We start from the raw sequence: 221,325 nt of genomic DNA, 5'->3' as shown, positions 1-221,325 counted from the left end.
CAAACCGATTGCGGCCTCGGCCGCGGCTACGGTCAACACGAACATGGCGAATACCTGGCCGGTCAAATCGCCGAGGAAAGCACTGAAGGCGACCAGGTTGATATTGACTGCCAGCAGGATGAGCTCGATCGCCATCAGCATCAGGATGATGTTGCGGCGATTGAGGAAGATGCCGAGCACGCCAAGCGTGAACAGGATCGCCGCGACGGCGAGATAATGGGTCAGGCCGATCATGCCGGATTGCCTTCGTGGCTATTCGTCACCCCAGCGAAGGCTGGGGCCCATGTTGGACCGCACTGCCCAGCTTCCAAGACATGGATGCCAGCCTTCGCCGGCACGACGGCCGTGAGGCTCATAGCTTGACGCCCTTTCCGACAGCTGGCTGTTCCAGCTTGATCGCTTCGTCGGGTCGCCTGTCGACCTGCTTCCACACCTTCTGGCCGCGCACGTCGCCGCGGCTGCGATGGGTCAGCACGATCGCGCCGATCATCGCCACCAGCAGGATGAGGCCGGCGATTTCGAACGGGAACAGGAAGCGGCTGTAAAGCAGCTCGCCGATCGCCTCGATATTGGGCTGCGTCCCGGCCGCAGGCTGGATATTGCCGGTTACCGGGCCCGCCTTCCACGCCGACACGGCGACGATCATCTCGGCCAGCAGCACCAGTGCCACCAGCAATCCGAACGGCAGGTTCTTGGTGAAGCCGGACCGCAGCTGCGCGAAGTCGATATTGAGCATCATGACGATGAACAGGAACAGCACCGCAACCGCCCCGACGTAGACGATCACCAGCAACATGGCGATGAATTCGGCCCCCAGGATCAGCATCAGGCCGGCCGCATTGAAAAAGGCCATGATCAGCCACAGCACGCTGTGAACCGGGTTGCGCGCGAAGATCACCAGCACCGCCGAAGCGATGGTCAGCGTAGCGAACAGGTAAAAGGCGAAGATTGCGATCATGACGGCTCCCTCAAGCCGTCACCCCAGCGAAGGCTGGGGCCCAGGTCGACGCATGCCACTGCGCTCGATGCGCAACCGCAATGACATGGATGCCAGCCTTCGCTGGCACGACGATGGAAGGTCACGGATGGTCCCTGTTTGAACAAGTGCGCCCGCCCCTATCTATACGCCGCATCGGCGGCAAGGTTGGCGGCAATCGCCTGTTCCCAGCGGTCGCCATTCTCGAGCAGTTTGACCTTGTCGTAGAGCAATTCCTCGCGAGTTTCGGTGGCGAACTCCAGGTTCGGCCCTTCGACAATCGCATCGACCGGGCAGGCCTCGGCGCACAGGCCGCAATAGATGCACTTCACCATGTCGATGTCGTAGCGGGTGGTGCGGCGGCTGCCGTCCTCGCGCGGCTCGGCTTCGATGGTGATCGCCTGCGCCGGGCAGATCGCCTCGCACAGCTTGCAGGCGATGCAGCGCTCTTCGCCGTTCGGGTAGCGGCGCAGCGCATGCTCGCCGCGGAAGCGGGGCGAAGTCGGCGTCTTCTCGTAGGGATAGTTGATCGTCGCCTTGGGCTTGAAGAAATACTTCAAGGTCAGGGCATGCGCCCTGACGAATTCCCATAGCGTGAAAGCCTTGATGGTCCGCGCGATCATGCCGCTACTCCGTACCTGGTCCACATCAGCCAGCCGCTGATCAGCGCGACGAACAGAAGCGACAGGGGCAGGAAGATCTTCCAGCCGAGCCGCATCAGCTGGTCATAGCGGTACCTCGGCACCGTCGCCTTCACCCAGCCGAACACGAAGAAGAAGAAGCACATCTTCAGGATGAGCCACAGCCATCCGGTCGAAATGTCGGTGAAGGGGAAATGATAGAGCGGCGCCCAGTCGATCGGCGGCAGGAACCCGCCCCAGAACAGGATGGCGTTGAGTGCGCACATCAGGATGACGTTGGCATATTCGCCGAGCCAGAACAGCGCGAAGGCCATCGACGAATATTCGGTCTGGTGACCGGCGACGAGCTCGCTCTCCGCCTCGACCAGGTCGAACGGTGTGCGGAAGGTTTCTGCCATTGCGCTGATCAGGAACACCACCGCCATCGGGAACAGCAGCGGGTTGAACCCGAAGCCATTGAGGATCCCGAGGACATTGCCCTTCTGCGCCATGACAATGTCGGTCAGGTTGAAGGTGCCGGCGTAAAGTACGACGCAGATCAGCACGAAGCCGATCGACACTTCATAGCTCACCATCTGCGCGGCAGCGCGAAGCGCCGAGAAGAAGGGATATTTGCTGTTGGACGCCCAGCCGGCGATGATCACGCCGTAAACGCCGAGGCTGCTCGCGGCGAGGATGTAGAGCAGGCCGACATTGATGTCGGTCAGCACCACGCCAACGTCGAACGGCACCACCGCCCAGACGATCAGCGCGACGGTGAAGGTGATGATCGGCGCGATCAGGAACAGGCCCTTGTTGGCGCTCGACGGGATGATCGTCTCTTTCAGGAAGACCTTGAGGCCATCGGCAAAGCTTTGCAGCAGGCCCCACGGTCCGACCACGTTCGGCCCGCGGCGAAGCGCGATCGCCGCCCAGATCTTGCGCTCGGCATAGATGATCATCGCCACCGCCAGCATCAGCGGCAGGGCGATAAGCAAAATCAGGATCAGGTTGGCGATCAGCCAGCCGCCATCAGGCCCTAGCCAAGTGCCCTGGAACCACGCGGTCATTCCGCCGCCTCCGCATATTCATGGCCATGGACCAGCTCTTCCGAGCAACGGCGCATGGTCGGGCTGGCGCGGCAGATCGCGTTGGTCAGGTAGAAATCCTTGATCGGATAGCCGACCGGCCCGCTTGCCTTGGCGGCGAGCTTCGGCGGCGCCCACTTGAAGTCGATCACGCCTTCCTGGCCCAGTTCGGGCACTTGGGCGATCATCGCCGCGCGAAGCTGGTCGAACCGGTCGAACGGCAACGGCTTGCCGATGAGGTCGCTGAGCGCGCGCAGGATCGTCCAATCCTCGCGTGCATCGCCCGGCGCGAAGGCGGCGCGCTCGCTCCGCTGCACGCGGCCCTCAATGTTGACGTAGGTGCCATGCTTTTCAGCATAGGTTGCGCCCGGCAGGACGAGGTCGGCATTAGCGGCGCCCTTGTCGCCGTGGTGGCCGATGTAGACCTTGAACGCCCCCTTGAACGCATCGGCTGCGACCTCGTCCGCGCCGAGCAGAATCACCAGCTCCGGCTTCGCCTTTTCGATGTCGGCGATGCCGCCCTTCTGCGCATAGCCGAGCAGCAGGCTGGCCATCCGCGCCGCGGCGATGTGCAGCACATTGAAGCCGTTCCAGCCGTCCTTGATGAACGGTTTGGATGCCGCCAGCGCGGCGCCCAGCGCGCCTGCACCAAGCGCACCCGGACCGACGATCATCACCGGCCTGCTTGCGCCCTTGATCGCGTCGGCCGCCGCCTTGGGCAGCTTGCCGATCAGCGACAGGTCATCGCCCAGCCATTCGACCTTGTAGGTCAGGTCGACTTCCGGCCCGATCGCAAACACCTTGGCCCCGCGACGTATCGCCTTGCGAATGCGCGTGTTGACCAACGGCGCTTCCCACCGGACGTTCGATCCGACCAGCAGCACCAAATCGGCATTCTCGATCTCGGCGATCGGGGTGTTGAACCGCACCGCGGCGAGGCTGGTCACGTCATAGTCGAGCCCGGTCTGTCGCCCTTCCAGCAGGGTTGAGCCCGCGCCCGCCAGCAGCGCCTTGGCGGCATACATGGTTTCGGCGTCGAGCAGGTCGCCGGCAATCGCCGCGACCTTTTTCCCGGCCTTTTTGAACTGCTTGGCGAAGGTATCGAGCGCGTCGCCCCAGCTGGCTTCCTTGAGCTTGCCCTTGGCGTCGCGCACCCACGGACGGTCGAGCCGGTTGCGAACCAGTGCGTCGACATGGTGGCGCGTCTTGTCGTGCGCCCATTCCTCATTCACCGCATCGTTGATGCGCGGCAGGATGCGCATCACCTGGCGCTGACGGACGTCCATGCGGATGTTGGTGCCGAGCGCGTCCATCACGTCGATGCCGGGTACCTTGCGCAGCTCCCACGGCCGCGCCTCAAAGCTGTATGGCTTCGACAGCAAGGCGCCGACCGGGCAGAGGTCGACCAGATTGCCCGCCAGCTCCGACGTGAACGCCTTTTCGAGGTAGGTTGTGATCTGCGCGTCCTCGCCCCGGAATACCATGCCGATTTCCGGCGTGCCGGCCACTTCTTCGGCGAAGCGGGCGCAGCGGGTGCACTGGATGCAGCGAGTCATCGATGTCTTGACGATCGGCCCGAAATATTTGTCGTCGACCGCCCGCTTATTCTCTTCGTAGCGCGAATGGCCGCGGCCATAGGCCATCGCCTGGTCCTGCAGGTCGCATTCGCCGCCCTGGTCGCAGATCGGGCAGTCGAGCGGGTGGTTGATGAGCAGGAACTCCATCACCCCTTCCCGCGCCTTCTTGACCATTGGCGTGTCGGTCTTGATCGTTTGGCCATCCGCGGCGGGCAGCGCGCAGCTCGCCTGCGGCTTGGGCGGCCCAGGGGCAACCTCGACCAGGCACATGCGGCAATTACCGGCGATGCTCAGCCGCTCGTGGTAGCAGAAGCGCGGGATCTCCTTGCCGGCAAGCTCGCACGCCTGCAGCACGGTCGCGCCCTGCGGAACTTCAATCTCTACGCCGTCGACGGTGACTTTAGGCATTCGCAATTCCATTGTTCGTCATTGCGAGCGCAGCGAAGCAATCCAGACTGGCGCCACTGGATCGCCACGTCGCTCCGCTCCTCGCGATGACGATAAAGAAGTGGATCACTCCGCCGCCTCCCGCTCGGCGCCATGACGCTCGGCAATGCGGCGCTCGAGCTCGGGGCGATAATGGCGGATCAGGCCCTGGATCGGCCAGGCGGCCGCGTCACCAAGCGCGCAGATGGTGTGACCTTCGACCTGCTTGGTGACGTCGTACAGCTTATCGATGTCGCCGACCTGGGCATCGCCTTCGCGCAGGCGCTCCATCGTCCGCCACATCCAGCCGGTGCCCTCGCGGCAGGGTGTGCACTGGCCGCAGCTTTCATGCTTGTAGAAATAGCTGATGCGGCTGATCGCGCGGACGATGTCGGTCGACTTGTCCATGACGATGACCGCCGCGGTGCCGAGACCGGAGCCGAGTTCCTTGAGCCCGTCGAAATCCATCGGCGCATCCATGATCTGCTCGGCCGGCACCAGCGGCACCGACGATCCGCCCGGGATCACGGCAAGGAGGTTATCCCACCCGCCGCGGATGCCGCCGGCATGCTTGTCGATCAGCTCGCGAAACGGGATCGACATGGCTTCCTCGACCACGCACGGGCAGTTCACATGGCCCGAAATCTGGAACAGCTTGGTGCCTTCATTCTTCTCGCGCCCGAAGCTGGCGAACCAGGCAGCGCCGCGCCGGAGGATCGTGGGCACGACCGCGATGCTCTCGACATTGTTGACCGTGGTCGGGCAGCCGTAGAGGCCGGCGCCGGCCGGGAACGGCGGCTTCAGGCGCGGCAGGCCCTTCTTGCCTTCAAGGCTCTCCAGCATCGCCGTTTCTTCGCCGCAGATGTAGGCGCCGGCGCCACGGTGGACGAAGACGTCGAAGTCGAAGCCCGATCCGGCGGCATTCTTGCCGAGCAGGCCGGCGTCATAGGCTTCGGCGACTGCCTTCCGGAGCGCCTCGGTCTCGACGATGAATTCGCCCCGCACATAGATATAGGCCGCTCGGCAACGCATGGCGAAACCGGCAATCAGGGCGCCTTCGACCAGCTTGTGCGGGTCGTGGCGCAGGATTTCGCGGTCCTTGCAGCTGCCGGGCTCGGACTCGTCGGCATTGATCACCAGGAAGTTGGGGCGCCCGGCGGTCGGCTCCTTGGGCATGAAGCTCCACTTCATGCCGGTCGGGAAGCCGGCGCCACCACGGCCGCGCAGGCCCGACGCCTTGACCACGTCGATGATCGCGTCCTGCCCGACCTTCATCAGGTCTGCGGTCTTGTCCCAATCGCCGCGTGCCTGGCTCGACTTCAGGTCCGCACCCTGGAAGCCATAGAGGTTAGTGAAAATCCGGTCCTTGTCGGTCAGGGAGGTGATGCCGCTCATGCCTTGGGGCCTTCCAGCAGCTTCATCCCGCCGTAGACGACCAATCCGGCAAGCGCGACGCCGACCAGCAAGCCAAGAATGACGCCGATGATCTTGATGGCGATGAGGATGATGACGATCGCCACGACGGCTTTGATGATATCCTTCATCGCGCCGCTCCTTGGCCCGTCATTGCGAGGAGCGCAGCGACGCGGCAATCCAGCCTGGATTGCTTCGCTTCGCTCGCAATGACGAATAATAGGGTGCCCATCACCACTGGCCCCGATAGTCGTAGTTGCGCTCGGCCATCTTCTTGAGCGTGGTCGGGCCGCCTTCCGGGCAGCTCGTCTTGCGGTCGACCTGGGGACCGATCTTGGGTTGCTTGCCCGAAGCCAGTGCGTCGAGGATCGCCTTCATGCTGTCCTCGGTCAGGTCCTCGTAATTGTCGTCGTTGATCTGGACCATGGGCGCGTTGGCGCAGGCGCCAAGGCACTCGACCTCGGTCAGCGTGAACATCCCGTCGTCCGTCGTGTGACCCTTCTTCAGCCCGCGCTTGTAGCAGGCCGAGAGCACGTCGTCCGAACCGCGCAGCATGCAGGGCGTCGTGCCGCACACCTGGACATGGAATTTACCGACCGGGGCCAGGTTGAACATGGTGTAGAAGCTGGCGACCTCCATCACGCGAACCGGCGGCATGTCGAGTTCGCGCGCGACGAACTCGATCACCGGGATCGGCAGCCAGCCTTGCGTTCCGGTCATCGCGCCGACCTGTCGCTGGGCGAGGTCGAGGAACGGTATAGAGGCCGATGCCTGCCGCCCCGCCGGATAGCGGGTGACGATATCGGCCGCGGCCTTGGCATTGGCGCTGGTCCAGGCGAAGCCGTCCCACTCGGCGCGAAGCTCAGGCGTATCGGGGGCGAAGTTACGTTCGGCCATTAGCGGTCGACCTCCCCGAAGACGACGTCGATGGCGCTCAGCACCGCGGTGGTGTCGGCGAGCATATGGCCCTTCATCATGAAATCCATCGCCTGGAGGTGCGAGAAGCCGGTCGGCCTGATCTTGCAGCGATAGGGTTTGTTGGTGCCGTCCGCGACCAAGTAGACGCCGAACTCGCCCTTGGGGCTTTCGGTCGCGACGTAAACCTCTCCGGCAGGGACGTGATAGCCCTCGGTGTAGAGCTTGAAGTGATGGATCAGCGCTTCCATCGACTGCTTCATCTCGCCGCGCTTGGGCGGAAAGACCTTGCGGTCCATCGTCCCGATCGGGCCTTCCGGCATTTCCTTGAGGCACTGGCGCATGATCTTCGCCGACTGCCGCACTTCCTCGACCCGAACCATGAAGCGATCGTAGCAGTCGCCCCGGGTGCCGACCGGAATGTCGAACTCCATCCGGTCATAGACTTCATAGGGCTGCGACTTGCGCAGGTCCCACGGGATGCCGGCGGCGCGGATCATCGGGCCTGAGAAGCCCCAGGCCAGCGAATCTTCCTTGCTGACGGTGCCGATGTCGACATTGCGCTGCTTGAAGATGCGATTGTCGGCGACGAGGCTGATCGCGTCCTCGAACAGATACATGCGGGTGTCGAGCCACTTGCCCATATCCGCCAGCACGCTCTCTGGAATGTCCTGGTGGACTCCGCCGACGCGGAAGTAATTGGCATGCATCCGCGCGCCCGATACCCGCTCGTAGAATTGCAGCGTGTCTTCGCGCACTTCGAACAGCCACAGGTTCGGAGTCATCGCGCCGACGTCCATGATGTGGCTGCCAAGGTTCAGCATATGGTTGGAGATGCGGGTCAGCTCCGCCATCAGCACCCGGATGTACTGGGCACGAAGCGGAACTTCGAGGCCCATCAGCTTTTCGACCGCCAGTACGTAGCTGTGCTCCATGCACATCGGCGAGCAGTAATCGAGCCGGTCGAAATAGGGCAGCGCCTGGGCGTAGGTGCGGTATTCGATCAGCTTCTCGGTGCCGCGGTGGAGCAGGCCGATGTGCGGATCGACCCGTTCGACGATTTCCCCATCCAGCTCCATGATGAGGCGCAAGACGCCGTGCGCGGCCGGATGCTGCGGCCCGAAATTGATCGTGTAATTGCTGATCGTCTCGTCGCCGGCGGTCGGCTTGGGACCAGCCTGCTGGTTCGGCGCGCCAACCATGATGTCGAGGGTTTCGCTCATGACTTCTTCGCCCTCGGCTTGGCTGGCGCCTTCTTCTTCGCAGCCGGCTTCTTTGCTTCAGCCTTCGGCGGCGCGCTGGGCGCCGGAGCCGGGCTCGGCGCACCTGGCGCTTGCCCAACCGTCTTTTCGTCGCCAGGCAGGCGATATTCAGGCCCTTCCCACGGCATCAGGAAGTCGAAGTTGCGGAAGTCCTGCGGCAACTGGACCGGCTCGTAAACCACCCGCTTCTCGGCTTCGGAATAGCGCAGTTCGACATAGCCGGTCTGCGGGAAGTCCTTCCGCAGCGGATAGCCCTCGAACCCGTAATCGGTGAGGATCCGGCGAAGGTCCGCATTGCCCGCGAAACCAACACCGTAAAGATCGAACACTTCGCGCTCGAGCCAGCCGGCTACCGGCCACAGCGAAGTAACGCTGGGTACCGGCGTATCCTCGTCGGTCGTGACCTTGATGCGGATGCGGTGGTTCTCGGTTACCGACAGCAGGTGATAATTGACTTCGAACCGCTCGGGCCGCTCGGGATAGTCCACGCCGGCAATTTCCATCAGCTGCTGGTAACCGAACTTGTCGCGAGCGACGCGGCAGGCTTCGACCAGCGCGTCACGCTTCACCGTGATCGTCAGCTCGTCGACATGGTCGCGCGAGGCAATGAATGCATCGCCGATCGCCGAGCGATAGGCGTCAGTGAAGCCCGCGCGGGCCTGGATCACGGGGGCAGGCATCTTCACCGGTCGATGGTCCCCTCACGGCGGATTTTCCGCTGCAGCTGCATGATGCCGTAGAGCAATGCTTCGGCGGTCGGGGGGCAGCCGGGAACATAGATGTCGACCGGCACGATCCGGTCGCATCCGCGCACCACCGAGTAACTGTAGTGATAATAGCCGCCGCCATTGGCGCAGCTGCCCATCGAGATGACGTAGCGCGGTTCCGACATCTGGTCGTAAACCTTGCGCAGGGCGGTCGCCATCTTGTTGCACAGCGTTCCGGCGACGATCATCACGTCCGACTGGCGCGGGGAAGCGCGCGGCGCGGCGCCGAACCGCTCCAGGTCGTAACGCGGCATGTTGACGTGAATCATCTCGACCGCGCAGCAGGCCAGGCCGAAAGTCATCCACCACAGCGAGCCGGTACGGGCCCAGGTGAACAGATCCTCGGTCGTGGTGACCAGGAAGCCCTTCTCGTCCAGCTCCCTGCGCATCTCGAGGAACTTCTTTTCCTCGACGCTGCCCGGAACCAGCCCGGCGGCGCGGGCAACTTCCTCTTCGGTGATATTCGGGTTGCGCCCGGGGCTCAGCATCACTCCCATTCGAGCGCTCCCTTCTTCCACGCATAGGCAAGGCCGAGGCCCAGTTCGACGAGGAAGATCATCATTGCGATCCAGCTGGTCCAGCCAGTGCCCATCAGGCTGACCGCCCAGGGGTAGAGAAAGGCCGCTTCCAGATCGAACACGATGAACAGGATCGCGACCAGGTAGAAGCGGACATCGAACTGCGCGCGGCTGTCGTCGAAAGCGGGAAAGCCGCACTCATATTCGCTAAGTTTTTCGGCGTCCGGCTTGTGCGTTCCGGTCAGCCGGCTGACCAGCATCGGCAGCACGACGAACGCCGTCGACAGCGCCAGCGCGACGGCGAGAAACAAAAGGATCGGCAGATATCCGGCAGCGACGCTGGCCAAGGGAGGACTCCGCAAGGGGACTAGGTTGGGCGCGCTTTAGGACGCCGTCTTGCGTCGGGCAAGGCGTGGAAATGTGAGAATGATTCGCAATTATCGGGGCTTGCAGTCCTTGCTGAGCGGGATCGAGAGGATTGGGGCGCCCTTGGTCCGAATTTCGCCCTTTAGGGCCAATTCCCAGCCACTGTCCGGAACGACCAGCAATCGCTTGCCGTCGAACGCAAGCTGGGTCGGGTCCGGTAGCTTAAGGTTTTCGACCAATTCGCCATATTCGATTCCGCCAGGGCGCATCCTGATGGTCAGGAGGCTGCCCGGCGCCGCCCCGTTGTAAATGCCAAAATAAGTATCGCCGCAGCGCGCCAGCCCATCGACTCCGCGCAGCGGCTTGCCATCCTGGCGCAAAAGCAGGGTGCGCTTGAAGTCGGACAGGCCGGTCATGGCAATGCCCTGGCTGTAATCGGCGACAAGCAGCTGCTTGCCGCTCGCGTCGAGCGCGGTCCCCTGGGCGCTCTTGCCCACTCCCGGCAGGACAACCGCCATCAGCGCCCGGTCATTCGACACAAGCCGGTAAACCATTCCGTTCTGGCTATCGCTAACGAACACCTGCCCGTTCGATGCCGACACATCGCCGGGATGGAACTGGCCCACGAACGGCGAAATGCGGGTGCGCAATTTGCCGCGCTTGTCGAGGGCTATCAGCGCGCCGCGATCGCAGGCCTTGATGAAGGATACGCCCGGCGGACAATCCGCCGCGACCCACAGCCGTTTGCGCTGCTTGTCCCAGGCGATGGCGAATGGATGCAGGCTTTCGGGCAGCGTAGCGATTGTCTTGCAGCTTTTCCCGCATTGCAGGATCTGCCGGTCGATCAGGCTCGATAGCCAGATGTTCCTTCCGTCGCTGGCGACGCCCTCAATCAACCGGTGAACCGGATCGACGGTAAACAGCGTCTGCGGTTGCATGACCGCCGCCGCCGCCGCCAGGATCAACGCAGCGACCCTGCCAGCAATTTGTGCAGCTTGCTGTGAAGCTCGCCGCTCGCGGCCAGATATTCCCGGCGCTCGATCATCCGGTCCTGCCCGCGATAGTCGCTGACGAAACCGCCCGCTTCCCGGACCAGCAGCAGGCCCGCCGCTGTATCCCAAATGTCGAGGTCGTCTTCCCAAAAGCCGTCAAAGCGCCCGGCCGCGACCCAGGCCAGGTCGAGCGCGGCCGAACCCAGCCGGCGAATGCCGCTGACTTCGGGTCCGATCGCACCGAAGATCCGCGACCAGCGGGCGATATCGCCGCGGCCGAAATGGGGGATGCCGGTGCCGATCAACGCCTCGTCGAGATTGCGCCGCGCCGACACCCTCAAGCGCCGTTCGTTCAGCCAGGCGCCACGGCCCTTTTCGGCCCAGAACGTCTCATCGGTCAGCGGCTGATAGACCAGCCCGTGACTGATCCCGGTCTTGCCTCCGGGTAGCGGTTCCTCAACCGCGATCGAAATGGAAAAATGTGGCACGCCGTGCAGAAAGTTGGTCGTTCCATCCAGCGGGTCGACGATCCAGCGCGGCTTGTTGGGGTCGCCGGCAATTTCGCCGGTTTCCTCGCTGACGATGCCCCAGTCGGGCCGCGCATTGCGGAGGTCGTCGAGGATGGTCTGTTCGGCCCGCTTGTCGGCCATCGACACGAAGTCGGCCGGACCCTTCTTCGATACCTGCAGCTGCTCGACTTCATTATAGTCCCGACGCAGCCGCGGCGCCGCCTTGCGGGCGGCGCGGGTCATCACGGTGATCAGGCCGCTGTGTGAAACCATCAGTCGGCGCGCCGCACATAGGTTTGCTCATAAACGTCGACCACGATCTTCGTGCCCGCACCGATGTGTGGCGGGACCATGACGCGCACACCATTGTCGAGCATGGCGGGCTTGTAGCTGGAGCTTGCGGTCTGGCCCTTCACGACGGCATCGGCCTCGACGATGGTCGCTTCGACCGTATCGGGCAGCTGGACGGAAATCGGACGTTCGTCATGAAGCTCCATGACCACGTCCATGCCATCCTGAAGAAAGGCTGCAGCGTCACCCAGCAAATCGCGGGCCAAGTTGATCTGCTCGTAATTGTCCTTGTCCATGAAGGTCAGCATGTCGCCGTCGGCGAACAGGAACTGAAAATCCTTGGTGTCCAGCCGGACGCGCTCGACCGTCTCGGCCGAGCGAAAGCGGACATTGGTCTTGCGGCCGTCGATGAGGTTCTTCATCTCGACCTGCATATAGGCCCCACCCTTGCCCGGCTGGGTGTGCTGGATCTTCACGGCGCGCCAGATGCCGCCTTCATATTCAATGATGTTGCCGGGACGAATGTCGACGCCGCTGATCTTCATGGTGATCGCCTATATGCCAGAGAGATGAAAAAGAGCCGGGGAAGTCGCCCTCCCGAATATGCGGGCGCCCCCTAGCGTTTCGCGGGCTTCCCGGCAAGCAGCGGATAGGGATTGATCGCTGCCCCCTGCCACCAACGTTCGCCTGGATTCATCCGCAAGATCGCGAAATGGAGATGCGGGCCGTCGGGACTGGCATTGCCGGTGTGCCCAACCCGTCCGATCGGCTGGGCGCGAGCAATGCGCTGCCCTTCGGCGATGCCCGGCGCATAGCCTTGCAGGTGAGCGTAATAATAGATCCAGCGTCCGTCATCGGACCGGATATAGGCGCTAATCCCGCCGCCACCGTTGGAGAAGTAGAGCTTTTCAACCCTGCCCGGCGCCGCCGCAACCACGGGGCTTCCTTCCGCCGCCATGATGTCGATTGCGTCATGTGTGCGCTGTCCGCCGGCCCGCGCCTGGGTGTAGGTATCGACCAGCTGGCCCGGTTCTACGCCGACGACCGGGATTACCAGCCCGGCCGGACCGACCACGACGCCTTCGGCAACGGTTACGGGAGGCGCGCCTTTTCCGTCGACGACCTGCTTTTCTCCGGCGACCATGATTTCGCCCTGCCCGGCGCCATAGCCGATATTGTAGGCGAAGATCGTCGCCGCCGTGACCAGCACCGCGATCACCACAATCCAGCCGATGCGGGTGACGGCGGTGCGGTAGCTCACGCCTGGAACACCGCCCTGACGCCGGGCTTCACCATCCGCGACAACCTCAGCACGTCCCAATTTGTCATGCGGATGCAGCCGTGGCTTTCGGTCCGGCCAATGGTCCGCGGCTCGGGCGTTCCGTGAATGCCGTAATGCTCTTTCGTAAGGTCGAGCCAGGCAACGCCGACCAGCCCGTTCGGCCCGGCTGGAAGCATTTTCTCGTCCTTGCTGTCATCGACATCCCAGAACAGGTCGGGCTGGTAGTGGAATGGGGGCATGAAGGAGAAGGTCGGCACCTTCCATGTACCCAGCGGTAGCGGGTCGTGCTGCGATCCCGTCGTCACCGGGAATTGGGCAACCAGCCGGTCTCTGTCGTCCATTACCTTGAGCTGTCCCTCGCTCTTATCGACAATGATATAACTGCCCTGCGGGACATTTGCCTCGACATTCAGCTTCACGAACCAGCTGCGATATTCGTCCTTGAGCGGCGAACCCTCGTAACTCGTACTGGTCGGAATAACGTTAGGCAGCCGCAGCGCCTGGCCGACGCCGATCAGCGCCGTCGGACCATTCAATGCGACAATCGTGTCGGGCGTGGTGTGGTAGCGCTCGGCAACTTCCTCCAGCATGTTGCGGTATGACGCGAATTTGAGCTTGGCCTGTCCCTCCGGCTTCTTCGGATAGGGATAGACGTAGTCGCCGCTAATATCGGTCGGGGTAAGCTTCACGCTGATGGTCGACGGACGGTTCTGCTCGAGCAATGCGCGGCGCGTCGCCGCGTCCAACCTTCCCGTCGGCCGCAAGTCGCGCGATTGCTGGAAACCGCGGACCGCCGCCTTGAACGACATGCCCTCCTTGCCGTCGATCACTCCGGTCGAGAAACCGGCGGCGCCGAGCAGCACCTGGGCGTGGAATATCGTCCCGTCGATCGGGCTGCCCGGAGTGCCGGGCGCAACCCAGGGCTTGGCTGGTTTGGATGGTTGGGCGCCTGCGCCAACGGTCAACAGGGCAGCGGCCAGGCCGATGCCTACGCATTTCACGGGGGTTTTCACGCAACTCTCCTGAATTTTTGATCGATTTGCAGGAGAAACGATGATCGGCGCCGGAATATCCCATGGTTGCGCCCTTGCGTTCGCTCGCCGATGATGCGGCGCAGGAGGGGCATGCTCAAACGTCTCGCAACATTCGCGATCCTCGCCGCGCTCGGCGCTGCTCCGGCATTTGCGAAGCTTGATCTTTCCAGGGCCGACATCTCGCGCTTGCCGAACGGGCTTACCGTGATGATCCTTGAGGATCACACATTCCCGGTGGTGAGCGTGCAGGCCCTCTACATGAGCGGCGGTCGCGACGAGGTGGCGGGCAAGACCGGCCTCGCCCATTTCCTCGAGCATCTGGCGTTCCGCGCCAGCAAATATTTCCCCAATGGCGCCGCGACCGAGGCAATCTACGACGGCGGCGGCGAGTGGCACGGCTATACCTGGATCGACCAGACGACCTACTTCGCGACCATGCCAAGGGACGGGCTTGACCTGCTGTTGCGCATCGAGGCCGACCGGATGGCCAGGGTTACCATCGACCCCGCCGCAATCGCCGCGGAAAAAGGCGCCGTCATTACCGAGATGCACGGCTACGAAAACGACCCCGCCTCAGTCCTGCTCGATGTGGTGACGGCGACTGCATTCCAGGCGCACCCTTACCGCAACAACACCATCGGTTATGAAAGCGATGTTGAGGCCCTGACGCTGGACGACGCCCGGGCTTTCTATGATCAGCATTATGTCCCGGCGAACGCGGTCCTTGCCATTGCCGGCGACGTCGATCCCACAGCCGCCAAGGCGCTGGTCGCGCGCTATTTCCAGGCGATTCCCGCTCGCTCGGCGCCAACGCATCGATCGACCGCCGAACCTCAGCAGCTAGGAGAGCGGCAGACACTGCTGTCCGGGCCGGTCAGCCGGCAATATTTTACCATCGCCTATCCTGCCCCGGCCGCGTCTAATGCCGATGTGCCGCCTTTCCTGCTGCTGCAGCAGCTCGTGGGCGGCGGCTCGGGTCTCAACTTCCGCCAGAATGACTGGGGCACGGCGGCAGAGGCCGGCTCGCTTCTCCATGGCGTCGCCGGCGACCTGGCGACCTGGTTCACCCCCAGCGCCGATCGCTATATTTTCACGATCCGGGGATCGCTCGATCCAGGCACGGATCGTGCCTCGATACTCGCCGAAATTGCCCGACGCCTCGAATCCTTGCGCCAACGTCCACCATCGCCCGAGCAACTGGCGGAGGCGAAACGGAACGTTCTTCGCCAACTCGAAGCCGATGTGGAAACAACCGAGGATGCCGCCCACCAACTGGCCTTCATGGCCGGGATCGGTGCCTATGACATGCTCGTCCACCTTGCTGACCGCGTGCAGGCGGTCAGCGCTGAAGACATTCGGCGCGTCGCCACCGCCTATCTCGATCCAATGCTGCGCACTGTCGGCTGGTATGTGCCGGGGAAGGCGACGCACCAGGATGACCTTGGCGCAAGCGCGGCGGCTGCGCCAACGCCGCAGCAAGCTGGCTCAGGGACGGATGAAATTGCGGCCTCGCCGCCCGCAGTGCGCGAACTTCACAGCGGCCTGCCCGTCGTCTTCCTGCCCAACCCACGGACCGACGGACTGACCGTGAAGCTGCTGATGACGGCACCGGTCGAGGGGGAGAGCTCGCCGGCGGAACTGCCCGGCTTGGGCCTCATCGAACGGAGCGGAAGCCGGGATCAATTCGCGGATCTGATCGCAAAGGTTCGGACCGCCGCCAATCTGCCGGTCGCGGCGGCCGAGGTGGGCGGCAACGACCCCGACGAGATGCTCGAAGGGATGATCGCTTCGGCCATGCGCCTCCAGCGGCCAGCGACAGCCTTGCCCCTGATGCTTGCGGTGAGCGGCTCCGTCGAGCCCGCCCTGGTGACCCCGGAGCCTGAGCGCGCGTTGGGCGGCCTGGCGCCCGCGAAGATGCCGCGCCCGATCCCATTCACGCCCCAGGGCCGGGCGGCAGAATCGGTGATGACGACCGACCTACCCTTCGCTCAGGGGGCCGTCGGCTATGTGGTGCCTGCCCCACCCCCGGCGAGCCGGGAGGGCCTGGCCTGGCGGATGCTGCTTTACGTGCTGGCCCATGATTATTCCGGCCGCCTGGGCCGGTCGGCGATCGCCGACAAAGGCCTTACCTACTTCATCGACGGCAGCTACCGGACCAACGGCCGGAGCAGCTGGATCTGTATCAAGAGCGGGGTCGACAGCGACAAGGCCGATGCGTTCGTCGAGGAGCTCCGTCGGCAACTTGCGTTCCTGGCCAGCCAACCGCCGACCGATGCGGAAATCGATGCCGCCCGCCGCCATATTCTCGGCCGTGACATCAGCGCCGCGCAAAGCAATGACGAGCTTGCTGACCGGTTGGTCCGCCAATTCGTCGAAAGCGGTGCAATTCGCTCTCACTCACAACTCGAAGCCGCACTGGGAACCGTGACCCGTCGCGACATATTGAGTGCAATCGACGCATTTCGGCGCGGTACCCTGCTGCGGGTCGACGCGAAACGCTAGACCGCGAATAGCTCGGCGAATTTGGCGACTTCGCCGGCCGGATCATCCCTCCCCCACACTGCGTTGCAGACCGCGATGAAGTCGGCGCCCGCAGCCACCAACGGCGCGGCATTGCCGGGCGTGATGCCGCCGATCGCGACGCAGGGAATTTCGAACAGCGACGCCCACCAGCTCAGCATCGCCGGGTCGGGCCGGTGCTCGCTGGGCTTGGTCATGGTGTCGTAGAAGGCGCCGAACGCGACATAATCGGCCCCTGCTTCGCCGGCCTCCATCGCCAGGTGACGGCTGGCGTGGCAGGTGACGCCGATTTGCTTGCTGGGCCCAAGGATTGCTCGCGCCTCGCGCGGGTCACCGTCGCCTTGGCCGAGGTGAACTCCATCAGCCGCGAGCCGCTTTGCCAGGCTGACACTGTCGTTGACGATGAAGGCGACATCGGCGTCAGCGCAGATCCGCTGGAGCGGTTCGGCCAGCCGGGCGAGCTCGTGCTGGTCGACGCCCTTTACGCGTAGCTGGAACGCCGCCACCGGCCCACCCGCCAGCGCCGCCTTCAGCCGGTCAGGGAAGCTGCCGCCGATATCCTGCGGACTAATCAGGTAGAGTTGGCAGGGATCGGTCCGCACCGGCGGAACAAAGGCGCTGAGATCGGCGTCATCCTCATTCATGCCGCGCTCATTAGCGAACCGGGAGAGATCGTCCAATGAAACTGCTAGTTGCTTTAGCCACCCTTTCACTTGCCTCTTGCGCCACTATTCCGTCAGCCGAGGCGGGCCCGACCGCGGGCATCGGACAGATTGCCTACACCAACGGAATTCGCGTCCGGCCGCTCCAGGTCGTCGAGGACAGCCGCTGTCCTTCCAACGTCCAGTGCGTGTGGGCGGGAAGGCTGATTGTGCGCAGCGACATAATCGGCGGCTCATGGCATCGCGTCATGGATTTGGAATTGGGCAAGGGCCAGCCGGTCGCCGACGGAACGCTGACGCTGGTCTCGGCCGTCCCGGCAAAGGTTGCGGGGGCCGAACCCGACCCCCGCTCCTATCGCTTCACCTTCCGGTTTGACGGGGGGCTTTAGGCCACCGACGCCGAGTAAATCTCATCGATCGCAATGCCGAGCGTGCGGTCGAATTCCTCATCGCTTTGCTGAGCCCGGAGGTCCGACAGCAAAGCGCGGCTGAAGCTGGCGATCATGCCCGGGTTCCGGCCGAGCTCGACGCAGGCATCGTGGCGGCTGAACCCGCCCGACAGCGCCACCACGCGCAGCACCTTGGGATGGTCGACCAGCGGCTGGAACAGGCCGGCCTCGACCGGCAGCGACAGCTTGAGCATCACCTTCTGACCTTCGGGAACTGCGTCGAGGTTCTTCAAAATCTCGGTTAGCAGGATGCGATCGGCGGCGGCGCGCTCGGGGCTCTTGATGTTCACCTCCGGCTCGATGATCGGCACCATGCCGTGCGCCAGCACTTGGCGGGCGACATCGAATTGCTGCGCGACCACCGCCGCAATGCCCTCGGCGTTGGCAAGATTGATGACCGAACGTTCCTTGGTCCCGAATACGCCAAGGCCCTTCGCCTTGGTCAGCAGCGCATCGAGCTCGGGCATCGACTTCATCAACTGGACGCCGTCGGCTTCGTCCTCAAGGCCCTTGTCGATCTTGATGAACGGCACGACGCCCTGGTCGATCAGCGCCTGCGGAGTCGGCTTGCCGTCGACCGTTCCATCCATCGTCCGCTCGAACAGGATCGCGCCGATCACCTTGCCGCTGCCGAATGAGGGCGCGGTGATGATCCGGCTCCGCATGTCGTGGATCAGGCCGAACATTTCCTCGTCGCTGCCCCACGCGCCTTCCTCGATGCCATAGCCCTTGAGCGCCTTGGGGGTTGACCCGCCCGACTGGTCAAGCGCGGCGATGAAGCCGTTCCCCTTGGCAATTTTGTCGCTCATTTCCGTCGTCGTCATGCTGATCGTTCCTATGCTCGTTCGAGGGCGGCCACGCCTGGCAGCGTGCGGCCCTCCATCCATTCCAGAAAAGCTCCCCCGGCGGTCGAGACGAAGCTGAAATCGCCCGCCACGCCGGCATGATTCAAGGCCGCAACCGTGTCGCCGCCGCCAGCGACCGATACCAGGCTACCGTCCTGGGTCAGCGCAGCCGCGGTCTTGGCAAGTGCCACCGTCGCCTCGTCGAACGGCGGCGTTTCGAACGCGCCAAGCGGTCCGTTCCACACAAGCGTGCGGCAGGTCTTGAGCGCATCGGCCAGCGCCTCGACTGCCGCCGGGCCAACGTCGAGAATCATTTCGTCGGCGGCCACTTCATGGACATTGCATGTGCGCAGGCTCGAAGGATTGGGCGCAAACTCCTTTGCCACGACCACGTCATAGGGCAGATGGATGGTGCAGCCGGCTACGTCCGCCCGCTCGAAAATGCTTTCCGCCTCACTGATCAGGTCTTTCTCGGCCAGCGACTTGCCGACATCGACTCCGCGCGCGGCAAGGAAGGTGTTGGCCATGCCGCCGCCGATGATCAAATGATCGACCTTGCTGACAAGGTGCCCGAGGACGGCGAGCTTGGTCGAAACCTTGGCGCCGCCGACCACCGCCGCGACCGGCCGCTCGGGATTACCGAGAGCGCGTTCCAGCGCGGTCAGCTCTGCCTGCATCGCGCGCCCGGCATAGCTCGGCAGGTAATGGGTGATGCCTTCGGTCGAGGCATGGGCGCGGTGCGCGGTCGAAAAACTGTCGTCGACGTAGAAATCGCCTAGCGCCGCCATCCCCTTGGCCAACTCCGGATCATTCTCTTCCTCGCCGTCGTGGAAGCGCGTGTTTTCCAGCACGCCGATATTGCCGGGCAACATGGTCGAAACTGCCCGCTGTGCCTCCGGTCCGGCGCAATCCTCGATGAACCGAACCGACCTTCCGGAAAGCCGGTGAATCGGCAGCACCAGCTGGGCGGTCGACATGTCGGGCCGTGTTTCGCCCTTGGGCCGGCCGAAGTGCGACAGCAGCAGCACGATCGCGCCGCGATCGCTAAGCTCCAGCACCGTCGGCAGCATTGCCCGAAGCCGCGTGTCGTCGGTCACCTTGGCGCCATCCATCGGCACGTTGAGGTCGACCCGGACCAGCACCTTCTTGCCGGTCAGCTGATCCGGCAGATCGTCGAGCGTTTTGAAACCCTTGCTCATCAATAAACTTCCGTTCGTACCGAGCGAAGTCGAGGTGCGCTGGCACGACCGCCTCACCCCGTCCCTCGACTGCGCTCGGGACGAACGGAGGTGGTGCGTGGCCTAAATCAACTTGGCGATCGCGCCGGCTGTGTCGACCATGCGGTTGGAGAAGCCCCACTCATTGTCGTACCAGCTGACGACGCGGACCAGCTTGCCTTCGAGAACCGCGGTTTCCAGGCTATCAACGGTCGAGCTGGCCGGGTCGCCGTTGAGATCGATCGAAACCAGGGGCTCGTCGGTGTAGGCGAGAATGCCCTTCAGCGGACCGCTCTCCGACGCGGCCTTGAGCGCGGCGTTGATCTCTTCCTTGGTCGTATCGCGGCCGGGCGTGAAGGTCAGGTCGATCAGGCTGACGTTGGGCGTCGGCACGCGCACCGCCGAACCGTCGAGCTTGCCCTTGAGCTCGGGCAGAACCTCACCGACTGCGCGCGCGGCGCCAGTCGTGGTCGGGATGATCGACATGGCGGCGGCACGGGCGCGGCGCATGTCCGGATGGATTTGGTCGAGGATTTTCTGGTCGTTGGTGTAGGCGTGGATCGTGGTCATGAGGCCGCGCTCGATCCCCACCAAATCGTTCAAAACCTTGGCGACCGGCGCCAGGCAGTTGGTGGTGCAGCTGGCGTTGGACACGATCGTGTGCGCTGCCGTCAGCTTGTCGTGGTTTACGCCATAGACGACGGTCAGGTCGGCACCCTTGGCCGGGGCCGAAATCAGCACCCGCTTGGCGCCTGCGTCGAGATGCTTTTGTCCGCCCTCGCGGTCGGTGAAGAAGCCGGTGCATTCGAGAGCGACTTCGACGCCCAGTTCCTTATGCGGCAGCTTGGCCGGGTCCCGCTCGGCGGTCACCTTGATCCGCTTGCCGTTGACGACCATCGCATCGCCGTCCGAACTGACCTCGCCCGGGAACGCCCCGTGGACGCTGTCGCGCTTGAACAGCATCGCGTTGGACTTGGCGTCGGCCAGGTCATTGATCGCGACCAGCTCGAGGCCGTGGTCGTCGCGCTCCAGAATGGCGCGAGCGACGAGGCGGCCGATGCGGCCGAAACCATTGATGGCGACTTTTGTCATGCAATCTCCCTAACTTTGATGTGGTCGAGCACGCGGCCCGTGATCTTGGGCACGGTCAGCCCGAAAAATTCATAGAGATCGACGGCCGGGGCGGACGCGCCGAACCTGTCGATACCGATACGAAGGCCATGGAGGCCGGTGTAGCGCTCCCAGCCGAATGTCGTCCCGGCCTCGATCGACACGCGAAGAATTTCGCGGTTGGAAACGTCGGGAAGAAGGTCCTCGCGATAGCTGGCCGGCTGCGCGTCGAACGCTTCGGTGCAGGGCATGGAGACGACGTCGGCGCCGATCCCCTCGCCTTCCAGCTTCGCCGCCACGCCCAGCGCGATTTCGACCTCGGACCCGGTGGCGATCAGGATCACCTTGCGGTCCGCTTCGGCAGCTTTCAGCCGATAGCCGCCCTTGGCGCAAAGATTCTCACCCATCCGCTTGGTCCGGACAGGCGACAGGTTTTGCCGCGACAAGGCAAGCAGGCTCGGCCCATCATTATCGAGCGCGGCATGCCAGCATTCGGCGGTTTCGACCGCGTCAGCCGGCCGGTAGACGTGAAGGCCAGGCATGGCGCGGAGCGACTGCAAATGCTCGATCGGCTGGTGGGTCGGGCCGTCCTCGCCAAGGCCGATCGAGTCATGGGTCATGACGTGGATCACCTTGGCACCCGACAGCGCGCCGAGCCGGATTGCCGGACGGCTATAGTCGGAGAAGACCAGGAAGGTGCCTCCATAGGGCGTGACTCCGCCGTGCTGCGCCATGCCATTCATCGCGGCGGCCATGCCGAATTCGCGGATTCCGTAATAGATATAGCGCCCGCCATAATTGGATGCGTCGAGCGTCTGCATCGCCTTGGTCTTGGTATTGTTCGAACCGGTGAGGTCGGCCGAACCGCCGATCGTTGCCGGAATCGCATCATTGATTGCCTCAAGCGCCATTTCCGACGCCTTGCGCGTCGCGACCTTGGGCGGATCGGCCAGCAGCTTGTCGAGATATGATGCCAGCCAGCCATTATCGACCTTGCCGGCCATACGATCGTTGAATTCCTGCGCCTTGCCGCTGTCCTTCAGGCGCTGAAGCCATTCGGCCCGATCCTTGCCGCCCCGCGCGCCGGCTTCGCGCCAGGCCTTTGCGACGTCGTCGGGAACTTCGAACGGCGGGTTATCCCAGCCAAGCTCCTTGCGAGCCGCGGCTACTTCGTCGGCACCAAGCGGCGAGCCATGGGTCGCGGCAGTGCCCTGCTTGTTGGGCGCGCCATAGCCGATGATCGTCTTGCAGCGGATCAGCGACGGCCGCAGGTCAGCCACCGCCTGGTCGATGGCCTTGGACACTTTTGCCGAGTCGAGCCCGTCGCATTCCAGCGTGTGCCAGCCCATCGCATCGTAGCGAGCCAGGACATCCTCGTTGCGGCTGAGCTCGGTCGAACCGTCAATCGTGATCTTGTTGTCGTCCCACAGGACGATAAGCCGGCCAAGCTTCAGATGCCCGGCCAGGCCTGCCGCTTCATGATTGATGCCTTCCATCAGGCACCCGTCGCCGGCGATGACGAAGGTGCGGTGATCGACCAGATCGTCGCCATAGACGGCGTTCAGATGCCGCTCGGCGATCGCCATGCCGACCGACGCGGCAAGTCCCTGGCCCAGGGGACCCGTGGTGGTTTCGATTCCGGCCAGCTCGAAGCTTTCCGGATGGCCGGCGCACGGGCTGTGCAGCTGGCGGAAGTGTCGGATGTCCTCGATCGTCGGGCGCGCATAGCCGGTCAGGTGCAGCAGCGCGTAGATCAGCATCGACCCATGTCCCGCCGACAGGACGAACCGGTCGCGGTCCGGCCAATGCGGATCGGCCGGGTCATACTTCAGATGGCGTGTGAAGAGTGCGGTGGCGGCGTCGGCCATGCCCATCGGCATGCCCGGATGGCCGCTGTTGGCGGCCTCAACCGCATCCATCGCCAGGGCACGAATGGCGTTGGCGAGTCGGCGTTGCGTCGGCATGAAATCTCCCATGGGTCGGCCGGGGCGGGGGATTCGGCTGGCCGATGGCTTCGTGCCTATTGTCGCGACATGGCGTGACGTCAACCTTAGCAGGTTCTTGCAGAGCCTCTGCAATCTGCTACGCCTTCTCAACCATGAGCAATACGCCCTTGGAAGAAGCCATGGATCGGGCCGAGCGAGCATTGCTCCGCATCGAACGCGCGGTCGAGCGTGGAACGATGGGTGACGGCAAGGACCAGGCGCTTCGGGCCCAGGTTGCCGATGCGCTGGCCGAGCTCGACATCATCATTCGCGAGGCGGGTCACTGATGGCTGAGGTCGAGCTGACCATCGCCGGTCGCCCCTACAAGGTCGCATGCCGTAACGGCGAGGAGGAAACGCTGCGGCGCGCCGGCGCGATGGTCGACCAGAAAAGCCGGGAAGCGCTGGCCGGGCTCGGCACCTTGTCCGAATCGCGCCAGCTGCTGTTTGCGGCGCTGTTGCTGGCCGACCAGATCGTCGACGGGAAGGAGTTCGAGCTTCCCAAGGGACCCGATGAAGCGTTGATCGATCGGACCAGCCGCCTCGCCGATCGGCTCGAATCGCTTGCCGACAGCCTTGAGCGAAGCGACGCCAACGCCTAAGTAGGTAGGCGACGGGTCTGCCCGGTACGAGCCTTGAGTTATCCCTGAGGCGATGTAATCCGAACGGGAGCTGTCCCTGTTTGGGCCCTGGCCCAATGCACACGGCGCCCACCTGACGTTGTGGCGTCAGAGGATTTCCGGCAAACGGCCCATGGTGGTCCCGTCACATCCTTCTCTAGCGGCCGACAAGGTCACCTTGCGCAGGGAGGCGCGCGAGCAGCGCCGGACCTTCATCGAGTCGCTCGGCCGCGACGATCGCGGCGCGCTCGAGCTCAAACTTGCTGATGCCTTGAAGCCATTGATTGCCCAGTCGCGCGTGATCGGCGGCTATTGCCCGCTGCCAAGCGAAATCAGCCCGCTCCCGGCGATGGAGGCGGCCGCCCACAGCGGATCAGTCGTCGCCTATCCGGCCTTTGCCGACCATCAGAGCAATTTCCGCTTTCTTGCCGGCGATCCGACCGAATCCGGTCCCTGGGCCTGTTTCCAGCCGCCGCTCGATGCACCGGAGGTCTTTCCCGACCTGGTGCTGGTTCCGCTTGTCGCGATCGACCGGCACGGCACCAGGCTGGGACAGGGCAAAGGCCATTATGATCGGGTCCTGGGCAAATTGCGGGAGCATGGCGCCCTGCTGATCGGCGTCGGCTGGAGCGTGCAGAAGCTGGATGAGGAGATACCCGCCGATCATTGGGACGTGACGCTTGACGGTTTCGCGTCACCTGATGGGCTGGAGATGTATCGGTGAAGGCCGAGCCAAGCTGGCGCAAACCGGCCGGAATCTTCGCCATTCTCGCGCTGATCGCGGTGTGGGGGGTGCTGGTAGCGTCGCTTGCCGGAACCGTCGGCCGCTGGCCGGTCCTGGTACAGACGATCTTCTACCTGGTTGCGGGAATCGCATGGATTTTGCCGCTAAAGCCGCTTCTTCGGTGGATGGAAACGGGAAAATTCCGCGCCTGACGGCCTTTCAGTCCCTGAAACGAACCGTTCGTCGAAGGTTCATTGATTTTAGTGTATTGGGTCACCAATTCACCGCTTCCCGACGATGCAAATGAGCTTACCCTTCCGGCCCCAGGCAATTCTGGCGGCACGCCCTTGGCAGACCCATCCGCGTGAAACCATCGCGGTCGGGCTGCTCGGCGCCGCCTTGCTGGCGCTCGCCGGGGTCAGCGGAGCAACGCCCGTTCTCCCATCCTTTGGATCGACGGAAACGGAAGCTCAGCCGGCGGTTCCGCTGGCCAAGCCGCTGCCCAACCAGATCCGCGACCTCGCGCCGGCGACCGCGCTGCAGGTCAATGCCACCATTCCGCTAGCGACTGGGCCGAATCCGGCCGCGACGCCGTTCGCCTTTGGCAATTCCTCGGCGGAGACGCGTGCCAGGGCATTGGAGTGCCTGACCAGCGCCATTTATTACGAGGCAGCGCAGGAGCCGACTGACGGCCAGCGGGGCGTGGCGCAGGTCATTCTAAATCGCGTCCGCCATCCGGCCTTCCCCAACAGCGTCTGCGGCGTCGTTTATGAAGGCTCCACCCGCGCCACCGGCTGCCAATTCACCTTCACTTGCGATGGTTCGATGGCGCGCGCGCCGTTGCCGGACCTGTGGAATCGCGCCCGCAAGGTGGCGGATGAGGCGTTGAAGGGCGCGGTGTACGCGCCGGTCGGCCTCGCCACCCATTACCATGCCAACTATGTCGTCCCCTACTGGGCCTCGAGCCTGGTCAAGACCAGCGTCCAGGGAGCACACATCTTCTATCGCTGGCCCGGCGGTTGGGGCCGTCCCGCCGCGTTCAACGATCGTTGGACTGCGGTCGAAGGCAATCCGTCGGCATTGCGCCTCGCCGCGCTAAGCGCGCCGCACAGCCTCACCCCGTTGACGGCCTCCGCAACCACTGTCGAGAAGCTCGAGGCGGCTGCCGCCAAGCTGATCGAGGGCAAGGACGGCCGCGTCCGGCTGTTGTTCACGCCCGAAGCCCGCGAAGCGGTCGAGAAGGTCAAGCATGTCGACTATGTCCAGCGGGTCGCCGCTTCGGACAATCTGAAGTTTGCGCTCGACGGCGGTACGCACGCGGCAGAACGTCCGTTTGGGCGGTCAACGGAGGGGACGGGAAGCGCGGTGGCCAGCTCGACCACGTCATCGACGCAGCCTCAACTGGCGGAATCGGGCGGTTCGTAAAAGAATGAATGGCGCGAGTGACGGGGCTCGAACCCGCGACCTCCGGCGTGACAGGCCGGCGCTCTAACCAACTGAGCTACACCCGCGCTTTGGGCTGAGGCGGCGCAACTAGGAGAGCCGCCCCACCCTGTCAACAAGCTCAGCTTTCTTTTTCTTCCTCTTCGCCGACATGGGTCAGGGTCCCGTCCTCGAACAGGAAACCGGCGATGTCCGGAGTGCCCGCGGCGGCGAACACGGTCTTGAAAATAATCAGCAGCGGGACGGCCAGCAGCGCCCCCGTCGTGCCCCATACCCAGGCCCAGAATGACAGCGAAACAAGGATCAGCAGCGGATTGATTGTCAGCCGATGCCCGATCACCAGCGGCGTGAACACATTGGCTTCGATCATATGAAGCGAAATGAAAATCAGCGGCGGGAGCATCGCTGCCCAGGGATCGACGAAGGTCATCAGGCCGCCAAGCGCAAGCAACGCCGCGGCCGCGATGGGACCCAGGTAAGGGATATAATTGAGCACCGCGACAATGCCGCCCCACATGACGGGCGAATCCATGCCCAGTGCCCACAGGATGGCCGCGGTCAGCGCGCCGAGGCAGACGTTGATGACGGTGATCGTGCCGATGTAGGTCGAGGTCGCGTCAACCGTCTGCTGGATGACCCGGGCGGTCGTCAAAGCACCCTCGAAGCTGCCGCGGCTGACGATCGTGCGCTTGCGCATGCCGGTCCAGCCGGCGAGGAAGAAATAGATCACCAGCAGCGCGAAGAACAGCTGGACCGCGGCATGCGGCGCCGACGCGGTGATGATGCCCAGCAGCGAATTGGGCGTCTCGACCCGCACCGTGCGGGCCTCGCTGGCCTCTAACGAAATTCGAGCTGCCGTCTTGTCGATGAATTTCTCGAGGTTCGAATAAAGGTCGAGCAACGGCGCCAGAGCATCGGTCACCCGGTTGATCCGCTGCGGGATCAGCGCGACCCAGTCGATCGCCGGATAGATGATTGCCGCCATCGCGAAGATGGCGATCGCCAGGAACACCAGAACGCACAGCAGCGATGCCAGCTTCGACGGGACGCCGCGCCGCTCGAACCATTCCAGCATTGGCACCAAGGCAATTGCGACGACCAGCGCCGCGGTCACCGGCAGGAAGAATTCGGCGCCTGCGCGAAGGGCGAATGGCAGGGCGAGGATAAGGCCGACACCGGCCATCAGCGTCAGTGAAGCCAGCAGCCGGACGCGCTTTACCTGCAACGCCTCCATATCGGTCGAGGGCGAATCGGCGGGTGTGTCTGGGCGCACGTCCATCGCCCCATCTTAATCAACATTAAGTTGGCCGCCAGATGGCGCGGATGCTGGGATTTTTGGACTAGGCCGGAGCCACATGCTCGCCAGTCTCCCAGACTGGCTGCGCCTGTTGCTGGTGCCCCCGGTCCGACTCGAACGGACACTCCTTGCGGAACTCGATTTTGAGTCGAGCGCGTCTACCAATTCCGCCACGGGGGCACGCGGCGACGCTGCTAGCCGAGCCTTTTGCCGATGGCAATTAGTTGCGCGGCGCCTGCCGCCGATAGCTCAGGGCCTCCGCGACATGGATGCGTCCGACTGTCTCCAACCCGGCCAGGTCGGCGATGGTGCGGGCGACGCGAAGCACGCGATGGTAGCCGCGCGCGCTCAGCCGCATGGCTGCCGCCGCGTCGGCCAGCAGCTTGCGACCGGGCTCATCGGGCGTTGCGATCGAATCGAGCAGCTCGCCGTCGGCTTCGGCGTTGGTCCTCACTCCATTGCCGTTGAACCGGCGCGATTGCACGGACCTGGCGTTGGCGACGCGCCTGGCCACCGCATCGCTGCCCTCAGCGGGCGGCGGCAGGGTCAGGTCAGCGGCACTAACTCCCTGCACCTCGACGTGGAGGTCGATCCGGTCAAGCAGAGGTCCTGAAACCTTGGCCTGATAGTCGGCCGCGCAGCGCGGGGCGCGGGCGCAGGCGAGGGCCGGGTCACCGAGATGCCCGCAGCGACAGGGATTCATCGCCGCCACCATCTGCACGCGCGCCGGAAAGGTGACGTGCATGTTGGCCCGCGCCACGCTGACGGTCCCGGTCTCCAGCGGCTGCCTCAGCGAATCGAGCACGGTCCGCTGGAATTCGGGGAGCTCGTCGAGGAACAACACTCCCAAATGAGCCAGGCTGATTTCGCCGGGGCGGACCTTGAGCCCGCCGCCGACCAGCGCCGGCATCGAGGCACTGTGGTGCGGAGAACGGAACGGGCGGCGCCGGCGGAGGCGGCCGCCCTCCAGCTCACCGGCGACACTGGCGACCATCGACACTTCCAGCGCTTCGGACGGTTCAAGCGGGGGCAATATCCCCGGCAGGCAAGCGGCAAGCAGTGACTTTCCCGCACCTGGCGGACCGCTCATCAACAGATTGTGTCCGCCGGCCGCGGCGATCTCCAAGGCCCGTTTCGCGACCTCCTGTCCCTTGACCTGCTTCAGGTCGGGACCTCCGACCGCCGGCTCGGCCTCGCCCGGTTCCGGCGGGCGGAGGAGCTGCGTCCCCTTGAGATGGGATAGCAAGGCCAGCAGGTCCGGCGCGGCGAGCACCTCGACACTGCCGGCCCAGGCGGCCTCGGCGCCTTGGATTGCCGGGCAAATCAGTCCCATCCCCTGCCCGCTTGCATGCAGCGCGGCCAGCAGCACGCCGGGCGAGGCCGCGATGCGTCCGTCAAGGCCAAGCTCCCCGACTGCGACATAGTGCGATAGGCTTTCGGCATCCGTCGCTCCGATCGCCGCCAGCAGGCCGAGGGCGATCGGCAGGTCGAAGTGCGACCCTTCCTTCGGCAGGTCGGCCGGCGACAGGTTGACGGTGATCCGCTTGGGCGGAAGCGCAAGGCCGATCGCGCTCAATGCGGCACGAACCCGCTCCCGGCTCTCTCGCACCGCATTGTCCGGCAGGCCGACAATGACGAAGGCGGGAAGTCCCGCCGAAAGCTGGACCTGGACTTCGACAGCTCTTGCTTCGAGCCCAAGGTAGGCGACGGTGGCCACGGTCGCGACCATCAGCGGCCGCCTTCCGCGCTACGCACACAAGGATGACGCAAACTTACTCCTAGCTCGGCCAAAGCAGATTAGGGTCCGGATTCACCACCGGCAAGAGCCGTGACCTGGCTCCTGCCGGATGCAGGGCGAGGAGAAGCGCGAAGAGCGGGGCCGTTGCCTTCCCGGTCAAGCGCTTCGACGAAGCAATGCGTCGGCAGGGCCATGCCCATTGGGTGGGACGCAAAAGCACCCTGGAACACTCGCTTGATTGCCGGATAGCACCAACTATCCGGCTGCACGCGCTCACTCCCAGATCGCTTTTTCGTCTCCATCACGGCCATGTCGGTGGCGAATTCGGACCCTCAACCGCATCCGAAATGATAGGCAAGCGCCCTTGTCTCGTCTCAATTTCTGCCCACATCGAACGTATGATCAGTCGCGACCAATGGCGGAGCTTTATCGACCACCCGGTGGTCGAATGGAGCATTTTCGCCCTCGGTATCCTGCTGATGATCGCCGCAATTCCGGTCGGCGCCCTGCCCGGCCCCGGCGGAATCTTCGTATTCGCGGCGGGATTGGCACTCGTCCTCAAGACCAGCATGTGGGCCAAGCGCCGTTACGTCGACTTCAAGCGCAAGCAGCCCAAGATCGGCCGGTGGGCTGACTGGGGATTGCAGCGAAAGAGTGCCAAGCGGCGAGCGGCGATCCGCGAGGAGCGCAAGGAAATGGGCTATTCCCTGCCCAAGGGCGATGACGAAGCCCCCAATCGGCGTTGACTTCTCACGCCCTCGCGACTATCGGCGCCCTCAACAACGGCCGCTTCGGCGGCCCTTTTCATTCGATATTTGAAGGCATGAGCGATGAAGCGCACTTTCCAGCCGAGCAATCTGGTCCGCAAGCGGCGGCACGGGTTCCGCAGCCGCATGGCGACGGTCGGCGGACGCAAGGTGCTGAACGCGCGCCGCGCACGCGGCCGCAAGAAGCTCAGCGCCTAGTCACCCTTCGGAAGCGCTCGGATTTCCTCGCCGCCAACAGCGGCAAGCGCGCTCCCATGCCCGGCTTCGTCCTGCTCGTCCGCCCGCGGGGCGACGGCGATCCAACGATGCGCATCGGCATCACCGTCACCAAGAAGATCGGCAATGCGGTCGTCCGCAACCGGATGAAGCGCCGCTTGCGCGCGCTTGCCCGCGAATCCCTGCCAGGCCTTGGAATTGCCGGCGCCGACCATGTGCTGATCGGGCGGCAAGGCGGGATTGAGCGCGATTATGCCAGCCTTACGGCTGAGCTGAAGCGCGCTTTGAAGAAACTTTCCCAATGATCGTCTTTGCGAGGAGCGTTGCGACGAAGCAATCCAGTCATGCGCCGCTGGATTGCTTCGCTTTGCTCGCAATGACGAGATGATAACCAAAGGCCTGATCCTGCTCACCCGGGCGTGGCAAAAGGGGCCCAGCCGCGTGCTCCCTCCCAGCTGCCGTTTCCAGCCAAGTTGTTCGGCCTATGCAATCACCGCCTTGCAACGCTATGGCGCGCTCAAAGGAAGCTGGCTCGCCCTAAAGCGCATCTTCCGTTGCCATCCCTGGGGTGGGCAGGGCTTCGACCCGGTCCCCTGAATTCAAGGACAATATTACGTGAACGACAATCGCAACATGCTCCTCGCGATCGTGCTGAGCGCCATCGTGCTGCTCGGCTGGGGGCTATTGTCCGAGAAATTCCTCCCGACCCCCGCGCCGCAGGCCCAGCAGGTCGACGATGGCAAGATGAAGCCGGTTCCGCAGCCATCGGCTACTCCAGCCGCTCCGGCAGTCCAGACGCCGCAGGCGATCCGCGAGCGAGCGATTGTGCTGACAGAGACGCCGCGCGTGAGGATCGAAACGCCGAGCCTGCAGGGCTCGATCAATTTGAAGGGCGCGCGGTTCGATGACCTCGACCTGGTCGCGCAGCGTGAGACCATCGCCAAGGATTCCCCACCCGTTCGCCTGCTGTCGCCGGCTGGCGCGAAGGACAGCTATTTCACGCAGTTCGGCTGGACTGGGGAAGGCGTCGCGGCGCCGGATGCCAACAGCCTCTGGACCGCGAGCGCTATGACGCTCTCGCCCGGCAAGCCGGTGACGCTGAGCTGGACCAACCCGACCGGCCAGCGGTTCGAACAGACTATCTCTGTCGACGACGGCTATTTGTTCACGGTCAAGCAGAGGGTCGTGAACGGTGGCAGTGCTCCCGTCGCGGTCCGCATCTACGGCCTCGCCAGCAGGGCGGAGAAGAGCAAGGATCCATCGACATGGACCAATCATGTCGGCCCAATCAGCTATCTGGGCGACAAGGCCGAATATGACGTCAAATGGGAAACGCTGGACGAAGACAAGTCAGGCGTCACCCTCGATAGCCGTGGCGGTTGGCTAGGCTTTACCGACAAATATTGGCTGACCGCCCTTGCCCCGGCCAATGGCGCACCAATTGAGGCCAGCTTCAAGCGGACGCCGTCGGGCGCCTACCAGGCCGACTATGCCGGAGCGCCTTTCGTGGTCGCACCAGGCCAGGCGGTGAGCAGCGAGACCCGCCTGTTCGCCGGCGCAAAGGAATATACCTATCTTCAGCGCTACGAAGCGGCTGGCATTCCTTCGCTCAACCGGGCGATCGACTGGGGCTGGTTCCGCTTCTTCATGATCCCGATCTTCAAATTGCTGCTGTGGCTGTTCCACACGATCGGAAATTTCGGGTTCGCAATCATCGCGCTGACCTTCATCGTCCGGGGCTTGATGTTCCCGATTGCCGACAAGCAGTTCCGGTCGATGGCCGGGATGCGCAAGATCCAGCCGAAGATGAAGGCGCTGCAGGAGCGCTACAAGGACGACAAGCCGCGCCTGCAGCAGGAGATGCTGAAGCTGTATCAGGAAGAGAAGATCAATCCGGCCGCGGGCTGCCTGCCGATCCTCCTCCAGATCCCGGTGTTCTACGCGCTCTACAAGGTGCTGATGGTCAGCGTCGAAATGCGCCACCAGCCGTTCACGCTATGGATCAAGGACTTAAGCTCGCCTGACCCGGCACATATTTTGAACCTGTTCGGCCTGCTCAACTTCACGCCGCCGTCTTTCCTCGCAATCGGTCCGCTGGCCGTGTTGCTCGGCATTACCATGTGGCTCCAGTTCAAGCTCAACCCGCAGCAGATGGACCCGACGCAGCAGCAAATCTTCTCGATCATGCCGTGGGTGCTGATGTTCGTGATGGCGCCGTTCGCGGCCGGCCTGCTCGTCTACTGGGTCACTTCCAATATCCTGACGATCGCGCAGCAGGCGTGGCTCTACAAGCGCTACGACATGCACCTCTCCGACACGCATCCGGTGAAAACGTGACGTTCACCTCCCCGCCGTTCGTCCCGAGCGAAGTCGAGGGACGTGTCTCGACTGCGCTCGACACGAACGGGGGTGGACAATGACTGAAGAGTCAGCCGAGCGTGCGCGCAAGCTGTTCGCCGGGCCGATCGAGTTTCTGAAATCGGCCCCGCAGCTTCAGCACCTGCCGGCCCCGACCGTTCCGGAGATAGCCTTTGCCGGCCGCTCCAATGTCGGCAAGAGCTCGCTGATCAATGCGGTCACCAACCGCAACAAGCTGGCCCGCGCGTCGAACACGCCCGGACGGACTCAGGAGCTCAATTATTTCGATGTCGGGAAGCCGCTGGTTTTCCGGCTGGTCGACATGCCGGGCTATGGCTTTGCAGAAGCGCCGAAAGACATGGTCAAGCGCTGGCGCTTCCTGATCAACGACTACCTTCGCGGACGGCAGGTGCTGAAGCGCACTTTGGTCCTGGTCGACGCGCGCCATGGCCTCAAGGACGTCGACCGCGACGTCATGAAGATGCTCGACAATGCCGCGGTCAGCTACCACCTGGTCCTGACCAAGGCCGACAAGGTCAAGCCGACCGAGCTCGCCAAAACCGTCGAGGCGATCCAGGCGGAGGCGGCAAAGCACCCGGCCGCCCATCCCCTCATCCTGCCGACGTCCAGCGAAACCGGCGACGGCATTGCCGAGTTAAGGACGGCGATCATGGAAGCGGTTACGTCGTAGGGCATGCCGTCATCCCGGGCTTGACCCGGGATCTGCCTTTTCTTCAGACGGCACCAGAATGAAGGCAGACCCCGGATCAAGTCCGGGGTGACGTAGGAAGGGACCCGAGTGAAGCTGATCATCGGCAATCGCGCTTACTCGAGCTGGTCGATGCGCGGCTGGCTGGCGCTGAAGCATGCCGGCCTCGAGTTTGAAGAGCTGGTCGTTCCGATGTTCGACGAAATGTGGGAACAGCGCCGCGAGGGCGATGAGTTCGCCCCGTCATTGGGCAAGGTGCCGATCTTGTGGGATGGCGACAACGTCATTTGGGACAGCCTCGCGATCATCGAATATTGCGCCGACAAGGTCGGGCGCGACCGCTTTTGGCCGGAGGCTGAAGCGGCGCGCGGCATGGCCCGCTCGATGGCCGCCGAGATGCACAGCGGCTTTTCCGCCCTTCGCCGCGAGCTGCCATTCAATGTCCGCCGCAATTTTGGCTCGGTCGAGCTGTCCAGCGAGGTGGAAGCGGACATCAACCGCATCCTCAACCTGTGGGCGCAGGCCCGCGCCCGCTTCGGCGGCACCTGTGAATATCTGTTCTGCAACTGGAGCGCTGTCGACATCATGTTCGCGCCCGTGGTGACGCGTTTCGTCACCTATGGCGTGCGCGTACCGCCGTTCGCCGCCGCCTATATGGAAGCGGTCCTGCATCGCGCCGACGTAGTCGAATGGATCGAGCTGGCCCAGGACGAGCCTTGGGTGATCGAAGCCTATGAAGGGGCTACGGCCTAGGCCCGCTTGGGATATTCGGTGCCGTCGCGACGGCGAAACGTCCCGTCGGCCGTCCAGATCATGTCGATGTCCGAATAACCGCCGCTGGTACGCTCGCCTGCGCTGATGGCGATGAAGGTGCACGGCTCGTTCGACCGGTTGACCAGATTATGGCCGTTCCTGCTGCCCTTGGGCCAGGCAAGAATGTCACCAGGCCCGACCTCCGTCTCGCCATCATCCTCTACCAGCACTGCCTTGCCGGCGAGCATGACGACCATCTCGTCCTCGGTTTCATGCCAGTGACGCTGGCTCGACCAGGCACCAGGATCGAGCGTCACATGGCTGGCGCCAAGCTCGGTCAGGCCGGCAAGCGGCGCGATGCGCTTCCACCATCGACCCTGTACTTCACGATGATAGGGGTCGGGGTATCCGGTGGCGTTGGACGGAGCGATTGGTTCAAGATCGACTTTCGGCATGGCGATTGCCTTGCTACGCGACAGGAATGACATCGTCCATCGACCCCGTCGACCTTGCGAGGGCGTTGATCGCCTGCCCCAGCATCACGCCCGCGCGCGGCGAGGTGTTTGACGTACTGGCGGCTGCGCTGACCGCCAATGGCTTTGAGGTTCACCGTTGGGTGATGGGCGAAGCTCCTGATGGGCCGACCGAGAATATGGTCGCGATTCGCGGATCGGGGGCGCCCCATTTCGGTTTCGCGGGCCACCTCGACGTCGTCCCGCCCGGTGACGGCTGGGATAGCGATCCGTTCGATCCGATAGTCGAAAATGGCGTCATGACCGGGCGCGGCGCCAACGACATGAAGAGCGCCATCGCCGCATTCGCATCCGCCGCGGCCGCGATGCCGCAGGACAAGGGTACGCTTTCCTTACTGATCACCGGCGACGAGGAAGGCTATGCCACCTACGGTACGCCGCGGATCATCGACTGGCTTAACGAGCGCGACATCCGCCCCGACATGATCCTGATCGGCGAGCCGACTTCGGTCGACCGGCTGGGCGACACGATCAAGATCGGCCGGCGGGGTTCGGTCAATATGTGGATCGACGTTCCCGGCACGCAGGGCCATGTCGCCTATCCCCACCGGGCCGATAACCCGATTCCCAAGCTGGCCAGGGTGGTCGATGCGCTCGAAGCGCTTCACCTCGACAATGGCACCGACGCATTTCCGCCTTCCAACCTCGAATTGACCGCCGTTTCGACCCCGACCCAGGCCAGCAACGTCATTCCCGCATCCGCGACCGCCCAGCTCAACATCCGCTTCAACAATCTCCAGCGTGGCGCCGACTTGGTGAGGATGGTCGAAGACATCGCCGAGCGTGAGGCGCCAGGTTCGACCGTCCGCGCACGAATTTCGGGTGAAGCGTTTCTGACTCCACCGGGAGACCTCTACGACGTGGTCGTATCGGCCATCCGCGACGAAATGGGCATCGAGCCCGAATTGTCGACCAGCGGGGGAACGTCGGACGGCCGCTTCCTCATCCAGCTCTGCCCGGTGGTCGATTTCGGCCTGCCCAATGCCAGCATGCACAAAGTCGGCGAACATGCGCGGGTCGAGGACATCCACGCACTCAGCCGGATCTACCGGCGAATATTGGAAAAGGTTTTCGGCGCATTGTGAGACCTTGATTCACGCTCCAGCAGGGCTGGAACGATCAAGATCTAGGCGACGCTGCGCGAGCCGCGATCGGCATTGCGGGTCCAGCTCAGATATTCTTCCTCGAACATCGGCTGGGCGAATACGAAGCCCTGAACCGTCTCGCAGCCCATCGCGCGCAATATATCGGCCTGGGCGACATTTTCGACCGCTTCGGCAACCACCTCGCCGCCGACTCCCTTGACCAGCTGGATCACGGCCTGGACTACCACGCGCGCCTTCTCGCTATTCTCGATATCGACGATCAGCGACGGATCGAGTTTGACGCGGTCCAGCGGCATGGTGCGAAGCCGGGCGATGTTGGAATAGCCGGTACCGAAATCGTCGATGGCGATCGACGCCCCATCGCGGCGGAGCGCGGCAATTTCCGCGAGTACCGTCTCCGAACATTCCATCGCGGCCGATTCGGTGAATTCCAGCTCGACCAGGGACAGCGGCACGCCCGAATCGCTGAACGTGGCCCTCAACCGCTGGAAGAAGTCCGCTCGATCGAGTTGGCGCGGGCTGACGTTGAAAGCGAGCCTGCGCTTAATGCCCTGAGCGTGCCATTCGGCCAGCATCGAGGCGACCTCGGCGATCACCCAGTCGCCGATGTCGGCAATGATCCCGGTTTGCTCGGCGATCGGAATGAACGTCGCGGGCGACCGCATCCCTTCGCGCGGATGATTCCAGCGCAGCAGCGCTTCGGCGCCGCTGACCTCGCCGGTAACGAAGCTCAGCTGCGGCTGCAGCGCCAACAGGAATTCGCCGCGCTGCACCGCTTCGCTCAACGCTGCTTCTGTATCGATCTTCAGCTGATGTTCGGCTGCCAGCTCCTCGCTGAACAGGCAATAACGGCCGCCGCCGTTATTCTTGGCGCGGTACATGGCAATGTCGGCAGCGCGCATCAGGCTCTCGATCCCGGTGCCGTGATCGGGGCTTATGGCCACGCCAACCGAGGCGCCGATATCGACGCTGTGCCCGTGGAGTTCGAATGGCTCGGAAATGGCCAGGGCAATCCGCCGTGCAACGCGCTCGGCGTCGGCGGCTTCCTCAATCTCCGGGAAGAAGATCGTGAACTCGTCCCCCGCCAGACGCGCCAGAAGCGGCCGCTGACCCGACCCTTCGGCAAGCTCGGCAGTAACAACCACGCGCAGCCGGTTGGCAACCATGATCAGCAACTGGTCGCCGCGGGCGTGGCCAAGACTGTCATTGACGTTTTTGAACCGGTCGAGATCGACGAACAGCATTGCAGCCTTGGTTTCGTCGAGCCGGGCGGCAAGCATTTTGTCGGCCTCCGCACGAAAATGCAGGCGGTTGGGCAAGGACGTTACCGGGTCGTACATTCCCAGCGCATGGGCATTTTCGATCGAAGCTCGAACCTCGGCGAACAGGCTGTCGACGGCAGTGGCGAGCTTGGGCATGCACTCGCGAACGCTCTTGGGCGTTGGGCTGGTCAGGTCGCCCTGTTCCACGGCGAGCAGCCGGTCGCCGAGCGCGTTTAGGGCGCGAGCGCTCTCGCTGTTGGGGCGTTCCGAGGCGATGTAGCTGATCAACAGGCAGAAAACGCCGGCGCCGATGGAAGCGAGAACCTGCTCGTTAAACCGGGTGATGTAGAGGAAGGCCATTAGCGAAAATAGGAACGAGGCAATGCCCGCCGCGCCCGACAACAGGGCGTTGCTGATTTTCTGCGCAGTACCGTCCGTAACCGTCGAAATCTGCCTGCCCCTTGCCTCCCGCGTGCGCGCCGCGGGAATCTTCAAGAAAACAGGGCTAAACAGATGAGGTTAAAAAAGGGTGGAGTTCAGAAGGTTTTTCGCAAAATTATATAGAGGCTTCCGCCGCCGCCGTGACGAGGGTGAGCGGCCCTGACCGCGGCGATGTGCGAAGCATGCCGCGAAGCCGCCAGCCAATCGTATACCGCGGCTCTGATCCGGCCTCGCGCCAACGGGGGTTCGCCCTGCCGCTGATGGCCGGTGATTAACAGTATGACTCGATTTCCCGAGGCAATGGCGCGTTCGATGCCCTGGTCGATCGCTTGCCATGCGCCGTCGAGACTGTGGCCATGAAGATCGATCGTCCGGTCGGGCTGTACGCGTCCGGACCCAATTCGCCGGTCCCAGCTGCCATCCAACGTCGCGTTTTGAAGTGACCTCGGACGGCTCGGTGCAGGCTCGACTGGTCTGGCCGCGGGAATTCTGCCCTTTGGCTTCGGCTGGCTAACGACTGGCGTGGGCAACGGCAGCTTGGGTCGATCGATCGATTCGCGGGAAAGCGGACGAATGGTCGCTGTGACCTTGGCCCACAGTTCGGCCTCGTCAGGGGACAGTTTGCGCATGAGCCACCGTCCCCTTTGGCAGCAAGATCAACGCCTGACCCTTGGCTGACATGCCGCCCGCCGTCTGGCGTGCGGCGTCGCCCGCACCCCAAAAGGTGTCGAACCGGTTGGCACCCTTGATCGCCCCTCCAGTATCCTGCGCGACCCACAGTCCGGAAGCTTCGCGCCGATCGAGAGTCAGGAACACCGGGGCACCGAGCGGGACGAATTTCGGGTCCGCCGCGACCGAGGATCGCGCGGTGACCGGCACGTTCAGCGCACCCAATGGACCGGGCCCGGTCAATTCCTTGAAGAAAATATAGCTGAGGTTCTCACGCATTAGCGCTTTGCCGCCATCGGGCTGGCTGCGCATCCAGGCGACGATGGCGTCCATATTGGCCCCGCCGGGCGGCAAGATTCCGCGATCTCTGAGCAGCCGTCCGATGGCGATATATTCGCGACCGTTCTGGTCGGCATAGCCGATCCGCATGACCTGTCCGTCCGGCAGCTTGACCCGGCCAGATCCCTGAATCTGCAGGAAAAACAGCTCGACTGGATCAGCTGCCCAGGCAAGCTCGAGGCCACGGTTGGCAAGTGCGCCATCCTCAATTTCGGCCCGGGCAAAGTAGAGGGCGCATGTCCCGGTCTCGTCGATTCGCCCGCGCCCGGCCGTACCGTCCGGCTTGGTGCAGCGAATGAGATCGTCGGGTTTGGCGTAAATCGGAACGGCATAGCCATCGGCCTGCGTGCGCGATCCCAGGATTTCCGGCTCATAATAGCCGGTGGCGAACGCCTCGCCGGCCCCCACTCTTACCCATTCGAACCGGTCTCGGAAAAAAGCGGCGGCGTTGGCGGATGGCAGGCTTGAGGCTTCGCTGCACAGCGGCTGCCAATCCGCGGCAGTGGTCAGGCCGCTTTGGTCCTGGCGCTTCATCAGCGCCGGGCAGCTCAATCGAAATGCAGCCAGCGCGCGCTCCGCTTCGACTCCGTTGAGGGGCGCCGGCGAGCCGAGCGCAACTCCGGCGTCACGGGCCGTTGCAGGAGGTGGCGGAGCGGGTGGTGGCGGCGGCGGTGTCGGCACCGGCACGGGGGCTGGTGCCGGTGGTGGAACCGTTGGCGGGGTGGGCGTGCGCGGAGCGCAGGCTGCAACCACAAGCGTCAGGGCAAGCGCGGCGCGCCGCGCGAACGCCCTCACTCTTCCTCGTCGGTTTCGACCAGCAGCCAGTTTGGATCGCGCGAACTAATATCGCGGCGGAAGGTCCAGCGATCTCGAGTCTGAATCGCATCCGACAGGGACCCGGCGACGACCTCGCCCGCGGCGTTGCGGGTGACGGCGGCGATATCCGCCTCAAACCTGACGGTGACCAGCGCCACGTTCCGATCGATCTCGGCTCCGGCAATCAACGTTTGGTCGATCGCGACCAGCCGGTTGTCGAGTGCCAGTCCATCCTTGGTTCGCTGCTCGACCGCTCCCGCGAAAGTTTCGAAAACGTGAGCATCGACATAGGGCTTCATCGCTTCGACATCGCCCTTCCAGAAGGCTTCGAGGATCATACGATATGCCGCCTTGCTTCCCTCCAGGAAGCGAGCGACGTCGAAGGTCGAGTCCGCTGCCAGCAGGGCGCGCACGCCTGGCCCAGCGGTCGGCAGGTAAGCCAGATCGTCGGGCTCGCTGGCCACGGTGGCCGTCGCCGCCCGCGGCGCGGCCCGCGGTTCCATCCTGGCATCGGCTTCCGGATCGGCCGGCTTCAGGATCGGCTGCTCATGCCCGGTGCGCTCGCCCAGCACGCTGTACAGCCTGAGGCCGATGAACAAAGCGACGAGTGCGAGGATAACAATTGCGGTCAATGACGATTCCGTTCGAACGTGAATTTCAGGCCCAACATAATCCCGACAACGCACATATTCAAAGGGCGCTCCATCACATGGCCTCGCCATTGCACCACAAAGGCGCGACTGCTAGTCGCTCGCCCGTGTTTGGCGGGCCCAACCGGACCTAGCCTACCCTTTCAACCGTTACGATTCTTCCAAGGAAATTTCATGGCCGACCAGGACCCCATCAACCCCGCGCCCGAAGGCAATGGCCAAGGCGCGGACGACCAGCCCCAGGTTGCGACGATTCACCAGTATATCAAGGATTTATCGGCAGAAAGCCCCTCGTCGCCACAGGCTTTCCAATGGCAGACCCAGCCCTCCCTCGACGTTCAGTTCGGGATCGCCGGCAACAAGGTCGCCGAAGAGGTTCATGAAGTGGTGTTGAAGATCGAGGTCAATGCCAAATCCGAGAGTGGAACGCATTTCATTGTCGACTTGAGCTACGGCGGTCTGTTCGGTTTTCGAAACATTCCCGAGGAAGCGTTGACCCCCTTCCTGGTGGTCGAGGCGCCGCGCCTTATGTTCCCGTTCGCGCGGCAGATCATCGCCGAGGCGGTCCAGAATCTGGGCTTCCCGCCGGTGCTGCTCGATCCGATCGATTTCGCCAGCGCCTACATGGCCCAGGCCGAAGCGCAGCAGCAGGTTGAGGGTCAGCCGGGCGGCGATGGCGAGCCGCCGGTCGGCCACGCCTGATTCGTCAGCCGGCCAAGCCCATGAACCTAGTCAAGGCGACAGGCACGATCGGCGGCCTGACGCTGGTCAGCCGCGTCGCGGGATTTGCCCGCGAAATGCTGATGAGTCGGGTCATGGGCGCCAGTTGGCAGGCGGACGCCTTCTTTGTCGCATTCCGCCTTCCCAACACCTTTCGCCGGCTCTTCGGTGAGGGTGCGTTCTCGGCTGGCTTCGTCCCGCTCTATGCCCAGCGACTGCAGGGCGAGAATGGCGAGGCCGAAGCGAAGAATTTCTCCGAGGAAGTGCTGGCCGTATTCGCACCGACCCTGGTCCTTTTCACCGTTGTGTTCGAAATCATCATGGGGCCGTTCGTTTTCCTGATCTCAGGATATGAAGGCGAAAAGCTTTCGCTCGCTACCCTGCTGACCAGCATCACCTTCCCCTATCTCATCCTGATCAGCCTCGTTTCGCTCTTCTCGGGGATCCTCAACAGCCTCGCCCGCTTTACGGCCGCGGCCTTCGCACCGGCCCTTCTCAACCTCGCCATGTTGTCGGCACTGATTTTCGTGCCGGTAGGCGGCACCGTTTCGGCCACGGCGCTTGCCATCGCAGTGACGGTTGGCGGCGTGCTCCAGCTCGGCCTGCTTATCGCCGCGTGCAAGCGCGCCGGCATCGTCCTGAAGCTGCGGCGACCCAAGATGACCCCGGGGGTGCGGCAATTCGTCCGCGTCGTCATCCCCGCGACGCTGGGCGCGGGCGTCTATCAGATCAGCGCCTTCATCGACACTTTCTTCCTGGCACGGATCGGCACCGGCTCGCTCAGCTATTTCAACTATGCCGATCGTCTCAATCAGCTGCCACTCGGCGTGATCGGGGCCGCGCTCGGCACCGCCATCCTGCCGCAGGTCAGCAAGCATGTCGGCGCGAATGAGCCCGGCAAGGCCGCCAAGGTCCAGGGCCAGGCAGCAGAGCTGGCGATGCTGCTGTGCCTGCCCGCCGCGCTGGCGCTGGCGGTCAGCGCCGGCCCGCTGGCGTCCGCGCTGTTTCAGGGGGGTCGCTTCACGGCCGAGGATGCGCGCCTCACCGCGCTCACCTTGTCGATCATCGTCCTTGGCCTGCCCGCCTATGTGCTGGTCAAGGTGCTGACGCCCGGCTTCTACGCTCGTCAGGACACGGCCACGCCGGTCAAGATTGCGTGCATCGTGCTGGTTGCGACAGTCGTGCTCAACTTTGCACTGATCCCGCCGTTCGGCATCGCCGGCCTCGCCGCGGCGATCGCCATCTGCTCCTGGCTCAATTGCGTGATGCTCTACGTCGTGCTGCATCGGCGAGGCCATTTCCGGATCGAAGGCTGGCTGGCCTCCCGGATCGCCCGGCAGCTATTGGCCGGAGTGCTGATGGCGGCGGCGCTTTATGCCATCAAGCTTGCCATCCCCAACTGGTTCTCGGGATCGACCGGCCATCGAATGGTAGGGGTGCTGGCCTTGGTCGGCGGCGGGATGGCGGTCTACTTCCCCGCCGTCTGGATGCTAGGCGGTACCGACAAGGAAGAGTTGCGGGCACTGTTCCGCCGAAGGAGGCCCTATACCGATGCCGGCTAATGTTGGCCCTGATCATATGCGCGTCGTCTCGGGCATTCAGCCGACCGGCGATCTGCACCTCGGCAATCTGCTCGGTGCGATCCTGCGCTGGGTGAGGATGCAGGATGAAGCCGAGTGCCTGTTTTTCCTCGCCGACCTGCACGCGCTGACGGTCGACATCGAGCCTGCCCTGCTGCGCGCCAACGTGCGGGAGATGGCAGCTGCCCTGATCGCCAGCGGAATCGATCCCGACAAGTCGATCGTATTTGCGCACAGCGCGGTCCCTGCCCATGCCGAGCTGTGCTGGATTCTTAATTGTACGGCTCGAATGGGCTGGCTGAATCGCATGACACAGTGGAAGGACAAGGCCGGCAAGAACCGCGAAGGCTCGAGCGTAGGCTTGTTCGACTATCCGGTCCTCCAGGCGGCTGACGTGCTGATCTATCAGGCAACCCATGTTCCCGTCGGCGAAGACCAGAAGCAGCACATCGAGCTGGCCCGCGACATCGCACTCAAGTTCAATAATGACTTTGACATCGAGCTGTTCATTCCGCCGGAACCGTTCATCGGCGGCGGCACCGCGGCACGGGTGATGAGCCTTCGCGACGGCACGGCGAAAATGTCCAAGTCCGATCCGTCGGAGCAAAGCCGGATCCACCTGACCGACAGTGACGATGTGATTGCGCAGAAAATCCGCAAGGCCAAAACCGACCCCGACCCGCTGCCCGACGATCCGACGCTCCTCGAGGGACGCCCGGAAGCGAAAAACCTGGTCGGGATCCTGGCGGCAATGACCGGCGAGACGCCGGAGACGGTGCTGCAGCGTTTTGCCGGCCAGGGGTTCGGCGCGTTCAAGCCAGTTCTAGCCGATGCGACGATCGCCCTGGTTGGTCCGTTGCGCGACCGGCTGATCGAGCTTCGCCGCGACGAGACGGCGCTTGACGCGATCCTTGCCGCGGGTGCCGAGAAGGCGGCGGCGCTGGCTGCGCCGACTCTGGCCGAAGCTTATCGGGCGGTAGGCCTCAGAGGATAACGCCCAGAGTCTGCAAGGCGACTGTCTCGCTTCATCGCCTATTCAGAACGTTTCATGCTATGTTCTCGCTCTCAACGGAATCTCCGACTCGGGGTGTGACATGATGCGTATCAAGAAACTGGCCGCCGCAATCCTACTCGGTTCATCGGCGCTCGGCCTTTCGGCCTGCGCCACTGGCCTGCAAACGCAGGTGTCCCGCTTCCAGGCCATGCCTGCGCCACAGGGGCAGAGCTTCTGGCTCATGCCAGCCGATCCGGCCAATGAGGGCGGCCTCGAATTCTCGGGTTACGCCGAACAGGTTGCGCAGCATCTTCAGGCCTTGGGCTACACCCGCGCTCCGAGCCTTGGCCAAGCTACCATGGTCGCGCTCGTCGGCTACGGGGTCAGCGACCCGCAGACGGAAATCACGAGCTACCCATCATTCTACGGTCCGGGATACGGCTGGGGCTCGCCATTCTACTATGGCCGCCACAGCTATTACTGGGGCTGGAACGACCCATATTGGTGGGGTCCAAGCTCCTATAACGATGTCCGCACCTACACTTATTATATCACCGAAATGAACCTCAACATTCGGCGGAAGGTGGACAATATCTCGCTGTTCGAGGGCAAGGCCATGGCCCGGTCCCGCAACAGCACGTTCAGCAAGACGGTACCAAGCCTGGTCGAGGCGATGTTCACCGGCTTCCCCGGCAATTCGGGCGAGACGATCAAGATCACCATTCCGCCGGAAGGCAAGCAGTCCGCGACGAGCTCTTACTGAATGGTGGGCATAAAGTAGGGCCCGCCTGGTTTCCCAGGCGGACCCTCGACCAGTTGGGGACTGGACCTCTTTCCCTCAGGCATCCGCGATAACGCAGTTACCGCCGGCGCCCTATTGCCCCAGATCAGCCCTCCAACTGGCGCGTCAGCAGCCGGATGTCGGCATCAAGCTCCGAGTCCGCGGCGCGCAACCGCTCAATCTGTTTGACCGCGTGGATCACCGTCGTGTGGTCGCGCCCGCCAAACCGGCGGCCGATATCCGGCAGTGACTTGGGCGTCAGTTGTTTCGACAGATACATCGCCACCTGGCGCGGTCGTGCAACCTCCCGGGCCCGCCGAGCCGAGGTCATCTCTGCCTTGCGGATGCGGTAATGTTCGGCGACCTGCGTCTGGATTTCGTCGATCGAGATACGGCGCTGGTTGGCCCGCAGCACATTGGCCAGCACTTCCTCGACAAAGGCGACGTCGATCGCCCGGCCGGTCATCATCGCATAGGCGGCGATTCGATTGAGCGCGCCCTCAAGTTCGCGGATCGAACTGGTGATCCGGCGGGCCAGAAATTCGACCACACCGCGCGGCATCTCGACGCCTGGCAGGGCCGCCAGCTTGGCATCGATGATGTTGAGCCGGAGCTCATAATCGGCCGGATTAATGTCGGCGACCAGGCCCCAGCTGAGGCGCGACAGGATGCGCGGCGCGATCCCGTCGAGGTCCTGCGGCGCGCGGTCGGAAGTGATCACAAGCCGCCGGTTGGCGGTGATGATCTCGTTCATGGTGTGGAAGAATTCCTCTTGGGTGGAATCCTTGCCAGCGATGAACTGAACGTCGTCAATCAGCAACAGGTCGGCGGAGCGCAGCCGGCTCTTGAAGCCGATCGTGTCGTTTTCCTTGAGCGCCCGAATGAACTCGACCATGAATTTCTCGGCCGACATCGATACCACGCGGCCTGTCGGGCGATGATCGAGGAAGGCCTGGCCGATGGCGTGCAGCAAATGGGTTTTGCCGCGGCCCGTACCACCATGGATAAACAGCGGATTGAATGCGACGCTGTCCGCCGTTGCCAGGGTCCGGGCTGCGGTCGCGGCAACCTCGTTGGCCTTGCCGACCACGAAGGTGTCGAAACGATAACGCGGATCGAAATTGGGAGCGGAAGGGTCACGCTCACGGGCGCTCGCCGGCGCCACCGGAATTTCCTCAAGGATCAGCAGAGGTGCCGGCTTGGGACCGTCAGCCGAAGCAACGATCCTGACGTCCCGGACGATCGGCAGCACGCTGCGCCAGGCCAATGACAACCGCTCGCCGAAATGGCTTTGCACCCAGTCGGCCATGAACTGACTTGGCATGACGATTTCGAGTTCGCCGGATTCGCCATCGAACACGCCCAGCTCGGCCGGCTTCAACCAGCCATCGAACGTACGAGTGCCACAGTCGCGACGAAGGCCGGTCCGGATCGTTTCCCAGGCAGCTTCGAGTGGCGCAGGTACCGTGGCGGCATCGGAGACACACAAATTTTCCCGACTGCCCTGCACTGGCTCGCGCCTCCCAAACTCTAACTTTGCTGGACATGAGAGGCCGTCGCGCGCGAATGTGATTCGCGACACCGAAAGCTTTCCCAAATCCTAGCCCCCCGGAGCGGATTCGCCGCCGGAAAGTTCGTTTTGAGAGTCTGGAGCGCGCGATTCAAGAGCGGATTTTTCATCAATGTGAAATAAACTGGCTTGACAGAGAGAAGTGGCCAAAATGGCCAATAAATGGCTGATTTCAGCCAATGTCGCTCAAAAGGGGAAAATCGCGATCGCGCGAATCGCCGGAATCCCTAGACTTTTTTCTGTCGCCGAAATGAAACAGGCCGCCGGTAAATCCGACGGCCCGTCCCGAAACCTAACGTAAATCAAAAATTAACCGAGCGAAGCGACCCGCTTGGTCAGCCGCGAGAACTTCCGCGACGCGGTATTTTTGTGAATCACGCCCCGCGCGACTCCGCGAGCCATTTCAGGCTGGGCAGCCTTCAGCGCCGCAGCGGCATCGTCCTTCTTGCCCGACGCGATCGCCGACTCGACGGCCTTGATGAAGGTCCGGATGCGGCTGACGCGGGCGCCGTTGATCGCCGCACGGTTGGCGTTGCGGCGGATGCGCTTCTTGGCTTGCGGCGTGTTCGCCATCGAAAAGTCCTTATATTTCCAAAATAAAAGCGGCGCGCGCCCATGGGGCCGCACCGGCGTGGCGCTCCCCCTAGCGTCAGGCCCGCGAATCGTCAACCGCCTGTGCTAGCGCTGGCAGCTCGGACAAAAGAAGCTCGACCGGCCGCCCTGGACGATTCGCTTCACGATCCCCGCACAGCCCCGGCACGGCGCACCCTCCCGGTCGTAGACGTCGAACTGTTTCGAGAAATAGCCAAGTTCGCCATCGGGCGCGGCAAAGTCCTTGAGCGTCGAGCCGCCGGCCCGGATAGCGTCGTAAAGCACCTCGGGAATCGCCTCGGCGAGGGCGTCGAGCTTCGGCCCGCTGATCCTGCCGGCCGCCCTGCGCGGGTCGATCCGCGCCCGGTACAGCGCCTCGCATGCGTAGATATTGCCAAGTCCGGCAACGATCCGCTGGTCAAGAAGGAGCAGCTTCACAGCCGCGCTTCGCCCGCTGAACCGTTCCTTCAGCCATTTGCCGGTGATGCTTCCGTCAAGCGGCTCGGGTCCCAGCGCCTTGAACGCCGGCCACTCGGCCAGTTCGTCAGTCGGCATCAGGTCGACGGAGCCGAACCGGCGCGGATCACGCAGGTGGAGCCGCCTCCCCTCATCAGTCTCGATCAGCAAATGGTCATGCTTGCCAAGTTCTTGCGGGTCGATCCGCCAGGCACCCGACATGCCGAGGTGAAACACCATCGTGTCACCTCGGTCGGTGTTGACCAGTCCATATTTAGCGCGGCGGCCGAGCGACGTGACCCGCGCGCCCGTCAGTCGCTGTCCCAGATCCTTTGGAAACGCCCGCCGCAGATCCGCGCGCCTTGTTTCCAGGCGCCTTATGCGCCTGCCTTTCAGCACATGCTCCAGTCCGCGAACGGTTGTTTCGACCTCAGGCAACTCAGGCATGTGTTGGCGTATGGCGAAGCGGCGGCAACCTCGCTAGAGCCCGCAGCCATGGATAAGGTCAATTTCGGCGACCAGCTGGTCACTCCCGAGGAAAAGACCCGGCGGGTCGGCGGCGTCTTTTCGTCAGTCGCGGGTAGCTATGACCTGATGAACGACCTGATGTCGGGCGGCATGCACCGGCTGTGGAAGAACCGTTTCGTCGCCAAGGTGAAGCCGCGGCCGGGCGAGCAAATCCTCGACATGGCCGGCGGCACCGGCGACATCGCCTTCCGCATGGCCGCCAATGGCGCGCGGGTCATGGTCAGCGACATCAATGCGGACATGCTGGAGGTCGGCAAGAAGCGCGCCGAGACCCGCGGCATCCACGGCCTTAGCTGGCAGGTCGAAAATGCCGAGAGGCTGAGCTTCGCAGACGGCAGTTTCGACGCCTACACGATAGCCTTTGGAATCAGGAACGTGACCGACATTCCCGCCGCCCTTCGGGAGGCGCACCGCGTGCTAAGGCGCGGCGGCCGCCTTTACGTGCTCGAATTTTCGACCAGCGAATGGCCGGGCTTCGGCGAACTCTACGAACGCTACTCCGAGCATGTCATCCCGCGCATCGGCAAAGCCGTCGCCAAGGACGAAGACAGCTATCGCTATCTGGTCGAATCGATCCGCCGCTTTCCGCGCATGGAACAGTTCAGGGCGATGATCGGCGAGGCCGGGTTCAAGTCGACCAGTGTCGAGCCGATCCTCGGCGGCCTCGTCGCCATTTGGGGCGGCTGGAAAATTTGACCGCTGCCGTCACTCATCTGTGGCGCCTGCTCAAATGGGGCAGGACGCTGGCGCGGCATGGCGCGCTGCAGGGGATCGAACGCGATCCGCTGACCCCACCCAACGTCCGCCGCCTGTGCCGCGTCGCCCGCCTTGGTACGGCAATGCCACCGGTGCCCGACTATGCGGCGGCGCTGCAGGAGATCGGTCCGGCAGCGATCAAGCTTGGCCAGGCGCTTTCGACGCGCCCGGATCTGGTCGGCGAGGCCGCAGCGGAAAACCTGCTCCAGCTGCAGGATGACCTGCCGCCCGAGCCTTTCCCGGCCATCAAGGCCGCGATCGAGCGCGCTCTCGAAGCTCCACTCGATACCTTGTTCAGCGAATTTGATGAGGAGGCGGTCGGCGCTGCCTCGATCGCCCAGGTCCACCGCGCCGTCACCACCGAAGGACGGGAGGTCGCGGTCAAGGTGCTTCGCCCCGGCATCGAGGAGGAGCTAGCCAGGGCGATCGAAACCTATGAATGGGCCGCCGCCCATGTCGAGCTTTTGGGCGGCGAGGCCGAGCGCCTCCGCCCGCGCCTGGTCATTGCCCATTTCAAGCAGTGGACCCGCCGCGAGCTCGACCTGCAGCGTGAGGCGGCGTCAGCCTCGGAGCTGCGCGACAATATGGTTGCCGAGCCCGGCTTCCACGTTCCGGAAATCGACTGGCGGCGTACGGCGAGGCGCGTGCTGACGCTCGAATGGCTCGACGGCATCAAGCTCAGCAAGCGCGATGAACTGATCGCGGCCGGCCACGACACCAAGGCGCTTGCGACCACCCTGGTCCGTGCCTTCCTGCGCCAGGCGGTAGTCGATGGCTATTTTCACGCCGACCTCCACCAGGGCAATTTGTTCGCGCTGCCGGACGGCCGTGTCGCCGCGATCGATTTCGGCATCATGGGCCGCATCGACCGCCAGGCGCGGCTCTGGCTGGCCGAAATTCTCTACGGGCTCATCACCGGCAACTATGACCGGGTCGCCGAAATTCATTTCGAGGCGCAATATGTGCCTCCGCATCACAGCGTCGCCGAGTTCGCGACGGCACTGCGCGCGGTCGGCGAGCCGATCCGCGGCCTGCCGGTCAAGGACATCAGCGTCGGCCGCATGCTCGAGGGCCTGTTCTCGATCACCCGCGATTTCGACATGCAGACCCAGCCGCACCTGCTGCTGCTGCAGAAAACGATGGTGATGGAGGAAGGCGTCGCGACCACGCTGGACCCTGATATCAACATGTGGGAAGCGGCCGAACCGTTCCTCAAGGATTGGCTTCGAACCGAGCTTGGCCCAGAGGCCTATTATGCCGACCGGATCGTCGATACCGTCCGCGCCTTCAAGCTGATCCCAGACCTCATTCGCCGGATCGATGCAGCATATCCGCCGGCTGGCGCGGCACCACCACCGCCACCGTTGGCCGATGTTACGGTGATCGAGGGAAAGAGCTGGATGGCGCCTCTCGCGATCGCGCTGGGCTCGGCCGCCATCGCCGCCGCGCTGACCTATTGGCTGGTCGGCTGAGCCATGCTGAAGGGGGTGTTCCAGACTCGATTTGAAGGCTGGTCGAGGGGTCCGGCACTGGCGCTGATCGCGACACTGCTTGTGCTGCTGGCAGCCAGTAACTGGTCGGCCTCAACCAGTCCCGCACCCAAGGTCCGCACTTCCGAGGCGCAGCACAGCGACCTCCAGCTGTACCGCGACATCATCACCCGTGTTCGGGGCGGCGAGAATTATTACCGGGCCACCGCCGCTGAGCTGCGCAAGGGCAATTATCCGCTCAAACCTTTCTTCACTTTCCGCCTGCCAACCCACGCGACAATCTATGCCGCGCTTGGCGAACAGGTGATGGTGGTACTCTTCTGGCTGCTGTCGGCGGCGCTGATGATCGCCTGGTGGATCAGGCTCCGGGCCTGCCTCCCCAAGCTGCTCCTTGCCGCAAGCCTGATCCTCATCGCCGGCGGGCTCGGCGGGTTGCTCCAGCCGCAGACCGGCCTGTTCCACGAAAGCTGGGCGGCGCTGCTGCTGGCGCTGATGATCGCTGTCTACCGGCCGGAGCGAATCTGGCCGGCGGTGCTGGCCGGCGCAGCGGCCCTGATGATCCGCGAGCTTGCCCTCCCCATGATTCTCGCCATGGCCGGCCTCGCGCTGATCGAGAAACGATGGAAGGAGGCCGCCACCTGGGCGGCGGTAATCCTTCTGTTCGCAATCTACATCGCCCTGCACGCTCAATGGGTCGCTCAAGTTGTCGTTCCAGATGACCCGGCCTCGCCTGGCTGGTCGGGCCTGTTGGGCCTGCAGTTCGCGCTGAAAAGCATTGCCAGGGTAACCATGGGAATCCGCCTGCCGGTCGCGATCGCCTCGATCCTGCTTTTCTTGTCGCTGTTCGGGTGGGCCTCGGTCCGCGCGGGATGGGCGCTCAGGACCGCGATCCTGCTCGCCGGCTACGGCACGATGGTTGCGCTGTTCGCTCGAACCGACACATTCTACTGGGCACTGATTGCCGCGCCTTTGTCGTTTGTCGGCCTGGTGTTCGTTCCCAAGGCATTCGCCGACCTTGCGAAGGCGGTACGCCGCCAATCGCACCAAGGAGCTTCCGCATGAGCCGATTTGCCCTTTGCCTTGCCGCGGTTGTGGCCATTTCCCTACCTTCCGTCGGCCAATCCCAGGCCCCATCCGCCACAGCGACAGCACAGGGGACCCATGGCCAGCTGGTCCAGCTATTCGCCGACTGGCGCACATTCACCCATCCCAAGATCGCCAAGGGCCGGCCCGACTACAGCGCCGCCGCGACGGCCGCCCGTTACGCCCGCTTGCCTGAATTCCGCCAGCGTCTCGCGGCGATCGACCGCACCGGCTGGACCGCGTCGCAGAACGGCGATTACCGGCTGGTCGAAGCGGAAATGAACGGCCTCGATTTCTTTCACCGCGTGCTGATGCCATGGGCGCGCGACCCCGGCTTCTACCAAACCATCTTCGCCGAGATGAGCGATGTACCGGCCCACGAGGGTCCCTCGGCCGAGCCCAATATCGACCTCCACAATTTCACTTACCCGCTATCCCGCGCCGACGATGCGAAGCTCACCGAGTTGATCGGGGCAGTCCCGGCGATGCTCGCTGACGCGCGGATCAATTTGGCCGGCAGTCAGGCGCACGATCTCTGGGCCTACGGCGACCGTGCCTTCAACGAGCAAGGCGAGGTCCTGGCCCAGCTTGAGGCCGGTACATTGGTGATGAACGATCTTGGAGGGCATCGTCCCGCCAGCCTGGCAGGATCCAGTCCCGCATTGCGTAAGGCGGTGCACGATGCCCGCATGGCGACTGAACAATTCGCCGCATGGATCAGGGCCGAAGCCCCTCGCCGCACCGGCGCGTCGGGCGTCGGCAAGGACAATTATGATTGGTACCTCAGCCATGTCCTCCTTAGCCCTTACGACTTCGACGCACAGAAGGCCCTTCTTCAACGCGAACTGGACCGCTCGCTGACGTCGCTTCGGCTAGAGGAAGTGCGCAACCGTGCCGCCCCGCCGATCGTCGAGATCAGTGACCCGGCCGCCTATCGCGCGATGGCGGAGCAGCGCCAAGCAAAGCTTTACGCCCTGCTGACCGGCGCCGGCTTCATCGCTGACAGGCCTTTTTACCGAGACGCACTCAATGGCCAGACGGGCAGCTATACGCCACCGGAGCAGCGCAACTTCTTCACCCATGTGACGGCGCTGGATCCGTTGCCGCTCTCGAGCCACCAATATCATTGGATTGAACTCGCCCGCCTGCGCCACGAACCGCACTCAAGCCCGGTCCGGCAAACGCCGCCCTTATTCAACATTTATGCCGACCGGTCCGAGGGTTTCGCGACGGCGATGGAAGAAATGGTGATGCAGGCCGGCCTATATGATGATGAGCCGCATGGCCGTGAGCTGGTTTGGATCATGCTCGCAAATCGTGCCGCCCGCGGCCTCGCGTCGCTGCGCGTGCAGGCCAATGAGATCGGGCTGGCCGATGCAGGCAAGTTCCACGCCGAATGGACACCGCGTTACTGGTCCGACGCGACTAGCCGCCTGGTTGGGTTCGAGCAGCTGCTCTACCTCCGGCAGCCCGGCTACGGCCCGAGTTACATTGTCGGCAAGATGGAGCTCGACCATCTGCTGGCGCTGGCCTCGCACCGTGCCGAGGTCGCGCACCGCCCGTTCGTCTTCCGCGATGCCTTTGGCGCGATTCTCGCTTCGGGTATCGTCCCGCCATCGATTATCGAGGATGAAGCGGCCGACCTTGCGAAATAGCTAGGCGGAGCGCCATATCGGTCCCCATGAGCCGTATCCTCCTCATCGTCGGCGGCGGCATCGCCGCTTACAAAGCGGCCGAGATGATCCGCCTGCTACGCAAGGAGGGGCATGAGGTCACGCCCGTGCTGACCGAGGGCGGCTCCCACTTCGTGACGCCGATGAGCCTTGCCGCGCTCGCCGAAAGCCCGGTCTACACCTCGCTGTGGGATTTGAAGGATGAGGCCGAAATGGGCCATATCCAGCTGTCCCGCGCGGCCGATCTCGTCCTGGTCGCTCCGGCCACCGCCGATCTCATCGCCCGGATGGCGGCGGGCGAAGCAAACGACCTGGCGACGACGCTGCTCCTGGCAACCGACAAGCCGGTGGTAGTCGCCCCGGCAATGAACGTCCGTATGTGGCAGCATGCCGCGACCAGGCGGAACGTCGAGCAGCTGAAGGCCGATGGAATCACCGTGCTGGAACCCGACGAAGGGCCGATGGCCTGCGGCGAGTTTGGTCCCGGCCGGCTGCCCGAACCAATCGACATCTATCGGCGGATCCAGCCGATGTTGGACAAGGCAGTGTCGATCGACGTTGCCGATGCGGGCTTGCTCGCCGGCAAGCACGTCCTTGTCACGGCCGGCCCGACCCATGAGCCGATCGACCCCGTGCGGGTCATTGCCAACCGCTCATCGGGCAAACAGGGCTTCGCGATCGCCGCCGCCGCCGCCCAGGCCGGCGCTCGGGTCACCCTGATCGCCGGGCCGGTCGCACTTCCAACGCCCGGTGGTGTGTGCCGGATCGACGTCGAAACCGCCCGGCAGATGGCCGACGCGGTGGAGGCAGCCCTCCCCGCCGACGCCGCCATCCTGGTTGCCGCGGTCGCCGACTGGAAGGTCGAAGCCGCTACCTCGAAGCTCAAGAAATCGGATGGGCCCCCACAGCTGCGTTTCGCGCCCAATCCCGACATACTCGCGATACTCGGAGCCCATCCCGAACGACCCACCCTGCTGATCGGATTTGCAGCCGAGACGGACGATTTGGTCGCCAATGCCGGATCGAAGCTTCGATCGAAGCAGGCCGATTGGATCGTTGCCAATGACGTTTCTGGCGACGTGATGGGATCGCACCGCAATCACGTTCATCTCGTGGCCGCGGATGGCGCTGAGGATTGGGGGCCGATGGACAAGACCGAGGTCGCTGCGCGGCTGATCGACCGGATCGCCAGAAAGCTAGGCTAAACAGCGTTCGACGTAGGCCACTCGCCTGTGATACGCCGGGCGAAGTCGATGAAGGAGGCCTGTCATGCTTCATTTGGGATTGGCGTTACTTGCGGCGGTGAGCGGCGATGTGTCGGCGGTAGGATCGGAAGTATCCGTCGCCGGTGGCGATTGGTCCAATATCCCGTGGGTCAAGCGATCGAGCACCCTGAGAATTTCCGACGATCTCATCGATAAGATCGAGGCCGCGGCATTTGGCGAATGCGCCAAACCCGGCCAGTCCAAGACGCGCCTGAACATGAATATCCCGTTCCTGGTGCGTTTCATGGCCGATGGCAATGTGGGTGAAGTTGTCGTCAAGCGGCTCAACTGCCCCACGATCGAGCAGGCCGCCGGCGGTGCGGTGCTGCAAATGGCTCGTGCCGGAGAATATCGGCCGACGGGCGAGAATGCCGCAGGCTGGTACCGGGGCGAGATTACAATCTCGGTGCATTGACGCCGCACCCAGCACTGATATCCAGCCCCGCAGCTATCCCTGCGGCGAACGAGGCTGGTCAATGTTGCGAATCTCTATTGCCCGCCTCCCTCATGGCGACGGCCTTCCCTTGCCCAGCTATGCCACCCACGGTGCGGCGGGCATGGACGTGGTCGCCGCTGAAGACCTGGACCTGATGCCTGGACAGCGCCATGCCGTTGCCACCGGCTTCAAGGTCGCAATTCCCGACGGCTATGAAATCCAGGTTCGCCCGCGCTCGGGCCTTGCGCTCAAGCATGGGATCACCGTTCCCAACACGCCGGGCACGATCGACAGCGATTATCGCGGCGAACTCAAAGTCATCATGATCAACCACGGAAGCGAGCCGTTCCCGATCCGCCGCGGGGAGCGTATCGCCCAGCTCGTGCCGGCCGCCGTCACGCACGCCGAATGGGATGAGGTCGACGAACTGTGCGAAACCGCGCGCGGCGCGGGCGGATTCGGCTCGACCGGCGGTCATGGCTCTCTCTGACGAGGAACTGGACCGCTACGCGCGGCACATCGTCCTTCCACAGGTCGGCGGCGCGGGCCAGCTTAAGCTAACAGCGGCACGGATCGCCATTGCTGGTGCCGGCGGTATCGGGGCAGGTGCGATTCCGTCCCTGACTGGCGCCGGTATCGGCCATATCACCCTCATCGACGATGACCGGGTCGAACTGTCGAACCTGCAGCGCCAGCCGCTCTACACCAGCGATCAGGTCGGCCAGCGCAAGGTCGATCTCGCTGCTAGGTTTATCGGTAAGCGCAATCCACATGTCGAATGCCGCACGGTCGCCGATCGGATCGAGGCCGACAATGTCGACGCCATCCTGTCAGGCCATGATCTGATCATTGACGGCACCGACAATTTCGCCACTCGCCTGACGGTCAGCGACGCCGCCGTTCGCCTTGGCATTCCGCTGCTCTCCGCGGCGGCGCAGCAATTCCAGGGGCAGGTTGGATTGTTCCGTGGCCAGCCTTGCTATCGCTGTTTCGTCGGCGACGCGTTCGATGCCGACGATTGCGATAGTTGCGCCGAGCTTGGAGTGCTTGGCGCGCTGACCGGCATCGTCGGGAATTTCGCCGCTTTGATCGCAATCCGCGCGATTGTCGGCATCGCGCCCGACCCGGCGGGCACGCTGCACCTGTTCGACGGCCTCTCCTTGACGTGGAAGTCCATGAAGCTTCCAAGAGACCCGGGTTGCAGGACATGCGGAGAGGGGCATGAGGCGCGTACATGATGTCGATGCGAAGGATCACCAGATCCTGGCGCTGCTAGAGGCCGACGGACGGCGCTCCAACTCGGACATCGCCAAGCTGACGGGCCTGTCGGCACCGACCGTGGCCGAACGGATTGCCCGGCTTCGCGACATTGGTGTGATCCAGGGATTCACGGTCAAGATCGACGCAGCCAAGGTCGGCCTTCCCGTATCGGCCGTAATCGAATTTCAACCCCGGTCGAACCGGGATATGGCCGCAATCAACTCGGTCATAAATAATCCCGCCGTCCGGACCTGCTATCGGGTTACGGGATCGTCGTTGCTGGTATTGATCGTCAGAGTATCGTCAAGCGGGGCGCTGCAGGACCTGCTCGATCAGATCATGCCCTTCGGTGAGACGAAGACTTCGGTCATCCTGCTTATCGATATTGAAGACCGCCCGCTGTTCTCCGACGCGTTGCCGCCGATTCCTTAGTTTCTTCGAATAAAGCGGGGCTCGTACCTTCGATTTCGCCCGCAAAACATGTTCCACGGCAGTGAAGCTGCATGGAACCCGCCCTCACTTTGCGCGACATTTATCAACTAAGTCGTTGGGAGGGCGCGATGAATTACCGCTTGTTGACCCCAATTTATTGCATTGGACTGGCGATTGCCGGACCAGCGGTTGCAACTCCTTCGAACCCGACCGCGGCGGTCAACGAACTGCTCGATGCCGATCGGCAATTTTCCTCCGCCGCTGCTGGCATCAACATCGTCGACGGGATTGCCGCCATGCTTGCGCCGGACGCCATCTCACCGACGCCAGCTGGAACCTTTGCCAGGGGCAAGGACGCAATTGTCGCTTTGCTCCGGGCCAACCCGAACAATGCGACTGCGACCGCCGAATGGGCGCCGGTCCGAGGCGGAATTTCGGCGGATGGCCAGCAGGGTTTCACCTACGGCTTCCAGATCATCCACGACGCCGGAAAACCCGATCGCCGCGCCAAATATCTCGCATATTGGGTCAGGCGGCCTGAAGGCTGGCGAGTGTTCGGCTATAAACGCGCGGGAAGCCCGCCGGGAAGCGTTTCGACCGCGGTTCGTGCACCTGCCCTGCCGCCGGTCATGATTCCATCGAGGCCGAGCGCAGCGCTCCAGAAGAAATATGCCGAAGATCTCGCCGGCCGCGAATCCGCCTTTTCGGCGCGCGCCGGCGCGGTGGGATTGCGGCATGCCTTCATCGAGTTCGGCTCGTCCGATGCGATGAACTTCGGCGGCGGATCCGATTTCACCTTCGGCAACGTCAATATCGGCAACGGCTTTCCGCCCGATACCTCGTCGGATTTGACTTGGGCGGCGGACGAAGCGGTGAAGACATCCTCCACCGGGGACCTCGGCATAACCTTCGGCTTCATTCACCAGGCCGGCCAGCCGGGAGCCTTCCCCTTCTTCACCGTGTGGCGGCGCGCCCGGACCAGTGATCGCTGGCTCTATGTCGCGGAATAGCCGCTATTTCTTCTTCCGCCCCCTGGCCCCGCGGGTATTCTTGCTCGCGGGGCCCTTCGCTGCCTTGGCATTGATCAGCGCAACCGCTTCGTCGAGCGTTACCGCGGATGGCTCCGCGCTCTTTGGGAGCGTGGCATGGATTACGCCATCGCTGACGTACGGGCCATAGCGGCCGGCCATCACTCTTATCTCCTTGCCCGAATCCGGGTGAGGTCCGAGGACCGCGATGGGCTCACGCGATCCCCCTCTTTCACCCTTGGCCGCCGCGGCCTCGGCCAGCTTGACCACTGCCGCGTTCATGCCGGTGTCGAACACCTCGGCGGTCGAGCCCAACCTGGCATATTTGCCGTCATGGGCAAGGTAGGGGCCGTAGCGGCCGATAGAGGCCGTGATCGGGGTGCCGGTTTCGGGATGCGGCCCGATTTCGCGCGGCAGCGATAGCAGCTTTTCCGCCATCTCCAGCGTCAATCCGTCCTGTGGCACGTCTTTCGGCAGTGACGCCCGCGCCCCGTCGCGCTCCAGATAGGGCCCGAACCGCCCGCTTTTCAGAACGATGCCATTGCCGATCTCGGCCGGACCTTCGCTGGCCGCTTCCTCGCCCTGCCCAAATCGGCGCGTATATTTGCACTCTGGATAGTTGGAGCAGGCAACGAACGCGCCGTAGCGGCCGCCGCGCAGCGAAAGTTGGCCAGTGCCGCACAAGGGGCAAAGGCGCGGATCGCTGCCGTCACCCTTATCGGGGAACAGCCAGGGCGACAGGAAATCGTCCAGCGCCGCGGTGACGTCCGACGGCTTCTGGTCCATCACCTCGCCCGCCTTAGGCTTGAAGTCGCGCCAGAAGTCGTCGAGCAGCTTCAGCCAATCGAGCCTTCCGCCCGAAACATCGTCCAGCTCCTCTTCCAGCTCGGCGGTATAATCGAAACTGACGTAACGCTCGAAAAACCGCTCCAGGAATGCCGTCACCAGCCGCCCGCTCTCCTCGGGAATGAAGCGCGCCTTGTCGAGCCGGACATATTCGCGGTCCTTCAGGGTCTGCAACGTCGCGGCATAGGTCGACGGCCTGCCGATGCCGAGCTCCTCCAGCCGCTTGACCAGACTCGCTTCGGAATAGCGCGGCGGCGGCTGGGTAAAGTGTTGCGTCGCCTCCACCCCGGTCTTGACCGGCGCATCGCCCGAGCGGAGCTGCGGCATGCGCGCGCCTTCTTCATCGGCGACGTCGTCGCGGCCTTCGTCGTACAGCGCCATGAACCCTGGGAAGATGGTCACCTGGCCCGTTGCGCGCAGCGTCGCACGACCCGCTCCATCGGTCAGTTCCGCCGTCGTCCGCTCAATCCGCGCCGAGGCCATCTGGCTGGCCAGCGCGCGGTTGAAGATCAGGCTGTAAAGCCGTGCATGGTCGCCCGAGGCGGCGCGATCCTTGGTGAAGTCGGTCGGCCGGATTGCCTCATGCGCTTCCTGTGCATTCTTGGCCTTGCTCGAATATTGTCGCGGCTTGTCGGGCAAATATCCCGCATCGTAACGGTCGGCGACAGCCTTCCTCGCCGCGCTGATCGCTTCGCCGGCCATCTGCACGCCGTCGGTGCGCATATAGGTGATCAGGCCATCCTCGTAGAGCGACTGGGCGACGCGCATCGTCTGGCTGGCCGAAAAGCCGAGCTTGCGCGCAGCCTCCTGCTGCAGTGTTGAGGTGGTGAACGGGGGTGGCGGATTTTTCGTCAGCGGCTTGGTCTCGACCGAGGCGACAGTGAACCGCCCATCTTCGACCACCTTCTTCGCCGCATCGGCCGAGCCCTTGTCGCCGATCGTCAGCCGGTCGACCTTCTGGCCGTCGAGCGCCACTAGCCGCGCTGTGAAGGGCGTTCCATCTGCCTCAAAACTTGCTGAAACCTGCCAATATTCCTGTGACCTGAACAGCTCGATCTCGCGCTCGCGGTCGACAATCAGGCGGAGCGCGACCGACTGTACCCGTCCAGCCGATTTGGCGCCGGGCAGCTTGCGCCACAGGATCGGCGACAGCGTGAACCCGACCAGATAATCCAACGCGCGCCGCGCCTTGTAGGCGTTGATCAGATCCTCATCGAGCTCGCGTGGGCGGCCCATCGCCTCGGTCACCGCGCTCTTGGTAATGGCGTTGAAGGTCACCCGGTCGACCTTTGCAGGCAACGCCTTTTTCTTCCGCAGCACCTCCTGGACGTGCCAGCTGATCGCTTCGCCCTCGCGATCGGGGTCGGTGGCGAGGATCAGTGCATCGGCGTCCTTGGCCGCATCGGCGATGGCCTTCAACTGCTTGGCCTTGTCGGGATAGGCCTCCCAATCCATCGCGAAATTATCGTCGGGCCGGACGGACCCGTCCTTCGCCGGCAGGTCGCGGACATGGCCATAGCTGGCCAGCACCTTGTGGCCTGGCCCCAGATATTTCTCGATGGTTTTCGCCTTGGCTGGCGATTCGACGACAACAAGCTTCAAACGCTGCACCCCTTTACGTACGTACGCGCGATTGTCGGGCCGAAGATTCTAGCCCGTCAAGCTCACCTTGTTGCCGGCATGCCGATCAAGCCGCCCGGCCAGGTCAAGCTCGAGCAACACAAGCTGTACCGCGCCAGGTTCGCCTCCCGACAGGCGGAGGATCTCGTCGACCGGCACCGGCGAGGGGCCAAGCAGTTCTTCGACACGCGAGCGGAAGTCGAGCTCCAAATCCTCCTGAGCAAGAGGCTGCGGCTCATAGGAACGCGATGGGCTGGCGACCTTGCCGTTCAAGTTGCTGATCGCCTCGATCACGTCCGCTGCAGTCTGGATCAGGGTTGCTCCATCGCGGATCAGCTGGTTGCAGCCCTGAGCCCGTGGATCGAGCGGCGATCCCGGCACCGCCATGACCTCCCGCCCGGCCTCGGCCGCCAGCCGGGCCGTGATCAGCGAACCCGACTGCGGCGCGGCCTCGACCACTACCGTCCCCGCCGCCAGCCCGGCAATGATCCGGTTGCGATAGGGGAAATGGCGCGCCCTCGGCTCGGTGCCTGGCGGCATTTCCGCGATCAGCAGGCCGCGTTCGCCTATGTCCTTCTGCCGAGCTTCATTTTCGGGCGGATAGGCGATGTCGATCCCCCCGGCGATCACCGCGATCGTCCCGCTGACGATCGATCCGTCATGGGCGGCGCTGTCGATTCCGCGCGCCAGTCCGGATACGACACTTATGCCCTCCTCGCCCAAGTCATGCGCCAGCCCTCGCGCAAACCGGCAAGCTGCGGCGCTGGCGTTACGCGCACCGACGATCGCCACCATCGGCCGGTCAAGGAGCGCTAAATTGCCCTTTGCGGTGAGTAATGGCGGCGCACCGCCCGTTTCCGCCAGGCTGCGCGGATAAGGGGCGTGGCCCAGCGCCAGATAATGCGCGCCGGCTCTCTCAACCGCTTCGATCTCGCGTTGCGCGGCGTCTTTTGAACAGATTGCCGGCACCTGTCCGTCGCCTCGCCGCGCCAGATTCGGGATCGCGGCCAATGCGGCTTCGGCGCTGCCGAACCGCAACAGCAACTGGCGATGGGCGTTAGGCCCGATCCCGCTCGTCCGGATCAGCCGCAGCCGGTCGATGAGGTCGTCCGGCGCGCTCAACCTGTCTTGCCCACGCGCGGCTCCTCGCCCCTCGCGAGGCGACGGATATTTTCTCGATGTTGCCAGATCACCAGCAACGCGAAGCCGAGCAGCATGGGAAACAACGCTTGTACTTGAAGGATGGCTGCCGTGACCGGCGCGCTTGCCGCCGCAGCCATGCCCGCGATCGAGCTGATGCGGATGATCAACAGCAATCCGGCCCACAGCAAGACATAGACGAGCGCCGCCTGCCAGAAGAGCGGCAAGAGGATGCCCAGCAAGGTGGCAACGCCCTTCCCGCCCTTGAACTTGAGCCAGGCCGGATAAAGGTGGCCGATCAGTGCACCGGCAGCTGCATAATTGACCGCATCGGGCCATAGCTGTTGGGCAATCAGTACCGCCGCAGCGCCCTTGGCCAGGTCGAGCAAAAGTGTCGCCGCTGCAAGACCCTTCGATCCGGTCCGCAGCACATTGGTCGCGCCGATATTGCCTGAACCGATGTCACGGATATCACCCTTCCCGGTCCAGCGCGTCAGCAACAGGCCGAACGGGATCGAGCCCAGCAGATAGCCGGTGATGAGCGCCAGGATCGTCGTCGCCGCCATGGCCCATCGGTAGCAGATCATCTGCTGCCCGCAACGTTGCACGAGCGCGGGCAAGTCCCTAGCTCTGCCGGCCATGGAACCCACCGCCCCCATCCTGTTCTTCGATTCCGGCGTCGGCGGCCTTTCCGTGCTTGGCCCGGCGCGGCAACTGCTGCCCAACGCGCCGATCGTCTATGCCGCCGACAGCGCCGGCTTTCCCTATGGCAAGCGGACCGAAGCCGAGCTTGCCATTCGCGTGCCCGCCTTGCTGGGCCGGCTGGTCGAGCGATTTCGTCCGCGCCTGGCGGTGATTGCCTGCAATACCGCGTCGACCATCGCGCTCGACCACGCCCGAGCCGCGCTCGACATTCCTGTGGTCGGTACCGTCCCGGCAATCAAACCGGCCGCCGAATTGTCGAGGAGCCGGGTGATCGGCGTGCTCGGTACCGAGGCGACGGTGCGCCAGCCCTATGTCGACGATCTCGCGGAGAGGTTTGCCTCGGATTGCATCGTCATCCGCCACGGAAGTCCCGAACTGGTCGAGCTCGCCGAGGCAAAGCTTGCCGGCGAGCCCGTCGCCATCCAGGCCGTGCATGACGCGGTTGCGCCGATGGTGTTGCAGCCGGACGGCGAGCGGATGGACGTGATGGTGCTGGCATGCACGCACTTCCCGTTGTTGGCGGACGAAATCGCCGCCGCCTTCCCCGCCATCGCCCAGGTCGACGGCGGTCCCGGCATTGCCCGTCGCATCGCCTATTTGACGCAAGGGCAGGATTGGCCGGGCGAGCCCTATGCCGGAATCGCGGTTTTTACAGGCGGTCCGCCAACCGAACTTGCGCCTGCCCTCGCCCGCTTCGGCCTGACCGACATCCAGTCACTCTAGCCGTCTTGTTGCGAGTCGTTCTCAATGGCCTTCCCCGCCTGAGGGCGATAATGGGCGCGAGAGCGTAAGGAACCCCAGCTTGGACTACGAAAGCATCTTCAAGGCGGCGATCGATCGCCTCCATGACGAAGGCCGGTACCGCGTCTTCATCGATATACTGCGCACCAAGGGATCGTTCCCCAACGCGCACTGCTTCCACGGACACAATGGCCCCAAGCCGATCACCGTGTGGTGCTCCAACGATTATCTCGGCATGGGCCAACATCCGACCGTGGTCGAGGCGATGGAGGAGGCGCTGCACAGCGTCGGCGCCGGATCCGGCGGGACCCGCAACATCGGCGGCAACACCCATTACCATGTCGAGCTGGAGGCCGAGCTGGCCTCGCTCCATGGCAAGGAAGCGGCGCTCCTGTTCACCTCGGGCTATGTCTCCAACGAGGCCGCACTGTCGACGCTCGGCAAGTTGCTCCCAGGCTGCATCATCTTCTCGGATGAGCTCAACCACGCCTCGATGATCGCCGGCATCCGCACCTCGGGATGCGAAAAGCGGGTGTTCCGTCACAACGACCTCGATCATCTCGAGCAGCTTCTTGACGAAGCGCCTGCCGATGCACCCAAGCTGATCGCGTTCGAAAGCGTCTACTCGATGGACGGCGACATCGCGCCGATCGCAGAAATTTGCGACCTCGCCGACAAATATGGCGCCATCACCTATCTCGACGAGGTCCATGCGGTTGGCATGTATGGCCAACATGGCGGCGGCATCTCGGAGCGCGATGGAGTCGCCGACCGGGTCACCTTGATCGAAGGCACTCTGGGAAAGGCATTTGGCGTGATGGGCGGCTATGTCACCGCCGACCGCAATATCATCGACTGCATCCGCAGCTACGCGCCGGGCTTTATCTTCACGACCTCGCTGTCGCCGGTGCTGGTCGCCGGGGCGCTGGCCTCGGTTCGCCACCTCAAGGCCTCTCAGGAGGAGCGCGCGGGCCAGCAGGCGGGCGCGGCAATGCTCAAAGCCAAATTCCGCGATGCCGGCCTGCCCGTCATGGACAGCGTCACCCATATCGTTCCGCTGCTGGTCGGCTGCCCGGTAGAGGCCAAGCGGATCAGCGACATCTTGCTCGCCGAATACGGTCTTTACGTCCAGCCGATCAATTTCCCGACCGTTCCCCGCGGCACCGAGCGGCTGCGCTTCACCCCAGGCCCTATCCACACGGAAGCGATGATGGATGAGCTGACCGAAGCCTTGGTCGAGATCTGGGGCCGGCTGGAATTGCAGGCCGTCAAGGCGGCTTGAAACCCGCGATGGCCGACGCATCGCCTGATTTTCGTCACGAGACGCCCGACGACCTCCAGGCCGCGCTCGATCGCGATCCGGCCCTGCATGCCCGCTGGGACGGCTTGACCGCACTCGCCCGCAACGAGTGGATCTGCTGGATGACGTCGCCGAAGAAGCAGGAAACGCGCGACGACCATTTTGCCCGGTTGAAGGAAGACATATTGGCCGGCAAGCGACGCCCCTGCTGCTGGCCGGGTTGCCCGCACCGCAGCGCCAAGGCGCAAAAATGGTTCAAGGGCTAGCTACTCGGCCTTCCTGAGATAAGGGCTCGGGTCGACGTTTCGATAGCCTGGCGTGGTCGCCGCGAAATGTCGTAGCCAGTAATTATGACCTGAACCATAGACGACCAATATGCGGTCGCCCGGTTTCGCGACCGTCATCAGCTTGCCGAAAATCTTGGCGTTGCGCATGTACCAATAGGCATTGAGCTCTGCCCCCGGTTGTTTGTCGGTGTCGCCATATTCGAGCACGCGATAATACCAGCGTTGGTCCCGCTCGGTTTGGGCCGGCTGGTTAAGGTTGAGCAGGACGTGGGCGATCGACCCTTCCGCTTGCCATTTTTCCAACTGCGAGGTCACCGCCTTGCCCTGTTCCAGCAGGCCGTCGAGCGCCGCCTCCTTGCCGTTGGCCTTGGCCCAGGCAACTACCTTGTCGAAAGGAAAATAGTCCGGCTCGACCGGCTCGGTTTCATCGGGCTGCTCGTCGATCGCATAGACTGTCGCCATGTTGAGTTGGCGCGCCAGCCGGTATGCGATCTGATAACGTTCGTCGCGATTGGTGTTCAGATCCGCGGGGGCCAATTCGGCAAAGCGGTGGTCAATCAAAGCCGGGGACTTGGCGATCCGTTCAACCGCGATCTTGGTCGGATGGAACTGGGCCAATGCCGTCGCCAGCTCCTCCAATTCCTTCTGCCGTTGCGGCTTCAGCACGTCGTCGGCCTTGACGTTGTTGAGGTCGAGGCCGGGATTGCCGAAGTGGTAGCTGCCGACGACCATAACCTCGATCGGCGCCGCCGCATTAGGCTCGGCAGCCATCGCCGGCGCCGCAAGCGCGGTCGGCAACGCCACGCCGAAAGCTAGTCTGCGAACCATTTTCTGCATCCGCCCCTCCATCTGTATTAATACACTAATACAGATGGAGGGCGCCCTGCAAGCGTTCAAAAATGGTCAGCTCTTGTGATGCTTGCTGCTTGGTTTGGGCGGCGTATCGCGCGGCACGTCCGGTTCGGGACTGCCCTCGCCCTGCACAATCGGCTCTCCTCTAAGCTCGCGATAAACGCTTCCCGTCATGGGGTCGAAGAACAGCGCCTGAGTATTTGCGCGGCTACGCTGGGTCGTTCCGAACGTGTCGATCGACTTGGAAAAGTCGACCTTCTTCTTGACCTCGTCGACCGGCATGCCGGCCTTGGCGTAAGGTGCGATCTGGGTGCGGAGGTCGGTCAGCGCGGCGATCAGCCGGTCTAGGTAGGCGGTGTCGCTCTGCGGCAGCCCGTGCCCGGGGATCAGTGTCGTGAAGCCCAACGCCTTGATCTTGCCGATCGTCTCGATCCAGTCGCCCGAATAGCTGCCGAAACCGAACGGGATCGGCGACACGACGATGTCGCCGGTCGCGACGATCTTCTGCTTGGGCAGCCAGGCGATTGCGTCGCCCTCTGTGTTGGCACGGCCGAGATAGAGGATCTGGACCGGCATGTCCGGATCGTCGATCAGCAGCTGCCGTTCGAACGTCTCGGTCGGCGGGACGATATAGCTGCCGCTGAAATCGCCGGCGAATGCGTCAAACTGGACCAGCGCCTTCCTGATCCGCTCCTTCCGGTCCGGCGCTGTGTCGGGCGCCTCAAGCAGCTTTTGCAACTGCTCCTTGTTCTTGGCGATCAGCATGTTCATCGCCCCGTCCCACTTGGGACCGGGCGCATAGCCGATGTCGAAGGCTTCCGGCCCCAGCATCCCTGCCTCGGTCTGGCGCGTCGCGATGATCCTGACCTTGGGATAGGCGTCGCGGATCGACGAGATGCCCTGCGGATGATCGTTGTGCCAATGGGTGATCATCACCGCCTTGATCGGCTTGGGCGACAGCGATCTGGCATAACGGACAACCGCCCGCCCGTTTCCGGCATTAAGCCCGCTGTCGACCAGTACGAAGCCGTCGCGCTGCTCGATCAACACGACGTTGCCGATCGCCGGTCCATAATAATCGTCGGGCGTGCTCAGCAAATGAATCCTGGGGGTGATTTCATGGGCCGTGAACGGCGCCACGTCGACCGTCTGGGCCGAAACCGGTGCCCCGGCCAGCATGAGTGCCGCGGCTGAAGCGATTGATCGCATATCTGCCTCCCTGTTGCCGGCAGCAGGCGCGCAATTGCCGCAAGGTTCGACAAGGACTCGACCGGCATGCCCAAGCGGTCGACGCTTCGACGAAGGGTGGCGAATCTCGGCGGCATGTCCTAGGTCATGGCGATGCGCATCGCCCTTGCCGCCGACCATGCCGGTTACCTTTTGAAAGACGAGCTCGCCGAATGGCTGCGGGAGGCCGGCCATGAGGTCGCCAACCTCGGCACCGACGGCCCCGAAAGCGTCGATTATCCTAAGTTCGGCGAATTGCTGGCCAATGAGGTTGCAGCCGGCCGCTCCGAGCGCGGAATCGCCATTTGCGGCTCGGGCGTCGGCATTTCGATCGCGGTCAACCGCAACCCGGCCTGCCGCTGCGCACGGGTCGACGAACCGCTGTCGGCGGCCCTGTCGCGCGAGCATAATGACGCCAACGTCATTGCCTTCGGCGCCCGGTTGATCGGCAGCGACATGGCCAAGGACATCGTCCTCGCCTTTCTGAACACGCAATTCGCCGGCGGGCGCCACCAGCGGCGCGTCGACCAGCTCTCCCACCTCCTCCAGGATAGCGACTGATGGCTACCGTTGCCGACCTCACTCACGTCCAGCCTTTGGGCTTTTTCACCGAGCGCCTGGCCGATGCCGATCCCAAGGTCGCCGCGGCGATCAAGGCGGAGCTGGAGCGCGAGCAAAACCAGATCGAGCTAATCGCATCCGAGAACATCGTCAGCCGCGCCGTGCTGGAGGCTCAGGGATCGGTCCTCACCAATAAATATGCCGAGGGCTATCCCGGCCGCCGCTACTATCAAGGCTGCGGGCCATCGGATTCGGTCGAAAGCCTTGCGATCGAGCGGGCCAAGCAGCTGTTCAATTGTGGCTTTGCCAACGTCCAGCCGCATAGCGGCGCGCAGGCCAACGGCGCGGTGATGATGGCGCTCTTACAGCCCGGCGACACCATCATGGGCATGAGCCTTGCGGCCGGCGGGCATCTTACTCATGGGGCGCCCCCGGCCCAGTCCGGCAAATGGTTCAATGCCGTCCAATATGGCGTCCGGCCCGACGACCATTTGGTCGATTTCGAGGAAGTGGAGCGGCTTGCCAAGGAGCATAAGCCCAAGCTGATCATCGCCGGCGGCTCAGCCTATCCGCGGCATCTGGACTTTGCCCGCTTCCGGGCGATTTGCGATGAAGTCGGCGCCTATCTGTTCGTCGACATGGCCCACTTCGCCGGGCTGGTTGCTGCGGGCGAGCATCCGACCCCGTTCGGCCATGCCCATGTCGTGACGACCACTACCCACAAGACGCTGCGCGGTCCGCGCGGCGGCATGGTGCTGACCGATGACGAGGCGATCGCCAAGAAGGTCAATTCGGCGGTTTTCCCCGGTCTGCAGGGCGGTCCACTGATGCATGTCATCGCTGCCAAGGCCGTCGCCTTCGGCGAGGCGCTGGAGCCGGGCTTCAAAACCTATGCCAAGGCGGTGATCAAAAACGCCCAGACACTCGCCAATCGCCTGAAGGAGCGCGGGGCCGACCTGGTTGCCGGCGGCACCGACACTCACCTTGCGCTCGTCGACCTTCGCCCGCTCGGGGTTACCGGCGCCGATGCCGACCAGAGCCTCGAACATGCCGGTATCACCTGCAACAAGAATGGCGTTCCGTTCGATCCGCTGCCACCAGTCAAGACCAGCGGCATCCGCGTCGGTTCGCCTGCCGGCACTACCCGCGGCTTTGGTGAGGACGAGTTCAGCGACATTGCCGATATGGTCGCCGACGTTCTCGACGGCCTTCAGAAAAATGGCGCCGACAATAATGGCGCAGTCGAACAGGCCGTGGGCGAGCGGGTTCGCGCACTCTGTGCCCGCTTCCCAATCTACGAGAGCTAAGCGTTGCGCTGCCCATTTTGCGCCCATGAAGACAGCCAGGTAAAGGACAGCCGCCCGTCCGAAGACGGCGCGGCGATCCGGCGGCGGCGGCAATGCGAAGGCTGCGGCGCCCGCTTCACTACCTTCGAGCGGGTCCATTTGAAGGACCTTATCGTGGTCAAGAAAGACGGCAAGCGCGAGCCGTTCGATCGGGCCAAGCTGGAGCGGGCGATCGGCCATGCCTGCCGCAAGCGCGAAATCGACGCCACCAAGATCGACCAGCTGGTAAGCGGCGTTCAGCGGCAAATGGAAACGCTTGGTGATGAAGTGACGTCGACGCGAATCGGTGAGGCAGTGATGGCTGGGCTGAAAGCGCTCGACCATGTCGCCTACATAAGATTTGCGAGCATTTACAAAGACTTTAGCGATCCAGGCGACTTTGCCGAGATTGCCGAGCGGGTCGAAAAGGAAGCCATTCCACCGCCCGGCCACAACAAGCTGCTATGAGCGCGCCGCCGCCGGTAATCGTCCTCGTCCGGCCCCAGCTTGGCCAGAATATCGGCAAGGCGGCACGGGCCATGCTCAACTTCGGCCTGACTGAGCTGCGCCTCGTCGCGCCTCGCGATGGCTGGCCCAATCCCGACGCCGGTCCTGCCGCCAGTGGTGCCGATGCGCTGCTGGATTCCGCTGCGGTTTTCGAAACCACTGTCGAAGCTATCGCCGACTGCAGCCTGGTCTTCGCCTCGACAGTCCGCCGCCGCGACCTGGTCATGCCGGTGATCGACCCCGAAGCGATGGCGCGGGAGATTCATTCGACCGAGGGCCGCACTGCGATTCTATTCGGTCCCGAACGGTCGGGGCTCGAGACCGAGGATGTTGCCCTCGCGAACGCCATCGTCACCGTTCCAATAAATCCGGAGTTCGGAAGCCTTAACCTCGCCCAGGCGGTCATCCTGCTAGCCTATGAATGGTCGCGCGGCACGTCCCTCAACCAGCCCACGGCCAAGGAGCTGGAACCGCCTGCCGCCATGACCGAGCTCGAAGGATTGATCGGCCAGCTCGAGAGCTCCCTGGACCAGGTCGGCTATTTCTTCCCGCCCGACCGTGTCGAGGCGACCAAGCTGACCCTGCGCACGATTTTGACCAAGCCGCGCTGGTCGACCCGTGAAATCCAGGCGCTTCGGGGCGTCGTGCGGGCGCTCGCCGAAAATCGCCGGCGCGGTTAGCCGCGCGTCTGGTCAAATACGTCGAGCTCATGGGCGATCGACGTCTCGATCAGATCCTCATAGAGCCGGGCTACCAGCAGGCGATCGATACCCAATTCCGCCGCCGCCGCGTCAACCTTGGCCAGCACATCGGCCTTGCGCCACTCGTCGCGGACCGCCGACCGGTCCGGCTTGATCCGTGCCGCCGCGTCCATGTAGCCAAAACGCCTGTGCAGCAGCGCCACCACCTGCCTGTCGACATCGTCGACCCCGGCGCGGACTTCGGTCATGGTGAGGCAGTTGGCGGGATCGAGAATATCGGTCATGGGCGCACCCCATGCCAAAAGCGCCAGCGCCTTGCAAAGCTTGACCTTTCGGGCCTGCCCCGCTAGGCGCGCGGCTCGCAATTGACCCTGCATGTCCGGTGAAGCGGTGGTCGCGGTAGGCATTTCGGCCTGTCGGTGCGGTTCCGGACGATTTTGAAACGCGAATTGGAGTGTAATCATGTCGAAGCGCAGCAGCGCCAAGTATAAGCTCGACCGCCGGATGGGCGAGAACGTCTTTGGTCGCCCGAAGAGCCCGGTCAACCGCCGCGAATATGGTCCCGGCCAGCACGGCCAGCGTCGCAAGAGCAAGGTGTCGGATTTCGGCATCCAGCTTCGCGCCAAGCAGAAGCTCAAGGGCTATTACGGCGACGTCACCGAGAAGCAGTTCAAGCAGACCTTCCAGCAAGCCAGCCGGATGAAGGGCGACGCCTCGCAGAACCTGATCGGCCTGCTCGAGCGTCGACTGGATATGATCGTCTATCGCGCGAAGTTCGCGCCGACCATCTGGGCCGCGCGTCAGCTGGTCAGCCACGGCCACATCCGCGTCGATGGCGTGAAGTGCAACATCGCCTCACGCCGCGTCGACGTCGGCAGCGAAATCACGCTTGGGCCGAAAGCGCAGGAAATGGCGCTGGTGATGGAGGCGCAGAGCCTCGCCGAGCGCGACGTGCCCGATTATGTCGTCATCGACGGTACCGCCAAGGCGACCTTCACCCGCGTCCCGACGCTTGACGAAGTGCCCTATCCGGTCCGCATGGAGCCGAACCTGGTGGTCGAATTCTATTCGCGCTGATCTTAACGGACAGCTCGATCGACAAAGGGCGGCCCGCCTTGGGCCGCCCTTTTCTTTTGCCTAATTGCCGATTGTACGGCCGAGCAACTCGCCGATCTTGGTCAGCATTTCTACTCGCGCATTGCTGTCGACCAGTTGGTGGTCGAGCTCGGGATAGCGCAGCAATTCGACCGGGGACCCGCTTGATTTCAAGGCAGATTCCATTTGCAGGCTGTGCTGCACCCCGACGTTGATATCCAGATCGCCGTGCACCAGTAGTACCGGCGCCTTCAGCGCGGACGCGTTACGCAGCGGCGATCCGCGGCGGACATGGTCGCCTGATCCGACGAACTCCTTGACCAGGTTCGAGTTGGTGTAGCCCTCCGACTCCGACTTGAGCAGTGCAAGGTCCGTAACCGGCGCGATCGCCACAATCGCCTTGTATAGCGTCGGATCTACCGCGGCCGATTGCAGGGCGGCATAACCGCCATAAGACCAGCCGACGATCGCCAGCCGATTTTTGTCGGCAATGCCTTCGGTAACCAGATGACGCACGGCATCGTTCACGTCGCCGATCGCAGTCTCCCAATTCTTGAACGCATTTACATTCTTGTACTGGTCGCCGAAACCTTCGGAGCCGCGGTAGTTCGGTTGGATGACGGCATAGCCTCGCGCGGCAAGGAACTGCGGCAGCCAGTCGAATCCCCACTCGTCACGTGCACTGGGGCCGCCATGCGGGAGGACAACCGCCGGCAGATTCTTGCCGGAGCTGCTCGCGGGAATCGTCAAATAGGCCTGAATGGAAGCGCCGTCGCGCGCCTTGTATCGGATCGATTTGACCGGGCTTAGCGTGCGATCGACCAGCTTTGGCCTGACGTCCGCGATCGGGCTCATTTCCTTGGTCGTTCGATCGAGGAAATAATAAGTGCCCGGCAGCACGTCCGAACCGGCGAAGACCAACAGGGAATTACCGTCCTCACTGGCGTCGACGAAATCGATCAAGGGCTGATTCGGCAACGCTCGGCCAAGCTTGGCGGTCAGACCGCCGAATTCGGGATCGAAATAGGCCGCATGGCGATCTTCCTCGGCATAGGTGTAGCCGATCACCTTCTGACCTCGACCGATCCTGGTCACATTGTCGATATCCACCAGGTCGTTCTTCGCGACCAGTTCGACATCGTTTGAGCCGTTCAATGCCATCCGATAGAGCGCCTGGCGCCCATTCAGCTTGCGCAGGAAATAGAGCTTGTCGGTCTGAGCCTCGATCGCAAGCGGCAGGATGCTTGCTTCGTTGTCGTCCTCATAAATGCCGAGCGGCTGCCAGTCCGAGCTTCCCCTGGGTCGATAAGTCAGCCTCGTCTTGCCCGTCAGCTGGCCAGCAGCCGACTCAACCTGGAATCGTAGCCGCACCTGCCCGCGACCGTCGGTCATGTAGCCGTTGATTCCCGGAAGAGGCCGCTCGATCGTCTCCGATTTCACGGATTTGAGATCGATGCGGTCGACCGCCAGTCCCCGTTGCTTGCGCGAAATCCGCGTGTCCGTCTTGCCCTCTTCGGGCACATAGTCGCGCGCCATCAGGATCGCGCCGCCAGAACCCGGGAGCCAGTCGATGATCGAACCGTCAACCTGGCGGAGGCCGGAATCATAGAAGCTCTTGCGCTGCCCGAGCTGCTGCAGGTTCTTGCCATCAACGTCGACACGAACCAGCCGGCTGTACCCGATCAATCCATAGGCCGAATCGGCGACGATCCCGCCATAGTTGCAGACCAGAACCGTCTCACTGCCGAACTTGCACCAGCGCAGCGAATTCCCCGCGCCTGTCGACGAAACGGGCGTGCTGGCGCTCCCCGTCACCAGGTCGAAAACCTTGGCGGCGGTAGTCCCTCCGGACCCCGCAACCAGGATGACGACCTTTTTCCCGCTGGGTGACATTGCGACTTGGGATGCGGCTTCGCGCGTTCCAAATGCCGCGGCATCTTCGGCCAATGGCTTCACTGCCGCAGTCGCACAAACTGGTACGCCGGCCAACAGGCCGGCGACAATCAACTTCCTAAAACTCACGCGTTACCTCCCCCTAGTACTGGCCAATAATGCCGCCGGACTCGCAAGATGCAAGCCCGGCTTGGCGCATTTCGAATGCACTGGTATCGCGCCGCGCAATGACCCAGCCTCCCCTTCCCGAATGGGCGCCTCATGCCGCGGTGTGGATCGGATTCCCCAGCGCCGCCGACCTGTGGGAAAATGACCTTGCGCCGGCCCAGGCCGAAGTCGCCGCCTTCGCAGCCGCGGTCCATGCCGACGGCAGGGGAGAACAGGTGTGGCTGGTCGCGGCCGACGAAGCCGCAGCCTCCGAAGCCCGCCGCCTGGCCCCATTCGCCAAGGTGATTGTCGAGCCGTTCGGAGATATCTGGCTGCGCGATACCGCGGCGATTGTCCTCGGCTCCGGCGCCGATCGCCGCGCCGTCGATTTCGACTTCAATGGCTGGGGCGGCAAATATGACCTGCATGGCGACGATACCATCGGCCAGCGCCTCGCCGCCGAAGCGTCAATGCCCTGCACGCGGTGCGACTGGATCCTTGAGGGCGGTGCGATCGACGGCGACGGATCCGGCACCTTCCTGACCACCGAGCAATGCCTGCTCAATCCCAATCGCAATCCCGATCTGGACAGGGACGGGATTGAGGAGCGGCTGAAGCGCGACCTTGGCGGAAGCCGGATCGTCTGGCTCGGTGACGGCCTCGTCAATGACCATACCGACGGCCATGTCGATAACCTCGCCCGTTTTGTCGGACCCAACCGGGTCGCCGTGCCGGAAGCGACGCTGGACGATCCCAATGCCGCCGCCTTCGCTGATGCCGCCGAAGCACTGCTGGATGCCGACTTCGAAGTAGTCGCCATCCCTTCGCCTGGCCTGGTCGAGCTTGACGGTGAAATCATCCCGGCCAGCTACATGAACTTTTACATCGGCAATGCCGCGGTGGTCGTGCCGCTCTACGGCGCGGCAAATGACCAGGCCGCGGTCGACGCGATCCAGGCGCTGTTTCCGGGGCGCGTTGCAATCGGGCTTCGGGCCGACCACATCCTGACCGGCGGTGGCAGCTTCCACTGTATTTCCCAGCAGGTACCCGAATGACCAAGATCACCGTCGCCGCGCTTCAACTCGCCTTTGGCGAGGACACGGTCGCCAACATTAGGAATGTCGCCGAGCTGGTGCGTGAAGCCCATTCGAAAGGCGCCGAGGTGGTCTTGCCGCCGGAGCTGTTCGAAGGCCCCTATTTCTGCCGCGTCGAGGATGAAACGCTGTTCGCCGATGCACGGGCGACTGCGGAGCACCCTTCGGTGCTGGCAATGCAGGAATTGGCGCGGGAGCTGAAGCTGTGGATCCCGACCAGCTTCTTCGAAGCCGACGGGCCGCATCATTATAATTCGCTGGCGATGATCGGCCCGGACGGCAAGGTTGCCGGAATTTATCGAAAGAGCCACATCCCGGATGGCCCGGGCTATGAGGAAAAATTCTATTTCCGCCCAGGTAATACCGGCTTCAAGGTGTGGAACGGACCGCATCATTCAACGATCGGCGTCGGTGTCTGCTGGGACCAATGGTATCCGGAGACGGCGCGATCGATGATGTTGATGGGCGCGGAAATCCTTTTCTACCCGACCGCGATCGGCACCGAACCGCACGACCCCGACCTCGACACTTCCAGGCTATGGCGCCGGGCGATGGTCGGCCATGCGGTTAGCAACGTTGTGCCGGTGGTTGCGGCCAACCGCATCGGCACCGAGCATGGCCAGCGCTTCTATGGCCACAGTTTCATTTGCGACGAGCGCGGCGACATGCTGGCTGAATTTGGTGCCGACGAAACCGGTGTGCTGGTGGCGACCCTCGATCTGGCCGCCGCCAAAAAGCATCGCGCCGCATTCGGGTTTTTCCGAGACCGCAGGCCCGAACTTTACGGGCGTCTAACCCAGGACGTCTAAAGATCCAGCCGGAAGTAAATGCTGTCGCATAGTTCGCTGCCGACCTGCCAAGTGCCTTGAGCGCGGCCGGTTTCGATAAATCCCGACTGTTCCAGAAGGCGGATCGATGCCGCATTGCGAGGATCGACATCGGCAGTCAGATGGCTCGATCCCCGCGCCCTGCGTCGCTCCACGAACGCATTGAGAGCTTCCAACGCATAGCCACGCCCCCAGTGATCGGGGTCCAGCAGGAAGCCGACTTCCGGAAGCTTCCATGCACCAAGCTTGCCGATCAATTGCCCGTCGACCGTCACAATGAAATCGTCGCTGACCACCGGGTCCGCATCGACCATCGATGCCATCCAACGCTCGGACTCGGCGAGCTCGGCGTGCGGCGGAGTCGACCAGTATCGCATTGCCCGCGGATTGCTCATGATCGCATGCATCGCATCGACGTCATCCATGGTCGCTCGGCGAAGCAGCAGCCGCTGCGTCCGGATTTCATCGCTGGCCTCTGGCATTGAGCTAGCCTAGGCGGTCCCAGGTGAGCGACGCAACGCACCTTTATGCCATCGCCCTCGGTTCCAACCGGCGCCATGTCCGCCACGGGCGACCCGCCGGCGTTGTCGAGGCGGCGATCGCCCGGCTCGATGCCGAATATGAGCTGTTCGATGCCTCGCCGATCGTTTTGAACAAGGCGGTCGGCGGCGCCGGGCGTGACTTTGCCAATGCGGTCGCGCTGGTCGAAAGTCCGCTCGCGCCTAGGATGATGCTGTCGGGCTTGAAGGCCCTGGAACGCCGCTTCGGGCGTAGGATGGGCAAGCGCTGGGGACCTCGGGTGCTCGACCTCGACCTGGTTGCGTGGGACGGTCCGCCGTTTCGCTCGCGATGCCTCACAATTCCGCACCCGCGCCTTCGCGAACGGGATTTCGTGGTCGGACCTATGGCAGCAATCGCGCCCGGTTGGCGGGTGATCGGCGGATTGACGCCCCGCCACCTCGCGTCTCGCCTTGGCAAGCGGCGGCGGGTTGGCTAGGGCCATCGCGAAAATTGGGGTGTCCGCGAGACATCACCAGTTTTCCAATGCTGTGAGGGCCGTTAGCTCAGTCGGTAGAGCAACTGACTTTTAATCAGTAGGTCGCTGGTTCGAATCCAGCACGGCTCACCAGTCAGAAAAGCCCGCTATCCAGGGGACGGCGGGCTTTTCTGACTCATGGAGCGAAGCGAATTGGCCGCTGGATCGGAGCGTCTTAAGACCCAGCGCCAGCTGCCTGCACCACCGCCTGGCCGGTCATCGGTGCCCGGGCATCCCAGCCATAGACATCCTTGCCATAAGCGATCTTACCCGTATCGGGCAGCGCCGTCAGATATGTGACGTATATCGGCACACCCTGCGGGAAGGGTACGGTCAACTCGGCCGACGTATCTTCAGGCCTCGCCGGCCGACCCATCATCCAGCTTCCGAAATCAGCAGCTCGTTCCAAACGAATGCAGCCATTGCTGAGCGTTCGCACCGCCTCTTTGAAATATTCCTTATGCGGCGTGTCGTGGAGATAGATGCCGAGCCCGTTTTCGAACGGGAATTTCATCTTGCCCATGGAATTTGCGCCTGTCGGCTTCTGACGAAGCAAGGCGTGAGCCGTGCCGGCGGATACCGCCTTCCAGTCAACTGTCGCCGGGTCGACGATTACCGGGTTGCTCGACCAGCTATCGACCACCTCATATTTGTTACCCTTGAGCGCGTTGGGTCCTAGCTTTGCCACGGCCGGTGCGATGTTGAGGCGCACAAGATGATCGGGAACGTGCCAGTAAGGGTTGTAAATCGCGTAATACATGACGCCCGCAAGCATCGGTGTCCGGAGGCTCGCACCGCTCTTTGGATCGACTTCGTTTTTGCCGACGACGACTTTCATCGAATCCACCGGGGCGCCATTTTCGTACATCCACAGCCGGGCGGATGCGATGTCGACCAAAATGAATTTGTTTGATGGCGGCTTGAACCGCGCGCGCGACAGGTTGAGCGCAAGACGGGCCGACTGGCCACCGTTCGGAAGCTTGGCTTCTTCGACTGCAGCCTTGCGGAGCTGCGCATAGACCGGGTTGAGGTTCCATACCTCATCCATGTGCGCTGCGAGCGACGGAGCCCGGGCGGCGGTAGCGAGGATCGTTTCCCCGCTAGGCGCCTTTGGGCGCACCCAATTGTCACCATAGGTCATGCCGGGAACTTGCGTGTAGAGCGACTGGACATAGTCGATCAGCGCCTGCGACATGAGGCGGTCGGCACTGGTGGCAGCTGCCGGAGTGCCTGTTTGCGCGGCGGTGATCGCACCCTCAATCTGAGTCGCGAGATCCGGACCGCGCGTGAATCCGTCGATCGGCGCATCGCGCAGCAATTGGATCAGCGCGACTTGCGCCTCCCGGTTCGACATCCACAGTAGCGCGTCCTTGCGCGCCGAATAGAAGCGATCGATCGGCGTGAAATTGCGCGCGAAGATAGGGGTGACCACTGGCGCCGATACCGGCTTCGGCGGCTTCTTGGCATAGGCCGGGCTCGAGCCAAGCACCGCGGCAAGAAGGACTAGCTTGCAGGTCTGCGAAATCACGACATTTCCCCGATGTTGGCCTGTGCCCTGTGCAACGACTTGGCGAACCTATGCTGCATCATTCTCGCCGACCCATCAATCTTTTCAAATGGTTCCGTAGCACGAGCAGCTCATTACTCTGCCCTATATTAACCCAAGCTGCTTGTCCCTGTTCAACCGAATTCGCACGTTAGAGTGCGATCCGGGCTACTCCTCAGTTAGTTGTGGCAGGTAGGCCACAGGTCCGATCCGAAAACCGATCTCACGCCATTTTGCTGCAACCTTTCCAAGGGGGCCGGGTTTGGCGACTTGGACACCGGCTCAAAATAAAGGGGGTTCGAAATGAAAAAATATCTACTCGCGGCGGTCTGCGTGGCCGCAGTCGCAACACCGGCCCAGGCACGCGACGGCCAGCTCTATCTCGGCATAGAAGGCGGCGCCCTATGGTCTCCGGACAAGGATGCCGACATCTTCGCCGACTACACTACCACTCAGCCCGCACAAACGCCGCCGATTCTGGCGCCCGCCCCGGTCGACACGCTTTTCGAGAATGCGCTCCACCTCGATTACAAGACGGGTATCGATCTGGATGGCATCGTCGGGTACGATTTCGGCATGTTCCGGCTTGAGGGCGAGCTTGGCTGGAAGAAGGCACCGCTCAAAGACCTCAATGTCGACGACAGTTTCGTTGCCAGCCTGAACACGGCGTTGAACCGGCCATCCGCTCCACCGGATACCGGTGCGCCGGGATTGGCGCCGCTGGTTAGCGGCGATTTCGATCTGAATGGCAAGACCACTGTCTTCTCGGCCATGCTCAACGGCCTGGTCGACTTCGGTGACGAGGATGGCTTCTCCTTCTACGCCGGCCTCGGCGCCGGCTGGGCAAAGGTCAAGGTCAACACCGATTTCGTCGATGACAGCGACGGGTCATTCGCGTGGCAGCTGATTGCGGGCATCCGCTACGCAATCAGCCCGAACATCGATATTGGCCTTAAGTATCGCTACTTCCGGACCGGCAATGTTCATCTGGTGAACGAAAGCGTCCTTGCCCTTGATGGCAACCCGGACACGTTCGATGTCGGTGTTACCGCGCCGCTACTGGTGGACCGCACGACGGACGCAGTTTTGTCGACCGACTTTGACAATAAGTTCCGGTCGCACAGCCTGCTGGCCAGCCTGATCTTCAACTTCGGCCATGCAGAGCCGCCGCCCCCGCCTCCGCCGCCGCCGCCGCCACCGCCTCCGCCGCCCCCGGCGACGCAGACGTGCCCGGATGGTTCGGTGATCCTGGCGACGGACGCCTGTCCGCCACCGCCTCCGCCGCCACCTCCGCCGCCGCCTCCGCCGGAGCCGGAACGCGGCTGAGCCGAACGGCGCATGAAAAAGGCCCGGGCGAGCATGTCTCGTCCGGGCCCTTTTTCTTAGTTGATGCGGCTAGCTAGATTGCGCCGACTGCCGCCAGCCGAACGGGCTCGCGCATGCTCGTGCCTGGAAGCACGAACCGTACCTTCTTTGACGTGAAGTCGATCGAGACCCGGTCGAATGCCCGCATCGCGTTCATGCCCAGTAGGAGCGCCGGCTCATCCTTGAGGTCGAGCTGGCGAAAAATGTGTGCATCGGCAAAGGCGATCGGCAGGTCGTCGAGGTGAACATCGCCAAGCTCCAGCGCCTTGACCATCGCCAAACGCGCCGGAAGCTTCTCGCCAGTCACCGATTCAATCGTCGTTGGCACCGGCGAGGTCCACATATTGCTCCGCATCAATCTGCGCTGGAGTGCGGGATTGCCGATCGTCACCTGTGATCCGGTGTCGATGATGACCGTCACCTTCTGCCCATCGATCTTGGCATGGGTAAAGATCAGACGGCCGCTTCGGGCGCGCGCCCGCACAACAATCGTATCACCGTCCATCTTTTCGACCGGCCGATTGGCCGGTGTGATGGACATGGTTTGAGCCTTGAAATCGAACATCACCCGCTGAGAGCGCAGGCTGTCGATACCGAGCATCCCGTCAGCGCCGATGTTGGCCGCTTCAAGCGCCGGCGCGTCGACCACGGAGATCAGGCTATTGCTGACCTGCAGGCGGGGGATAAAAACCGTTTCAACGGGATTCACGCCAATCACACTGTGAAGCGTCGCCGCCTTGCCGCTTTCCAGTTTTAGCCGCTGGGCCAGCTGACGCGAAATCACGGTCCGCTCCGCACCTGTATCGACCAGGAAGCGGTAAGGGCCGTTGCCCCCGACCGAAACGTCGACCGTCATGCGGTCGATCTTGTCCCTGGTCAGCGCCACCTCGTCGGTGATAGTCGTGCTATCGATGGCCTGGGCCGGTGCGTTGTCGATATCGAGCCGGGTTGGTTCAGCGACGGCTGCGGTGCCGCCCACAATCAGTGCTGCGGCCAGCCAATGCGAAATCATCATGAGCGATGCTCCAGAGCCCTTTATCGGGGGAGATCCTTATCAGGGCATGGTCCTGGCAAAAATGTACGCCTCGCCGAGATGAGCCGCAAGCTGCGCCCGACCAGCGCTATCGGAACATCTGCGAACGACATGACGCCGTAACGATTTGGACGGCGACCGACTCAGTCCGTGGCGTGTGGGAAACGCCAGTGCCAGGCACCGCCGTAACCCTGATCTTCGTCGGTGAACTTCGTGAGTCCCGGGCGGCGGAAGGCCGGCGTGACCCGCGCGCGCGGAGCCGGGACATGGCGAAGCAACTGCTCGGGATCGAGCCTTTGCGTGAAACTGACACCTGCCTGACGCCCTTTAACCCAGGCGATCGTCCCGGCCACGCTGAGATCGCCCTTGCGGAACAGCAGGGACGCACCTTCCACAGGCAGCTTCTCGCCCTCCACCAAGGCGCCTTCCGAGCTGAGATTGCGCAGCTTGACCGGCAAGGATGTGCCCGACAGCTCGAGGCTGGCCGACATCAACACATTTGACCGCCGATTCTTGCGATTTTGGCTGGCGCTGCTCTGGTCCATGGGGGCAATGCTAGGTCGAAGCGGTAAAACTTCGTTTAACACGGGAGGAAATGACTAACTTGACCAAGCCAGTCGTCATGATCCTTCTGATTTCGATTTTTGCCGTGGCCGCTGTCGCCGGCGGACCCGCCGACAGGTTCGAAGTGGGATTGTTGCAGAGCCTGGCCGAAGCTCGCGCCGAATGGCCCCGACTGACGGCCCTGGTCGCCGGCCTCACAAATCTTGGTGGAGCCTATGTCACATTGAGCGTGACCGCCGCGGCATCGCTGTGGTTGTTGTTCCGGCGGCAGCCCGCCGTCGCGCTGTTGCTGGTCGCAACCGTCCTTGTCGAGCGCACATTGGTAGAATTCATGAAGGACTGGATCGGCCGCCCGCGTCCCCATTTCGGCGTCGATTGGCTACCCTCCAGTCTCGCCTTTCCCAGTGGCCACTCCGCCAACAGCCTGACCGCCTTTTTGGCAGCGGCGCTGATTGTCGCCGCCCCCGCCCGCCGCGGACCATGGGTCATGGGCGCGTTGCTGCTGGCGCTCGTCGTAGGCCTGTCGCGGATTTATCTTGGCGTGCATTGGCCCAGCGACGTCATCGGCGGCTGGGCATTTGGCCTGCTGGCTGTCGGTCTCGCGCTGCAGGCCGGACGGCGTCTAGGCCTGCTCGAACCGCAGCATCAGATTGTTGGACGGCATCGGCCTGCGCTCCCTGAGGATAAAACCGCGTAGCGCCGCTTCGGCCGCGAAATCCTCTACCAATCGCAGGCCCCATTCGGGATTGCGCGCCTTGAGATCCAGGTCGAAGGCGAGGTTTGAAGGTGCCGCCTCGATCCCTGCTTCCAGCCACGGACCATAAAGGATCAGCGGCGCGCCGCTTGCCAACAGTCGTTCGGCACCATCGAGCAAACCCAGCGAGCACGGCCATGGACTGATGTGAACCATGTTGACGCACAGGATCGCATCGGCGCTGTCGATGGGCCAGTCGATGGTAACGTCCAACGCAATCGGTGGAAGCAGGTTGCCCGGGCCTTCCGCCTGCCATGCGGCAATTGACGCCAGCGCTTCCGGATCCGGGTCGCTGGGTTGCCAGGTCAGGTTTGGAAAGCGTTGTGCGAAGGCCAGGGCATGTTCGCCCGTGCCGCTGGCGATCTCCAGCACCAGTCCGCTTGCCGGCAACCATTCCGCGAGCACGTCGCCGATCGGACCCACATTGCGCCCGGCGGCCGGCGCCTTGCGCTTCAGGCCCTTGCCCAGATCGCTAACATTGTAAGGCGGGAAGCTGGGCCTGGTCATCAACCGCCGCCGAAGTGCGCTCCCAGGCCAGTCGAGGAGCCGTCCGGCGCCGGGTTATTATAGGTTAGGACTGGCTTCCTTGCCGCCAGCGTCTCGTCGAGGCGGCGGCGCGGGGCATGGATCGGTGCGGCCTTCAGTGCTGGATCCCCAGCCTTGGCGCGCTCCGCGATCGAGCGCAGCGCGGCGATGAACTGGTCGAGATTGGCCTTGGACTCGGTTTCCGTCGGCTCGACCAGCATCGCGCCATGAACAACCAGCGGAAAATACATCGTCATTGGATGGAAGCCTTCGTCGATCAGCGCCTTGGCGACGTCGATCGTCGAGAAGCCCTCGGCGAAGCCCTTATCGCTGAAAATTGCCTCATGCATGCAGGGGCCTGAGAAGGCGAACGGGGCGTCGAGCACATCTTCCAGGCTGCGGAGGAGGTAATTGGCGTTGAGGACGCTATCCCCCGCGACCTGGGCGAGACCATCGGCGCCATGGCTCAAAATATAGGTCAAAGCCCGGGTGAACATGCCCATCTGGCCGTGGAAGGCGACCATACGGCCGAAGCTGTCGCTCCCTTGCTCGTGGGCAGTCTCCTCCTCGACCATCTTGTAGCTGCGGTCCGACTTCTGGACGAATGGCAACGGGGCAAACGGCGCCAGCGCCTCCGACAATACCACTGGCCCGGATCCCGGTCCGCCCCCGCCATGGGGGGTCGAGAAGGTCTTGTGAAGGTTGATGTGCATCGCGTCGACGCCGAGATCCCCGGGCTTCGCCTTGCCGACGATCGCGTTGAAGTTGGCGCCATCGCAATAGACGAAGGCCCCGGCGGCATGCACGGCGTCGCTGATCTCCTTCATCTGCGGCTCGAACAGGCCGCAGGTGTTGGGATTGGTGATCATCACCGCGGCGACGTCCGGACCCAGGCGAGCCTTGAGCGCCTCCAGATCGACCCGCCCGGCCTTGGTCGCAGGTATATTCTCGACCCGGTAGCCGCAAAAAGCAGCCGTGGCGGGGTTGGTGCCATGAGCGCTTTCCGGGACCAGCACGACCTGCCGCGGATCGCCGCGCGCTTCCAGGGCGGCGCGAATGCAAAGCAGCCCGCATAACTCGCCGTGTGCGCCGGCCTTCGGGCTCATCGCTACGCCCTGCATGCCGGTGAGCTCAATCAGCCAAAAGGCGAGCCGGTCGATCACTTCCAGCGCGCCCTGGACCGTCTCCTGCGGCTGAAGCGGATGAATGTCGGAAAAGCCGGGCAGGCGCGCCATCTTTTCGTTGAGGCGCGGATTATGTTTCATCGTGCACGATCCGAGCGGAAACAGACCGAGGTCGATCGCGTAGTTCTGCCGCGAGAGCCGGGTGTAGTGCCGTACCGTCTCGGGTTCGCTGAGGCCGGGCAAATCGACGCCGTTGCGTTCCAGGCCGCCGAGACGCGTGGCAACGGCCTTGGCGGGCTCCAAATCGATGCCGGTCTGATCGCGCCGGCCGATTTCGAACAGCAAAGGCTCTTCAAGCATCAGCGCGCGGTTACCGGTCACGGTCGGCGCGGCGACTGGCTCGCCTGTTGCCGGCGCGGACGGGCGCCAGCCCGACGGATTTGGGCTCGCCGGCTTGGCCGCGGTTTCGGTCTCGGCGGTCACTTGCACAGCTCCTTCAACGCCGCTTCCAGCGCATCAATATCCTTTTCGCTGGCGGTTTCGGTCACCGCCACCACCAGCCCGTTCTTGAGCGCATCGACGCCCGGATAGAGCCGCCCGAGCGACACACCGCCGAGCACTCCCTTTTGGACCATGGCGTGAACTGCCGGGCGGGCCTCGACCGGCAGCTCCAGCGTAAATTCATTGAAGAAATTGTCGTTGACCAGCCGCACGCCGGCGATTTTCGACAATCGCTCCGCCGCCTCACACGCGCGCGCGTGATTCATCTTAGCGAGGCCGGCGAGGCCCGTTTCGCCCAGCAGGGTCATATGGATTGAAAAGGCCAGCGCGCACAAACCTGAGTTGGTGCAGATGTTCGAGGTCGCCTTTTCGCGGCGGATATGTTGCTCGCGGGTCGACAAGGTCAGCACGAAACCGCGTTTGCCCTCGGCATCGACCGTCTCGCCGGCCAGCCGGCCCGGCATCTGCCGGACATATTTCTCGCGGGTGGCGAACAGGCCGACGTAGGGTCCGCCGAATTGCAGGCCCACACCGATCGACTGGCCTTCGCCGACGACGATGTCCGCCCCCATCTCCCCCGGCGCCTTGATCAAGCCCAGCGCGACCGGCTCGGTCACAACCGCGATCAGCAGTGCGCCCTTGGCCTGCGCCGCCTCGGCGATCGGGGTCAGGTCGGTGATCCGGCCAAGGATGTCGGGATATTGAACGACGACGCAGCTGGTTTCGGCGTCGATGCTGGCGATCAGCCGCTTGGCATCGGTCGCCGCATCGAGGCTCGGCAATTCGGTATCCAGCGTATCGCCGGTGAATTTGGCCATCGTGTTGCAGACGCTGACATAGTGCGGGTGCAGCCCCGACGAGATGATCGCCTTCGATTTGCGCGTGATCCGCCGCGCCATGCCGATCGCTTCCCAGCAGGCGGTCGAGCCGTCGTACATCGAGGCGTTGGCAACCTCGCAGCCCAGCAGCCGTGCAACCTGGGTCTGGAATTCGAACAGCACCTGCAGCGTGCCCTGCGCAATTTCCGGCTGATAAGGCGTGTAGGCGGTCAGGAACTCGCCGCGCTGGATCAAATGATCGACGCTCGCCGGAACATGATGTTTGTAGGCGCCGCATCCGAGGAAGAATGGCACGTCGCCCGCAACCATATTCTTGCGAGCCATCGCAGCGAGGTCGCGCTCGACCGCCATTTCGCTGGCGTGCGGCGGCAGGCCCGCGATGGAATCCTTAAGCAGCAGCCCCTCCGGCACGTCGCGAAACAAATCGTCGACCGAGCCGGCGCCGATCGTGGCGAGCATGGCGGAGCGATCGGTCTCGGAAAGGGGAAGATACCTCACCGCATCCCTCCCTTCGTCATCCCCGCGAGGGTCCCATCGAAGTAGTACTTCGATGGGTGCCCGAAAGCGGGGACCCAGTTTTCTTGCTTGGCTAGGTTCCCGCGTGCGCGGGAATGACGAGTATTTTTCACTTGGGCTTCCTCATGATGAAGCGAAGGCGGACATAGTCGGCCATGTCGGAACCAACCCGCTCGGCGACGGCGTCGGCGATCGATTGGCGTTCTTCGTGCGGAACGCCGGCCCGGTCGAGCCAGCCGGCGCGGAAAGTGATGACCCAGGCGGCGACACCATGTTCCAGTGGGGTCGGCCGCTCGATCAAGCGGGCGTCGATGTCCTTGAACCCTGCCTGCTCGTAAACGGCGGTGAAATCCTCGACCGACGGATACCAGTTGGCGGCATAGGTCGGCGGGCCGAACCCGCGCGCGACCAGCTCATCGTCGAGTGCCTCGCGCAGCCGGGCGAGATTGCCGTCGCCCCCCATTTCGCCCGCGAAACGTCCGCCGGGCTTAAGCGCGAACCAGATCGCGCGCGCCGCCCGCTCCTTGTCGAGCACCCAGTGCAAGGTTGCATTGGAAAAAACGGCGTCGAACGCCTCGCCGAACTTCAGCTGCGCCGCGTCCATCAGCCGCGCATCGAGCCCTTTCGCCCGCGCCGCACCGATCATGGAAAGACTGTTGTCGATACCGACGACGTCGGCGCCCATTTCCTTGATCTTGAGGGTCAGCGTGCCGTCGCCGCAGCCGACGTCGAGGATATGCTCTCCCGGCTGCGGATCGAGCAGCTCCAGCGCCGCCTGCCCCAATGCCGGCACGAAGCCACCAATGCGGGCATAGTCCGCCGCATCCCATTGCGAGGTCGAGGCGGGAGTGCCCTCCACGTTTGGATCCGGAGTCAGAGCGTCGTCAGCCATTCGCGATAATCCGCTTCGCTCATCAGCCCCTCAAGCTCGGAGGCATCGGCAAGCTTCAGCTTGAAGAACCAGCCTGCGCCTTCCGGATCGCGGTTGATAAGCGCCGGATCGTCGGCCAGCGCACTATTTCCCTCGACTACCTCTCCGCCAACCGGGGCATAGACATCGCTAGCAGCCTTGACCGATTCCACCACTGCCGCGTCATCGCCCTTGTTGAGGCTGCGGCCCGCGTCTGGAACCTCGGCGAAGACGATGTCGCCCAGAGCTTCCTGGGCGTGATCCGAGATTCCGACCGTCGCCACGTCGCCGTCGACGCGGATCCATTCATGCTCCTTGGTGAAATAGAGGCTCATGCGGCTGCTCCCTGTTTGCGATGATAGCGATGGGGGACGAAAGGCATTGGCGCGACGGCGGCCTGGAACAGCTTGCCGCGCTGCTCTAGCGTCAGCGTGCTTCCGGGCTCGGCCAACGGGGTGGCAACGTAACCCATGGCGATCGGCCGGCCGAGCGACGGGGAATGCCCACCCGACGTGACCTTGCCGACTTCGCTACCTTCAGAGTCGAGGATCAGCGCGCCTTCACGGACCGGCTGTTTGCCCTCAACCAGCAAGCCCACCCTTTTCTGCGCCGCGCCATTCTCCAACTCGGCCATGATCCGGAGAGCCCCGGCAAACCCACCTTCGGCCTTGCGGCGCTTGTTGATGGCAAAGTTAAGGTCGGCCATCACCGGCGTCGTCTCGCCGCTCAGATCATGACCGTAGAGCGGCAGTCCCGCTTCGAGCCGCAGTGAGTCGCGCGCTCCCAACCCGATCGGCTTGACCCGCTCGTCGGCCGCCAGGGTGTCGGCCAATGACTCGACGTCGCGGCCCGAAACCGAAATCTCAAACCCGTCTTCGCCGGTATAGCCCGAGCGGCTGATCCAAAGCGGTTTTCCGTCCCAATGGTAGAGCCCCGCCTGCATGAAACTGAGTTCGCCGACGCCGGGGACGATGCTCTCCAGCACCGCGACCGCCTCCGGCCCCTGCAGTGCAAGCAGCGCCTGCTCTTTCATGTGATCCATGGCGATCGTCCGCGGCAATCGCTTCTGGAACTGCTCGATATCGCCATGCTTGGTCGCGCCGTTGACCACCAGGTAGAATTGGTCGCCGCGCCTCGTGGCCATCAGATCGTCGATTATCCCGCCGTCCTCGGCGAGCAGCATCGAATATTTGAGCCGCCCATCTTTTAGCGCAATGAGGTCGCCCGGCAGAAGCGCTTCCAGCGCATGATCGACGTTCGGTCCATGGAACAGCAATTGCCCCATATGGCTGACATCGAACAGGCCGGCGTGGCTTCGCACCCACAAATGCTCGGCCATGATGCCGTCATACTGGACCGGCATTTCATAGCCGGCGAAGGGCACCATTCGTCCGCCCCGGGCGCGGTGCCACGCATCCAGCGGCAGCCTGTCCAATTGTTCGCTAGTCTCAATCACGCCGCAGGTCCTCGAAAGCCGTCGCGTGGGATAACCCACACGCTGTTGATTCGAGCCCCCTTCTGTCGCGGCACCTGAGAGCTTTGCCCCTTCGGTGGCCCCGGACTGTGATCCGGGGCTCTTTCCAGACTGTCATTGGCGCGCGCGGTCCCTGGTGCCTGAGAGATTCCGGGGGCGGTTGCTCCTTCGGCGGCCACTGAAATATTCAGGGGCGCTCTCCCGTGCGCGCCTTCCGCGACCAAGGCCACGGATGACGGAGCCGCTGTGGCCGCGCCACGCGATTGAGTCAATCAGGGTCGGAGCGCTAGCGCGTCGCGTTGTAGCGCAGTTGATCCTGGGTCAGCTGGAAGCCGATCAGATGCTCGAACGTCGCCCGGGCGACCGCGTCGCGGATCGTCGGGTCGGACAGCGGATCGATCGCCGCGTTGGGATCGCTCGCCTTGCGCTTGCGCGTGAGTTCCTGGCGAACGTCCTCGGGCAGGGTCGCAACCGAACGGGACACCTGGATCGTCGCCTGGCCCGCAGTCTGGGCGCGAATGCTTCCGGCGGCGAAATTGAGGCCAATGTTGCCAATCTTCTTTGCCACGATTTGCGACCCGCCCTGCATTGCGACAGTGAAATAAGGCAGGACCACGGTCCGCGCCTCAGCAGCGTCGCGGCGGGTGGCGACGACATCAAAGGTAACCGTCGACACGACGTTGGCGCCGCTGTCATCGCACGTCGAGCGAACATTGGTCATTGCCGCCGACACGTCGAGCGCGGCCGCGTCGGTTCGATTCGACGGGTTGAACAGGGTGATGTCGCCGGTCGCGGCGGGAATGCCGACCTGCGGGCAAACCGAGCGCGTAACATAAATGCCCGTCTCGGTAATTTCGCCTTCTTTCGAGCAGGCCGCGGCCAGAAAAACCAGGGCAAGGGCAGTAAGGCGACGCTTCACGATATGGCTTCCTTCAATCATACGCTCGGTGGCGCCCGTCATAGGAACCGCCTTGGCTTGCTGCAAGCGACCGCTTACATGCGCGGCGATGAGCTTGCCCAAGCCTGAACTACAACTGCTTATCGCGGCACCGCGCGGCTTTTGCGCCGGTGTCGACCGTGCCATCAAGATCGTCGAACTGGCGATCGAGCGGTTCGGCCCTCCGGTCTATGTTCGCCACGAAATCGTTCACAATCGTTTCGTCGTCGACCGGCTGCGGGGCCTTGGCGCGGTTTTCGTCCAGGAACTCGACGAAGTGCCCGACGGCCGCCCGGTGGTATTTTCGGCCCATGGCGTTCCGAAGGTCGTCCCGGCCGCCGCACAGGCCCGCGGCCTCGACTATCTCGATGCCACCTGTCCTTTGGTCAGCAAGGTCCATCGCCAGGCCGAACGCCTGATCGAAGCGGGCCGCCACATATTGTTTATCGGCCATGACGGCCACCCGGAAGTCATCGGCACGTTTGGCCAAGTCCCGCCGGGCACTATGACGCTGATCGAGTCGATCGAGGATGTCGCCCTTCTGGAGCCCGCCGATCCGGGCAACCTCTCCTTCCTGACCCAGACGACACTTTCGGTCGACGACACCGCGCAAATCGTCGAGGCCTTGCAGGTCCGCTTTCCGGCCATACTCGCGCCTCGGAGCGAGGATATTTGCTATGCCACATCCAACCGGCAGGCCGCGGTCAAGACGATTGCCTCGCACTGCGAACGAATGCTGGTGATCGGCGCGCCCAATAGCAGCAATTCGCTCAGGCTGGCCGAAGTCGCCGAGCGCAGCGGTGCGCCGGCCCGTCTCATCCAGCGCGCGGCGGACATCGACTGGGACTGGCTCGGCACGCCGCGGATCGTTGGCCTCACGGCCGGGGCTTCGGCTCCCGAAATATTGGTCCGCGAGGTCGTCGAGGCATTGGCCGAACGATTTGAGGTGACCGAGGAGATCGGCGAGCACGAGCCCGAGCGGATGACCTTCAAGCTTCCCCGCGAGCTTGTCGCCTGATGCTGGAGCTGCCCGACGTCGAAATTTTTACCGATGGCGCGTGCAAGGGCAATCCAGGCCCGGGCGGCTGGGGCGCGATCCTGCGTTCCAACGGCAAGGAGCGCGAGCTTTCTGGCGGCGAGGCGCCAACCACCAACAACCGCATGGAGCTGATGGCGGCGATCGAGGCGCTGAACGCGCTCAAGAAACCTTGCCGGGTCCAGCTATGGACCGACAGCAATTATGTCCGCGACGGCATTACCAAATGGATTCATGGATGGCGGCGCAACGGGTGGAGGACTGCCGACAAGAAGCCGGTCAAGAATGCCGAGCTATGGCAAGCACTGCTCGAAGCGTCCGAACCCCACCGCATCGAATGGCATTGGGTAAAGGCCCATGACGGCCACCCCGAAAATGAGCGCGCCGACGCCTTGGCTTGCGCCGAGGCCGAAGCCAGGCGTTAATCTGATTCCATCTCGTCATTCCCGCGCAAGCGGGAACCTAGCGAATCAAAAGACCTGGGTCCCCGCTCGCGCGGGGAAGACAATTGCTAGTTGCGCAGCCCGCGCGGCTCGAACTCGGCCGGATCGATCGCGCTCAATTCGCCCGGCATCGATTCGCCCATGATCAGGGCCGCGCATAGCAGGGATGCGGCAGGCGCGGTCTGGATGCCCATGCCGCCCTGCCCGACACACCAGAAGAATCCTGCTTTGACCGGGTCGAACCCGAACTTCATGCCGCGATCGGGCGCAAACGTCCTGAGGCCTGCCCATTTGCGCTCGACCGCCTCGACCGGCCAATCGACCGCTTGCTCGAATCGGTCGATCGCGGTGGCAACGTCCAGTTCCTCCGGCGCCGCGTCGCCCGGCTCGACCGGCGTCTCGTCAAGCGGGCAAACCCACACGCTATTGTCGCCCTCGCCCTTGAAATAGAAACTGTCGTGGCTGTCGGTGACGAACGGAATGTCGCGCAAACCCTTACGTCCGACCCGAAGTTGCACCACCGTGCGCTGTAGCGGCTCAAGCCCCAGCGTATCGACACCGGCACGTCGGGCGACCTCATCGCCCCAGGCGCCAGCCGCGTTGACGGCAACCCCAGCTTCGATCGAGCCTTGGTTCGTCTCGACCCGCCATCCCTCCGCCGACCCTTTTGCAGACAGCAACGCGACGTCCGTACGGACCTGGCCGCCTAGCCGCTTCACGGCGCGAAGGCAGCTATCGTGAAAAGCCGCGACTTCGATGTCGGCGCAGCTCGCCTCATACCAGGCGCCGGTCCATTGCTCGCGCAATCCCGGAATTAGCCGATCGATTTCGGCCCGGCTCAAGTGAACCGGCCGATGCTCGCCGGCGAGATTGTCAATATCCTCAAAACGCTCGCCACAGGGACCCGTCAGGTGGACCGCCCCTCTGGGGCGCAGCAACGGCGCGTCGCTGCCAGGCCAATTTGCATCGAACATTGGTTTGGAGGCCAGGCTCAGCTGGCGCTCGGGAGTTTCACCGCCGAGACTCGCCTGCCAAAACGCAGCCGAACGGCCGGTGGCATGGCGCCCGCACAGATCTTCTGCCTCGATAATCAACACGCTGACGTGGCTCGCAAGGCGCGCGCCAAGGCTGGCTCCGGCGATGCCGCCACCGACAATCAGTACGTCAACTCTCTCCATCGGACCGTTTGGTTACGGTTTGGAAAGGCGTGGCGTCTAGAGGTGCCATCATGATGAATGGCGGATTCACCCTGGCCCTGCTCGGAATATTGGCGGCAATGCTCGTCTGGATCGCGGTGGTCGATATCAAGACCTACACGATTTCCGATCGACTTAACGTTGCCATTGCCTTGCTCGCGCCCGTCTATTGGTGGGCGTCCGGCGTCGACCTTTGGCCTGACGCCTCCCTGCGGGTGGCGATGGCGGTAATCGTCTTCCTGCTCTTCGCCGGCGCCTTTTACCTCAACGTGATGGGCGGCGGGGACGTGAAGCTGGCCGGGGCGCTGGCCCTGTGGTTTGCGCCCTACGATACGGTGAAGCTGCTGGTGATCATGTCGATGGCGGGCGGGCTGCTTACCCTGGTCGTTCTCGGCCTGCATCGCATTCGCAAAAAGACCGGCCGTCCGGAGGTCCCGTACGGTGTCGCCATCGCGGTGGGCGGAATGTGGTTACTAGCCCAACGCTTTCTTAACCAATTTGCCGGATTGTCGCTGGGCAACTGAGTGACCCTCACTGGGGAGGCGTAATCGCCATGGACGTCAAGAAAGTCGCGCTGCTCGTCGGAGCGCTGGTCATCGCGGTGGTTACCGCCATCATGGCCAAGAACATGTTCGCCGGTGCGGGGGCCGATCAGGCCAACGCAGCTCCTGTGGTCCCGGCTGGCCCGAAAGTGCTGGTCGCCCGCAAGGCGCTGCCGGTCGGCACCATCATCGATGCCGAAAGCCTGACCTTCCAGGCCTGGCCCAAGGAACTGGTGCAGAACGCTTACTACACCGAGGGTGCGCCCGAGGCCGATGTGCAGAAGCTGCTCGGCACGGTTGTCCGCAACCCGATCACCGCTGGCCAGCCACTGACCAAGGGTGCGCTCGTCGGCCCGAACGATCGCGGCTTCCTTGCCGCGGCGCTTGGCCCGGGCATGCGCGCCATCACCGTTCCGGTGTCGAACACCACGGGCGTTGCCGGCTTCATCTTCCCGGGTGACCGGGTCGACATGATGCTGACCCAGGATGTCGCCGGTGGTGGCGATGGCCCGCCGCTCAAGGTGTCGGAGACCGTCATTCGCAACCTGCGCGTGCTGGCCACCGATCAGCGGACCGACAGCAAGGACGAAGAAGGCAAGACCATCGTCAAGACCTTCAATACCGTCACGCTGGAAGTTACGCCGCGCATCGCCGAAAAGATTGCAGTTGCCCAGTCGCTGGGTTCGCTGAGCCTGTCCCTGCGCTCGATCGCCGACAACACCGCCGAACTTGAGCGGGCTGTTGCCTCGGGTGAGGTCAAGGTTCCGGCCGGCACCAATCCGGTTGAAGAACGTCAGATGCTGCTGGCTGTCGCCAATCGGCCGGCCGACAACAACACGACCTTCGTTACCGGCGGTGACGTGTCGCGCTTCCAGCGCCGCAGCATCCCCGCCAAGCCGTCGGATAGCTCTGGCAATGCAACCAACAATTCCGCCAACGCCTCGGGCGGCGCTGTAGCTGGCACGTCCGTGCCGGTCGGCCCGGTCGTTCGTGTCGCTCGCGGCAATAGTGTCACCGTCGTTCCGGTGGGAGCTCGCTAAAATGACCAGTATCTCCGTCCGTCGCCAGGCGCGCCTGGGCACCGCCCTTGCCGCACTGGCCCTGAGCCTCGGCTCAGTCGTCGTCGCCACGCCCGCCGCTGCAAAGCCGGCCGCTGCCGGGACCTATCGTCCCACCACGCAGGTCCAGCTGTCGGTCGGTGAAGGCCAGATGATCCGCCTGCCGCGCAAGGTTGCGGACGTTTGGACCTCCAACCCTGGCGTTGCCGACGTCTATGTCAGCAACCCGAACCAGATCAATCTGTTCGGCAAGGAGTTCGGCGAGGCTACCGTCATCGCCACTGCGGCCGACGGATCGGTGGTCTACGGCACCAACGTCCGGGTCAGTTCGAACCTTCCTTCGATCCGCGAAGTGCTCAGGGCAGCAATGCCGGACTCGAATATCCAAGTTCAAACGGTCGGCCAGCGGGCCATCCTGAGCGGTACCGTCGCGTCGCCTGAAGACGCAGCCTTTGCAATCGACCTGGCCACCAGCGAGCTTAATCCTGGCGTCGACATGTCGAAAGAAGGCGCGATGTGCAAAATCTGCGTGGTAAACCGGCTCAAGACCGCGACGCCGCTGCAGGTCACGCTCAAGGTTCGCATTGCCGAGGTCAGCCGCAGCCTGATCAGGTCGATCGGCGTCAACATCCTGACCCGCGACGCGACCAGCGGCTTCCAGTTCGGACTGGGCCAGGGCAACCCCGGCACGTTCGGATCGCCAGCTTCGCCGGACGGCAGCACCGCTGCCATTCCGAAGTCGTTCAATGTGATCCCGGGCGGTACTTCGCTTGGCTTCGCCGGCAAGTTGCTCGGCCTCGACATCCTGTCGACGCTGGACCTTGCCGAGAATGACGGCCTGGTCACGATCCTTGCCGAACCGAACCTGACGGCACTGTCAGGCGAAACCGCCAGCTTCCTTGCCGGCGGCGAGTTCCCGGTGCCGATCTCGCAGGCCCTTGGCTCGGTGACGATCGAATATAAGCAATATGGCGTCGGGCTTGCGTTCACTCCGATCGTGCTCGCCGACGGCCGCATTTCGATGCGCGTCCGTCCGGAAGTCAGCGAATTGTCGAACGAGGGCTCGATCCGTCTTAACGGGTTTGACGTCCCGGCGCTGACCACCCGCCGTGCCGAAACGACGGTGGAGCTTGGATCTGGCCAAAGCTTCATGATCGCCGGCCTGCTTCGCAACGCCAATACCAACAATGTCGACAAGGCGCCGTTCCTCGGCGACCTGCCGATCCTTGGCGCGCTGTTCCGCTCGACCAAATATCGCCGCGCGGAAACCGAGCTGGTGATCGTTGTCACGCCGTATTTGGTCCGGCCGGTGTCGAACCAGCTGGCCGCGCCGACCAATGGCTATCGCGCGCCAACGGCGATGCAGCAGGTATTTGAAGGCCAGAGCTACACTGGCGTGTCGGGCCCCGCCCCGGCTCAGGCTGCTCCGGCGCCCGCCGTTACCGGCGCCGCCGCGACAACTGCCGCGCCGGCAACCCCCGGGTTCAAGCTGTGACCGCGCAAAGGAAGGATCAGACGATGTACCGTCATTTCACTCTTCTGGCTCTCGCCGCCGCGGTTGCTGGGTGCACTCATGACCAGCCGACCGAGGCCTTGCGGGGCGTAGAACCGGTCAATGTTCCGGTCGTGACCCGGGCGGACTATGCGTTCGATCTCGCTGCTCCGGGTGGATCGCTGCCGTCGTCGGAAGCGGGTCGCCTGGACGGCTGGTTCCGGTCGCTGCAGCTGGGCTACGGGGACTCGATCTACGTCGATGGCCTGGATGCCTATGAAGCGAAGTCCGACGTCGCCCGCATCGCCGGTCAATTTGGCATGATGGTCAGCAATGGCGCCCCGGTCACGGCCGGTGCGATCCAGCCAGGGACCGTCCGCGTGGTCGTGACCCGCGCACGGGCAAACGTTCCGAACTGCCCGAACTGGTCGGCGCCATCGCAGCCCAATCTACAGAATAACAGCATGTCCGGTTTGGGCTGCTCGGTGAACGCCAACCTGGCCGCAATGGTCGCCAACCCCGAGGACCTGGTCCACGGGCGCGAGGGCAGCACCGTGGTTGATAGTGTGACCGCGACCAAGGCGGTCAACACCTATCGCACGGCGAAGCCGACCGGCACGACGGGCTTGCAGGATCTCAATACGAAGAAGGGCAACTAGTGATGAACGCTCCGTTCCAAGCGCGTGCGGGTCTGCGTGACCCCTTCACCGCCTTCGTCTGCGATGATGCGACGGCCGACATGCTGCGTCCGGTTGCGGTCGAGCATGGCTGGTCGCCGGAAAAGGTCCACAAGGGTGGCCTGCGCAACGCGGTCCAGTCGCTGTCGGTTTCGGCCAGCCCGACGATCCTGTTCGTCGACCTGTCTGAATCAGCCGACCCGCTGAACGACATCAACGCGCTTGCCGAGGTTTGCGAGCCGGGCACGGTGGTGATCGCCTCCGGGCAGGTCAACGATGTCCGCCTGTACCGCGACCTCGTCGCCAGCGGCATCCACGACTATCTGCTGAAGCCGTTCACGGTCGACCAGCTGCGCGATACCTTCGCTCATGCCCAGTCGATCCTGTCGGGTCCGCGCGGCGAGGCGCAGGCCGACAAGCCGCATGTCCTGACCGCCGTGATCGGCGTTCGTGGCGGCGTTGGCGCGTCGACCCTGGCTACCAGCCTGGCCTGGCTGATGGGCGAGAAGTCGCACCGCTCAACCGCTTTGCTGGATCTCGATGTCCATTTCGGCACCGGTGCGCTGGCGCTCGACCTTGAGCCCGGACGCGGTCTCACCGACGCGATCGAAAATCCGAGCCGCATCGATGGCTTGTTCATCGAGCGCGCCATGATCCGCGCCAACGAACGGCTCTCGGTCTTGTCGGCCGAGGCTCCGCTTCACCAGCCGCTGATCACGGATGGCACCGCCTTCTTCCAGCTCCAGGAGGAGATGAAGAACGCGTTCGAATCGACCGTTCTCGATCTTCCGCGGCAGATGCTGATCCAGTATCCGCACATGGTCCATGACGCCCATGTTGCGCTGGTTGTCAGCGAACTGACCCTGGCGGCGACGCGCGACACGATCCGGGTGCTTGCCTGGATCAAGTCGAATGCGCCCCAGACCAAGGTGATCGTTGCCGCCAATCGCGTGCCTTCGGGCGGCGCGCTGGAAATCAGCAAGAAGGATTTCGAGCAGTCGATCGAGCGCGATGTCGATATCGTCTTCCCGGAAGACCGCAAGGTCGCGGCCCAGGCCGCCAAGCTGGGCAAGCCGATGGCCGAGATTGCGACCGGCAAGATGGCCGCGCCGTTCACCCAGCTGGCGAACATGGTGCTCAGCCATGCCAGCGAGGAAGGCGCGACGTCGGAAGCCAAGGCGGCTGCCGGCGGCAAGTCGCTGGTCGACAATCTGAAGTCGATGCTGGCCAAGCCGAAAGACAAGGCCGCGTAACGAGTAGCGCGACCGCGGGAGGGCCCTGCCCTCCCCGTTCGCAACAATGGGCAGGACGAACGGACGGATCATGATCTACATCATCATCGTGGCGGTCGGCGTGTTGGGCGTGCTCCTGCTTGCAAATCAGGCAATGAGCGGGCCCAATCCGCGCAGGTCGCTTAAGCGCCGGGTCGAACTGATCAAGGAGCGTCACGGCGAAGGCGGCGTGCTGGCGGCTAACGCGCAGGCGCAGATCCGCAAGCTGATGGCTGCCCGTGCCAGCCGGGTAGACAGCTGGGCTTCGACTTTGATCCCCAAGCCCGCCCTGATGCGCCAGCGGCTCGACCGCACCGGCAAGAACATCACGCTCGGCAAGTATATGATGGCGTCACTCGGCATTGTGGCGTTCATCGCCGCGTTGCTGATGATCCAGGGCATGCCCTTCTTCCTGGCGTTCTTCGTCGGCCTGTTCGCCGGCGCGGCCATCCCGCATTTTGTGGTCGGTTTCCTGATCAAGCGCCGGGTCAACCAGTTCAATTCGAACTTCCCCGACGCAATCGAACTGATGGTCCGCGGCCTTCGTTCGGGTCTGCCGATCACCGAGACCCTCGGCATCGTCGCCGGCGAAATCGGCGGTCCGGTCGGAATCGAATTCCGCTCCGTCTCCGACAAGATGAAGATCGGTCGGACGATGGAAGCTGCACTGCAGGAGACGTCGGATCGTCTTGGAACCGCCGAGTTCCAGTTCTTCGTCATCACACTGGCGATCCAGCGCGAGACGGGCGGCAACCTGGCGGAAACTCTGTCCAACCTGGCCGACGTGCTGCGCAAGCGCGGGCAGATGAAGCTCAAGATCAAGGCGATGAGTTCGGAATCGAAAGCGTCTGCCTACATCGTCGGTTCGCTGCCGTTCATCGTCTTCACGATGGTGTACATGGTGAACCAACACTACATGAGCGGCTTCTTCACTGACCAGCGACTGATGGTCGCAGGCCTTGGCGGGCTGTGCTGGATGAGCATTGGCGTGTTCATCATGGCCAAGATGGTCAGCTTCGAGATTTAGCGGAAACCATAGCGATGGAAACTTCCACCGGACCTACTCTACTCGGCGTCGACGTCATCTGGGTGGCGACCGTGCTCAGCGCGGTGGCGACGCTCGCGGTGATCGTTGCGCTCTATGCGGCGACCACCGTCCGCGATCCAATGGCTCGCCGGGTGAAGGCGCTCAACGAGCGCCGTGAGCAATTGAAGGCCGGCATCGTCGCCTCGACCAACAAGCGCAAGAAGCTGACCAACAAGAATGTCGCGGCCGATCGCGTGCGCGGCATCCTCAGCAGCTTCAAGATGCTGCAGGACGACCAGATCAAGAAGACCCAGATCCGCCTGATGCAGGCCGGCATCCGGACCAAGGATCTGGCCTTCTTCATCATCTTCGCCCGCTTCGTCCTGCCGGTCGTGCTCGGCATCGGCGCGGTCGTACTGATCTACGGCGTCGACTTCTTCCCCGGCTGGTCGTGGTTCAAGAAATACGCCTTCGTCGCCGGCACGCTGGTCGGCAGCTACAAGGCGCCGGACGTCTGGCTGACCAACAAGGTCAAGAAGCGCAGTGACGCCATTCGCAAGGGCCTGCCCGACGCGCTCGACCTGCTCGTGATCTGCGCCGAAGCCGGCCTCACCGTCGACGCCGCGTTCAACCGCGTCGCCAAGGAATTGGGCAAGGCCTATCCGGAGCTGGGCGACGAATTCGGCCTGACCGCGATTGAGCTGGGATTCCTCGCCGAGCGCCGCCAGGCATTTGAGAATTTCGCCATGCGCGTCGACCTCGACGCCGTTCGCGGCGTGGTCACGACCATGATCCAGACCGAGAAATACGGTACGCCGCTCGCCTCCGCGCTGCGCGTGCTGTCGGCCGAGTTCCGTAACGAGCGCATGATGCGCGCCGAGGAAAAGGCGGCTCGCCTCCCGGCGATCATGACCATTCCGCTGATCCTTTTCATTCTGCCGACCCTGTTCATCGTCATCCTGGGTCCGGCGGCCTGCTCGATCAGCGACAATCTGTTCAAGTAACGGCTAGGTTCGGGGGTGGGGTAAACCGCCGTCGCTCTCTCTCGAGGGAGCGGCGGCGGTCCTCGTTTCGGGAACGGAAAGGTGGGAACGGCAGTTGATGCCCGGCAACTCAAGTTTCAGGGGATCGAAATGCTGCAATTCTCCACCGACCAGTGGATCATCGTCCTGCTGGTATTCCTGCTTGGCCTGTTCATCGGCGGCTTCATCTTTTCCGGAGGCGGCCGGAAGTGGAAGCACCGCTACAATAATGAGGTCGATCGCCGCGCCGAGCTGGAGCGAACCCACGCCGAACGCGAAAAGGAATGGCGGGAGAGGGACAGCCTGCGCGCCGCGGCGCTGAAAGGCGATCGCAATGCTGACGGCGTGGTCGACGAACGCGACGCTTAGCTGCCGTCATCGCGAGGAGCGCAGCGACGCGGCGATCCAGCCTGGATTGCTTCCCCCGGCGTGGGCCGGGGTCGCAATGACGACTTATCCCTCGATCTTGCTGAAATCAGCCACGGTGTGAACCGCGTCGCGGAAACGCGCGAGCAGGTTTAGCCGCCGCGCGCGGATCGCCGGATCGGCGTCATTGACCGTCACCTTGTCGAAGAAGGCGTCGATCGGCCCGCGCAGGTTCGCCAGGGCGGTCATCGCGCCGGTGAAGTCCTCATTCTCGACCGCCTCGACTGCATGCGGCCCGGCATTGTCCAGCGCGTCCCTAAGCGCAGCCTCTTCAGTCAAGACATCAGCGTCGCCCGCCGCGGTTTGCTCCCACTTTTCTTTCTTCAGGATATTTGCCGCGCGCTTGTAGCCGGCCAGCAGATTAGCGCCCTCGGGCGTTTCGACGAAGCCCTGCAGCGCTTTCACCCGCGCCAGCAGCCTTACCAGATCGTCCTCGCCGCCTAGAGCAAACACCGCATCGATCAAATCGTGGCGAACCCCGGCGTCGCGCTGCTGTACCTTCAGCCGGTCTGCAAAGAACGCCATCAACTCCTCGACATCGGCCTCGGCGTCGGTGAGGCCAAACGCCTCGCGCAGGCTCATGCGCGTCTCGTTCGCCAAAATGGTTTGGATTACCGCCAATGCCGCGCGGCGAAGCGCAAACGGGTCCTTTGACCCGGTCGGCTTGATCCCTTTCGAGAAGAACTGCGCCAGCGTATCGATCCGGTCGGCCAGCGCAACACAGGCAGGAATGCAGCCATCGGCTACCTGCTGATATTGCTGCTTGAGTGCAGAGACCAGGCCGGGCTTTTCCCCGGCGCGCTCAGCATAGTGGCCGCCCATAACGCCTTGCAGCTCAGGAAACTCGCCGACCATTCCGCTGGCTAAATCAGCCTTTGCCAACAGCCCCGCGCGATAGGCAGTCTCGGGATCGCGATCGGGAAACCAGCGCTTGCAAATGGCTTCTGAAAGCGCGGCAATCCTTTCGGCCTTGGCCTTCAGGCTTCCCATGCCTTCATAGAACAGCATCTGGTCTATCTTCGGCAGAAGGTCCTCCAGCGAAACCTTGAGATCCTGTTCCCAGAAGAAGCGAGCATCGGCCAGCCGCGCCGCGAGAACGCGCTCGTTGCCGGCGACGATTGCCTCACACCCATCCTTGGCATCGATGTTGGCGACGCAGACGAAGCGCGGTGCCAGCTTCCCCGCTCCGCTACTCGCCATGCCCCCGGCATGGCTGCGTTGCTCGCCATCGCGCATCACGAAATATTTCTGGTTGATGCGCGCGGTGAGCTGGATCACTTCCTCCGGCACATCGAGGTAGGCCGGATCGAACGAACCCAGCAGTGCCTTGGGCAGCTCCGTCAGGCCGGCGTTCTCAATCACCAGGCCTTCATCTTCGACCAAGGTCAGCTTGGCCGACTTCGCCAGCTCGGCGGCTCCGTCGCGGATGGTCGCCTCGCGCTCCTCCTGATCGACCACCACATGGCAGGCCCGCAATTTTTCGACATAGTCGTGCGCACCGCCGATGGTGATCGGGCCGGGATGATGGAATCGATGACCCAAAGTGGTCGCTCCGCATTCCACCCCGTCGACCTCGACCGGGACGATATCCTCGCCCAGCAACGCGACGATCGAATGCAGCGGCCGGACCCAACGGAGCGAAGAAGTTGTGTTAGATTTCGCGCCCCAACGCATTGATTTCGGCCAGGGAAATTCGCGCACGATCGCGGCGATCGCTTCCGCCAGCACATCGCTGGCCGCCCTCCCCGGCCGGTCGATCACGGCGAACCAGGTGCCGTCGCGATCCTCAAGCTGGTCCTGGGCAAGGCCGGTCTTGCGCAGGAAACCCTCGAGCGCCTGGGGCGGCGCCGACGTCCGCGGGCCTTTCAATTCTTCGCTCACCGCTTCGGTCGTCTCGGGGAGGCCTTTGGCGATCAATGCTAACCGCCGCGGGGTCGAGTAAGTCGTGATCCCCGAGTGGGTGAGCCCGGCGTCGGCCAGCTTCTCCGCGAACAGCCGCGCCAGGTCGTTGCGCGCCTTGGCCTGCATCCGCGCCGGGATTTCCTCGGACAGCAGTTCCAGGAGAAAATCCGCGCTCACGCTTCATACCCCATATGGGTCATCCACGCCCCGCAGGCGCCCTTGGCCAGGTCGCGGACCCGCCCGATATAGGCCTGCCGCTCGGCGACCGAGATGACGCCCCGCGCCTGCAGCGTGTTGAAGATATGGCTGGCCTTGATCGCCTGCTCATAGGCGGCAATCGGCACCCCGGCTTTCAGGCTATTCTCGCTTTCCGCGGCCGCCTGCTTGAACAGGTCGAACAGCCGGTCGGTGTCGGCTACCTCGAAATGCCACTTCGACATTTCGCGCTCATTTTCCAGGAACACGTCGCCATAGGTGACGCCGTCATTATTGAACGCCAGGTCGAACACATTGTCCTTGCCCTGGATGTACATAGCCAACCGCTCGAGCCCGTAGGTCAGCTCGCCCGACACCGGCTTGCAGTCGAACCCGCCGACCTGCTGGAAATAAGTGAACTGGGTTACTTCCATCCCGTCGCACCACACTTCCCAGCCGAGCCCCCAGGCGCCGAGCGTCGGGCTTTCCCAATCGTCCTCGACGAAGCGGATGTCATGCTTCAACGGGTCGATCCCGATCGCATCCAGCGAACCGAGATAAAGCTCCTGCAGATTCTCCGGGCTAGGCTTCAGCATCACCTGATACTGGTAATATGCCCCCAGCCGGTTCGGATTTTCGCCGTAGCGGCCGTCGGTCGGGCGCCGGCACGGCTGGACATAGGCGCATTTCCAAGGGGCAGGCCCAAGCGCCCGAAGCACCGTTGCCGGATGAAAGGTGCCGGCCCCCATTTCCAGGTCATAGGGTTGCAGGATGACGCAGCCCCGCTCGGCCCAATAATGGTGCAGGGTCAGGATCAGGTCCTGGAAACTCAGGCTCACGCGTTGGATTTCCCGTAACGATACGAATTCGTCGGGCTTTGGCCGATGAAATGGGCGGCGGCAAGTGGACGTTAAGCTATGGGCTGCTTACCTAGGCCGCAAAGATCGAGGGAGTTGGCACCGATATGAGCCTGTTAAAGCGTTTTGTCCGCAAGCTGGCCGCGTTTGGCGCCATTGCCGCCACTGCCTGCGCTGCCCCGGCGGCGGAGCCCAAGGCCGCCAGCCCGGCCTTGTGGAAAGTGGCCGACAGCGACACCACAATCTATCTGTTCGGCACCATCCATCTGCTGCCCAAGGGCACGGTGTGGCGAAGCCCGGCATTCGACAAGGTCGCTGCCGGATCGGACACGCTGATCGTCGAGACCGTGGTTGATGAAAAGGATCCGGCGGCTACCATGGGCGAACTGTTCAAGCTCGCCATTTCTCCCGGCCTTCCGCCGCTGTCCGCGCGCATCCCGGCTGACAGAAAGGCGGCGCTCGACGACGCGATCGCCAAGTCGGGTATTCCAGTGCAGGCGCTCGACAAGATGGAAACCTGGGCCGCGGCATTCCTGCTGCTTGGCGTCCAGTTCAAGGATCTGGGCCTCGATCCCAGTTCCGGAGTGGAATCGGTCCTGCGCAAGCAGTTCGAAGACGGCGGCAAGCCGATCGACCAGCTTGAAACCAATGCCGAGCAGCTCGGCTTCTTCGACAAGCTGTCCGAGAAAGCGCAGCGCGAATTCCTGATCGGTGTGCTCGACGATGCCGGCGAGATGAAGGACCAGTTCGGCGGAATGCTGGCGGCGTGGAGCAAGGGCGACGTCAAGGCGATCGCCGACAGCTTCAATGCCGAGCTCAGCGATGCGGCGGAGCTCAAGGATGCGCTGCTCGTCCGCCGCAATGCCAATTGGGCTCAATGGGTGCAGAGCCGGCTGGACAAGCCTGGCACGGTCCTGGTCGCGGTCGGCGCCGGCCACCTTGCCGGCGATCAGTCGGTGGTGAGCATGCTCCAGAAAGATGGCGTCAAAGTCACACGCGTCCAATAATCCCGCGCCTCAGGCTCTTTTCGTCGCAAACTAGGTGAAATCCTCGCTGGGTTCGTTGACCATTAATCATTATTGGCCAATTGTTTAGACCTCAATCGGCGGGGGGTCGCCAATGGAACGGACTCGATTTGGCGCCAGGCGTATCGCGCCCATCAAAACGGCAGCGACGGTCCTTGCGGGCATGCTCGCTATGCTGCCGACATCGACTGCCGGCGCGCTTCAGGCGGCGCCAATGCCCCAAATCCGCGCGGCCAGCGTGGTCCATGCGACGCCGGCACTTTGGGTAATCCGCGACGCCGACACGACCATCTACCTGTTCGGCACATTCCATTCGCTCGACAACCGCACCGCCTGGTTCGGCGACAAGGTCCGGACCGCGTTCGACGCCTCGGAAGAGCTGGTGCTGGAGACTGTTGTACCAGCCGACCCGCGCGCTCTTCAGGAGACCGCAAGGCCCGAGGTGACCGAAGTGACCGCCGACGGCAAGCGCCGGATGAAGCCATTCATGGCCCAGACCCAGGCCGCCATCGGCACCGGTCGGAGCATCGGCATGTCGGTCGAAAATGGGGCGGACGCGGTCCTTCGCCGGGTAGCCGAGGGCGCCGGCAAGCCGGTCGGAGGGCTTGAAAAGTTCGAGGACCAGCTCAAGGCGCTGGCCAATATCCCGGTTCCGCCGCCAGGCGCGGCTGCCGCGTCGACCACGCCGGCCGTGACCGTCACTCTCAACGATTTGCTCGGCGCCTGGACCAGGGGCGATACCGGCGCATTTTCCGACATGTTGGCCGGCTTCGCGGCGAAGTCGCCGACCGCCTATCGGATGCTGATCGCCGACCGTAACGCCCGCTGGGGCCAGTGGATTTCCGACCGGCTGCAACAGCCTGGGACGGTGTTCATCGCCGTCGGATCGGGTCATCTCGCCGGCAAGGACAGCGTCCAGTCGTGGCTTGCCGCGCGCGGCATTACGGCAGCGCGCGTCAGCTAGGACGCCCAAACTTGCCAAACGGGGCCCTCGCCCCTATAGGCGCGCGCTTGCCCACCCATGGTCATCCCTGGAGGCGTGGCGGGGCAGTTTAACGAAGGAAAATGCGAAATGAGCGAACAGCTGACGCTGCCCGCCGAAGCGCGCGATCGGGCTGGCAAGGGAGCCTCCCGTGCACTGCGCCGCGAAGGCCGGGTCCCCGCCGTGGTTTACGGCGACAAGAAGGAAGCCCTCTCGATCCACGTCGAGGAAAAGCTCCTGACGAAGATGCTCCACACCGGGCACTTCATGAATTCGGTCGTCATGATCGAGCTGGACGGCAAACCCAACCGGACCCTGCCGAAGGCGGTGGATTTCCACCCGGTCAGCAGCCGCCCGATCCATGTCGATTTCCTGCGCATCGGCGAACACAGCAAGGTCACCGTGGCGATCCCGGTCCGCTTCGACAATGAAGAAGCTTCGCCGGGCCTCAAGCGTGGCGGCGTGCTCAACATCGTCCAGCACGAGCTGGAGCTGGTGTGCGACGCGGCCCACATTCCGGAAGAGATCCACATCCCGCTCGATGGCCTCGACATCGGCGATTCAATCCACATCAGCGACGTCAAGCTGCCTCAGGGCACCAAGGCCGCGATCGACGACCGCGACTTCACCGTCGCGACGATCGTCGCTCCGTCGGCGATGAAGGCCGAAGAGGAAGAGACCGCCGCTGAGGGCGAAGTCCCGACCGTTGGTGAGGATGAGGCTGAAGGCGAAGGCGAAGCCCCCGCCGAGGGTGGCGACGAAGCCTAAGCTTCCCGCACAAGCCAATCGAACAAGAACGCCCATCCCGCCCCGCGGGGTGGGCGTTTTTCTTTGCGCGAATGCTAAAGCCGGATTTCCGGTGCCGATAGGCGAACGACGTCCCGATCGGCTTCGCTTAGATATGGATTCCAGACATCGATGATCAGGATCGCGCGGGGCCGGTCGCTGTCGTTCCAGGCCTCATGCTCGATAGTGTCGTCGAACGCCCAAGCCTCTCCCTCGACCCATTGGCGTATCTCGCCGCCGACGCGAAAGCCGCAGCCATCCGGGACTACCAGGGGCAAGTGAACGACCGACCTGATATTTGTCGTTCCCGTATGCGGCGGAATTCGCGTCTTCGGCGCCAGGATGGAAAACATGACGGCGGGGCCCTTGCCGGGAATATCGAGCAGCGGCAGGCCTGCCAGAATCTCGGCCGTCCTCGGGCAGCGAGAGCAATTGGCCTCTTCCCGCATGCCGCTAGTCCACAATGAATAGGCGCTCCATCGTGGCGATTTGTTGAGCTCTACCCACTGGTTCAGCGGCTTGGTCGGATCATATTGGATATAGGGTTCGAAACCCGGCGCATCCTCTCGCCACAGGTCGAGCAACTCGTCCCGGATCGCCTCAACGCCAGCCTCCAGCCGGTCGAACCATGGAAACAGGTCGCGGTCGAAGAACTCAGGGGCCGGCAGGAACGGAAAATGCGGCCCGGTTGGAGCGGGGGCATAGACTTGGCGAAGCCCGCAAATCTGGTCGAGATAGGCTTTGGCGCCCGACCCGCTGACGTTGGCGAGCCCGTCGATCGCGCCCAACCGCTCGCGGCGCTGACGGGCATCATCGGCGACCAGCGCGCGGCCGCGCGCCAGCGCCTGGTCGAACTCCGGCGGCAAGCCTCCGGTCGCCGGCAGGGCCTGCAAGACGGCGCGGTAGCTGCGGACGGCAAGATCGCTCTGTCCAAGGGCTTCGTACAATTGCCCTTTCTTGAGAAGCGCGGGCAAATAATAGGGATCGCACTCAAGCCCTTTGTCCAATGCGCCGAGCGCGTCCTTCGGCCGTCCGGCCTTCTCCAGCGCGGTTCCAAGGTTCAGCCAAAGCGGCGGAGCGCCGGGATCGGAGGTCACGGCCCGTTCGAATGCGGCGACCGCATCGCCGTGTCGTCCGCCATTCATCAGGATCAAGCCCATCATATTGAGGGCTGAAGGATTTCCCGGCGATTGAATTAGCGCCCGGTTCAGCTGCTCGATTGCTCCGGCCGGATTGCCGTCAATATTCTCCCGATTGGCCCTGGCCAGCAGCTCACCAAATGTTTCGGCCTCGCTCATCGGCGCATGGCTAGCATCAATTCTCTTATGGGCTGAAGGCCTAAAGTTGATAAGGACCGACGATGCAAATCTGGGCCGGCCTCGGTAATCCTGGCGCGCAATATGCGCTGCATCGACACAATGTCGGCTTCATGGCCGTCGATGCCGTGGCCGAGGTCCATGGCTTTGGCCCATGGCAGAAGAAGTTTCGCGCCCTGGTCAGCGAAGGCAGGATCAACCGCCACAAGTTGCTGCTGCTAAAGCCTCAAACCTACATGAACGACAGCGGTGATGCGGTTCAACAGGCGCTCAACTTCTACAAGCTCGACGTCGGCGCGCTGACCGCCTTCCATGACGAGCTCGACCTGGCCCCATTCAAGGTCAAGGTGCGGGTTGGCGGCGGACTGGCCGGTCATAACGGCCTGCGATCGATCAACGCCTCCCTGGGGCCGGATTTCCGCCGCGTGCGTATCGGCATCGGCCATCCGGGCCCAGGCCAGAAGGAAAAGGTCACGCCCCACGTGCTTGGCAACTACGCCAAGAGCGAGATGGAGCCGCTGTCCGACCTGCTTGGTGCGATCGCTGCCGAGGCCGAGTGGCTGGCGGACGGAGACGACGCCCGCTTCATGAGCGAGATTGCGCGGCGGCTGGGCGCCGCGGACTGATCCTCGCGTTGAAGGCAACCGTGATGCGCGGCTTGCCGCTATCGTTGGGATGGACCCAATGCGGCAACTGGCCGGGGAAGATCACCATGTCACCGGCCTTGGGCTGCATGTGGACCCGCTCGGCGAACATGTCGGCTTTCAGCAAGCCGCCAAGCAGCCGCACCGGATGAGGTGACAGAAACTCAATTGCCCCGCCCTTTTCCGACGGACCGCGCGGAACGTCGATATAATAGACGCCTGACAGCACCGCATCGGTATGCTGGTGCGGCCCGTTGTACCCGCCCGGCGGGTTGACGTTGACCCAGCCGTTCATCGTCACCTGGATTTTGGCCAAATCGGCCGCCGGATCGATCGACTGGATTGTCGACTTCATGACCTGGCCGATCAAACGCGCCAGCGCGGCGTGCCCCGGTTCCTGGCGCATGAAAAAATCATGTTCCGACTGCCAGCCTAGCCGTCCGCTGTTGGCCATGCCGCCTTCCGCCTTGCGACGCGCGGCAATTTCCTTGGCAAGCCTCTCGTTGAGCCCGTCCTGATCGATCCGGTAGCGGAAAAGCAGGACCGGAAAGAGGCTGTCGACCTTGACCAGCGAATAGCTCATCTCTTGCGGCTCCGGATCGCCTGGCCTGGCCCGACCGGCTGGCGCCGGCGGAAATGAGCATTGAATGCGATCGTCACCCGGTCGGTCTCGCTGTCGTTGGGGTGGACCCAGTGGACCAGCGTGCATGGGAACAGGATGGCCATTCCGGCCTTCGGCCTGACCGTCATCTTGTCGGCGGTTATCGGTGCCTCGATCAGTCCCCTGCCCTGCAACGCCTTGTGCGGCGAGAGAAATTCGATTGTTCCGCTATGGCCTTCGACGTCTTCCGGCTGTTGCACGTAATAGACGCCCGACCAGAAGCTCCCGACATGGTCGTGAGGCGAATTATAGGCGCCGCGCTGGTTAACGTTGATCCAGCCGTCTGCAAGGATCTCCATGCCGGTGAAATCGGTATTGGGCGCATAGTGCTTGGTCGCCTGCGCGATCATTCGAAGCAGCATTTGCGCCAGTTCCGAATGGGCCGGCTCCTTACGGTCGAACAGATCGCGTTCGCTGTGCCATCCCTTGCGGTTGCTGCGGTTCATGCCGCCCTCGGCCTTCTGGCGCGCGGCGATTTCCTTCATCAAGTTACGGTTGAGCCGGTCGGCGTCCGCTACCTCGAACCGCAGCAGCGGCGTCGGGAACACTTCATCCACACGGTCAAGCTTGAACGCCAATTTATCCCCCGCTGCGTTATCGCCGTTCGTCGTATTGCACTGCCGTTCGTAGCGCCTGGTCGACGTCAAAGCCTCTCGCGGGGCCGAGCGCAAGAGGCTAAGCTTGTCGGATGCCTGCCCGAAGCCTGTTCGCGACACGCCTTTACGAAGCCAGGATCGACAACCAGCGGCTGCTCGCCGAGCTCGCGCGGTCGATCAGGATTTTTGCCACCGACGACGATGCCGGAAAGCGATGGAGCCGCGAGAAGCGCTATGCGGGTTATACCAGCTATGCCTCATTGAACGACCTGCCGCGACGGGACCCGGCGTTTGAGGATCTACGAAAGCTGCTTGCCCGCCATGCCGCCGAATTTGCCGGCGAAGTTGCGTTCGATCTTGCCCGCAAGCCGAAGCTAGACAGCATTTGGGTCAACTTGCTGAAGCCGGGCGGCCATCATGCCGGGCACATCCATCCCCACTCGATCATCTCCGGCACCCTCTACGTCGAGGCGCCGAAGGGCAGCGGAGCGATCCGTTTCGAAGATCCGCGGCTGGGGCAGATGATGGCCGCGCCGGTCCGCCGCGAAGACGCCCCCGACGATCTGCGTCCTTTCGTTGCCGTCGAGCCGGAGCCGGGCCTGCTGCTGATGTGGGAAAGCTGGCTGCGCCACGAGGTGCTGCCGGGCACCGCGAAGGCCGACCGGCTAAGCATCAGCTTCAATTTCGCGTGAAGCGCCGCTATGAGGCCCGCCAATCCGTCATTGCGAGCGTAGCGAAGCAATCCAGAGGCGCTTGGATTGCCGCGTTCCCCGGATCAAGTCCGGGGTCCTCGCAATGACGATCGAACGGAGTGATTCATGGGCTTTAAATGCGGCATCGTCGGCCTGCCGAACGTCGGCAAGTCGACCCTCTTCAATGCGCTGACCGAGACTCAGGCGGCGCAGGCGGCCAATTATCCTTTCTGCACGATCGAGCCCAACGTCGGTCAGGTCGCGGTGCCCGATCCGCGCCTCGACAAGCTTGCCGCGATCGCCGGCTCGGCCAAGATCATTCCGACCCAGCTTGCCTTCGTCGACATTGCCGGCCTGGTTAAGGGCGCGTCCAAGGGCGAAGGGCTTGGCAACCAGTTCCTCGGCAACATCCGCGAGGTCGATGCCATCGTCCATGTCCTGCGCTGCTTCGAGAATGACGACATCCAGCATGTCGAGAATAAGGTCGACCCGATCGCCGATGCCGAGACGGTCGAAACCGAGCTGCTGCTGAGCGACCTCGAAAGCCTCGAGAAGCGAGTTCCCAACCTCGTCAAGCGTGGCCAGCAGGGCGACAAGGAATCTAAAATTGCCGCTTCGGTACTGGGCCAGGCTCTCGACCTCCTGCGCGAAGGCAGGCCGGCGCGCCTTACGAAGCCCAAGGACGATGAAGAGGCGCGCGTTTTTAGCCAGGCTCAGCTGATCACTGCCAAGCCGGTCCTTTACGTCTGCAACGTCAATGAGGACGAGGCCGCCGAGGGCAATTCCCAATCGGCGCGCGTGTTCGACAAAGCCAAGGCCGAAGGCGCCAATGCGGTCATCGTCTCGGCCGCCATCGAGGCGGACCTCATCACCATGGACATGGACGAGCGCATCGCCTTCCTCGAGGAGATGGGCCTGCACGAGACCGGCCTCACCCGCGTCATCCGCGCCGGCTACGACCTCCTCCATCTGATTACCTTCTTCACTGTCGGTCCGAAGGAGGCCCGCGCCTGGACGGTCGAAAAAGGTTCAAAGGCACCTCGGGCGGCCGGTGAGATCCACACCGATTTCGAGCGCGGCTTCATCCGCGCCGAAACCATCGCCTATGACGATTACATTGCGCTCAATGGAGAAGCCGGCGCACGCGACGCCGGCAAGCTCCGGCAGGAAGGCAAGGAATATGTGGTAAAGGACGGCGACGTCCTCCACTTCAAGTTTAACGTCTAAGCCGCCGAGCGCAGTGACGCCGACGCGGAGCGTCGCCGGAACAGCGCGAAGAGATGGCGAATGTCGGCCGACGGGTCAGCGAAGCTGAACCCGATCGACGATCAGCCGCATGGCCGACATGCCCCCAGCATGTCGAAACGGCTGATGATTTACTCCCGTGACGCTCACAACCTTACCGCAGCGCCTCACGGAACAGGCCGATGCTGAGCGCTCCGGTAATGACCAGCGCGACCCAGCTGACGCCCTGCGCAATCACGTGCGTGCCGATCACCACCTGGAACTCGGTCATGATCCGATAGGCGTGAACCAGCGCGATCAGCGCGAAGACGATCGCGGCGATCAGCGTGAACGGCCGGCCGGTCATAGGTGGCCCTCCCTAGAATTTCGCTCCCAGCCTGAGGCCAATCGTCCGCGGACGGCCGGGCACGATGTGGACGTTCGAGCATCCGCCACAGACCGTGAAACGCGACAGCTGATTGCGATCATCGAAGAGATTCGTGGTGAACAATTCGAAGTTGTATTGCTTCCAATCGTAACCCGCGAACAGGTCAACCAAAGTGTAGGCCTCTTGCGTCCCGGTCGACTCTTGATCCGCCGTGTTGAGGGCAGAACGCGAAGAACCCTTATAGACTAGGCCGGCCTGCACGTGTGCCCTGCCGGGGCCCATGTTCCAGGCGTAGCGTGCCGTCGCCGAGAATGAGAATTTGGGAGTGATCGGCAACCGGGTTCCATCTGGTGCCGTGATCTCGTCGAAAACGTCATCAGAGGGGTCTGGGGTGCCGTTGTCATCCAGCAGGAGGTGGCAATCCGGCTCAGGGTTGCCGGCCACCCCGCAAACGTTGTCCGTCGTTTTGGCGTCCGTATAGGCGGCCGCCGCGTTCAGGGTGAAGCCGCCACTGGAGTAATTGATGTCGCTCTCAATGCCGTTGATCCCGGCGTTTCGCCCGTTCTGAACAACCGTCAGGCTGTTTTCGCCCAGGAAGCTGAACTGGAATTTCTCCCATTTCTGGTGATAGACCGCACCGTTCCACCGGAACGGTCCAAAGGTCGTTTTCCAGCCCAGTTCATAGTTGATCAGGAAGTCCGGATCGTAGGGGGCGAGGCCAGGCTGGCGATTGATGCCGCCCGGTCTGAAGCCCTTTGACCAGGTAGCATAGAACATCAGGTCTTCCTGCGGCTTCCAGGTTCCGTTGAAACGGTACGTCCAGCCATGGTCCTTGCTCTGCTTCGGTTTGACCTCGCCATCCTCAAACCTGCCGACATTGATGCAGGGCGTGTCATCTAGCGCGCCGTCGAGGATCAGGGTCGTGTCCTCGCCCGCCAACAGCGCTTCCCGGTACGTCAATCCGCTCTCGGTAAAGCACTGGGGGATGCCGGTCTTGCTACTGCCGGCTGCATTGAAAGGAGGCCCATTGAAATCGCGGCCGAATCCGGCGAAGCCGAACACCGTATTGTTGAATTTATAATAGCGTCCACCACCCGTCAGCGTGATCTTGGGCGTGACGTCGAAGCTGGCTTCCCCGAATATTGCATAGTCGCGGTCGATACGTTCCTGCTTGGTCAGCCAAATGAGGCCGGGATGACCATTGACCGACAGCTGGGTTGCCAGATTGTCGACATGATATTCTTGAAGAATGTCGTTCGCCTGCCGCTGGTAAAATAGGCCCGCGATCACCCGGAAGCGGTTTTCTGCTGGCGAGGCGATCCGCAGCTCCTGGCTCATTTTTTTGAAATTGTTTCCGCCGGTGATGTACTGCGTTGGATCGATCAGATTGCCGTCGTCGTCATAATAATAGAGGTAGTTCACAATGCCGCCGTCGGGCTCGTAAGCTTGATCGTAGGCATATGTGTAGTCGACATAGTCGCCGACCGCGAAGTTGGGCCGGTGCATATAGGCACCGGCGTAAGTGATGTCGAAGCTGCCGATCTTGCCTTCGACCGTCAGCGCATATTGGGTAAACTTGTCCTTCGACGGCTCTTCCCGGAACCGCTGCGTCTCAAGGTCGCCCAACGCCTCGTCCATGAAGAAGACGCCCTTTGTCTTCTGGTTCTGGTGCATGATCGTCGGCGTAATCGTCCAATTGTCATCCAGGTCGATCTTCAGCGCGGCACGCCCGCCATAGGTCTTCACCGTGTTGAAGTTCTTCTTAACGAACTGGGAATTCTCGATGTGGGTGCCATTGCGGACGCACCCGATGATATCGGGATCGAGATCGTCATCGGGGCCATCTTCGTCGGAGCCGTCGGGACCGAAGACCTTATCGCCGCAATAGGTCTTCTCGCCGAACACATTGTCGATATATCCGCCGTCGCGCTGGTAGAAGGCGCTGGCCCGGAACGCCATATTATCGGCGACGGGGAGGTTGATCATCCCCTCGAGGCTGCCGCCCCAACCGCCATGAGCGATTTTGTTGATTTCGCCGTCGATCCGTCCGCTGGTTACTCCCAGCTCCGGCTTGTTGGTGATGATGCGGATCGTGCCGGCCTGGCTCGATGCGCCGTAAAGCGTGCCCTGCGGTCCGGCGAGGCTTTCGATCCGGGCGATGTCGTAGATGTGGACGTCGAGTGTCCCCCCGATGGTCGTGATCGGCTGCTCATCGAGATACGATCCCACAGAGGGGAAGGAGCCTGTGTGATTGCCGTCGCCGCCGGTGGCCACGCCGCGCATGTAGACGACCGTCGCACTCGGCGCGATCGTCTGATAGCTGACTGACGGCAGCTGCTTGGTATACTCCTCGAAGTTGGAGATGTTCAGCTGGTCGAGCCTCTTGGTGCCGATCGCCTGGACGCTGATCGGCACGTCCTGCAGATTCTCTTCGCGCTTGGTCGCGGTGACGATGATCACGTCGCCTTCGGGTTCGGGCGCCGCCGCAGTCGCGGCTGACGCGGGCTCTTGAGGTACCGGACCTGGTGCCGCGCCCGCATCTTGCGCAAACGCAGGTTGGATAAAGGCCGTGGTCGCCAGCAGGCCCCAGGTCAGCGCGCGAAATGTACGATTAGCCATCAATGCCCCCATTGAAACTCATATGTCACGATAGCGACAGAGCCGCTGTTGCTTGTCAACGACCATCCGTTGCGGCGGTGCACCAATTCGATGAATTTCGCTCTCTAGCGTTGCAAAAACGACGCGGGTGCGTCCGGATAGGCATCGAGCACTTCCCCGAGCGCTTCCTTGAGCGGTCCGAGGTACTTCTCATAGCGTTGCCATTCCCCCGTCGCGTCGCGATAAATCGGCTGGCGCACCTGCTCCGAGCTTGGAGTGCGCACGGCGCGCTCGGTCTTGTGAAATTCCAGGCACTGCGGCTCGAACTCGAGGCCGCAGTAATCAAGCAGTGCCCTGACCTCGGCTTCAGTGTCATCCACCATGCGCTCATAGATCACGCGATGGACGCGTCCCGGAAGCACCGTGTCGACATGCGCCATCAGGCGAACGTAGTTGGCGTAAAAATGGCCAAGGTCGCCGAGAGAGTAGGTGTAATCCTGGCCCCGAGCGAAATGCTGGCGAAAATTGGACATGCAGCATCCGAGCGGATGCCGCCTGGCATCGATGATTTTGGCGTTCGGCAGGATCATGTGGATGAACGGGACGAACATCCAATTATTGGGCAGCTTGTCGATGAAATAGGGGCGCTCGGTCCTTCGCTGAACCGACGCCCGCATCAGATAGTCTTCGCCCGACCGTCGCCGCTCGTCGGCACCAAGTGCCGTAATGCCGATGGGATAGCGTCGCCCGCCCTCCCGCGCCAAGGCCGGCATGTCCTGCAACTCCGAAAGACCTTCCACCTGGCTATGCGACGAAATGATTTGCTCGACGAGCGTCGATCCGGCCCGCGGCATGCCCACAACGAAAATCGGATCGGGAGCGTCGCACCCCCCCAGTCCGGCAAGGACCTCCGCCGTAAAAAATTCAATGCTGCGGTCAACCAGCTGGGCGACGTCACTCTGACGGAACGGATGATATTTTCTGCGCAGGGCATTGCCGGCGCTGTAGTGCGCGAAGGCCTCTTCGCCGCGCTCGGCGTCGTGAAACGCTTTACCCAGCGCAAAGTCCAGGTGGAAACGGTCGTCATCTCGTAGGTCGGCGCTCGCCAACGCTCGTTGCATCGCGGCGATATCTTCCTCGGTGAACCGCACCGTCTTGAGATTGGCCAGGCTCCACCATGCCTCGCCGGCAGTTGGATTCAGATCTAAAGCCTTGCGGTAGGCCGCGATCCCCTCCTCAAGCCGACCTACCGTCTTTAGGACGTGGCCATAGCTCATCCAGACGCGTGGTTGGCTGGGCGCATGTGCAATCACCTGCTCGTAGAGCTGTATCGCATTTTGGAAATCGCCCAGGCGGCCGAGCGTGGCCGCCTTCAGATTCACGTTGCGCACGGATTCCGGTTCCGCCTCGAATAGCTCGTCGAGCAGTTCAAGCGCTTCGTTCGGCCTGCCGAGGCGGCCCAAAACCATTGCCAGATTGGTGCGGGCCGGATGGAAATTGGGAGCTATCTCCAGCGCGCGCCGCAACAGTGTCTCGCTATCATTCAGCCGTCCGATCCGGGCCGCCAGCTCGGCCAGCATGCGGATCGCGCGGACATCGAACGGATCTTCCTTGAGATATGGCTTCAGGATTCGTTCGGCCACGTCCAACCGGTTTTCGGTAAGCGCCGCCGCCGCTTCGATCAGCTTTGGATGCCAGCGATGTGCGCCCTCGTTCCCCACCCGCTTCTCCTAGCCCGCGAAATCTCAGTCCGCCAAGTAGACTTACAAAGTTTCAATTTGCCACTTTCCTTGCGGGGACAAAGCGGCGATTAGGCGAAGATGATCTACTTTGAAGACTGCACAGTCGGGGCCGAAACCCTGTTTGGCCATTATGACGTCACGCGCGACGAAGTACTGGAGTTCGCGCGGAAATATGACCCACAGCCGTTTCACCTCAGCGACGAGGCCGCGGCCAAGACACATTTCGGCCGGCTGGCCGCATCGGGCTGGCACACCTGCGCCATGACCATGGCGGTGATCGCCCGCCATGTCGTGGATACCGAGCAAGCCGGCCTCGGCTCGCCCGGGATCGACGAGCTCCGCTGGCTTAGGCCGGTCTATCCCGGTGACCGGTTGACCGTCCGCGGCAAGGTGGTCGAGAGCATTCCGTCACGATCCAAGCCGACCATTGGCGTTATCCGCAGTGAGAACACCGTCACCAACCAGGACGATGTCCCGGTCATGCGATTCACGTCGATCGTGATGATGCTCCGGCGGCCGGAGGCAGCTTAGTCGCCTTCAAACTCGAACAGGCTGGCGTGATCGATACCGGCTTCCGCCAGCGCCTTTCCGCCACCAAGGTCCGGCAGGTCGATGACGAAGCGCGCTCCTGCGATTTCTCCCCCTGCACGCCGGATCAGCCGCGCCGCCGCCAATGCGGTCCCGCCGGTTGCCAGCAGATCGTCGACGATCAGCACACGGTCCCCCGGCGCGCAGGCATCGACATGCATCGCCAACCTGTCGCTGCCATATTCCAGCGCATAATCCTCGGCGATTGTAGTGCCAGGAAGCTTTCCGTCCTTGCGGATCAGCAGCAGCCCGGCATTGAGCTTCACCGCCAGCGCACCGCCAATGGCGAAGCCGCGCGCCTCGATCGCCGCGACCAGGTCGACCGGTCCGTCCACCGTCTCGGCCAGGGCATCGATGGTGCGCGCGACGCCGCCGCTGTCGAGCAGCAGCGTGGTGACGTCGCGAAACTGGATGCCCGGCTTGGGAAAGTCGGGAATGGTGCGGACCAGCGCCTTGAGCTCGTCGTTCATATTCACCTCCCCGTCATTGCGAGGAGCCAAAAGCGACGAAGCAATCCAGAGTTGCCAGCTGGATTGCTTCGCTGCGCTCGCAATGACGATCAGCCGGTAACGCCGGCCTTCTTGCTTGTGCGGGTCCGTTTGGCCTTGCTCGCGGGGGCTGACGGTCCCTTCGAAGGCACCTTGCGCTTGGCCTGGGCCCAGATCTCGCGATAGCTGAGAAAGCCCAGCAGGGTCGCGATGATCAGGAAGATCACCACCGGCCAGCCGGACTTGTGACGTCCCTGCAGATTCGGTTCGGCGGTCCACACCAGAAACGCCGAAACGTCCCTGGCCATCTGGTCCACAGTCGGCTTGGGATTGCCCGGAGCATAGGTTACCTGCCCCTCGCTGGTCAGCGGCGGCGGCATGGCCAGGTTCAGATTGGCGAAATAGGGGTTGTAGTGAAGTCCCTGGGCCGTCTTGGCCGCGGGGAATTTCTCGAGCAGCTCGGCCGGCTGGTTCTGGTAGCCGGTCAGGATCGAATAGACATAGGCCGCCCCGCCTTCGCGCGCCTTGGCCATCAGCGACAGGTCGGGCGGAAGCGCATTGTTGTTGGCCGCGCGTGCCGCCGTTTCATTGGCGTAAGGCGACGGGAAATGGTCAGCCGGAACCGCCTTGCGGGTCGCCGGCTCGCCGGTATCCGGGTTCACGCTTGGAACCTCGACCTGCCACTGGTTGGCGATCGCCTTCACCTCGGCCTCTTCATAGCCAAGCTGGTGAAGGTCGCGGAACGCGACGCGGGTCAGGCTGTGGCAGCCCGAACAGACTTCCTTGTAGACCTGGAAGCCGCGCTGCAGCTGCTGCTTGTCGAACTGGCCGAACGGACCGTCCGAGGCAAGCTTCAGCTCCTTATGTTCACGATGAAATTCATGCTCCGCGGTCGCTTCCGGCGGCGCCTTGAAATAAGTTCTGAGGTCGCTGCCGAACGCCACCAGCACGGCGGCGGCGAAGGCAAATCCGACAATACCGGCAATCCAGCGAAACATTCTTCGTTACCCCTTAATTAGCCGGCTTCGTCTGGCCGATCGGCGCAGCTTCCTGTTTCCCGCCATTCAGCACGCTCTCCGAAATGGAGTTCGGCAGCGGCAGCGGCGTCTCGCGCCTGGCGATCCATGGCAGGATGATCAGGAAGTGAGCGAAATAATAAGCGGTCGCGAGCTGGCCCAGTGCGACGTTGAGCGGCGAGATCGGAGCGCCTCCGATGTAGCCCAGAACCGCGACATCGATCAGCAGCAGCCAGAAGAACCGCTTGAAAATCGGCCGATAGCGACCCGAACGGACCGGCGAATTGTCGAGCCACGGCAGCAGGAACAGCAGCAGGATCGACCCGAACATCGCCAGCACGCCCCACAGCTTGGCCGGCATGATCAGGTCGAACGTGAACGAGCGCAGGATCGCGTAGAATGGCCAGAAATACCATTCGGGAACGATGTGCGCTGGCGTCGCTAGCGGATTGGCCGGGATATAATTGTCCGGGTGGCCCATCGCATTGGGCATGAAGAATACCACCGCGGCGTAAAGCGTCAGGAACGCGCCGGCGAACCAGCCGTCCTTGGCCGTGTAGAACGGATGGAACGGCAGCGTGTCCTTCTCGGTCTTCACGTCGACGCCGGTCGGGTTGCCCGACCCCGGGATGTGAAGCGACCAGATGTGGAGGATCACCACGCCGGCGATCACGAACGGCAGCAAATAGTGGAGCGAGAAGAAGCGGGTCAGCGCGGCCTGGTCGGGGGCGTAGCCGCCCAGAAGCCACACGCGGATCGGCTCACCGACCAGCGGGAATGCGGAGAAGAACCCGGTGATGACCTGCGCGCCCCAATAGCTCATCTGTCCCCACGGGAGGACATAGCCCATGAAAGCGGTGGCCATCATCAGCAGGTAGATGACCAGGCCGAGCATCCACACCAGCTCACGCGGGGCCTTGTATGAACCGTAATAGAGGCCGCGGAAGATGTGGATGTAGACGACGATGAAGAAGAAGCTGGCGCCGTTGGAGTGAGCGTAACGGAGCATCCAGCCGCCGTTGACGTCGCGCATGATGTGCTCGATCGAATTGAACGCGCCATCGGCCGAGGCGTAATAATGCATCGCCAGCACGATGCCGGTGATGATCTGGACGACCAGGAAAATTCCGCTGAGGACGCCGAAATTCCAGCCATAGTTGAGGTTGCGCGGCACCGGATAGCCGCCGCCCACCGCATTATAGACCAGCCGCGGCAGCGGCAGGCGATCATCGAACCAGCGGCCCAGCTCGGTCTTGGGTTCGTAGGGCTTGGCCCAGGCAAAGCTCATGACGATTACCCCTTAACCGATGGTCACGACGGTGTCGGACGTGAACGCATAGTCCGGCACGTGCAGGTTGAGCGGCGCCGGTCCTTTGCGGATCCGGGCGGCAGTGTCGTAGTGCGATCCGTGGCAGGGGCAGAAATAGCCGCCGTAATCGCCGCGGTTCTCGCCCTCGCCGGTGCCCAGCGGCACGCAGCCCAAATGGGTGCAGACGCCAAGCGTGATCAGCCAATTTTCCTTGCCGGGCTTGGTCCGCTGGTCGAGCGTTTGCGGGTCGCGCAGCTCGGACAGCGGTACCGCCTTGGCCGACGCGATCTCCTGCGGCGTCAGGTTGCGCACGAACACCGGCTGCTTGCGCCAGCTGGTCTTGATCGCCTGTCCCGGCGCGATCTTGCTGATATCGACCTCGGTCGAGGCCAGCGCCAGCACATCGGCCGACGGGTTCATCTGGTTGACCAGCGGCAGCGCCACGGCGACGACGCCGACGCCGGCGAAGCTGACCGCGGCGATGTTGATGAAGTCGCGACGGCGAAGGCTATGGTCGCCCTCCACTTTCGCGGCGTTGAGTTCTTCCAACGTGGCCATGCTCACCCTTAAGACCGAAATTTCGCGCGATGCCGAACGGCACCGGATACGACCCCCAAACCGGCGAAACCGGAGCGGTTGGCGGGCCTGATAGCGCCTCACCTTGCCAATGCAAATGGTCAAATTGTCCGCCTTGTGCGGCGAACCGCTTCGAGACTATCCGCGCGCCATGCGCCTCGCCCTGTTCGAGCCTGAAATCGCCGGCAATGTCGGCGCCGTGATGCGCCTTGGCGCATGCATGGGTGTCGCCATCGACCTGATCGAGCCGATGGGCTTCGACTGGGACGACAGGAGGGTCCGGCGAACGGCGATGGACTATATCGATCATGTCGAGGTGGCCCGCCACTCGTCGTTCGGCGCCTTTCGCAAGGCAGTGCCGGGGCGCTTGGTCCTGTTCACCACCAAAGGCGACCGGTCGCCATATGACTTCGTTTTCGATCCAGGCGATATCCTGCTGTTCGGCAAGGAAAGCGGCGGCGTTCCGCCGGAAGTCGCAATGGCGGCGGATGCAAAGCTGCGAATCCCGATCCGCCCTGAAGTGCGCTCGTTCAACCTTGCCATGTCGGCCGCACTCGCCCTAGGCGAGGCGCTCCGCCAGACCGGAGAATTGCCCCGATGAAGCCGCTCGATGACCAGCAGCAGGCCACCCGCGACTGGTTCGAGGCGCTTCGAACCCGGATCTGCACCGAGTTCGAGGCGATCGAGCGCGAAGCCGGCAGCAAGGCCAGGTTCGAATTTATCCCCTGGGACCGAACCGACGAGGACGGTGCGCCTGGCGGTGCCAAATCAGGTGGAGGGGGCGTCCGCGGCCAGATGTCCGGCCAGGTGTTCGAAAAGGTCGGGGTCAATGTCTCGACCGTCGGCGGCCGGTTTTCGGAGGAATTCGCCAGCCAGATCCCGGGCGCCGAAGACGACCCGAGCTTCTTCGCCACCGGCATCAGCCTGGTCGCCCACATGGCCAATCCGCACGTGCCGGCGGTGCATATGAACACCCGCTTCCTGACGACGACGAAGCGCTGGTTCGGCGGGGGCGCCGACCTCAACCCGGCGATCCCTTACCAGGAGGATACGGACGCGTTTCACGCGCGGCTGCGCGCTGCCTGCGCGGCGCATGACCCGACCTTCTATCCGCGCTTCTCGAAGTGGGCTGAAGAATATTTCTGGCTTCCGCATCGCAACCGGTCGCGCGGCGTCGGCGGCATCTTCTACGACCGGCTAGAGGGCCATTTCGACGAGCATTTCGCCTTCACTCGTGATGTCGGTGAGGCGTTTCTCGACATTTTCCCGCAGATCGTCCGCAAACGAATGGATATGCCGTTCACTGAGGCAGACCGGGATGCGCTGCTCGAATTTCGCGGGCGCTACGTCGAGTTCAACCTGCTTTACGATCGCGGCACCCTGTTCGGCCTCAAGACCGGCGGCAATATCGACGCCATCCTGATGAGCCTGCCGCCGCTGGCGAAGTGGAAATGAGCGCTAGTCTTCCCTTTTGACCTCCGGGACGGAGGCCTGGCCAGCGCTGAGCTGAGCGTAGATCCGTGCCAGCATTGCGGTGTAGACCATCATGAATCCCGCCTGCACCAGCCCGCCGGCCAGCGCGACCAGCAGCAGGGCGATCGTCCATGGCTCGGGCCTTCCAAACAACAGGGTTACGAACGCCCCGACCACCGCCCCGACGGTCAGCGCGACGATCATGAAGCCGAGCACCAGCATCGCGACGAAACCGAACAGGCGCCAGAAATTGCCGGCCGTCAGCACAAATGCTCGCCGAAGAGCGGCGATTGGCCCAACCTGCTCGCTGGCAATCACCGGGATGAGCATGAGTAGGCGGATAGTAAAGTACAGAAAGGCGACGAGGCCCAGGAGCAACAAGATCCAGCCAAGTCCGCTGGTGTTGTCCACGTCGAATTGCCCGCTTTCGATCGCTGGGCCCATGCCGATCGCCAGGATCGCGGAGAACAGCAGGATCACGACCGCGCCGAACATCATCGCCGCAAGGATGAGCGGCGGCGCTCGCCGCGCCGCCTGGCCGATCGCCTCGCCGACGCTTCCGCGCCAGCCGTTGACCAGCAGCACCATGGCAAGCTGCCCGACGAACATGACGAAGATCATCGCCAGCACGACCAACATCCATGACCCGGGCGGTGGCTGCTGGCCAGGCGGAACCTGAGGCTCGACCATCGAGGCGATCACCGCCGGCAGCAAAATCAGGCCAAGCGCGATCGGGACAATCAGCCTGCGGTGCGCGCTGAGCGCCGCCTTGGCCTCATCCCATGCCTTCCCGATCGACAAGTGGCTCATTTAAAATCCCCGTTGTTGCGCCTGCCGTTATGCGGAGCGCGGCCGCCGCTGGCAATCGCCCTTGCCGGTTGGATCGATCAGGGCCATTTCCACTGTGAATGAACGCAGAGATTGAGTGGCGGTTCAGCGAAGAGCTGGTTCCCTATGAGTATGCGCTGGCCGAAATGGAGGCTCGCGCAGCGGCCGTTCGCGCCGGCGAAGCGCGAGAATTGGTATGGCTGCTCGAGCATCCGCCTTTGTTTACCGCGGGCACCAGTGCCGACCCCGCCGAGCTGTTCAATCCGAACGGCTTTCCGGTGTACGAAGCCGGTCGCGGCGGACGCTATACCTATCATGGGCCAGGCCAGCGCGTCGGCTACCTGGTTCTCGACCTTGAAAAGCGTGGGCGCGATATTCGCTGCTTCGTTCATTCGCTGGAAGGCTGGATGATCGCCGCTCTCGGCGAGCTCGGGGTCGAAGCGAGGCGCGAACCGGGCCGGATCGGCATCTGGACCGGCCACGGGCCGGCTGAAGCCAAGATCGGCGCCATCGGGGTCCGGGTGAAGCGCTGGGTCACGCTCCATGGTTTCTCGATCAATGTCGATCCGGACCTGTCGCACTTCGGCGGAATCGTGCCCTGCGGCATCTCCGAATATGGCGTGACCAGCCTCGCCGCACTCGGCCGCAATTCGTCCATTGGCGCGCTGGACGATGCTCTGGTCCGGACATTTCCGTCTTTTCTCAATGCTTTACGAGATATCTCACAAGCCGCTTGAGGCGCGCATTTCTCCCGACTATTGTGCGCGCGATTTGTGAAGGCGGGGCAGCCGCCAAACAGATCTGACAATCAAGGGAGTTTTGAATGCGTGCTCTTATCCTGGTCGCTGGTGCGGCTTTGGCGGTTTCGGCTTGCAGCAGCAACGAAGCCGCAGAAAACACCATGAACGTCGACGAGACCCTCACCACTGAGAACGTCGTCGCTAATGACACCACCGCCATCGACGCGACCACCAACATGGACGCCAACATGACGATGGACGCCAACGCCACCGACGCCACGGCGACGGACGCGAACGCGACTGAGACCAACGCCCAGTAATTGAGGCGCTCGAAGGACCGCTTTTTTCGGCGGTCTTTTTGGTTTTTGGAAGGGGCCGTCGGCGCGTCCGGCGGCCTCTTTCTATTTCAGCCCGACCACTTTGTGCGCCTGGAGCGTCAGGCGCCATTTGGGACGCGCCATGGCCAGCGCGATCGACGCCTCGTAACTTGCTTGCGTCTCGGCGCAGTCCATCGGCTGGACCAGGAAATGGCCGAAGTCCCAACCTTCAAGGTCGGCCGGATCGATTCCGTCCTGAGGCCAGACCAGCTTCAGCTCATTGCCCGATCGCTGAACGATCTCGGTCCCCGCCTTGGGGCTGATGCACAGCCAGTCGATGCCGGGCACGGCGGCAATGGTGCCATTGCTTTCCACGGCGATGCGGAAGCCGCGCGCATGGAGCGCCTCGATCAACGCATGATCGAGTTGAAGCATCGGTTCTCCGCCGGTAATCACCACCAGCCGCTCTTCCTTACGCCCGCCCCAAAGGGATTCGATGTGTCCCGCAAGCGCTTCGGCATCGGCGAACCTGCCTCCGCCCGGCCCGTCGGTGCCGACAAAGTCAGTGTCGCAGAAATTACATTGGGCGGTGGCGCGATCCTGTTCCCGCCCGCTCCACAAATTGCAGCCGGCAAAGCGCAGGAACACGGCGCGGCTGCCGGCCTGCACGCCCTCTCCCTGCAGGGTCAGGAAGGCCTCTTTGACCGCGTAGGCCATTATCCGCGCTCCCGCGAGGGGGCGTAGACCGTCGGATCAGGCAATCCTGCTTCCTCGAACCCCTTGGCCCTCAAGCGGCAAGCATCGCACAGGCCGCATGCCGCTCCGTCCGGCGCCGGATCGTAGCAGCTGTGGCTCTGGCCGGCATCGAGGCCGAGCCGTGCTGCCTCCCTGGCGATGTCGGCCTTGCTCATCTGCTGCAGCGGCGCGTGAACCGTAAACCGGTCGCCTTCGACCCCGGCTTTTGTCGCCTGGTTGGCCAGGGCTTCGAACGCGGCGATGAAGTCCGGACGGCAGTCGGGGTAGCCGGAATAGTCGAGCGCATTGACCCCGACGAACAAGTCGCGGGCACCTGCCGCTTCCGCCCAGGCCAGCGCCAGGCTGAGGAACACCGTGTTGCGAGCCGGGACGTAAGTGACCGGAATACCCTGGGCTACGCCATCCTTGGGGACGGCCATGTCGCTGGTCAGCGCCGATCCGCCGAACGCTGTCAGGTCCAGCGGCAGGATGATGTGCTGGTCGGCCAGCTCGGCGGCGATCCGCTTCGCGGCTTCCAGCTCGATCCGGTGGCGCTGATTATAATCGACGGTCAGCGCCAGCACCGAGAATCCGGCTTCGCGCGCCAAGGCAGCGCAGACCATCGAATCCAGGCCGCCGGACAACAGCACCACCGCTGACTTGTTCAATTTGTTGCTCATTTAAGCGCGCCAGATAGGACCCGACGGGGCAAAAAAATAGGGCCGCTCGAAACGGGCGGCCCAGTTGTTCGAGCCTCAAGCCCGAAAGGGAGGAAAGCGTGCCGAAGAAGGGCACGGACCGATTCTTAGCCGACTCATGGTTAAAGCCCGCTTAACGGCGGGCGATTCCAGCCTGGCAATCGCCCATCCGGCGAGCATAAAGCTTGTAGTGGAACGGCAGGCCGCCGGAGATGCCCTGCGTGTCGACTGTCAGCGACCGCGGGGTGACCAACGTCATCACCGAACGGCCGAAACCGCCGTCGGCGCAGGTGTAGTGGATTTCCGTGGTCGTCCCGCTGTCGCGGATCACCACCCGAGTGCAACGGGCGTTGCGATGCTCGAACTGCGCCAGCACATCGGGGGTCGGGACGCAGACCCTTGTCGGCTCATGACCGTTGGCACTCTGGCTCACGTCCCACCATCCGCCGGCCGCTGGTGCAAGCGCATGTGGCTGGACGGCGGCGAAGAGCCCCGCCGCGCTCAGGCCAGCCGAAACTGTCAGTGCAATCCGAACTCCGATACGCATGCGAACACATTTATCCCGAGCATTATTAACCCAGCGTAACTTTACGCCGCTTCGGCGGCAATTGGAAAACTGGTCGCGCAGAAGGCGCAGTCGACGCGGATCAACCCATCGTCGCCGACCATGGCCGCCCGCTCGTCGGGCGGAAAGCGCGCGATGACCGAGGCGACATAGTCGGGGCTGCAGCGGCAACCCTTGGACAGGGCCACGGGCTCCAGCGTTCGCACCTCTTCTTCTTCATGCAGCAGGCGCCAGACAAGGTCGTCGAGCGGCAGCTCGCGGTCGGTCAGTTCCTCGGCCTTAACCGATCCGACAAGCACCGCGATGTGCGGCCATTCGGGGTGGTCGAGCCGGGTGTGAAGTCGATCCCTGCCTTCCTCGCCCTCCGGCAAATGCTGGAACATCAATCCGCCGGCGACCCAGCCTTGCTCGTCTTTCCTGGCCGACAGGCGGACGATCGAAGGGATTTGCTCGGACTGGGCGAAATAGCTTTGCGCGGCTTCCGCCAGGCCCTCGCCTTCCAGCGGGACAATGCCCTGGTAGCGTTCCTTGGTCGCCGGCTGGTCGAAGGTGATCGCCAGATAGCCGCGGCCGAACAGCGAAAACAGCGTGGGATTAGGGCCCGCTTCCGCCAGCCGGTCAGGATCGTGGCGGACATAACCGCGCAGCTCGCCGCCCAGATAATCGCACACCAAAAGGTCGATGATCCCGGCATCGGTCTGTGCCTGTATGGTCAGCTGGCCGTTGGGATCCTTGAGCAGCGAGCCCAGCAGCGCCGTCAGCACCAGTGCCTCGGCCAGCAACTGTTCGAGCACCGGCGGATAGCCATGATTGGCCAGGATCTGGTCGAGCGCCGGACCGATCCGGGCGGCGCGTCCGCGGGCATGTCGCGACGGCACGGTGACGCCCAGCGCGACATCTTGTTTCAGGGAAATCTCGGTCATCCGCGGCCAAATGGGCGTGGATGCGCCATTTCGCAAGCAGGCCCAATCCATTCGTGTCGAGCGAAGTCGAGACACGTCGGCGTTCGCGTCCCTCGACTAGGCTCGGGACGAACGGGCTTTCATTAGGCCAGCTTCCCCATCGCCCAGAGCAGGAGCGCCTTCTGGGCGTGAAGCCGGTTCTCCGCCTCGTCCCAGACGGCCGATTGCGGACCGTCGATTACGGCGTCGCTGACTTCCTCGCCGCGATGCGCGGGAAGGCAGTGGAGGAAGGTCGCGCCGGGCGCTGCCCGGGCCATCAGCGCCTCATCGACCTGGAATCCGGCAAAGGCCTCCTCGCGATATTCGTCGCCTTCCTGGCCCATCGACACCCAGGTATCGGTTACCACCACTTCGGCGCCGTCGATGGCTTCGCCCGGGCTCTGGCCGAAGTAAATGTCGTCGCGCGTCGCGGCCAGGGCGCACATGCCGACGTCAGGCTCGAACTGGCTTGGGGTCGCCACCGCCAGCCCGAAATGCATCAGGGCGGCAGCCTCGATCAGCGAGTTGCAGACATTGTTGCCGTCGCCGATCCAGGCCCAGCGCGATCCTGCCAGCTTGGCGCGATGCTCGATCACCGTCTGCATGTCGGCCAGCAATTGGCACGGATGCGAGAAATCGGTCAGCCCATTGATCACCGGCACGGTGGCATGTTCGGTGAGCTCGACAGCCTTTTCGTGATGATCGGTGCGGATCATGATGGCGTCGGCAAAGCGCGACAGGACCCGCGCCGTGTCGGCGATGGTCTCGCCGCGCCCGAGCTGGGACGAAGCGCTTTCCAGCACGATCACCGACCCGCCCAGCTGCCGCATCGCGAGGTCGAAGCTCATCCGCGTTCGGGTCGAGCTTTTTTCGAACACCATCGCCAGTACAGCACCGTCGAGCGGCCGGTCGGCGTCGACCCGGCCCTTCGGCCAGCCCGCCCGCTTTTCCTTCCGCTCCATCGCCTCGCCGAGGATTGCGGCGATGCCTTCCCCACCTGCGTCCGACAGGTTGAGGAAGTGCCTCATGCCGCTTCGGGCACGTCGTAATCCGCGGCTGCGGCCGACAGGCCCTCGACGAATTCGGCGATGTGGCTTTCGTCGATGTTCAGCGGCGGAAGCACGCGAACGACATTGTCGCCGGCGGCGACGGTCAAAATGCCCTTGGTTCGCAGGTAGGTGACGAATGCCCGGCTATCGGACTTCATCTTGATACCAAGCATCAGGCCGAGGCCGCGAACGCTGTCGAACAGATGGTCGTGGTTGGGGATCATCTGCTCCAGCGCCGAGCGCAGCCGCTCGCCCATGGTGCGGACGTGGGCAAGGAATTCTTCATTGGCGACGATGTCGAACACCGCCTGGCCCGCGGCCATCGCCAGCGGGTTGCCGCCATAGGTCGAGCCATGCGTACCAATGACCATTCCCGACGCCGCCTTTTCGGTGGCGAGGCAGGCGCCGAAGGGAAACCCCCCGCCGATGCCCTTGGCCGAAGACATAATGTCTGGCGTCACGCCATAATATTCATAGGCGTAGAGATAGCCGGTACGGGCAACGCCGCACTGTACCTCGTCGAACACCAGCATCAGGTCGTTGTCGTCGCAAGCCTTGCGAAGGCCGTGGATGAATTCCCTGGACGCCGGGCGGATGCCGCCCTCGCCCTGCACCGGCTCCAGCAGGAAGCCGGCGGTGTTCTCGTCCATCGCCGCCAGCGCCGCGTCGAGATCGTCGAAGGCAACGACCTTGAAGCCGGGAAGCAACGGCGCGAAGCCGTCGATCATTTTCGGCTGATCGGTCGCGCTGATCGTCGCCATGGTCCGTCCGTGGAAGGCGTTGGAAAAGGTGATCAGCGTGTGCTTGTGGGGATTGCCCTTGGCATGATGATAGCGGCGCGCGGTCTTGATCGCGCATTCGACCGCCTCGACGCCCGAATTGGTGAAGAACACCGTGTCGGCAAAAGTCAGGTCGGTGAGCCGCTTGGCGAACGCTTCGCCTTGCGGCGACCCGTACAGGTTGGACACATGCATCAGGGTTGCTGCCTGGTCCTGGATCGCCTTGGTCAGGTGCGGATGACCGTGGCCGAGCAGGTTGACGGCGATCCCTGCGGCGAAGTCGAGATATTTCTCGCCATTCTCGCCGTAAAGATAAACCCCCTCGCCCTTCACCGGCCGCACGGGCGAACGCGGATAGACGGGCATAAGCGGCGTGATGGCCATGTTGGCTCCTTGGTCGGCGATTTCAAATGACAAAGGCGGCTTCGAACCGCCTTTCGCGAGCCTATAGCCATCACGCCAATCAAACGAAACCCGGATTTGGTAACGGGTCCATCGATTAGGCTTATGGGCAAGGAAAAGGGGCGGCCTCTTTCGAAGCCGCCCCTCCCTTACGCGTTACGACGCATTACTCGGGCATCAGCCCCAAGCTTAGTCGCGATCGTGATCCTCGTCGTAGTTGGTGCCGTGGTCACGTTCGTAGCGGTCGTCGAGGCCGTCGCGGTCTCGATCGTATCCGGCATTGTAGTAGTTGCCGTTGCGCCAGCCGTTGCCGTCGCGCGCTTCGCGCTGGATCCGGAATTCCAGGTTTCGGATACCGCGCTCGACGCTGTACATCTCGCGCTGGTTCAGACCGTTGCGCGACGCATAACGCAGGCGCTGCTCGAGATTGCGGGATTCGCCGCGCAGACGCGCCGCCTCCCGCTCGCTCAGGATTTCGCGCCGGTCGAGCTGGTTGATCTGGCGCTGCAGCTGGTCGATCCGCGCGTCGAGACGGCGAACCTGGCCCCAATTGTTCTGGTAGCCATAGGCATTGCCCTGCGGATACCACTGGGCGGCCGCCGGAGCGGCAGCGGTCAGCGCCGAAGCGGCAAGCGCGGCTGAAATAATATACTTACGCATCTGGCTCTCTCCTTTGAGAAGCGGTTGATGCGTTACTTTTGGAGCCTCGGCGTTGATCAGGTCCTGAACGCCTCGTTATTTGACGTTCAGGGACCTTAACTGTTCAACTCTCTGTTATTGTTTAGTTCTTGATCTTCCAGCCGGCTTTGAGAACCGCGTAGCATATCGCGAACAGGACGATGTTGATCAGCCCGAGTAGGATCGCACCGACGTAGATCGGCGAATCGGCCTCGCTCAGGAAGCCGTGGCGAAAGCCGGAGATGACGTAGAAGAAGGGATTGGCATGGCTGATCGCGCGAAACGCCGGCGACAGCTGCTCGACCGAATAGAAGGTGCCGCTGAGCAGCGACAGCGGCGCAACGACGAAATTGCTGACTGCCGCGGCGTGGTCGAACTTGTCGGCCCAGACAGAGGTCAACAGGCCGAGGAAGGCCAGCATCAGCGATCCCGCGAGCCCGAACCAGATTACCGAGAGCGGGTGAGTGATCCCGACGTGCACGCCCGGCCAGACGGTCATCACCACCCACACCGCGAAACCGACCAGCAGCGCGCGCGTGACCGAGGCGCCGACCAGTCCGGCGATCAGTTCGCCGGTCGATAGTGGGGGCATGAGATAATCGACGATCGTGCCCTGCATCTTGCCGACCAGCAGGGAGAAGCTCGAATTGGCGAAGCTGTTCTGCATCATCGCCATGACGATCAGGCCGGGGGCGATGAAGTCGGCGAACGGCACGCCCAGCACCAGCCGCCCGGATCGGCCCATCGCGACCGTGAAAATGATCAGGTAGAGCAGTGTCGTGACGGCGGGCGCCCACACAGTTTGCATCTGCACCTTGAAGAACCGCCTCACCTCCTTGATATAGAGGGTCTTAAGGCCGCCCCAGTTGACGCCTTCCAGGCCGGGCTTGCCAGGCTCGCTTCTTACCCAGGAGGGAGTTTGGTCGTTCATGGTCTGGTGGTTCCTTGGGCAATCGCCTATCGGCAGCGGCGCCACTGTTCAACCGGGGCACGCAACGGAATATGGAGTAAAGTTTCCAAATGAGCTGGACCGACGAGCGCATCGAGCGCCTCAAGGCGATGTGGACCAAGGGCGCCACCGCCAGCCAGATCGCCGACGAACTGGGCGGCGTCAGCCGCAATGCGGTGATCGGCAAGGCCCATCGCCTCGGCCTCGAATCGCGCCCCTCCCCGGTCAAGCCAGGTGAGGAGAAGGAAAAGAAGGCCAAGGCCGCGCCTGCGCCCAAGGTGGCAAAGCCGGCACCAGCGCCCAAGGCCGCGCCCGCGGCGCCCGAACCGCGCGAAACGTCTACCGAATCGCCCATGGGCGGTTTGGCGCCAGCTGCGGCGCCGTCGAAGCCTGCCGAATCCGGCATTCAATATCGTTCAGTCGGGCCGGGCGGCTTCATCCGCCAGGGACCGGGCGACACACAGGCACCGATCCCGCCCGCGCCGCCGCGCCGACTGGTCCCGGCCAAGCCCTCGGCAGACGTTGCCGACAAGACCTCGCTGCTCGATCTGAACGACCGCATTTGCCGCTGGCCGATGGGCCATCCGGGTGAGCCCGATTTCCATTTTTGCGGACAGGCCGCCAACCCGGGCTATCCCTATTGCGTCGAGCATTGTGGGGTTGCCTACCAGGCGCAATTGCCGCGCCGCGACCGCCGCCCGCCCCCACCGCTGCCCTACGGCGGGCCGCGGGTTCGCTAAAGCTGCCGAGCGGAGCGAAGCCGGCGCGTAGCGCCGCCTGAGTAGCGCGAAGAGCCAGCGATAGCCGGCCGACAGGTCGGCGCAGCCGAACCTGATCGACGTCACGGGATTTACTCCCGTGACGGCATTGCAACTCCACCGAAATAAACCGGCCAGCTTGCCTGCGCCGACGCTTGGCACGCGCCCCGCCTCACCCCTATAGCTCGCACAAATGTCCGATCTTTTCGCTTCCGGTTCCGCCACTCAAGCCGCCGACAGTTACGACGCTTCCGCGATCGAGGTCCTCGAAGGCCTCGAGCCGGTTCGGCGCCGCCCCGGCATGTATATCGGCGGGACCGATGCTCGCGCGCTCCACCACCTCGCCGCCGAGGTCATCGATAACTCGATGGACGAGGCCGTGGCTGGCCACGCCAGCCGGATCGAGGTCACGCTGGAGCCGGGCAACCGGCTGACCGTCGCCGACAATGGCCGCGGCATTCCGGTCGATCCGCATCCCAAGTTCCCGGGCAAGTCGGCGCTGGAGGTGATCCTCACCACGCTCCATTCCGGCGGCAAGTTCGAAGGCAAGGCCTATTCAACCTCGGGCGGCCTCCATGGCGTCGGCGTCAGCGTCGTCAACGCTTTGTCGACCGAGACGATCATCGAGGTCGCAAAGGACAAGAAGCTCTATCGCCAGGCGTTCGCCAGGGGAGTCGCCACCTCGCCGCTGGAGGAAATCGGCGCCGCGCCCAACCGCCGCGGCACCACCGTCACCTTCACCCCCGACCCGGAGATTTTCGGCAGTGACGCCCGGTTCGAACCGGCCCGTCTCTACAAGCTCGCCCGGTCCAAGGCTTATCTCTTTGCAGGCGTCGAGATTCGCTGGCGCTGCGATCCGACGCTGGCCTCGGCAGATGTGCCTGAGCAGGCCGTATTCCAGTTCCCCGGCGGCCTCGCCGATCACCTGAACGAGCAGCTTGCCGGCCGCGAATGCGTGACCGCGCCACCCTTCGCCGGGCGACAGGACTTCCCCGACGGCCAGGGCTCGGCCGAATGGGCGGTGGCCTGGCCGGTGTGGAGCGAGGGTTCGAACGAAAGCTATTATTGCAATACGATTCCCACGCCCGACGGCGGCACCCATGAGGCAGGCCTGCGCGCCGCGCTGACCAAGGGGGTGCGCGCCTTCGCCGACCTGATCGGCCAGAAGAAGGCCAAGGATATCATCCCCGACGACGTGCTGAACGGCGTCGAGCTGATGCTGAGCGTGTTCATCCGCAACCCCCATTTCCAGAGCCAGACCAAGGACCGGCTAACCAGTCTGGAGGCGGCGCGCTTCGTCGAGGCGGCCGTCCGCGACCATTTCGACCATTATCTGGCCGACAATATGGACCGCGGCCGCGCGCTGCTCGGTGCGATCCTCGAACGGATGGACGAGCGGTTGAAGCGCCGCGCCGAGCGCGAGGTGAAGCGCAAGACCGCGACCAGCGCTCGCAAGCTCCGCCTGCCCGGCAAGCTCACCGATTGCGCCAATGACGATGCGGAAGGGACCGAACTGTTCATCGTCGAAGGCGACAGCGCGGGAGGAAGCGCGAAACAGGCCCGCGACCGCAAGACCCAGGCGATCCTGCCGATCCGCGGCAAGATATTGAATGTCGCCAGCGCCACCGCCGACAAGATCCGCGCCAACCAGGAAATCGCCGACCTTCAGCAGGCACTGGGCTGCGGCACACGCGACAAATGGGCCGAGGAAGCGCTGCGCTACGAACGGGTCATCATCATGACCGACGCCGATGTCGACGGCGCGCATATCGCGACGCTGCTGATGACCTTCTTTTTCCAGGAGATGCCGGAACTGGTGCGACGCGGCCATCTGTTCCTCGCACAGCCGCCGCTCTATCGCCTGACTTCAGGCTCCAAATCCGCCTATGCCCGCGACGACGCCCACCGGGCCGAACTGGAGCGGACCGAGTTCAAGGGCAAGAAGGTCGAGGTGTCGCGGTTCAAGGGACTTGGGGAAATGAACCCCAATCAGCTTAAGGAAACAACCATGGATCCGGCGTCCCGCTCGCTGATCCGCATCACGCTGCCGGCCGAATATCAGGACCGCCAGCCGGTCCGCGAACTGGTCGACCAGCTGATGGGCAAGAACCCCGAGCACCGCTTCAACTTCATTCAGAGCCGCGCGGCGGCCCTGGGCGAGGATGAAATCGACGCTTGAGGCAGGGCAAGTGACCGTCACCCCGGCCTTGATGATCGGCATGCGGCACTGTCTGGGGGACAGTGCCGGTCCGATCATGGGTCCGCCTATCCTTCTAGCCCCAACGGCTCAAATCCAAAGTCTTCGGCAAGATCGCGCCAGGTAGGATTGTCCGCATTGACGAGATCATACTTCCATTGCCGCCGCCAGCGCTTGATCTGCTTTTCTCGCAGGATGGCGGATTCCATCGTTTTATGGACCTCGAACCAGACCAATCTTTTGATCCCGTATCGCGCCGTGAAACCCTTCGTCGCTTCGGTACGATGCTGCCAGATGCGGCCGATCAGATCGCTTGTGACGCCGGTATAGAAGGTGCTGTGGGAGGCGCGGGCTAAGAGATAAACACAAGGCTGACGTTCCATTGCCCAGAGTTCAAAAGGCAAGCAGACCCCGGGTCAAGCCCGGGGTGACGTTCGATTAGTCCAATGACCGCAATGGGTCGAAAGCGGTCTCACCTCATTCGTCATCCCGGACTTGATCCGGGATCCGCCTTTTCATTTGCGCCCAAAAAGGCAGGCAGACCCCGGGTGAAGCCCGGGGTGACGCTCGATTAATCCAATGACCGCAATGGGTCGAAAGCGGTCATAAGAGCAGCTAACTACTTGCGCCAATGAAGACCCAGACCGCGATCAAAGGCCTCCGCCAATTTCTCGATGAAGTGCAGCAGCGAGCCTGGCTGGAAGGCGAAGCCGAGCTAGCGGACGCGGTTGAGCGCTCAGAATCGTTAGAACAGCGCTTCAAATATTCCGGCCGCCTGGAAAAGCTGATGCGCCGCCCGCAGGCACTGGACGTCCTCGATATCCTGAGGACCTACGCCGACCGCTGCATTCCCATCCCGCGCACTACCGAACGCTTCTGCTGGTCCGTCTCCTGCCTGCCGAGCACCGACAAGACATTTGCCCGGGTCAATGCGAGTTGGATGGAGCTATTGGCGCTGCAGCCGGACGGCGACGGCATCCGCGCCCGGATTATCGTCCATCTGTCCGACTTTACCCGCGACGGATCAGCGGAACCGGAGCAACTCGATCAAGACCTGCTGGAAAGCCTGGTCGAACGCCCCGAAGACGTCAGCCACTTCCCATGGAAGGACGATGTCTTCGGCGTGAGGGTCCGCGGCGCCGCGTCGATCCGCAAATTCATCAGCGAACGTCACGGGCTGCGCGCCATTCGCCGGTTCAACCTGACCCACATGAACCGCGGCCGGAATGCCTATCAGGCCAGCCATTGCTATAGCCTGGCCGACCATATGCTTGGGGATGTCGGCCCATGATCCACGCTCGCGACAACGTCAGCTTCGATCAATGGCTCGACGAGACCTTCGGCCGGGCGGTCAGCGGCGAATGCTATCCGCAGTTCGTGCCCGCGGACGATTGGCCTCCACCCGTGGCCGATCGCCTGCTGGTCGATTACCTGACCCGGCTGTTCGAGGATTCCGACAACGCGCTGCGCTATTACAGCGACAGGCAGATCGCGGCGGGCTTGTGGGAGCTTGGCCCGGGCGATGCGCACTGCGTTTACAATCCCGAAGTCGCCATCGAAGCGCGGGAACGCCTGATCCGATCGGTCGCGACCTTCTTCCGCGACTTCTTCAACCTCCGCTGCATTCCCAAACTGTCGCACCTCGACAAGGATCAGACCGAGCCGCTCAACGGCATCTGCTACATGTGGTGGGAAGTGATCACCTGGGGTTGGGCCAAGGACGATCCGGGTGCCGAACGCCTCAGGGACGCGGACATCGAAGTGATGGAGACGGTACTCGGCCTGCCAAATCCGGCGTGCAGGGAATCGGCGCTGCACGGGCTCGGCCACATGGTTCGTCAAAGCGACCGTGCGCTGGAGATCATCGACCGATTCCTTGCCGGGCCTGCCGACCTCGATCCAGGGCTGCTCGACTATGCCCGGGCTGCCCGCACCGGCTGCATCCAGTAGCGCCTATCGCGACCCAAAACCGGTGGTCATCGTCCGGATCGTCCGGAACACGATCAGCAGGTCGAGCCAGGCCGAGAAATATTTTACGTAGTAGAAGTCGTATTTCAGCTTGTCGTCGACCTCGTCGACCGACGCGACATGGCCCTGATTGACCTGCGCCCAGCCAGTGATGCCGGGCCGCACCACATGCCGGTACCGGTAAAAGGGGATCTCGCCGGAGTAGTGGATCGATAATGCCTCTGCCTCCGGGCGCGGCCCGATCCAGCTCATCTGGCCGGCAAGGATGTTGAAGATCTGCGGGAGCTCGTCGAGCCGCGACTTTCTCAGCCGCGCGCCGACCCGGGTTATCCGGGGATCGCGATCGCTGGTGATTGCCTCCTCAATTCCTCCGCCGGCCTCACGGTGCGCCATGGTCCGGAATTTGAGCATGTAGAATGGCAGGCCGGCCTGGCCTATTCGCCGCTGCCTGAAGATCGCCGGGCCGGGACTGTCCAGCCTGATCGCCAGCGCAATCCCGGCGAGGACCGGCAAGGCGACAGGCAAAGCCACCAGTGCCGCCATCAGGTCGAGCAGCGCCTTCAGGTGGAAATAGCCGCGCGCCGGGACCAGGCTGCCAAAGCTATTTTCTCGCAAATGATCGACCTCGACCCGGCCGGTCAGCGATTCGTAGAGTTGCTTGACCTGGTAAACCATTCGCCCCTCGACTGCGGCATCGGCGAGTAGCGCTTCCCATTCCGGCGGCATTTCTGGCGCGGCGAAGTCGGCAACCAGCCCATCGCAGCCGGCAGCATCTTCCAGCGCCGGAACCTGCATTTCGCGCCACTCGACGGTATCGATTGCCCTCAGGCGGTCGACATCACCGAAGGGAACGATCGCGATGCGGTAGCGAATGTAGCGTTGCACGGAGAAATAAAGGCCGTAGCCCCACAGGATATGAGCGACAAATCCCGCCACGAGTGCCAGCCGATCATAGGGCAGGCGCGCCAGTAGCAGGATCGTGACGATCGTCGCATGAGCCAGCACGATCGAGGGCAGGATCACATGGGTCGAGCGGTTGCCGGGATAGGTTTCGATCGACAGTCGCGTCCAGAACGCAATGACTACCGCCAGCGCATTGAACATCAGCGCGTTGATGGATGCGGCGTAGAATGTGGACTGAGGCAGCACGATGGCCCGGAGCAGGAACGGCAGCAGCGCCACCGCGACCATCGCGCCCAGTGCATTGAATCGCTGGCGCGCAATGAACCGTCGCTGGGTTTTAAGGGTCGTTGGCGGCGAGTGCAGCATCTCAGGAGATACTCACAGCGACCAGCGTTGGACGCCAGGGGGTAAGGCGAGCTTTCGCCACATTCCCTTGAGGTCGGCCACAAGCCCACCTTCGGCCACCATGCCTGCCACCGCATCGGCCGACATTTCCTCAAATCCCGCGTGGCGGACCGCTGCCACGATGCAATCGAACCGCCCCACCGGTACTTTCTCAAGCGTCAGCTGATATTCGCGATTCACTTCTTCCGGATCGGCCAGGGGGTCGGTGATGGTTACCTCGTGGCCCAGCCAGGCGAGACGCCGAACGATGTCGACTGCCCGGCTGTTGCGGACATCGGGGACGTTTTCCTTGAAGGTGATGCCCAGGAACAATATCCGCTTGGGGGACGAACCGACCTGCGTGTGCAGCCGGTCCGCGATCCACCGGCCCATGTCGTCATTTATCCCGCGACCGGCCAGAATCACCCGCGGATCATGGCCGATCCGCTGGGCGTGGAAGCTCAGATAATAAGGGTCGACGCCGATACAGTGGCCGCCGACCAGGCCGGGCTCGAACGGCAGGAAATTCCACTTGGTCCTGGCAGCATCAATCACGTCCCAGGTCGAAACGCCATTGTGGCTGAGAATCTGCGCCACCTCGTTCATGAAGGCGATGTTGATGTCGCGCTGCGCATTCTCGATCGCCTTGGCCGCCTCGGCGGTGCGGATCGAGGCAGCGCGGAACACTCCGCCTTCAGTCATCGTGCCGTAAAGCTGTTCGAGCTGGTCGAGCACCTCCTCATCCTCGCCGGAAATGACCTTGATGATCTTGTCGACGCGGTGGACCTTGTCGCCGGGATTGATCCGTTCGGGGCTGTAGCCAAGCCGGAAGTCGCGGCCGCGTTGCAGCCCGGAGGCCTGTTCGATCAGTGGCCCGCACTCCTCCTCGGTTGCGCCGGGATAGACGGTGCTTTCGAAGATGATGGTCGGGCGGCGCTCGGCCTCGATCCAGCCGGCCAGGCGCTTCGACGCCGCGAGCAACGCACTGAGATCGGGCTGGTTGCGGTCGTCCACTGGAGTAGGAACGGTGACGATGATGAAGCTTGCACCCGCGCAATCCTCGTCACGGTCGGTAAAGGTCATCAAAGTCGAGGACAGGTCGCGACCTTCAACCTCGCGCGTGCGGTCTTCGCCCTGCCGGAGCTCGGCAATTCGCGAAGCGTCGATATCGAAACCGATTACGTCAGCGTCGGGATGCGCCTTGGCCAGCGCCACCGCCAGCGGCAGGCCGACATAGCCCAGTCCGATGACGATAATCTTGCTGCCGCTGCTGCTCATCCCCACCCCAACGCGCCGCCACTATTTCGGACCAATCCAGTTCCTCTTTAGCGGCTATCGGCGTCAATGCGACCGCGGCCAACTCCGAAGTGGACCAACCCGGCCTCATGCGCCTCGTCCGGGTTATAGACGTTCCGGAGGTCGACCAGCGCAGTGCCGCGCATTCGCTTGGCGATGTCGTCGAGGTCGAGCGCTCGAAACTCGTCCCACTCGGTAACGATGACGATCGCCTCGGCCCCGTCCGCGGCCTCTTCGGCCGACGCGGCATACTCAATTTTCGGAAGCACCTTTTCCGCTTGCTCGCGTCCCACCGGATCGAACGCAACGACGTTGGCCCCGCCGTCCAGCAACCCGTTGATCAGCGGAATCGACGGCGCGTCGCGCATGTCATCGGTATTCGGCTTGAAGGTCAGGCCGAGGACCGCGATCCGCTTGCCTTCGACGCTTCCGCCCAGCGCCGCCTTTACTCGGTCTGCCATCGCTTCCTTGCGGCGGTCGTTAACCTCCACGACGGTCGACACGATCCGCTGTCTGATCCCGGCTTCCTCGGCCGTCTTGAGCAGCGCCAGCGTATCCTTGGGAAAACAGCTTCCGCCATAGCCCGGCCCGGCGTGAAGGAATTTGGGCCCGATACGATTATCGAGGCCGATCCCACGCGCGAGATCCTGCACATCTGCATCCACCGCCTCGCACAAGTCGGCCATCTCGTTGATGAAGCTGATCTTGGTCGCGAGGAACGCATTCGCCGCATATTTGGTGAGTTCGGCCGTCCGCCGGCCGGTGAACAGCATCGGCGCCCGGTTGAGGAACAACGGCCGATAAATTTCGGCCAGGCACGCGCGGGCCTTGTCGTCCTCGGCGCCGACCAGGATGCGATCGGGGTGCTTGAAGTCGGCGATCGCCGCGCCCTCTCGCAAGAACTCCGGATTGGACGCGACCGAGACGCCCTCGGGCGCGCCCTTTTCCTTCAGTAGCGCCGCGATCTTGTCGCCGGTGCCGACCGGGACGGTCGACTTGGTCACAACGACGATCGGGCTCTTGAGCAGCCCGGCCAGTTCCTCGACCGCGGCGAACACGAAACTCAGGTCGGCGTGACCGTCGCCGCGCCGCGACGGCGTGCCGACGGCGATGAACACCGCCTCCGCGCCTTCCAGCGCCTTGCCAAGATGGCAAGTGAATTGCAGCCGCCCGCGATCGACATTGGCCTTGACCAGGCCTTCCAGCCCCGGCTCCCAGATCGGCATCCGCCCGGCCAGCAGCCCCTCGATCTTGGCCGAGTCCTTGTCGACACAGGTCACATGGTGGCCGAAATCAGCGAGGCAGGTGCCGGAAACCAGGCCGACATAGCCAGTGCCGATCATCGCGATACGCATGGAAATTCTCTTCTTGTCGACGGGGTTTGCCACAGGGCTTTAGCCGTGCGGTGCGGCCAAGCTCAAGCAATCTTGAAGCTGGCCCCGGAACAATTCCCGATTAGTGCCATTTAACAAGCATCCGCGGGCCCCCTGAGCCGTTTGCGGCCCCGCTCCCGCCTGTTCCCGCCCCTTGAGGGAGAACGGCCATGACTAACTTCCGCTCGCACTTGCTCGCCGCCACCACGTTGGGCGTCTTCCTGATCGCGCCTCCAGCGGCCGCGAGGACGATCCAGATTTCGTTCAATGCGACGGACTTCAGCGATCCGCTCGACATCGACAATGTCTACTTCCCTCTCATCCCCGGCACCGTCTTCACCTACAAGGGCGAGACCCCCGACGGCTGCGAGGTCGTCGTAACGTCGGTCACCGGCGATACGCGGACCATCGCCGGGGTGACTACCCGCGTCGTCCACGACACGGCGTACGAGAGCGACACCTGCACCACCGACGCCTCCGCGCTGGTCGAGGACACGCTCGACTATTATGCGCAGGATAATAGTGGAAACGTCTGGTACTTCGGCGAGGACAGCTTCCATTGCCCGATATTCACCTGCGATCCCAGCGCGGGATCGTGGATTGCCGGCGTGGCTCCGGCTGGCGCTCTTCCGGGCATCATCATGCCCGCCCAGCCACGCAACGGCGACACTTATTTCCAGGAGCGAGCGGCACCAGTCGCCCTGGATCAGGCGACCGTCAAGGGAACGGGCGTAACCGTCGTGCTGAAGCGCGAAGACGCCTATCCGCCCGGCACCTTCACCAACTGTATCGTGACCAAGGAGTTCTCAACTCTCGAAAACGGCGCGAATGAACAGAAGAGCTACTGCCCGGGTATCGGCAACGTCGCGGTTGACGAGCATCACGGCAAGGTCTTCCGGTCCGAGCTCACCGGCGTCTCGCCCGACGCCTTGCGCTTCCGCACGGTGCCAGGGAACTAATCGCCGAAGGAGGAACGGCGGCCACGCATAAGGCCTCGATTTTGCCTCAAAAATCGCTATAGGGCGCGGCTCCCCATGGCTACCAAACTTCCTTCTCCGCCGCGCGTCGGCATGGTCTCGCTCGGCTGTCCCAAGGCATTGGTCGACAGCGAACGCATCCTGACCAAGCTCCGCGCCAACGGCTATGACATGTCGCCCGACTATGCCGGCGCGGACGTTGTCCTGGTCAACACCTGCGGCTTCCTCGACAGCGCCAAGGAGGAGAGCCTCGAAGCGATCGGCGAGGCCATCGCGGAGAACGGCAAGGTCGTCGTCACCGGCTGCATGGGCAAGGAAGCCGACGTGATCCGTGCCCGCTTCCCGGACGTGCTCGCCATCACCGGCCCGCAGCAATATGAGGAAGTTGTCAGCGCCGTCCTGGAGGCCGCGCCGCCTGTCGCCAACCCCTATCTGGACCTGGTGCCCGAACAGGGCCTGAAGCTCACCCCGCGTCATTACAGCTATTTGAAGATCAGCGAAGGCTGCAACCACCGCTGCAGCTTCTGCATCATCCCCTCGATCCGCGGTGATCTCGCCAGCCGCCGCCCGGACGCCATTCTTCGCGAAGCGGAAAAGCTGGTCGCGGCCGGCACCAAGGAACTACTGGTGATCAGCCAGGACACCTCGGCCTATGGCGTCGACATCCGCCACCAGCCGAGGGAGTGGAAGGGTCACGAAGTCCGCGCCCACATGACCGACCTCGCCCGCGAGCTCGGCAGCTTGAAGACGCCGGAGGGCGACACCCCCTGGGTCCGCCTCCACTATGTCTATCCTTATCCGCACGTCGACCAGGTCATCCCGCTAATGGCCGAGGGGCTGGTCCTGCCCTACCTCGACATTCCCTTCCAGCACGCCAGCCCGAAGGTACTGAAGTCGATGAAGCGGCCGGCCAATGAGGCCAAGGTGCTGGAGCGCCTCAAAAACTGGCGCGCCATCTGTCCGGACATCGCGGTCCGCTCCAGCTTCGTCGTCGGCTTCCCCGGCGAAACCGAAGAGGACTTCGAATATCTGCTGCGCTGGCTGGAAGAGGCCCAGCTCGACCGCGTCGGCGCTTTCCGCTTCGAACCGGTCGAGGGCGCCGCCGCCAACGCGCTGCCCGACCATGTGCCCGAGAGCCTGAAGGAAGAGCGTTACCAGCGCGTCATGGACCTCACGGCGCGCATCAGCGCTGAAAAGCTGGCCGCCAAGGTCGGCAAGACGATCGACGTGCTGATCGACCGCGTCGACGATGTTGCGCCCCCGGCGGAAGGGCCCGACCGCGGCCATTTCGATGCCCCGCATCCCGAACACCATCACGACGTCGGTGCCACCGGCCGCTCCAAGGCCGACGCCCCGGAAATCGACGGCGAGGTCCACCTTCGCGACGCCCACGGCCTCAAGCCCGGCGATTTCGTGAAGGTCACCATCGAAGACTCGGACGAGCATGACCTGTTCGGCGTGCCCGCCTAACCTCAATTGACCGCGCCACGCACCTTCGACTCGATCGTCATCGGGGCGGGGGCGGCGGGCATGTTTTGCGCCGCGCTCGCCGGACAGCGCGGCCGTCGCGTCCTGCTGGTCGATCACTCGAGCGAACCGGGCCGCAAGATACTGATCTCGGGCGGGGGCCGCTGCAATTTCACCAATATAGGCGCCACCGCCGATAATTTCCTCTCCGCCAACCCGCACTTCGCCAAGTCGGCGCTCGGCCGCTTCACGCCGGCGGATTTCCTCGCCCTGGTCGAACGCCACCGTATCGCCTGGCACGAGAAAACCCTCGGCCAATTATTCTGCGACGGCTCGGCACGGCAGATCGTCGCCATGCTGCTCGACGAATGCGCCGCGGGCGCGGTCGACACTGCTTTCGGCCAGCCGGCAACCATCGAGCATCGTGACGGCGCCTTCGACGTCACGATCGGCACGACGACCGCGCGCGCTCCGGCGCTGGTGCTGGCCAGCGGGGGCCTGTCGATACCCAAGCTTGGCGCGACCGGCTTCGCCTACGACGTCGCCCGCCGCTTCGGCCTGAAGATCGTCGAGCCGCGCCCGGCGCTGGTGCCGCTGACCCTGTCGGGCGACCAGGCACTGTTCAAGACGCTCTCCGGCGTCTCTGCCGATGTCGTCGCCAGCGCGGGCAAAGGCACATTTCGAGAAGCTGCCCTGTTCACCCATCGCGGCCTGTCCGGCCCGGCTATCCTCCAGGCCAGCTCCTACTGGCGCCCTGGCCAGCCGGTCTTCATCGATTTCCTGCCCGACCTGCCCCGCGGCTGGCTGCGGCAGGCCAAGCGCGACGAACCGCGCACCACCCTCCGCCGCTTGCTCGCCCGGCACCTCCCCGACCGTCTGGCGGAAACCCTGGCCGATCAACTCGGACTAGCCGGGGAACTCGCCAACCTCACCGACCGAGCACTCGACGAGGCCGAGCGCCGGATAGCCGCCTGGTCGTTCACGCCCAACGGCAGCGAGGGGTTCGCCAAGGCCGAAGTCACCATCGGCGGGATCAGCACCGCCGAACTGTCGTCCCAGACCATGCAATCCAACCGCGTCCCCGGCCTGTTCGCGATCGGCGAAGCGGTTGACGTCACCGGCTGGCTCGGCGGCTATAATTTCCAATGGGCCTGGGCGAGCGCACATGCTGCGGCGGAAGCCTTGAGCCGCGGAGATCGTCACCCCGGCCCCCGAGCCGGGGTCTGCCTTATCTGATGAAGCCGAAGAACAGGCGGATGCCGGATTAAATCCGGCATGACGGGGCTAGGCTGCAGCCCGCAAACCCTCCGGTTCCCCCGCGTCGGCCCAATGATCGCGCCGGCGCATGCCGAAATTGAGGAACAGGAACGGCAGCTTCAGGAATAACAGCTCGGAGTGGATGAATGTGTCGATCATCCGCTCCCACCATTTGGGCTCCCGCTTGCCGTTGGCGCGCAGCCAATCGTCATAGGGTGCCCAATGATCGGGCTCGTCCCTTTCGACCACGTTGAAGATCTTGATCAGGCCCGGGTCATGCTTGACCAGCGGATGGTTGAGCAGCGTTTCGACCTGCTTAAGGCCGCGCTTCTCGGTCAGCGAAATCACGCGGCACAATTTCTCGAACTGGCGATCGTCGTCGATCACCGCCTGGGTGTCCATCTTGTCGATGGTCGTCCGGAATATGATCTCGATAAAGCGGTCGATATGGCCGCAGGTCCGGTCGACATAGAGCGGCATCCGGCCCTGCTTTTCATACCAGTGGCGGAACATCAGATAATGTTTGCGCTCGTCGGCACGGTGCTTTTCGATCCGGGCAATAAACTGATGGTCGTCGGGCGATCGGGCGCGAACCGCTTCCAGCACCCGGTCCAGCGCCGTGTAACCGCGATGCTCGTTGTAGATGTAGATCGACCCCAGCAGGTCGAGGTAACGATCCCGGAACCACTCCAACATTCGATAAATCCTTCCGGCGACGCATCAATCAACCATTCAGCCTTGGAAGCTGTTCCTACCATTAACGCTATGGACGCCCAGTCCGTATTTGGAACCTCGCCCCGCACCTTGCTAAGGGCAGCCGATGACTGACTTCGCCCCACTGTTGCAGCCCGATCGTGCAGGTTCCGCGCACGCCATCCATCTGGTCGACAAGGCTAGCTTCGCCGGCTGGCTGAAGAAGCAAAGCCCGGCCCGGCGGATGCTAGTGGAGGTTGCACGGTTCGAAGGCAAGACCGCCTTCCAGTTCATCGTCCTGCCGACCGGACAAGGGCAGGAATGGGACGTTGTTTCGGCGGTCGCCAATATCGCTGAACTGTCGCCCTGGTGCCTTGCCCGGCTGGCGGAGGCGCTGCCGGAGGGAAGCTACCGCCTTGCCGAGGGCGACCCGGGGCCTGCCATGCTCGGCTGGCTGCTCGGCCAGCACCGCTTCAACGACTATCGGTCCAAGGTCGAGGACCAGCGCGGGGCGCGCGTCCTGCTGACCAAGGAAGCTGCCGAGATCGAGCGCGCCGTGCGCCTGGCCGACGCAACCTGCCTGGTCCGCGATCTGGTTGACACTCCCGCGGCCGACATGGGGCCGGCCGAGCTGGAGGCGGCAGCACGCGATCTCGCCAAGGCCTTTGGAGCAAAGGTCGAGGTAACTGCCGGCGACGCCCTGGCGCAGGGCTATCCGATGATCGCCGCGGTCGGCCAGGGCGCCACGCGGGAGCGCGCGCCGCGCCTGATCGAGCTCAACTGGGGCAAGGACAGCGCGCCCAGGGTCGCGATCGTCGGCAAGGGCGTCTGCTTCGACAGCGGTGGCCTCGATATCAAGCCGGCCAGCGGGATGCGCTTGATGAAGAAGGATATGGGCGGCGCGGCCCATGCGCTGGCCCTGGCCCGGCTGATCATGGCCGAGAAATTACCGGTCCGGCTGCACTTGTTGATTCCCGCGGTGGAAAACAGCGTTTCGGCGGCATCCTACCGCCCGGGCGACGTGCTGCGCAGCCGCAAGGGCCTGAAGGTCGAGATCGACAATACCGACGCGGAAGGCCGCCTGGTCCTCGGCGATGCCCTCGCCAAGGCGGGCGAGGGCGAACCGGCGCTGATCATCGACTTCGCTACGCTGACGGGCGCGGCGCGGGTGGCGCTAGGCCCCGACCTTCCCGCCATGTTCGCCAATGGCGATGACCTCGCCGCATCGCTCGAAACCGCCGCAAGGGAGGTATCCGACCCGATCTGGCGGATGCCGCTGTGGGATGGCTATGACGAAATGCTCAAGTCGGACCTCGCCGATATGGTCAATTCCGCTGATTCGCCCATGGCCGGCGCGGTCACCGCGGCGCTGTTCCTTCGCCGCTTTGTTCCCGAAGGCACCAGCTGGGCCCATTTTGACACCTTCGCCTGGCGGCCGTCGGCCAAGCCCGGCCGGCCCAAGGGAGGCGACGCGATGGGGCTTCGCACCGTTTTCGCCATGCTGAGGCAGCAATATTCCGTCTGACCGGCCCATCCAACGGTCGATTTTTTCGCGATATTGGCAGATCGTTACGCAACCAATCCGCCGTTGCTCGGTTTCCTATTGGCTACGCGACAATGGGAGAAGATGAACCAATGGGCGAGCCTTCGCTATCGGCCTGGATGCGCGCGTTGATCGAATATGTGCGATCAGGGGAACCCGATCTCACCAACCGCCAAATGGCCCTGTTGATGCTGGTGTATCTGACCCCAGGCCCGCACACCGTGCGCGGGCTGGCCCGATGCCTCGGCGTTTCCAAGCCCGTCGTCACGCGCGCCTTGAATACCTTGGGCGGGCTCGGCTATCTCCGCCGCGAGCGAGATCAGGACGATCGCCGTAACGTTTTTGTCGTCCGCACCAATGACGGGGCCAATTTTCTTGAAGGGTTCAAAAGATACGTCGCGGGGGGCGACGAAGCACAACGCGCCCAGTTCGAAGAGCGCCGGAAAGAGCCCGCCTTCGCCACCCGTTGAGTGGTTTGCCCTGGCCGGCGTGTCCCATCCGCCCGATCCGCTGACCCATGCCTATCGCAAGGACCTGGCCGACACCGCCCTCGCCGGGCGGGTCATCGCGTCGCACTACGCCGACCCGCTGGTGCGCCATTTGGTCGCCGGCGCGGATTTACTGGCAGGGCCGGAGGCTGGTGCGGAACTGATTGCCAGGCTGAATAGCGGCGACGAGCTTCGCATGCTTGACCTGAGCCGGGGATGGGCCTGGGGCTATGGTCCGGACGGCCGGGTCGGTTATATCGAAGCGGAGGCGGTCGGAATCTAACGGATCCTGACCTTCGTCAGCATGACTCGCTCGCGGTCACATCTCTCCACGCGCGCGGCGGATCGCATACCATTTGGCGACATTGGCATTATGCTCGGCCAGCGTATCGGCGAACACATGGCCGCCGGTGCCGTCCGCGACGAAATAGAGCGCCTTGGTCGGGGCCGGGCTAAGCACTGCCGCTATGCTGTCTTTCCCCGGATTTGCGATCGGTCCCTTGGGCAGGCCCGCTTCCCGGTAGGTGTTATAGCCGGTAATCGCGTTCAACTCCGTCCGCTTGATCCGCCGGCCGAGCGGCTTGCCCTTGGTGATCGGGTAGATGACGGTCGGGTCGGCATCCAGCTTCATGCCGATGCGCAGGCGGTTGCAGTAAACGCCAGCCACTGTCCGCCGTTCCGACGGCTTCCCGGTTTCCTTCTCGACGATTGAGGCGAGGATGACCGCATCCTGCTCGGAATAGACTGGGCAATTGCCTTTGCGATCGGCCCACAGCCTTGCCAGTTCCTTGATCATTGCGTCGGTCATCCGCTTCAGCACGACCGCACGCGGTTCGCCGGCCTGCCAGTCATAGCTGTTGGGAAGCACCGAGCCTTCGGCCGGCAGTGGCGCCGGACCGGTCAGCTCGGGGATGGCGGCCAGCTTTTCCTGCACCAGGATCGACGGCATGCCTTCGGGAATGGTGATCAGCCTGATTACCGGCCGGCCGTGCTGCAGGATGTCGAGGACCTGGGCGGCACTTGCTCCGGCTGGGATCTCAAACTCGCCTGCCTGGACCGGATCACGGCTCCCAATGATCCGCGCGCCAACCTTGAACCAAGTGGTCGATTGGATCAGCCCTGCATTTTCAAGTTGCGCGCCGACGCCCGACACGCTCGATCCCTCTTCGACTGCAAAGCGCGCCGCTTGCTCCGAAGGGCCGGCGCCGTACCATTTGAACAGCAGCACGGCGAACGGGATGCCGATGCCAACCGCCAACCCAATGATCAGCCGCCTGATCACTTTCTGGTGCTCAGTTTACGGCCTTCACGATCAGCGAGGCGTTAGTGCCGCCAAAGCCGAAGCTGTTGTTGAGCGCGGCGCGGACTTCGCGCTTTTTCGCCTTGTGCGGAACCAGGTCGACGCCCGCAGTACCCTCGCTCGGGTTATCGAGATTGAGCGTTGGCGGTACGATCTGGTCGCGGAGAGCGAGAATGCAGAAGATCGTCTCGACCGCGCCCGCGCCGCCCAGCAAGTGGCCTATCGCCGACTTGGTCGAGCTCATCGAGACGTTGGCGATCTGGTTGCCGAACAGGCGGCGGACCGCCCCCAGCTCAAGCTCGTCGCCCATCGGGGTCGAAGTGCCATGGGCATTGATGTAGTCGATGTCGGCCGAGGTCATGCCCGCCTTCTTCAGCGCCATCTCCATCGAACGGTAAGCGCCCGAGCCTTCCGGGTGCGGCGCTGTGACGTGATAGGCGTCGCCCGACAGGCCATAGCCGACCACCTCGGCGTAGATTTTCGCACCCCGCGCCTTGGCATGCTCATATTCCTCGAGCACCACCACCCCGGCGCCCTCGCCCATGACGAAGCCATCGCGGTCCTTGTCGTAGGGACGCGACGCCTTCTCCGGCTGGTCGTTGAAATTCGTCGACAGTGCGCGCGCCTGGGCGAAGCCGGCAATTCCGATCGGGCAGATGGTAGCCTCGGCGCCACCGGCCAGCATGATGTCGGCGTCGTCGTCCTTGATCATCCGTGCAGCGTCGCCGATCGAATGGGCGCCGGTCGAGCAGGCGGTGACCACCGCGTGGTTTGGACCCATCAAGCCATATTTGATCGATACCTGGCCGGAAATGAGGTTGATCAGGCGGCCATGCACGAAGTGCGGGCTGACGCGGCCCGGCCCCTTTTCCGCAAGCACCAGCGATTCGCTCTCGATGCCGGGAAGGCCGCCGATGCCGGACCCGATCGAGCAGCCGGCGCGAAACCGCGTCGCCTCGTCCATCTCGGTTAGGCCGGCGTCCTCGATCGCCTGACCGGCGGCATCGATGCCGTAGACGATAAACGGGTCGACCTGGCGCTGCACCTTGTGATCGACGCGCTTGTTGGGGTCGAAGCCATAAGCATGATCGGCCGGCTTCACTTCGCAGGCGACGTGGCATTTCTGGTCGCTGGAATCGAACCGGGTGATCCGCCCCGCGCCAGACTTTGCTGCCAGGATGTTTGCCCATGTGGTCTCGACGTCGCCACCCAGCGGCGTCACCAGACCCAGACCCGTCACCACGACACGGCGCATGCAGATATTCCCTTCAACCCGTCCTCAAACGCAAACGGCCTCCCGATAAATACGGGAAGCCGTTCGTGCCGCCTCATCGGCGGGCGGCAGCCGATCGGTCCCGATCAGCCCTTGTTCTGGTCAATATAGTCGATCGCATCCTTGACGGTGGCGATCTTCTCGGCCGCATCGTCCGGGATTTCGACGCCAAATTCTTCTTCGAAGGCCATCACCAGCTCAACGATGTCGAGGCTGTCGGCGCCCAGATCGTCGATGAAGCTCGCTTCCTCGGTGACCTTCTCGGCTTCGACGCCGAGATGCTCGACGACGATCTTCTTCACCCGGTCAGCGGTCTCGCTCATGTGGACTTTCCTCCATTAGATTTTGGGCTGCCCTAGCGGCCAGTGCGGCCAACGGCAAGCATTCTCGACGCGGCGTATTTGGCCGCTTAACTGTATAAAACAAGATGACAGGCGCCCGCCCCCTCACGCATGGAGAGATCGAGCTCGCACGATCGATGTTCGGTGACGCCATCGACTATGGCCGGGTCCGCCTGGTCAGGCGCAAGTGGTGGCCGTTCCAGCCCAAGGGGATCGTCATGGCCCCGACCGGTAATATCCACTTCCATCCCGATAGTCCGATGTGGTCCGAAGACTTCTCGACCGAACGGCTGTCGCTGCAGGGCCTGTTCATTCACGAAATGACCCACGTCTGGCAGGCCCAGACGCGCGGAAAATTCTACCTGCCGCTGATGAGGCACCCGTTCTGCCGCTATGGCTACCGAATGATCGAGGGGCGGCCGTTCGACCGGTACGGCCTGGAACAGCAGGCCGAAATGGTCCGCCATTGCTTCCTCGCCGCATGCGGCACGGCGGCCGGGCCATTAACGGATCGCAGTTTCCTGCCGTTCAATCGAACTGTTACTGTTTCGCAACAGTCCTGAAACGAAACGCCTGCCCCCCCCTGTTCGCAAGCGCGAACTAGCATAGGCTGCCCCCAGTCGAAAATTCCAACAGGGGGAATTGAAGATGATTTTTCGTAGCTACGCCGCGCGCAGCCTCATGATCGGTGCCGCAACCTTGGCGCTCGCAACGCCCGCATGGGCCCAGGACACTGCGCCAGCGCAGCCAGCGGCCGCGCAACCCGCGCCGGACGAAGGCCGTGAGATCGTTGTCACCGGCACCCGCCGTCTCGATCGCAGCATCACGGACTCGGCCTCGCCGGTCGATGTCGTTTCGTCTCAGGACCTGCAGGCGGCTCCGACCGCCAACATGCTCGATACGCTGAAGAACATCGTGCCGTCCTTCTTCGTCGGCCAGAACACGATTTCCGACGCATCGACCTTCGTCCGCCCGCCTTCGCTGCGCGGCCTTCCGCCTGACGAAGTGCTGGTCATGCTCAACGGCAAGCGGTTCAACCGCTCGGCCCTCGTCCAGGTGTTCAGCGGCGGCGAAAGCGGCCTGGCCTTCGGCTCGCATGGCTCGGACATTTCGTCGATCCCGTCGATCGCCATCAAGAACCTCCAGATCCTGCGTGAAGGCGCGACCGCGCAATATGGTTCGGACGCCATCGCCGGCGTGCTCAACTACGGGCTGCGCGACGACGCCGGATATGAGCTGATCGGGCGCTACGGCCAATTTTACGAGGGCGATGGCGAAGGCAAGCAGATCGCCGGCAATCTCGGCGTAAAGCTTGGCGAAGGCGGCTTCATAAACCTGTCCGGCGAATGGTTTGACGACAACCAGACCAGCCGCGGCGAAACCCGGCCGACGGCGGTTGTCTTCGCCGAAGAGAATCCGGATTTGGCGGACCAGCTTCCCCATTTCCCGCTGCCCGCGCAGATCTGGGGCCAGTCGCCGACGCACGGCTACAAGTTCATGCTCAATACGGGCTATGAAGCGTCTGAAAAGGCCACGATCTACCTCTTCGGCAACCTGGCTCACACAGAGGCGGACCAGAGCTTCAACTTCCGCTCGTCGCTTGTCGGAGTTCATGACATTGGTGACCGTGACAATGGCATCAATATCGCCCCTGCAACGGGGATCGGCCGCGAATTCTTCCAGCATCCCTATTACCAAACGCCCTGCCCGGCGGCCAATCCGACCTGCCCGGCTGGCGCTTTCGTGCTCGATGGCAATACCTTCAACCTGAGCAGCATCTATCCGGGCGGCTTCACGCCGCGCTTTGTCGGCGTCACCGACCAGATCTTTGGCGCGGTCGGCGTAAGGGGCTCGTTTGACTCGGGCTTCCGCTATGACATCTCCGGCTCTCTGGCCCGGAACAAGCTCGACCTGTCGATGTATAATTCGATCAGCCCGTCGTTCGGGCCTGAATCGCAGACCGAGTTCCAGTTCGGCAAGCAGATCCAGAAGGAAGCGAACCTCAACCTCGACGTTGCCTACGAAATGCAGGCCGGCCTCGCCAGCCCGATTACTTTCTCGGCCGGCGCCGAACTCCGCAAGGAAACCTACAAGACCACGCCTGGCGACGAACAGTCGTTCGGTGTCGGTCCGTGGGCCAACCAGGCGATCTACAGGCAGATTGCTCCTGGCGTCTTTACGCCGGTACTGCGGACCGATCCGGAATGCGTGACCGTCGGAACGGTCATGGGCGACCCGGTCAATTGCGTATACATCGAGGCTCCTGCGGCTAGCGGCTACGGCGGAACCAGTCCGACCTTCGCCGGCAGCAACAGCGAAGAAAGCTGGGGCATCTACGGCGGCGCCGAAGCAGACGTCACCGAGCAGCTGACCCTGGGTGCGGCGGTCCGCCATGAACATTACGAAAGTTCCGGCGGCACCACCGTGTTCAAGATCAACGGCAAGTACGACTTCAGCGATGCCTTCGCTGTCCGCGCGACGGTTGGCACGGGCTTCCACGCTCCGTCGCCAGGACAGAATAATGCGCAGGTGCTGACCACCAACTTTATTTCTGGTGTGTCGGTACAGACGGGCACCTTCCCGGTTACCAGCGAGATTGCCCAATTCTATGGGGCAACTTCGCTCGGGCCGGCCAAGGCAACCAACTATGGCCTGGGGTTTGTTGTCACACCGATGAGCAACCTGACGCTGACGCTGGACCTGTACCGGATCAAGGTGCGCGACCGCATCTTCATCTCGGCCCCGTTCGCGGTGACCCAGGCTGACATCGACATCTTGCCAGCGCTTGCCTCGGTCGGCGTCGGCGGCGTGGTGCAATATTTCACCAACTCGTTCGACACGCGCACCTCGGGCGTCGATTTCGTCGGCACCTATCGGACCGACCTGTTCGACGGTAACCTCGATCTGACGCTGGCCTATAACTATAACAAGACCAAGGTCACCGACTTCGTTGTGGGCCAGATCACGCAGGCCCAGATCACCGACGCCGAGCGTCTGGCACCACACCACCGTGCGAATCTCCAGGCAAGCTGGAGGCAGGGACCGTTCGCGATCAATGCGGCCGAGCATTTCTACGGCAGCTGGCGGTCCGAGGTGGATTATCCGGGCCAGAAGTTCGGGTCGAAGTTCACCACCGACATTGAGGCAAGCTACACCTTCATGGAGCACTTCACCGTGTCGGTCGGCGCCAACAACCTGTTCGATCAGTATCCGGACAAGATCGCGGCCTCGACGGCCAACCCGATCTTCCTGCTGACCGACAGCCTTGGCGACGGTCAGGTCTATCCCCGCAACGGCGGTCCCTTCGGGATCAACGGCGGCTTCTGGTACACCCGGCTTCGGATCAAATATTGATCCTTTGAGCCTGGGCTTCATATCGGGGCGGGAAGCGCAAACTTCCCGCCCCTTTTTTATTTGCGCAACGGCAAGGCTGGCCGCACCATCGCAGGTGATGACGATACTTACCCATCGCCTGGCCATCCCCGATGACCTTCCTGCGTTGCGTGCGCTGATGACGCGCGCGATCGAGCGGTTGCAGGACGATTTCCTCAGCCCCGAGCAGGTCCGTGCGAGCCACAAGGTGATGGGCCTCGATACGCAGCTGGTTCTCGACGGTACCTATTTCGTGGTCGAGCTGGACGGGCGGATCGTCGGCAGTGGGGGCTGGAGCTGGCGGGCGACGCTCTATGGCGGAGACGACAGCATCGTCACCCGTGAGCCGGTGGCGCTCGACCCCGCAACCGATGCAGCCAAGATTCGCGCCATGTATACCGACCCCGACTTCGCCCGGCGGGGGATCGGCAGCACCGTCCTTCGGCTATGCGAGGAGGCGGCGCGGAAGGCCGGCTTCGCGCGAGCCGAGATGATGGCCACCATGGCGGGGGAGCCGCTTTACCGCGCCTTTGGCTACCTTCCGGTCGAGCCCGTGCTGTCAGCCCCGATCGACGGCGTCCAGGTGCCCCTGCTGCGCATGGAAAAGGCGCTTTAGCTGCGATGCCGGGTAGCGGCGTTCGAATTGCGGTGATCGGCGCCGGCGTGTTCGGCGCCTGGACCGCCGAGCATCTTCGCCGGGGCGGCCATCGGGTGGTGCTGGTCGACATGGCGGGTCCGGCCAATAGCCGCGCCAGTTCGGGCGGGGAAAGCCGCCTCACCCGCGGTGCCTATGGCAAGGACGCCATCTACACGCGGATGGCGTTGGACAGCCTGTCGGAATGGAAAGCACTCAGCGCGACTGCCGGCCTGCCGATCTTCATTCCGAATGGCGTGCTGTTCTTCTTTCCGGCCGGCGAGCCTTACCTGGCGGATACCCTGGCCGTGCACGAGGCGCTCGGCCTTCCGACCGAGCATATGGATGCAACGGCCATGGCCAGGCGCTTCCCAATGATCGATTTCACCGGTGTCGCCGCCGGCATATTTGAGCCCGGGTTCGGCTCGCTGATGGCACGCCGCGCCGTGCAAACCCTCGTCAGCAATTTTGCGGCATCGGGGGGTGAGTACCGCCACGAAGCCGCGCAAGCACCCAGGCAAGTGGACGGTCGGCTTACAGCACTAAAGCTTGCCAGCGGAGCGACGCTGGAGGCGGACGCATTTGTCTTCGCGCTGGGGCCGTGGCTTCCCAACATATTCCCGGCCATCCTCGGCGGGCGCATCTTCGCCACGCGACAGGAGATTTTCACCTTTGCCCCGCCCGACGGTGACGATCGCTTCCAGCCTCACACCATGCCGGGCTGGGCTGATTTCAACGCCGGCGACATGTATTATGGCCTGCCGGACCTGGAAGGCCGCGGTGTCAAATTCGCCCACGACAAGCATGGCGCCGCGGTCGATCCCGACACCCAGTCGCGCGAGCCGACAAGCGAAGCGCTCGACGAGGTCATTGCCTTTCGTGACCGCCGCTTTCCGCTGCTCAAAGGCGCGCGCGTTACCAGTGCCGAGGTCTGCCAGTACGAGAATAGCTCGAACGGCGATTTCCTGATCGACCGCCATCCGACCATGTCCAACGTCGTGCTGGTCGGCGGCGGTTCCGGCCATGGCTTCAAGCATGGGCCGGAAGTCGGGCGTTTGGCCGCGGAGCTGGCGCTAGGCAGCGAAACTAAGTCCGAGCCGCGCTTCAGCCTTGCCACCAAGGGCGAAACGCAAAGCCGCGAAGTTCATTAGCGCCGGCAAAACCGCTCGCGGCTGACGGTAAACCGGCCTATTTCCCGGCCTTGAGCACCGCGCAGGCGATCCGGGCGCCGCTATTGCCGCTGGGGTCGGTCTTTTCGTCGTCCTTCTGGGCGTGGACGACCAGCGCCGCTCCGTCACCGTCGAACGGGCTCGGCACGCTGCCGGCCGGGTCGGGCAGCATGTCCATTCTGACGCTGCCGTCCGCGCCCACCCACAAATTGCCGAGGTCGCCAAGATGCTCGCCCGCCGGGTTCAATCGGCCATGCTGCTTGCCGGCCGGGTTCCAGTGCGGGCCGGCGCTGGCGAAATCGGGCCCGTCGCAGCGGCCGACGGCATGGATGTGCATGCCGATCTCGCCGGGCGGCAAGCCGCTGGCCTCCAGCTTCATCGCCAGCCCGCCGGGCGTCTCACGAACGCGGACGGTGCCGATCGCCGTGCCATCGCCGCGGACGATCGGTGATTTGGGGCCCCAGCCCTTGGCCTGGGCCTCAGACGCGATAATCAGCGGGACGACGAGGGCCGCCAGGCGAGCCAGGCGTATCATTTAAGCTCCAGCACCACGGGCCCCGACACAGGATCGGTGTCACCGTCCAGCGTGTCGCGGAACGTGTCGAGCGTCGCGATCATGAACGGCCGCGCCGCGGCCATCGCGTCCATGCTGTCCCATTCGCCGATGATGCAGAAACTGTCGTCGCCGGTCTGGATCATGTTGACGTGCCTAAGGCCCGGCCAGTCGCGGTCGACGCTTTGGTGAGCGTCGAGGAACTCCTGGGTTCGGCCTGGCTTCACCTTGAAGCGGACGGCGTTGAATGCGGTCATAGCTGTTCTCCCGCCGCCGAGCATAAGCGAAGTTTTGCCCGGCAAAAGTGAGCTTATGTCGAAGAGACGGCGAGAACCGGCCGACGACCGGCGCAGCCGTGTCGATCGACGTCACGGATTCACTCCGTGACGGTCAATCCTCCTCGGCGAAGCCTGCCCATTTTGGTCCGACTCCGCGCTGCGGCTTATAGTCCTCACCGCCGCAGTCTCCGATAGGGAGGACGCAAAAGCTCCCGGTCGCCAATTTCACGCTCCTGCTTCGTCGACAACAAGGTCCGCGTGCGCGGCTGGAATCCGAAGAAGAAAGAGGAGTTGGTTTACGCCTAACTGCCGACGCGGATTTCGACCCGGCGGTTCTGAACTTCGCGCACGCCGTCCTCGGTCGGCACCAGCGGCCGTTCTTCGCCAAAGCCGGCCATGCTGATCGCGCTGGACGGCACGCCGCGTTTCTCCAGCTCCCGGCAGACCGTTTTCGCCCGCTCGAGCGATGCCCTGAGGTTGTGAGCGGCACCGCCCGACCGGTCGGTATATCCGGATAGCGTGAGCCGGGAGCCGGGACTGGCGCGCCATGTGGCGACGGCCTGGTCGAGCACGGCCAGGTCGTCGCTGCGGATGTCGGGCTTGCCCCAGTCGAAGAACAACATCAGCGGTGCCGGCTGTTGCGCGGCCGCAACGCCGCCCCAGGCGATCGCCAGCGTCGCGGCCAATACGCATTTGAACATTCGCCTCGCCCTTTGCTGCCGGACAATACCCGGACGGCTTAGGGCGCGCCCGCGACGCGGGCAACGCGCAAAAAGAAACCCCGGGAGTGCCGAAGCGCTCCCGGGGTAACTTTTAAACCAGCCGTCTGGCTTAACCGCGTTCCGGCTCCGGAGGAGGAGGCGGCGGCGGCGGCGGCGGAGGCGGCGGTGGGCACGCGTCCGTTGCCAGGATCACCGAGCCGTCCGGGCAGGTCTGCGTCGCCGGCGGAGGCGGCGGCGGAGGCGGCGGCGGCGGAGGCGGCGGCGGCGGAGGCGGCGAGTAGAAGTTGTAGATCAAGCTCAGCAGCAGCGAGTGCGAGCGGAACTTGCCTGTTGCTTCGATGCCGTCCTGTTCGAGATCGCCGAAGTCATAGGCCTTGGTGTTGAAGAAGCGATACTTCAGGCCAAGATCGAGGTTCTGGGTAATCGCCTTGCGGACACCCGCAACGATCTGCCAGGCCAAGCCGCTGTCGGTGCTGCTCGGATCGTCGATATCGTCGACATCAAGGTCATGCTTGATGCTGGCGAAACCGATACCGGCACCGAGATAGCCGCTCCAGTTATCGTCGTCGCCAAAGTCGAGCAAGCCATTGACCATCGCCGACAGGACGCGAACGTCGCCGCTGGTGTCGATCGTGACTGCGTCGCTATCAAGGATGCCGGGGCCGAAGGTAACTTCGTCAATACCTGCATTCTTGTAACCAAGCTCGGCTTCGAGACGGAAACCACCGAAGTCGTAACCGCCGACGAGGTCGATATCGAGACCCGTCTTATAGTCGAGATGAAGACCGTTATCGACCGAGCCGCTGACTTCGCCGTCGTCAAAATCAACGTCGAGGTCTGGGTCTTCGGCAAGCATAACGCCGCCTTCAACGCCGGCATACCAGCTCTTGTCGCGAGCGACAGCTGGGGTCGCCAACGCAGTCGAAGCAAGCGCCGCCAAAATGGCCAGCTTCCGCATAATTATCCCCTTTCACATGCGTTCCAAATCAGAACTGCCCGAACACCTTATGAGAGGGGCCGTTGCGGTGCAAGATTACAAAATTCGGGCCTGTTGCCCAAATGCCGCACAAATCTCCCTGATTCCCCCTAAGCGCAAGGATTTGGGGCCGGATTAATCGATCAATCCGTGGGTCCGCAGCATCGCCAATATGGCCGATACCGCCGACCGGCATTGACTGTCGACGACGCTGCCGGCCGATGGATCGGCGATTGCCGGCTGCCGCTCCCGAACCACCGTGGCACCGTCGATTTGCAGCTGCTGTGCGCGAAGGATGCCGGTTTCCCAGGCACCGCCGCGGCGCACGACCATCTGTCCGCTGCTCCGGTCGAACAGCCTAACTCCTTCGATTGGGGCGATGAATCGCCAACCCCCATCGGTGAAGCCGGCCAGCATATCGTCCTTCCCCGCCCAGGCCCCGGCTGCTCCCGGCGCGACCAGGTAACAAGTGCCGGCCTCCGGTTCGGCGGGCGGCACGGCGATTTCCGCTCCTTCGACAACCGGACAAAGGAGCATGTCGACCCGATGCAGGCTCTCGTTGTGAAAAATTTCCTTCTGCGCCTGGCCCGGGCTCAACAGCGGAAGGGCGAATCGCGCACTATTGTCCATGGAAGTCCCCCTAAAGGATGATCGATGCAGTCGCCGGGTGCGACAGCGCGGCGGGACCGACGATCGACACCGCCATCGCGATTGCTTCACCGGCCTTGCCCGGAAGCTCGGCCAGGCCGAACGCCGCCGAGCAATCGGCCGACTCGGAAGTCAGCGTTCCGCCGGTGCCCGTCAGGTTCAGCCTGTACGTCTCCGGGAACGGATCGTCGGGAACGCCGACGCCGTCGATCCATGCCCAGCCGCGATGACTGCGGCGGGTCCAGCTTGCGACCAGGCTGGTGCCGTCCCTGCGAAGCGTCAGATGGGATGGCGATGGCGGCCGCAGGCTTTCCCCGCGGATCAGCCGTTCGACAACCGGCAGCGGCGCAATATCTCCAATTCCGTGCGCCGTTGCGGTTAGGGCGGTCCCGACCGAACCGGGCGGCAGGGTGACCGGCTTCATTGCCGCGACGTCTATCAGGCAGAACCGGTCACCGACTGCATGGGTCGCCGATGCCCATTCGGTCCCGCGCCGGCCGCGCAGCAGGTGCGACAGACGATATAGGCCAGCGCCAACCTGCTCCGCACGGCCGAACTGCAGCAATTCGTCCCCAAGGATTGCCAGGTTCGCACCAGCCATCAGCGCGTCGTCGTCGGCGTTGAGCAAATATTGCCCGCCATTGGCGAGCCGGATGATGACGCTCGACACTTCGTCGAAGATCGGCGGCGACCGCGCGTCGAGCAGGCTCTCGGCCATCCCGATCACGGCGCGCCGGGTCATGGCGACGCTGCCGGCCGGATCAACGCCATTCGTCAGCTCGACTGCCACCGGCTTCCACAGGCCGGCGTTGGAGGCGGCGAGGTAAAGCGTTGCCGAGGCTTCGGGCGCGTCGCCCATCGGCGGCAATTCGATCAGCGCCAGCTCGGTCCGTCCAATCCCGATGTCCGGTTCGCTGACCGCCCGGCCTGGCGCGGCGGGCAGCGCGGGCACGGCCACTGGCGCATCCTCGGCTTCCACCGCGACCGCCATCCCCTCGATCGAGACGGACCTGACCACCCAGGAGCGCGTGACGCTCGCCAGCCGGATCGCCTGTCCGGGGCGCAATCCCATCTGCGACGGCGGCAAGCGCAGCTTGACGCGATCGCCGCTCCGCCACCGCCGCGCGTAGGCTCCCTCGGCAAACAGCCTTGCCTGCGCCGCGGCGAGCACGACCGGAAGCTCGATCCGTTCGTCGCGGCTGCCGCTTCCGCCGCCTGACGAGCGCATCTGGCCTGCCTGATAGTCGCGGTCCGGGTCATAATAGCCGAGCGACAATGCGGCGGGCCGGTCGACATTCGGGGCCCGAACCTGCTCGGTCATGGGCCTGGCGTCATCGTCGCTGTCGCAGCCCAACTCCTGCGCCGCGACAAGGGTCACCGGCGTCGCGCCGGGGGACGCCAGCCGACCATTTTCATCGAACAGCTCGACCCCGGCCAGATCGACCAGGCCATGCAGCGCATCGCCGATTGACGAGCCATGCGCGGCAAAGCCCGGGATCGGCCTCGGGTCGTCGCAATCGATCAGGCCATCACTGGCGTCGGCGAGCAGGCCGGTGAAGCATTCGCACAGCGCGCTGGCCGTCCGGACGAGCGCGGCCAGCAGGGCATCCTCCTCGCCGGTCTCGATGCGGGCAAAGGCCTGGGCCTCGGATATGCCGATCGCGGCCTCGGCGATGTTGGTCGTAATCATCCCAGCTCTTCCTTGAATTGTTCAGGCGGCCCGCTGATAGGAACCTCGCCGTGAAGAACATCGACCCCTCGACCGTCGAAGGCTTTGGCCGTGAGTGGCAGTCGTTCGACCAGTCCGCCCTCAGCGACGGCGATGCCCGCAGCATGTTCGGCGATTATTTCTCGATGTTCGATTTCACCGATCTGGGCGAAGGCTTCGACCTCGGCTGCGGATCGGGGCGCTGGGCAAAATTCGTCGCGCCGCAGTGCGGCAAGCTGCACTGCATCGACCCGTCCGACGCGATCGACGTCGCCCGGCGCAACCTTGCCGACTGCCCCAACGTCACTTTCCATCGCGCGTCGGCCGACGACATTCCGTTGGCCGACGGCAGCCAGGACTTCGGCTACAGCCTCGGCGTCCTCCACCACATCCCGGACCCTGAAGCGGCGCTGCGCAATGCGGTCGCCAAGGTCAGGCGCGGCGGCCAGTTCCTGCTCTACATCTACTATCGCTTCGACAATCGCCCGCTCTGGTTCCGCCTGTTGTGGCGCGGATCGGATATCGGCCGGAGGATCGTTTCCAACCTCCCGTTTACGGCGCGCAAAGCCGTCGCCGGCCTGATCGCCGCGACGACCTACTGGCCGCTCGCCCGTACCGCACGCCTGGTCGAACAGGCCGGCCGCGACCCCTCCTCCATCCCGCTCAGCTGGTACCGCAACCTCAGCTTCTACACGATGCGGACCGACGCCCTCGACCGGTTCGGAACCAGGCTGGAGCAGCGCTTCACCAGGCCCGAAATCCAGGCGATGATGGAGCGCTGCGGCCTGGAAAACATCCGCTTCTCCGAGCGCGCGCCATATTGGGTCGCGATTGGGACGCGCCGCTGAGCCGGCTCAGGCGAACTTGAGCAGCTTGATGGCTTCCGAATTCACCACCTGCCCGCCGACCCGCTTGGTTGCGTAGAAATGGACGTAGGGCTTGTTGGTGAAGGGGTCGCGCAGGATCGTCGTCGCGTTCCTTTCGGCGATCGTATAGCCGGCCTGGAAGTTGCCGAACGCGATCGATAGGCTGCTCGCGGCCACGTCGGGCATATCCTCCGCCTCGATCACCGGATAACCGAGCAGGGTCGCGGGAGCGCCCGACACCAGTCCCGGCTGCCAGACATAGGCGCCGTCGGCGGTCTTGAACTTGCGGATCGCGGTCGCGGTCGCGCTGTTCATCACGAACGCCGCGCCCTGGCGGTAGGGCGGCCGCAGCGACTGGACCAGGTCCAGGATCTTGTCCTGCGGATTGGTCGCGGGGAAGCCCGCCGAAACGCCCGTCCCGATGAACTGCAGCGTCCCCTGCGGGCGAGCGCCGTCCAGCGCTGCCGAATTGAGCGAGCGCAGGAAGCCCAACGGCTGGTTGGCGCCCGTGCCATTGACGAACGCATTGCCCTCCGCCCGCGCGAACTCGGTCGCGATCTCGTTTGCCAGCCATGACTCGACGTCGAACATCGCATCGTCGAGCATCTGCTGCGATGCGGCCGGATTGGCGTAAAGCTCGCCCGACGCGGGCACGATCTCGCTGAAGGTCGGAGTGCCCGTCATCGGCCGCGCCGCCTCATAGGCGACCCAGCCCGACGGGGTTCCGCCGGTGGTGATCAGCTTGCGGTATCCGGCGCTGCCGACCTTCACCACATTGGCGATCGACCGGATCGGCGAGATGGCGACCAGCGTCGCGTCGATCTTGTCGTCGATCTCGCGCGGCACGGCATAGCCGCCGATCGCATCCGTCGAGCTGCCGACCGCCTTTTGCTCCAGCCCTCGTTCGATGCCTTTCCTCAGATATTGTTCGACGAATGCGTTTGCTTCGGCCGATTTTTGCGCCGTCCAGGCCAGAACCGGATAACGGCACCCGCTGCGCGGCGATCACCCCCTCGTCGACCCGCTTCCTCAAGAGCGCCAGCTCCGCCTTCAGCGCCTCGACGCCCTCATTCTCAAGCGCGTCGAACGACGCCTCCAGCCCATCCGCCTTCACTTCGATCATCGCCATTCCTTTCGTCCATAAAAAAGGGCCGCCGAAGCGACCCTTGCGTTTCCCAATCGTCGACATCCCCGCCGAAGCGGAAATGACTTTCAAGACTATTTCTTTTTCGGATTTACCTCGGCCGCGTCGACAATCATCCCAGCCGGAGCGCCAGCCTCTGCCCGTTGGATACCAAGTTGCTGGATTGCAACCACGGCACCCGGCAAGACGTCGTTCTCCGAAGGGCCGAAATTGCCCGCATTGAATCCAAAGGTCGCCATCAGCATCCACTTACCTTCGTGGACATCGGCATGCTTGATGATGATCTCGGTAAGCTCCCGGTGGGAGAGCGAGTATTGGTTAGCGGTTGGCATCAAAAAGTCCTCGGTTGGCCATAATACCAATCACCATTTGATGATCGGCGGAATTGTGAATCGACTCTCGGAAATGCAGATGACCAGCGTTCGGCGCGAATGAGCCCATGGTGTAGCCGTGCCCCTGAGGCGCGAACCACAGACATTGAGCTTCCGGTTTCGGCATAGCTGCTGACGATTTCTGTCCGAGGCATTCAGCGATGCTTGCTACGATGAGCTGATTTAGACTCACACCATCAAGCTCGGCAGCCAGAGTTGCCTTTCGATGCAAGCTCTTGGGCAGGCGTAAATTGAGCCTGCCGCTGAAATTCGCTTCATCCAGCGGGGGTGGAATTGGAGAACCCATTTCCAACGCAGCCTCAATCCATTCTTCTGCAGCGGCCTCTAATTCAGCTAGCGCCTCCTCTGCATCGTCACCCTCTGCGATGCAGCCTGGAAACTCGAGAATTTCGGCACGGTAGCCGCCCTCTTCTTCGGGAATGAGCAGTCGTCCGTAAGGCATACGGAGACGCGCCGAAGCATCGATCGGCTGCCCTTCATTTGCCATTACTTTTTTACGCGCCATTGGCCTGCTCCTGCAACATCATCTCCCACGCTTCCACGTCACCTTCCAGTTGATCTAAAACACTTTTCTTCGTGCCAGGCTTCAAATCCCGACGCTTCCCGGCCGGGATCGAAAGAGGATAGCAGCCCGGCAAACTCGTCACCCATGTCTGGTGCTTCCCTTTGCCACCCTTGCGGTGAGTTCGGCCAAGGCGGCTGGCGAGCCCGGCAAGGTCACCTTGAGTCTGGGGCTTGCGGCGCGCGGCGGCAATGTCATCGCGAATCCTGGCGAGCTTAGTCTCATCCATGGTACTATATGCGGTACCATAGGAAAATGTGAAGGACTAGCCTTACCGGGACGTTCATTTTGACCAATTGCCTCATTGGTCATTCACTCCACCGCATGCACCCGCGCCTTGGGCTGCATCGGTTCCGCCACCAGGCTGACCTCGACCAGCTCAAGTCGCTTGAGCTCGCGAAGCCCACCGCTCCGCCCCGCCTCCCGCACCCGATAGCCGAAGCTCAAGCCGTCGAGCCTTCCGCTCCGCACCAGGCTCGCAGCGCGCGCCGCGTCCGCGCCCTCACCCAGCTCCGCGATCACGCGCAGGCCGCGCCGGTCCTCGCTCAAATGCTCGATCCGCCCGATCACCGCGCCGGCCTTGTGCTGCCACAGCAGGGGCACATCGCCCTTGCCAAGGCTCTCCGTGAAAGCACCCGGACGGATTAGGTCGCCGCCCTTGTCCGGCCGGTCGAAGATGGCGGCATAGCCGGCAAAGCGAACGCTCATCCCGTCACCAAATCGGTCAGCCGCAGCCGCACCGCCAGCCCGATCAGCAGCAGCGCAAGGCATAGCCGCACCGCCCAGCTCACAACCGCCTGCCGCGCCGACCGCTTGGCATCGCGCCAGGCCGACAGCAGCTCGCGCAATTCGTCCATGTCGCGCCGGGCCCGCTGGTCGTCGAGCCCAAGCGCTCCGAGCGCCCTGCTCGCCCCGGCCTGCGCCCCCTCCTCGACCAGCGCGCGAAGCGTGATCAAATCCACTCCGCGCCCCTCGGCCTGCGCCATTAGCCGCGCCAGCAATCCGTCACTGCTCATGCTCCAAATCCCAGCTGCTCGCGTTTCTCCTCGCGGCTCAGAAACTCCGCGGCGCCGACGCTTTCCCACAGCCTCGCCCGATCCTCGGCCAGCTCGCTGATCCGGTCGGTGTCGACCTCGATCGTGACCGGCCCAAGCCAGTCGCCCAGCATCGCGCCCAGATCCCGCAGCATGACTTCCGCCATCGGCAGGATGGTCTGCCGGTAGAGCGCCCGCCCCGCCTCCCGCGCATTGGCGTAGGTCGCATCGCCGGGCAGCCCGACCAGCACCGGCGGCACCCCGAACGCCAGCGCGATGTCGCGCGCCGCTCCTTCCTTGACCGCGACGAAATCCATGTCGGTCGGCGACAGGCCAAGCGCCTGCCATTTGAGCCCTCCGTCGAGCAACAGCGGCCGTCCGGCATTGGCGCTTCCCGAAAACTGCTCGCCCAATTCCTGTTTCAGCCGGTCGAACTGTTCCGGCCCCAGGCTCGACCCGTCGCCCGGCTCATAGACCAGCGCCCCAGAAGGGCGCGCTGCATTGTCGAGCAGCGCCTTGTTCCAGCGTGACGCCCGATTGTGCACGCTCGCCGCGCCGATCGCCGCGTCCAGACAGCCCAGCCCATAAAGATCGTCGCCGGGGTCCAACGCCTTCAGGTGCGCCACCTGCCGCCGCCCCAGCGCATCCTCTTTCGCGATCCGCACCACCTGCCCGCCGGCCCGGTAAAGATAGGCGCTAGGCCAGCCGTCGGCGCCGCACGCCACGCTGACCCGTTCCGGCCGCATCAGCTGTAATATCGCGGGCCGGTCATGGCTGTCGGCCGCCAGCCGGGCATAGGCATTTCCGTGCAACAACAGGTTTGCCGCCGCCTGCTCCAGCAGGCCACCTTCCTTGACCAGCGCGACCGCTTCTTCATGACCGAACAGCGGCAGCCCGCCTGCCAGCCCCGCCACCAGCCGCACCGCGCGAAGGCCGACCGGGTTGCGGCGATAAACCTCGTCAAGCTGTGCAGCATAGCCGCGCGCAAAGCCGCCGCCTTCGCCCTCACCCTGCAGCCAAACGGGCACAAAGGGTTGCTTTTCCGGCGCGCTTTTGCGGCCGAACCAAAATGCCATGCGATGCTTCCTATGCTGAGCGCCGAGCGCGATAAATATCTGCAAATTCTGGAAAAAAACTTGCAACAATCGGTTCGGCTGTGGAATGTTGACCCCGCGCAACCAGTCGTTGCGCCTGTACCCTGGGGGCCTGTTGCTTATGCCGATTGACCGTTTGCTTGCCCGTATCGACGACGAGCTGATTCACGCTCGAAAGTCGCTGAAATTCTGGCGAGACCAGCTGCTGTTGATCGAGAATGGCGATTATCAGGCCGCGGCCAAGAACCAGGTCAAACACCGTGAAACCGACATCAGCCAACTGCTCAGCCTGCACGAACTCCTGAATGGAATCCGCCGCGTTTGAACGCCCGCTATAACATCCGTACCCTGGGCACTCCGCTCCTCGTTTCGCTGAGCTCGGTCAACGCCCACACCATTGCGTCCGCGCGGTCGGGCGAGCGCGATTGGCCCTCGTAACCGCCGCCGATCTGCAAGCCTGACAATTCTTCCTCCAGCTCGGGAAATATCCCGGCCAGGAACGCCCGGCCGGCCTCGAACCGGATCGCAACCGGCTCCGCCCGCGCCACCTTGCCGCGCGAGGCATGAACCAGCCTGACCTTCAGGCCGGCGTCCGCGGCCTTGAGCACGCTTTCGACCATCGCCCCGCCCTGGTTGGCTTCGGCGACGACATGGCTTGCGCCCCAATCCTCCGCCGCCCGCGCCACTGCCGCGGCCCAGCGCTCGGGGCTTGCGCCGGCGACGCTGCAATCGGCCAATACGTACAGCTTTCCGTCGCTGCGCCCGGCGACCACGATCCCGCACGCATCGCCGCCGACCGATGCCGGCGGATCGACCCCGACCACAACTCTATCCAGTTCCCCGGCGTAGGCCGGGGTCCAGTGCGCTGCGTCAGCAGCGCCTTTCGGCGCTCCTGGGCCCCGGCCTGCGCCGGGGAGCAATTGAATCCTGCATCTCTCCAGCAGCGCCCGCGGAAACAGGCTGCCCTCCGCCTCGGCCATCAGCTCGCCGTCCAGCTCCTGCCGGCCAAGCCGCGATCCGCCATAGGTTGCCGTCATCACGTCGATGAAGCTTCCCGGCAGGGAGATATTGTCCCCGGTCTTGCCCCTGCTCGCTACCGTCCAGGTATCGCCCCGGATCCGCTCCAGCAGCCGCATCGGCCTCGGCGTCGTCGTCACCAGTGCCCGCGGGCGCGATCCCAATCTCAATCCCATCTGCAAATTGGCCCAGCTCTCTTCGGCGCGCCGCCATTTGGCGAGCTCGTCGCACCAGGCGAAATGATGTTCCGGTCCGCGCAGGCCGTCCGGATGATCCCCGGAATAGAGGCTCGCCATGGCCCCGCTCGGCCAGGTCATTCGTCCCAATCCCGGTTCCCACTTGACCCTGACCCGCTGCCGCCGGGCAATGCTGAGCAAGCCGCTTTGCCCTTCGACCATCACGCTCCGCGCCTCGTCGATCGATGCCCCGACCAGTGCGATCCGCTTGGCCCCGTGCAACGCGAGGGCGTGGATCCATTCCGCCCCGGCGCGCGTCTTGCCGAACCCGCGCCCGGCCATCATCAGCCACACCCGCCAACCATCCCCGCCGGGTTGGAGTTGATTGTCATTGGCCCAGGCCTCGAACGCCGCATCCAGCAGCAGCGCGTCCTGCGGCCGGCACTTCGCCAGCCATTCGAATTGCTGGTCCCTTGGAAGCCGCGCCAGCCGTTCCATCAGGCGGCGGGGTATGTCTATCCTCATCGCCGGCCCAACGCCCATGCGATGGTCGCCACGCGGTCGGCCGACTTGGTTTCAACCTTGTCGCTTTCCCGCAATCGTTCGAGCCGTTCCATGATCCGCTCGCACGCCTCGCGATACTCCTCATGGCCAGCGCCTTCGCCAGCCATCGCCGCGCTGTCGCGATGCATACGGAGCAGGGCCAGGCCGACCCGGTCGCTATATTCGCGCATCACCGTCGTCGTGCCGTCACGGGCGATCACGGTCTTTTCGACCCCGTGCAGCGCCCGTTCCAGCATGGTCATTTCAAGCTGTGCGTAGCCGGTCGCCAGCGCCTGGTCCCAGGCGGCGCGAAAATTCGCATCCCTGGCCCGGCGGATATAGGCGCCGCTGGTCGACAGGCCTGACTGCTTGGCCGCCAGCTTGACGTTGCAGCTTGTCGCCAGCGCCTCGAGAAAGGTTTTCTCCTTCGCCTTGGTCCAGCTGCGGTGCGACGGCCGGATCGTCCTCGGCCGTTTTCCGCCTTCCAGTACAAGCTCCGCCAAACACGCCTCCACGCCAAAGCAAAAAGGCCGCGGCGCCCTCGCGCCCGGCCTTTCAGGAGCCCGTCGAAGGGCCCGAATCACATTTTCCGACTGTGCCTTGCTTGTGCCAGATGAGCGTCACGATGTCAAGATATTTTTACCAGATAGGTTATATATGCACCCAACTGCCTATCTGCTGCCGGATGACGAACGCCGCGCGGAAGACACTGCCGCCAGCCCTGGGCCGAAGCATCAGCTCCGCAAGCCGAACACCGTAACCAACGGCAGCGCCCTAAAAGGCCGGAACAAGTGGGAACCCTCCGGCCTTGATTCGACACGGTTGAATAGCAGCAGCAGCTATCCTATAGGTCAAGTGCTCGGTCGAATTGGGGAGATCCCATGTCCTATCCCGAGCACAACTTCACCAGACGAGAGCCTGTGCATCCCCTGTTGTGGTGCATCGCCTTCGGAATCGCCTTTTATTCGGTGCTGGCCGTGATCCTGCTGCTCTGAATACTGCTTATTTCACGCCGAGTTATTTCGCCTTGGGCGGGCGCCGCAAACCCAATGCCTAGATAGAAAGGCCCGGATCGCCCTCAAGCAGTTGTACCTAGCGTCACCCCGGGCTTGATGACCGGCATGCGGCACCGTCTGGGGGACGGTGCCGTCCAGTCATGGTCTGCCTGCCTTTCTGGGCGCAAATGAAAAGGCGGATCCCGGATCAAGTCCGGGATGACGAATGAGGTGTGGCCGCTTTCGACCCATTGCGGTCATTGGATTAATCGAACGTCACCCCGGGCTTGACCCGGGGTCTGCCTGCCTTTTGAACTCTGGGCAATGGAACGTCAGCCTTGTGTTTATCTCTTAGCCCGCGCCTCCCACAGCACCTTCTATACCGGCGTCACAAGCGATCTGATCGGTCGCATCTGGCAGCATCGTACCGAAGCGACGAAGGGTTTCACGGCGCGATACGGGATCAAAAGATTGGTCTGGTTCGAGGTCCATGAAACGATGGAATCCGCCATCCTGCGAGAGAAGCAGATCAAGCGATGGCGGCGGCAGTGGAAGTATGATTTCGTCAACGCAGGCAACCCCGGCTGGCGCGATCTTGCCGAGGATCTTGGCTTCGATCCATTGCCGCTAGGAAGACAGGCGGACCCATGATCGGACCGGCACTGTCCCCCAGACAGTGCCGCATGCCGGTCATCAAGGCCGGGGTGACGCCTGTACATCGGGCTAGCCGTGGTCATTCTGCCTTGAAGCGATGACGGCGGCCAATCGCTAGATCGAAAGGCCCGGATCGCCTTCAAGTACCTCGGCGACTAGCTTCGGCGCTTCGCCTGGTTTCCACAGCTTGGCTGTATGCGCCACGCGGTAGCGCAGCGGTCCGCCGTCAGGGCGCTCGCTCCTCGTCACCGGGCGCGGGATGCAGACGAATTCGGTCCGCATCTCCTCACTGCTGAGCCGCACCTTGGCATAGCCATGCCCGCCGATATCGACGAACTCGAGGTGCGGCGCGACATCCGGGTTGGCCAGGGCCAGCGCCTTCGCCCGATCGAAGGATTTGGCATATTCGAAGCAGGACCGGACCCCGTGCCTCAACATCATGTTGTACGTGTGCTCGGGCTTCGCCGCGCCCGGCCGGTCGGCAAGGTACAGCGGCCGGAATTTGTCGTCCTTCTTGATGACATACTCGTGCGCTTCGGCGCCGCCCACACTCGATATAGATCCCCCGGTGAAGCTCAGCCCGATCGGTTCGAACTTGCCGGGCGGCAATTGCGCAGAAGCGTAACCCGCCCAGAAACTATGGAGGTCACCGGAAACGATCGCCAGACCGGTTATCTTGGCGTCACGCACCAGGTCATAGATCTCGCTGCGCTCGACCCAGGCGCTGCCGAAGTCGCCGCCTTGCACGTTGGCGAACCTTCCTGCCGGCCATTTCTGTTTTGTCAGCCCTTCGGGGAAGTTCTCCGGATCGGCGCGCTGCTCCAGGGTGCATTGCGAACTGGCCCAAATCTTCCAGGTCGCCCCCGAGGTGCGCAGCCGGTTCTTGAACCACGCTTTCTGAGTCCCTCCAAGGATGGTTTGTGGCGGCTTGTCCTTGTTCGGGTTAGGGACCTTGGCGCCGTTGAATTCCAGTTCCGCAGGCGGATTGCCGCCGTTGAAGGCGCGTCCCCCGTCAAGCGCCTGCAACAGGTCGTCGGGGAACATGCCGTAATCGGCCCAGTCAGCCAATTTATCGGTCGCCGACTCTTCGAACGGGTTCGGACCGCGATAGCTGCGCTCGTCGGTGAGCAGCAGATCGAGATGGCGACCGAAGCGCAGCGCACGATAGATGATCAGGCTATTGATCGCGGCAATATTATTCGGCTCGAGACCGAGGCCGTCATCGCCGAACTTGTCGATCTTGACGTTCTTGACGGCAACGGAACCGAACTCGTCAAAGGTTCCGCTCGGCGCCTTCACCCGCGCCGGAATATTTTCGAACCACGCCTGGTTCGCCGCGACCTTGATGGTCTGCCCTGGCTGCTCAATCGACGGTGCTTTCAGGATGCTCTGCCAGCCCTGCCAAGAAAATTCGTGATTGTCCCAGGTGCATATGAACGGCCAGCGGGCCCGCGCATCCTGGAGGTCGGGATCGGCGAGAAAGCCCTTCCACACCGCACGGTATCCCTCGAGCGTCGTCGGGAGATGATAGTTACGGACTTTGAGCGAGTCCGGAATCCGTGCAACCTCGTAGAGCTTCCGGTCGAACCGGGGCTTCCCTTCCTCCGGATATTGGACCACCTCGTAGATGAAATCGCCAAGGTGCAGGACGAATTCGATCTGGTCTGCCGGCTGCGCCCGCTCGTCTTCGAAGATCATTCGGCGGTAGGCATTGAGCTTGCTTTCGTTGATGTCCTGGCAGCTTACGAAGGCGAAGTTGATGGTCCGCGGATCGTCCGCCGCCGGCGCGGTAATCGTCCGCCCGACCCGGCTGCCATTCCCTTGGGCATCGGTGAAACGGTACCAATAGGTGTGCGAAGGCTTGAGGCCACCGACCAGCACCCGGGCGGTCCAGTCGGACGCGGCGCTGACCGGCGCGGGCGCATGCGCCACGACCCGTCGGAACGCCGCATCCTCCGCCACTTCAACGGTCAGCATTTGCCGCTTGCCCGCCTCATACGGCCGGCGGGTCCACAGGATCACGCTGTGCGGATCGGGATCGCCCGACGCCACGCCGTGGGGATAGAGATTGCGCCGCTCGGTCCATTTGACGCGCGACGCGCGGGCCGGGCCGCCCCAGGCGAATGCGGCGCCCATTGCAGCGGCGGCCTGGATGAATTGCCGGCGGTCGAGCATCGTTCGCCTCCCCCTGAAAAATGCCTGTGAGGTGATGGTCCCGGAATTTCCCCGCCGCCAACCGGCTCACGACCGGCGTCGGCAAGTTTCGACGAACGCTCATGCAGCGCCCTACGAACGGCCGGCCGGCCCCCTATCCAACGATAGCTATTGGCGAGCGTTGGGCAGGCATAGCTTGGCCCTCGGCATGGTGGGGAGATCATGCCGATCCCCACCCCCGGCCGCCCCGACGGCCGGGGGCTTTTGCTTTCAAGGAAGCAGGCTGCAAATGAACGGAAATTTCTGGCGCCTGTTCATCGGCGCCGCCGGCGTGCTGGTCGTCCTGTCGCTGCTCATCTGACCCCTAGGGGTCAACACTGAAAAATCCGAAGGGACCGCAATTAAGGCAAAATCGGAACTAGCCCCGATACACCGGCAATCAGATAGGTTTTAAACGGGCCATGGGAGGCTTTGCGAGATTCCCTTTTTGGCGCATCCGATCCGGGCCCGCTTCGTGCGATGGCTCCAGGGACCACCTTTAACTGGCCGGCTGGCACTGCTCTGCGGGATCGCCGCTACTTCAGCGGCGACCGCGACTCGCTTCGCGATCGACGACATGGTGGTGGGCTGCGAATTCACCATTTTCCTGCCGTTCGTCCTGCTCGCCGCCTTGCTGCTGCGCTGGTGGCTGGCCAGCCTGGTCGCGCTCGCCTGCGCTTTGTTCTTCGGTTTCATTTTCGTCGGCACGCCGTCGGCGATGCTGGCTTCTCACTGCTTCCTGCCCAGCTCGGCAATGTTCCTGCTCGCGTCAGGGACAATGATCGGCTTCGTGATGGTGGCGCGCGCCCTGTTCCATGCCATGCACGTCCCGGGCGAGGACGAGAGTCCGGGCGGCATCATCTTCAGCCTGGAAGACGACAAGGTCTGGGCCACCTGGTACGGCCAGGGTTCTCCCGTGTTGTTGGGATCGGCGTCCAAGGTTTCGTCGATGATGGAGGATTTCCTCGCCCAGCTGGCGGTTGGGAAGAGACTCAACGGCAATCATTAGCTGGTCCCAGCATTCTGCGGCATGTAGTATAACCTAGGTTAGGTTCGGACCTGGGAGAGTTTACGGGGGCATGGCTATCTTCGGACGCTGAAGTTCGGTCGGCGGCGGCTTTCAGGGCTGAGCGGCTTGCGGTGTCCGCAAGGCCATTCCTTTATGCATTCGCGTGGCTCGGCCTGGCGCTGCCCGACCGCGTCTCGGCCGAGCAGGCCGCGCCCGCCACCGATACGGGAGAGGTGATTGTCGTCACCGCCCAGCGCCGGCCGGAGCCGCCCGAGGACGTTCCGATCTCCCTCACCGCCCTCTCCGGCAAGCGGCTGGAGGATTATCAGGCGACCGACATGGCCAGCCTCGGCAAGGTCGTCCCCAGCCTCCACATGACCCGCACCGGCGCCTTCACCCAGCCCTTCCTGCGCGGGGTCGGCAAGCGCTCCACCCTCGGCGTCGAAAACAGCGTCGCCACCTATGTCGACGGAGTCTATCTCGCTTCGGCGATCAGCGCCCTGCTCGACCTTCGCGGAATCGATCGGATCGAGGTGCTGAACGGCCCGCAGGGGACGCTGTTCGGCCGCAATACGACCGGCGGCGTGATCCAGGTCATCACCCGCGACCCCGATCCGGGACTGAGTGGCGAGATCGCGCTTCACGTCGGCACTTACGGCTACCTTCGCGGCGACGCTTACCTTACCGGCGGCAACGACCTGATCGCCGGCAATTTGGCCGTCAGCCTGTCGCGGAACGGCGGCTACGGCACCAACCTCTTCACCGGCAAGAAGGACCAGGGCGAGGTCGACCACAGCCTGGTCGCGCGCAGCAAATTGCTCTGGCGTCCGACGGAAAGCCTGACCCTGACCCTGGCCGGCGACTATCAGGACGTCGAGCAGGATTTCACCCAGCTGCCGGTCGAAGGATTTCATGCGGCCGGCAATCCGCGCCTGCTCGATTTCCGCGACAGCGACCATGACGGATCGAACCGGATGCACTTCAAATATGGCGGCGTCTCGCTGAAGGCCGACGCCGAGCTTGGCGACATCAGCCTGATGAGCCTCACCGCCCTGCGCCGGATGCAGGCGCGCTACCATGCCGATCTCGATCTCGGGCCGGAGCCGCTGCTGACCGGCGACCCCGATGCCAGGCAGGATCAGTTCACCCAGGAGTTGCAGCTCCGGTCGGGCGAAGCTTCACCCTTTCGCTGGGTAGCAGGCCTCTATTATCTCCGCCTCGAGGAACGCTACGACCCGACGACATTCACCCTGGGCGGCAGCTATTCGGCGGATCGCGGCGGCCGCACCTTTCAGTCGATCGAGGACGAAGGCGAGGTCTCGTCCTACGCCGCATATGGCCAGGGCACCTTGCCGATCGGCCCGTCGACCCGCCTGACCGCCGGCCTTCGCTATACGATCGAGCATCGCTCGGTCGATGCGCGCGGCGAGCGCCTGTTCGACAATCCGCCCTTCGTCCGCCCGGTTCCTGGCCTGCCCCTGCTCGACGAGGAGCCGCTCGAGCAGGACAGCAGCTTCCGCAAGCTGACCTGGCGCGCGTCCGTCGACCATGATTTCTCGAACGCCCTGTTGGGCTATGCCGTCGTCAGTCGCGGTTTCCAGAGCGGCGGCTGGAACCTGCAGTCGCCGCAGGCCCCGGCATTCGCCCCGGAAACGCTCGACGATTATGAAGCGGGACTCAAATATGCCGACGCTGCCGGCCGATTCAAGGCAGACGCCGCCTTTTTCTACTATGATTACAGGGACCTGCAGGTCTCGGCGTTCACTGCTGCCGGTTCGGTCACGACCAATGCCACCACTGCCGACATCTACGGAATCGATCTGCAGCTTGCCGCGCGGGTCGGTCTATCGACCAACCTGTCGTTCGGCGCGCAGTGGCTGCATGCCCGGTTCAATCGCTTCGACAATGCGACCTGCACCGATTACAGCCAGGATGCCGTGGCCCTCTATTCGCCGGTGCAATGCGACGCGACCGGAAACCACCTGCCTTTCGCGCCGGAGTATAAGGCCAATCTGGGCGTCACCCAGCGGCTTGGCCTGGGCAGGTCGGGAACGCTGCTGCTTGCCGGCAACCTCGCTTACAATGACGGCTATTATGCCGAGCCGGACAATGAAGTCCGGCAAGGCGGCTATGCCACGCTCGACCTGTCAGCCGAGTGGCGGCCGGCCGGCCGCGGCCCGGCGATCCGGCTGTGGGTGCTCAACCTCACCGACGCCCATTATTATGCGACGCTGGTGACCTTCCCCACGACCGGCGTGCTGCAACGGCCGGCCGAGCCGCGCCGCTTCGGCCTTTCGGCATCCTATTCCTTCTGACGTAGCCAATGCCCCGCACTAGGTTTCGCCGGAAAATCGAGTTAGCCTTCGGTCTCGCCTGATGGGAGAGATGGTGGCGCGGGAAAATCTGGGGCTATTCGACACACCGCCCGGCCGGCTGGAAATCCGGCTGGCAGTCGCCATCGTCATCGGGCTTTTCGCTGCTGTCCTAATCATTCTGCCATTTGCCAATATTCCCCTGCCCAGCAGCAACGCCTTTCCACCGTCGATAGACGCGGTGATGTTCGCCGACGAGCTGATCATCGGCGCCCTGCTATATTCCCAGGCCGCCGTGTTTCGGTCGCGAGCGCTGGTCGTACTTGCGTCTGGCTATGTCTTCGCCGCGCTGCTGCTGGTTCCGCACGCCCTGACCTTTCCCGGCGCGTTCAGTCCCGATGGCCTGCTCGGCGCAAAGATCAGCACGGCGGCATGGCTCGCCGTCTTTCGCCGGACCGTCTTTCCTACCGCAATCATCATATACGCCCTGTTGAAACGAACCGACTCCACCGCCCTGGTGGAGGCGGAGCGTTTGCCAGTGCGCGTCCTGCCAGCGGTGTTGGGAGCGATGGCGCTGGCGGTGCTGGCTACTATCCTGGCGACTTCCGGCCACGACTTGCTGCCGCCAATCTTCGTCGATGCGACGCGGGGCGTGTGGACGAGTTTGGTCGTCCTCAACCTGGTCGTCATCGCGCTGTCGGCGACGGGGCTGTATCTGCTCTACCGCCAGAAGCGGTCGGTGCTCGACATGTGGCTGATGGTCGCGCTCGCCGCCTGGCTGGCCCAGTCCCTGCTCAACATGCCGCTTTATGCCCGCTTCACGCTCGGCTTCTATTGCCTGTTCGGAATGATGCTGGCTTCGAACCTGATCGTCATGCTCGCGTTGATCGCCGACTCAAACCGCCTCTACGCGCGGCTTGCCTTGTCCACGGCGGCGCGCGATCGGGAGCGCGATGCACGACTGATGTCGATGGACGCGGTGGCGGCCGCCATCGCCCATGAGGTCGGACAGCCGCTTGCCGCCGCCAAGCTCAGCGCATCGGCCGGCCTCAGCTGGCTCGACCGTGAGCAGCCGGACACGGCCCGGGCAGCCCAGTCGATGCGCGAAACGATCGACGCCGGCAATCGCACCTTCGAGGTGATCAAGAGCATCCGCGCGATGTTTTCCGCGGAGTCCGGATCGATCAGCGAAGTCGACCTTAACGAGCTGGTGCGCGAAACCGCCGCGCTGCTCGACCGGGAAATGGGCGTCCACCGGGTTTCGCTGCAGCTTTCGCTGGACGATGACCTGCCGCCGATCCTCGCCAACCGGGTCCAGTTGCAGCGGGTGCTGATCAACCTCCTCACCAACGCCATCGAATCCCTCAGCACGACCAGGCGGCGGGCCCGGACGATCGCGATCAAATCGGAGCGATCGGGCGGCAGGTTGCAGCTTGAAGTCAGCGATTCCGGCGGCGGCATCGCCCCCGCCAAGCTGGCCAGCATCTTCGATCCTTTCTTCACCACCAAGTCGACCGGGACCGGGCTTGGCCTCTCGCTGTCCCGGACGATCATCGAGGAACTTGGCGGAAAAATATCGGCCGCGCCTGGCAAGCTCCACGGCGCGACATTCAACATACAATTGCCGATCCGCTCGACAGTGACCGCTGTCCGGGGCTCGCCAATTGCCTGAGGAAGCGCGGGTCGCCATCCGTCCCGCAATCCCTGGCGACGCCGGGGCAGTCGCGGCAATCTACGCCCACCACGTCGCCCACGGCACGGCGTCGTTCGACACGCTGCCGCGGACGCCTGAGCAAACGGCCGCAAGGATCGCGGAATGTATCGATCGTGGCTGGCCGTTCCTCGTTGCCGAAGAATCCGGGGTTGTCGTCGGCTATGCCTACGTCACCCAGTTTCGCGACCGTCCGGCCTATCGCACGACTTGCGAAAACAGCATTTATATTGCCCCGGCCAGCATCGGTCAGGGTGTCGGCCGGCGGCTGCTTGCCGCGTTGATCGAAGCTGCCGAGCTTGCCGGTTTCCGCCAAATGATCGCGGTTATTGGCGGCGCCGAACCGGCGTCCGTCGCGCTGCATTCCAGGGCCGGCTTCGTGGAGTCCGGCCGGATGCGCTCGGTCGGGCGGAAGCACGGCCGCTGGCTCGACACGCTTTACATGCAGTTGGCGGTGGGAAGCGGCGATTCAATTCCGCCGGAGGTCGAGCCATGATCTGCGGCCAGGCCGCTATTTCGCCGGCTGCTGCCCTCCCGAAGGATCCGGGACCGTCACGTAAACCACCGTGTCGCCCTCATACTGCGGCTGGTAATAGACGCCGCCGCAATAATAATAGTTGATGTCGTTCCAATAGTAGGGCGGGCATCCAACCGGCAGGTAATAATAGGTCGAGCCGATCGCCACCGCGCCGGCGATCGCGCCGATCGCGATCCCGGCTGCGATAGGGTGATCGACCCATCCGCCTCCGCCGTCGCTGCATTTCGGGCAATCGGGCCGCCACGCCGTGCCTCCGCCCCCGCTCCCTGGCCGGTCGGCGGGAAGTTGTGAAGCCGATCCGCCGCCACCGGGCCGGTCGGCGGGAAGTTGCGTGCCGCCGCCGCCGCCGGGACGGTTGGCTGGAAGCTGCGAGGCCGACCCGCCGCCACCGCCGGGACGGTTGGCGGGAAGCTGGGAAGCCGATCCGCCGCCGCCGCTGGGCACCCTGGTCATCGAGTCCCAATTGGTGCCCCGGGAACCGCTCGGGCCGTCCAGCCCGGACGGCTTGTTGTCCAGCCCCGAAGGTTTGCTGTAACTACCGCTGCGGCTGAACGAACCGCCTGAACTGTAGCTGCCCGATCCGCGATCGTAGGAGCCACGGCCGAAGTCGCTGCCGCGGCTCATGCTGGTCGATCCGCCGCCGCGAAAGCCCCCGCCGCCGCGAAAACCCCCGCCGCCGCCGCGTCCGCCGCGGGCCTCGATGTCGGCGGCGACCGACACCAGCAGCGCCAGCAAGGCGCCGTACCGAGCCGCGCGGAACCAGGCCGACTTGCGCTGCTTTCGACTATTGCTCGCCCGAACGTCCATCTGTCCTCCTGCTGGACTGAATTGAGGGAGGTCAACCCGCGCCAGACAGCAGTTGGCGGGCGCATGCTATCGGTATTTTCCCGAAAAAATGTCCGCGCGAAATCCGCTGAATTTCACTTAATGCGACAGGCCATCCCTAACTTCGGATAACTGTGACTCCGCGCGGCGATTGATATCGTTGCGCGTCCGTTTTCCCTTGGGGAGCGTCGGCTAAGGGGGTCGCGCTTTTCTAATCGGGGGGCAAAAGACGGATGGAAGTCCCCGGTCGGCCCCCGACGACCGGGGTCTTTCGTCTCACCATGAGCAACCGAGCGCTTGAGCGCCTATTTCGCTGCCCTGCGCACCAACTCCCCTTCCCCCAAAAAGCGTGGGACCGGCCTCGTGGGGTTACGAGGCCGGTCCCGGCGCGAACGCGCTGACCCATTTGGTTGGGGGGATTGGAAGGGCGGCTCCACAGGGGGTGAGAGCCGTCTTCACATGAGGCAGCGCGGCCCCGCGCCTAGCTCGACGCAACCTCCAGCCTGGCTTCCATGCGGATCGCCCGGGCAATATTGTCGTAATTGGGCGAGGTCGCCTGCACCTCGGCGTGGATCTCGGCAAACTGCTCGGCCGTGCCGTCGCCGGCGATCCGCACGATATATTCCAGCTTCGGATAGCCCGGCGGAACCGCTTCGCTCAGCGCGAAGAAGCCGCGCAGGTCAAGCGTGCCCTTGGTCTCGATCTCCAGGCTGTAGAGATTGATGCCGCGCTTGGCCGCTCCGGCGACATAGCCGACGGTCATGCAGGCGTTGAGCGCCGCCATCAGCAGCTCCTGCGGGTTGGGCGCCTCGTTGCTGCCGAGGATTTCCTCGGGCTCGTCGGCCTTGATGACATAGTCGCGGACGACGACGTCGCCGTTGCCGAAGCGGATCGGGCCGACCTTGCTATTGCTGCGGAACTGGCCGTCCCACTTGGTGGTCACTTCGAAACCGAGCGCCGGGGTGACCGCGGCGTCCTCGACCAGCTTGGTCAGCCTGTCGAGGTCAATATCGTTGACGATGGCCTTTTGTACGGGATTCAACATGGTCATTCTCCTTTAAGGGGTTGGGTTCACGAAAATTTGGGGGCGAGCTCGTCGATCCGCGCGAGCTGGTTCAGCGACAGCGCGCCGAGGGCCTTGCGGAACTCCTTGTGGACCAGGCCTGAGCCCAGATAGGTCCACCGCAGCGCCTGGTGCTGCAGCTCGATCAGCTCCAGCCGGTCCGCCTCGCTCGGCCGCGGGCCGATCTTGGCCTCCAGCGCGTCGAGGTTGAACTTGGCCTGCTGGCGGCAGCCGAGGTCGAAGAAGCCGACGATCGCCATAAAGCCGTCGACCGCCTGGTGAAGCTCGGCCTCGGTCTTGCCGGCGGCCAGCGCCTCGACCATCAACGTGTCGAGCTTGGCGTGCTGGGATTCCTCGATCCAGTGGCAGCGCAGCAGGTTGGCGAACAGCGGGTCGAGCTCTGTTTCGCCGCGGACGCTGTCGACATAGTGGCTCTGGGTCATCCACTCGATCATCAGCACGAACAGCGCGATGCTCAGCGGGTCATTGCCCAGCACGAACTCGGCGACCGCTTCCGGCGGGCCGATCATCGAGCAATCGGAACCAAAGCCTTGCGTGAATGCCTGGTGGAACCGGCGGAACAGCTGGATGTGCTTGGCCTCCTCTGCCGCGAACTGCAGCAGCGCGCGCACCCGGACATCGTCATTGTCGGGCAGGTCGGCACGGACATGGTCCAGCACGAACGGCAGGATGAATTCCTCGACCAGCCCGAACAGGCTCAGATATTCATGCGCGCGGATATGGTTGAGCGTCAGCCGCTCTTTCGCCGACAGCATGTACAGCCGGTCGGTCCGCGCCAGATTCTCCGGCATGAACGGCTTGGAGAAATCGAGCGTCGCGTCGGGGCCGATGACATCGTCAATCTGCCACGCGGCGCGGTTCGATGCCGCCAGGATCGTCGGATATTGGAAATCGTGAAACATGACCTCGCCCCCCTTACGCTGCGATCAATGGGAAGAGCGCGGCACCGAACGACAGGCCAGCGAACATCAGCGCGCCGAACGCGCAAGCCAGCTGGTCCTGGCTTTTGACATTGGAAAACATCTTATTTGCTCCCTTGTGTTGGACGGGCCCTAATTTCCGCCCTTGGGAGCCATCTGCCGGTCGATGGTGTGAGAAGACGTTGGAAAAAGCGTTGGAAACGACCGTTTGAACCGCCTAGTGGCGTTTCCACGGTTGGGGCCCACAGGAGGGGGTCCATCAGATGCAGTTGCGATTGCTTGGACCGATGGCGGTGGTCGCGGACGGGAAGGCCATACCCCTCCCCGCGTCGCGCAAGACTCGCGCCCTGCTCGCCTACCTCGCCGCCGAAGCCAAGCCGGTCCGCCGCGAACGCCTGACCCATTTGTTCTGGCAAATGCCCGACGATCCGCGGGGGGCTCTGCGTTGGAGCCTCAGCAAGCTGCGCGGTCTGCTTGGCGATGCGATTGTCGCCGACCGCGAGACCGCCGCGCTCGATCCCGCCGGCCTCTCCATCGATTACATCGCGCTGAAGGAAGCGGCCGCGAACCTTGCCGCCACATCGACCGAACAGCTCCAGCAGATCGGCGCCACTGCCTCGGGCCTGTTCCTGTGCGATCTCGACCTGCCCAATTGCGACGATTTCAACGCCTGGCGCATCGCAACTTGCGAGGACAGCCGATCCTGGCTCGACAAGGTCTGCGCCGAACTGGTCACCCGCGACCTGCCGCCCGACGAATTGCTGCCCCATGTCCGCGCCTGGGTCGAACGCTCACCGCACGATGCCGAGCCGGCGGAAGCTCTGGTCCGCCTGCTGGTCGCCGCCGGCCGCGATGATGAGGCCGAGCAACAGCGCGCGCTGCTCATCCGCCACCTCGCCGAGGCCGGCATTCCCGCCAGCGCGGCGCTGCGCGAACAGCCGGCGATTCCGCTCAAGTTGGAGGAGCAGGAACTCGGCGCGCCCGCCATCCTCAAGCAGGAAATACGCTTCTGCACCGCCAGCGACGGCACCAGTCTAGCCTATTCGGTGACCGGCGCCGGGCCACCGCTGGTCAAGGCGGCCAACTGGCTAAACCATCTTGAGGCGGACCTTCACAGCCCCTTGTGGAAACATTGGATCCGCGCCCTCACCGCGATTCGCTCGGTGTGGCGCTATGACGAGCGCGGCAACGGCCTTTCCGACTGGAATGCGCCGCTCAATTTCGACGCCTTCGTCAACGACCTCGAAAGCGTGGTCGACGCCGCCGGGCTCGATCGCTTCGACTTGCTGGGGATCAGCCAGGGCGCGGCGGTCGCCATCACTTATGCGGTCCGCCATCCCGAACGGGTCCGCAAGCTCCATTTGTGGGGCGGCTATGCGATCGGCTGGAAACATCGCGGCGACCCGGCCGAGATCGAGCGGCGCGAGGCAATGCTGGAGCTGACCCGCCACGGCTGGGCGCTCGACAATCCCGCCTACCGGCAGATGTTCACTTCGCTCTACCTGCCCGAAGGCAGCGAGGAGCAGGAGGATTATTTCAACGAGATGCAGCGCACCACCACCTCGGCGGAAAATGCGGTCGCGCTGCAGCGGGTGTTCGCCGACATCAACGTCGGCGATCTGCTCGCCAAGGTTACCACGCCGACCCTGGTCGGCCACGCCACGCGCGACGCGGTCGTGCCCTTCTCCGCCGGCCGGGCGATCGCCGCCCGCATCCCCGGCGCGCAGTTCATTGCGGTCGAAAGCCCCAACCATTTGCTGCTGGAAACCGATCCCGGCTGGCCGAAATATGCCCGGGTGGTCGAGGAATTTCTGGAGAGCTAGTTCTCCCTAATCGTCACCCCGGCGCGAAAGCCGACCTTCGCCATAATCGTCATTCCCCCCCCACAAATACGACGGGCGGCCCCTGTCCTGAGGGCCGCCCGTCTACCGCAGGCCGGAACGCGATGCAGCAGGCCGGTACAGGGAAACCGGCCGCGCCCCGGCCGGGGATCAGAACTCGCCGGCGAAGCCGACCCGGGCTCCATTATTCTTGTTGCCGGCAAATGAGACGCCCAGGCTGACCGCCATCGCATTCTCGGTATTCAGCCGGTACATCATCGACGCGCCGCCGGCATATTCGCCGCGGAACATCGCGCCATTGACCGCATAGCTGATGCCGCCCGGGTTCGACGGCATCGGCGCCTGGGTCATGGCCATGGCGGCCGCGATGCCCTGCTGCGCGTCGTTGCGGTCCCGCGACCGCAGGTCGAACAGCGTGCCGATGTCGTCCTGCACGGCCGCAAGCCCGTTGTTGAAGTTGCCGACGGCCGCATTGAGCTGCGCCACGTTGACCGCATCGGTCGCCAATACGCCGTTGGCGACTCCGCCGATCGTCCGTCCGCCGACGTTCACCTGGTTGGCGGCAGTGTTGGCAGTGCCGTTTCCAAGCGCGATGGAATTGGCGAAACCGGCGGTGCTGGCGCCCTTGCCGATGGCGATCGAGCCAGCGCCGGAAGCGACCGCGCCATTACCGATTGCGGTCGAGTTGTCGCCCGACGCGGCTGCCCCGTTGCCAAGCGCGGTTGACGCAGCGCCGGTCGCCTGTGTCTGGTTGCCGACCGCGACGGACTGCGCACCGGTCGCGTTCGCCCTCCAGCCAAAGGACTGCGATCCGGCGCCCGACGCCACGGCTTCGCCGCCGATCGCGGTCGAATGGAAGCCGCTGGCATTGGCCTTGTCGCCGAATGCCGCCGAATCCTCGTTGGTCGCCTGGGCGCGGTTACCGACCGCGACCGACTGCAGGCCGGTGGCATTGGCCAGGATGCCGACCGCGGTCGAGCTTTCGCCCGATGCGCTGGCGCTGGTGCCAACCGACGTCGACTCAAGGCCGGTGGCAAAGGCGGCGTTGCCGAGCGCGGTCGCACTGCTGGCGTTCGCCTTGGCGTCGGCGCCAACCGCCGTCGTGTCGGATCCGGTGGCAATGGACCCGCTGCCGAAGGCCGTCGCGTCCGCACCGGTAGCATTAGATCCCGTTCCGACCGCGGTTGCTTCATTGGCGGCACCGCTGCCGTCGGCGTGGGCATTGGGGCCGCAGGCCAGGTCGCCCGGGTCGACAGCGGTCGCGCCGCCGGTGTCTTCCGATCCGGCCGCGCCGGCTATTTCACAGACGGACTGGGCCTGGGCCGGGGCTGACATCGTCAGCACGGCGCCTAGCGCGATCGCCGGACCGGCGATCAACATGTTCATTCGCATTTTCGATTTCCTTTTAAGCTGTTCGGGTGGCCGCCGGATGGGGACGCCGGCACGCAGCAAGGAAATGCGGCCGCAAGCGGCTGGCCCGATAGTTCACCGATTGGAGCAACCCACTACAGGATGTGGAGCCCGGCAGTTCCGGATCGGAGTCCGTCCGATCCCGATTAGCCTTGGACTTCAATGAGTAAGCACCGGTTCAGCGACCGGACTCACCGAACATCCGATATCTGTGATCGATAAAATTATTCAAAAATTACGTTTTAATCGGACGTTCCAACGCTTTTTACCACGCCTGCTCCCACGGTCGCCTGCCATTCGGCAGGGAGGGATGCACGATCTCAATCAATAGGCATGGAGCGGACTATGGCCCGAACCGGGGGGAAATTCTTGTGAAATATGGTCAATTTTGTCCGGTCGCGAAGGCGACCGAAATTCTCGGCGAACGCTGGACGATCCTCATCCTGCGGGAGCTTCTGATGGGGGGCCGCCGCTTCAACGAACTGCAACGCGGGCTTGGCGACATCTCGCCGTCGCTGCTCACCAGCCGCCTCAAATTGCTGGAGGATCGAGGTATTGTCGCGCGTCGCCGGATTGGTGGACAGCGCGGCCATGAATATTGTCCGACCATGGCCTGCGAGGCCTTGCTGCCGGTGCTCATCGCGATCGGCGAATGGGGGTTGAACTGGACCCGCGAGATGCTGGTCGAAGAGGACTTCAACCTGGATTTCCTGATGTATTATCTGGAACGGAGCGTCGATCCCAGCAAACTGCCTGGCGATCACAGCGTCATTCGTTTCAAGTTCACCGACATGACGGAACAGCGCAACTGGTGGCTGCGGGTCGATCTGCAGGTTGTCGAGGTATGCCTCACTCCGCCGGCCCACGACGTCGACGTTTATTTCACCACCACCGTCCGGACCATGCATGACGTCTGGATGGGCGATCGATCCTATCGCGACGCGGTGCGATCCGGCGACCTGATCATTCAGGGAGAACCGGCGTTGACCCGCAACGTCAGCAGCTGGCTGCGACCGAGCGTCTTCGCCGAATCCGATCGAGCGCCGGTGCCGCATTCGATCCCGCGAGCCGCCTGACCTGCAGCCAAAAAAGGGGCTTGGGTCGGCGCCGCGCCGGCGTCAGAATCTTACCGATACGCCTGCATATATTTCAATGTCGGCTGTATTTCGGTTGAGGCCCATGTTCGCACCGAGGTCCAGCTGCAGCCGATCCGTCGCCAGATAGGCAATTGCAACATCGGCCGACGCCAGCGTGACCGTGTCGGCCGGATCGAAATTGGTCATGGCCCACAGCTCGCCATAAAGCGTGACGCCGTCCGCGATCGGCCCGGACAGGTTGACGATGTTGACGATTGCGACGTGCCGGCCATGGCCGTCGCTATCGGCCAGCAGGTCCAGTTCGGGGCCAAGCACGACCGTCAGTGGGCCGCCGGTCGCGAAGCTGACCGGCACCCCCAGACCCCCCTCGACCTTGCCATTGCCGATGTCCTGGTCCGCCGTCGGCAATTTGATGAAAGGGATCGCGGCCACCTGTACCGGCGCTTTGTCGCCCGTCAGCCGACGCTTGTATCGCATGGTCACGTCGCCGACTGTGGAAGCGCTCGATTTGATCCCGCCTGAACGGGCCTCAACCTGGACAAAGGGCACGAAGCCCAGTTGCAGGTCGGATCGGTCCGACAGGCCATACTTCACCACCGTCGACCCCAACGTCAGCGTCCTTGTCGCGGTGCCATCCACCTCAGTGCGCGCCCAGGCGACCGGAGAGCTTTCCAGCTGCCACTGGCCGACCGGGACCGCGCAGACCGCATTGGCCTTGGCCGGTCGGTCGGTACAGATTGGCGCTTCTTCCGCATCGGCCGGCGATATGACGGCGAACGCAGCCAGCGCGCCGCAGAAAATGGCGCGCATGGTCAGATCTCCAGCTGAGACCCAAGCTCGACTACCCGATTGGTCGGCAGCTTGAAGAATTCCATCGCGCTTTCGCTATTCTTGTTCATCCAGGCAAACAGGCGCTCGCGCCACAGCGCCATTCCTGGCCGCTTGGACGCGATCAGCTTCTGGCGGCCAAGGAAGAAGCTGGTGGTCATCAGGTTGAACGGCGCGCCGGCCAGCGGCGTATTCGCGAGGTCGTGAGGCACGTCGATCTCGTCCATGAAGCCGTAGCGCAGCACGACACGGTTGAAGCCTTCGCCATGGCGCGTGACGACCGAGCGCTTTTCCGGCGGCCAGTGCGGCACCTCCTCAATCTGCACGGTCAGGATGACAACGCGCTCGTGCAGCACCTGATTATGCTTGATGTTGTGCAGCATCGCCGACGGGATGGTCTCCGCGCTCGACGCCATGAACACCGACGTTCCGCGAATTCGATGCAGCGATCCGGCGGTCGACTTGATGAATACCGCCAGCGGTATTGCGCCTTCCGCCAGCCGCTCCCGCATGATCCGGCGCCCTGAGGACCAGGTTGTCAGCACCACGAACACGACCGCGGCAACCAGCAGCGGAAACCAGCCTCCGTCGACGAACTTGGTCAGGTTGGACGCGAAATAGACGCCATCGATGACCACAAACAGGCCGATAACCGGCCACGCCACGATCGGCTTCCACTTCCAGATGCGGAACATGGCAACCCCGACCATGCAGGTGGTGATGAACATCGTGCCGGTGACCGCGATACCGTAGGCGGCGGCGAGGCCGGTCGATGCCTGGAAGCCGACCACCAGCAGCACCACCGCCACAAGCAGCGTCCAGTTGACCACCGGAATGTAGATTTGCCCTGCCGCCTTGGCGCTGGTGTGAAGGATCGACAGCCGGGGCAGGAACCCCAGCTGGATGGCCTGGCGGGTGACCGAAAAAGCGCCGGAGATCACCGCCTGGCTGGCGATTATCGTTGCCAGCGTAGCGATGCCGACCAACGGCAGGCGGGCCCACTCCGGAGCCATCAGGAAGAACGGGTTGCTGACCGCTTGCGGGTTGCCGAGCAGCAGGGCGCCCTGGCCAAGATAGTTGAGCGTCAGGCAGGGATAGACCAGCGTCAGCCAGCTGATCCCGATCGCCTTGCGGCCGAAATGCCCCATGTCCGCGTAAAGCGCCTCGGCGCCGGTCACGGCCAGCACCACGCTGCCCAGCGCCAGGAATGCGGTTCCCGGGTCCACCTCGAAAAAGCGCACCGCCCAAACCGGATTGAGGGCACCCAGTATCTCGGGACGCGCCATGATGTTTGTGACCCCAAGCACCGCCAGGGTCGCAAAATACACCAGCACCACCGGGCCGAATATCGCTCCGACCCGGGCCGTGCCGCGTGCCTGGATCAGGAACAGCCCGATCAATATGCCGACCGACACAGGAAGGATCAGCGGCGCCAATCCCGCTTCGGCCACTGCAAGCCCTTCGACCGCCGACAGCACCGAGATGGCCGGCGTGATGATCGCATCGCCATAGAATAAAGCTGCGGCGAGCACACCCATCGTCACCAGGCCGGCGGTCCATTTGCCGCCCTCGACGGTGCGCGAGATCAGGGCGAGCAACGCGAATGAGCCGCCCTCGCCCTTATTGTGCGCGCGCATTGTGACGGCGACATATTTGAACGTCACCACCATCATCAGCATCCAGAACACCAGCGACAGCACGCCGAAAATATGGACCGGGTCGGCGGCCAGCGGATGCGGCCCGATGAAGCTTTCCTTCATCGCATAAAGCGGCGACGTACCGATATCGCCGAACACCACGCCGATCGCGCCGAGCATAAGCGTCGGCAGCGGTTCCTTGGGTAGCTGCGGGGCTGTTTCAACGGGCTCGGCCGTTACGCTGATATTATTCATGCCAGCGGAAATGGATGCCGAGGGCATAAAGATTCCATGTGGATTGCATGGGAGAGGCGTAAAGAAAGAACTGGAAAATCCTCGGAAAACCTCGACGAATAATAATCGAAGGCGCATCTGGGCGGTCATGGACAACAGCCTCTCACCTGCCACGGCGCCAACCGCCCTGGGGATATTGCGGCCCTATGCCGAGACGTTGGCGCTGGTCGCCGCCTCGACTTTTGTTGGCATGCTTGTCGCGCCACGCTGGGGTAACTCCCCAGTCGACCTGCTATATTTGCCGGCGGTCCTTGCTGCTGCCGGATTCTATGGCGTGTGGCCCGGCCTGTTCGCGGCGGTTTCGTCGGCGCTCGCCTTCAACTTCTACTTCACTCATCCCTTCCACACGTTCCGCATGTCGCGCGCGGAGGATGTCGCGACTGTTGCGCTGCTGTTCCTGGTCGCGCTGGTCACCAGCCAGCTTGCCGCGCGAATGCAGGCCGAGCGCCAGACAGCGCGCAGGAGCGCCGCTCGCAACGCCACGGTTGCCGGGCTTGCCCGCCGCCTTCTGTCCTGTTCCAGCACGGACCAGATCGCCGAGGTCGCGTGCCGGGAGCTGGGCCGGCTGTTCGATAGCAATTCGGTGATGATGGCGGACCTGCCCGAGCCGCGACTGGTCGCGGCAAGCCCAGCGCAGGCGATGTTGACCCCTAGCGATGTCGCCGCCGCTGCCTGGGCCATGGAATCGGGCGAACCGGCCGGCCGCGGAACGCGCTCGGTAATTGTCACGGAATGGGTCTTCTATCCGATCAAGTCGGGGTCGACGGTTCTTGGCGTCATTGGGCTGGCCCGTGACGACGGCACCAGGCCCGTCGCGCCCGAACAGCTTGAGCTGCTCGATAGCCTGGTTGACCAGGTCACCCTGGCGCTCGAACGCGCCAAGCTGGAGGTTGAGGCACAGGATTTCGCCCGACTGCGTGAAGGCGACCGGGTTCGCTCGGTATTGCTATCGTCAATCGGCCAGGATCTGGAACCGCGCCTTGCTGCCATTTCCCGCGCGACGCGCGCAATCCAGCGTGCCGGATTGGCGGACAAGGCCGACGTGTCGGCGATCGGGACTGAGGTGGCCAAGGTCCAGCGCTACCTGTCGAACTTGCTGGAACTCGGGCCAGGCTCCGACGACAAGCCGATACTGGCTGGAGACGTGACCGTTGATCTGTTCCGCCGCACCGTTTTGAAAAACGGCGAGCCGATCCACCTCGCGCCCAAGGAATATGGCGTGCTGGCCGAACTCGCCAAGCATCCCGGCCGAGTCCTCACCCATGCGCACCTGTTGCGCTCGGTTTGGGGACCTGCCCATGAAAAGCAGATCGAATATCTCCGCGTCGCGGTACGGGGCTTGCGGCAGAAACTCGAGAGCGATCCGGGCAGCCCGGCGATAATCATCAATGAGCCGGCGGTCGGATACCGTTTAATCAGCCACTGAGCTCGTCATCCGAGCAACACGCTGTTCATCCCGTCCGTGCGAAAGACCGGCTGTGCGGTGACGGAGTCGCTTATGTTCGCCAGAAGCCTGCTTGTCTTTTCGGCGCTTTGCCTCGCGGCGCCCGCGGCCGCGGAGCCATCGGATGGCGGCTCCGGCGCCGGCAGCAAGCGCGATCCGGCAGGCCAAACCGGCGGCAATAGCTATGGCGATCGCAATCGCGGCGGTCCTTATGGATTTTACAGCTATCCGCGCCACCGGAGCATCGATGGCGGCGGGTCCGGACTCGATCGGAATTCGTCCTCGGCTGCGACCGCCGGGACCCCTGGCTTTTGCGACACTTGTCACGGCTCGGCCTATTACGGCCCCAACTATGGCGCGCCCTATTTCGGCGGCGGCTATTATGATGACGGGACCTATTATCGGGAACGTCGGGACTAGCAAAAAAGGGCCGCCCCTCTCGGGACGGCCCTATATTCGTCCGGCTAGCCTCGCTTAACGAGGAATGCCGTCAACGTAGAACACCACCCGGTGGCGCCCGTCGATCTTCTCGCACCTTGTCGTGCGCAGGCTGGCCTTCTGGAAAGCCGAGGCCGACAGGTTGCGATAGGCCTCGCCCCGCGCATCGGCGTGCAGCCGCTGGTGGTTGCGCACCTTGGCCAGCGCGGCGGTGCACTGACCGTTGTTGCCGAAGCCGCCGTTGAATTCGGTGTTGGTCAGGATGACGCCGCCGGCGCTTTGGGCGGCAACGGGAGCGGCGAGTGCGAGCGCGACAGCGCCCACGAATAAGGTCTTCATGATAAACTCCTGATTTTAGGGGATATGCCTGTTCAACGGGCGGCGCCTTGCAACGGGCGCTCGTCTCGCCCCGTCAGGCGCTCGGTCCATCCGTCAGCGCCGAAATAATCACCTAAAGGCGCCACGCGGGCGCCGGGCCTAATAGCCCATTAGCGCCAGGACTTCCTTGCGCGACCGGTCGTCTTCACGGAACACGCCCATGATCCTCGACGTGACCATCATTACGCCCGGCGTCTGCACCCCGCGCGCGGTCATGCAGGCGTGGCTCGCCTCGATCACCACTGCCACTCCCTTGGGCTTCAGATTCTCGCAGATGCAGTCGGCGATTTCCGCGGTCAGCCGCTCCTGGACCTGCAGCCGCCGGGCAAAACCGTGCAGCACCCGAGCCAGCTTCGAGATTCCGACCACCTTGTCGCGCGGCAGATAGGCGATCGATGCCTTGCCGATGATCGGCGCGAGATGGTGCTCGCAATGGCTCTGAAACGGAATGTCCTTGAGCAACACGATCTCGTCGTAGCCGCCGACCTCGTCGAAGGTCCGCTGCAGGTGCACCGCCGGGTCCTCGGCATAGCCCTTGGCATATTCCTTCCACGCCCGAGCCACCCGCTTGGGCGTATCGAGCAGCCCTTCGCGCTCGGGATCGTCCCCGGCCCAGCGGATGAGAGTCTTGACCGCTTCCGCGACATCGTCCGGCACCGCCACCTTGGGCGCACCGCTGACCAGGTCGCCATCTTCAGGACTGCACGGCATCGCCCAATTCCTTGACTATATCGTCCGCAACCGCGGCCACCTGACCGCGAATATCGGGAACGGCGGTGATTTCCCAGTACCTGCCTTTGGTCAGCGGTCCCAGCGCCCAGGCATTCGGCGCGGCGCTGATCCGCGAGCGGCCATCGACATCGAGCCCCAGGTCCAGCGCATCCGGCCTCGCCAGTCCGGCCTCGAACAGGCCCTTGAGCAGCGGATCGCGGGTCCGTGAGATCTCGCCGAGCGGCCCCGTGCAGTTCACCGCCAGCGCAAAATCGTGATCGACAGTGTCGCGCCGGCCGCGCCTTTTGATCGACACCTCCAGCTTACCGTCCTTGATCCACATGTCGGTCACGCGCCCGGCCACGATCTCCAGCTGGCCGAGTTGCACCAGCCGCTTGATCCGCCCCGCCACTTCGGGCGCGATGCGATGCCGGTGAACGTCCCACCATGGCCTGATGTGCCGAAGGAACCGCGCCTGCTCGGCGGTGGTCAGCGCCTGCCACAGTGCCTGGCTGTGCGGGCGGATCGCATCGATTGCCGCACGCCAGCCGACCGAGGCGCCGCGATGCAGCAGCCAGTCCCACAGCTTGCGCACCGATCCGTGGGGGATCTCGTCCAGCTCGACCGGCGCGCTGCCATGATCGGCATGAGCCCGGGGCGCCAGCCCGCGCCGCGACAGCGCCGTGATGCGGCCGCGCAGCCGCGCCTCGTCGAGGCTCAGCACGACATCGACCATGGTCAGGCCAGTTCCGATCAGAAGCACGTCACCGCCGCTCGCGGCGGCCCTGACGATCGCCGCCCTTCCCTCTTCGCTCCATGGATCGTTGAGGAAATATTTTTCGTCGACACCGCGCGCGAACGGCAGCTGCTGCGGCGGCTGGTTGCCCTGGGCGAGCACCAACGCCTGGCCTTCGACCCGCGATCCGCCGGCCAGTTCGACCGTCCAGCCCGTGCCGCCCTGTCGCGCCGCGATCGCGTCTCCTACCACCACCTGCACCAGCCCGCTGGCCTTCGCTTCGTCGAGGATCGAGCTCACATATTCGCCGAAACGGCGACGCGGCACGAAATCCTGCGCGTCAAAGCCTTCGCCTGCGACGGCCCTGGCAAAGTCCCCGGGCTGGTCCGCCCAGCCGCCCATCCGTCCCGCGGGCACATTCAGGAGATGCGCTTCCTCGGGGGTCGAGAATGCGGTTCCCTTCCCTGCCCGGCCGGCGTCGATCACCGTCGACCTCACGCCCTTCCGCGCCAGCTCGGCGGCCAGCATCGTCCCCGAAAAGCCGCCGCCTACTATTACGACCCGCTGGTCAGCCGCCATGCGCGTCAAATCTCATAGTCGGGCCAGGCGTTGGGGTTGGCGGCCCCGGCCTTGCGCTTCACCATATGGTCGTGGAGGCTCATCACCGTCCGGCCTGCGGTCTCGGTGAACAGCGCAGGCACCGCGGCGTGGACAATGCAGGCGAGACCCGCACCGACCATCCTTCCGCCGATCACCACCGCGCCCGCGCCATGCTCGGCCCAACTCATGCCAAGCGATTTTGGGTGCTCCCTGAACAGCCTCCCGATCATCGCTTTTCGTCCCCTTTTCAATGACTTATGGTGGCCCCGGCAGGACTCGAACCTGCGACCTTTGGTTTAGGAAACCACTGCTCTATCCGGCTGAGCTACGGAGCCTTTGGCCGTCCACTAGGATAGCGACGGCCTTGAATCAATTCGCCACCGGCGGGATCGCGCGGCGGTGTTGGAGAACCGGGATACGGGACCTGACGTCGGCGATCCGCCCAAGGTCGATCTCGGCGAACGCCAGCCCCGGTTCACCGCCCATCTCCAGGACCAGTTCGCCCCAAGGGTCGGCGATCAGCGAATGACCATAGGTCTCGCGGCCGTCCTCATGCCGCCCGGCCTGCGCCGCGGCGACGATGAAGAGCTCGGCTTCGATTGCCCTGGCCCGCATCAGAACCTGCCAATGCGCCCTGCCCGTCGGTACGGTGAAGGCGGCGGGAACGGCAATCACCTCGGCTCCGGCATTGCTCAGCCTCTGGAACAGCTCTGGAAAGCGCAGATCATAACAGATCGTCAGTCCGAGCTTTCCGAGGGGCGTCCCATCGACCACAACCGCCTGCTCGCCCGCCTCATACATGGCGGACTCGCGCCAGCTTTCTCCAGTCGGCAAGTCGACGTCGAACAAATGGATCTTGTCGTAGCGGGCCCTAACCTCGCCCTCGTCGTCGATGACGAAGCCACGATTGACGAGCTTGCCGCTCTCGCCCTTGAGTGCCAGCGAACCGAGGTGGACCCAGATGCCGGCTTCCCGCGCCGCATCACGAACCGCCTTCAGGACATTGTCATCGCGTTCAGCCTGCGCCTTGCCAAGCGCCCTCTCACGGTCACGGTCCAGCATGCCTGACATTTCCGGCGTGAACAGCATCGCCGCTTCGCCTGCTGCCGCCTCACGAATGGCGCCGACCAGCCGCTCGGCATTGGCGGCCGGATCGATTCCGCTTTGAGCCTGATAGATGGCAATCCGCACGGCGCTCATGTGGCCAGCAGTTCGTCCAACTTGCCCTGATATTCGAGCTCCATCAACTCGTCGCATCCGCCCACGTGGCGGCCGTTGATGAATAGCTGGGGCACCGTCAACCGCCCGCCAGCGCGCTGAATCATCTCGGTCTTCTTGGCCCCGCCAAAATCGACCGAATATTCTTCGTAGGGCACCTTTTTCATGTCGAGCAGCTTCTTGGCACGATAGCAAAAGCCGCACGTCAGCTTGGTGTAGATTTCAACCTTGGGCAAACCGCCCTCCATCGACCTATTCCCTTCCTTAACGCATCAACTGCGAAGGGCGAACCACCCTCGCCCAGCAAATCAGTTCAACCCGGCTTGCGCCAGCTTTCCGCAAAGACCTTGCACAGGCCTCAGCGGTGCTGCCACTGGTCAGCACATCGTCGATCAGCACGACAATTTTATCCTTCACAGCAAAAGGATCGCGCATCGTAAATGCACCTGCGACGGCTTTTCGCCTCTGGCTATGATTGAGGCCCTTCAGAGGCTTGGTCTGCTTGACTCGCCGAAGCGCATGCCGCGCGACCGGCAAGGCCCACTGCCGCGAGAGCTCGCTGGCAACCAACGCTGACTGGTTAAAGCCCCGCCTCCACAGCCTCCAGCGATGAAGCGGAACAGGCATGATGATCGTCTTGTCGCCCCATTCGCCCTTAAGCGGCGCCATGTAGCGCGCCATGGTCCGCGCCAGGGCGACCTTGCGGCCATATTTCAGTCGCAGGGCCACCGATCTGGGAATCTCCTCATACGCCACCGCGGCGCGGATTCGATCGAGCTTGGGTGGAGCAGCGAGGCAGCGGCCGCAAACTTCAGCCTCGGTACCGGCCAATGGCAACCCGCAACGCTGACAGCCGCTGTTGCCTAGCCATTCCAGCTTGCGCCAGCACTCCGGGCAGAATGCGCCGACTTCGTCGATTATCTCGCCACAGCCAGCGCAACTTGGCGGCAGCGCGAAATCGAGCAACAGGTTACAAAGGCCCCATAGGGGGCGCACGATTGCGCTTGCCATCGCCTCTTGTCGCGCGAGCCGGTCCGCCGCACAAGCGCCACCGTGCATGCCGAACTGTTCGACCGCCATCTTCGCGCAATCCGACGCGACCGAGCCGCACGGGTCGGCCCTGAACTGTTCCTATTCGACCGGGCATTCGACGAATGCCTGGACCGCGTCCGCGACATTGCTCGCACCTTTGATCGCGCCATGCTGTTGGGCTGCCCCTCTGCCGAATGGCCCGCCCGCCTCGCTTCAATTGCGGACAAGGTCGACGTGCTTGATCCGGGAACTCTTTTCGCTGGCACGTCCGGAGGGGCGCCAATTGAGGAAGACCGTTACGATTTTGGCGTCGGCCGATACGATCTGTGCGTTGCGATCGGCACCCTTGATACTGTTAACGACCTTCAGGCCGCCCTTGGCTGCATCCACCGCGCATTGAAGCCCGATGCACCATTCATCGGCGCAATTGCAGGCGGCGACAGCCTTCCGGCGCTTCGGGTATCGTTGATCGAAGCTGGGCGACACCAAGCCCGGATCGCGGCCCGCTTTCATCCCCGGATCGAGCCTTCGACCCTGGCGCAGCTACTGGCTGCCGCAGGATTCAATATGCCAGTAGTCGACGTCGATCGAGTTCGATTGCGATACACCGATCTTGATGGACTGGTCCGCGATTTGCGGTCGATGGCGGCAACCTCCGTACTGGCCGCTCGGTCACCGCCCATGACAAGGTCAGAGCTTGAGGGGGCCCGCCGCGCCTTCCGCGGCCTCGGCGATGGGCACCGCACGGAGGAGACTGTGGAAATTCTCCATTTTCTCGGCTGGACGAAATATTCGCGGAAAGCGGCGAATTAACCTCATTCCGCCAATCAATTCTTAATCGTTTCGCCCGTAGAACCGTCTCGTGGACCAGGACCAGAGGAGGGTGGCGTGCTCGCTATCCGTATGATGGGTCGCAAGCTTCGCTCGGACAAGCGCGGCGCGACCGTAATAGAATATGGACTGATCGCGGCGCTGATTGCAGTTGCCGCGATCGGCGGCATGAGCAAGCTTGGCGGTGGCGCCAACGGCATGTGGGGCAAGCTGGATAATCGAGTCCAGTCCGCCTCCAACTAAGCTCGCCGCGTTCCGTACACCACGAGCTTGACCCTTTGGCCGGGCACCAGCGGGCTGTTCGCGGCAAGCCCGTTCAACGCCAGGAATCGGTCCACCTGGAAATCCCGATAAGCCATACGATTTGAAAGCGACTGGATCGTATCGCCCCTGGCCACGGTCACGACATTGATCACCCGGGGCCGGATCGCAGCCGCCTCAGCGGTGCTGATCCTGCGAAGCGAATCCACCATGGTCCCAAACGGGGCGAGGCCCTGGCCCGCCCTGGTCAGGGCGACAAAGTGATAGATGGTGTTCGCGTCCCACTGATAGGCAAAGACGCTGACGTCGACACCGCCCGAGGACGTATTGGCGCGGCCAACGACGTATGCCGCCGGGATTCCGTTGACCGTGGTTCTTTGTATCGGGCCAAGCGCGAGCTGAGTTCGTCCGCCGGTCAGCTGCTGAATGACACGGTTGATGTAATCCTCAATTCGGCCGTCGTATCGACCTCCCGAGAACTGGGCTTGGCCGCCCGACCCCTGGATGGAGACGGCACGGGTGCTGTTCTGCATCAGATAGCCAGTCGGAACGGCGAATGAGAGGCGCAGATCGGGGTGAGTGAAAATCCGCCCGTCGATAACGCCTTGCGCAGGATCGTCGTCAACGATCATCCCCTGGATCTGGCCCAGGAAGACATCGCGGTTGCGGAGACCTCCGGTTCGTCCGGATTGTCGCGCCAGTTGCGATGCCTGTGCTGCACGGTTTTCACTGAGCGGATGAGTACTCGCCCATTCCGGAGTCGAACGATTTCGGTCGCCTTGCATCCGCGCTTCGAGGGCCGTCGACCTGCTGATTTGCGTAAGCATGGTCGCGCCGCCATTGGGATCGTAACCGGCCGCGGTCATGTAGCGGATGCCGAGCACATCGGCCTGATATTCCTGGTCGCGCGTAAAGCTCAGCAATCGTGACTTTGAAAACTGCTGGGCGGTTTGAGAAATCAGGCCGCCGAAGGCATCGCCGCCAACGACCGTGCCCAAAATCTGCCCCAGGACTCCCCAGATTGCGCTCGAATTTGCGGCAGACTTGCGGGCCTGCGCATGATTGGCGGCGATGTGCCCGGTTTCATGGCCGACGACGAACGCCAGTTCGGATTCGTCGTTCATGATGCTCATCAGTTGCCGCGTCAGGTAGACATAGCCCCCAGGCACCGCGAAGGCGTTTTCGACCGCGCTGTTGAGCGTCGTGAAGTGGTAGACCTGCCCGGCATTGGCGGTTCCCGAATAGGATGCAATTCGCCGCCCCACCCCCTCGACGTAGGAGGCTCGCGGCCCCGTCTCGGCGCCACCGAATTCTTCTACTACTTCGGCATGCTGCCGTGTCGCTTCCTGCACGTCACGGGGATTTAGATATCGTGGTTGCTGGGCATCCGCGGCCAGTGGTGCAGCAAGCGCTGCGGAAGCTACGAGCAGGACAAGCGGCGTTCGCATTTCAACTCCATCGCCAATTCCAGATTTCCGAGAAATGAACGGAACGGCGCGAAGGTTCCTGTTCTGGGTTATCCGATAGCGAGGAACTTGGCGCGACGCTGCTCGAGGATTTGTGCCGGACTGAGCTTGGCCAGCCCGTCCAGTTCCTCGATAATCGCGCCCTTCAGATTTTCGATCGCTTCCGCCGGCGAACGATGAGCTCCGCCCAGAGGCTCAGGCACGACACGGTCAACCACGCCCAATGCCAATAAGTCATTGGCGGTCACGCGCATTGCCTCCGCGGCCTCCGCCGCCTTGTCGGCCGTCCGCCACAGGATCGATGCGCACCCCTCGGGCGAGATCACCGAATAGACCGCGTGCTCGAACATCAGGACGCGATTCGCCGCGGCGATGGCAACAGCGCCGCCGGATCCACCCTCGCCGACCACCGCCGCGATCATCGGCACGCCCATCGCCAGGCATTGCTCGGTCGACCGGGCAATCGCCTCGGCCTGGCCACGTTCCTCCGCCTGAACCCCAGGAAATGCACCAGAGGTGTCCACCAGGCTTACAACTGGGAGCCCGAATCTGTCAGCCAGCTGCATCAGCCGGATCGCCTTGCGATAGCCCTCCGGCTTGGCCATTCCGAAATTATGCTTGAGGCGGCTAGCGGTATCGTCGCCCTTCTCATGCCCGATCAGCATCACCTGGCGGCCTTCGATCCGAGCCAGCCCGCCAATGATCGCAGGATCGTCAGCGAACGCCCGGTCACCGGCGAGGGGCATGAAGTCGTCGGCAATCGCCGCGACATAATGTTTGAAATGCGGCCGTTCCGGATGGCGAGCAACCTGGGTTTTCTGCCATGGGGTCAGCTTGGCGTAGGTGTCCTTAAGCAGCTTGGCGGCCTTGGCCTCAAGCTTGTCCACTTCTGCATCAATGTCGATTTCGCCGGCGGTCGCCGTGTCGCGCAGTTCCGTTATGCGCTGGTCGAGCGCGGCGATCGGTTTTTCAAACTCGAGATAAGTAAGCATCGGCGGCGCGGGGTAAGCGGCGTCGGCCGTTCCGTCAACGATGGTCCGTGGCCAGCGGGTGGCGGGCATTTACCAGCTCAACCAGCCGCGCGGCATCGACATGGGTGTAAATTTGCGTGGTGGCAATGTCAGCATGACCAAGCAGCGACTGCAGAACCCGCAGGTCTGCTCCGCCCGCCAAGAGGTGGGTAGCAAAGGCGTGACGCAGCACATGAGGACTGATCCGGTGCGGTGCAATTCCGGCCAATGCGCCCATGCTTCTCACCAGTTGGAACAAGCGCACCCGGCTCAAATGCGATTTCCCGCTTGGAAACAGCCAGTGGCTATTCTCGGGCACATGCGGAAGCCAATTCTTGACTGCCTCGGCGGACCGCGATGAAACCGGCACCAGCCGTTCCTTGTCGCCCTTGCCACGGAGCATGAGGAATGGTCGCGCTGATTGAAGCGCGCGACGCGGCAGGGATACCAGCTCGGTGGCCCGAAGGCCGGAGCCGTAGAGCAATTCCAGCAGCGCCAGGTTGCGCAGCGCGAGTGGTTCGCCACTCGATGCACGTTCACTGGCGGCTTCGAACATCGCCTCCACTTCGTTGGTATCGAGCACTTTGGGGAGCGGTCGCCGTATTCCCGGCCGCGGTAGCGCTGCCGAAGGATCGTCGACGCGAATTCCCTCGTCGAGGAGGAAGCCGAAGAAGCGGCGAAGCGTGGCCGCGCGGCGTGCCACCGTCGACGGCGCCAGCGCGGACCAGGCCGCTCCCAGGCGGCCGATCTCTCCCGGTCCTGCCTGCTCAAGTGACCCGATTTCCTCGACGGTAGCTTCCAGGTCGCGCCGGTAGGCGAGCAGCGTGTTGCGCGACGCTCCCATCTCTGCTGCCAGCATATCGCAGAAGCGATCGACCAGCGCCCGGTCGCCCGCCGGCATGCCGGCTCCGTTCACGTCCTGGCCAGCGCCTCGGCGGCGATCATCCGGGCGAGATAGCCCTGTCCGGTCCGCTGCAGGGCGTTGATCGAATGATACATGTAGATGCCGCGAACCTGGTCGAAATTGCCGCCCTGGAGGGCGCTTGCAGTGAGAATCAATGCCGTGCCGGCCTGCCGCCTTCGCATCGCGCCATCGATCAAATTGCTCCAGCTAGTGGCTCCGCCCAGTCCAAGCCGATGCGCGCGGTTAAGCCGCCCGGCCGTCGCAGAATTGATTCTGCCCAGCCCCGCCAGCCCGGCGACCAGCATCGCCGTGCGTTGCTTGCCTTCGCTGTCGTCCCGGTCGGCAAACTCCTCGATCCGCGACGCGTTGATACCGAGACCTCGAGTGTCCGGTGCACCCAGGGCCAACATCGCCCAGACCTTATCGGCGGGCTCATCGTCCATATCCCCGAGGACCCGCGCCCAACGCGCCGCTTCCCTGTCGAAACCGCCTGCAAGCAGCGATGCGACCAGATCGGGCGCATCTGACTGAAGGTCTGAGCTAGGCACCACACGGCGCGCCGCCCGGGCCAGCATGACCTGCGCGGCTACCTTGTCCAATGGCGAATTCGCATTGCCCCAGATGGTCCGCATCGCAGCCATCCGCGCGTCCAGATCCCTGCCGATAAAAGCCAGTCTTAGTTGCCAGGCCTCGGTGCTGCCGAGAGCATCCGGGTCGGTCGCGTCGTAGGACGTGGCATAGAGGTCAACCAGTGCCTGGCTCGACAGCACCCCCAACGCGGCAGCTACCCGCGCGGCGGGCAGCCGCTGCGTAGCCGAGAACATCGGTGCCCGGGCCAACCATGCCTGGGTTTGGAGGCCGGCCGAGTTGATCAGCCGGTCCGGCGGCATCATCCCGGTGGCCGTCGACAACCCGTAACGCCAGCTGTTCAGCCGGTCGACCGGTTCCCATTCGATCGTCACTGCGCGGGCGGTCTCCGCTCCGGCGCCAACCACCTTGTCCGCCAGCGCCAGGTCGATACCGCCAACCCTACCGCGCCGGCGGGCCGCCTCGATGTCGGCCGCGGCGCGTTCCGCCTCGCCCGACAGCGACGCGCAAATAGCCGACACCAGCGACGACACTCGGGGTTCCAGCTTCCCAAGCGAACCTTCCAGCGGGCACATCGCCGAAGGGTCGCTGCTGGCCAGTGCAGACTGCAGCGCTACCTGGCTCATCTTCGGCGTGAAGCGATTGCTGTCGACGCTGGCAATCAGCAACCTCGCCGCATCGGCTTCCCCCATCCGGAGCAGGAGCCAGGCGCGCTCCGCAGCCCAGTCGGCGGGTTGAACGTCGAGCGGACTGGGCGCACTGGCGAGCAACGCATTGCGCAGTCCGATGTGCGCCCAGCGTGATGCCAGCGGGGCGTCCATCCGCCGCATGATGATCTCGATCGACCTGCCGCTTGCGCCGCCCCATGGCGCGAACCCGAGGCCGAGCTCCACGGGATCGAGTGTCCCGGCCAGGCTCGGATCGCGGCGCGCGGACCGAGGATATTCGACCTGCTGCACGGGCTCGCTCGATTCCAGCTCGTTGCCGAGCAGAGACTCGACAATCTCCACCGCGGCCCCCTCAACCGAAGTACGAGGCGCGGGCCGCGGGGACGGTTGGGACGTGTTGGTTGCCGGCTCGGGAGCAGGCGTTGCCGGATCTCCAAAGCCGGGCGGAAGGATCGACTCCGGCCGATCCTGGGCGATCGCGGGGATCGCGGCGATCATCGCCAGGACGGCCGTTCCGGCCAGGATTTTCCTAGTTTGCGGCAGCATTGCTCGTAACGTCGGTCTCGATTGTCTTCACCGGCAACTCGTCAGCGCTTCGCGACAGCAGGAAAATTCCACCAATCAGAATGAGGATGAGAAGAACCAGGAAAATCAGGCCTCGAGGCATGGGTGCTCCGCTTTACATCGGCGTGGGAGAAAGGCTTTTGCCCGACCTATAGCCACTATGTATAGCCCTGGACTGTGCAAAAGCTGACCGACCTGCTCGATCGACCGATAGTTCTCGTTGGCCTGATGGGCGCGGGAAAGTCTACGATTGGCCGGCGCCTGGCGAGACGCCTTGGCTTGCCGTTTGTCGACAGCGATGTCGAAATCGAGGAGGCGTCCGGCGCAACCACCGCCGACCTGTTCGAACGCTTCGGGGAGCATGATTTCCGAGATGGCGAACGGCGGCTGGTCGCACGCCTTGTCAACGGTGAGGTTAGGGTCATCGCCACCGGCGGTGGCGCATTCATGGACCCGCGCACCAGGATGCTCCTGAACGAGCGCGCGATCACTGTCTGGCTCGATGCTCCCATCGACATATTGGCCGAGCGGACCACGCGCCGCGACAATCGGCCGCTTCTCAGGAAAGGCGATCGAGCCGAAATCCTGGCCCGCCTGTCGGACGAACGCCGCGATGGCTATGCAGAAGCCCAGATTCATATTCGCAGCGGCAGCGGTGCGCACGGAGACGTGGTGGAAGCGATCGTCGCGGCGATCGGCAAGTATCTCGGCGAATGACTGTCATCCGCGTTGACCTGGCACCGCGCGGCTATGACGTGCTTGTGGGGCCGTTCGACGCGGGGCTGGAGCGAATCCGGGATTTGTGGCCCGGCACTTCACCAATACTGGTCAGCGAACCGAGGGTCTTCGCCCTGCACGGATCGTCGATCGCCGAGCGAATGGGAGCCGAACCAATCCTCGTTCCGGAAGGCGAACTGGCTAAAAACTGGGATTCGCTTAACCAGTTGATCGCGGACTTTGCGGATCGGCAAGTTATGCGATCAACGCCCATCATAGCGCTGGGCGGCGGAAGCGTTGGCGACGTTGCCGGACTTGCGGCATCGCTGTTCAAGAGAGGATGCCCGGTCATCCATCTGCCAACCACGCTCCTTGCCCAGGCGGACAGTGCCATTGGCGGCAAGACGGCAATCGATGCGTTCGGCGAAAAAAATTTGATCGGCACCTTCCATCAGCCGGCGCTGGTCGTTGTCGATCCCGCATTCCTTGACACGTTGGACCAGCGCCAGCTGCGATCGGGCTATGCCGAGGTGGTCAAATATGGACTGATCGACGATCCGATATTCTTTGCCTGGTGCGAGAATAGCGGACTTGGAATCATTGCCGGGCACCGCGACCTTCGCCAGCAGGCGATTACTGCCGCGATCCGTGCCAAGGCGCGCATCGTCGCGAACGACGTCGAGGACCGGCTTGGCAAGCGCGCCCTCCTCAACTTGGGCCACAGCTTCGGCCATGCTATCGAGTCTGAAGCGGGCTTGGGTTCGATCCTGCATGGCGAAGCAGTGGCACTGGGATTGGTTCTCGCCTTTCGTTATTCCCTGGAGCTCGATCTCTGTCCCGCCGCGGATGTTGAGCGGCTCCAGTCTCACTTGTCGGCTTGCGGATTGCCGACAAGGCTGGCGGAAGTCGGGCTGGCCAAGCGTGGTGCCGCGCTTACGACCTGGATTGCCCACGACAAGAAGAACAGCCAGGGCCGAATCTCGCTGGTCCTGGCCCGCGGCATTGGCGGCGCGTTTCTCGACACGGCAGTCGATACGCAACGGCTGACCGCCTTTCTCGATCGGGCGGCTTAAGCCTTTTCCGGGAGCCCCCGGTCCGGCGAGAAGGACTGGTCAAGGCCCGCCCTGAGGTCGCCGGTCTCGCTCTGCCGCTCCAGCCGCTCGCAGTCGCGCAACCGATATTCGAAGTCGACGCGGTCAATTTCCTCTGCGTCGATGCCAAGAATCTCGAGCGCCGCCCGACCCATCTTGACCGCGCTCTCGAACATCTCGCGCTGCGCGAAGACGATGTCGAGGCCGTCCAGGTCGATGAGATGGCGACGGTCAAATGCCCGTACCATGATCGCAGCCTGGGGGAAGGCTTCCAGCACTCGACTGACCGCTTCCCGGGTCAGGCCGCTATCGCGGTTGTCCTGGCAGAATAAAATGGCCTTGGCCGTCTCCGCACCGGCCAGCCGCAGCAGGTCGATCCGCATCCCGTCACCATAATAGACTTTGGTGCCGAAGCTATCGGCCGCTTCGATCATTTCAGCCTCGGCGTCGATCAGCGTCACCCCAATGCGCTTCGCCATCAGCATCTGGGCGGCGGTTTGGCCGAAACGACCGTAGCCGACCACGATCACGCTGCTCTCCGGCGATTCTTCAGGCCCGGCCAAACCTGCCGTGCTTGCTTCCTCGCGCCGCTCCAGCCAGTCGGTCAGGCGCATCAGGAACGGGGTCGCAACCATCGATAGAGTGACTACCGCGCCGAACAGCGAAGCCGCTTCGGGCAGGACCAGCCGGGCGGCGGCGGCCTGGGTGAACAGGACGAAGCCGAATTCGCCGGCCTGGCTAAGCAACAGGCCGAGACGGATGCTGCGCGGCCAATCATTGCCAAAGGTTCGGGCCAGCGAGGCGATGATCAGGCATTTGATCAGGATGACCGCCAGCGCCAGCCCGACAACCAGCAGGGGCTGCGCGGCGATCCGCCCCAGGTCGAGCATCATTCCGACCGCGAGGAAAAACAGGCCGAGCAGGATGGAACGGAACGGCTCGACGTCGCCTTCAAGCTCATGCCGATAGGGCGACTCCGCCAGAATGACGCCGGCCACAAATGCACCGAGCGAGACCGACAGGCCAAGGACATGCATCAAGGCAGCCGAGCCCATCACCGCAAACAGGCCGGCGACGATGAACAGCTCGCGCTCGCCGAGCCGGCCGATCAAGCGGAACAGCGGATTGATCACATAGCGCCCGGCCAGCCACAACGCGGTGATCGCGCCGACAGTGTAAAGCGCCAGCGTCCAGCCGCCCGGCGCATTGGGATCGACCGGCACCCGTGACATTGCGGCGATGATCGTAATCATCGGCACGATTGCGAGATCCTGGAACAACAGGATGGAAAAGGCCCGCTCACCCTGCGGCGTGTTCAGTTCATGGTCGGCGCGAAGCATCGGCAGCACCTGGGCCGTCGACGACAGACCGAGCGGAAGCCCGATCGCCAGCGACGCCTCAGGTGAAAATCCGAGCGTGAAGTAAATGAGCGCGCTGAGCGCCAGGCCGCACAGCACGACCTGGGCCAGGCCGAGCCCAAAAATATCCCGCCTCAGCCGCCACAGCCGGCTCGGCTGGAGCTCCAGGCCGACCAGGAACAGCAGCAGCGCGATACCAATTTCTGAAATGCTCGCGAGCTGGTCAGGGTCGCCGACCAGCCCGAGCAGGTGCGGACCGATCAGGATCCCACCGACGATATAGCCCAGCGTCGCGCCCAACCCCAGCTTGCGAAACAGCGTGACGAACACCAACGCGGTGCCCAGCATGATCGCTCCGCCCTCCAGCAGGGTGGTGGTGGTCACGACCGCTTCGACTTCCGCGCTCATTTCGCCTCCTCGATTGCCGCCAATAGCGTGCGGAACGGCAACAGGATCGCGCCGTGACGACCCGTGCGGGAAAGTGCCGGGGCCAGCGCTTCAAGCCCGGGCCAGCTAGCCGGAACCTCTCCCTTGCCCGCCAGCCAATCCTCCAGTTCCGTGATTGTCCTCGACACTTCTTCGGCGCTTCGGGCCATGGCGTGCCCGCCCATCAGCGCCGCCGATGCCTGGCCATAGGCGCAGGCCTCGACCGCCTGCCTTAGCCGGACGATCCGGTCGGCCCAGTCCAGTTCGACCGCTATCCGCATCCAGCTGCCGCAGGTCGGCGAACGGCGTTCGGTTGCGCCGGCCAATTCCTCGAACGGTTCCAGATAGGGGATCGACGCCGCCAGGCGCAGGATATCGCGAGTGTAGGGAGGCTCGGTCACGCCCTTCGCCATGTAGTGCCCGCCGGCCCGTCCTCAAGAAGTACGCCTTCGGCCTTGAGCTCATCACGGATCCGATCGGCTTCCGCGAAGTCGCGGCGCGCCTTGGCTTCGGTTCGGGCGGCGATGCGCGCGTCGATGTCGCCTGCATCGCCCGCACCGCGGAACCACCGGCCGGAATCCAAGGTGAGCAGACCAAGGAATTGCGCCGACGCCTTCAAGGCTCCGGCATCGTCCAAAGCCAACAGGCGCGATAGCGCCAGAGGCGTGTTCAGATCGTCGTACAATGCTTCGACGACGCCCTGGTCGATGGCGGTCGCTTCGGCGTCGCCGGCAGCCCGATACAGCCGGTCTAGGGTCGCTTTCGATTGCTCGACCAACTCGTCGGTCCAGGCCAAGGGCTGGCGATAGTGCGCCGAAAGCAGCGCCAGACGCAGCGTTTCGCCGGCATGACTTTTCAGCAGCTCTTCCGGCGTGACGATATTGCCGAGGCTCTTCGACATTTTCTCGGCGCCCATGTCGACGAAGCCATTGTGCACCCAATAGCGAGCGAGAGGCTTGCCGCCATGCGCGCAACGGCTCTGGGCGATCTCGTTCTCATGGTGCGGGAAGATAAGGTCGAGCCCGCCGCCGTGGATATCGATCGTTTCGCCCAGATGCTCGCGGATCATTGCCGAACATTCGATGTGCCAGCCCGGCCTGCCCCGGCCCCACGGACTGTCCCAGCCGACTGTATCCGGGTCGCTCGGTTTCCACAGCACGAAGTCGGCCGGATCGCGCTTGTAGGGCGCGACCTCGACCCGCGCCCCGGCAATCATTTGCTCGCGGTCGCGGCGGCTCAGCGCTCCATAGTCGGGGTCGCTCGGCACCGAGAACAGCACATGACCTTCGGCCTCATAGGCGTTGCCCGACGCCACCAGCCGCTCGATCATCGCCACCATCGGCCCGATTTCCTGGGTGGCGTGCGGCGCGATGGTCGGCGGATTGACCCCGAGCGCTCCCATATCCTCAAGATAGAATCGCTCGTAGCGGTCGGTAATCACCGACGTATCGACGCCCTCCTCGCGCGCCGAATTGATGATCTTGTCGTCAACGTCGGTGACGTTGCGGGCGTAAATCACCTCGGCGTCGGGATAGGCATGTTCCAGAACCCGCCGAAGCAGGTCGAAAATCACCGCCGGACGGGCATTGCCGATATGGGCGCGGCCATAAACCGTGGGGCCGCAGACATAGATTGTGATGCGCTTCGTGTCCTGCGGCACGAACTCGCGCTTTTTCCGCGCCATCGTATCGTGCAGCCGGATCATTGCTCCTCCCCGGCCCGGAGAGGGGAACCAGCGGAGCTGGTGGAGGGGTCATCCTCGGGAAGCCGGCGCGTCTCGACCCAGTCGACCACCGCCCGCCCGGTCGCGTTGAGCAATGGGTAAGTCCGGCTGTCGGTCATCCATTCAGGCCGGTCGGCGCGTGTGCCGTAGATCATGTCGGTCGCGAGGTTAGCGAGCAGGAAGAACAAGGTGGCTCCGATCAAGCCCTTCAATATGCCAAAGCCTCCGCCGAGCAGCCGGTCGACTGGCCCGAGCACCGAGCGCCGCGCCTTGCCGCCGATTGCGCGAGCGAACAGCTTCACGCCGATATAGGCAGGCAGGAACAGTAGCGCGAAAGCGACCGCGCTTGCCCCCGCCTCGGTGCCGACAACCTCGACAAGCCGTTCCTGCAACGGGGCATGAAACAGCTTCAACACGGCGATGCCGCCGACCCAGGCAAGCAGTGACAGCACTTCATGCGTGAAGCCGCGGACGAAGCCGATCAAGGCAGCGCCGCCAAGCAACAGGATGACGAAGATATCGAGCGCGGTCATTTCGGCCTCGGCTAGCCGAGCGCCTTGGCAAGCGCCAGTCCCTGCATTGACCCGAAAGTTCACAAAGTTCGCACTGACAACGTGCGCGTGAGCCCGCGCGCACGAGAGGAATGCTTGTTCGGTCGGATGGATGGGGTTGGGCAGGAACGGGCTGCTGGCAGTTCACCGGCGAGCCTATGCGGAAAGAATTATGAGTAGGACAGAAGTAAATTCTTCGCCGCGTTTATGACCGCTTTCGACCCATTTCTGCCATTAGCACCGCAAACGATTTGTTCCCCTGTTTGCCGGTGCCCAGCAACGAGCGCCGCACCGGCAAAAACCGCGCAGCTAGGATAAAGAATCCGAGCCGAGCGTTTTCAGCCCGTGACCAGAAGAGACGCCCGCTTGTATCGCGAAGTAGCTGCCAAATGTCGCAATCTTGTCCAATTGACAGACGAGTTGCGGCGACGCCTGACAGAAATGGCCGATGAATGCGAGGGTCGAGCGCTATCGGTGGAGGATTCAGAGGAAGTTGAACGGGTGGAGATTAAGCGACCCGTCGACCCCGTTCAGGCTCGACCCAACGAACCGTTGATGCTGTCAATCAAGGACGCTGTCGGGTTGCTGGGGCTTGGCCGAACAACGATCTACAAATTAATAGGAGATGGGCAACTTCAGGCGGTCAAAATTGGAAACCGTACGTTGGTCAAAATGGCTTCGGTCCGGAGCCTTACTCAAACGCAAAACTGAACGAGCTGTCAGCCATCGTGTCCGCCACTCTGCCGCCTCCCGTCAAAACAAGCGAGGCAGTTTTCCGCCGGGGAGCAGTTCATTCCCCGGCGGAGCCTCTCGGCCTGCTAGAAATGACGGACATTGAGCCGCAGATCAAGCGACGCTTGACGCACAGCGCGTTCCGAGTGCCACCCAATAGGGAGCGCGGTCAGAAAAGCGGATATTCTCAAGTCCGCAACGCTCCATCATTGCCTGAATCTCGGCCCTGGTGAAGCGCTGCTCCAACCTCGTTCCGAACCGGTCGAGAGCGTCGGTGCGCATCGTGTAGAAGCTCAGGTTTCGATACCAGTTGAGCGGGATGGAGGAAGGGTCTCGGCCCGACTTCTCGACCAGCCGGGCGACCCTAGCGAGCGGCCAATAGGTGGTTGCGGCGATCGCTCCCGCGACGCCCTTGCGAGCGGAGAAGGGGAGATTGGAAACAACCCGTCTCCCAATGTCCGATCCGCGCCACAGCAGGCGGAACCAGAGCGGGCGATTGTCGAAGCGATAGTAAATGTAGAGGAGGAACTGGCCACCAGGTTTCAGCTTCGCGACTGCATTTCGGAGCGCAACCTCCGGGTCGGGAATGTGATGAAGTACGCCAAGGCTGTAACCGAAATTCTGGCTCCCATCGGCAAGCGGGATGTCGTCGGCTGAGGCGCGGTGGAAGGTGACATTGGGGCAGTCGGAGAGATTGCGCCGGGCGACTTCGATCGCATCAGATGGATCGATGCAGTGCAGCGTTCGGCAGCGGGGTGCGACTAACTTGGCCCAGCGGCCAGAACCACAGCCCAAATCGAAGCCTTCACCAAGATCGGTGAAGTCGAACATGGAGAAATAGTCGCCGAACATACTCTGCGCGTCCGCGTCGCTAAGCGCAGACTGGTCGAACGAGTCCCACTCACGGCCAAAACCCTCGACGGTCGCATGATCGATATTTTTCACGGCGTGGCCCGTATCAGCAGCCCGCCCGAACATTTCAAGCGAAGGCGCAAAAGGGATTACCTATCCGGCATACTCCCTTGCGCAAGAGTCATTCGAGGATCGTCCGCTCGCTCCCAATTCCAAACCCTTGCAATTGCGCGGAAAATCGGTTCTGCAGGGGTTGCAAGTGTGGGGGTATTGTTATGCCGCGTAATCGGTTGCTTGCTCAACTCGACGACGAAATCCTGCAGGCGCGGGAATCGCTCCGCTTCTGGCGCGACCAGATGATCCTGCTCGAAAGCACCGAGTTCCAGGCCGCAGCCAAGCGTCAGGTCGTGCACCGCGAAGCGGAGATCCGACGTCTGCTGGAAGCTCAAGAAATGCTCCATGCGATAAAGAGCGACTAGGCCGTGAAATGACCGCTTTCCACCCATTGCGGACGCTAGGCCGTGTTCCACCACTCGGGATGTCGCCGCTTGAACTCCTCCTCAAAGAGCGCCTGCGCTTGTCTGAGCAAGGCGGTTGCTTCCCTGTCGTAGCCGCCTTGCTCAGCATCATCGATGATGCCGGCCAGCCCATTAAAGAAGTAAGCGTAGTAGTCGGTTTCGGTGTGCTGAGCCATTAGCCGCCTCCGTCGACAGATTGGCTTACAAGCTATCTGGCAGCAATGACCGCTTTCCACCCATTGCGGTCATTAGCGAAACGCCCGATGCACTCATTGATGCGATACATCGGATACGCTTTGGGTTTGGCCATCGGGGCATGCACGCCCGCTTGGACCGACCCGAAGGTTGCGGCTGAGCAGTGTGTGCAGAGCCAAGTGCCGAATGGCTCCAAGGTTTCAGCCGAGCGCGCCCGTCAGGCCGTAGGAAACTGTCAAAAGCCTGTTCGGGAATGGCTCGACGCCTCCATGCGCAACGCGTGTCGAGGCAAATGCGATTACACGGATCCGACGATCGTGAGCGAACGACGAGACCGGAAACGAGTAATGGAAGAGCACCTGATGATGAGCGTGTCCGACGAAGTGAAACCGCGCTTCCCAATGATGTAGGCAAATGTCCGCTTTCCATCCATTGCGGTAATTAGGTTGGTCATGTGATGAGAGGTCATGGCAGAGGATAATCCATTCTCGAAATTAAACCCGGAAGAGCTTGACCGTGCCGCGCAGCAACATGGCTTCACGCGCAAAGGCCAGCAAAATTGGGTTCGGCGAACGGCTGACTTTGTGCAGTTGGTCAATCTGCAAAAGTCTCAGTGGTCGTCAGACGATCATCATCTCAACTTTGCTCTGTGGCCGCTCGCGATTCGCGAGCCGCCAACAGTGGCGGAGAGCAAGTTCAAGTTCCGCACTCGTGGCGAGGATTTGGGTGCGAGTGACCTTGCGACGCTTTTCGCAGCGGCTGACGAATTGAACACTCTCAGCGACCTCCGCGACGCGGAACGTGCAGGGCGCGTCACAGGACTTATGGCAAAGGACCTGCGGGACCTCCTGACCTAATTACTAATGACCACTTTCGACCCATTGCGGTCATTCGCAAGGTGGGTCGGCCGCCGCGACAATCGAGCGGGAGTGAGGCAAGGCCTCACTCCCAACGCGTTCGATCAATTAGCTGGCGCCGGCACCGGAGCGAAGTTGGCATGGACCAACTTCCACTGGCCGCCGCTCTTGACATAGACACGGGTCGACTTGGCAACCGTCGGTTGGGTCTTGCCATCGGCACCACGCGTGATCCCGGCGTAATTGTAGGTCAAGATCGCGGTGTCGCCATAGGTCTGGACCTTGGCGTTTTGCATGTCGGCGAAGACGGTCTTTTGATAGGGCGCCACTTCCGACATGCGGGTGGCCATGGCCTTGCCGTCGATACGTGTCGGATAGTCACCGTTGAATTCGGTATAGTCGTCGGCGGCCGAGGCCATCTGCTGGGCGGCAGATTCTCCGGCTATTTCCGAGGCCCACTGGGCTCGTGCGAGCGCGGTTATTTCCGCGGTGACCTTGGGATCGTCCGCAGCCAAGGCCGGCGTTACCAAGACGAAAGCACAAACCGTCCCGCCGATGGCGAGCGTACGCAAGGTGGATGCAAGTTTCATTTCATGCCCCCTGCAGTCCGCAACGGGTCGATCGTGACCGGCACCTTCACTCCCGCTGCGATGTGCCGGAGCAGCGCCCTTGAGCCTGCACGGACCGGGAGTCAAACTGTTAAGGTAGCGAAACATTCTCAATGGGACGCGATGGAGCTGCAACCGAATCCCGCCATCGTCGCCGGGAATCCCAACGTCCGCCTTGCACCCAATGCGGACTTTAGCGGCCGAGAATCTGATCGACCAATTCCCGTAGCCGGTCGAAGCGCGTCAGGGCGATCCCGCCCGGCCCTTCCGTCCCCCTGGGCGCCCAGGCACGGTCGAATCCAAGCTTGGCCGCTTCCTTGAGCCTGAGCCCCGCATGCGCCACCGGCCGGACTTCGCCGGACAAGGCGATTTCGCCCATCACCACCGCTTCCTGCGGCACCGGCCGTTCGCTCATCGCCGAAACCAGCGCCGCCGCCACGGCCAGGTCAGCCGCCGGATCGCTGAGCCGATAGCCCCCGGCGATGTTCAAATAGACTTCGGTGGTGGCGAAGCTTAGCCCGCAGCGGGCTTCCAGCACCGCCAGGATCATCGCCAGCCGCCCGCCGTCCCAGCCGACCGCTGCCCGCCGCGGCGTCGCTCCGCTGGCCAGCCGCACCGTCAGCGCCTGGATCTCGACCAGCACCGGACGCGTTCCCTCCAATGCCGGGAAGACGCTGGTTCCGCTGACCGGCTCGCCGCGCTGGGTCAGGAACAGCGCCGACGGATTGGGCACTTCCGCCAGGCCGCCGCCTTCCATGGCGAACACGCCAATCTCGTCAGTGCCGCCGAAGCGGTTCTTGGCGGCTCTGAGAATGCGGTACTGGTGGCTGCGCTCGCCTTCGAAGCCGAGCACCGTGTCGACCATATGTTCGAGCACGCGCGGACCGGCGATGGTCCCGTCCTTTGTGACATGGCCGACCAGAACCACGGCCGTGCCGCGTTCCTTGGCGAAACGCACCAGTTCCTGCGCCGAAGCGCGGACCTGGCTGACAGTTCCCGGCGCGCCCTCGATCAGGTCGCTGTGCATCGTCTGGATGGAATCGATCACCAGCAGCGCCGGCGGCTCGCCGGTCGTTACCGTAGTCAAAATGTCGCGCACCGAGGTCGCCGCGGCCAGCTGCACCGGCGCTCCGCCCAGCCCCAGCCGGATTGCCCGCAACCGAACCTGGTCGGCAGCTTCCTCGCCGGAAACATAAACGACCTTGCGCCCGGCATTGGCGAGCTCGGCCGCGACCTGAAGCAACAGGGTCGACTTGCCGATGCCCGGATCGCCGCCGAGCAGCATTGCCGATCCCGACACGATCCCGCCGCCGATCGCCCGGTCGAACTCCGCGATCCCGGTCCGCATCCGGTCAGGCAGCGCGACAATCGCGTCGAGCCCGACCAGCTCAACCGCGCGGCCGCCGCTGCTGAGGTCATGCCTGGCCGAAAAGACCGTTGGCGCGGCCGCCTCCTGGGCGAGCGTATTCCATTCGGCGCAGTCGGGGCATTGGCCCTGCCAGCGATGCTGTTCGGAGCCGCACGCCTGGCAAATATATCGCGTCTTCAGTTTCGCCATGCGCGCAGCTTACCGGAACAAACAGCGAACGAAAAGCGCTAAAACACCGCCTCGGCCTTGCCGTTCATCATCTGCTGGCGAACCAGCGGGATCGGCGGTCCGCCGAAGCTCAGGAACTGGTCGTGGAACGACTTCCACGCCTTCTCGCCGCCGCGGCTGGCCGACCAATCGTCCCGCAATTTGCGGATCATCAGCTTGCCCATGGTATAGTTGAGATAGGCGGGATCATAGGTCCCGCGGGCGGCCTGCTGACGCGCGTTGCCGACATCCTGGTAACATTGGTTCTTGAACAGATCGAAGCTCTGCGCTTGCGTCATCGACCCGGTGTGCATGCCGATCGCCGACAAATAGCGGCAATCGCGAAGCAGGGCGTTGGACAGCTGGCCGATAAGGGTCTCGTCGGTCCCGCCGCCGACACCTTTCACCCGCATCATCTCCTCGGTGTAGTGCGCCCAGCCTTCGGCAAAGGCGTAGCCGACGAACACGCGGCCAAACATATTCTTCGACCGGTTGGCGTGGAGGAAGTTGAGGAAATGGCCTGGCCATACCTCGTGCACCGAGGTGAATAGTAGATCGGCCTGGCCTGGCACGAACCCGTCCTGCTCGGCCTTGGGCCAGCTCGGATCGGGCGGTGCGATGTAATAGACCGACGGCAGCCCCTTCTCGTACGGGCCAGGGATGTTGATGTAGGCGAAATTCTGCCTGTTGTACGGCGGCGCCTCCTCGACCTTGGCTTCTTCCGGCCCGGGAATGGTGACGATATCGTGCTCCTGGATGAACTGCTTGAGGCCCGCGAGCTGGGCCCTCGCCCCGGCCACCGCGCCGCCCTGCGGCTTGTTGGCATTCATCTTTTCCATGCAGGCCGGAATTGCCGCGCCGGGGGCATAGCGGGCGCACGCTTCGCCCAATAGCTTCTGGTTGGCGGCCAGGTCAGCGCGGCCGATGCGCTCAAGTTCCTCGACCGGGGTCGTCACCATTTCCGTATCGGCGAGCATTCGCTGGAATTTGTCCTTGCCCAGCGCGAAGTTGGGCTTGGATGCGGCCCGCTGGCTCTCGACCCACGTAACCGTTTCCTGCATCGCCTTGACCGCATTGTCGGTCGCGGTCTTCAGCGCCTGCTGATCCTCCGCCGTCCCGACGCCCTTCCAGGCCGCGACGCCGTCGCCCGGATAATAGGTGGCGAACCCGCCGAACGCGGACTTGGCATAATCGACGAAGCTGGTCGCCATCGGCGTCTGGATGTTGGCGCGCATCTGCTCGACCGCGCGCGGGACGTTCTGCAGGAATTTGATATAGGCCTTCAGCCGTTGCTCCTTCGGTGCATAGGGCACGGTGATGTAGACCGATGGGTCAACGAACCCGAGATAGGCAGCCGGATTGTGATGCAGCTGGTCGGCGCCGGTCGGGTCGATCCAGAACAGCTGGCCCTTGGCCACGGCAACCAGATAATCGCGCTCGTAGCGCTGTTCGGGCGTCAGCTTGTCGTCAGTAAAGCCTTCGGCATCAGCAATGACCTTCTTCAACCGGTCGACTTCGCCCTGGATCGCGGCGGACGACAGGTCGGAGATCTGGCCGTCATATTCGTGGCGGCCCTGGACCACGGCGAAGCCCGGATTGGACTTGAAGCTTGCCTCGATGAAATTGTTGACGAACGCCGGCCAGTCAGCCTGCCCTGCCGTCGTTTCGGCCGAGCCATTTTCCGGAACCGTCGAAACCTTGCAGCCGCTCGCTACCAGTGCGAGCGCCATTGCCGACGCAATCACCATGGGACGCATGCTTGTCTCCTCTCCCGAACGAGCAGGGTGCCTAGGCCGCCGGCTGTCCACCGGCAAGAGACGAACCGGCAGAGGGCATCGACCAGCGTTTGCAGCCATGCTCAAGTTGCGCGGCGCAACCCACTTGGCTACCGCGCGGCCATGGCGCTGATACCCGAGCCGCTTCGAATCCCCGACTTCCGGGCCTTCTGGCTCGCGCGCCTGACCACCACCATCGGACAGATGGCGATGGTCATCGTCATTGGCTGGCAGGTTTATGACATCGCCCGCCAGACGATGGACATTCATGCCGCGGCGTTCCAGCTCGGCCTGATCGGCCTGGTCCAGTTCGTCCCCTTGTTCCTGCTGACCCCGATCAGCGGATGGACGGCCGACCGGCTTGACCGGCGCCACGTCGCGCGGGCCGTGATCCTGCTTGAACTGCTGTGCGCATTGATCCTGCTGTGGTCGACCTGGGGCGGGTTCATCAGCCTGCCGATCCTGTTCGGTGTCGCTGCGCTTCTGGGAGTTGCGCGGGCGTTCGCCGGGCCGGCACTGGGCGCAATGGCGCCGAACCTGGTGCCGCGCGAAATTCTGCCCAATGCGATCGCGCTGAGCTCTACCGCATGGCAGACGGGTGCAATTGTCGGGCCCGCGCTGGGCGGCATATTATATGATGTGATGCCGCATCTTCCCTACGGCCTCAGCGTCATATTGTTCGCTTTTTCCGCAGCCTGCATGTTCACGATCGGCCCATTGCCGCGGACGGCGCTCAAGCCGGGCAGCCCCCTCAGGCAGATGGTCGACGGCCTTGTTTATATTCGCCGGAACCGGCTGGTGCTTGGCGCGATCACGCTCGATCTGTTCGCAGTGCTGTTGGGCGGAGTGACCGCCATGCTGCCACTTTACGCCCGCGACATATTGCAGGTCGGCGCGGACGGGCTCGGCCCCCTTCGGGCAGCGCCGGCGGCCGGCGCGACCCTGACCGCCATCTTCTTCTCATTTCGGCCAATCAAGACCGATGTCGGGGTCAAGATGCTGACCGCGGTCGTCATATTCGGTGGCGCTACCGCGGTGTTCGGCCTGTCGACCAGCTATTTCCTGTCCCTGGCGATGCTCGCAACGCTCGGCGCGGCCGACATGTTCTCGGTCTACATCCGCCAGTCACTGATTCAGCTCCACACGCCCGACGAGATGCGCGGCCGGGTGGCGGCGGCGTCGACACTGGCGATTTCCGCATCAAACGAGCTCGGCGAAACCCGCAGCGGCTTCACGGCAGCACTGCTGGGCCCGGTTGCTGCGACCGTGGCGGGAGGCATTGCGGCGATCGCCGTTACCCTGACCTGGGCACTGCTGTTCCCAGAATTACGCCGCGCCCGTACATTCGCACTTGCCGAACCCCCGCCGGAAGATGCCGTCATTGCCGGCGGCGCCTGAACCAAGCTGAGCTTCAAGGAGAAAGACCAATGAAGGCCGCCAACATTCTCGAGACCATCGGCAACACGCCGCATGTCCGCATCAACCGGCTGTTCGGCGACCGGGCAGAGGTGTGGATCAAGCAAGAGCGGTCCAATCCGGGCGGGTCGATCAAGGACCGCATCGCATTGGCGATGGTCGAGGATGCGGAAGCCGGCGGCAAGCTCAAGCCCGGCGGGGTAATCGTCGAGCCGACTTCGGGAAACACTGGCATTGGTTTGGCGATGGTCGCGGCGGTCAAGGGATATCGGCTTATTTTGGTCATGCCCGACAGCATGAGCGTCGAACGGCGCAGGCTGATGCTTGCCTATGGCGCCGAATTCGAGCTTACGCCGCGTGAAAAGGGAATGAAGGGTTCAATCGCCCGTGCGGAAGAAATAGTCGCCTCGACCGACGGCGCCTGGATGCCGCAACAGTTTGAAAATCCAGCCAATCTCGAAGTTCATCGGCGGACTACGGCGCAGGAAATATTGCGCGATTTCGGTGATGCGCCGCCACATGCGATTATTACCGGCGTTGGCACTGGCGGTCACATCACCGGCTGCGCTGAAATCCTCAAGAAGGAATGGCCGGATTTGAAGATTTTTGCAGTAGAACCAACGCTTTCTCCGGTCCTGTCGGGCGGCGAGCCCGGCCCTCATCCAATTCAGGGCATTGGCGCCGGCTTCATCCCGGCCATCATGAATACCAGCCTGCTCGATGGAATTATCAAGGTCGCGCCGGACGATGCGAAGGAGATGGCGCGGCGGGCGGCGCGCGAAGAAGGCATGCTGATTGGCATTTCGTCCGGAGCGACGCTCGCTGCAATTGCTCAAAAGCTTCCTGAACTTGGCGCAAATCCGCGAGTTTTCGGTTTCAATTATGACACCGGAGAGCGTTATCTGTCGGTCCCGGATTTCCTGCCGGAAGAACAAGGTTAAGACCGGCAAAACCCCCTCTATTTGACCGTACGTTAATCCTTTCGAGTTAACTGCTGATACTCGAAGGAGTGTATCAGGGGATGCGTAGGGCGAGGTTCGCCGTTTCTGACGGCGAAAACACCAGTGATCGGGCCACGGTTCAGGACGCTTTGACGTTTGACCTGAGGGTTCCTGACACGTCGGACGACGATCATTTGGCGGCGCAGCGCGTCGCGATGTTCGACCTCGCGCCCGCACTCCTTGGGGCAACCCACCTCGTCTGGGGCCTAGCCTGTTTCCTGGTTCAGCCAATGTCGCTGTTCGCGCCGGTTAGCTGCAATCCCCTGATTCCACTGCTGGCGGTATTGGCGCTCGACGGCTTGGCATTTGCCGGCCTCTGGTTTCGCGACAAGCTTCGCCTGTCACCCCGAACCGTGGCGGGAGGATTGTGCGGTTACATCGGCATCAGCGGCGCACTGTGGATGGCCTACGGCCTCACGCTGGATTGCACATTGCACAGTTCCCACGCGGCCTTCATCGCACTGTCGTTCGGCGCCGGCCTTGGCGCTGCAACGATCGTGTCGATCTCATCTCCTCCGGTGGCCATCGTCAATGCGCTGGTCGCGATGACTGGCGCCCTAGCCGTGTCGCGCCAGCCGGAAGTTCTTGCCGGCATCACCTTTCTCGCGGTGGTCAACATTGCCTATACGGTTGCCAGTGCCCGCACCGTGCTGACCAACGCCCGGGCTCGGCTCGCGCTGGAAGCGCAGGCCCGGAAAGCCCTGCAGTTCGTCGACGAGTTCGAAAACAGTGGCCGCGGCTGGTTTTGGGAGACCAACAATCTCGGCACACTATCTTATGTGTCACAGCAGCTGGCCGACGATTTCAAATGCAACCCAGACGAACTGCTCGGCCGCCAGTTCACCGATCTGCTGTCAGTCGACAGCGGATCTCCCGATAGCATGCGGGAGGAGCGCACGCTCGGCTTCCACCTGTCGGCGCGTTTCCCGTTCAGCGACGTCATCGTCCGCGCCGCGTCCGACGAAGACATTCACTGGTCCCTTTCCGGCAATCCCCTGTTCGATTCGCGCGGCCGTTTCCTCGGCTTCCGCGGCATCGGCACCGATTTGACCGAGCAGCGCCGCTCCGAGCAGGAAGTGGCGCGCCTTGCCCGCTTCGACTCCCTGACCGGCCTGCCAAATCGCGCCCTGATGCGCCAGACGCTCGACGAGGCGCTTCGCAATGCCACCAGCCGCCGCAAGGGCTGCTCGCTGTTCCTGATTGACCTGGACCGGTTCAAGAACGTCAACGACACGCTTGGGCACCCGATCGGCGACGCGCTCCTTCGCCAAGTCGCCGATCGATTGAAATCGGTCATGGGCGACCATGGCCAGGTCGGCCGCCTGGGCGGCGACGAGTTCAAGGCCGTGCTTCCCGGCACGGTCGAGACAGGATTGCTGGAAAGCCTCGCCCGTACCCTGATCGAGCAGGTTTCGCGCCCATACATCATCGAGGGCCATCGCGTGATCATCGGCGCTTCGGTCGGCATCGCCATCGGTGACCCGGGCCGCAGCTGCGCCGACAGCATGATCCGAAATGCGGACCTTGCGCTTTACGCTGCCAAGGCCGCCGGCCGGGGCAAGCATTGCTTTTACGAAGCGGCGATGCACAGTGAGGCCACCGACCGTCAGCGGCTCGAGCATGACCTGCGCTTGGCGCTGGAGCGCCAAGAGATGTTCGTCGCCTATCAGCCGATCGTGCTCGCCGCCGGGGAAGAAATCTCCGGCTTTGAAGCGCTGGTCCGTTGGAACCACCCGGCTCGCGGCATGATCTCCCCCGACAAGTTCATCGGCATCGCCGAGGAATGCGGGATGATCGGGAAGATCGGCGAATTTGTCCTCCGGTCCGCGGTCGGCGAAGCGGCCCACTGGCCGGAACACGTCCGCATCGCCGTCAATCTTTCACCGATCCAGTTCAACGATCCTCACATCACCGACACGATCGCCGCGGTGCTGTCCGACTACGGATTCAGGCCCGAGCGCCTCGAACTAGAGATTACCGAGGGCGTCTTCCTGGCCGATAGCGACGCAACCGACGGCACCTTCGCCCGCCTGAAGTCGCTCGGCGTCCGGCTTGCGCTCGATGACTTCGGTACCGGCTATTCGTCGCTCGGTTATTTGAAGAAGGCGCCGTTCGACAAGATCAAGATCGACCAGAGCTTTGTCCGCGGCGCCGCGTCTACCACAAAGCGCAACGGCGCGATCATTCGCGCCATCGTAACCCTGGCCGATAGCCTGGACATGGATACCACTGCCGAAGGCGTCGAGACCCACGACGACCTGTTCCTCATTCGTGAGCTCGGCGTCAGCCAGGTCCAGGGCTATATTTTCGGCAAGCCGATGACGGGCGAGGAAGCCCGCAAGCTGGCGAACAGCAGCAGGGTCGAAGCGGAAGGCTTCCAATGCATTCGCGAACCTCGCCAGCGGCTGATGCGCCGCGCTATCGCCGCGATCAACGGCAAGACGACCGAAATTCGGCTGCGCAATATTTCGGCGATGGGCGCGCTCGTCGAGTGCGCCGATAACGTCATGCCCGGCCAATCGATTACGATCGACATCGTCGGCGTCGGCCCGGTAATCGGCATCGTGCGCTGGGCTCAGGCCGGCAAGTTCGGCCTGCAGTTCGCCGAGCAGTTCGACCTGGCTCGCCTGTCGGCCAAGCGAGCCAAGGGCAACGACGTCACCATGCTGCAACCCTGGTACGTCAACCAGGGCCCCAACAAGGTCGCGAGTTAAGCCTTAGAAAGCCTCAACCGGCAGCGCCATCAGGCTGCCTGCCCCTGCCTCGACCTTGCGGCGAAGCGCACCGGCGGCGACCAGCTCGCGGTCAGCGAAGAAGCGGGCCGTGGCGATCTTGGCCTCATGGAAGGCACGGTCCTCGCTCGCATCGTCTTTCAGCTTGGCTGAAACGCTGGCCATCTTCAGCCACATCCAGCCCAGGGTCACGAGACCCATCAGCTGCATATAGGCGTAGGCACCGGCCCCGGCATTGTTGGGGTCGGCCATGCCATTTTGCGCCAGCCACATGGTTGCGCCTTGTAGGTGACCCACCGCCTTTTCCAGCGGGTCGGCAACGCCGGCCGGATCGCCAGCCGCCTTGGCTTCCGCGATGTCGCGGCCGACCAGCTCGAAGAAGGCTCGGGTCGCGCGACCGCCGTTAAGGGCCAGCTTGCGGCCGACCAGGTCCATCGCCTGGACACCGTTCGTGCCTTCGTAAATCTGGGCGATCCGCGCATCGCGGACGAACTGCTCCATGCCCCATTCGCGGATATAGCCGTGCCCGCCGAACACCTGCTGGGCGTTGACCGCTACCTCGAACCCGCGATCGGTGAGGTAGCCTTTGATGACCGGGGTCAGGAGCGAAATCAGATCGTCTGCCGCGAGACGCTCTTCCTCGGTCTGGGCCTTGCGGCTGAGATCGACCTGGAGCGCTCCCCACAAGATCAGGGCGCGCGCAGCTTCGTTGAACGCCCTGGCCTCCATCAGCATGCGGCGCACGTCAGGATGGACGAACAGATTGTCGGCCTTGGCGTTGGGATCGCGATCTTCGGGCTTGAGCGCTCGCCCCTGCCGTCGATCCTTCGCATAGGCCACCGCGTTCTGATAGGCGACTTCGCCTTGCCCAAGGCCTTGCAGGCCGACACCCAGCCGCGCCGCGTTCATCATGATGAACATCGCCGCCAGGCCCTTTTCCGCCTCTCCGACGAGCCACCCCTTGGCTCCGTCATAGTTGAGCACGCAGGTCGAGTTGCCGTGGATGCCCATCTTATGTTCGATCGAACCGCAGGAAACGGCGTTGCGCTCACCCAATGAGCCGTCCTCGTTGACCAGAAACTTGGGCACGATGAAGAGCGAGATGCCCTTCACATTGTCGGGTGCGCCGGCGATCTTGGCCAACACCAGGTGGATGATATTCTCGCTGAGATCATGTTCGCCGGACGAAATGAATATCTTGGTGCCGCTGATCGAATAGGTGCCATCTCCGTTGGGTTCCGCCTTGGTCTTCAAGAGGCCCAGGTCGGTGCCGCAATGCGGTTCCGTCAGGTTCATCGTCCCGGTCCAGCGGCCGGCGACCATGTTGGGTAGATATTTGGTCTTTTGTTCCTCGCTGCCCTTGATCACGAGTGCAGCGATCACGCCCTGGGTCAGGCCATTGTACATCTCGAAGCTGTGGTTCGAAGAACAGAGATATTCGACGATCGCCGTCGACACGACCGACGGCAAGCCCTGGCCGCCATATTCCGGCGGCGAGTGAAGGGTGGTCCAACCCCCCGCGACAAACTGGTCCCAGGCTTCCTTGAAGCCCGGCGGCGTGGTCACCGATCCGTCGTCGTTACGCTTGCAGCCCTGTTCGTCGCCGACGCGGTTCAGCGGTTGCAGCACCTCCTCACAAAAGCGCGCGCCTTCGCTCAGGATCGCTTCGACCAGGTCCGGCGTCGCATCCGCGAAGCCCGGCAGGTTGGAGTAGTTTTGCATTTCGACGATATGGTCGAGCACATATTTGGTGTCGCGAACCGGCGCGGCGTAGACGGGCATCTGGCTATTTCTCCTGGGCGGAAAGTTCGGGGTCTTGGGTCTTCACCAGTGCGATGAATCCCTCCAGCTCCTTGATCGTCACTTCGATATCGACCTGCTGGCGCTTCAGGCCGTCGACCCGTGCCTGACAGCGCTCGATCGTCTTGAGCCGCTGCGTGCGGCGGCCGTCGCCGACGTCGTAAAGGTCGAGCAGCTCCTTGATGTCGGCGAGACTGAGGCCGACCCGCTTGCCGCGCAGGATCCATGCCAGGCGAGCGCGGTCCCTGTCGGTATAAAGTCGCTGGGTTCCTCGCCGCTCAGGCGAGATCAGGGCCTCATCCTCGTAGAAGCGCAAAGCTCGAGCGGTCACGCCAAACTCGTCGCACAGCTCGCCGATCGTATGATGTTCTTTGTGCTGAAGCATGGCTTGGTTTACTTTACGTTTCCGTAAAGGTCAAGCGACGCGTCGGCTAACTAGCAGAGTGGATCTCCGGCCACATCCTTAGCCGATGAAGCGGCGGCGTCACGGCGGAAACTCTTGTTGTCCATCGACGCTCCAGGACCGCAATAATAGGAACAGGCCGCGGGAAGCTGCCCAATGCGGACGACGTCGGTTTCGATTTCGAGCGGGATACGGCAATCGCCCTCACCCTTCGGGACCAGTATCCAGCCCTGGCCGGCCTTCAGCGCGCTGCCCGACACAGAGCAATTCACATCGCCCTTGCCGTAGGTGATCAGGCCCGCGCGGAGCGCACCGCTTTCACCGGCGATGCACAAGCGATCGCGCCCCTCGCCGGCGAAGGTGCCCGGCGTCAGTCCGGGTTCGGCAGCTTGTTTCGAACAAGCGGCCAGCAATAGGCCAAGGGCGATGATGGAGCGCATCGGGGCATTATGTTTCAGCTTTGAGACAGGTGAAAGGCGACAAATGGCCGGCCATCACCTATATCGCGCCAAACACCGGGGATTCGGGCGAAAAAATGCTGACCACCAATCCATTCGACGACGACAAACTTCGCGAGGAATGCGGCATCTTCGGTATCTGGGGCGCAGAGAACGCCTCCAGCTTCGTTGCGCTGGGCCTCCACGCCCTGCAGCATCGCGGACAGGAAGCGGCCGGTATCGTCAGCTTCGACGGGACCAATTATCACGCCCATCGCGCCATGGGCCATGTCGCCGGAAATTTCGACCGAGACGACATTATCCGCAAATTGTCGGGCAAGGTCGCGATCGGCCACGTCCGCTATTCGACGACCGGCGAAACCGCCCTTCGCAATGTCCAACCCTTGTTTGCCGATCTCGCCGAAGGCGGCTTTGCGGTCGCCCACAACGGCAATCTTTCCAACGCCATGACCTTGCGCGCCGCGTTGATCCGGCGCGGATCGATCTTCCAATCGACTAGCGACACCGAGGTCATCATCCACCTGGTCGCCACTTCCAGCTATGCGACGCCGCTTGATCGGCTGACCGACGCGCTTGGGCAGGTCGAAGGCGCTTACTCGCTACTTTGCCTGACCCCCGAAGGCCTCGTCGCCTGTCGCGACCCGCTCGGCATCCGTCCACTGGTGATGGGCAAGCTCGGCGAGGCAACCATCTTTGCCTCCGAAACCGTCGCGCTCGACGTCATCGGCGCCAGCTATCTCCGCGATGTCGAGCCGGGCGAATTGATCATCGTCAATGAAAGCGGGGTGCGCAGCTTCCGGCCGTTCGCACCGGCCAAGGCGCGGCCGTGCATCTTCGAGCATGTCTATTTCTCGCGGCCCGACAGCATCATCGAGGGCACCTCAGTCTATGAGGTGCGCAAGAAAATCGGAGCGGAGCTTTCTCGCGAATCCCCGGTCGAAGCCGACCTTGTCGTCCCGGTCCCGGACTCCGGCGTGCCTGCTGCCATTGGTTTCAGCCAGGAATCGGGCATCCCATTCGAACTGGGAATCATCCGGTCCCACTACGTCGGCCGGACTTTCATTCAGCCAAGCCAGGAAGTCCGCCACCTGGGCGTCAAGCTGAAGCACAATGCCAACCGCGCCCTCATCGAAGGGAAGCGGGTGGTGCTGGTCGATGACAGCATTGTCCGCGGCACGACATCGGTGAAGATCGTGCAGATGATGCGCGATGCCGGCGCGAAGGAAGTGCATATGCGCATCGCCTCGCCGCCGACCAAGTTCAGCTGCTTTTACGGGGTCGACACGCCGGAGCGGTCCAAATTGCTCGCCAGCCAGATGAACGTCGACGAGATGGGGCGCTACATCAACGCCGACAGCTTGGCCTTCGTCTCGATCGATGGACTTTACCGCGCGCTTGGCGATCAGCGCGACGGCACCGTTCCGCAGCGCTGCGATGCCTGCTTCACCGGAGACTATCCGACGACGCTCACCGACTGCGACAAGGATGGCAAGCTCAAGCCTTTAAGTCTCGTCGCAAGCCGCTAAGGGAGCGGCATGACCGAATCTTCCAAGCCGTTTACGGACAAGCTTGCGCTTGTCACCGGGGCCAGCCGCGGCATCGGCGCGGCCACCGCCGAAGCGCTGGCTGCGGCCGGCGCACACGTCATCCTGACCGCGCGCACCGCCCAATCGCTTGAGCAGGTCGAAGAGCGAATTCATTCCGCCGGCGGCTCGGCGACGATTGCGCCGATGGACCTCTCTGATTCCGAGAATATCGGCAAGCTCGCTCAAGCCGTTGCCGAACGGTGGGGAAGTCTCGATATTCTGGTGCTCAATGCCGCCATGCTCGGCAGCTTGTCGCCGGTTGAGCATCTCGATCCCAAGGAGCTCGAACGCGTCTTCAAGCTCAACGTCTTTTCGAGCCAGGCGATGATCGCTGCATTCGATCCGCTTTTGCGCCGGGCAGACAAGGCTGAGGTAATCGGAATTACATCGTCGGTCGGCGAAGAGCCGCGTGCCTTTTGGGGCGGATATGGCGCTTCAAAAGCTGCGTTCGACACGCTTCTCAGCGCCTATGCCGACGAGACCGCACACGCCGGTCGCCTGCGGGTCCAGATCCTCGACCCTGGCGCAACCCGCACCCGCATGCGCCAGCTGGCCTTCCCGGGCGAGGAACCGGAAAGCCTGAAGGGTCCCGAGGTCGTTGCGGCGGCGATTGTTGACCTGCTGGCCGGCGAAGCATCGACGGGCAGCCGATCGCGCGTCGACGCCTAAGCCTTGACCATGGTCACCTGAGCGACATCGATCCCGCCGCCGCGAAACCCGCCTTCGCAGTACATTAGATAGTAGCGCCACAATTGATGGAATTTCTGGCCAAAGCCATTCAAGCGCCCTGATCGTACCGCGGCGTCATAGCGTTGGCGCCACTGCTTCAGCGTTTCGGCATAGTCGATGGCAAAGCCTGTCCGGTCGTCCCAGCTCAGCCCGCGTGCGCGGGCGAGACCTTCGAACGCCGGTTCGTCGATCAGCATGCCTCCCGGAAAAATATAGGCTTGGATGAAGTCCGGATTGCGCGAATAGCCGCTGAAGATCCGGTGATCGATCGAGATCAGCTGGATCGCCGCCCTTCCACCGCTCTTCAGGTTGCGGGCGATGGAGTCGAGATAGGCCGGCCACCAGCGCTGGCCGACCGCTTCGACCATCTCGACCGAGGCGATTGCATCGAATTGCTCGGAAATCTCACGATAATCCTGCAGCCGAATTTCGATTTGAGCAGACATTTTCGCTGCTGCAATTTTTTCTTCTGCCCAACTTTTCTGCTCTGCAGATAAGGTCAGGCCGACCACTCGCACGCCGCGCTTTGCCGCTTCAATTGCAAGCGTTCCCCAGCCACAGCCGATCTCCAGCAACCGGTCGCCAGGTTTCAGTTGAAGGCGATCCAGCAGCATCGCGACCTTGCGTCGCTGAGCCGCTTCAAGATCGTCGCCATCCGCAAATCGCGCCGACGAATAGGTCATGCTGGCGTCCAGCCAGGCCGCATAAAAGTCATTACCCAGGTCATAGTGGGCGGCGATGTTGCGTCGGGCCATGCGCCGGTCATTGTCGCGGCGGCGGTGGATCAATTGGTTGTACCATCGGGCCGACCCTTTCGCCCGGCCAATCTCGCCCAGCGAAGCGCCATTGCGCATGAACAGATCGAATAACGGGACCGGGTCAGGTGACGACCATTCGCCCTTGTCCCAGGCCCGATACCAACCGACGGAACCGGATGTCGCCAGTCGCACCAGCGACAGCCAGCTGTGCAGGTGGACGACCGCAACCGGTCCAGGCTGATGAAAGCCGATCCTGCGCCGGGTCCCATCCGGCAGGGTCGCCTCGATCCCTCCCTGCTCCAGCCGATCGTGAAGCTGATCCAGCAACCTCGCGAATGCCGGGCCGATCAGCCGCCCCAACAGGCTGCTGCCGTTGGCGAACCGCAACCCCGACCTGACCAGATGATGACCTCGTGAAGCCATTGCGCGGCCCTATCCTCGCCTCAGCCACCATGGCAAGCACGCCGAAATAGCTATCTCGTAAAGGTTCAGCATACCCATCAGGCCTTCCGCCGCCCTGAGCCACGCCGTTCGTCGTTAACTTCGCTTCCAACGGTTAATGCCGCTTGGCAGCCGTCGAAGCTTCATGAAACAAAGCTGCCGACACCGACGTTTCCAGCGACGCAATCAATATTTCACGGAGTTTTCATGCGGAAGATGATGCTGGTGCTTGGCGCCGCGACCTTGACCGTCCCCGCCCTGCCCAGCGTCGCCTCTGCTCGCGATGGATATTATCACGGCAAGGTCTGGCGGGACTCAGATGGCCGGCTGCGCTGCAAGCGCCCGAACGGGACCACCGGCCTCATCGTCGGTGCGGCAGGCGGAGCGCTGATCGGGCGCGCTGTGGATACCCACGGCGAACGCGCCACAGGGACCATCATTGGAGCTGCGGCGGGTGCGCTGGTCGGACGTTCAATCGAACGAAGCGGCTATCGCTGCCACTAAAGACAATTTCAGCTCGGCCGGCGCCACCTCCCACCCCCTGATCCGGCGCCGGCCACCCCTTCTTGACCACCCGAGCATAAGCGGCTGATTGCGCCGGCAATCGCTCGGTAGCGCTCGGTCATTCGTGATACGCTGTATTGACACAATAATACACCTGTGCGAGTTACGCGCATCAGAGAGGATATTGTCCATGTATAGCCAGAACGATCTCGACGAGGCCGTGGCGTCGGGCGCGCTGAGCGCAGAGGCTGCCGCTTCGCTTCGATCTTTCGTTGACAGCCAGCGTGCTTCGCCGGCCGTCGACGAAGAGAATTTTCGCCTGATTACCGGCTTCAATGACATCTTTGTCTCGATTGCTTCCGCGATCATGCTGTTTGCGGTTGGCTGGATCGGCCAATCGATCGGTCAATCGGCTGGATTGATTGTCGACGTTGACGGTCCCTCGCCGATCGCGCCTCTGTTCGTCGCAGCGACTGCCTGGGGCCTCGCGCTGTTCTTCACCGCCAAGCGCCGCATGGCCCTGCCCTCGATCCTATTGTTGCTCGCCTTTGTCGGCGGCACATTCCTGACCGTCATCTTTTCGCTCGTGCTGGGCATTGGCCAGGATGCGTTCCAGCAAGGAAGCGAATCCGTGGGGGGCATCGTCGCCGCAGTCTCTGGTGCGGTCGCTGCAGGCGCGGCCTGGCTGCATTGGAAGAATTTTCGGGTTCCAATCACCGTCGCCGCCGGCGCCGCCGCGGTGTCCGCCATTGCCGTCGGGCTGCTGATCGCGATGCTGGGCGAGGTCGCCACATCCCAGAATGCGATTCTCGGCTTCGTCCTCTTGCTCGGGATCGGCGTGTTTCTTTTCGCTATGCGCTGGGATTCATCGGATCAGGCCCGCGTCACCCGCCGAAGCGATGTCGCCTTCTGGCTCCATCTGCTGGCCGCACCGATGATCGTCCACCCGGTCTTCACCCTGCTCGGTCTGAACGACGGCACCGCGACGATCGGCGAAGGTCTCGTGGTCATCGCCCTCTATGTCGCGCTCGGTCTGACGGCCCTGGCGATCGATCGTCGCGCTCTGCTCGTGTCGGCGCTGGCATATGTACTTTATGCGCTCAGCGAACTGTTCAAGCAGGTTGGTGCAGTCGAACTCAACATCGCCCTGACCGCGCTGGTGATCGGTTCGGCACTGCTGCTGCTGTCGGCCTTCTGGCACCAGGCCCGCTCGATGGTGGTACGTCGCCTGCCGGAGGCGTTGCAGTCGAAACTGCCGTTGCTTGACCGAATGGCTAGTCCCGCACCAGCCGCATAAGCCGTCGCTCAAGCGGGGCCAGCACTCCATGGAGTTCGTGGCCCCGCTTGAGCACCGCTCCATGTTCCGAAACCAAGGCGTAGGCGCCCTGCTTCAAGTGAAGTTCGGGGCGCTTTTCAATTATGACCTCGGGTCGCTCCGCGGCCCGGCGGAAGGCAGCGAAGATCGCTACGTCGGGATCGAACCACAGCCCGTAATCGCGCCAGTGCCCGGCAGCGACCATCCGTCCGTAGAGATCCAGAATGCGCTGCAGCTCGGCGCGATCAAATGCCGCAATAGGACGCCGATTCCGCGGATGCGGAAACGGCGTCACCACGCTCAAGCGCTTTTGACCTTCGGCTTGGGCTGGTTCCGCGCTCGAAGACTTGCCACCTCACGGCGAAGCTCGTCGATCTGCTCTTCCAGCTCGACCTGGCGTACACGCCCGGGGTCGCAATCCTCGCCACAGAGCGTGCCATAGGGAACGAAACCCGGGCTGTAGTGGACCGCGTCGACCAGCACCGGCCTTGCCGGGATGCCAACCATAGTCGCACCCGCCTCGACGTCCTTGGTGACGACCGAGTTGGCACCGATCTTGGCGCCCTCGCCAACCTCGATCGGACCGAGCACCTGCGCGCCGGAGCCGATCACCACGCCAGAGCAAATTGTCGGGTGCCGCTTGCCCCCGACACCGGTCGATGGGTTGGTGCCGCCCAGGGTGACATTCTGGTAGATGGTGACATTATCGCCGATCTCGGCTGTCTCGCCGATTACGGTGAAGCCGTGGTCGATAAAGAAATGCTCGCCGATCTTGGCGCCCGGATGGATATCTATTGCGGTCACCATCCGCGCGAAATGATTGACGAACCTCGCCAGGAAGAACAGCTGCCCGCCGTAAAGCCAGTGCGCGACCCGGTGAAAGGCAAGCGCCCAAACGCCAGGATATAACAGTATCTCCCACCGCGACCGCGCCGCCGGATCGCGGGCCTTAACGGAGTCCAGATACTCGATCAGGGTCGAAGCCAAACGCAAAATCCTCGTTACCTAGGCTGCCAATTTAAGGTGTTACGGCCGTAATGAAAAGCCAGACGGCCCTTTTCGAGCGCTGGAATCGCTTGCCGCAACGCAGCATCTTCGGCAGTTAATGGTCGGTAACAGGGTGGAGATCACACATTCCCACGGATTTTCTGATGGATCCAGCGGTCCTGGTCCCCTTCATCCTGATCGGGTTCGCGGCGCAGATGGTCGATGGCGCGTTGGGAATGGCCTTCGGTCAAATTTCGTCAACACTGCTCATCGCACTAGGCGTGCCGCCGGCGGCTGCGTCAGCAGGCGTCCACACTGCCGAGACCTTTACGACGGCCGTTTCGGGGATAAGTCATGTTGCTCATCGCAACGTCGATTGGCGTTTGTTCTTCCGCCTGGTGATCCCCGGAGTGATCGGCGGCGTCCTTGGTGCCTATGTGCTGACTTCGGTCGATGCCAGCGTCGCCAAGCCATTCGTCCTCACCTACCTGACGGCATTGGGCCTCTACCTCTTCTATCGCGGCGTGATGCACCGCCATACCGAGAAACAACCGCGGATCGTCTCGCCACTAGGGTTCGCCGGCGGCTTTCTTGACGCGGCCGGGGGCGGCGGCTGGGGCGGCATCGTCACGTCGAACCTGCTGGTCCAGGGAAGCAACCCGCGCAAGACGATAGGAACGGTCAATACCGCCGAGTTCTTCCTGACGGTGACCATCTCAGCGACGTTCATAGCCACGCTTGGCTGGCAGGCATTCACTACCGCCACCTTTGGCCTCCTCATCGGCGGCGTGTGCGCCGCCCCCTTCGGCGCGTGGATCGCAAAGCGGGTCAACGCCGACACGCTGTTGACCTTCGTCGGTGCGCTGCTGACGCTGATCAGCGTCTACGGCCTCTACCGCGCCCTTGCCTGACCTGACGGAAAGGTGACGGCGGGAGCTTCATAAGGGGAGAACGCTCCCGCCGCCTCTGCTGCCCCCGCGTCGCGAACACAGCAGTAGTTCCTGATTCTTGGGTAAGCGACTAGCTCCAATCGTTCAAACTGATTATATCAATCGGATTGATTGGATTTATCGATGACAGCCTAT

The 221,325-nt window shown here is 63.4% G+C and carries 231 protein-coding genes, 4 tRNA genes, 1 other RNA gene, 2 pseudogenes and 1 riboswitch (2 of these 239 running past the window's edge); of the genes and pseudogenes, 106 read left to right on the top strand and 132 right to left on the bottom strand.

The features are described from left to right. The 17 genes from nuoK to LZ518_RS02615 all read right to left on the bottom strand — a co-directional run. Positions 1–234, bottom strand: the 5' portion of a protein-coding gene (nuoK, locus tag LZ518_RS02695) for an NADH-quinone oxidoreductase subunit NuoK (protein ID WP_249914499.1). Its footprint begins 72 nt before the window's first position; only the first 234 of its 306 coding nucleotides appear in the window; it begins with the start codon at positions 232–234; the stop codon falls past the left edge of the window. Between the two features lie 118 nt (positions 235–352). Continuing rightward, positions 353–958, bottom strand: a complete 606-nt coding sequence (locus LZ518_RS02690) for an NADH-quinone oxidoreductase subunit J (RefSeq protein WP_249914498.1) — start codon at positions 956–958, stop codon at positions 353–355. Positions 959–1,116: 158 nt separating this feature from the next. Beyond that, on the bottom strand, positions 1,117–1,599 hold the full coding sequence (nuoI, locus tag LZ518_RS02685) for an NADH-quinone oxidoreductase subunit NuoI (protein ID WP_249914497.1): 483 nt from the start codon (positions 1,597–1,599) through the stop codon (positions 1,117–1,119). Further along, complete coding sequence (gene nuoH, locus LZ518_RS02680; protein ID WP_249914496.1) at positions 1,596–2,666, bottom strand: NADH-quinone oxidoreductase subunit NuoH; 1,071 nt, start codon at positions 2,664–2,666, stop codon at positions 1,596–1,598. Before nuoH ends, nuoI begins: the two co-directional genes overlap by 4 nt. Beyond that, positions 2,663–4,669 (bottom strand): NADH-quinone oxidoreductase subunit NuoG, encoded by a 2,007-nt coding sequence (gene nuoG, locus LZ518_RS02675; protein ID WP_249914495.1) that lies wholly within the window; start codon positions 4,667–4,669, stop codon positions 2,663–2,665. Before nuoG ends, nuoH begins: the two co-directional genes overlap by 4 nt. 105 nt (positions 4,670–4,774) lie before the next feature. Next, positions 4,775–6,082: an NADH-quinone oxidoreductase subunit NuoF gene (gene nuoF / locus LZ518_RS02670; RefSeq protein ID WP_249914494.1), complete on the bottom strand. Its 1,308-nt coding sequence runs from the start codon at positions 6,080–6,082 to the stop codon at positions 4,775–4,777. Next, positions 6,079–6,231, bottom strand: coding sequence for a hypothetical protein (locus LZ518_RS02665; protein WP_249914493.1), 153 nt, complete (start codon positions 6,229–6,231; stop codon positions 6,079–6,081). The genes nuoF and LZ518_RS02665 overlap by 4 nt, the downstream gene beginning before the upstream one ends. A gap of 100 nt (positions 6,232–6,331) precedes the next feature. Next, a complete protein-coding gene (locus LZ518_RS02660) occupies positions 6,332–6,997 on the bottom strand; it encodes a complex I 24 kDa subunit family protein (protein ID WP_249914492.1) in 666 nt (221 codons plus the stop codon). After that, on the bottom strand, positions 6,997–8,217 hold the full coding sequence (locus tag LZ518_RS02655; RefSeq protein ID WP_431358228.1) for an NADH-quinone oxidoreductase subunit D: 1,221 nt from the start codon (positions 8,215–8,217) through the stop codon (positions 6,997–6,999). The genes LZ518_RS02660 and LZ518_RS02655 overlap by 1 nt, the downstream gene beginning before the upstream one ends. Positions 8,218–8,234: 17 nt before the next feature. Then, positions 8,235–8,963 carry an NADH-quinone oxidoreductase subunit C gene (locus tag LZ518_RS02650; RefSeq protein WP_431358207.1) on the bottom strand — a complete coding sequence of 243 codons (729 nt, stop codon included), beginning with the start codon at positions 8,961–8,963 and terminating at the stop codon, positions 8,235–8,237. Beyond that, positions 8,960–9,541 (bottom strand): NuoB/complex I 20 kDa subunit family protein, encoded by a 582-nt coding sequence (locus LZ518_RS02645; RefSeq protein WP_431358206.1) that lies wholly within the window; start codon positions 9,539–9,541, stop codon positions 8,960–8,962. The genes LZ518_RS02650 and LZ518_RS02645 overlap by 4 nt, the downstream gene beginning before the upstream one ends. Then, the gene (ndhC, locus tag LZ518_RS02640) at positions 9,532–9,909 is read right to left on the bottom strand and encodes an NADH-quinone oxidoreductase subunit A (RefSeq protein WP_249914490.1); all 378 of its coding nucleotides are present in this window, start codon (positions 9,907–9,909) and stop codon (positions 9,532–9,534) included. Before ndhC ends, LZ518_RS02645 begins: the two co-directional genes overlap by 10 nt. Positions 9,910–9,999: 90 nt before the next feature. Then, positions 10,000–10,866: an NHL repeat-containing protein gene (locus LZ518_RS02635; RefSeq protein ID WP_249914489.1), complete on the bottom strand. Its 867-nt coding sequence runs from the start codon at positions 10,864–10,866 to the stop codon at positions 10,000–10,002. A 23-nt stretch (positions 10,867–10,889) separates the two neighbouring features. Beyond that, positions 10,890–11,702 carry an inositol monophosphatase family protein gene (locus LZ518_RS02630; protein WP_249914488.1) on the bottom strand — a complete coding sequence of 271 codons (813 nt, stop codon included), beginning with the start codon at positions 11,700–11,702 and terminating at the stop codon, positions 10,890–10,892. Further along, entirely contained in the window at positions 11,702–12,265 is a 564-nt protein-coding gene (gene efp, locus LZ518_RS02625; protein WP_249914487.1) for an elongation factor P, read from the bottom strand. The genes LZ518_RS02630 and efp overlap by 1 nt, the downstream gene beginning before the upstream one ends. A 71-nt stretch (positions 12,266–12,336) precedes the next feature. Beyond that, a complete protein-coding gene (locus LZ518_RS02620) occupies positions 12,337–12,981 on the bottom strand; it encodes a M23 family metallopeptidase (RefSeq protein WP_249914486.1) in 645 nt (214 codons plus the stop codon). Further along, positions 12,978–14,015 carry a L,D-transpeptidase family protein gene (locus LZ518_RS02615; RefSeq protein WP_249914485.1) on the bottom strand — a complete coding sequence of 346 codons (1,038 nt, stop codon included), beginning with the start codon at positions 14,013–14,015 and terminating at the stop codon, positions 12,978–12,980. Before LZ518_RS02615 ends, LZ518_RS02620 begins: the two co-directional genes overlap by 4 nt. 111 nt (positions 14,016–14,126) lie before the next feature. Here LZ518_RS02615 and LZ518_RS02610 point away from each other — a divergent pair, with 111 nt between their 5' ends. Then, the gene (locus LZ518_RS02610) at positions 14,127–16,538 is read left to right on the top strand and encodes a M16 family metallopeptidase (protein WP_249914484.1); all 2,412 of its coding nucleotides are present in this window, start codon (positions 14,127–14,129) and stop codon (positions 16,536–16,538) included. Here LZ518_RS02610 and thiE read toward each other — a convergent pair. Then, positions 16,535–17,200, bottom strand: a complete 666-nt coding sequence (thiE, locus tag LZ518_RS02605) for a thiamine phosphate synthase (RefSeq protein WP_249914483.1) — start codon at positions 17,198–17,200, stop codon at positions 16,535–16,537. The two genes, LZ518_RS02610 and thiE, sit on opposite strands and share 4 nt — an antisense overlap. A gap of 35 nt (positions 17,201–17,235) precedes the next feature. On the opposite strand from thiE, the gene LZ518_RS02600 reads away from it, so the two are divergent. Then, positions 17,236–17,607 carry a hypothetical protein gene (locus LZ518_RS02600; RefSeq protein WP_249914482.1) on the top strand — a complete coding sequence of 124 codons (372 nt, stop codon included), beginning with the start codon at positions 17,236–17,238 and terminating at the stop codon, positions 17,605–17,607. Here the strand turns inward: LZ518_RS02600 and LZ518_RS02595 are convergent. The 4 genes from LZ518_RS02595 to tkt all read right to left on the bottom strand — a co-directional run bounded on the left by LZ518_RS02595 (position 17,604) and on the right by tkt (position 22,803). After that, positions 17,604–18,491, bottom strand: a complete 888-nt coding sequence (locus tag LZ518_RS02595; RefSeq protein ID WP_249914481.1) for a fructose bisphosphate aldolase — start codon at positions 18,489–18,491, stop codon at positions 17,604–17,606. The genes LZ518_RS02600 and LZ518_RS02595 overlap by 4 nt on opposite strands. An 11-nt stretch (positions 18,492–18,502) precedes the next feature. Further along, the gene (locus tag LZ518_RS02590; RefSeq protein WP_249914480.1) at positions 18,503–19,711 is read right to left on the bottom strand and encodes a phosphoglycerate kinase; all 1,209 of its coding nucleotides are present in this window, start codon (positions 19,709–19,711) and stop codon (positions 18,503–18,505) included. 102 nt (positions 19,712–19,813) lie between these two features. Then, positions 19,814–20,821 (bottom strand): type I glyceraldehyde-3-phosphate dehydrogenase, encoded by a 1,008-nt coding sequence (gap, locus tag LZ518_RS02585; RefSeq protein ID WP_249914479.1) that lies wholly within the window; start codon positions 20,819–20,821, stop codon positions 19,814–19,816. After that, a complete protein-coding gene (gene tkt, locus LZ518_RS02580) occupies positions 20,818–22,803 on the bottom strand; it encodes a transketolase (protein WP_249914478.1) in 1,986 nt (661 codons plus the stop codon). The genes gap and tkt overlap by 4 nt, the downstream gene beginning before the upstream one ends. A 134-nt stretch (positions 22,804–22,937) precedes the next feature. Between tkt and LZ518_RS02575 the strand changes: the two genes are divergently transcribed. The 6 genes from LZ518_RS02575 (at position 22,938) to LZ518_RS02555 (ending at position 25,592) form a co-directional block, all read left to right on the top strand. Further along, a complete protein-coding gene (locus tag LZ518_RS02575) occupies positions 22,938–23,111 on the top strand; it encodes a hypothetical protein (protein ID WP_249914477.1) in 174 nt (57 codons plus the stop codon). Further along, on the top strand, positions 23,111–23,425 hold the full coding sequence (locus tag LZ518_RS02570) for a cell division protein ZapA (protein ID WP_249914476.1): 315 nt from the start codon (positions 23,111–23,113) through the stop codon (positions 23,423–23,425). The genes LZ518_RS02575 and LZ518_RS02570 overlap by 1 nt, the downstream gene beginning before the upstream one ends. A gap of 11 nt (positions 23,426–23,436) precedes the next feature. Continuing rightward, positions 23,437–23,590, top strand: a non-coding RNA gene (gene ssrS / locus LZ518_RS13590) — 6S RNA. Continuing rightward, positions 23,577–24,167: a 5-formyltetrahydrofolate cyclo-ligase gene (locus LZ518_RS02565; RefSeq protein WP_249914475.1), complete on the top strand. Its 591-nt coding sequence runs from the start codon at positions 23,577–23,579 to the stop codon at positions 24,165–24,167. Before ssrS ends, LZ518_RS02565 begins: the two co-directional genes overlap by 14 nt. Continuing rightward, positions 24,164–24,379 carry a DUF2842 domain-containing protein gene (locus tag LZ518_RS02560; protein ID WP_249914474.1) on the top strand — a complete coding sequence of 72 codons (216 nt, stop codon included), beginning with the start codon at positions 24,164–24,166 and terminating at the stop codon, positions 24,377–24,379. The genes LZ518_RS02565 and LZ518_RS02560 overlap by 4 nt, the downstream gene beginning before the upstream one ends. Positions 24,380–24,470: 91 nt before the next feature. Next, on the top strand, positions 24,471–25,592 hold the full coding sequence (locus LZ518_RS02555; protein WP_249914473.1) for a cell wall hydrolase: 1,122 nt from the start codon (positions 24,471–24,473) through the stop codon (positions 25,590–25,592). A 9-nt stretch (positions 25,593–25,601) separates the two neighbouring features. Here the strand turns inward: LZ518_RS02555 and LZ518_RS02550 are convergent. The 4 genes from LZ518_RS02550 to LZ518_RS02535 form a co-directional block, all read right to left on the bottom strand. Further along, positions 25,602–25,678: transfer RNA gene (locus LZ518_RS02550), tRNA-Asp, on the bottom strand. A 53-nt stretch (positions 25,679–25,731) separates the two neighbouring features. Continuing rightward, positions 25,732–26,889, bottom strand: coding sequence for an AI-2E family transporter (locus tag LZ518_RS02545; protein ID WP_249914472.1), 1,158 nt, complete (start codon positions 26,887–26,889; stop codon positions 25,732–25,734). A 113-nt stretch (positions 26,890–27,002) separates the two neighbouring features. Then, a tRNA-Leu gene (locus LZ518_RS02540) sits at positions 27,003–27,087 on the bottom strand. 40 nt (positions 27,088–27,127) lie between these two features. Then, complete coding sequence (locus tag LZ518_RS02535; RefSeq protein WP_249914471.1) at positions 27,128–28,636, bottom strand: YifB family Mg chelatase-like AAA ATPase; 1,509 nt, start codon at positions 28,634–28,636, stop codon at positions 27,128–27,130. A gap of 407 nt (positions 28,637–29,043) precedes the next feature. Between LZ518_RS02535 and LZ518_RS02530 the strand changes: the two genes are divergently transcribed. The 7 genes and pseudogenes from LZ518_RS02530 (at position 29,044) to LZ518_RS02500 (ending at position 33,448) form a co-directional block, all read left to right on the top strand. After that, positions 29,044–29,391 carry a hypothetical protein gene (locus LZ518_RS02530; protein WP_249914470.1) on the top strand — a complete coding sequence of 116 codons (348 nt, stop codon included), beginning with the start codon at positions 29,044–29,046 and terminating at the stop codon, positions 29,389–29,391. An 84-nt stretch (positions 29,392–29,475) separates the two neighbouring features. After that, positions 29,476–29,610 carry a 50S ribosomal protein L34 gene (gene rpmH, locus LZ518_RS02525; RefSeq protein ID WP_037504084.1) on the top strand — a complete coding sequence of 45 codons (135 nt, stop codon included), beginning with the start codon at positions 29,476–29,478 and terminating at the stop codon, positions 29,608–29,610. Positions 29,611–29,621: 11 nt separating this feature from the next. Continuing rightward, positions 29,622–29,933, top strand: a pseudogene (gene rnpA / locus LZ518_RS02520) (ribonuclease P protein component); the annotation flags it as partial. Positions 29,934–30,012: 79 nt separating this feature from the next. After that, entirely contained in the window at positions 30,013–30,225 is a 213-nt protein-coding gene (gene yidD, locus LZ518_RS02515; protein WP_249914469.1) for a membrane protein insertion efficiency factor YidD, read from the top strand. An 18-nt stretch (positions 30,226–30,243) separates the two neighbouring features. Continuing rightward, positions 30,244–31,965, top strand: a complete 1,722-nt coding sequence (yidC, locus tag LZ518_RS02510; RefSeq protein ID WP_249914468.1) for a membrane protein insertase YidC — start codon at positions 30,244–30,246, stop codon at positions 31,963–31,965. 79 nt (positions 31,966–32,044) lie between these two features. Next, the gene (gene yihA / locus LZ518_RS02505) at positions 32,045–32,677 is read left to right on the top strand and encodes a ribosome biogenesis GTP-binding protein YihA/YsxC (protein WP_249914467.1); all 633 of its coding nucleotides are present in this window, start codon (positions 32,045–32,047) and stop codon (positions 32,675–32,677) included. Positions 32,678–32,785: 108 nt separating this feature from the next. Beyond that, on the top strand, positions 32,786–33,448 hold the full coding sequence (locus LZ518_RS02500) for a glutathione S-transferase family protein (protein ID WP_249914466.1): 663 nt from the start codon (positions 32,786–32,788) through the stop codon (positions 33,446–33,448). Here LZ518_RS02500 and LZ518_RS02495 read toward each other — a convergent pair. After that, entirely contained in the window at positions 33,445–33,903 is a 459-nt protein-coding gene (locus LZ518_RS02495) for a cupin domain-containing protein (RefSeq protein ID WP_249914465.1), read from the bottom strand. The two genes, LZ518_RS02500 and LZ518_RS02495, sit on opposite strands and share 4 nt — an antisense overlap. Positions 33,904–33,929: 26 nt before the next feature. On the opposite strand from LZ518_RS02495, the gene dapE reads away from it, so the two are divergent. Continuing rightward, positions 33,930–35,066: a succinyl-diaminopimelate desuccinylase gene (gene dapE / locus LZ518_RS02490; protein ID WP_249914464.1), complete on the top strand. Its 1,137-nt coding sequence runs from the start codon at positions 33,930–33,932 to the stop codon at positions 35,064–35,066. 41 nt (positions 35,067–35,107) lie between these two features. On the opposite strand, the gene LZ518_RS02485 is transcribed toward dapE, so the two are convergent. The 4 genes from LZ518_RS02485 to LZ518_RS02470 are packed head-to-tail and all read right to left on the bottom strand — an operon-like array spanning position 35,108 to position 39,246. Further along, positions 35,108–36,844: a putative bifunctional diguanylate cyclase/phosphodiesterase gene (locus LZ518_RS02485; RefSeq protein ID WP_249914463.1), complete on the bottom strand. Its 1,737-nt coding sequence runs from the start codon at positions 36,842–36,844 to the stop codon at positions 35,108–35,110. Positions 36,845–36,885: 41 nt separating this feature from the next. Continuing rightward, complete coding sequence (locus LZ518_RS02480) at positions 36,886–37,419, bottom strand: Smr/MutS family protein (RefSeq protein WP_249914462.1); 534 nt, start codon at positions 37,417–37,419, stop codon at positions 36,886–36,888. Beyond that, positions 37,400–38,593: a murein transglycosylase A gene (mltA, locus tag LZ518_RS02475; protein ID WP_249914461.1), complete on the bottom strand. Its 1,194-nt coding sequence runs from the start codon at positions 38,591–38,593 to the stop codon at positions 37,400–37,402. Before mltA ends, LZ518_RS02480 begins: the two co-directional genes overlap by 20 nt. Then, on the bottom strand, positions 38,590–39,246 hold the full coding sequence (locus LZ518_RS02470) for a Tim44/TimA family putative adaptor protein (protein ID WP_249914460.1): 657 nt from the start codon (positions 39,244–39,246) through the stop codon (positions 38,590–38,592). The genes mltA and LZ518_RS02470 overlap by 4 nt, the downstream gene beginning before the upstream one ends. A 192-nt stretch (positions 39,247–39,438) precedes the next feature. Here LZ518_RS02470 and secB point away from each other — a divergent pair, with 192 nt between their 5' ends. The 4 genes from secB (at position 39,439) to LZ518_RS02450 (ending at position 43,321) form a co-directional block, all read left to right on the top strand. Then, positions 39,439–39,966: a protein-export chaperone SecB gene (gene secB, locus LZ518_RS02465; RefSeq protein ID WP_249914459.1), complete on the top strand. Its 528-nt coding sequence runs from the start codon at positions 39,439–39,441 to the stop codon at positions 39,964–39,966. A gap of 20 nt (positions 39,967–39,986) precedes the next feature. Next, positions 39,987–41,546, top strand: coding sequence for a murein biosynthesis integral membrane protein MurJ (gene murJ, locus LZ518_RS02460; protein WP_249914458.1), 1,560 nt, complete (start codon positions 39,987–39,989; stop codon positions 41,544–41,546). A gap of 16 nt (positions 41,547–41,562) precedes the next feature. Next, positions 41,563–42,558 (top strand): tryptophan--tRNA ligase, encoded by a 996-nt coding sequence (gene trpS, locus LZ518_RS02455; RefSeq protein ID WP_249916477.1) that lies wholly within the window; start codon positions 41,563–41,565, stop codon positions 42,556–42,558. 100 nt (positions 42,559–42,658) lie between these two features. After that, the gene (locus tag LZ518_RS02450) at positions 42,659–43,321 is read left to right on the top strand and encodes a DUF4136 domain-containing protein (RefSeq protein ID WP_249914457.1); all 663 of its coding nucleotides are present in this window, start codon (positions 42,659–42,661) and stop codon (positions 43,319–43,321) included. A gap of 124 nt (positions 43,322–43,445) precedes the next feature. On the opposite strand, the gene dnaA is transcribed toward LZ518_RS02450, so the two are convergent. From dnaA to mutM, 3 genes are all read right to left on the bottom strand, one after another. Beyond that, complete coding sequence (gene dnaA / locus LZ518_RS02445; RefSeq protein WP_249914456.1) at positions 43,446–44,849, bottom strand: chromosomal replication initiator protein DnaA; 1,404 nt, start codon at positions 44,847–44,849, stop codon at positions 43,446–43,448. A 369-nt stretch (positions 44,850–45,218) separates the two neighbouring features. Next, complete coding sequence (rpsT, locus tag LZ518_RS02440; RefSeq protein WP_249914455.1) at positions 45,219–45,482, bottom strand: 30S ribosomal protein S20; 264 nt, start codon at positions 45,480–45,482, stop codon at positions 45,219–45,221. Between the two features lie 105 nt (positions 45,483–45,587). Next, positions 45,588–46,403 (bottom strand): bifunctional DNA-formamidopyrimidine glycosylase/DNA-(apurinic or apyrimidinic site) lyase, encoded by an 816-nt coding sequence (gene mutM, locus LZ518_RS02435; protein ID WP_249914454.1) that lies wholly within the window; start codon positions 46,401–46,403, stop codon positions 45,588–45,590. 48 nt (positions 46,404–46,451) lie between these two features. On the opposite strand from mutM, the gene LZ518_RS02430 reads away from it, so the two are divergent. From LZ518_RS02430 to LZ518_RS02385, 10 genes are all read left to right on the top strand, one after another. After that, on the top strand, positions 46,452–47,180 hold the full coding sequence (locus LZ518_RS02430) for a class I SAM-dependent methyltransferase (RefSeq protein ID WP_249914453.1): 729 nt from the start codon (positions 46,452–46,454) through the stop codon (positions 47,178–47,180). Continuing rightward, positions 47,177–48,712 (top strand): 2-polyprenylphenol 6-hydroxylase, encoded by a 1,536-nt coding sequence (gene ubiB, locus LZ518_RS02425; RefSeq protein ID WP_249914452.1) that lies wholly within the window; start codon positions 47,177–47,179, stop codon positions 48,710–48,712. The genes LZ518_RS02430 and ubiB overlap by 4 nt, the downstream gene beginning before the upstream one ends. 3 nt (positions 48,713–48,715) lie before the next feature. Next, positions 48,716–49,792: a hypothetical protein gene (locus LZ518_RS02420; protein ID WP_249914451.1), complete on the top strand. Its 1,077-nt coding sequence runs from the start codon at positions 48,716–48,718 to the stop codon at positions 49,790–49,792. Then, positions 49,789–51,468 carry a DUF885 domain-containing protein gene (locus tag LZ518_RS02415; protein WP_249914450.1) on the top strand — a complete coding sequence of 560 codons (1,680 nt, stop codon included), beginning with the start codon at positions 49,789–49,791 and terminating at the stop codon, positions 51,466–51,468. Before LZ518_RS02420 ends, LZ518_RS02415 begins: the two co-directional genes overlap by 4 nt. A 26-nt stretch (positions 51,469–51,494) precedes the next feature. Beyond that, positions 51,495–52,691, top strand: a complete 1,197-nt coding sequence (coaBC, locus tag LZ518_RS02410; RefSeq protein WP_249914449.1) for a bifunctional phosphopantothenoylcysteine decarboxylase/phosphopantothenate--cysteine ligase CoaBC — start codon at positions 51,495–51,497, stop codon at positions 52,689–52,691. Between the two features lie 64 nt (positions 52,692–52,755). Continuing rightward, the gene (locus LZ518_RS02405; protein ID WP_249914448.1) at positions 52,756–53,166 is read left to right on the top strand and encodes a hypothetical protein; all 411 of its coding nucleotides are present in this window, start codon (positions 52,756–52,758) and stop codon (positions 53,164–53,166) included. A gap of 61 nt (positions 53,167–53,227) precedes the next feature. Then, positions 53,228–53,677, top strand: a complete 450-nt coding sequence (gene dut, locus LZ518_RS02400) for a dUTP diphosphatase (RefSeq protein ID WP_249914447.1) — start codon at positions 53,228–53,230, stop codon at positions 53,675–53,677. After that, positions 53,664–54,425, top strand: coding sequence for a HesA/MoeB/ThiF family protein (locus tag LZ518_RS02395; RefSeq protein WP_249914446.1), 762 nt, complete (start codon positions 53,664–53,666; stop codon positions 54,423–54,425). Before dut ends, LZ518_RS02395 begins: the two co-directional genes overlap by 14 nt. Beyond that, complete coding sequence (locus LZ518_RS02390; protein ID WP_249914445.1) at positions 54,409–54,879, top strand: Lrp/AsnC family transcriptional regulator; 471 nt, start codon at positions 54,409–54,411, stop codon at positions 54,877–54,879. Before LZ518_RS02395 ends, LZ518_RS02390 begins: the two co-directional genes overlap by 17 nt. Positions 54,880–55,007: 128 nt before the next feature. Beyond that, positions 55,008–55,889 (top strand): nuclear transport factor 2 family protein, encoded by an 882-nt coding sequence (locus tag LZ518_RS02385; protein WP_249914444.1) that lies wholly within the window; start codon positions 55,008–55,010, stop codon positions 55,887–55,889. Positions 55,890–55,892: 3 nt separating this feature from the next. On the opposite strand, the gene topA is transcribed toward LZ518_RS02385, so the two are convergent. Genes topA through plsY form a run of 3 tightly spaced genes read right to left on the bottom strand, consistent with a single transcriptional unit; the run spans position 55,893 to position 60,079 of the window. Further along, positions 55,893–58,355: a type I DNA topoisomerase gene (gene topA / locus LZ518_RS02380; protein ID WP_249914443.1), complete on the bottom strand. Its 2,463-nt coding sequence runs from the start codon at positions 58,353–58,355 to the stop codon at positions 55,893–55,895. Positions 58,356–58,403: 48 nt separating this feature from the next. After that, complete coding sequence (gene dprA, locus LZ518_RS02375) at positions 58,404–59,495, bottom strand: DNA-processing protein DprA (RefSeq protein ID WP_249914442.1); 1,092 nt, start codon at positions 59,493–59,495, stop codon at positions 58,404–58,406. Then, entirely contained in the window at positions 59,492–60,079 is a 588-nt protein-coding gene (gene plsY / locus LZ518_RS02370) for a glycerol-3-phosphate 1-O-acyltransferase PlsY (protein WP_249916476.1), read from the bottom strand. The genes dprA and plsY overlap by 4 nt, the downstream gene beginning before the upstream one ends. Before the next feature lie 73 nt (positions 60,080–60,152). Between plsY and murI the strand changes: the two genes are divergently transcribed. The 3 genes from murI to LZ518_RS02355 all read left to right on the top strand — a co-directional run bounded on the left by murI (position 60,153) and on the right by LZ518_RS02355 (position 62,525). Next, positions 60,153–60,941 carry a glutamate racemase gene (gene murI / locus LZ518_RS02365; protein ID WP_249914441.1) on the top strand — a complete coding sequence of 263 codons (789 nt, stop codon included), beginning with the start codon at positions 60,153–60,155 and terminating at the stop codon, positions 60,939–60,941. A gap of 79 nt (positions 60,942–61,020) precedes the next feature. Further along, entirely contained in the window at positions 61,021–62,241 is a 1,221-nt protein-coding gene (gene hemA, locus LZ518_RS02360; RefSeq protein WP_249914440.1) for a 5-aminolevulinate synthase, read from the top strand. A gap of 8 nt (positions 62,242–62,249) precedes the next feature. Next, complete coding sequence (locus LZ518_RS02355; protein WP_249914439.1) at positions 62,250–62,525, top strand: YdeI/OmpD-associated family protein; 276 nt, start codon at positions 62,250–62,252, stop codon at positions 62,523–62,525. Here the strand turns inward: LZ518_RS02355 and LZ518_RS02350 are convergent, their stop codons facing one another. Together LZ518_RS02350 and LZ518_RS02345 are read right to left on the bottom strand one after the other, a co-directional pair. After that, a complete protein-coding gene (locus tag LZ518_RS02350) occupies positions 62,526–63,374 on the bottom strand; it encodes a DUF5694 domain-containing protein (RefSeq protein WP_249914438.1) in 849 nt (282 codons plus the stop codon). Positions 63,375–63,449: 75 nt separating this feature from the next. Next, positions 63,450–64,607 carry an MBL fold metallo-hydrolase gene (locus LZ518_RS02345; RefSeq protein WP_249914437.1) on the bottom strand — a complete coding sequence of 386 codons (1,158 nt, stop codon included), beginning with the start codon at positions 64,605–64,607 and terminating at the stop codon, positions 63,450–63,452. A 132-nt stretch (positions 64,608–64,739) separates the two neighbouring features. Between LZ518_RS02345 and rpiB the strand changes: the two genes are divergently transcribed. From rpiB to LZ518_RS02325, 4 genes are read left to right on the top strand one after another with little or no spacing between them, the layout of a single operon-like run. Beyond that, positions 64,740–65,186 carry a ribose 5-phosphate isomerase B gene (gene rpiB / locus LZ518_RS02340; RefSeq protein ID WP_249914436.1) on the top strand — a complete coding sequence of 149 codons (447 nt, stop codon included), beginning with the start codon at positions 64,740–64,742 and terminating at the stop codon, positions 65,184–65,186. Beyond that, a complete protein-coding gene (gene glyA / locus LZ518_RS02335) occupies positions 65,186–66,493 on the top strand; it encodes a serine hydroxymethyltransferase (protein WP_249914435.1) in 1,308 nt (435 codons plus the stop codon). The genes rpiB and glyA overlap by 1 nt, the downstream gene beginning before the upstream one ends. Before the next feature lie 3 nt (positions 66,494–66,496). Continuing rightward, positions 66,497–66,979 (top strand): transcriptional regulator NrdR, encoded by a 483-nt coding sequence (gene nrdR / locus LZ518_RS02330; protein ID WP_249914434.1) that lies wholly within the window; start codon positions 66,497–66,499, stop codon positions 66,977–66,979. Continuing rightward, positions 66,976–67,698 (top strand): RNA methyltransferase, encoded by a 723-nt coding sequence (locus LZ518_RS02325; protein WP_249914433.1) that lies wholly within the window; start codon positions 66,976–66,978, stop codon positions 67,696–67,698. Before nrdR ends, LZ518_RS02325 begins: the two co-directional genes overlap by 4 nt. On the opposite strand, the gene LZ518_RS02320 is transcribed toward LZ518_RS02325, so the two are convergent. Then, on the bottom strand, positions 67,695–68,003 hold the full coding sequence (locus tag LZ518_RS02320; protein ID WP_249914432.1) for a chorismate mutase: 309 nt from the start codon (positions 68,001–68,003) through the stop codon (positions 67,695–67,697). The genes LZ518_RS02325 and LZ518_RS02320 overlap by 4 nt on opposite strands. Positions 68,004–68,181: 178 nt before the next feature. On the opposite strand from LZ518_RS02320, the gene rpsD reads away from it, so the two are divergent. Next, positions 68,182–68,796, top strand: a complete 615-nt coding sequence (gene rpsD, locus LZ518_RS02315) for a 30S ribosomal protein S4 (RefSeq protein ID WP_249914431.1) — start codon at positions 68,182–68,184, stop codon at positions 68,794–68,796. Positions 68,797–68,856: 60 nt separating this feature from the next. Here rpsD and LZ518_RS13510 read toward each other — a convergent pair whose 3' ends face one another. After that, positions 68,857–70,836 carry an alpha/beta hydrolase family protein gene (locus tag LZ518_RS13510; RefSeq protein WP_249914430.1) on the bottom strand — a complete coding sequence of 660 codons (1,980 nt, stop codon included), beginning with the start codon at positions 70,834–70,836 and terminating at the stop codon, positions 68,857–68,859. Positions 70,837–70,934: 98 nt separating this feature from the next. Here LZ518_RS13510 and LZ518_RS02305 point away from each other — a divergent pair, with 98 nt between their 5' ends. Both LZ518_RS02305 and aguB read left to right on the top strand, forming a co-directional pair. After that, positions 70,935–71,909, top strand: a complete 975-nt coding sequence (locus LZ518_RS02305; protein WP_249914429.1) for an agmatine deiminase family protein — start codon at positions 70,935–70,937, stop codon at positions 71,907–71,909. Continuing rightward, positions 71,906–72,757: an N-carbamoylputrescine amidase gene (gene aguB / locus LZ518_RS02300; RefSeq protein ID WP_249914428.1), complete on the top strand. Its 852-nt coding sequence runs from the start codon at positions 71,906–71,908 to the stop codon at positions 72,755–72,757. The genes LZ518_RS02305 and aguB overlap by 4 nt, the downstream gene beginning before the upstream one ends. Here the strand turns inward: aguB and LZ518_RS02295 are convergent. Beyond that, positions 72,754–73,257, bottom strand: coding sequence for a GNAT family N-acetyltransferase (locus LZ518_RS02295; RefSeq protein WP_249914427.1), 504 nt, complete (start codon positions 73,255–73,257; stop codon positions 72,754–72,756). The two genes, aguB and LZ518_RS02295, sit on opposite strands and share 4 nt — an antisense overlap. A gap of 23 nt (positions 73,258–73,280) precedes the next feature. Between LZ518_RS02295 and folK the strand changes: the two genes are divergently transcribed. Together folK and LZ518_RS02285 are read left to right on the top strand one after the other, a co-directional pair. Further along, on the top strand, positions 73,281–73,772 hold the full coding sequence (folK, locus tag LZ518_RS02290; protein WP_249914426.1) for a 2-amino-4-hydroxy-6-hydroxymethyldihydropteridine diphosphokinase: 492 nt from the start codon (positions 73,281–73,283) through the stop codon (positions 73,770–73,772). 56 nt (positions 73,773–73,828) lie between these two features. Beyond that, positions 73,829–73,904 (top strand) — tRNA-Lys (locus LZ518_RS02285). Positions 73,905–73,986: 82 nt separating this feature from the next. Here LZ518_RS02285 and LZ518_RS13505 read toward each other — a convergent pair. Beyond that, on the bottom strand, positions 73,987–75,339 hold the full coding sequence (locus LZ518_RS13505) for a L,D-transpeptidase family protein (RefSeq protein ID WP_249914425.1): 1,353 nt from the start codon (positions 75,337–75,339) through the stop codon (positions 73,987–73,989). Positions 75,340–75,660: 321 nt separating this feature from the next. On the opposite strand from LZ518_RS13505, the gene LZ518_RS02275 reads away from it, so the two are divergent. Beyond that, entirely contained in the window at positions 75,661–76,683 is a 1,023-nt protein-coding gene (locus LZ518_RS02275; protein ID WP_283938149.1) for an outer membrane protein, read from the top strand. Between the two features lie 73 nt (positions 76,684–76,756). On the opposite strand, the gene LZ518_RS02265 is transcribed toward LZ518_RS02275, so the two are convergent. Both LZ518_RS02265 and LZ518_RS02260 read right to left on the bottom strand, forming a co-directional pair. Further along, the gene (locus LZ518_RS02265; RefSeq protein WP_249914424.1) at positions 76,757–77,737 is read right to left on the bottom strand and encodes a retroviral-like aspartic protease family protein; all 981 of its coding nucleotides are present in this window, start codon (positions 77,735–77,737) and stop codon (positions 76,757–76,759) included. A gap of 161 nt (positions 77,738–77,898) precedes the next feature. Next, positions 77,899–78,300 carry a PilZ domain-containing protein gene (locus LZ518_RS02260; RefSeq protein ID WP_283938148.1) on the bottom strand — a complete coding sequence of 134 codons (402 nt, stop codon included), beginning with the start codon at positions 78,298–78,300 and terminating at the stop codon, positions 77,899–77,901. Between the two features lie 50 nt (positions 78,301–78,350). Between LZ518_RS02260 and LZ518_RS02255 the strand changes: the two genes are divergently transcribed. Beyond that, positions 78,351–79,016, top strand: a complete 666-nt coding sequence (locus tag LZ518_RS02255) for a phosphatase PAP2 family protein (protein ID WP_249914422.1) — start codon at positions 78,351–78,353, stop codon at positions 79,014–79,016. Here the strand turns inward: LZ518_RS02255 and LZ518_RS02250 are convergent. The 7 genes from LZ518_RS02250 to LZ518_RS02220 form a co-directional block, all read right to left on the bottom strand. Beyond that, positions 78,942–79,580: a DUF938 domain-containing protein gene (locus LZ518_RS02250; RefSeq protein ID WP_249914421.1), complete on the bottom strand. Its 639-nt coding sequence runs from the start codon at positions 79,578–79,580 to the stop codon at positions 78,942–78,944. The genes LZ518_RS02255 and LZ518_RS02250 overlap by 75 nt on opposite strands. After that, the gene (gcvPB, locus tag LZ518_RS02245) at positions 79,580–81,205 is read right to left on the bottom strand and encodes an aminomethyl-transferring glycine dehydrogenase subunit GcvPB (protein ID WP_249914420.1); all 1,626 of its coding nucleotides are present in this window, start codon (positions 81,203–81,205) and stop codon (positions 79,580–79,582) included. The genes LZ518_RS02250 and gcvPB overlap by 1 nt, the downstream gene beginning before the upstream one ends. Further along, positions 81,202–82,560, bottom strand: a complete 1,359-nt coding sequence (gcvPA, locus tag LZ518_RS02240; RefSeq protein ID WP_249914419.1) for an aminomethyl-transferring glycine dehydrogenase subunit GcvPA — start codon at positions 82,558–82,560, stop codon at positions 81,202–81,204. Before gcvPA ends, gcvPB begins: the two co-directional genes overlap by 4 nt. A gap of 127 nt (positions 82,561–82,687) precedes the next feature. Next, on the bottom strand, positions 82,688–83,470 hold the full coding sequence (locus tag LZ518_RS02235) for a class I SAM-dependent methyltransferase (RefSeq protein ID WP_249914418.1): 783 nt from the start codon (positions 83,468–83,470) through the stop codon (positions 82,688–82,690). Next, a complete protein-coding gene (gene gcvH / locus LZ518_RS02230; RefSeq protein WP_249914417.1) occupies positions 83,452–83,823 on the bottom strand; it encodes a glycine cleavage system protein GcvH in 372 nt (123 codons plus the stop codon). Before gcvH ends, LZ518_RS02235 begins: the two co-directional genes overlap by 19 nt. Continuing rightward, positions 83,820–84,944 (bottom strand): glycine cleavage system aminomethyltransferase GcvT, encoded by a 1,125-nt coding sequence (gene gcvT / locus LZ518_RS02225; RefSeq protein ID WP_249914416.1) that lies wholly within the window; start codon positions 84,942–84,944, stop codon positions 83,820–83,822. The genes gcvH and gcvT overlap by 4 nt, the downstream gene beginning before the upstream one ends. Before the next feature lie 135 nt (positions 84,945–85,079). Next, positions 85,080–85,176, bottom strand: a riboswitch (glycine riboswitch). Positions 85,177–85,248: 72 nt separating this feature from the next. Continuing rightward, the gene (locus LZ518_RS02220; RefSeq protein WP_249914415.1) at positions 85,249–85,881 is read right to left on the bottom strand and encodes a hypothetical protein; all 633 of its coding nucleotides are present in this window, start codon (positions 85,879–85,881) and stop codon (positions 85,249–85,251) included. Positions 85,882–85,969: 88 nt separating this feature from the next. Between LZ518_RS02220 and ispH the strand changes: the two genes are divergently transcribed. Beyond that, positions 85,970–86,917 (top strand): 4-hydroxy-3-methylbut-2-enyl diphosphate reductase, encoded by a 948-nt coding sequence (gene ispH / locus LZ518_RS02215; protein WP_249914414.1) that lies wholly within the window; start codon positions 85,970–85,972, stop codon positions 86,915–86,917. After that, positions 86,917–87,360, top strand: coding sequence for a ribonuclease HI (gene rnhA / locus LZ518_RS02210; RefSeq protein WP_249914413.1), 444 nt, complete (start codon positions 86,917–86,919; stop codon positions 87,358–87,360). Before ispH ends, rnhA begins: the two co-directional genes overlap by 1 nt. A gap of 86 nt (positions 87,361–87,446) precedes the next feature. Here the strand turns inward: rnhA and LZ518_RS02205 are convergent, their stop codons facing one another. Then, entirely contained in the window at positions 87,447–88,556 is a 1,110-nt protein-coding gene (locus LZ518_RS02205; RefSeq protein WP_249914412.1) for an NAD(P)/FAD-dependent oxidoreductase, read from the bottom strand. Between the two features lie 50 nt (positions 88,557–88,606). On the opposite strand from LZ518_RS02205, the gene LZ518_RS02200 reads away from it, so the two are divergent. The 8 genes from LZ518_RS02200 to LZ518_RS02165 all read left to right on the top strand — a co-directional run bounded on the left by LZ518_RS02200 (position 88,607) and on the right by LZ518_RS02165 (position 96,032). Next, positions 88,607–89,098: an A24 family peptidase gene (locus LZ518_RS02200; RefSeq protein WP_249914411.1), complete on the top strand. Its 492-nt coding sequence runs from the start codon at positions 88,607–88,609 to the stop codon at positions 89,096–89,098. Between the two features lie 29 nt (positions 89,099–89,127). Continuing rightward, entirely contained in the window at positions 89,128–90,156 is a 1,029-nt protein-coding gene (gene cpaB, locus LZ518_RS02195) for a Flp pilus assembly protein CpaB (RefSeq protein ID WP_249914410.1), read from the top strand. A 1-nt stretch (position 90,157) separates the two neighbouring features. Then, a complete protein-coding gene (locus tag LZ518_RS02190; RefSeq protein ID WP_249914409.1) occupies positions 90,158–91,669 on the top strand; it encodes a type II and III secretion system protein family protein in 1,512 nt (503 codons plus the stop codon). A gap of 23 nt (positions 91,670–91,692) precedes the next feature. Beyond that, the gene (locus LZ518_RS02185) at positions 91,693–92,325 is read left to right on the top strand and encodes a CpaD family pilus assembly protein (protein WP_249914408.1); all 633 of its coding nucleotides are present in this window, start codon (positions 91,693–91,695) and stop codon (positions 92,323–92,325) included. Positions 92,326–92,327: 2 nt separating this feature from the next. Next, complete coding sequence (locus tag LZ518_RS02180) at positions 92,328–93,596, top strand: pilus assembly protein CpaE (protein WP_249914407.1); 1,269 nt, start codon at positions 92,328–92,330, stop codon at positions 93,594–93,596. Between the two features lie 70 nt (positions 93,597–93,666). Then, positions 93,667–94,641: a type II secretion system F family protein gene (locus LZ518_RS02175; protein ID WP_249914406.1), complete on the top strand. Its 975-nt coding sequence runs from the start codon at positions 93,667–93,669 to the stop codon at positions 94,639–94,641. A gap of 14 nt (positions 94,642–94,655) precedes the next feature. Further along, entirely contained in the window at positions 94,656–95,645 is a 990-nt protein-coding gene (locus LZ518_RS02170) for a type II secretion system F family protein (RefSeq protein ID WP_249914405.1), read from the top strand. 81 nt (positions 95,646–95,726) lie between these two features. Then, entirely contained in the window at positions 95,727–96,032 is a 306-nt protein-coding gene (locus LZ518_RS02165; protein WP_249914404.1) for a hypothetical protein, read from the top strand. An 84-nt stretch (positions 96,033–96,116) separates the two neighbouring features. Here LZ518_RS02165 and glyS read toward each other — a convergent pair whose 3' ends face one another. Both glyS and LZ518_RS02155 read right to left on the bottom strand, forming a co-directional pair. Next, positions 96,117–98,168 (bottom strand): glycine--tRNA ligase subunit beta, encoded by a 2,052-nt coding sequence (glyS, locus tag LZ518_RS02160; protein WP_348538661.1) that lies wholly within the window; start codon positions 98,166–98,168, stop codon positions 96,117–96,119. Continuing rightward, a complete protein-coding gene (locus LZ518_RS02155) occupies positions 98,165–99,025 on the bottom strand; it encodes a glycine--tRNA ligase subunit alpha (RefSeq protein WP_249914403.1) in 861 nt (286 codons plus the stop codon). The genes glyS and LZ518_RS02155 overlap by 4 nt, the downstream gene beginning before the upstream one ends. Before the next feature lie 125 nt (positions 99,026–99,150). Between LZ518_RS02155 and LZ518_RS02150 the strand changes: the two genes are divergently transcribed. The 3 genes from LZ518_RS02150 (at position 99,151) to LZ518_RS02140 (ending at position 101,818) form a co-directional block, all read left to right on the top strand. Beyond that, positions 99,151–100,050, top strand: a complete 900-nt coding sequence (locus tag LZ518_RS02150) for a TraB/GumN family protein (protein ID WP_249914402.1) — start codon at positions 99,151–99,153, stop codon at positions 100,048–100,050. Positions 100,051–100,282: 232 nt separating this feature from the next. Next, complete coding sequence (locus tag LZ518_RS02145; protein WP_249914401.1) at positions 100,283–101,032, top strand: TraB/GumN family protein; 750 nt, start codon at positions 100,283–100,285, stop codon at positions 101,030–101,032. Between the two features lie 108 nt (positions 101,033–101,140). Then, positions 101,141–101,818: a 50S ribosomal protein L25/general stress protein Ctc gene (locus LZ518_RS02140; protein WP_249914400.1), complete on the top strand. Its 678-nt coding sequence runs from the start codon at positions 101,141–101,143 to the stop codon at positions 101,816–101,818. Between the two features lie 74 nt (positions 101,819–101,892). Here the strand turns inward: LZ518_RS02140 and LZ518_RS02135 are convergent, their stop codons facing one another. Then, positions 101,893–103,134 (bottom strand): aspartyl/asparaginyl beta-hydroxylase domain-containing protein, encoded by a 1,242-nt coding sequence (locus tag LZ518_RS02135; protein WP_249914399.1) that lies wholly within the window; start codon positions 103,132–103,134, stop codon positions 101,893–101,895. Between the two features lie 62 nt (positions 103,135–103,196). Between LZ518_RS02135 and pth the strand changes: the two genes are divergently transcribed. After that, entirely contained in the window at positions 103,197–103,778 is a 582-nt protein-coding gene (pth, locus tag LZ518_RS02130; RefSeq protein ID WP_249914398.1) for an aminoacyl-tRNA hydrolase, read from the top strand. On the opposite strand, the gene LZ518_RS02125 is transcribed toward pth, so the two are convergent. Continuing rightward, positions 103,738–104,379 carry a TIGR02466 family protein gene (locus LZ518_RS02125; protein WP_249914397.1) on the bottom strand — a complete coding sequence of 214 codons (642 nt, stop codon included), beginning with the start codon at positions 104,377–104,379 and terminating at the stop codon, positions 103,738–103,740. The two genes, pth and LZ518_RS02125, sit on opposite strands and share 41 nt — an antisense overlap. Further along, a complete protein-coding gene (locus LZ518_RS02120) occupies positions 104,376–105,035 on the bottom strand; it encodes a TIGR02466 family protein (RefSeq protein WP_249914396.1) in 660 nt (219 codons plus the stop codon). Before LZ518_RS02120 ends, LZ518_RS02125 begins: the two co-directional genes overlap by 4 nt. Before the next feature lie 110 nt (positions 105,036–105,145). On the opposite strand from LZ518_RS02120, the gene LZ518_RS02115 reads away from it, so the two are divergent. Beyond that, entirely contained in the window at positions 105,146–105,745 is a 600-nt protein-coding gene (locus LZ518_RS02115; protein WP_249914395.1) for a TIGR02466 family protein, read from the top strand. A 126-nt stretch (positions 105,746–105,871) separates the two neighbouring features. Further along, positions 105,872–106,972, top strand: a complete 1,101-nt coding sequence (gene ychF / locus LZ518_RS02110) for a redox-regulated ATPase YchF (protein WP_249914394.1) — start codon at positions 105,872–105,874, stop codon at positions 106,970–106,972. 172 nt (positions 106,973–107,144) lie between these two features. Here the strand turns inward: ychF and LZ518_RS02105 are convergent, their stop codons facing one another. The 3 genes from LZ518_RS02105 to LZ518_RS02095 form a co-directional block, all read right to left on the bottom strand. After that, complete coding sequence (locus tag LZ518_RS02105) at positions 107,145–107,336, bottom strand: hypothetical protein (protein ID WP_249914393.1); 192 nt, start codon at positions 107,334–107,336, stop codon at positions 107,145–107,147. Positions 107,337–107,348: 12 nt separating this feature from the next. After that, the gene (locus LZ518_RS02100) at positions 107,349–109,976 is read right to left on the bottom strand and encodes a TonB-dependent receptor (RefSeq protein ID WP_249914392.1); all 2,628 of its coding nucleotides are present in this window, start codon (positions 109,974–109,976) and stop codon (positions 107,349–107,351) included. 104 nt (positions 109,977–110,080) lie between these two features. Beyond that, the gene (locus LZ518_RS02095) at positions 110,081–111,676 is read right to left on the bottom strand and encodes a tetratricopeptide repeat-containing sulfotransferase family protein (protein WP_348538660.1); all 1,596 of its coding nucleotides are present in this window, start codon (positions 111,674–111,676) and stop codon (positions 110,081–110,083) included. Positions 111,677–111,775: 99 nt separating this feature from the next. Here LZ518_RS02095 and LZ518_RS02090 point away from each other — a divergent pair, with 99 nt between their 5' ends. Continuing rightward, positions 111,776–112,228: a MaoC family dehydratase gene (locus LZ518_RS02090; protein ID WP_249914391.1), complete on the top strand. Its 453-nt coding sequence runs from the start codon at positions 111,776–111,778 to the stop codon at positions 112,226–112,228. Here LZ518_RS02090 and LZ518_RS02085 read toward each other — a convergent pair. The 4 genes from LZ518_RS02085 to petA form a co-directional block, all read right to left on the bottom strand. Continuing rightward, positions 112,225–112,755, bottom strand: coding sequence for an adenine phosphoribosyltransferase (locus LZ518_RS02085; protein ID WP_249914390.1), 531 nt, complete (start codon positions 112,753–112,755; stop codon positions 112,225–112,227). The genes LZ518_RS02090 and LZ518_RS02085 overlap by 4 nt on opposite strands. A gap of 89 nt (positions 112,756–112,844) precedes the next feature. Then, complete coding sequence (locus LZ518_RS02080; protein WP_249914389.1) at positions 112,845–113,771, bottom strand: cytochrome c1; 927 nt, start codon at positions 113,769–113,771, stop codon at positions 112,845–112,847. A gap of 13 nt (positions 113,772–113,784) precedes the next feature. After that, the gene (locus tag LZ518_RS02075; protein ID WP_249914388.1) at positions 113,785–115,077 is read right to left on the bottom strand and encodes a cytochrome b; all 1,293 of its coding nucleotides are present in this window, start codon (positions 115,075–115,077) and stop codon (positions 113,785–113,787) included. A 12-nt stretch (positions 115,078–115,089) separates the two neighbouring features. Then, the gene (gene petA / locus LZ518_RS02070; protein WP_249914387.1) at positions 115,090–115,656 is read right to left on the bottom strand and encodes a ubiquinol-cytochrome c reductase iron-sulfur subunit; all 567 of its coding nucleotides are present in this window, start codon (positions 115,654–115,656) and stop codon (positions 115,090–115,092) included. A 169-nt stretch (positions 115,657–115,825) separates the two neighbouring features. Here petA and LZ518_RS02065 point away from each other — a divergent pair, with 169 nt between their 5' ends. After that, positions 115,826–116,275: a tRNA (cytidine(34)-2'-O)-methyltransferase gene (locus LZ518_RS02065; protein ID WP_249916473.1), complete on the top strand. Its 450-nt coding sequence runs from the start codon at positions 115,826–115,828 to the stop codon at positions 116,273–116,275. Further along, a complete protein-coding gene (gene hemF / locus LZ518_RS02060; protein WP_249914386.1) occupies positions 116,272–117,129 on the top strand; it encodes an oxygen-dependent coproporphyrinogen oxidase in 858 nt (285 codons plus the stop codon). Before LZ518_RS02065 ends, hemF begins: the two co-directional genes overlap by 4 nt. Positions 117,130–117,132: 3 nt before the next feature. Here hemF and LZ518_RS02055 read toward each other — a convergent pair whose 3' ends face one another. Continuing rightward, positions 117,133–117,957 (bottom strand): hypothetical protein, encoded by an 825-nt coding sequence (locus tag LZ518_RS02055; protein WP_249914385.1) that lies wholly within the window; start codon positions 117,955–117,957, stop codon positions 117,133–117,135. Between the two features lie 98 nt (positions 117,958–118,055). Between LZ518_RS02055 and lipB the strand changes: the two genes are divergently transcribed. Together lipB and LZ518_RS02045 are read left to right on the top strand one after the other, a co-directional pair. After that, complete coding sequence (gene lipB / locus LZ518_RS02050; protein WP_249914384.1) at positions 118,056–118,712, top strand: lipoyl(octanoyl) transferase LipB; 657 nt, start codon at positions 118,056–118,058, stop codon at positions 118,710–118,712. Between the two features lie 86 nt (positions 118,713–118,798). Then, positions 118,799–119,035: a hypothetical protein gene (locus LZ518_RS02045; protein WP_249914383.1), complete on the top strand. Its 237-nt coding sequence runs from the start codon at positions 118,799–118,801 to the stop codon at positions 119,033–119,035. An 81-nt stretch (positions 119,036–119,116) separates the two neighbouring features. Here the strand turns inward: LZ518_RS02045 and queE are convergent, their stop codons facing one another. The 8 genes from queE to LZ518_RS02005 all read right to left on the bottom strand — a co-directional run bounded on the left by queE (position 119,117) and on the right by LZ518_RS02005 (position 125,810). Next, the gene (queE, locus tag LZ518_RS02040) at positions 119,117–119,749 is read right to left on the bottom strand and encodes a 7-carboxy-7-deazaguanine synthase (RefSeq protein WP_249914382.1); all 633 of its coding nucleotides are present in this window, start codon (positions 119,747–119,749) and stop codon (positions 119,117–119,119) included. Further along, on the bottom strand, positions 119,749–120,447 hold the full coding sequence (gene queC, locus LZ518_RS02035; protein ID WP_249914381.1) for a 7-cyano-7-deazaguanine synthase QueC: 699 nt from the start codon (positions 120,445–120,447) through the stop codon (positions 119,749–119,751). The genes queE and queC overlap by 1 nt, the downstream gene beginning before the upstream one ends. A gap of 151 nt (positions 120,448–120,598) precedes the next feature. Continuing rightward, positions 120,599–121,012: a DUF3617 domain-containing protein gene (locus tag LZ518_RS02030; RefSeq protein WP_249914380.1), complete on the bottom strand. Its 414-nt coding sequence runs from the start codon at positions 121,010–121,012 to the stop codon at positions 120,599–120,601. A gap of 41 nt (positions 121,013–121,053) precedes the next feature. Beyond that, on the bottom strand, positions 121,054–121,953 hold the full coding sequence (hslO, locus tag LZ518_RS02025) for an Hsp33 family molecular chaperone HslO (RefSeq protein WP_249914379.1): 900 nt from the start codon (positions 121,951–121,953) through the stop codon (positions 121,054–121,056). A gap of 122 nt (positions 121,954–122,075) precedes the next feature. Then, on the bottom strand, positions 122,076–122,999 hold the full coding sequence (argF, locus tag LZ518_RS02020; protein ID WP_249914378.1) for an ornithine carbamoyltransferase: 924 nt from the start codon (positions 122,997–122,999) through the stop codon (positions 122,076–122,078). Next, entirely contained in the window at positions 122,996–124,183 is a 1,188-nt protein-coding gene (locus LZ518_RS02015) for an aspartate aminotransferase family protein (RefSeq protein ID WP_249914377.1), read from the bottom strand. The genes argF and LZ518_RS02015 overlap by 4 nt, the downstream gene beginning before the upstream one ends. 207 nt (positions 124,184–124,390) lie before the next feature. Next, positions 124,391–124,861, bottom strand: a complete 471-nt coding sequence (locus tag LZ518_RS02010) for a hypothetical protein (RefSeq protein WP_249914376.1) — start codon at positions 124,859–124,861, stop codon at positions 124,391–124,393. Positions 124,862–124,982: 121 nt separating this feature from the next. Beyond that, on the bottom strand, positions 124,983–125,810 hold the full coding sequence (locus LZ518_RS02005) for an ABC transporter permease (RefSeq protein ID WP_249914375.1): 828 nt from the start codon (positions 125,808–125,810) through the stop codon (positions 124,983–124,985). Between the two features lie 89 nt (positions 125,811–125,899). Here LZ518_RS02005 and LZ518_RS02000 point away from each other — a divergent pair, with 89 nt between their 5' ends. Further along, positions 125,900–126,568: a GcrA family cell cycle regulator gene (locus tag LZ518_RS02000; protein WP_249914374.1), complete on the top strand. Its 669-nt coding sequence runs from the start codon at positions 125,900–125,902 to the stop codon at positions 126,566–126,568. Between the two features lie 211 nt (positions 126,569–126,779). After that, on the top strand, positions 126,780–128,765 hold the full coding sequence (gene parE, locus LZ518_RS01995) for a DNA topoisomerase IV subunit B (RefSeq protein WP_249914373.1): 1,986 nt from the start codon (positions 126,780–126,782) through the stop codon (positions 128,763–128,765). A gap of 86 nt (positions 128,766–128,851) precedes the next feature. On the opposite strand, the gene LZ518_RS01990 is transcribed toward parE, so the two are convergent. After that, complete coding sequence (locus LZ518_RS01990) at positions 128,852–129,166, bottom strand: GIY-YIG nuclease family protein (RefSeq protein WP_249914372.1); 315 nt, start codon at positions 129,164–129,166, stop codon at positions 128,852–128,854. 248 nt (positions 129,167–129,414) lie between these two features. Here LZ518_RS01990 and LZ518_RS01985 point away from each other — a divergent pair, with 248 nt between their 5' ends. Together LZ518_RS01985 and LZ518_RS01980 are read left to right on the top strand one after the other, a co-directional pair. Then, complete coding sequence (locus LZ518_RS01985; protein WP_249914371.1) at positions 129,415–130,074, top strand: hypothetical protein; 660 nt, start codon at positions 129,415–129,417, stop codon at positions 130,072–130,074. Further along, positions 130,071–130,733: a hypothetical protein gene (locus tag LZ518_RS01980; protein WP_249914370.1), complete on the top strand. Its 663-nt coding sequence runs from the start codon at positions 130,071–130,073 to the stop codon at positions 130,731–130,733. Before LZ518_RS01985 ends, LZ518_RS01980 begins: the two co-directional genes overlap by 4 nt. Before the next feature lie 3 nt (positions 130,734–130,736). Here LZ518_RS01980 and LZ518_RS01975 read toward each other — a convergent pair whose 3' ends face one another. Genes LZ518_RS01975 through LZ518_RS01965 form a run of 3 tightly spaced genes read right to left on the bottom strand, consistent with a single transcriptional unit; the run spans position 130,737 to position 134,689 of the window. Further along, positions 130,737–132,020, bottom strand: a complete 1,284-nt coding sequence (locus tag LZ518_RS01975) for a sugar transferase (RefSeq protein ID WP_249914369.1) — start codon at positions 132,018–132,020, stop codon at positions 130,737–130,739. A 12-nt stretch (positions 132,021–132,032) separates the two neighbouring features. Further along, entirely contained in the window at positions 132,033–133,316 is a 1,284-nt protein-coding gene (locus LZ518_RS01970) for a nucleotide sugar dehydrogenase (RefSeq protein ID WP_249914368.1), read from the bottom strand. Between the two features lie 47 nt (positions 133,317–133,363). Next, positions 133,364–134,689, bottom strand: a complete 1,326-nt coding sequence (locus LZ518_RS01965) for a UDP-glucose dehydrogenase family protein (RefSeq protein ID WP_249914367.1) — start codon at positions 134,687–134,689, stop codon at positions 133,364–133,366. A gap of 188 nt (positions 134,690–134,877) precedes the next feature. Here LZ518_RS01965 and LZ518_RS01960 point away from each other — a divergent pair, with 188 nt between their 5' ends. From LZ518_RS01960 to LZ518_RS01950, 3 genes are all read left to right on the top strand, one after another. Beyond that, positions 134,878–135,666: a hypothetical protein gene (locus LZ518_RS01960; RefSeq protein ID WP_249914366.1), complete on the top strand. Its 789-nt coding sequence runs from the start codon at positions 134,878–134,880 to the stop codon at positions 135,664–135,666. 75 nt (positions 135,667–135,741) lie between these two features. Further along, complete coding sequence (gene rimO / locus LZ518_RS01955) at positions 135,742–137,154, top strand: 30S ribosomal protein S12 methylthiotransferase RimO (protein ID WP_249914365.1); 1,413 nt, start codon at positions 135,742–135,744, stop codon at positions 137,152–137,154. Between the two features lie 60 nt (positions 137,155–137,214). After that, entirely contained in the window at positions 137,215–138,387 is a 1,173-nt protein-coding gene (locus LZ518_RS01950) for a BaiN/RdsA family NAD(P)/FAD-dependent oxidoreductase (protein ID WP_249916472.1), read from the top strand. A gap of 48 nt (positions 138,388–138,435) precedes the next feature. Here LZ518_RS01950 and LZ518_RS01945 read toward each other — a convergent pair whose 3' ends face one another. Beyond that, positions 138,436–139,104: a ferritin-like domain-containing protein gene (locus LZ518_RS01945; RefSeq protein WP_249914364.1), complete on the bottom strand. Its 669-nt coding sequence runs from the start codon at positions 139,102–139,104 to the stop codon at positions 138,436–138,438. A gap of 124 nt (positions 139,105–139,228) precedes the next feature. Between LZ518_RS01945 and LZ518_RS01940 the strand changes: the two genes are divergently transcribed. The 3 genes from LZ518_RS01940 (at position 139,229) to LZ518_RS01930 (ending at position 141,415) form a co-directional block, all read left to right on the top strand. Next, positions 139,229–140,626 (top strand): leucyl aminopeptidase family protein, encoded by a 1,398-nt coding sequence (locus tag LZ518_RS01940; RefSeq protein WP_249914363.1) that lies wholly within the window; start codon positions 139,229–139,231, stop codon positions 140,624–140,626. A gap of 137 nt (positions 140,627–140,763) precedes the next feature. After that, a complete protein-coding gene (locus LZ518_RS01935; protein ID WP_249914362.1) occupies positions 140,764–141,114 on the top strand; it encodes a MarR family transcriptional regulator in 351 nt (116 codons plus the stop codon). Positions 141,115–141,133: 19 nt separating this feature from the next. Further along, positions 141,134–141,415 (top strand): hypothetical protein, encoded by a 282-nt coding sequence (locus tag LZ518_RS01930; protein WP_249914361.1) that lies wholly within the window; start codon positions 141,134–141,136, stop codon positions 141,413–141,415. A gap of 36 nt (positions 141,416–141,451) precedes the next feature. On the opposite strand, the gene mltG is transcribed toward LZ518_RS01930, so the two are convergent. The 3 genes from mltG to LZ518_RS01915 form a co-directional block, all read right to left on the bottom strand. Next, positions 141,452–142,414 carry an endolytic transglycosylase MltG gene (gene mltG, locus LZ518_RS01925; RefSeq protein WP_249914360.1) on the bottom strand — a complete coding sequence of 321 codons (963 nt, stop codon included), beginning with the start codon at positions 142,412–142,414 and terminating at the stop codon, positions 141,452–141,454. A gap of 10 nt (positions 142,415–142,424) precedes the next feature. Continuing rightward, positions 142,425–143,687, bottom strand: a complete 1,263-nt coding sequence (gene fabF, locus LZ518_RS01920) for a beta-ketoacyl-ACP synthase II (RefSeq protein WP_249914359.1) — start codon at positions 143,685–143,687, stop codon at positions 142,425–142,427. Between the two features lie 104 nt (positions 143,688–143,791). After that, the gene (locus tag LZ518_RS01915) at positions 143,792–144,028 is read right to left on the bottom strand and encodes an acyl carrier protein (protein ID WP_106639538.1); all 237 of its coding nucleotides are present in this window, start codon (positions 144,026–144,028) and stop codon (positions 143,792–143,794) included. 104 nt (positions 144,029–144,132) lie between these two features. Here LZ518_RS01915 and LZ518_RS01910 point away from each other — a divergent pair, with 104 nt between their 5' ends. The 4 genes from LZ518_RS01910 to LZ518_RS01895 all read left to right on the top strand — a co-directional run bounded on the left by LZ518_RS01910 (position 144,133) and on the right by LZ518_RS01895 (position 149,203). Further along, positions 144,133–144,609 (top strand): vgr related protein, encoded by a 477-nt coding sequence (locus tag LZ518_RS01910; RefSeq protein WP_249914358.1) that lies wholly within the window; start codon positions 144,133–144,135, stop codon positions 144,607–144,609. Positions 144,610–144,694: 85 nt separating this feature from the next. Further along, positions 144,695–147,400, top strand: coding sequence for a TonB-dependent receptor plug domain-containing protein (locus tag LZ518_RS01905; RefSeq protein WP_249914357.1), 2,706 nt, complete (start codon positions 144,695–144,697; stop codon positions 147,398–147,400). Positions 147,401–147,497: 97 nt separating this feature from the next. Next, entirely contained in the window at positions 147,498–148,034 is a 537-nt protein-coding gene (locus LZ518_RS01900) for a GNAT family N-acetyltransferase (protein WP_249914356.1), read from the top strand. Positions 148,035–148,039: 5 nt separating this feature from the next. Beyond that, complete coding sequence (locus LZ518_RS01895) at positions 148,040–149,203, top strand: FAD-dependent oxidoreductase (RefSeq protein WP_249914355.1); 1,164 nt, start codon at positions 148,040–148,042, stop codon at positions 149,201–149,203. 37 nt (positions 149,204–149,240) lie between these two features. On the opposite strand, the gene LZ518_RS01890 is transcribed toward LZ518_RS01895, so the two are convergent. The 6 genes from LZ518_RS01890 to LZ518_RS01860 form a co-directional block, all read right to left on the bottom strand. Next, the gene (locus LZ518_RS01890) at positions 149,241–149,756 is read right to left on the bottom strand and encodes a superoxide dismutase family protein (RefSeq protein ID WP_249914354.1); all 516 of its coding nucleotides are present in this window, start codon (positions 149,754–149,756) and stop codon (positions 149,241–149,243) included. Next, on the bottom strand, positions 149,753–150,031 hold the full coding sequence (locus LZ518_RS01885; protein ID WP_249914353.1) for an antibiotic biosynthesis monooxygenase: 279 nt from the start codon (positions 150,029–150,031) through the stop codon (positions 149,753–149,755). The genes LZ518_RS01890 and LZ518_RS01885 overlap by 4 nt, the downstream gene beginning before the upstream one ends. Positions 150,032–150,354: 323 nt before the next feature. Beyond that, on the bottom strand, positions 150,355–150,753 hold the full coding sequence (locus LZ518_RS01880; RefSeq protein WP_249914352.1) for an OmpA family protein: 399 nt from the start codon (positions 150,751–150,753) through the stop codon (positions 150,355–150,357). Between the two features lie 130 nt (positions 150,754–150,883). After that, positions 150,884–151,732, bottom strand: a complete 849-nt coding sequence (locus LZ518_RS01870; RefSeq protein ID WP_283938146.1) for an outer membrane protein — start codon at positions 151,730–151,732, stop codon at positions 150,884–150,886. Positions 151,733–151,885: 153 nt separating this feature from the next. Next, positions 151,886–152,380, bottom strand: coding sequence for a DUF2793 domain-containing protein (locus tag LZ518_RS01865; protein ID WP_249914351.1), 495 nt, complete (start codon positions 152,378–152,380; stop codon positions 151,886–151,888). A gap of 10 nt (positions 152,381–152,390) precedes the next feature. Beyond that, positions 152,391–154,088: a phage tail protein gene (locus tag LZ518_RS01860; RefSeq protein WP_249914350.1), complete on the bottom strand. Its 1,698-nt coding sequence runs from the start codon at positions 154,086–154,088 to the stop codon at positions 152,391–152,393. Positions 154,089–154,138: 50 nt separating this feature from the next. Between LZ518_RS01860 and LZ518_RS01855 the strand changes: the two genes are divergently transcribed. Further along, complete coding sequence (locus LZ518_RS01855; RefSeq protein WP_249914349.1) at positions 154,139–154,954, top strand: class I SAM-dependent methyltransferase; 816 nt, start codon at positions 154,139–154,141, stop codon at positions 154,952–154,954. Positions 154,955–154,960: 6 nt separating this feature from the next. On the opposite strand, the pseudogene LZ518_RS01850 reads toward LZ518_RS01855, so the two are convergent. The 7 genes and pseudogenes from LZ518_RS01850 to LZ518_RS01820 all read right to left on the bottom strand — a co-directional run bounded on the left by LZ518_RS01850 (position 154,961) and on the right by LZ518_RS01820 (position 159,180). Further along, a pseudogene (locus LZ518_RS01850) lies at positions 154,961–156,095 on the bottom strand (phage major capsid protein). A gap of 95 nt (positions 156,096–156,190) precedes the next feature. Continuing rightward, positions 156,191–156,448: a hypothetical protein gene (locus tag LZ518_RS01845; protein WP_249914348.1), complete on the bottom strand. Its 258-nt coding sequence runs from the start codon at positions 156,446–156,448 to the stop codon at positions 156,191–156,193. Continuing rightward, entirely contained in the window at positions 156,435–157,013 is a 579-nt protein-coding gene (locus LZ518_RS01840) for a toxin-antitoxin system HicB family antitoxin (protein ID WP_249914347.1), read from the bottom strand. Before LZ518_RS01840 ends, LZ518_RS01845 begins: the two co-directional genes overlap by 14 nt. After that, the gene (locus tag LZ518_RS01835; RefSeq protein ID WP_249914346.1) at positions 157,003–157,299 is read right to left on the bottom strand and encodes a hypothetical protein; all 297 of its coding nucleotides are present in this window, start codon (positions 157,297–157,299) and stop codon (positions 157,003–157,005) included. The genes LZ518_RS01840 and LZ518_RS01835 overlap by 11 nt, the downstream gene beginning before the upstream one ends. A gap of 83 nt (positions 157,300–157,382) precedes the next feature. After that, the gene (locus LZ518_RS01830; RefSeq protein WP_249914345.1) at positions 157,383–157,778 is read right to left on the bottom strand and encodes an HK97 family phage prohead protease; all 396 of its coding nucleotides are present in this window, start codon (positions 157,776–157,778) and stop codon (positions 157,383–157,385) included. Continuing rightward, on the bottom strand, positions 157,775–158,086 hold the full coding sequence (locus LZ518_RS01825) for a DUF6127 family protein (protein WP_249914344.1): 312 nt from the start codon (positions 158,084–158,086) through the stop codon (positions 157,775–157,777). Before LZ518_RS01825 ends, LZ518_RS01830 begins: the two co-directional genes overlap by 4 nt. Next, a complete protein-coding gene (locus tag LZ518_RS01820; protein ID WP_249914343.1) occupies positions 158,083–159,180 on the bottom strand; it encodes a phage portal protein in 1,098 nt (365 codons plus the stop codon). The genes LZ518_RS01825 and LZ518_RS01820 overlap by 4 nt, the downstream gene beginning before the upstream one ends. Positions 159,181–159,265: 85 nt before the next feature. Between LZ518_RS01820 and LZ518_RS01815 the strand changes: the two genes are divergently transcribed. Next, the gene (locus LZ518_RS01815) at positions 159,266–159,523 is read left to right on the top strand and encodes a hypothetical protein (RefSeq protein WP_249914342.1); all 258 of its coding nucleotides are present in this window, start codon (positions 159,266–159,268) and stop codon (positions 159,521–159,523) included. Between the two features lie 7 nt (positions 159,524–159,530). Here the strand turns inward: LZ518_RS01815 and LZ518_RS01810 are convergent, their stop codons facing one another. Both LZ518_RS01810 and LZ518_RS01805 read right to left on the bottom strand, forming a co-directional pair. Further along, complete coding sequence (locus LZ518_RS01810) at positions 159,531–160,934, bottom strand: DNA-packaging protein (RefSeq protein ID WP_249914341.1); 1,404 nt, start codon at positions 160,932–160,934, stop codon at positions 159,531–159,533. Then, complete coding sequence (locus tag LZ518_RS01805; RefSeq protein WP_249914340.1) at positions 160,913–161,437, bottom strand: hypothetical protein; 525 nt, start codon at positions 161,435–161,437, stop codon at positions 160,913–160,915. The genes LZ518_RS01810 and LZ518_RS01805 overlap by 22 nt, the downstream gene beginning before the upstream one ends. A gap of 816 nt (positions 161,438–162,253) precedes the next feature. On the opposite strand from LZ518_RS01805, the gene LZ518_RS01800 reads away from it, so the two are divergent. Further along, positions 162,254–162,580, top strand: coding sequence for a GIY-YIG nuclease family protein (locus tag LZ518_RS01800; RefSeq protein WP_249914339.1), 327 nt, complete (start codon positions 162,254–162,256; stop codon positions 162,578–162,580). Between the two features lie 117 nt (positions 162,581–162,697). Here LZ518_RS01800 and LZ518_RS01795 read toward each other — a convergent pair whose 3' ends face one another. Further along, positions 162,698–164,758 (bottom strand): alkaline phosphatase D family protein, encoded by a 2,061-nt coding sequence (locus tag LZ518_RS01795; RefSeq protein ID WP_249914338.1) that lies wholly within the window; start codon positions 164,756–164,758, stop codon positions 162,698–162,700. Positions 164,759–165,251: 493 nt separating this feature from the next. Here LZ518_RS01795 and LZ518_RS01790 point away from each other — a divergent pair, with 493 nt between their 5' ends. The 4 genes from LZ518_RS01790 (at position 165,252) to LZ518_RS01775 (ending at position 170,304) form a co-directional block, all read left to right on the top strand. Beyond that, entirely contained in the window at positions 165,252–165,785 is a 534-nt protein-coding gene (locus tag LZ518_RS01790) for a hypothetical protein (protein WP_249914337.1), read from the top strand. 131 nt (positions 165,786–165,916) lie between these two features. Further along, the gene (locus LZ518_RS01785; protein ID WP_249914336.1) at positions 165,917–168,100 is read left to right on the top strand and encodes a TonB-dependent receptor; all 2,184 of its coding nucleotides are present in this window, start codon (positions 165,917–165,919) and stop codon (positions 168,098–168,100) included. Between the two features lie 61 nt (positions 168,101–168,161). Then, complete coding sequence (locus tag LZ518_RS01780) at positions 168,162–169,769, top strand: MASE4 domain-containing protein (RefSeq protein WP_249914335.1); 1,608 nt, start codon at positions 168,162–168,164, stop codon at positions 169,767–169,769. Beyond that, positions 169,762–170,304: a GNAT family N-acetyltransferase gene (locus tag LZ518_RS01775; protein ID WP_249914334.1), complete on the top strand. Its 543-nt coding sequence runs from the start codon at positions 169,762–169,764 to the stop codon at positions 170,302–170,304. Before LZ518_RS01780 ends, LZ518_RS01775 begins: the two co-directional genes overlap by 8 nt. A 15-nt stretch (positions 170,305–170,319) precedes the next feature. Here the strand turns inward: LZ518_RS01775 and LZ518_RS01770 are convergent, their stop codons facing one another. From LZ518_RS01770 to LZ518_RS01760, 3 genes are all read right to left on the bottom strand, one after another. Then, positions 170,320–171,153, bottom strand: coding sequence for a hypothetical protein (locus LZ518_RS01770; RefSeq protein WP_249914333.1), 834 nt, complete (start codon positions 171,151–171,153; stop codon positions 170,320–170,322). Positions 171,154–171,652: 499 nt separating this feature from the next. Further along, positions 171,653–172,216, bottom strand: coding sequence for an OsmC family protein (locus tag LZ518_RS01765; protein ID WP_249914332.1), 564 nt, complete (start codon positions 172,214–172,216; stop codon positions 171,653–171,655). Between the two features lie 26 nt (positions 172,217–172,242). Next, on the bottom strand, positions 172,243–173,157 hold the full coding sequence (locus tag LZ518_RS01760) for a diiron oxygenase (RefSeq protein ID WP_249914331.1): 915 nt from the start codon (positions 173,155–173,157) through the stop codon (positions 172,243–172,245). A gap of 281 nt (positions 173,158–173,438) precedes the next feature. Here LZ518_RS01760 and LZ518_RS01755 point away from each other — a divergent pair, with 281 nt between their 5' ends. Beyond that, positions 173,439–174,998 (top strand): bifunctional AfsR/SARP family transcriptional regulator/alpha/beta hydrolase, encoded by a 1,560-nt coding sequence (locus tag LZ518_RS01755; RefSeq protein ID WP_249914330.1) that lies wholly within the window; start codon positions 173,439–173,441, stop codon positions 174,996–174,998. 168 nt (positions 174,999–175,166) lie between these two features. Here LZ518_RS01755 and LZ518_RS01750 read toward each other — a convergent pair whose 3' ends face one another. Continuing rightward, positions 175,167–176,402 carry a hypothetical protein gene (locus tag LZ518_RS01750; RefSeq protein ID WP_249914329.1) on the bottom strand — a complete coding sequence of 412 codons (1,236 nt, stop codon included), beginning with the start codon at positions 176,400–176,402 and terminating at the stop codon, positions 175,167–175,169. A gap of 395 nt (positions 176,403–176,797) precedes the next feature. Between LZ518_RS01750 and LZ518_RS01745 the strand changes: the two genes are divergently transcribed. Then, positions 176,798–177,502 carry a winged helix-turn-helix transcriptional regulator gene (locus LZ518_RS01745; protein ID WP_249914328.1) on the top strand — a complete coding sequence of 235 codons (705 nt, stop codon included), beginning with the start codon at positions 176,798–176,800 and terminating at the stop codon, positions 177,500–177,502. 42 nt (positions 177,503–177,544) lie between these two features. On the opposite strand, the gene LZ518_RS01740 is transcribed toward LZ518_RS01745, so the two are convergent. Together LZ518_RS01740 and LZ518_RS01735 are read right to left on the bottom strand one after the other, a co-directional pair. Continuing rightward, positions 177,545–178,333 carry a transporter gene (locus LZ518_RS01740; RefSeq protein WP_249914327.1) on the bottom strand — a complete coding sequence of 263 codons (789 nt, stop codon included), beginning with the start codon at positions 178,331–178,333 and terminating at the stop codon, positions 177,545–177,547. A gap of 2 nt (positions 178,334–178,335) precedes the next feature. After that, a complete protein-coding gene (locus tag LZ518_RS01735) occupies positions 178,336–180,243 on the bottom strand; it encodes a potassium transporter Kup (RefSeq protein ID WP_431358205.1) in 1,908 nt (635 codons plus the stop codon). 127 nt (positions 180,244–180,370) lie between these two features. Between LZ518_RS01735 and LZ518_RS01730 the strand changes: the two genes are divergently transcribed. Together LZ518_RS01730 and LZ518_RS01725 are read left to right on the top strand one after the other, a co-directional pair. After that, positions 180,371–181,708, top strand: coding sequence for a DUF4118 domain-containing protein (locus tag LZ518_RS01730; RefSeq protein WP_249914326.1), 1,338 nt, complete (start codon positions 180,371–180,373; stop codon positions 181,706–181,708). A gap of 72 nt (positions 181,709–181,780) precedes the next feature. Continuing rightward, complete coding sequence (locus tag LZ518_RS01725) at positions 181,781–182,146, top strand: hypothetical protein (RefSeq protein WP_249914325.1); 366 nt, start codon at positions 181,781–181,783, stop codon at positions 182,144–182,146. A 54-nt stretch (positions 182,147–182,200) separates the two neighbouring features. Here LZ518_RS01725 and LZ518_RS01720 read toward each other — a convergent pair whose 3' ends face one another. The 8 genes from LZ518_RS01720 to LZ518_RS01685 form a co-directional block, all read right to left on the bottom strand. Further along, positions 182,201–182,503 carry a hypothetical protein gene (locus LZ518_RS01720; protein WP_249914324.1) on the bottom strand — a complete coding sequence of 101 codons (303 nt, stop codon included), beginning with the start codon at positions 182,501–182,503 and terminating at the stop codon, positions 182,201–182,203. Positions 182,504–182,641: 138 nt separating this feature from the next. Further along, positions 182,642–183,253 carry a GTP cyclohydrolase I FolE gene (gene folE, locus LZ518_RS01715; protein ID WP_249914323.1) on the bottom strand — a complete coding sequence of 204 codons (612 nt, stop codon included), beginning with the start codon at positions 183,251–183,253 and terminating at the stop codon, positions 182,642–182,644. Next, positions 183,237–184,568 carry an FAD/NAD(P)-binding protein gene (locus LZ518_RS01710; RefSeq protein WP_249914322.1) on the bottom strand — a complete coding sequence of 444 codons (1,332 nt, stop codon included), beginning with the start codon at positions 184,566–184,568 and terminating at the stop codon, positions 183,237–183,239. Before LZ518_RS01710 ends, folE begins: the two co-directional genes overlap by 17 nt. A gap of 5 nt (positions 184,569–184,573) precedes the next feature. Further along, entirely contained in the window at positions 184,574–184,819 is a 246-nt protein-coding gene (locus LZ518_RS01705; RefSeq protein WP_283938145.1) for a DUF6356 family protein, read from the bottom strand. Positions 184,820–184,847: 28 nt separating this feature from the next. Continuing rightward, a tRNA-Arg gene (locus LZ518_RS01700) sits at positions 184,848–184,924 on the bottom strand. Between the two features lie 34 nt (positions 184,925–184,958). Then, entirely contained in the window at positions 184,959–185,780 is an 822-nt protein-coding gene (locus LZ518_RS01695; protein ID WP_249916470.1) for a carbon-nitrogen hydrolase family protein, read from the bottom strand. Between the two features lie 5 nt (positions 185,781–185,785). Further along, the gene (gene grxC / locus LZ518_RS01690; RefSeq protein ID WP_431358204.1) at positions 185,786–186,055 is read right to left on the bottom strand and encodes a glutaredoxin 3; all 270 of its coding nucleotides are present in this window, start codon (positions 186,053–186,055) and stop codon (positions 185,786–185,788) included. A 16-nt stretch (positions 186,056–186,071) separates the two neighbouring features. Further along, a complete protein-coding gene (locus LZ518_RS01685) occupies positions 186,072–186,818 on the bottom strand; it encodes a ComF family protein (protein ID WP_249914320.1) in 747 nt (248 codons plus the stop codon). 6 nt (positions 186,819–186,824) lie between these two features. Here LZ518_RS01685 and LZ518_RS01680 point away from each other — a divergent pair, with 6 nt between their 5' ends. Next, positions 186,825–187,652 (top strand): class I SAM-dependent methyltransferase, encoded by an 828-nt coding sequence (locus LZ518_RS01680; protein ID WP_249914319.1) that lies wholly within the window; start codon positions 186,825–186,827, stop codon positions 187,650–187,652. A gap of 90 nt (positions 187,653–187,742) precedes the next feature. After that, positions 187,743–187,913, top strand: a complete 171-nt coding sequence (locus LZ518_RS01675) for a Flp family type IVb pilin (protein WP_431358227.1) — start codon at positions 187,743–187,745, stop codon at positions 187,911–187,913. On the opposite strand, the gene LZ518_RS01670 is transcribed toward LZ518_RS01675, so the two are convergent. The 5 genes from LZ518_RS01670 to LZ518_RS01650 form a co-directional block, all read right to left on the bottom strand. Then, positions 187,910–189,379, bottom strand: coding sequence for a M48 family metalloprotease (locus LZ518_RS01670; protein ID WP_249914318.1), 1,470 nt, complete (start codon positions 189,377–189,379; stop codon positions 187,910–187,912). The two genes, LZ518_RS01675 and LZ518_RS01670, sit on opposite strands and share 4 nt — an antisense overlap. 68 nt (positions 189,380–189,447) lie before the next feature. Further along, positions 189,448–190,389, bottom strand: coding sequence for an acetyl-CoA carboxylase carboxyltransferase subunit alpha (locus LZ518_RS01665; RefSeq protein WP_249916467.1), 942 nt, complete (start codon positions 190,387–190,389; stop codon positions 189,448–189,450). A gap of 34 nt (positions 190,390–190,423) precedes the next feature. Next, positions 190,424–191,308, bottom strand: coding sequence for a tyrosine recombinase (locus LZ518_RS01660; protein WP_249914317.1), 885 nt, complete (start codon positions 191,306–191,308; stop codon positions 190,424–190,426). An 11-nt stretch (positions 191,309–191,319) separates the two neighbouring features. Further along, a complete protein-coding gene (locus LZ518_RS01655) occupies positions 191,320–193,113 on the bottom strand; it encodes a hypothetical protein (protein ID WP_249914316.1) in 1,794 nt (597 codons plus the stop codon). Continuing rightward, the gene (locus tag LZ518_RS01650) at positions 193,097–193,234 is read right to left on the bottom strand and encodes a hypothetical protein (protein ID WP_249914315.1); all 138 of its coding nucleotides are present in this window, start codon (positions 193,232–193,234) and stop codon (positions 193,097–193,099) included. The genes LZ518_RS01655 and LZ518_RS01650 overlap by 17 nt, the downstream gene beginning before the upstream one ends. A gap of 74 nt (positions 193,235–193,308) precedes the next feature. Here LZ518_RS01650 and LZ518_RS01645 point away from each other — a divergent pair, with 74 nt between their 5' ends. Then, positions 193,309–193,848 (top strand): shikimate kinase, encoded by a 540-nt coding sequence (locus LZ518_RS01645; protein WP_249914314.1) that lies wholly within the window; start codon positions 193,309–193,311, stop codon positions 193,846–193,848. Next, the gene (locus LZ518_RS01640) at positions 193,845–194,921 is read left to right on the top strand and encodes a 3-dehydroquinate synthase family protein (protein WP_249914313.1); all 1,077 of its coding nucleotides are present in this window, start codon (positions 193,845–193,847) and stop codon (positions 194,919–194,921) included. The genes LZ518_RS01645 and LZ518_RS01640 overlap by 4 nt, the downstream gene beginning before the upstream one ends. Here the strand turns inward: LZ518_RS01640 and LZ518_RS01635 are convergent. The 4 genes from LZ518_RS01635 to LZ518_RS01620 are packed head-to-tail and all read right to left on the bottom strand — an operon-like array spanning position 194,918 to position 198,979. After that, positions 194,918–196,705, bottom strand: coding sequence for a cation:proton antiporter domain-containing protein (locus LZ518_RS01635; protein WP_249914312.1), 1,788 nt, complete (start codon positions 196,703–196,705; stop codon positions 194,918–194,920). The two genes, LZ518_RS01640 and LZ518_RS01635, sit on opposite strands and share 4 nt — an antisense overlap. Further along, positions 196,702–197,124: an iron-sulfur cluster assembly scaffold protein gene (locus tag LZ518_RS01630; protein WP_249914311.1), complete on the bottom strand. Its 423-nt coding sequence runs from the start codon at positions 197,122–197,124 to the stop codon at positions 196,702–196,704. Before LZ518_RS01630 ends, LZ518_RS01635 begins: the two co-directional genes overlap by 4 nt. Beyond that, complete coding sequence (gene cysS, locus LZ518_RS01625) at positions 197,121–198,428, bottom strand: cysteine--tRNA ligase (protein WP_249914310.1); 1,308 nt, start codon at positions 198,426–198,428, stop codon at positions 197,121–197,123. Before cysS ends, LZ518_RS01630 begins: the two co-directional genes overlap by 4 nt. Beyond that, positions 198,425–198,979, bottom strand: a complete 555-nt coding sequence (locus LZ518_RS01620) for a CvpA family protein (protein ID WP_249914309.1) — start codon at positions 198,977–198,979, stop codon at positions 198,425–198,427. The genes cysS and LZ518_RS01620 overlap by 4 nt, the downstream gene beginning before the upstream one ends. Positions 198,980–199,438: 459 nt before the next feature. Here LZ518_RS01620 and LZ518_RS13500 point away from each other — a divergent pair, with 459 nt between their 5' ends. Beyond that, positions 199,439–199,708 carry a helix-turn-helix domain-containing protein gene (locus LZ518_RS13500; RefSeq protein WP_348538690.1) on the top strand — a complete coding sequence of 90 codons (270 nt, stop codon included), beginning with the start codon at positions 199,439–199,441 and terminating at the stop codon, positions 199,706–199,708. Between the two features lie 135 nt (positions 199,709–199,843). On the opposite strand, the gene LZ518_RS01610 is transcribed toward LZ518_RS13500, so the two are convergent. Further along, positions 199,844–200,674: a class I SAM-dependent methyltransferase gene (locus LZ518_RS01610; RefSeq protein ID WP_249914308.1), complete on the bottom strand. Its 831-nt coding sequence runs from the start codon at positions 200,672–200,674 to the stop codon at positions 199,844–199,846. A 182-nt stretch (positions 200,675–200,856) separates the two neighbouring features. Between LZ518_RS01610 and LZ518_RS01605 the strand changes: the two genes are divergently transcribed. After that, the gene (locus LZ518_RS01605; protein WP_249914307.1) at positions 200,857–201,060 is read left to right on the top strand and encodes a hypothetical protein; all 204 of its coding nucleotides are present in this window, start codon (positions 200,857–200,859) and stop codon (positions 201,058–201,060) included. Between the two features lie 35 nt (positions 201,061–201,095). Here LZ518_RS01605 and LZ518_RS01600 read toward each other — a convergent pair whose 3' ends face one another. Then, on the bottom strand, positions 201,096–201,275 hold the full coding sequence (locus tag LZ518_RS01600) for a hypothetical protein (RefSeq protein ID WP_249914306.1): 180 nt from the start codon (positions 201,273–201,275) through the stop codon (positions 201,096–201,098). A 486-nt stretch (positions 201,276–201,761) separates the two neighbouring features. On the opposite strand from LZ518_RS01600, the gene LZ518_RS01595 reads away from it, so the two are divergent. Continuing rightward, positions 201,762–202,151 carry a DUF4304 domain-containing protein gene (locus tag LZ518_RS01595; protein WP_249914305.1) on the top strand — a complete coding sequence of 130 codons (390 nt, stop codon included), beginning with the start codon at positions 201,762–201,764 and terminating at the stop codon, positions 202,149–202,151. A gap of 104 nt (positions 202,152–202,255) precedes the next feature. On the opposite strand, the gene LZ518_RS01590 is transcribed toward LZ518_RS01595, so the two are convergent. The 3 genes from LZ518_RS01590 to LZ518_RS01580 form a co-directional block, all read right to left on the bottom strand. Next, positions 202,256–202,741 (bottom strand): nuclear transport factor 2 family protein, encoded by a 486-nt coding sequence (locus LZ518_RS01590; RefSeq protein ID WP_249914304.1) that lies wholly within the window; start codon positions 202,739–202,741, stop codon positions 202,256–202,258. 211 nt (positions 202,742–202,952) lie between these two features. Further along, on the bottom strand, positions 202,953–204,317 hold the full coding sequence (gene radA / locus LZ518_RS01585; RefSeq protein ID WP_249914303.1) for a DNA repair protein RadA: 1,365 nt from the start codon (positions 204,315–204,317) through the stop codon (positions 202,953–202,955). 38 nt (positions 204,318–204,355) lie between these two features. Next, positions 204,356–206,092, bottom strand: a complete 1,737-nt coding sequence (locus tag LZ518_RS01580) for a DUF885 domain-containing protein (protein WP_249914302.1) — start codon at positions 206,090–206,092, stop codon at positions 204,356–204,358. A gap of 141 nt (positions 206,093–206,233) precedes the next feature. Between LZ518_RS01580 and LZ518_RS01575 the strand changes: the two genes are divergently transcribed. The 3 genes from LZ518_RS01575 to LZ518_RS01565 all read left to right on the top strand — a co-directional run bounded on the left by LZ518_RS01575 (position 206,234) and on the right by LZ518_RS01565 (position 211,241). After that, entirely contained in the window at positions 206,234–207,508 is a 1,275-nt protein-coding gene (locus LZ518_RS01575) for an MFS transporter (RefSeq protein ID WP_249914301.1), read from the top strand. 29 nt (positions 207,509–207,537) lie between these two features. After that, the gene (gene cysK / locus LZ518_RS01570) at positions 207,538–208,467 is read left to right on the top strand and encodes a cysteine synthase A (protein ID WP_249914300.1); all 930 of its coding nucleotides are present in this window, start codon (positions 207,538–207,540) and stop codon (positions 208,465–208,467) included. An 80-nt stretch (positions 208,468–208,547) separates the two neighbouring features. After that, complete coding sequence (locus LZ518_RS01565; protein ID WP_249914299.1) at positions 208,548–211,241, top strand: putative bifunctional diguanylate cyclase/phosphodiesterase; 2,694 nt, start codon at positions 208,548–208,550, stop codon at positions 211,239–211,241. A gap of 3 nt (positions 211,242–211,244) precedes the next feature. On the opposite strand, the gene LZ518_RS01560 is transcribed toward LZ518_RS01565, so the two are convergent. From LZ518_RS01560 to LZ518_RS01550, 3 genes are read right to left on the bottom strand one after another with little or no spacing between them, the layout of a single operon-like run. Next, positions 211,245–213,041, bottom strand: coding sequence for an acyl-CoA dehydrogenase C-terminal domain-containing protein (locus tag LZ518_RS01560; protein WP_249914298.1), 1,797 nt, complete (start codon positions 213,039–213,041; stop codon positions 211,245–211,247). 4 nt (positions 213,042–213,045) lie between these two features. Then, positions 213,046–213,444, bottom strand: coding sequence for a MerR family transcriptional regulator (locus tag LZ518_RS01555; RefSeq protein WP_249914297.1), 399 nt, complete (start codon positions 213,442–213,444; stop codon positions 213,046–213,048). 50 nt (positions 213,445–213,494) lie between these two features. After that, entirely contained in the window at positions 213,495–213,902 is a 408-nt protein-coding gene (locus LZ518_RS01550) for a hypothetical protein (RefSeq protein WP_249914296.1), read from the bottom strand. Positions 213,903–213,997: 95 nt separating this feature from the next. On the opposite strand from LZ518_RS01550, the gene purF reads away from it, so the two are divergent. Both purF and LZ518_RS01540 read left to right on the top strand, forming a co-directional pair. Further along, positions 213,998–215,446: an amidophosphoribosyltransferase gene (gene purF / locus LZ518_RS01545; protein ID WP_249916465.1), complete on the top strand. Its 1,449-nt coding sequence runs from the start codon at positions 213,998–214,000 to the stop codon at positions 215,444–215,446. A gap of 9 nt (positions 215,447–215,455) precedes the next feature. Continuing rightward, complete coding sequence (locus tag LZ518_RS01540; protein WP_249914295.1) at positions 215,456–216,175, top strand: SDR family NAD(P)-dependent oxidoreductase; 720 nt, start codon at positions 215,456–215,458, stop codon at positions 216,173–216,175. Here the strand turns inward: LZ518_RS01540 and LZ518_RS01535 are convergent. Next, complete coding sequence (locus LZ518_RS01535) at positions 216,172–217,416, bottom strand: SAM-dependent methyltransferase (protein WP_249914294.1); 1,245 nt, start codon at positions 217,414–217,416, stop codon at positions 216,172–216,174. The two genes, LZ518_RS01540 and LZ518_RS01535, sit on opposite strands and share 4 nt — an antisense overlap. 225 nt (positions 217,417–217,641) lie before the next feature. On the opposite strand from LZ518_RS01535, the gene LZ518_RS01530 reads away from it, so the two are divergent. Beyond that, positions 217,642–217,938 carry a glycine zipper 2TM domain-containing protein gene (locus tag LZ518_RS01530; RefSeq protein ID WP_249914293.1) on the top strand — a complete coding sequence of 99 codons (297 nt, stop codon included), beginning with the start codon at positions 217,642–217,644 and terminating at the stop codon, positions 217,936–217,938. Between the two features lie 190 nt (positions 217,939–218,128). Further along, on the top strand, positions 218,129–219,235 hold the full coding sequence (locus LZ518_RS01525; protein WP_249914292.1) for a hypothetical protein: 1,107 nt from the start codon (positions 218,129–218,131) through the stop codon (positions 219,233–219,235). Here the strand turns inward: LZ518_RS01525 and LZ518_RS01520 are convergent. Continuing rightward, complete coding sequence (locus LZ518_RS01520) at positions 219,213–219,557, bottom strand: DUF2794 domain-containing protein (protein WP_249914291.1); 345 nt, start codon at positions 219,555–219,557, stop codon at positions 219,213–219,215. The genes LZ518_RS01525 and LZ518_RS01520 overlap by 23 nt on opposite strands. Continuing rightward, on the bottom strand, positions 219,554–220,240 hold the full coding sequence (gene epsC, locus LZ518_RS01515; RefSeq protein WP_249914290.1) for a serine O-acetyltransferase EpsC: 687 nt from the start codon (positions 220,238–220,240) through the stop codon (positions 219,554–219,556). The genes LZ518_RS01520 and epsC overlap by 4 nt, the downstream gene beginning before the upstream one ends. A 164-nt stretch (positions 220,241–220,404) precedes the next feature. Between epsC and LZ518_RS01510 the strand changes: the two genes are divergently transcribed. Further along, positions 220,405–221,151 (top strand): sulfite exporter TauE/SafE family protein, encoded by a 747-nt coding sequence (locus LZ518_RS01510; RefSeq protein ID WP_249914289.1) that lies wholly within the window; start codon positions 220,405–220,407, stop codon positions 221,149–221,151. 162 nt (positions 221,152–221,313) lie between these two features. Beyond that, positions 221,314–221,325, top strand: partial view of a hydrogen peroxide-inducible genes activator gene (locus LZ518_RS01505; protein ID WP_249914288.1) — the 5' end (the start) only. 960 nt of this gene lie beyond the right edge of the window; 12 of the gene's 972 nt are visible here — the first part of the coding sequence; its start codon is at positions 221,314–221,316; the stop codon falls past the right edge of the window.

This window comes from Sphingomonas brevis, assembly GCF_023516505.1.
In the GTDB taxonomy this organism is placed as follows: domain Bacteria; phylum Pseudomonadota; class Alphaproteobacteria; order Sphingomonadales; family Sphingomonadaceae; genus Sphingomicrobium; species Sphingomicrobium breve.
This window is presented reverse-complemented; position numbering and strand designations above follow the sequence as displayed.

What these genes read in the sequence shown, in the direction of transcription:
- gcvH (WP_249914417.1), bottom strand. Translation starts at nt 83,823, where the DNA reads ATGAGCCTCTATTTCACCAAGGAGCATGAATGGATCCGCGTCGACGGC.
- LZ518_RS02015 (WP_249914377.1), bottom strand. Translation starts at nt 124,183, where the DNA reads ATGGCCATCACGCCGCTTATGCCCGTCTATCCGCGTTCGCCCGTGCGG.
- LZ518_RS01960 (WP_249914366.1), top strand. Translation starts at nt 134,878, where the DNA reads ATGACTAACTTCCGCTCGCACTTGCTCGCCGCCACCACGTTGGGCGTC.
- LZ518_RS01710 (WP_249914322.1), bottom strand. Translation starts at nt 184,568, where the DNA reads ATGGCGGCTGACCAGCGGGTCGTAATAGTAGGCGGCGGCTTTTCGGGG.
- LZ518_RS02150 (WP_249914402.1), top strand. Translation starts at nt 99,151, where the DNA reads ATGAGCCTGTTAAAGCGTTTTGTCCGCAAGCTGGCCGCGTTTGGCGCC.
- nuoF (WP_249914494.1), bottom strand. Translation starts at nt 6,082, where the DNA reads ATGAGCGGCATCACCTCCCTGACCGACAAGGACCGGATTTTCACTAAC.
- LZ518_RS01830 (WP_249914345.1), bottom strand. Translation starts at nt 157,778, where the DNA reads ATGAGCGTTCGCTTTGCCGGCTATGCCGCCATCTTCGACCGGCCGGAC.
- LZ518_RS01980 (WP_249914370.1), top strand. Translation starts at nt 130,071, where the DNA reads ATGATCCACGCTCGCGACAACGTCAGCTTCGATCAATGGCTCGACGAG.
- LZ518_RS01890 (WP_249914354.1), bottom strand. Translation starts at nt 149,756, where the DNA reads ATGATACGCCTGGCTCGCCTGGCGGCCCTCGTCGTCCCGCTGATTATC.
- LZ518_RS01895 (WP_249914355.1), top strand. Translation starts at nt 148,040, where the DNA reads ATGCCGGGTAGCGGCGTTCGAATTGCGGTGATCGGCGCCGGCGTGTTC.
- LZ518_RS02420 (WP_249914451.1), top strand. Translation starts at nt 48,716, where the DNA reads ATGCTGAAGGGGGTGTTCCAGACTCGATTTGAAGGCTGGTCGAGGGGT.
- LZ518_RS02320 (WP_249914432.1), bottom strand. Translation starts at nt 68,003, where the DNA reads ATGACCGATATTCTCGATCCCGCCAACTGCCTCACCATGACCGAAGTC.
- LZ518_RS02175 (WP_249914406.1), top strand. Translation starts at nt 93,667, where the DNA reads ATGATCTACATCATCATCGTGGCGGTCGGCGTGTTGGGCGTGCTCCTG.
- LZ518_RS02190 (WP_249914409.1), top strand. Translation starts at nt 90,158, where the DNA reads ATGACCAGTATCTCCGTCCGTCGCCAGGCGCGCCTGGGCACCGCCCTT.
- LZ518_RS02665 (WP_249914493.1), bottom strand. Translation starts at nt 6,231, where the DNA reads ATGAAGGATATCATCAAAGCCGTCGTGGCGATCGTCATCATCCTCATC.
- LZ518_RS02495 (WP_249914465.1), bottom strand. Translation starts at nt 33,903, where the DNA reads ATGCCGAAAGTCGATCTTGAACCAATCGCTCCGTCCAACGCCACCGGA.
- LZ518_RS01535 (WP_249914294.1), bottom strand. Translation starts at nt 217,416, where the DNA reads ATGGCTTCACGAGGTCATCATCTGGTCAGGTCGGGGTTGCGGTTCGCC.
- efp (WP_249914487.1), bottom strand. Translation starts at nt 12,265, where the DNA reads ATGAAGATCAGCGGCGTCGACATTCGTCCCGGCAACATCATTGAATAT.
- LZ518_RS13500 (WP_348538690.1), top strand. Translation starts at nt 199,439, where the DNA reads ATGGCCGATGAATGCGAGGGTCGAGCGCTATCGGTGGAGGATTCAGAG.
- LZ518_RS01880 (WP_249914352.1), bottom strand. Translation starts at nt 150,753, where the DNA reads ATGTTCAAATGCGTATTGGCCGCGACGCTGGCGATCGCCTGGGGCGGC.
- LZ518_RS02125 (WP_249914397.1), bottom strand. Translation starts at nt 104,379, where the DNA reads ATGAGCTATTCGCTGGTCAAGGTCGACAGCCTCTTTCCGGTCCTGCTT.
- thiE (WP_249914483.1), bottom strand. Translation starts at nt 17,200, where the DNA reads ATGAATGAGGATGACGCCGATCTCAGCGCCTTTGTTCCGCCGGTGCGG.
- LZ518_RS02555 (WP_249914473.1), top strand. Translation starts at nt 24,471, where the DNA reads ATGAGCTTACCCTTCCGGCCCCAGGCAATTCTGGCGGCACGCCCTTGG.
- secB (WP_249914459.1), top strand. Translation starts at nt 39,439, where the DNA reads ATGGCCGACCAGGACCCCATCAACCCCGCGCCCGAAGGCAATGGCCAA.
- LZ518_RS01620 (WP_249914309.1), bottom strand. Translation starts at nt 198,979, where the DNA reads ATGACCGCGCTCGATATCTTCGTCATCCTGTTGCTTGGCGGCGCTGCC.
- LZ518_RS01990 (WP_249914372.1), bottom strand. Translation starts at nt 129,166, where the DNA reads ATGGAACGTCAGCCTTGTGTTTATCTCTTAGCCCGCGCCTCCCACAGC.
- purF (WP_249916465.1), top strand. Translation starts at nt 213,998, where the DNA reads ATGCTGACCACCAATCCATTCGACGACGACAAACTTCGCGAGGAATGC.
- LZ518_RS02140 (WP_249914400.1), top strand. Translation starts at nt 101,141, where the DNA reads ATGAGCGAACAGCTGACGCTGCCCGCCGAAGCGCGCGATCGGGCTGGC.
- nuoI (WP_249914497.1), bottom strand. Translation starts at nt 1,599, where the DNA reads ATGATCGCGCGGACCATCAAGGCTTTCACGCTATGGGAATTCGTCAGG.
- yidD (WP_249914469.1), top strand. Translation starts at nt 30,013, where the DNA reads ATGATAACCAAAGGCCTGATCCTGCTCACCCGGGCGTGGCAAAAGGGG.
- rimO (WP_249914365.1), top strand. Translation starts at nt 135,742, where the DNA reads ATGGCTACCAAACTTCCTTCTCCGCCGCGCGTCGGCATGGTCTCGCTC.
- ychF (WP_249914394.1), top strand. Translation starts at nt 105,872, where the DNA reads ATGGGCTTTAAATGCGGCATCGTCGGCCTGCCGAACGTCGGCAAGTCG.
- mutM (WP_249914454.1), bottom strand. Translation starts at nt 46,403, where the DNA reads ATGCCTGAGTTGCCTGAGGTCGAAACAACCGTTCGCGGACTGGAGCAT.
- LZ518_RS01870 (WP_283938146.1), bottom strand. Translation starts at nt 151,732, where the DNA reads ATGCGGAAGCTGGCCATTTTGGCGGCGCTTGCTTCGACTGCGTTGGCG.
- yihA (WP_249914467.1), top strand. Translation starts at nt 32,045, where the DNA reads ATGACTGAAGAGTCAGCCGAGCGTGCGCGCAAGCTGTTCGCCGGGCCG.
- LZ518_RS02000 (WP_249914374.1), top strand. Translation starts at nt 125,900, where the DNA reads ATGAGCTGGACCGACGAGCGCATCGAGCGCCTCAAGGCGATGTGGACC.
- LZ518_RS01665 (WP_249916467.1), bottom strand. Translation starts at nt 190,389, where the DNA reads ATGCTTACTTATCTCGAGTTTGAAAAACCGATCGCCGCGCTCGACCAG.
- LZ518_RS02075 (WP_249914388.1), bottom strand. Translation starts at nt 115,077, where the DNA reads ATGAGCTTTGCCTGGGCCAAGCCCTACGAACCCAAGACCGAGCTGGGC.
- LZ518_RS01840 (WP_249914347.1), bottom strand. Translation starts at nt 157,013, where the DNA reads ATGGCGCGTAAAAAAGTAATGGCAAATGAAGGGCAGCCGATCGATGCT.
- LZ518_RS01720 (WP_249914324.1), bottom strand. Translation starts at nt 182,503, where the DNA reads ATGAAGACCTTATTCGTGGGCGCTGTCGCGCTCGCACTCGCCGCTCCC.
- coaBC (WP_249914449.1), top strand. Translation starts at nt 51,495, where the DNA reads ATGAGCCGTATCCTCCTCATCGTCGGCGGCGGCATCGCCGCTTACAAA.
- LZ518_RS01970 (WP_249914368.1), bottom strand. Translation starts at nt 133,316, where the DNA reads ATGAGCAGCAGCGGCAGCAAGATTATCGTCATCGGACTGGGCTATGTC.
- LZ518_RS02145 (WP_249914401.1), top strand. Translation starts at nt 100,283, where the DNA reads ATGCCCCAAATCCGCGCGGCCAGCGTGGTCCATGCGACGCCGGCACTT.
- LZ518_RS01810 (WP_249914341.1), bottom strand. Translation starts at nt 160,934, where the DNA reads ATGGGCGTTGGGCCGGCGATGAGGATAGACATACCCCGCCGCCTGATG.
- LZ518_RS01560 (WP_249914298.1), bottom strand. Translation starts at nt 213,041, where the DNA reads ATGCCCGTCTACGCCGCGCCGGTTCGCGACACCAAATATGTGCTCGAC.
- LZ518_RS01780 (WP_249914335.1), top strand. Translation starts at nt 168,162, where the DNA reads ATGGGAGAGATGGTGGCGCGGGAAAATCTGGGGCTATTCGACACACCG.
- LZ518_RS02355 (WP_249914439.1), top strand. Translation starts at nt 62,250, where the DNA reads ATGGCCGACGCATCGCCTGATTTTCGTCACGAGACGCCCGACGACCTC.
- LZ518_RS01910 (WP_249914358.1), top strand. Translation starts at nt 144,133, where the DNA reads ATGACAGGCGCCCGCCCCCTCACGCATGGAGAGATCGAGCTCGCACGA.
- LZ518_RS01725 (WP_249914325.1), top strand. Translation starts at nt 181,781, where the DNA reads ATGTTCGCCAGAAGCCTGCTTGTCTTTTCGGCGCTTTGCCTCGCGGCG.
- LZ518_RS02235 (WP_249914418.1), bottom strand. Translation starts at nt 83,470, where the DNA reads ATGGCTGACGACGCTCTGACTCCGGATCCAAACGTGGAGGGCACTCCC.
- LZ518_RS01770 (WP_249914333.1), bottom strand. Translation starts at nt 171,153, where the DNA reads ATGGACGTTCGGGCGAGCAATAGTCGAAAGCAGCGCAAGTCGGCCTGG.
- LZ518_RS02055 (WP_249914385.1), bottom strand. Translation starts at nt 117,957, where the DNA reads ATGAGCCACTTGTCGATCGGGAAGGCATGGGATGAGGCCAAGGCGGCG.
- LZ518_RS02345 (WP_249914437.1), bottom strand. Translation starts at nt 64,607, where the DNA reads ATGCGATCAATCGCTTCAGCCGCGGCACTCATGCTGGCCGGGGCACCG.
- LZ518_RS01705 (WP_283938145.1), bottom strand. Translation starts at nt 184,819, where the DNA reads ATGATCGGGAGGCTGTTCAGGGAGCACCCAAAATCGCTTGGCATGAGT.
- LZ518_RS01950 (WP_249916472.1), top strand. Translation starts at nt 137,215, where the DNA reads ATGTTTTGCGCCGCGCTCGCCGGACAGCGCGGCCGTCGCGTCCTGCTG.
- LZ518_RS02630 (WP_249914488.1), bottom strand. Translation starts at nt 11,702, where the DNA reads ATGGTTTCACACAGCGGCCTGATCACCGTGATGACCCGCGCCGCCCGC.
- LZ518_RS02690 (WP_249914498.1), bottom strand. Translation starts at nt 958, where the DNA reads ATGATCGCAATCTTCGCCTTTTACCTGTTCGCTACGCTGACCATCGCT.
- LZ518_RS01575 (WP_249914301.1), top strand. Translation starts at nt 206,234, where the DNA reads ATGGCGCTGATACCCGAGCCGCTTCGAATCCCCGACTTCCGGGCCTTC.
- LZ518_RS01510 (WP_249914289.1), top strand. Translation starts at nt 220,405, where the DNA reads ATGGATCCAGCGGTCCTGGTCCCCTTCATCCTGATCGGGTTCGCGGCG.
- argF (WP_249914378.1), bottom strand. Translation starts at nt 122,999, where the DNA reads ATGAGGCACTTCCTCAACCTGTCGGACGCAGGTGGGGAAGGCATCGCC.
- LZ518_RS01985 (WP_249914371.1), top strand. Translation starts at nt 129,415, where the DNA reads ATGAAGACCCAGACCGCGATCAAAGGCCTCCGCCAATTTCTCGATGAA.
- LZ518_RS02205 (WP_249914412.1), bottom strand. Translation starts at nt 88,556, where the DNA reads ATGGAGAGAGTTGACGTACTGATTGTCGGTGGCGGCATCGCCGGAGCC.
- LZ518_RS01595 (WP_249914305.1), top strand. Translation starts at nt 201,762, where the DNA reads ATGGCAGAGGATAATCCATTCTCGAAATTAAACCCGGAAGAGCTTGAC.
- LZ518_RS02350 (WP_249914438.1), bottom strand. Translation starts at nt 63,374, where the DNA reads ATGGTTCGCAGACTAGCTTTCGGCGTGGCGTTGCCGACCGCGCTTGCG.
- LZ518_RS02395 (WP_249914446.1), top strand. Translation starts at nt 53,664, where the DNA reads ATGGCTCTCTCTGACGAGGAACTGGACCGCTACGCGCGGCACATCGTC.
- ispH (WP_249914414.1), top strand. Translation starts at nt 85,970, where the DNA reads ATGAGCTTGCCCAAGCCTGAACTACAACTGCTTATCGCGGCACCGCGC.
- LZ518_RS02430 (WP_249914453.1), top strand. Translation starts at nt 46,452, where the DNA reads ATGGATAAGGTCAATTTCGGCGACCAGCTGGTCACTCCCGAGGAAAAG.
- plsY (WP_249916476.1), bottom strand. Translation starts at nt 60,079, where the DNA reads ATGGCGGCGACGACGATCCTGGCGCTCATCACCGGCTATCTGCTGGGC.
- LZ518_RS02170 (WP_249914405.1), top strand. Translation starts at nt 94,656, where the DNA reads ATGGAAACTTCCACCGGACCTACTCTACTCGGCGTCGACGTCATCTGG.
- trpS (WP_249916477.1), top strand. Translation starts at nt 41,563, where the DNA reads ATGCGCGTCGTCTCGGGCATTCAGCCGACCGGCGATCTGCACCTCGGC.
- LZ518_RS01885 (WP_249914353.1), bottom strand. Translation starts at nt 150,031, where the DNA reads ATGACCGCATTCAACGCCGTCCGCTTCAAGGTGAAGCCAGGCCGAACC.
- LZ518_RS01590 (WP_249914304.1), bottom strand. Translation starts at nt 202,741, where the DNA reads ATGAAACTTGCATCCACCTTGCGTACGCTCGCCATCGGCGGGACGGTT.
- LZ518_RS02010 (WP_249914376.1), bottom strand. Translation starts at nt 124,861, where the DNA reads ATGCGTAAGTATATTATTTCAGCCGCGCTTGCCGCTTCGGCGCTGACC.
- LZ518_RS02575 (WP_249914477.1), top strand. Translation starts at nt 22,938, where the DNA reads ATGAGCAATACGCCCTTGGAAGAAGCCATGGATCGGGCCGAGCGAGCA.
- dut (WP_249914447.1), top strand. Translation starts at nt 53,228, where the DNA reads ATGTTGCGAATCTCTATTGCCCGCCTCCCTCATGGCGACGGCCTTCCC.
- LZ518_RS02080 (WP_249914389.1), bottom strand. Translation starts at nt 113,771, where the DNA reads ATGTTTCGCTGGATTGCCGGTATTGTCGGATTTGCCTTCGCCGCCGCC.
- folE (WP_249914323.1), bottom strand. Translation starts at nt 183,253, where the DNA reads ATGCCGTGCAGTCCTGAAGATGGCGACCTGGTCAGCGGTGCGCCCAAG.
- LZ518_RS01580 (WP_249914302.1), bottom strand. Translation starts at nt 206,092, where the DNA reads ATGCGTCCCATGGTGATTGCGTCGGCAATGGCGCTCGCACTGGTAGCG.
- LZ518_RS02085 (WP_249914390.1), bottom strand. Translation starts at nt 112,755, where the DNA reads ATGAACGACGAGCTCAAGGCGCTGGTCCGCACCATTCCCGACTTTCCC.
- LZ518_RS01640 (WP_249914313.1), top strand. Translation starts at nt 193,845, where the DNA reads ATGACTGTCATCCGCGTTGACCTGGCACCGCGCGGCTATGACGTGCTT.
- LZ518_RS01975 (WP_249914369.1), bottom strand. Translation starts at nt 132,020, where the DNA reads ATGCTGCACTCGCCGCCAACGACCCTTAAAACCCAGCGACGGTTCATT.
- LZ518_RS02100 (WP_249914392.1), bottom strand. Translation starts at nt 109,976, where the DNA reads ATGGCTAATCGTACATTTCGCGCGCTGACCTGGGGCCTGCTGGCGACC.
- LZ518_RS01935 (WP_249914362.1), top strand. Translation starts at nt 140,764, where the DNA reads ATGCGCGCGTTGATCGAATATGTGCGATCAGGGGAACCCGATCTCACC.
- LZ518_RS01765 (WP_249914332.1), bottom strand. Translation starts at nt 172,216, where the DNA reads ATGTTGAATCCCGTACAAAAGGCCATCGTCAACGATATTGACCTCGAC.
- LZ518_RS02590 (WP_249914480.1), bottom strand. Translation starts at nt 19,711, where the DNA reads ATGAGCAAGGGTTTCAAAACGCTCGACGATCTGCCGGATCAGCTGACC.
- LZ518_RS01660 (WP_249914317.1), bottom strand. Translation starts at nt 191,308, where the DNA reads ATGCCGGCGGGCGACCGGGCGCTGGTCGATCGCTTCTGCGATATGCTG.
- pth (WP_249914398.1), top strand. Translation starts at nt 103,197, where the DNA reads ATGCAAATCTGGGCCGGCCTCGGTAATCCTGGCGCGCAATATGCGCTG.
- LZ518_RS02115 (WP_249914395.1), top strand. Translation starts at nt 105,146, where the DNA reads ATGCCTGCCCGAAGCCTGTTCGCGACACGCCTTTACGAAGCCAGGATC.
- LZ518_RS02260 (WP_283938148.1), bottom strand. Translation starts at nt 78,300, where the DNA reads ATGGACCAGAGCAGCGCCAGCCAAAATCGCAAGAATCGGCGGTCAAAT.
- LZ518_RS02545 (WP_249914472.1), bottom strand. Translation starts at nt 26,889, where the DNA reads ATGGACGTGCGCCCAGACACACCCGCCGATTCGCCCTCGACCGATATG.
- LZ518_RS01820 (WP_249914343.1), bottom strand. Translation starts at nt 159,180, where the DNA reads ATGGCATTTTGGTTCGGCCGCAAAAGCGCGCCGGAAAAGCAACCCTTT.
- LZ518_RS01825 (WP_249914344.1), bottom strand. Translation starts at nt 158,086, where the DNA reads ATGAGCAGTGACGGATTGCTGGCGCGGCTAATGGCGCAGGCCGAGGGG.
- LZ518_RS01605 (WP_249914307.1), top strand. Translation starts at nt 200,857, where the DNA reads ATGCCGCGTAATCGGTTGCTTGCTCAACTCGACGACGAAATCCTGCAG.
- LZ518_RS01795 (WP_249914338.1), bottom strand. Translation starts at nt 164,758, where the DNA reads ATGCTCGACCGCCGGCAATTCATCCAGGCCGCCGCTGCAATGGGCGCC.
- LZ518_RS02610 (WP_249914484.1), top strand. Translation starts at nt 14,127, where the DNA reads ATGCTCAAACGTCTCGCAACATTCGCGATCCTCGCCGCGCTCGGCGCT.
- LZ518_RS01915 (WP_106639538.1), bottom strand. Translation starts at nt 144,028, where the DNA reads ATGAGCGAGACCGCTGACCGGGTGAAGAAGATCGTCGTCGAGCATCTC.
- LZ518_RS02180 (WP_249914407.1), top strand. Translation starts at nt 92,328, where the DNA reads ATGAACGCTCCGTTCCAAGCGCGTGCGGGTCTGCGTGACCCCTTCACC.
- LZ518_RS01635 (WP_249914312.1), bottom strand. Translation starts at nt 196,705, where the DNA reads ATGAGCGCGGAAGTCGAAGCGGTCGTGACCACCACCACCCTGCTGGAG.
- LZ518_RS01735 (WP_431358205.1), bottom strand. Translation starts at nt 180,243, where the DNA reads ATGAATAATATCAGCGTAACGGCCGAGCCCGTTGAAACAGCCCCGCAG.
- LZ518_RS01550 (WP_249914296.1), bottom strand. Translation starts at nt 213,902, where the DNA reads ATGCGCTCCATCATCGCCCTTGGCCTATTGCTGGCCGCTTGTTCGAAA.
- LZ518_RS01760 (WP_249914331.1), bottom strand. Translation starts at nt 173,157, where the DNA reads ATGTTTCACGATTTCCAATATCCGACGATCCTGGCGGCATCGAACCGC.
- LZ518_RS02045 (WP_249914383.1), top strand. Translation starts at nt 118,799, where the DNA reads ATGCGTGCTCTTATCCTGGTCGCTGGTGCGGCTTTGGCGGTTTCGGCT.
- LZ518_RS01600 (WP_249914306.1), bottom strand. Translation starts at nt 201,275, where the DNA reads ATGGCTCAGCACACCGAAACCGACTACTACGCTTACTTCTTTAATGGG.
- LZ518_RS02535 (WP_249914471.1), bottom strand. Translation starts at nt 28,636, where the DNA reads ATGGTCGCGACCGTGGCCACCGTCGCCTACCTTGGGCTCGAAGCAAGA.
- LZ518_RS02385 (WP_249914444.1), top strand. Translation starts at nt 55,008, where the DNA reads ATGAATTACCGCTTGTTGACCCCAATTTATTGCATTGGACTGGCGATT.
- LZ518_RS02200 (WP_249914411.1), top strand. Translation starts at nt 88,607, where the DNA reads ATGATGAATGGCGGATTCACCCTGGCCCTGCTCGGAATATTGGCGGCA.
- queC (WP_249914381.1), bottom strand. Translation starts at nt 120,447, where the DNA reads ATGAGCAACAAATTGAACAAGTCAGCGGTGGTGCTGTTGTCCGGCGGC.
- tkt (WP_249914478.1), bottom strand. Translation starts at nt 22,803, where the DNA reads ATGCCGACGCAACGCCGACTCGCCAACGCCATTCGTGCCCTGGCGATG.
- LZ518_RS01815 (WP_249914342.1), top strand. Translation starts at nt 159,266, where the DNA reads ATGTTGACCCCGCGCAACCAGTCGTTGCGCCTGTACCCTGGGGGCCTG.
- LZ518_RS02325 (WP_249914433.1), top strand. Translation starts at nt 66,976, where the DNA reads ATGAGCGCGCCGCCGCCGGTAATCGTCCTCGTCCGGCCCCAGCTTGGC.
- LZ518_RS02250 (WP_249914421.1), bottom strand. Translation starts at nt 79,580, where the DNA reads ATGACCAGGCCCAGCTTCCCGCCTTACAATGTTAGCGATCTGGGCAAG.
- LZ518_RS01800 (WP_249914339.1), top strand. Translation starts at nt 162,254, where the DNA reads ATGGAACGTCAGCCTTGTGTTTATCTCTTAGCCCGCGCCTCCCACAGC.
- LZ518_RS01755 (WP_249914330.1), top strand. Translation starts at nt 173,439, where the DNA reads ATGCAGTTGCGATTGCTTGGACCGATGGCGGTGGTCGCGGACGGGAAG.
- cysS (WP_249914310.1), bottom strand. Translation starts at nt 198,428, where the DNA reads ATGATCCGGCTGCACGATACGATGGCGCGGAAAAAGCGCGAGTTCGTG.
- LZ518_RS02030 (WP_249914380.1), bottom strand. Translation starts at nt 121,012, where the DNA reads ATGCGTATCGGAGTTCGGATTGCACTGACAGTTTCGGCTGGCCTGAGC.
- murI (WP_249914441.1), top strand. Translation starts at nt 60,153, where the DNA reads ATGGAACCCACCGCCCCCATCCTGTTCTTCGATTCCGGCGTCGGCGGC.
- LZ518_RS02660 (WP_249914492.1), bottom strand. Translation starts at nt 6,997, where the DNA reads ATGGCCGAACGTAACTTCGCCCCCGATACGCCTGAGCTTCGCGCCGAG.
- LZ518_RS01740 (WP_249914327.1), bottom strand. Translation starts at nt 178,333, where the DNA reads ATGCGCGCCATTTTCTGCGGCGCGCTGGCTGCGTTCGCCGTCATATCG.
- LZ518_RS01540 (WP_249914295.1), top strand. Translation starts at nt 215,456, where the DNA reads ATGACCGAATCTTCCAAGCCGTTTACGGACAAGCTTGCGCTTGTCACC.
- glyA (WP_249914435.1), top strand. Translation starts at nt 65,186, where the DNA reads ATGGCTACCGTTGCCGACCTCACTCACGTCCAGCCTTTGGGCTTTTTC.
- LZ518_RS01565 (WP_249914299.1), top strand. Translation starts at nt 208,548, where the DNA reads ATGCGTAGGGCGAGGTTCGCCGTTTCTGACGGCGAAAACACCAGTGAT.
- LZ518_RS02275 (WP_283938149.1), top strand. Translation starts at nt 75,661, where the DNA reads ATGAAAAAATATCTACTCGCGGCGGTCTGCGTGGCCGCAGTCGCAACA.
- rpsT (WP_249914455.1), bottom strand. Translation starts at nt 45,482, where the DNA reads ATGGCGAACACGCCGCAAGCCAAGAAGCGCATCCGCCGCAACGCCAAC.
- LZ518_RS02265 (WP_249914424.1), bottom strand. Translation starts at nt 77,737, where the DNA reads ATGATGATTTCGCATTGGCTGGCCGCAGCACTGATTGTGGGCGGCACC.
- cpaB (WP_249914410.1), top strand. Translation starts at nt 89,128, where the DNA reads ATGGACGTCAAGAAAGTCGCGCTGCTCGTCGGAGCGCTGGTCATCGCG.
- LZ518_RS02390 (WP_249914445.1), top strand. Translation starts at nt 54,409, where the DNA reads ATGAGGCGCGTACATGATGTCGATGCGAAGGATCACCAGATCCTGGCG.
- LZ518_RS02255 (WP_249914422.1), top strand. Translation starts at nt 78,351, where the DNA reads ATGACTAACTTGACCAAGCCAGTCGTCATGATCCTTCTGATTTCGATT.
- rpiB (WP_249914436.1), top strand. Translation starts at nt 64,740, where the DNA reads ATGCGCATCGCCCTTGCCGCCGACCATGCCGGTTACCTTTTGAAAGAC.
- petA (WP_249914387.1), bottom strand. Translation starts at nt 115,656, where the DNA reads ATGGCCACGTTGGAAGAACTCAACGCCGCGAAAGTGGAGGGCGACCAT.
- grxC (WP_431358204.1), bottom strand. Translation starts at nt 186,055, where the DNA reads ATGGAGGGCGGTTTGCCCAAGGTTGAAATCTACACCAAGCTGACGTGC.
- LZ518_RS01555 (WP_249914297.1), bottom strand. Translation starts at nt 213,444, where the DNA reads ATGCTTCAGCACAAAGAACATCATACGATCGGCGAGCTGTGCGACGAG.
- LZ518_RS02305 (WP_249914429.1), top strand. Translation starts at nt 70,935, where the DNA reads ATGACCCAGCCTCCCCTTCCCGAATGGGCGCCTCATGCCGCGGTGTGG.
- LZ518_RS02065 (WP_249916473.1), top strand. Translation starts at nt 115,826, where the DNA reads ATGCGCCTCGCCCTGTTCGAGCCTGAAATCGCCGGCAATGTCGGCGCC.
- murJ (WP_249914458.1), top strand. Translation starts at nt 39,987, where the DNA reads ATGAACCTAGTCAAGGCGACAGGCACGATCGGCGGCCTGACGCTGGTC.
- LZ518_RS01865 (WP_249914351.1), bottom strand. Translation starts at nt 152,380, where the DNA reads ATGGACAATAGTGCGCGATTCGCCCTTCCGCTGTTGAGCCCGGGCCAG.
- LZ518_RS02415 (WP_249914450.1), top strand. Translation starts at nt 49,789, where the DNA reads ATGAGCCGATTTGCCCTTTGCCTTGCCGCGGTTGTGGCCATTTCCCTA.
- LZ518_RS01905 (WP_249914357.1), top strand. Translation starts at nt 144,695, where the DNA reads ATGATTTTTCGTAGCTACGCCGCGCGCAGCCTCATGATCGGTGCCGCA.
- LZ518_RS01860 (WP_249914350.1), bottom strand. Translation starts at nt 154,088, where the DNA reads ATGATTACGACCAACATCGCCGAGGCCGCGATCGGCATATCCGAGGCC.
- LZ518_RS02295 (WP_249914427.1), bottom strand. Translation starts at nt 73,257, where the DNA reads ATGCCAGAGGCCAGCGATGAAATCCGGACGCAGCGGCTGCTGCTTCGC.
- LZ518_RS01945 (WP_249914364.1), bottom strand. Translation starts at nt 139,104, where the DNA reads ATGTTGGAGTGGTTCCGGGATCGTTACCTCGACCTGCTGGGGTCGATC.
- queE (WP_249914382.1), bottom strand. Translation starts at nt 119,749, where the DNA reads ATGGCCTACGCGGTCAAAGAGGCCTTCCTGACCCTGCAGGGAGAGGGC.
- hemF (WP_249914386.1), top strand. Translation starts at nt 116,272, where the DNA reads ATGAAGCCGCTCGATGACCAGCAGCAGGCCACCCGCGACTGGTTCGAG.
- rpsD (WP_249914431.1), top strand. Translation starts at nt 68,182, where the DNA reads ATGTCGAAGCGCAGCAGCGCCAAGTATAAGCTCGACCGCCGGATGGGC.
- LZ518_RS01845 (WP_249914348.1), bottom strand. Translation starts at nt 156,448, where the DNA reads ATGCCAACCGCTAACCAATACTCGCTCTCCCACCGGGAGCTTACCGAG.
- LZ518_RS01655 (WP_249914316.1), bottom strand. Translation starts at nt 193,113, where the DNA reads ATGCTGCCGCAAACTAGGAAAATCCTGGCCGGAACGGCCGTCCTGGCG.
- LZ518_RS02565 (WP_249914475.1), top strand. Translation starts at nt 23,577, where the DNA reads ATGGTGGTCCCGTCACATCCTTCTCTAGCGGCCGACAAGGTCACCTTG.
- radA (WP_249914303.1), bottom strand. Translation starts at nt 204,317, where the DNA reads ATGGCGAAACTGAAGACGCGATATATTTGCCAGGCGTGCGGCTCCGAA.
- LZ518_RS01685 (WP_249914320.1), bottom strand. Translation starts at nt 186,818, where the DNA reads ATGGCAAGCGCAATCGTGCGCCCCCTATGGGGCCTTTGTAACCTGTTG.
- LZ518_RS02480 (WP_249914462.1), bottom strand. Translation starts at nt 37,419, where the DNA reads ATGCGCAAACTGTCCCCTGACGAGGCCGAACTGTGGGCCAAGGTCACA.
- LZ518_RS02105 (WP_249914393.1), bottom strand. Translation starts at nt 107,336, where the DNA reads ATGACCGGCCGGCCGTTCACGCTGATCGCCGCGATCGTCTTCGCGCTG.
- LZ518_RS01940 (WP_249914363.1), top strand. Translation starts at nt 139,229, where the DNA reads ATGACTGACTTCGCCCCACTGTTGCAGCCCGATCGTGCAGGTTCCGCG.
- nuoG (WP_249914495.1), bottom strand. Translation starts at nt 4,669, where the DNA reads ATGCCTAAAGTCACCGTCGACGGCGTAGAGATTGAAGTTCCGCAGGGC.
- LZ518_RS02450 (WP_249914457.1), top strand. Translation starts at nt 42,659, where the DNA reads ATGATGCGTATCAAGAAACTGGCCGCCGCAATCCTACTCGGTTCATCG.
- dapE (WP_249914464.1), top strand. Translation starts at nt 33,930, where the DNA reads ATGACATCGTCCATCGACCCCGTCGACCTTGCGAGGGCGTTGATCGCC.
- fabF (WP_249914359.1), bottom strand. Translation starts at nt 143,687, where the DNA reads ATGCGCCGTGTCGTGGTGACGGGTCTGGGTCTGGTGACGCCGCTGGGT.
- LZ518_RS02530 (WP_249914470.1), top strand. Translation starts at nt 29,044, where the DNA reads ATGATCAGTCGCGACCAATGGCGGAGCTTTATCGACCACCCGGTGGTC.
- LZ518_RS02570 (WP_249914476.1), top strand. Translation starts at nt 23,111, where the DNA reads ATGGCTGAGGTCGAGCTGACCATCGCCGGTCGCCCCTACAAGGTCGCA.
- parE (WP_249914373.1), top strand. Translation starts at nt 126,780, where the DNA reads ATGTCCGATCTTTTCGCTTCCGGTTCCGCCACTCAAGCCGCCGACAGT.
- LZ518_RS01730 (WP_249914326.1), top strand. Translation starts at nt 180,371, where the DNA reads ATGGACAACAGCCTCTCACCTGCCACGGCGCCAACCGCCCTGGGGATA.
- LZ518_RS02185 (WP_249914408.1), top strand. Translation starts at nt 91,693, where the DNA reads ATGTACCGTCATTTCACTCTTCTGGCTCTCGCCGCCGCGGTTGCTGGG.
- LZ518_RS01525 (WP_249914292.1), top strand. Translation starts at nt 218,129, where the DNA reads ATGTATAGCCAGAACGATCTCGACGAGGCCGTGGCGTCGGGCGCGCTG.
- LZ518_RS02635 (WP_249914489.1), bottom strand. Translation starts at nt 10,866, where the DNA reads ATGCAACCGCAGACGCTGTTTACCGTCGATCCGGTTCACCGGTTGATT.
- LZ518_RS01675 (WP_431358227.1), top strand. Translation starts at nt 187,743, where the DNA reads ATGATGGGTCGCAAGCTTCGCTCGGACAAGCGCGGCGCGACCGTAATA.
- gap (WP_249914479.1), bottom strand. Translation starts at nt 20,821, where the DNA reads ATGACAAAAGTCGCCATCAATGGTTTCGGCCGCATCGGCCGCCTCGTC.
- LZ518_RS01530 (WP_249914293.1), top strand. Translation starts at nt 217,642, where the DNA reads ATGCGGAAGATGATGCTGGTGCTTGGCGCCGCGACCTTGACCGTCCCC.
- nuoH (WP_249914496.1), bottom strand. Translation starts at nt 2,666, where the DNA reads ATGACCGCGTGGTTCCAGGGCACTTGGCTAGGGCCTGATGGCGGCTGG.
- LZ518_RS01835 (WP_249914346.1), bottom strand. Translation starts at nt 157,299, where the DNA reads ATGGATGAGACTAAGCTCGCCAGGATTCGCGATGACATTGCCGCCGCG.
- hslO (WP_249914379.1), bottom strand. Translation starts at nt 121,953, where the DNA reads ATGACCGAGATTTCCCTGAAACAAGATGTCGCGCTGGGCGTCACCGTG.
- lipB (WP_249914384.1), top strand. Translation starts at nt 118,056, where the DNA reads ATGAACGCAGAGATTGAGTGGCGGTTCAGCGAAGAGCTGGTTCCCTAT.
- LZ518_RS02655 (WP_431358228.1), bottom strand. Translation starts at nt 8,217, where the DNA reads ATGGTTGGCGCGCCGAACCAGCAGGCTGGTCCCAAGCCGACCGCCGGC.
- LZ518_RS01670 (WP_249914318.1), bottom strand. Translation starts at nt 189,379, where the DNA reads ATGCGAACGCCGCTTGTCCTGCTCGTAGCTTCCGCAGCGCTTGCTGCA.
- LZ518_RS02005 (WP_249914375.1), bottom strand. Translation starts at nt 125,810, where the DNA reads ATGAACGACCAAACTCCCTCCTGGGTAAGAAGCGAGCCTGGCAAGCCC.
- LZ518_RS01750 (WP_249914329.1), bottom strand. Translation starts at nt 176,402, where the DNA reads ATGAACATGTTGATCGCCGGTCCGGCGATCGCGCTAGGCGCCGTGCTG.
- cysK (WP_249914300.1), top strand. Translation starts at nt 207,538, where the DNA reads ATGAAGGCCGCCAACATTCTCGAGACCATCGGCAACACGCCGCATGTC.
- LZ518_RS02645 (WP_431358206.1), bottom strand. Translation starts at nt 9,541, where the DNA reads ATGGGAGTGATGCTGAGCCCCGGGCGCAACCCGAATATCACCGAAGAG.
- rpmH (WP_037504084.1), top strand. Translation starts at nt 29,476, where the DNA reads ATGAAGCGCACTTTCCAGCCGAGCAATCTGGTCCGCAAGCGGCGGCAC.
- LZ518_RS01965 (WP_249914367.1), bottom strand. Translation starts at nt 134,689, where the DNA reads ATGCGTATCGCGATGATCGGCACTGGCTATGTCGGCCTGGTTTCCGGC.
- rnhA (WP_249914413.1), top strand. Translation starts at nt 86,917, where the DNA reads ATGCTGGAGCTGCCCGACGTCGAAATTTTTACCGATGGCGCGTGCAAG.
- LZ518_RS02600 (WP_249914482.1), top strand. Translation starts at nt 17,236, where the DNA reads ATGAAACTGCTAGTTGCTTTAGCCACCCTTTCACTTGCCTCTTGCGCC.
- aguB (WP_249914428.1), top strand. Translation starts at nt 71,906, where the DNA reads ATGACCAAGATCACCGTCGCCGCGCTTCAACTCGCCTTTGGCGAGGAC.
- LZ518_RS01650 (WP_249914315.1), bottom strand. Translation starts at nt 193,234, where the DNA reads ATGCCTCGAGGCCTGATTTTCCTGGTTCTTCTCATCCTCATTCTGATT.
- LZ518_RS02405 (WP_249914448.1), top strand. Translation starts at nt 52,756, where the DNA reads ATGCTTCATTTGGGATTGGCGTTACTTGCGGCGGTGAGCGGCGATGTG.
- LZ518_RS02090 (WP_249914391.1), top strand. Translation starts at nt 111,776, where the DNA reads ATGATCTACTTTGAAGACTGCACAGTCGGGGCCGAAACCCTGTTTGGC.
- LZ518_RS02595 (WP_249914481.1), bottom strand. Translation starts at nt 18,491, where the DNA reads ATGACGACGACGGAAATGAGCGACAAAATTGCCAAGGGGAACGGCTTC.
- LZ518_RS01900 (WP_249914356.1), top strand. Translation starts at nt 147,498, where the DNA reads ATGACGATACTTACCCATCGCCTGGCCATCCCCGATGACCTTCCTGCG.
- LZ518_RS02135 (WP_249914399.1), bottom strand. Translation starts at nt 103,134, where the DNA reads ATGAGCGAGGCCGAAACATTTGGTGAGCTGCTGGCCAGGGCCAATCGG.